Here is a 226081-nt window from a genome sequence, read left to right on the forward strand (position 1 = left end):
CCTGGTCGACGATCCGGGCTCGCTGTCCTGGACCGAGCTGTACACGAGTGACGCCGCCGCGGCCAAGGAGTTCTACGGCTCCGTCCTCGGCTGGTGGTACAGCGACATGGAGATGCCGGGCGGCGAGGGCACGTACACCCTCATCACGCCCGCCGGGCTCCCCGCGGAGCGCATGCACGGCGGCCTCCTCCAGCTGCCCTCCGATCAGCTCACCCTCACCGGCGGGCGCCCGTACTGGCACCCGGTCTTCGCCGTCGCGGACTGCGATGCCACGGTCGCCACGGTCACCGGGAACGGCGGCAGCGTGCAGATGGGACCGGCCGACGTGCCGGGCGTGGGCAGGCTGGCCGTCTGTCTCGACCCGGCCAACGCGGACTTCGTCGTCCTCGCAGCCGAAGAGGGCTGAGCCCGCCCTCCCCCGGCGGCACCCCGACCCGCTACCGTACCGACGAGTAGGGGCGGGGTCACCGCCGCGGAGTCTCCGGCGACGAGGGGTGAGGGCGATGGAACGGCAGCGGAGCCTGGAGGAGAGCACGGTGATCGACGCGCCGCCGGCGACCGTCTACGGGCTCGTGTCGGACTTGCGGAACATGGGCCGCTGGAGTCCGGAGTGCCGCTCCGTGCGGGTGCTGTCGAAGACGTCGGCGCGGTCCGGGACGCGGTTCGTGGGCTTCAACCGGCGCGGGCCGTTCATCTGGTTCACCGTGGGCCGGGTGGTCGAGGCGCGGCAGGACCGCGTGTTCGCCTTCGACGTCGGCGTCTTCGGGCTGCCGATCGCCCGCTGGGGCTACCGCTTCGAACCGGAGGGCACGGGCACTCGCGTCACCGAGTTCTGGCAGGACCTGCGGTCCGGCGGAACCCGGGGCAGGGTCGCCGACCTCCTCGGGACGATCTTCGCCGGCACCAACCCGGCCCGCCGGATCGCCCTCAACCGGGCCGGGATGCGCGCCACCCTGACCGCGATCGCGGCAACCGCGGCCCTGACCCGCCCGGGGGCGTGAGGGCCGCAGGCCGGCTCTGTCCCGGCTGAGCGCCGGGGCCCGCCCGGGGGCGTGAGGGCCGCTCGCCCGCCGGTCGCCGGCTCCGCCCCGGCTGAGCGCCGTGGGCCGCCCGGCTGGCCTCCGCCCGCGCCCACGCCCCTCGCGCGCCCCCGGTCAGGCGCCTACTGCCATTCGTCCCACGGCGGGTCGATCTCGTCCTCGTCGAACGGGGGCTCCTCGTCCGGGTCGAAGCTGGGCTTGTCGCCCTGCGGCGTGGGGCGGCTCGCCCGGGTCGCGGTTGCCGCGGCTGCCGGAGCGGCGGTGGCGGGAGCCGGGACCGAGGTCGGGGTCGGCTCGGCGGACGGGTCGGGTGCGGCGCCGGTGTGTTCGGCGAGGGCTTCGAGGACGCCCTCGCCGTACTTGGTGAGCTTGGCCTCGCCGACGCCGCCGACGGTGGCCAGCTCCTCGATCGTGCCGGGCAGCCGGGTCGCGATCTCCCGCAGCGTCGCGTCGTGGAAGACGACGTACGCCGGGACTCCCTGCTCGCGGGCGGCGGCGGCGCGCCAGGCGCGGAGGGCCTCGAAGACCGGCACGGCGGCGGCCGGCAGGTCGACGGGCACCCGGGCGCCCTTCCCGGAGCGGGACCCGGATTCCTTGCGGGACGGTGCGGCGGGGGCCTTCTCCTTCCGCAGGGGGACGCTGCGGCGCCCGCCGAGGACCTCGCCGCTGCCGTCCGTGAGGACGAGCGTCCCGTAGTCGCCCTCCACCGCGAGCAGCCCCTGGGCCAGGAGCTGGCGCACGACGCCCCGCCACTCCGCGGTGCTCAGATCGGCGCCGATGCCGAACACGGTGAGCGTGTCGTGGTCGAACTGGATGACCTTGGCCGTCTTCTTGCCCTGGAGGATGTCGATGATCTGGCCGGCGCCGAACTTCTGGCGCCGTTCCTTGGCCAGCCGCCACACGGTGGACAGCAGCTTCTGCGCGGCGACCGTGCCGTCCCAGGACTCGGCCGGGGTCAGACAGGTGTCGCAGTTGCCGCACGGCTCGCCCTGCTGCCCGAAGTAGGCGAGGAGCCGGACGCGGCGGCAGTCGACGGTCTCGCAGAGCGCGAGCATGGCGTCCAGGTGCGCGGCCAGGGAGCGCCGGTGGGCCTCGTCGCCCTCGGACCCGTCGATGAGCTTGCGCTGCTGGACGACGTCCTGCAGCCCGTACGCGAGCCACGCCGTCGCCGGTGCCCCGTCGCGTCCGGCGCGGCCGGTCTCCTGGTAGTAGCCCTCGACCGACTTGGGCAGGTCCAGGTGGGCCACGAAGCGGACGTCGGGCTTGTCGATGCCCATGCCGAAGGCGATCGTGGCGACCACCACGACGCCGTCCTCGCGCAGGAAGCGCGACTGGTTCGCGGCCCTCGTGGCGGCGTCCATGCCCGCGTGGTACGGCACGGCGTCGACGCCGTTCTCCACGAGGAAGGCGGCGGTCTTCTCGACCGAGGCCCGGGACAGGCAGTAGACGACGCCGGCGTCCCCGTCGTGCTCGGTGCGGATCAGCTCCAGGACCTGCTTGAGCGCGTTGTTCTTCGGGGCGATGCGGTACTGGATGTTGGGCCGGTCGAAGCTGGCGACGAAGTGCCGGGCCTCCCGCAGTCCGAGCCGTCCCGCGATCTCGGCGTGGGTGGCCTCGGTGGCCGTGGCCGTCAGCGCGATCCGGGGCACCTTGGGCCAGCGCTCGTGGAGCATCGACAGGGCGAGGTAGTCGGGCCGGAAGTCGTGGCCCCACTGGGCGACACAGTGGGCCTCGTCGATCGCGAAGAGCGAGATCTTGCCCCGGTCGAGCAGCCGCTGCATGCCCTCGGTGCGCAGCCGCTCGGGGGCCAGGTAGAGGATGTCGAGCTCGTCGGCGAGGAAGGCCCGCTCGACCTCCTGCCGCTGATACCCGTCCTGCGTCGAGTTGAGGAAGCCGGCCCGCACCCCGAGCGCGGTGAGCGCGTCCACCTGGTCCTGCATCAGGGCGATCAGCGGGGAGATCACCACGCCCGTGCCTTCTCTGACGAGTGCCGGGATCTGGTAGCAGAGCGACTTGCCGCCGCCGGTCGGCATCAGCACGAGGGCGTCGCCGCCTGCGACGACCTGCTCGATGATCTCTTCCTGCTCGCCGCGGAAGGAGCCGTAACCGAAGACGCGGTGCAGCACCCGCAGGGCGTCGGAGGTCTCGGGGGAAGCGTCGGTGAGGGCCATTCGAAAAGCCTAGCCGCCCGGACGGACACCCTTGGCCGAGCCGCCGCAACCTGTGGACAACTCCGGAAGCGAGGAGTCCGGAGCAAGGGGTGGTAACGCCGTTACCCACCAGATACGGTGTTACCCATGAGCACGCCGTATCAGGATGCCCAGCGCGTCGGCCAGGACGCCGTACGCACCACGATCCTCGACCGCTCCATCGATCTGCTCGTCTCGGAAGGGCCCGCCGCGCTGACGATGCGGCGGATCGCCGCCGACATCGGCTCGTCGACCAAGGTTCTCTACACCATGTTCGGCGGGAAGGAGGGGCTGATCGACGCCCTCTACCGCGAGGGCTTCGCCCGCCTGCGCCGCGCGCAGGCCGCGGTGCCCCGCGCCGGCGACCCGCTGGTCCACCTCACCCGGCTCGGGCAGGCCTACCGGGCGCACGCCCTGGCCGAGCCGGCCTACTACCGGGTGATGTTCGAGCAGCCGGTGCCGGGCTTCCGGCCGAGCCCGGACGCGCTCGCCGTCGCCGAGGGCGCCTTCGAGACCTCCGCCGCCGCCGTCGCCGCCTGCATGGCGGCCGGGGTCTTCCGGCCCGGCGACACCCACGAGCTGTCGAAGCTGCTCTGGGCCGCCTCGCACGGCGCGGTGAGCCTGGAGATCGGCGGCCACTTCACCCCGGAGGAGGCCGGCCCCCGCTACGACGCCCTGATGGCAGCGGTGGGCCGGGCCTTCCTCGCCGCGCCACCGGGAGCCGAGCCCGCGACCGAGCACGGGCCCGAGACCGAGCCCGGGGCCCTCCCCCCTACCACCGACGACACCGAAGGACGGCCCGCATGACCATCGAGCGACGTCGGCGCAACCGCTACCTCTCCGGGCGCTTCGCCCCCGTCACCGAGGAGGTCACCGCGCACGACCTCCCCGTCACCGGACGGATCCCGGCCCACCTCGACGGCCGCTACTTACGGAACGGCCCCAACCCGCTGGGCGTCGAGGACCCCGCCGCGCACCTGTGGACCCTCGGCGCGGGCATGGTGCACGGCGTACGGATCAGGGGCGGGCGCGCGGAGTGGTACCGCAACCGCTGGGTCCGGTCGGGTGCCGTCGCCGACCGGCTCGGCGAGCGCCGCCGTGGCACGCCGGTCGACGAGCGCCTGGACATCTCACCGAACGTGCAGGTCGCGGGCCTGGCCGGGCGCACCTTCGCGCTCATCGAGGGCGGCATCCGTCCGTACGAGCTCGATTACGAGCTGGAGACGGTGGGCCCCTGTGCCCTGGGGGCGACCCCGCAGGGGTACAGCGCGAACGCCCACTGCCTCTACGACCCGCACACCGGCGAACTGCACGCGCTCGCCTTCCTGTACGGCTCCGACGACGTCCAGCACATCGTGATGGACCCCACGGGCGCGGTGCGGCGCACGACGACCGTACGGGTGCCCGGCAATCCGTACATGCACGACTTCGCGCTCACCGAGCACCACGTCCTGCTCTTCGACTCGCCCGTGGTCTTCAGCCCGGCCCACCTGGCCACCGGAGTGCCGTTCACCTGGGACGAGCGGCGCGGGGCGCGCGTGGGCGTGATGCCGCGCGAGGGCGGGCCGGTGCGCTGGTTCGCGCTCGCGCCGGGCCTGGTGGGGCACACGCTCAACGCGTACGAGCGGGTCGGCGCGGGCGGCCCGGAGATCGTCGTGGACGTCGTGCGGCACGGGGAGGGCTTCGACATCCGGGACATCGGGTCGAGCCGGCCCACGCTGGACCGCTGGACGATCGACCTCACCGGCGGGCGGGTGCGGGAGGACCGGCTGGACGACCGGGTCCAGGAGTTCCCGCGCGTCGACTCCCGGCGTACGGGACGCCCTCACCGCTTCGGCTACACCGCCGCCGTCGAGCTGTACGCGGCGCCCGCCGGCCCGGAGGACGACCGCCCCGAGGAGGGTTTCAGCAACGCCCTGCTCAAGCACGATCTGGTCGACGGGACCACGCAGGCGCACGAGTTCGGGCGGGACGGGACCGTCGGGGAGGGGGTCTTCGTCCCGGCGGAGGCGCCGTCGGCGGAGGACGACGGCTACGTCATGGCGTACGTCTTCTCCCCCGAGCGGGGCGCGAGCGACCTGGTGATCCTGTCCGCCCAGGACTTCACCGGAGAGCCGCTGGCCCGGATCCACCTGCCGGTCCGCGTCCCGCTCGGTCTGCACGGCAACTGGGTCCCGGGCGACGAGTCGACGGCCGCCACCGTGCCGGCCAGGTGAGACGGCGGTTCCCAGGGCCGGAGGCAACTTCGGGGGCCTCCCCCGCGTCCTTCCCCACAGCGGGGCACGGCACGGCACGGGACGACCGGACACGCGGCAGCGCGGCAGCGGGCGGCCACCAGGTATCAGGAACAGGGGACAGGACACACGATGAGCGACAAGGCCCGGATCCTCTTCGACGCGCTCGACCTCGACCAGGACGGCACCCTGACGCGTGCCGAGGTCATCGGCGCGCTGCGCGCCAAGGGCCCGACGCTCGCCGCCCAGGGAGTGATCCCGGTCTGGGGCGTGGGGGACGACGAGGCCGCGTCCGCGCTGTTCGACCAGGCCGACCAGAACGGCGACCGGGTGCTCAGCTTCGAGGAGTTCGCGACCCTGGTCGACCGCCGGTTCGGCTGGTGACGGACCTCAGGGGGTGGTCCGTACGGGGAAGCTGAAGGTGTGGCCCTGCTCCTTGAGCCACGGCAGGACCTGGTCCAGGGCCGCGACCGTCTGAGCGCGGTCGCCGCCGCCGTCGTGGAAGAGGATCGTCGGGCCGTTGGACAGCTCGTTCTTGACGGTGCGGACGATCGAGGCGGTGCCGGGCCGCTCGAAGTCCTTCGTGTCGACGTTCCAGCCGAGCGGGCGCATGCCGGCCGCAGCGGCGATCCGGCGGCTGTCGGGGGTGAAGGCGCCGCCCGGGGCCCGGTAGTACTCGACCTTCGCGCCGCCCGAGGCGTCCTCGATCATCTTCTTCGCGTCCAGGATCTGGCGCTTCTGGTAGGCGACGGACTTCTTGTCCATCGCGGTGTCGTGGTCCATGGTGTGGTCGCAGAGCTTGTGGCCCTCGGCGACGATCCGCCGGACGAGCTGGGGGTGTTCCTGGGCCCGCGGTCCGACCATGCAGAACACGGCCTTGACGTCGTTCTCCTTCAGGATGTCCAGCATCCTCGGCGTCCATCGCGGGTCGGGGCCGTCGTCTATCGTGATGTTGACGGCCGTGCCGCCCGCCTCCGCGGCGTGCGCGATCCCCTCGGGCACCTTCTCCGGGCGCACCTGCGCCGGACCCTTGCCCGTCTCCTTGTCCCGCCCCACGGGCGCGTTCGCGCCCGGCGCCGCGCCGGCGGCCGCCTCGGGGTCCGTCAGCGCGGCGGCACCCCAGGCCGCCAGGCTGAGCCCGATCGCCGACGCCACCACGGCTATGTGCGTGGTGTACTTGCGCTTCTCTCCCATGGAATGCCCACTCCCCGTAGGTTCCTGACCGTATCCCAGAAGGGAGGACGGACGAGACGGCCGGAAGGTTTCACGCATATCGGACGCGAATGTCACACCTTCGTCATGGCGCCCGGCGTGTCCCCGCCGACGAGGCCGGTGCCGCCGACGTGCTATGCGGATGGGGGCATCTCGGCAGCTCCGGCCGGTCCTTGGTGCGGACGGCGGGCAGCCAGGCCGTGGCGGGCGCGCCCGCGAGGGGGAGCCGGATGCGGAACCACACGGTGGAGGTGAGGTCCTCCTCGTCGATGATGGGCAGCCCGTCCGGCAGCCGGCACTCCGCTTCGAGGACGTCGCCGTGCCACACCCTCGTCGGTACGACGTTCTCGGCCGTGTAGGGGCGGAGCGGGTCGATCGCCAGGCCGAGACTGCACTGGCGATCGCGGTCCTTACGCTCCTGGCAGCCACGCTCGGCGTTGAACACCCTTATCGGGGCGGGGCCTTCGGCCATCGGCCCGTTCGCGCCGACGCCCCCTGGTCCGGGGTACGCCCAGAGCGCGGCGCCCAGCGCCGCGCAGACGGCCACGGCGAGCAGCGCGCCGAACAGGCGGGGCCGTCCGCGCCCGCTCCGGGTACGGGGCCCGTGCGGGGCGGGGCGGCGGGCGATCCGGTCGAGGAGGCTCTCGGCCGTGTGGGCGGCGCGGGCCTCGTGGCTGGGGGCGAGGCAGTCGGCGGCGAGCTCGCGCCAGAACGCGGGAACGGCGTGGTCCATACGTAACGGAGCGTGCCCTTCCGCGTACTCGCGGACGGCGGCGGTCCGGGCGGCCGGGGTCGCGCCGGGGAACGGCGAGGTGCCGGCGGCGAAGACCTCGTGGATGACGATGCCGAGCGCCCAGACGTCGGCGCTGGGCCGCACCCGTACGCCCCGTTCGCCGAGCGGCTCCCGCCCGCGCTCGGGCGGGAGGTAGTCCAGAGTGCCCATCGGGGGCGTGTAGCCGTGGGTGCCGGTCAGCTCGATGGCGAAGCCGAAGTCCGACAGCTTCACCGAGCCGTCCCCGCCGATGAGGATGTTCTCGGGCTTGAGGTCGGTGTGCACCCAGCCCGCCCGGTGCAGATGGGCCAGGCCCTCGCAGATCCCGGCGATCAGCCGGGCCCCCTCCGCCTCGCTCACCCCGGCGTCGAGCAGCTCGCGCAGACTGCACCGGGCCCGCTCCATGACCAGGACGATCGCTCCGTCCAGGGCCGGGTCCTCGCACGCGCCGAGGACGACGGAGTCAAGGAGCCGCACCAGACGGGGGTGCGCCGCCCTGCGCCCGAGTTCGACCTCGCGCGCGGCGGCCTCGGCCACGTCCCGGGCCTGGCGCGGGGCGAGCCCGGCGGTCGGCATGATCTTGAGCGCGACCTCCTCCGGCCCGCCGCTCCCCGGGTCGGCCGGCCGGGCCGCGTACACGGTCGCCCAGCCGCCGGAGCCGATCGGCTCGGTGACGATCCAGTCGCCCACCCGGCAGCCCTCGGGCAGCGGTTCCGGCCGCCCGCTCCCCCACGAGACGGACCGCTCGTCCACCCGCGCCACGCTCCTACCGTCCCCGCTCGGCGGGTTCGGTGCCCGGCGACAACAGCGCGAGGTGCTCCTCGCGGACGATGCCGAACTTCAGGGCGAGGCCGACCACGGCCTCGCGCTTGCCGTTCCTGCGGTCGCTGCGGCCGGTGTCGCCCGCCCCGGGGACGCCGATCCGGAGCTTCTCGTCGGCGAGGTAGTCGATGTGCGAGCTGACGGCGCGGGCCGTCAGCTTCGCGCAGGCGGCGTGGCCGCGGAGCCGCTCGACGACCTGCGGCGTGGTGGGCACCGCCACCGGCGAGCGGTCGCGCAGCCAGGGTTCGCAGAGGGCGACGAGCACCAGGAAGTACGTGGCGGTCTCGTCCAGGGAGTACGCGGTGAGGGTGCGGCTCTCGCCGAGGCCGCCCATGCCGCGCGGGTCCATGTAGACGTGGTCCGGCGCGAACACCTGGAAGAAGACGGTGGTGTCGCGGCGGGTGGGCAGCACCACCCGGGAGAACTCGAAGGGGATCGGCGCGCCCGAGCGGCGCGGCGGGACGCGCAGGTACTCGCCCGCGCCCTCCGGGTTCTCCACGAGATAGCTGTGGGTGGTGCTGTGGTTGCTGAGCTGCCAGTGGTCGTCGGTCGCCCGGATCTCGCCGGCCAGCCGGGAGATCGCCGCGTCGGCGAGGCGCAGCTCGACGGGCATGCTGGAGGAGCCCCGGCCGAACCGGGCCCGCTGGCCGGGCCCGAGTCTCAGGGTGACCGCGTCGCCGCAGCCCTCCCCGTCCGCGCCCCCGCCACTGCCTTGCGGCAGGTGGATGACAATCCCGCTCACCGCTCCCCCGTCCCGCGTGCCGACCACTGCCCGACACACAGAACGTTACCGGTTGCAACCGGTGATGCACCGAGTGGCATCGGCCACTTCGGCGTGCCTCCACACGGTCTACACGTGCGGGTTCTCCCCGCTCGTCCGGTTCGTGACGGGCTGTCAGGGCGCGGGGGTGCTCGACCGGAGCGTTGCGACCGCGCGGTCGCCGAAGGCGGTCCACGGCTGCCAGCCTCCGCTGGGCCGTGTCTGGACGCGGGTGCGGATCCTTCCCTCGGTGGTGACCGCGAAGAGGTGGACGCGGCCGGTGGAGTCGACGGCGGCGGACGGGGTCGCGGTGAGGACGGCCCCGGGCTCGCCGAACTCCTCGGCGGTGGCCCAGGGGCCGCCGGAGGTGGTCTGCCAGCGGTGCTCGAGGCGAGCGCCGCCGGGGGCCAGCGCGAACGCCTCCAGCCGTCCGTCGGCGCCGGGGACGAGCAGCGGGGCGGCGGTCGACCAGCCGAACAGCGGCTGCCAGGCGTCCCAGCCGCCGCTGGGGACGGACTGGCGCCGGTGGAAGGAGCCCACGCCGGACGGGGCGACGGCGGCGACGGTCAGCCGGCCGCTGCCGTCCCGGGCCACCCGTGGCGCGTTGCCGGCGGCGGTGCCGAAGGCGCTCCACGCGGACCAGCCGCCGTCGGGCGCGAGCTGCCACCGGTGGGTGAGCGCGGTGCCGCCGGGGGCGAGCAGGAACACTTCGAGGCGCCCGTCCGCGTTGGCGGCGACGACCGGCGGGGCGCCCGCGGGCCCGCCGAATCCGGCGTCCCACGGGTCCCAGCCGGACGAGCCGGGCGCCGTCTGCCTGCGGCGGGCGACGACGGCGCCGTCGGGACTCAGCGCGAAGACCTCCAGACGGCCGTCGGCGCCGCGGGCGACGGCGGGGGCCGCCGCGGCCGGGCCGCCGAACTCCTGCCAGTCGGACCAGGTGCCGTCGGCGCGCTGCGCCCGGTGGTGCAGGTTGACGCCGCCGGGGGCGAGCGAGAAGACCTCCAGTCGGCCGTCGGCGTCGCGCCCGAGGGTGGGGACCGCGCCGGCGGGGCCGCCGAACCGCTCCCAGTCGGACCAGGTGTCGGCGGCCGGGTCGAGCTGGACGCGCCGCAGCATCGAGCGGTCGGCCGCGTCGAGGGCGAACACGTTCAGCCGCCCGTCGACGTCGAGGGAGACGGCCGGGTTGTCCGGGCTCTGCCAGGAGGGCGGGGTGGTCCGCCACTGGAGGGGCGCGAGCGAGAGGCCGTGGCCGAACCAGCCGGCCGCGCTCGCGTAGCGGTCGGTCCCGTCGGTGACGACCTCGACCGCGTGGCCGGGCACATGGCCGGCGTAGCCGTCGAGGGTGAAGCGGAAGGGGTCCGGGGAGGCGAGGACGTCGGTGCCCTCGTAGCCGACCCGGGGGCCGATGAACAGGTAGTACCAGCCGTCCTGTTCGAGCACGAAGGGCGACTCGGTGACCGAGACCCCGGTGGACTCGGTGGTCTCGTCGGCGTAGGCGACGGCGGGCTCGCCCCAGTGGACCAGGTCGTCGGAGCGGCGGTGGCACACGAGGTGCCGGCCGTCGGCGGCGGACACCTCCGTGTAGTACATGACCCACTGGCCGCCGATCCGCGTCACCATCGGGTCGCGGGCGGCGCGGCCCCGGAACAGCGGGCCGGACGGCAGGCGGGTCCAGGTGAACAGGTCGGTGGAGGTGGCGAGGTTGATCGAGGCCCCGTCCTTGCCGCCGGCCGCGTAGAACATCCAGTAGGTGCCGTCCGTCTCGATGACGTGCGGCGCCCAGAGGTGTTCCTCGCCGTGGTAGCCGGGGTCGACGGTCAGGGCGTCGGCGTGGCCGGTCCAGGGGCCGTACGGGTCGGGGGCGGAGGCGTGGGCGAAGGTGGTCTCCGCCGCGCTGTCCGGGGAGCGGCCGGGTGCCGCGCTGTCGCCGACGATGCCGAACACGTGCCAGCGGCCGTCGGCCTGGAGCAGGGTGTGGTCGTTGAGGTAGCGGCGCCGTCCGGGGGTGGACGGGTCGTAGACGGGTGTGAAGGGGCCGGCGCCGATCCACCGGTGGGGCGGGATCGTCCCCGCGGCGGCCCCGGCCAGGGCGAGGCCGGGGAGGGCGAGGGCGCCGGCGGCGGCGGCGGTCGCCCGCAGCAGCCCGCGTCTGCTGATGGGGTGCATGGCTCTTCTCCTGATCGGCGGGACCCCGGTGGTCCCTCGGCCGGCCGGGCCGCTCAGGGGCGGGCCCGGCCGGTCGCGGGGGTCGGGTCAGTTGACGGCGGGGCCGGGGGTGCTGTTGAGCCAGGCCCAGTCGGACCACGTCGCGAAACCGGTCTGCCACTTGTGGTAGACCCCGGCGTGGCTGGTTCCGAACACCTCGATGCGTCCGTCGGCGTTGGTCGCGGCGGTGACCTCCGTACCGCCGCCGCCGTAGTTCTCCCACTGGCCGTACGGGGCGTTGACCCCGGTCTGCCAGAGGTGCTGGGCGACGCTTCCGTTGAGGGCGAAGACCTCGACCCGGCCGTCCGGCGAGCGTTCGCTGGTGAGCTGCGCGTCGGCGGGGCCGCCGGTCGGCTCCCAGTCGGACCAGCTCGTCGGACTGGTCATGTACTTGTGGAAGACACCGACCGGGCCGGAGGCGAAGACCTCCAGGCGCCCGTCCTGGTTGTGGTCGACGGTCAGGTCCTTGCCGCCGCCGCCGAAGGTCTCCCAGGCCGACCAGCCGCCGTTGACCGCGGTCTGGTACTGGTGCTGGAAGACGTCGCCGTTGAGGGCGAAGACCTCCAGGCGCCCGTCGGGGGACTTCTCCACCTCGATGCGTCCGTCGGCCGGGCCGCCGCCGGTGGCCTCCCACTCGGACCAGCCGCCGTTGGGCGCGGTCTGGTACTTGTGGAAGACGCCGACCGGGCCGGAGGCGAAGACCTCGATCCGCCCGTCGGCGTTCACACCGGCCGCGATGTCGCGCCCGCCGCCGCCGAAGGCCTCCCAGCCGGACCAGGCGCCCGAGGGCGCCAGCTGGTAGCGGTGCATGAAGGTGTTCCCGTTGATCGCGAACATCTCCAGGCGCCCGTCCGCGTTCGGGGCGATCGCCAGCTCCGCGCCGCCCGGGCCGCCCAGGGCCTCCCAGTCGGACCAGGCGCCGTTGACGCCCACCTGCCAGGCGTGGTGGACGCCGTCGGCGCCGGCCGCGAACGCTTCGAGGCGCCCGTCGGCCGAGCGGGCCGAGACGACCCGGCCGGACTCCGCGGGGTAGACCACCGGGGCGGGCCCGGGGCCGGGGTGGCCGAGGCGGTCCACCGCGGCGCGCGCCTCGTCCAGGTGCCGCCGGTGGACACCGGCGTTGTACGTCGACCAGGGCTGCCAGTTGGTGCCGCCGTTGGAGATGGTGAACGCCGCGTTCGCGTTGCACTGGGCGTTGTAGGCGCAGCCGTCGTCGACCTCGGGGTGCCAGTAGTCGTTGATCTGCCACAGGCCGCGGTCGCGGGACGGCGGCGTGTTGTTCGTGACGTTGGTCGCCGACGGGTCGCAGCTGGACTCCGCGAGGGCGACGGCCACGGCCGTGACCAGGCCGTCGCCCCGGAATCCCGCGTTGTAGCCGACCTGGGCGCACAGGTCGCTGGAAGCGGCCTGCGCCGGCGAGGCGACGCCGGTCAGGATGCCCGCCGCGAGGAGCAGCGAGGCGAACGCCGACACGGCGGCGCGATGAGGCGCTCTTCGGGAGCGCTGTCCGGTACTCACCTGCTGACTCCTCAATTGACCGCGGGGCCGGGGCCGTTGTTGACCCACGCCCAGTCGGACCACGTCGCGGGCCCGGTCTGCCACTTGTGGTAGACGCCGGCCTGGCTGGTTCCGAACACCTCGATGCGTCCGTCGGCGTTGCTCGTGGCGGTGACCTCCGTACCGCCGCCGCCGAAGTTCTCCCACGGGCTGTACGGGGCGTTCACCCCGGTCTGCCACAGGTGCTGGGCGACGCTCCCGTTCATGGCGAACACCTCGACCCGGCCGTCGGCGGTGCGCTCGCTGGTCAGCTGCGAGTCGGCGGGGCCGCCCGTCGGCTCCCAGTCGGACCAGCTCGTCGGGCTCGTCTGGTACTTGTGGAAGACGCCGACCGGGCCGGAGGCGAAGACCTCGATCCGCCCGTCCTGGTTGTGGTCGACGGTCAGGTCCTTGCCGCCGCCGCCGAAGTTCTCCCAGGCCGACCAGCCGCCGTTGACGCCCGTCTGGAACAGGTGCTGGAAGGTGTTCCCGTTGAGCGCGAAGACCTCCAGGCGTCCGTCCGGGGCCTTCTCCATGTCCACCCGGGCGTCGGCGGGGCCGCCGCCGGCGGATTCCCACTCGGACCAGCCGCTGTTGGGCGCGGTCTGGTACTTGTGGAAGATCCCGACGGGTCCGGAGGCGAAGACCTCGATCCGTCCGTCGGCGTTGACCCCGGCGGCGATGTCGCGCCCGCCGCCGCCGAAGTTCTCCCAGCCGGACCAGGTGCCCGAGGGCGCGACCTGGTAGCGGTGCATGAAGGTGTTCCCGTTGATGGCGAACATCTCCAGGCGCCCGTCGGCGTTCGGGGCGATGGCTAGCTCCGCGTTGCCGGGACCGCCCAGCGGCTCCCAGGCCGACCACTCGGCGTTCGCCGCGAGCTGCCAGGCGTGGTGGACTCCGTCGGCGCCGGCCGCGAAGACTTCGAGGCGCCCGTCGGCCGAGCGGGCCGAGACCACCCGGCCGGATTCCACCGGGTACATCAGGGGCCTGGGCTGCGGGGCTCCGCCGGGGACACAGGGCAGGGTCACGCCGTGTTCGGCGAGGTAGACCTCGGGGTCGATGCCGTAGGAGGTGGAGGTGTCGCCCCAGATCCGCAGATGCAGGTGGACGCCCTGCGAGTCGCTGCCCTCGTTGCCCATCAGCGCGATCCTCTGGCCGGCCGTGACGTGCTCGCCGGCGGACACGAACCGCTGGTACATGTGCCCGTATTCGGAGATGCGCCCGTCGGGGTGCAGGATGCGGATCCACTGGCCGTAGCCGTCGGCGTATCCGGAGTGCGTCACCTCTCCGTCGCCGATGGCGTAGATGGGCGTGCCGAGGTCGTGGGCGATGTCCACGCCGTTGTGGCCGGGGTGGTAGCCCTGGGTGACCTGTCCCTCGGCGGGACAGGCCGCGGTGTAGTCGGCGGCCCGGGCGGGCTGGGCCGCGGCCGACGGGGTCACGAGGAGACCGGGTGCGAGGGCCGCGGTGGCGGCGAGCAGGACGCGCAGGGCGCGCCGGGGAAGACCGAGCATCACGACAGTCCCCCGTCACGCCTTGCGCAGGCGGGCGATGATGCCGTCGATGTCGCGCTGCATCATGTCGCGGCGGATGAAGTGGCCGCCGGGCAGCTCGTACGACTCGTGCGGGATGCGTGCGTTGTCGAGGAGGCCACGGAACTCGCGCTGTCCGGCGAGGACCTGGGTCTCGTTGACGGTGTCGAACCAGTTGACCGGGTCGGGGCTGGTGCCGGCGACGAGGAAGACCCGCTTGTTGCGGTAGCTCTCGATGCGCTGCACGGGGTTGTCGGCGCTCACCCGGGCCTCGTCCCAGAACGGGGCGCCGTAGATCGTGCCGCCGTTGAGGTCGAGGGCGGCGGCGGAGGCGTTGGCCCAGTGGCCCACGACGCCGCCGTCCCGGCGAAGGCTGGCCGGGCCGGAGTGGGCGCTGACCGAGGCGAAGTGGCCGTAGTACTTGGCGGCGTACTTCAGCGCGCCGAAGCCGCCCATGGAGAAGCCGGCGACCGCGCGGCCGTCGTACTCGGCGAAGGTGCGGAAGTTGGCCTCGACCCAGGGCAGCAGCTGGTTGATGTGGAACTGTTCCCAGTTGCGCGGGCCGACGTTGGAGCTCACCGGGTTGGAGTACCAGCCGGCGTGGCCGCCGTCGGGCATGACCACGATGATCCGCCGGCCGGCCGTCCAGTCGCGGACGCCCTCGCGGTCGAAGGTGATGAAGTCCTGGTCCGTGCCGCCGCCGTGGAACAGGTACAGGACGGGGTAGGTGCGTCCGCTGTAGTGGTAGTCGTCCGGGAGCAGTACGTTGACCCCGGGGTTCCAGCCGATCGCGTCGGTCGCGAAGCGGTAGTACCACATCCGCTGGTCGCTCTCGTTGCGGTCCACGATGCGCAGTCCGAAGCCGTCACCGGCCGCGGCGGCCGACGAGGCCGAGCCGAGGACGCCTCCGGCGCCGAGGGCCAGGGCGGCGGAGAGCCCGCCGGCGGACTTGAGGATGCTCCTGCGGGTGGGGTGGTGCGCGGTCAAGGTGACCTCCTGGGAGACGCGACGGTACCCGGCGCTGGGCGTTTGGAAGGTAGCGACGCGTCTCCCGGAGGGGAATCCGGAACCTTACGGAATGACAGGTGCGGCGTCTTGGGCTAGGGCCTAGAGGTGGCCGGGGCCCAGGAGCCTGCGCAGTGCTTCGTAGCCGCGCCGGTCGTAGGGGTCGGACAGGTCGAGGAAGACGGTGTGCAGGGCGCCGTCGTGGGTGTACACGTCGAGGTGGCCGCTGAAGTAGGCGGGGCGGCGTCCGGTGGCCCATGCGGCGGACTCGATGTCGGCCGGGTCGAAGCTGTGGGCGCCGAGCACGACCGGTTCGCCGGGCAGGAGGTGTCCGGGGTCGAGGTCGTGGAGGAGCGCGCGGGCCTGGGCGGCGGTCCTCTCGTCCCCGTCCGTGAGGGCCCGCAGATAGACCTCGCGCCCTTCGGCGAGGCGGCCGGGGTCGACCTCGACGAGGCGCCGGTGCGCCCGGTGGGCGGTGTCGCCGAGGAACGGGGGTTCCATGGCGCGCAGGTAGAGGCCGCAGGCCTCGTCGGTGTCGCCTTCCTCGGCGGTCAGGTTGGCGAGGTTGAGCAGGGCCTTGCGAGCGTGTTCGGGATGCCCGCTGTCGACGGCCAGCCGGTAGAGCGCGCGGGCGTGCGCCGGTTCGCCGTGGCGCTGCTGGAGGATCGCGTAGTTGAACAGGGACTGCGGCGCGTGGTCGCGGTGTCCGGTGGCGATGGCCCGCTCGAAGGCGGCGCGGGCCTGCGCGGTGCGGCCGGCCTGGGCCTCCAGGACGGCCAGGTTCGCCAGGGCCATGGGCCCGATGTCGGGGTGTCCGCTGTCGGCCGCGCGGAGGAACGCCGCCCGGGCGGCGTCCACCCGCCCCTCGGCCCGGTCGCGTACCCCTTGGTCGAAGTCTTCCCGTGCGGCCTGTTCGGTGGCTCCCACCGTCGCTCCTCCCTCGTGCCGGGTGCCCGTTCGTCCGGCCGTTCCGCCGGTGGCGCGGGCGTGCATGCGCCGTTCCGCTGTCGGCGCGGGGGTGCAGTGCGCCGTTCCGCCCGCGTCGCTGGGGTGTCGTGCGCTTTCGGCCGTCAGCGGACGTGTGTGGCGATCCGCCGGGCGCACTCCAGCGACTCGGTGTGCGTGGTGTCCACCTCCAGGTCGTAGGCGACACCTTCGTGCACCTGCCCGGCCTGGAGGGCGGCCATGCCCGGGGACCGGTCGCCCCGGGCGATCTCGCGGCCCGCCGCGACCGTGCTGTCGCAGCGGACGCCGACCCACAACACGTCGAGCCCGTCGAGGTGTTCGCGCCAGCGCCGCTGGGACTCGGCCCCGCCGAGGAAGACCTCGTCGACGATGATCCTGGCCCCGGCGCGGGCCATGACGGCGATCCCCTCCGTCCAGGCCGTCTCCAGTCTGCGGAACTCCGCCCCGACGCTCACCTCGCCGTCCGCGCCGATCTCCAGGCCCTCTTCGGAGGCCTGCATCCGGGCGGGCAGCGCGTCGACGAAGGAGTCGACGCCGAAGGCGAGCCAGGGGTCGGGGAGCACCGACTGGAGGCAGCGGACGATGCCGGACTTCCCCGCGCTGGAGCCGCCGTTGAGGATGATCATCTGTGTGGTCACCGCGCAACGGTAGGCCCGGTCGCCGTGGGCGGGAAACGGATTTCGGGGCGCCGGGGGTCAGTTCCCGCCGATCACCCTCACATACGGCTCGACGCCGGGGCGGTGGGCGGGCCAGCCCGGGTCGCCCGTCGCGGCGAACGCGGCCAGCGCCCCGCTGAACGAGCGGGCCAGCTCCCGGTCCTGGGCGTCGACCGGGCCGAGCATCGGCGCCGTCGCGTAGGCGTCGAGGCGGTCGAAGGAGAACGGGAGCTCGGCGCAGTGCGGCGCGCCGAGTCCCGGGACGGCCGTCGAGGCGCGGGCGAAGCGGTAGACGTGGGCCGGTGTGCCGTGGGCGGCGCACTCCCGCGCGAGGGTGTCGACGCCCTCGCCGAACGCCGCCCGGGTGACGGCCGCGACCAGGTCGGCCGGGGCGTCGGGCCCGAGGAAGGCGGTGGCCTCGTGCGTGGTGCTGCCGACGAGGACCCCCTTGCCCGCGAGTGCCCCGGCGGCGAGGGCCGTCGGCCAGGCGGCCGGGTAGCCGAAGCCGCCGAGGACGGGGTACATCGGCGGGGCGCCGTCGCCCGGGCGGGCCAGCTCGGCGGCGACCCTGCCGTACGCGTCGAGGATGTCGGCGGCCGGTACGTCCCGCAGGGACTTGGCGAGGTGCTCGTCGCGCTCGATGCCGAGCAGGGCGAGGAAGCGGTCCGCCGCGCGGGTGGCGTCCTCGGGTGCCTGCGGGAGGAGGTTCCAGGGGCCGCTCTGCAGGACGACCCGGTGGACGAGCGGGCCGGTCGCCGGGTCGAGCGCGAGGGCGAGGGCGGAGTACGCGCCGGCGGACTGGCCGCCGACGGTGATCCGGTCCGGGTCGCCGCCGAAGGCGCCGATGGTGTCCCGTACCCAGTGCAGGGCCGCGGCCTGGTCACGGACGCCGAGGTTGTCCGCGCCCGCCTCGGGCAGGTGGAGGTAGCCCAGCGGCCCGATCCGGTAGTTGGCGGTGACCACCACGAGGTCGCCGGCGGCGGCCAGGCGGGCCCCGTCGTACCAGTCCCAGCCGCCGGAGCCGCTGGCGAAGCCGCCGCCGTGGAACCAGAGCAGGACCGGGCGCGGCCGGTCCCCGGCGGCGGGTCGGAAGGCTCCGCCGGTCCCGATAGCTCCGCCGGTTCCGACGACTCCGGCCGGTGTCCACACGTTGAGGTTGAGGCACCCGTCCTCGTCCCAGTCGGCTGTCCGCTCGCCCATGACCGGCGCGAGCCGTCCGGGTCCCTGGGGCACGGAGGGTCCGGCCTCCGTCGCGTCGCGGACACCCGGCCAGCCGGGGTGCGCGGCGGGCGGGCGGAAGCGGAGCCGCCCCACCGGTGGGGCGGCGTAGGGGATGCCGCGGAAGGCGGTCACCCCGCCGTCCGTCCTGCCCCGCAGGCTCCCCTGGCGGATCGCCAGAACCGTCGTGTTCCCGTTCGTGTCTTCCCTCGTCACCCGACCAGTGTGCTACCTGGCGGACTCCGGTGCCGGACCCAGGACCCGGTCCAGGTAGGCGTTGGCGAAGACTCCGGTCGGGTCGACCTTGTCCCGTACGGCCGTGAAGTCGTCGAAACGCTCGTAGCGGGTGCGCAGGGTGGCGGCGTCCAGCTGGTGCATCTTGCCCCAGTGGGGGCGCCCGCCGAAGGAGCCGAGGATCTCCTCGCAGGCCTTGAAGTACCGCTCGTGGGGCATGCGGTGGTACTGGTGGAAGGCGATGTAGCAGCTCTCGCGCCCGTACGCGGTGGAGAGCCAGATGTCGTCCGGCGCGGCGAAGCGGACCTCCAGCGGGAACGACACCCGCTCGCCACTGCGGTCGACCCAGCGCTTGATCTCCCGCAGCGCGTCGACGGCGTCCTCGCGGGGGATGGCGAACTCGCCCTCGTGGAACCGTACGTCACGGACCGAGGCGAAGACCTTGAACGACAGGTCGGTCCACTCGCGGGCGGACATGGCCCGGGCGGCGAACCGCGTGATCGGCGGGACGAGCGCCGGGAAGCGGGTGCCGAGCCGGTTGAGCAGGTCGAAGCCGGTGCCGCTGACGGTCTCGTCGAGGCGCCGGGAGAAGTCCCCGATCGGGGCCAGCGGGGTGTCGCCGGGCAGCCGGCGGAAGCTGCGGGTCAGCGTGGTGGAGCTGTGCGGGAACCAGAAGAACTCGAAGTGGGCGTTGGTGTCGGCGAGTTCGTGGACGCGGGCCAGGGTCTCCTCCACCGGCCGCGTCTCGTCCCGGGCGTGCAGCGCGAAGAGCGGGACGCACTGGAGGGTCACCCGGGTGAGGATGCCGAGGGCGCCGATGCCGACGCGGGCGGCGGCGAAGAGCTCGGGCCGCTCCTCGGCCGAGCAGGTGACGAGGGTGCCGTCGGCGAGGACCAGCTCCAGGGCCCGCACCTGGGTCGCGATGCCCCCGAAGCGGGTGCCGCTGCCGTGGGTGCCGGTGGAGATGGCGCCGGAGATCGTCTGCCGGTCGATGTCGCCGAGGATCTCCAGCGCGAGTCCGTGCTCGGCGAGCAGCGGGTTGAGCCGCCACAGCGGCATGCCCGCGCCCACGGTGACCAGGCCCGTCGTGCGGTCCACCGACTCCAGCGCGGCGAGCCCGTCCAGGCGCAGCTGGACGTCCGGGGCGACGGCGACGGGGCTGAAGGAGTGGCCCGCCCCGACGGCCTTCACCCGGCTCCCGCCGCGGGCGGCGGCGGCGACCGCGGCCGCCACCTCGCCGGCGTCGGCGGGGCGCACCACCCGTACGGGGGTGGCGTGTTCGCTGCCCGACCAGTTGCTCCACGTGCCCGCCACGTTCGTCATGCCCGGGGTCCTCTCGCAGGGATCGGCGGTCCGCGCCGAACCGGGCGCGGTCGACGGAAGACTGAACTCGGTCAGCTGTCCAAGTCAAGCGTCCTGAAGCATTGACTCGGACAGCTGACCGAGAGAAGGTGGCGCCCCAGCAGGACCGAAGACGCCCGTCCTCAGACAGGGGGAGCAGCCTTGCCGGCCACCACCGCCATCCGTGCCGCCGCCGCGCCGATGTCCTTCGAGGAGCTGCGCCGCGCCACGGCCGAGCTCAGCCCGCCCTTCGCCGTCGTCGACCTGGGAGCGCTGCACGCCAACGCCACCGGGATGGCCCGCCGCGCCGGGGGCAAGCCCATCCGTCTCGCCAGCAAGTCGCTGCGCTGCCGCCCGCTGATCGAGCAGGTCCTGCGGATGCCGGGCTTCTCCGGCGTCCTCGCCTTCACCCTGCCCGAGGCGCTGTGGCTGGCGCGCACCGCCGACGAGGCCGTGGGCGACATCCTGGTCGGCTACCCGTGCGCCGACCCCGCCCCGCTGCGCGCCCTCGCGGCCGACGAGCGGGCCGCCGCCCGCGTCACGATCATGATCGACTCGCTGGAGCACCTCGACCTGCTCGACTCGGTGCTTCGCGCGGACGGCCCCGTCGTACGGGTCTGCCTCGACCTGGACGCCTCACTGCGGCTCCTGGGCGGCCGGGTCCACCTGGGCATGCGCCGCTCGCCGCTGCACCGGCCCGACGCCGCCGCGGAGCTGGCCCGGGCCGTCGTGGCCCGACCGCGGCTGCGGCTCGTCGGCGTCATGTCGTACGAGGGGCAGATCGCCGGGGTCGGCGACGCCCAGCCGGGCTCGCCGCTCACCCGCTCGGCGCTGCGGCTCGTCCAGCGGACCTCGGCGCGGGAGCTGCGCCGGCGACGGGCGGCGGCGGTGCGGTCCGTGCAGGACGTCACCCCGCTGGAATTCGTCAACGGCGGCGGCACCGGCAGCCTGGAGGTGACCTCGGCGGAGCCGGCGATCACCGAGCTCGGGGCCGGATCCGGCATCTACACCCCCGCGCTCTTCGACCACTACCGCGCCTTCCGGCCGCTGCCCGCCGCCTACTTCGCCCTCGACGTGGTCCGGCGGCCCGCGCCCCGGCACGTGACGGTCCTCGGCGGCGGCTGGACCGCCTCGGGCCCGGCGGGCACCGACCGCCTGCCGGTGCCGGTGTGGCCGGCCGGGCTGCGGATGCTGGCCCGCGAGGGGGCCGGCGAGGTCCAGACCCCGCTCGTCGGCGACGCCGCCGACAGCCTGCGGCTCGGGGACCGGGTCTGGTTCCGCCACGCGAAGGCCGGGGAACTGTGCGAGCGCGTGGACCGGCTGCACCTCGTCGAGGAGGGCCGGATCGTGGACATCGTCCCCACCTACCGCGGCGAGGGCCACGCCTTCCTGTGACGTGCAGGGCGGGCGGGGCCTCCCCCGCCCGCTCCTCCCCCGCCCGCCCGGACGCCGCCGTCGCCGCCACCACCCCCGCGCTCGGGGTAGCGTGCCCCGACACCACCTCACCTCCGGGAGTTCCCATGAGCCGCCGATCGGCCGACGAGCGTCGCGAGCAGCTGATCGACGCGGCGATCCGGGTCATGATCCGCGACGGCGTGGCGAAGGCGACCACCCGAGCCGTGGTCGCCGAGGCGGGGCTGCCGCTCGGCGCGTTCCACTACTGCTTCCGCGCCAAGGAGCAGCTGCTCCAGAGCGTGATCGAGCGGATCATGCTGCGCGCCCTGGACCCGCCGGCCGCGCCGCCCGCGGCGGAGCTGCCGGTCGACGAGGTGGTCCGGGGCACCCTGCGCGCCTACTGGGAGCGGGTCCGGCGGAACCCGGACGAGCACCTCCTGACGTACGAGCTGACGCAGTACGCGCTGCGCAAGCCGGGCCTCGCCGACGTGGCCCGCGGCCAGTACCGGCACTACACCGAGGTGAGCCTGCGCCAGCTGGAGACCATCGCGCGCCGCTCCGGCGCCGAGTGGACCCTGCCGCTGCCCGTCCTCACCCGGTACGGGCTGAGCGCGCTGGACGGGCTGACCCTCAACTGGCTGATCGACCGCGACGACGAGGCGGCCTCGGCGGCGCTCGACATGTACGCGGACCACCTGGTCACGCTGCTGCGACCGGTCACGGAACCGGCCGCCGCTGTCTGACCCGTATGGCAGGGTCGGAGGCGGCCGTACCACCACCGAGTCTGGAGCCGCACGTGCACACGCTGAGCCACGCCGACGTCAAAACCGCCGCCGACCGGATCGCCGGACACGTCCGTCCCGTCACGATCGCCCCCGGGGACGCCGACGGGGTGGCGTTCGCCCTCGAACTCATGCAGCACACCGGTTCCTTCAAGGCGCGCGGCGCGCTGAACTTCCTGCTCGCGCACCGCGAGGCCGGGACCCTGCCGGCGGCCGGGGTCACGATCGCCTCCGGTGGCAACGCGGGGCTCGCCTGCGCGTGGGCCGCCCGCGGGCAGGGCGTGCCGGCGACGGTGTTCCTGCCGACCACGGCGCCCGGTGTGAAGGTCGAGCGGCTGCGCGGCTACGGCGCCGACGTGCGGCTCGTCGGCAGCGAGTACGCCGAGGCCCTCGCCGCGTGCGACGCGTTCGCGGCGGAGACCGGCGCGCTCGCCTCGCACGCGTACGACCACCCGCTGATCGCGGCGGGCGCGGGCACCCTGCTCGAGGAGATCCAGCGGGGGCTGCCCGGTCTGGACACGGTGGTGGTCTCGGTCGGCGGCGGCGGGCTGTTCGCCGGAGTCGCCACCGCCGCCCGGGCGCACGGCGTCCGGGTGGTCGCGGTCGAGCCGGAGAACTGCCGGGCGCTGCACGCGGCGCTGGAGGCCGGCCGGCCGGTCGACGTCACCGTCGACTCGGTCGCCGCGGACTCGCTGGGGGCCCGCCGGGTCTCGGCCGCGGCCCTGGACGCGGCCCGCGAGGACCACGTCCGCTCGGTCCTGGTGAGCGACGCCGACATCGTGCGGGCCCGCCGCGTGCTGTGGGACGACCGCCGTCTCGTGGTCGAGCACGCCGCCGCCACGGCCCAGGCCGCGCTGGGCACGGCCTACCGCCCGGAGCCGGGCGAGCGGGTCTGCGTCGTCCTCTGCGGCTCGAACACCGACCCGTCCGACCTGGTGGACCCGCGGCGGTAGGCCGCGTCCCCGGGCGTCACTCGAAGCGCGTCGGGTCGCCCGCCCCGCGCCGTACGATCTCGGCCTCGCCGCTGGAGAAGTCGACGACCGTCGTGGGTTCGGTGCCGCAGTCGCCGGAGTCCACCACGGCGTCGAGGACGTGGTCGAGCCGCTCCTTGATCTCCCAGCCCTGGGTCAGCGGCTCGGCCTCGTCGGGCAGGAGCAGGGTGCTGGACACCAGGGGCTCGCCGAGCTCGGCGAGCAGGGCGCGGGTCACGTTGTGGTCGGGGATGCGGACGCCGACGGTCTTCTTCTTGGGGTGCATCAGGCGGCGCGGGACCTCCCGGGTGGCCGGCAGGATGAAGGTGTAGCTGCCCGGGGTGGACGCCTTGATCGCCCGGAACACGTCGTTGTCGACCTGCACGAACTGGCCCAGCTCCGCGAAGTTCTCGCACACCAGGGTGAAGTGGTGCCGGTCGTCGAGGTGCCGGATCGACTTGATGCGCTCCACGGCGTCGTGGTTGCCGAGGCGGCAGCCCAGCGCGAAGCAGGAGTCGGTGGGGTACGCGATGAGGGCGCCGGCCCGGAGGCTGTCGACCACGGTGCCGATGGTGCGGGCCTGCGGGGTCTGCGGATGAACGTCGAAGTACTTCGCCATCGTCCGACCCTACGGGAATCCCTCCCTCCGGGTGGAACGCGTCGCCCTCCGGGACCGCTCGGGTCCCGGAGGGCGACGTTCGCTCGGAGGGGGTCAGGCCTGGACTACCAGGTGCCCGCCGAGGACTGCCAGCTCTTCCACGGGTTCTCGAAGCCTCCGTCGGCGCGCGCCTTGAAGGTGTTCGCCGCGGTGCCGCCGAGAGCGTCGTTGTACATGATCGCGATGTCCTCGCGGCCGTCGTGGTCGGTGTCGCCCGAGACCGGGAACGACGCCTCCTGGACGTGCCAGGTGCCCTCGGGCGCCTGCCAGCTGCGGAAGTCCTCGTTGAAGGTGCCGTCCGTCTTGCTGGTCATGGTGAACAGCGAGGAGTTGCCGTAGCCGTAGTCGTACATCACGGCCAGGTCGGCGCGGCCGTCGCCGTTGTAGTCGCCGGCGGTGGGCTTGGAGCGCCACCACTCCCACAGGCCGGGGTTCTTGTGCCAGGCCGCGACCGTCGTGGCGAAGCCGCCGTCGGCCTTGCTCGGGAGGGTCCACGCGGTGACCGAGCCGTCGTTGTAGCCGTAGAGGCCGACGAGGTCGTCACGGCCGTCGCCGTTGAAGTCGCCACCGACGAACTTCGTGTTCCCCTGGCACCAGTTGCCGGCGCCGGAACGCCAGCTGCCGAAGATGTTGTTGAAGGAGCCGTCCGCCTTCGACAGGAAGGTGTACGCGCCGGTGTCGCAGTTGCCGTGGTCGTACAGCATGACCACGTCGTCCCGGCCGTCGCCGTTGTAGTCGCCGGCGACCAGCTTGCCCTTGGTGGCGTCCCAGCCGCCGGGGCCCGTGTACGCGCTGCGCGGGACCTGGACGAAGGTGCCGTCGGCCTGGCCCAGGAAGGTGAACATGCCGTTGGCGCCGTCGCCGTAGCCGTACAGGGCGGCCAGGTCGTCGCGGCCGTCGCCGTTGAAGTCGCCGGAGACCCACTGGGACTGCGAGACCCGCCAGTTCCAGGCGCCGCTGCTGTAGGCGGTCACGGGGGCGGCGAAGCCGCCGTCCGCCTTGGCGGCGTGCGTGTACAGGGCCATCGCGTCGCTGCCGTAGTCGTAGACCGTGGCCAGGTCGGCGCGGCCGTCGCCGTTGAAGTCGCCCGAGAGCTCCTTGCGCAGGGTGTCGGTGCGGTCGGACCAGTGGTGCTCGGCGGTGGCGCCGGTCGAGCGGTTGTGGCGGATGTAGCCGTTCTGGAAGTCGGTCCGGGGACCGCCCGCCACGTCGTACTCCTCCGACTGCGGGTAGCCGAGCCAGCCCTTTCCTCCGCCCAGCTCCAGCCACTTGTTGCGGATGCTGCCCCACACGCCCCAGGCCTGGCCCGTGGTGCTGGTCCAGTAGATGGAGCGGGAGTCGGCGGTGTCGGTGCGGCGGCGGAAGTTGTTGTACCGGCCGATGCCGTCGTCGACGTTGGTCTCGTCGGTGGTCGGGTAGCCGAAGCCGGACGGGCCGCCCAGCTCCAGGTACTTCTTGTAGATGGTGCCGTGGATGGAACGGCCGCCGAAGTCGTACGTCCAGTAGATGGCGCCGGCGCCGCCGGAGCCGCTGAACGTGGTGACCCAGGCGTCGCTCTCGAAGGTGGTCGACTCGTCGGAGGTCGGGTATCCGAGGAAGCCCGCCTCGGCGCCCAGCGACTTCCAGTAGTCGCGGATGCCGTTCTGGATCAGCCAGGCGCCGGTGTTCGGGTGCCAGAAGATGGAGGCGTTCTCACCGTTGACGCCGTTCGCGCGGAAGCCCGCGTACCGTCCCAGGCCGTCGGCCGGGACCAGGACGTCCGTGGTCGGGTAGCCGTAGCCGCCCGGGCCGCCCTTCGCCAGGTACTTGGCCAGGATCGGGCCGCACAGGGAGTGCGTGCCGGTCGCGGCCGAGGTGAAGCTCTGGCACTCGGACCAGGGGGTGCCGCCGAGCACCAGCTTGCGGCCCGTACCAAAGGAGGAGCCGCCGCTGAGGGCGCGGCCCGGGAACTCGGTGATCTCGCCGGTGGCGTCGCGCGACCACAGGTCGGCGAAGCCGTTGCCCTCGAAGTCGCCGTTGCTCTCCAGGTGCTGCGGCGAGGTGAAGCCGGTCGCGATCGCGGTGGAGCGGACCGTGGCGTCGCCGTACACGGCGAGGTCGGCGACGGTACCCGAGGAGGTGTCGGTGGCGACGCGGCTGGTGTACTGGTGGATCTTGCCGGTCGTCCGGTCGCGGGCCCAGATCTCCGGCAGCGCGTCGCCGTTGAGGTCACCGGGGGCGATGAGGCTCATGTTCTGCCAGTCGGCGTTGCCGAGCAGGATCGGCGGACGGAAGCCGTTCTCGGTCACGTCGAGGTAGGCACCGGTCGAGCCGAGGTAGAGGTACAGCTCCGCGCCGGCCTTGACGAGCAGGTCGGGCTGGTCCGCGTCGTCGACCTTGCCGTCCTTGGAGTCGTCGTCGACGCTGCCGATGACGAGGGCCTGGTCGGCCTGGGCCCAGTGGTCGTTCTCGGACATGGCGGTGGCCAGCGGGATGCGGTTGGCGTCCACCGGCTGGAGGTCGCCGTCGCCGTTGCCCGGGTAGACGACCAGGTCCTTGCGGCTGCCGTCGGGTGACGGGCGCAGCGCGACGAGGTCCTCGTAGTAGTCGTTGTTCCAGCTGCCCCGGTGGGACAGGGACACGGCGTCACCGAACGGGCCGCGGTTGCCGAGCTTCTTGGACAGGTCGAAGGTGCCGTCGCCCTTGCCGGGGTGCATCCACAGCTGGCCGGAGCCCGGGTCGACGCTCCAGATGTCGACGGAGCCGTCGCCGTTGAGGTCGCCGGGCTTGTCGCGGGTGGGCTTGCGCTTGGCGTAGAAGAGGTACGCCTTGAGGTCGGACCGGTTGCTCGCGCCGTCGAGGCTGCGCACGAACAGGGTCTGCGGGCCGGTCGTGGACGGGGTGTACTCCACCGACGCCTCACCGCCCGCCTGGCTCGGTGCCACCTCGCGCACCTTCGGGTCGGACTCCGTCCACCACTGGTACTTCACGACGTCGGACTCGCCGTTGGCGTTGAAGGTGAAGGTGCCCTTGGTGCGGGCCTGGGAGGTGTTGTCCGGCTCGTTCTCGGGGTACTGCACCGAGCTCACCTTGGGCGGGTGGCCGGGGCGGGTCGCGTCGATGCTGAACACGCACTGGCCCGCCCAGGGGCCGGCCGCGTAGTCGTCGAGTCCGCGGACGTCCCACCGGTAGGTGCCGGTGGGCAGCTCGGCGGCGGGGATGCGCACCTGGGCGACGTTGCCGCTGGCGACCCACACCTGGGGCCGCTTGATGGTGCCCCAGTAGTCTTTGTCGTTCCAGTAGTTGAACTCGGCGCGGATGCTGTTGTCGTCGGCGTCCGAGACGCGGGCGCGGAGCACGACCTCGTCGGTGGTGCCGATCATCCCGCCGCCACAGGACACCGAGGGGTCGGAGCCGCGCTCACCGACGGCGTCCGGCACGGTGTTGTACTGGGTGGATATGCGGGCGCTGTCCGGGTTCATCTTGCGCCAGGACACGTCGACGGTGTCGTTGGCGGACTTGAGGCCCATGGTCCAGGCCGGCCAGTGCCAGCGGGCCGCGTCGGCGACCGCGGAGGTGACGTTGAGCTCGATCAGGTCGCCGTCGCCGGGGCAGTTGCGCCCGCCGAAGGACTGGCCCGAGGAGTCCACCATGCGCTTCCAGGCGGGCTGGTTGTTCCAGGTGGTGCCGCCGCCGATGCCGTCGGTGTCCCAGATCTGGATGTCACCGGACTTGCAGCTCCAGGAGCCCGCGTACTTCTGCTGGATGCGGAAGGTGGACGAGAGGATCTGCTTGTCCCACAGGGCGCCCATGCCGACCTGGAAGAAGGTCTTCGCGCAGACGACCGCGTAGTTGTTCGCGGAGTCCTTGGCGCAGCCGACGCGGGCCTCCTTGCTGAGGGTGCCGCCGTTCCAGTAGTTGGTGTTCGCCGAGTTCGGGAAGGAGTTGTGCTTGTACGCGAGGGCCCACGACGACTTCCAGTCGTCGCGCCACTGGGGGTCGATGACGACCGGGTAGGTGGTGCCGGGAGCGGTCAGCAGCTTCCGGTCGGGCGTGAGCGTGAGGGTGTCACCCTTCAGCGCGATGCCGAGGTCCGCCTGGCGGGTGCCGAGGGAGATGCCGTCGACGGCGGGGACCCGGTCGGCGACCGGGGCCTTGACCGCGGTACGGAGGGCGGTACGGGCCTGGGGCGCGGTGGTGGCCTCGGCGGCCGGCCGGTCGGCTCCGGAGTCCCACATCTGCGGCTTGGCCGAGGTGAACAGGGCCTTGCCGGCGGGGTCGAGCGCCCGCAGCTCGCCGTTGGCCTCCTTGCGGAGGGTCAGCCCCTTGCCCTTGAGGCCGAAGCCGAGGGAGGCGAGGGCCGGGTTGTCGGCGGCGGCACGGTTCTTGACGACCAGTTGGTGCGAGAAGCCGGTGACGTCGGCGGTGACCCGCAGGTCGACGCCGCGCAGGACCTCGGGGTAGACGGCGCTGTCGCCCTCGATGCGCGGGGCGGGCAGCGGCTTGGGCCAGGTCAGGGAGATGTCCCTGCCGTCCTTGCGCATGGTGACGAGCGGGGCCTTGCCGCCGCCGGAGAAGGTGAGCCCGACGCGGGTGGCGCGCGGGGTGATCCGGCCGTCGCTCTGTCGGCTCAGCCCCGTGTCCGCGGCCACCAGCTTCCCGCCGCGCAGGACGCGGATCGGGGTCAGGGCGTGGTTCTGGGTGAACGTGCCGTCCGGGTTGGCCCAGACGTCGTCGGTCTCGGTGCGCTTCGAGGGAAGCTCGACCGGCTTGCCGGCGCGCTTGGCGTCGGCGGTCGCCTTGGCGTGCAGGGCGGTCTCGGCGGCGCTCGCCGCGGTGGCGCGCTTCGGCGCTCCGGCGTTCTTGGCGCCGCTGCCCTGGTCGGCGGCGGGCGCCGCGGTGGCGGCGGTGGCCCCGGCGACGGGCAGCGTGCCGAGCAGCAGGGCGGCGAGTGTCACGGCCGCGGTACGGGCCGTTCCGCCGCGGCGGGGCGGATCGTCGACGCGGGCGAGCGTCGGGAGGGGTCTCACGGAGTGGGTCCTCGGGGGTCGGGTCGGCCACCGCGCCGGGGCGGGTGTCCGAGATCTGTTGTTCCGTCCGCTCGCCGAAGGCCGCTTTCGGCCACCTCGACGATCGGCCGTTGGCGTTCGATTATTTGTAGCAGCAGCGCGGGCCCTCGTGTGCCCGGATCCCACGCGGAGGACGGCCGGACCACACCCTGCGCGCAGCGAGGTTGACGGAGGCTCAAATTCCGCCCGTCCAGCGGACTTCTCCGCGACGACCAGTCGGTTTCTCGCTGACGCCCACTCAACTGCCACGTCGGGGGTCGTCTCGACGGCCGGGGGTTCCACTGTTAGGTTCAGCGCCGTCCCCTGACGCGTGATCATGACATGTTTCACGCTCTCTCATCTTGATCTCATGGAGTGTTCGAATCTTGAGAAGATCCAAGGCGCACGCCTGGCGTGCGCCTCTCAGGCGTGCCTGGCGGTGGCCGATACCCCTGCTGGCCCTCAGTCTGTTGACCACCGGCCTCACGCCCCTGGACGCCAGCGCGGCCCCCTCCGACCTGCGCCTCCTGGAGACGCAGCGGCTCACGAAGGTCGGCGGAGCGCCGATCACCGGGAAGCCGGCCCCCGGCCCCGCCGAGTCCCAGCGCAAGAGCTGGAAGAACGCGCCCGCCATCGCGTGGCCGAAGGCCGGTTCGGCCGAGATCACGCTGCCCGCCCCGGAGTCCGCGCCCACCGGGCAGCGGAATCCGGCCGCCCGCGGCGCTCTCGCCACCACGGCCGGCAAGCCCGGCAAGGCGGTCCGCGCGGGCGGCCTGCCCGTCACGGTCGCCGCGCTGCCGCCGCGTACCCCGGCCGCCACGGCCACGGGACGCACCGCGCGGGCCGTCAAGCCGCCGGTCACCGGGGCGGACACCGCTCCGGTCAAGGTCAAGGTCGGCCTGCTCGACCAGGCCGCGGCCCGCCGCGCCGGTCGGGCCGGCAGCCTGCTCGTGTCGGTGCAGCGCACCGACACGGGCAGTTCCTCGGCACCCGTCTCGGTCGCGCTCGACTACAACGCCTTCAAGAACGCGTACGGCGGCGGCTGGGGCTCCCGGCTGCGCTTCACCGCGCTCCCGGCCTGCGCCCTGACCACGCCGGACAAGCCGGAATGCCGGCGCGGCACCCCCGTCACCACAGTCAACGACCCGAAGACCGGGAAGCTGGTCGCCACCTTCGACGCCCCGGCCCAGCCGGCCGCCGGTGCCACGGGCGCCCTCCGCTCGATGGCCTCCGCCGGCACGCAGGCCGTGACGCTGGCCGCCACCGCGGGCGCCGACGGCGCCAACGGCACGTACAAGGCGACCTCGCTCAACCCGAGCGGCGCCTGGCAGGCCGGCGGCTCCGCGGGCGACTTCTCCTGGTCGTACCCGCTGGACATCCCCGCCTCGCTCGGCGGCCCCAGCCCGTCGCTGACGCTCGGTTACTCCAGCTCGACCATCGACGGCCGGACCTCCGCCTCCGCCCAGCAGACCTCCTGGGTCGGCGACGGCTGGGACCTGGCCTCGAACTACATCGAGCGGTCCTACGTCCCGTGCAGCCAGGACAAGCGGCCGAACTCCGGGTACAACAACCCGAAGGACGACACCGGCGACCTCTGCCACGGCGCCCCGATGGTCACCCTGTCGCTGAACGGCGGCTCCACCCAGCTCGTCCTGGACGACACCACCAAGAAGTGGCGTCCGGCCAAGGACGACGGCTCCCGGGTCGAGCTGCTCCAGGGTGCCCAGAACGGGGACAAGGAGGGTGACCACTGGCGGTTCACCAACCCCCAGGGCATCCAGTTCTACTTCGGACTCAACCGGGTCCCCGGCTGGACCACGGGCAAGCCGCTCACCAACTCCGCCTGGACCGTCCCGGTCTACGGCAACCACCCCGGCGAGCCCTGCTACAACACCACCTTCGCGAACGCCGCGTGCGACCAGGCCTACCGCTGGAACCTCGACTACGTCGTGGACCCGCGCGGCAACGCCATGACGTACTGGTACGAGAAGGAGACCAACTGGTACGGCTCCAACTACCAGATCGCCGGCGGCTCGACCGCCCGCTCCTACGACCGGTCCGGCTGGCTCGACCACATCGCGTACGGCCTGCGCAGCGACGCCCTGTTCGCCGAGCCCCCGGCCCAGGTCGACTTCGAGGTCCTCGAACGCTGCCTGGCCACCGCGGACTTCGACTGCGCCCCGGGCAAGCTGAAGCCGGACGTCGACTGGAACATCGCCAAGCAGTGGCCGGACACCCCCGGCGACCAGCTGTGCGCCTCGGGCGAGGAGTGCAAGGGCCGGTTCACCCCGACCTTCTTCACCCGCAAGCGCCTGGCCGAGGTCACCACCACCGTCTGGAACGGCACCGAGCGCAAGCCGGTCGACACCTGGAAGCTCACCCAGGACTTCCCGATGACCGGTGACGGCACGGACTACCCGCTGTGGCTGTCCGAGATCCGGCACACCGGCCGCAACGGCTCCGACCTCCCGCTGCCGCCCGTGAAGTTCCGCGGCAAGCAGCTCGACAACCGGGTCGACGGCGCGGCCGACGGCAAGCCGCCGTACAAGCGCTACCGCGTCGAGGCCATCGACACGGAGACCGGGTCGACGATCCTGGCGCACTACGCCGACACCCAGTGCTCCACCACCGCCCTGCCCTCGTCTCCCGAGACGAACAAGATGCGGTGCTACCCGGTGATCACGGAGATCCCGGACCCGAACGACCCGGCGCGCGAGCGCAAGCTGTACGTCACCGACTGGTTCCACAAGCACGTCGTCGACTGGGTCCAGGAGGAGGACCGCAACGGCAACTCGCCGACGCGGCGCACCGAGTACCAGTTCCTCGGCGACCCGGCGTGGGCCTACGACGACGAGACCGAGATGATGCGGCCCAAGACCCGCACCTGGTCCCAGTGGCGTGGCTACGAGCGGGTCCGCACCCTCATCGGCATGGCGCCGGACCGGCGCTCGCAGACCGAGACGCTGTTCTTCCGCGGCCTCGACGGCGACCGGGCGACGCCCACGGGCGGCACCCGCTCGGTCAAGGTCAAGGACTCCGAGGGCAACGAGGTCCCGGACCACCGCCTCTTCGCCGGCCAGACCCGCGAGGTCCTGGCGTACGACGGCGAGGGCGGCCCGCTGGAAGCGGCCACCACGTACACCCCGTGGCTGCACGGCCCCACGGCCACCCGGCTCCGCAAGGGCGCGGTGCCCGAGGAGGACATCGAGCCCCAGCAGTCGTACGTCCAGCAGACCAGCGACGTGGCCTCCCGCATCCTGCTCTCCGACGGCCGCGGCTGGCGCCGCACGGCGATGCACACCGAGTACGACGACCGCGGCTTCGCCCAGTCGGTCTCGAACCGCGGTGACATCGCGGACCCGTCGGACGACAGCTGCACGCGCTACGAGTACGACGAGGACGCGGCGCGCTGGATCATCGCGCGGCAGAAGCGCGTGGAGTCGGTCGCGAAGGCGTGCGACGCGACCGACGTCGCCCGCCCGGCGGACGTGACGTCGGACGTGCGGATGCACTATGACGCCGCCGGCAACGTGCAGTCCACGGAGTCCCTTTCGGACTACGCGAACGGCAACCCCGTCTACACCACGGACGGCAGCGCCGAGTACGACGCGTACGGCCGCCCGACCGCGACCACCGACGTCTTCGGCAAGATCACCCGGACCGCGTACACGCCGGCCTCCGGTCAGATCGTGACGAAGGTCGTCACGACCAACACCCTGGGCCACACCAAGACCACGGAGACCGACCAGGGCCGCGGTTCGGTCCTGGTGGAGACGGACGCCAACGGCCGTAAGCAGGTCATGCGCTACGACCCGCTCGGCCGGCTCCTCAAGGTCTGGTCCCCGGACCGCGACCCGCTGAGCAAGTCGCCGGACGGCGAGTTCTCGTACGACGTCCGCACCGACGGCCCGGTGGTCATCACCAACAAGGCCCTGCTGGACGACGGCACCTACCGCACCAGCTACGACATCTACGACGCGAGCCTGCGCATCCGCCAGACCCAGATGGAGGCGCTGGGCGGCGGCCGGGTCGTCTCGGACACCTTCTACAACAGCCTCGGCCAGGTCTGGAAGAGCAACGGCGCCTACTACACCGAGGGCACTGCCTCGGGCGTCCAGTGGGGCCCGCGGGACAACGAGGTCCCGTCCTCGACGATGACCCAGTACGACGGCTCGGGCCGTCCGACGGCGCAGATCTCCCGCAAGTTCGGCGTGGAGACCTCCCGGACCACGACCAGCTACGGCGGCGACAACATCACCGTCGACCCGCCGAAGGGCGAGACCCCGACGCGGGCGTTCCTGGACGGCCTCGGCCGCAAGACGGAGCTGCGCTTCTTCAAGGCGGACTCGCCGACGGGGGCGTACGACACGACGCGGTACTCCTACAACCAGCGCGGCATGCTGGCATCGGTCGTCAACCAGGCCGGGGACCGATGGTCCTGGGAGTACGACCTCCGCGGGCGGAAGGTCAAGCAGACCGACCCCGACAACGGCTCGTCCACGCTGAAGTACGGCCAGGGCGACCGTCTCGAGTCCATGACCGACGCCCGGGGCAAGACCGTCGCGCCCGAGTACGACGTGCTCGGCCGGGTCGTCGCCACGCACGAGGACTCGGTGACGGGTCCCAAGCTGACGTCGACCACGTACGACACGCTGCCCGGGGCCATCGGCCTCCCGGTCTCCTCCACGCGCTACGACCGCGGCAACGCCTACACGACGCAGATCACCGGCTACGACACGGAGTACCGCCCGACCGGGTCGAAGATCACGATCCCGGCCTCGGAGGGCGCGCTCGCCGGAACGTACAGCTTCTCCACCGGCTACCGGCCGAACACCGGTCTGACCGCGTGGACGATGCAGCCGGCGGCGGGCGGTCTGCCCAGTGAGATCACCACGCAGACGTACAACCACTTCGAGCTGCCCACCGTCATGGGCATCGGAGGGAAGGCGTTCGTCGGCAAGGTCGACTACTCGCCCATGGGCGACGTGATGCGCACGGAGACGGGGCCGGCCGGCTCCCAGGTCTACACGACGAACTTCTACGACGAGCAGACCCGCGAGGTGCTGCGGACCGTCAACGACCGTGAGGTGTCACCGAGCCGGATCAACGACACGACGTTCGAGCGTGACGACGTCGGCAACATCCTGAAGATCACGGACAAGGAGGGGTCGGAGGGCACCGCCGACGTCCAGTGCTTCACGTACGACTACCTGCGCCGGATGAACGAGGCGTGGACCGCCTCGGACGACTGCGCCGCCAAGCCCGGCTCGTCCGGACCGGGTTCCACCCCGTCGGTGGGCGGCCCGAACCCGTACTGGTCCTCGTACAGCTTCGACGCGGCGGGCAACCGCACGAAGGAGGTCCAGCACTCCCCCACGGGTGACCTCACGAAGGACGTCACCCGCAGCTTCGTCTACGGCACTGCCGGCCAGGCCCGTGCCAACCAGCTGCAGCGGGTCGACACGACCGGCCCGGGTGGCTCGCGCACCGAGTCGTACACGTACGACGAAGCGGGCAACACACGCAGCCGGACCATCCAGGGCGACACCCAGACCCTGGACTGGGACGTCGCGGGCAGGCTCGCGAAGGTCACCAAGGGCTCCGATTCGACCGAGTTCGTCTACGACGCCGGCGGCGGCCGCCTGATCAAGCGAGAGAAGACCGGCACCACGCTGTACCTGCCCGGCACCGAGGTCAAGCTGACCACGGCGGGCAAGCTGGAGGGCACGCGCTACTACGCCCACCCGGCGGGCCCCAGCATGGTCAAGACGGCGAAGGACGGCGTGATCACCACGTCGTACCTGATGGGCGACCAGAACGGCACGGCCACCACGGCCGTGGACACGTCGACGTCGGCCATCACGCGTCGCAAGTACACCCCCTTCGGCGAGGTGCGCGGCACGGCGCCCTCGGTGTGGCCGGGCAGGAAGGGATTCGTCGGCGGAGAGGTCGACGAGTCCACGGGCCTGGTCCATCTGGGCGCTCGGGAGTACGACCCGGGGACGGGCCGCTTCCTGTCGGTCGACCCCGTGGTCGACTACAACGAGCCCAAGCAGATGAACCCGTACGCCTACGCGAACAACTCGCCGGTGACGTACGCGGACCCGAGCGGTCTCTCGATCGCCCCGCCCGTGATGCCCGTCATGGACTTCACGGCGGCGGAAGAGGCCTGGGCCAAGATGGTCCAGGGCAAGAGCGCGCTGGACGTCGCCCTCGAGGTCGCCATCGGCATCCTCAAGGACGTCTCCGGCTACAACGACATCAAGGCCTGCCTCGGCGGCGACGGCTGGGCCTGTGCCGGTCTCGCCCTCGACGCGGCGCTCCCCTTCGCGGGCCGTGCCAAGCGCATCCTGAAGGCACTCGACCGCGCGTGGGAGGCCTTCAACAGCTGGGCCTCGAAGCTGGCTCTGGCCCGCGACATCATGCGCAAGGTCGAGCGCTACCAGCAGGCCATGGCCAAGTACGCCGAGGATCTGGCCGAGTGGAAGCGCCAGATCGAGGAAGCCGCCGAACGCGCGAGAAAGCTGGAGGAAGAGGCCGCGGCGGCCCGAAGAGCCGCCCAGGAGGCGGCGGCCGCAGCCGCCAAGAAGGCCGACGAGGCCGCGGCGACGGCGGCGAAGCAGGGGAAGTCCTCGGCCCAGAAGGCGAAGAAGGCGGACGGCGACGGCAAGTCGTCGAAGTCCTCGGAGTCCAAGAAGGCCGACGAGCCGAAGAAGTCGGGTGGCAAGGAGACCGACAGCGGCGGTTCGAGCGGGTGCAACAGCTTCGTGCCGGGCACCGAGGTCCTGATGGCCGACGGGTCGGCCAAGCCCATCGAGGAGATCGAGCTCGGCGACGAGGTCGTGACCACCGACGAGAAGACGGGGGCCACGAAGAACCGGCCTGTCGTCGCCCGGATCATCGGCGAGGGCCAGAAGAACCTCGTCGAGATCACGATCGACACCGACGGCGCCCAAGGCGACGCCAAGGAGAAGATCACCGCGACCGACGGTCACCCCTTCTGGGTCCCGTCGCTGCACAAGTGGCTGAAGGCAACGGACCTCGAGGCCGGCGAGTGGCTCCGCACCTCGTCCGGTACCTGGGTCCAGGTCACCGAGGTCAAGCGGTGGACCCAGCACAAGCGGGTCCACAACCTCACCGTCGCCGACCTCCACACGTACTACGTGCTGGCGGGAACCACCCCGGCTCTCGTCCACAACGACTCCTGCCCGACGGAGCGCGACCCGTACTCGTCCGAGCACACGGAAGCGCGACAGAAGCAGAACGCCAGCAACTGGGGCAAGATCCCGAAGGAAGTCCACCAGACCGTCAACGGTGTGGAGAGCGGCTCGATCCCCCAGCGGATCAGCGGCGGCGCGCTCGACTGGTTCGACGCCCGCTACAAGTCCGGCAACGTCTGGAAGTACAACACCAACCACGAGTGGTACGGCGCGACCATCTACACCGGCTCGGCCGGTGAGAACACGCTGACACGTATCCTGGTCCGCCAGGACGGTGTCGTCGGATACGTACTCGGACACGACTACAACAACATCTTCGAGTACGGATATGCCGGACGATTGCCCGGCAGATGGAACAGACCCCCACAGAATTGGTACAGCACACACTCATGAGATCTCTAGCCGCGGCGGGGCTGCGGCTGGTGGAAGGGTGGGATGAGCCCGAAGGGCTCGTCCCACCCCTCGTCACCGGCCAGGCCCCGGGCTGCCCACCGGAGGACGGCCGCGTCGAGGCCATCCTGGACGTCGACGATCCTCAGCTGCACGAGAAGGCGAACGCGGACTGGTACCGGCTGTCTGTCGAAGGAGGTCTGTTCTCCGAGACCGACCGCAGGTTCCTGCTCCCGCTCCGCCTTGAGGAGAACGCGCCGTCCCGCTGGCACTGCGTCGAGTTGCAGAGCGAGTGGGACATCATGGGCGCGGGTGCCGCCGCGCTGCTCGGCAGCGCGCCGTGCCGCCCCGAGTTCCGCATGCTCTCTCTCGACGGGAACGTGCTGTGTTTCGCCACGACGTGGGAGCACGCGATCAGCACCTCGGTGCTGATCGCGCCGCATCGTTCGCAGGTCCTCCGGCGGTTCGCCGCCTGGGTGGCCGACGGAGCGATGGACGAACCGGATGAGCCCCCGTTGAGTCCAGCGGCACGCCGCTGGCTCGACAGCCATCCGGAGGCACGGCCCTAGCGGCACGGCCCGGACCGCAGCCCCTGCCGGGATCCCGGCAGGGGCTGCGGCATGTCAGACCGCCGGCACCGCGTACGACAGCAGCGACGCGAAGTTCCCCGCGTACGCGTCGTGGGGCGCGTCGCCCTCCAGGCGGAGCAGTGCCTCGTCGTTCTCGCGGAGGGAGGACTCGTCGAGGTTGTGGGAGCCGGTGAAGGTCCACTTGGTGTCGGGGTGGCCCGCGTAGTTGCCTTCGACCAGCAGGTACTTGGAGTGGAGCAGGTAGCCGTCGGCGGTCTTCAGCTGCTTCAGGGTGATGTTGGTGCGGCCCTTGAGCGTGGCGACCTCGTTGCTCTCGGCGTACACGATCTGCACCGAGCAGCCCTGGCCCGCCAGGGAGACGAGCGCGTCGGCGACGGCGTCGCGGTGGAGGGCGAAGGCGGCGACGCGGACGATGGAGCGGTGGGTGGCGGTGCCGACCGTGGTGTTGCCGGTGCACGAGACGTTGTCGAGGACGTCGACGATCACGTCACCGGTCTGCTGCGGGAAGAAGTAGTACTTCTCGGTGCCGACCTTGGCGGTGGTGTAGTAGTTCGCGTTCTTGACGCCCGCGGCCAGGTCGTTGAAGTAGTTCACGTACGCCGTGTAGAGGTCGGTGTTGCCGACGACGGTGTACGCGTTGTTCCAGTACTTCGCCGTGTTCACGGCGGTCTGGTTGGCCGAGGCCTGGATCACCACGTCCTCACCGACCCCCGCGACGGCGCCGACCCGCGAGAACGTGAAGAACTTGTTGTGGTTGATCGGGTTCACGCCGCCGGTGGCGATGCACGCGCCGCCCGCCGTGCAGACGTCGACCCAGGACAGCGCCGTCTTGTCCGTGCCCAGCGCGCCGATGAGGGACTGCGCGGCGGCCGAGTCGCTGTACTTCGCGTCCAGCACGACCCGGACGTTGACGCCCCGCGCCCGCGCGTCGGTCAGGGCGTTCGTGTAGTCCTGGTCGGTCAGCGCGTACAGGGCGGCGCGGATGAGGCGGCCGGACTCGGTGGCCCGGATCGCGCCGATGATGTGGTCCTTGACGGCGTTCTGCTCCGCCACCGTCCCCTTCGGGTTGTTGAAGACCGCTCCGGTGGCGATGGGCGCCGGGTCCACCGCGACGGCGGTGCCGGTGCCGGGCAGGAGCAGCGCGGAGGCGAGCAGGAGGGCCGCGCCTATGCGGCGGTGTACGGCTGTGAAGATCGGAATCACTCCTCTGAAGATGATCGACATCTCGGTGCGCGCCAGCGTAGACGGAGGTGCGAGGAGCGCGAACGGGGGTGCGTGAACGGAGCGTGGCCGGGCGCGCTCCCGCCGGACGGGTGTTAACGCGGCGGAGAACTTTGAAGTGGCATTGGTTTCTAAAGATGCTTTACCAAAGGCGCCCGCCCCGGCGGGGACGGCCTGCGAACGACGAGCGAAAGGCATGTCCGTGAAGCCGATGAGAAGGCGTCCGCGAGCGGCTGTGACCCTCGGAACGGCCCTGGCGGCGGTGACCGTCGCCATGACCCCGGCGACGGCCGGCACCCCACGCGCGGCGGCCGAGCCCGCCGTGAAGCTGGTGTTCGACAGGAACCCGGCCGACCCCACCGACTCCCGGCTGCTCCTCTACCGCAAGGAGTCCACGAAGGGCACCGCGAAGTACCGGCTGGAGGCGCGCTACCGGGCCGGCTCGGGCACGGGCGTCAAGGACGACTGCGTGACCGGCAAGGGCTGGATGCCCACAGGGAACTGGCGCATCAAGCTGAAGTCCCGTACGTACGACGGCCAGTTGGTCAAGGGATACGCCGTCTACCTGGAGGACATGAAGTGCACCACCGGGAAGGGGAAGAAGCGCACCGAGATGTTCATCCACTCGGAGATGAACCGCGACGGAACCCAGGGCGGCACGGAACGGCGCCGCTGGGACGGCGCCTCCGACTACAAGTCGAACGGCTGCGCCAAGCTGCGTCCCGAGCACATCAAGGACCTGTTCGACCGCCTCAAGTCCGGTTGGCCCACCCATCTGCGCGTCATCGCCTGACCGCCTCCGCCGCGCCGGTAGGCTCGCCCCCGGGACGGTTCCTGCGACGGAGGGGGCGCACCGGTGGCAGAGGGAGGGCGACGTGCCCGTCTGCGTGCCGAGATGTCCGCCGACGTGCGCAGGGCGGCGCGAGACGTGATCGTGGGGAGCGGGGTCGAGTCGCTGACCCTCACCGAGGTCGCCCGCCGGGTGGGTGTCACCCCGGCGGCGCTCTACCACCACTTCGAGCGCGGCCTGCCGGACATCGTCGCCCAGGTCGCGGACGACATCGTCGACGACCTGGTCGCCGAGCTGACCAAGGCCGCCGACGCCTGTCCGCGCGACAACCACGGGATGCGGATGATCGCTCCCAGCCGTGTCCTGCGGTCCTGGGCCATCGCCCGGCGCCGCGAGTTCTGGTTCCTGTTCGGCACCCCCGCCCGCGCCGCCGGTGACGCGCACGCCGCGCTCACCACGCGCTGGGTGCGCAGGCTGGCCGGGGTCTGGGGCCCCGCCTTCGTGGAGCTGTGGGCGGCCCACCGCTATCCGGTGCCCGCCGCCGACCGCTTGGACCCGCGCCTGCTGCGCCAGATGCGGGACTACATCGAGGACACGGGCGTCGGTCTCCCGCCGGAGGCGGCGGCGGTGATGCTCGGCTGCTGGCGCTCCCTCTACGGGCAGGTCGCCCTGGAGGCCTTCGGGCACTTCGAGCCGCTGTTCGGCGACCAGGAGCCGATGTTCGAGCTGCTCATGCGCGACATCATGGGCAACCTCGGGCTGAGCCACCAGTACGAGCCGCCGGCCCCGGCGTAGCGCCGCCGCGCGCCCCCTCTTCCCTTCTTCTCTCCTCTTTCTCTTCCTCTTCGTTCCTCCATCCTGCTCGAAATAAGGATCTGTCATGCTCAAGTCCCTGCGCCTGGCCGTCGGCCTCGCGGCCGCCGCCCTGATCGGCGGCACACTCGCCGCCCCGGAGACCGCCGGTGCGGCCGTCCCCCTGGATCCCTGGTCGTGCACGCCCGGCGCCTTCTGCGTCTACTCCGGCCCCGACGGCACGGGCAAGGCCTGCGGTTGGCAGGTCGACGACCCCGACTGGCGTCAGGGCAGCACCATCTGCACCTGGTCGAAGGACACCCGGGTGCGGTCGGCCCGTAACCGGGGCAGCAGCGGCAAGCCCGTGTCCGCCTTCACCCGGGTGAACCACGCGGGGACGAAGGCGTTCTGTCTCGCCTCCGGCCGCAAGATCAACCTGGCCGGCTCAGGTACGTTCCTGGCGAGCCACACCTGGAAGTGCTGACCGCCGACAGCGGTCTAGCGCGGCATCTCGTACGCCCCCGACAGCGCCTCCACGCGCTGCCACACCCGGCCCGTACGGGCCTCGTCGCCGACCGGGCGGCGCACGGCGCCCAGCGCCCACTCCTGCTGCTGCCCGGTCGCCGACTCCTTGCCGTGCAGCTCGACGGCGTGGGCGGAGAAGTCCCGTACGAGGACGGCGAACAGCTCGTCGAGGACGTCCTCGTCGAGGGCGGTCAGGGCGCTCTGCTCCAGGACCAGCTGGCCGTGGACGACGAGCGCGAAGAGCTGGCCGACGGCGAGGAGCAGGTCGAGGTCGCGGCTCTGCGCCTCGTCGGGGGCGGCCGTGGTGACGAACTCGCAGAGCGCGTCGGCCTGTTCGCGGAAGCGGGCGACGTTGGGGAGGTGCGCGTACGCGTCGTAGGCGGCGCGCCAGTCGTGGAAGCGCACCGAGCCCAGGCCGCGGGCCGGGCCCTGGCGGAAGAGGAAGGTGTCGTCGGCGGCGTCGAGGCGGGTCGGGACGGGCTCGTACGCGACCGGGTCGAGCAGGTGGTTGCGCATGAACTTGAGGATCAGGGCCAGGTTGACGTGGACCGTGCCCTCCAGCTTGGGCAGGCCGCGGATCTCGACGGCCGCCTGGGCGAAGTAGGTGTCCTTCTCGAAGCCCTTGGCGGCGATGACGTCCCACAGGAGGTCGATGACCTTCTCGCCCTCCGTGGTCACCTTCATCTTCGTCATCGGGTTGAAGAGGAGGTAGCGGCGGTCGTCGGGGCCGGCGGAGCGGAAGTAGTCGACGGCGCGGTCGCTGAACAGCTTCATGCCGACCAGGCGGACGTACGCGTCGGTCAGCTCGCGCCGCACGTGCGGGAAGGCGGTGACGGGGCGGCCGTAGAGGACGCGGTTCTGCGCGTGGGTGACGGCCTCGTACATCGCGTGCTCGCAGATGCCGATGGAGGCGGTGCACAGGTTGAACTTGCCGACGTTGACGGTGTTGAGGGCGGCGTCGAAGGCGGCGCGGCCCGTGTGCAGGACGTCCTCGGCGGTGACCGGATAGTCCTCCAGGCGGAACTCGCTGACGAACTTCGAGGAGTCGACGACGTTCTTGACCAGCTGGTACGCGGGGTGGCGGCTGTCGGCGGCGAAGAAGACGTAGCCGTCGGGGCCCTCGATGTCGGTGCGGCGGCCGAAGACGGAGACGAGTCCGGCGGCGTTGCCGTTGCCGATGTAGTACTTGGAGCCGGTGGCCCGGAAGCCGCCCTGGCCGTCGGGCTCCAGGAGCATGTCGGTGGAGTAGATGTCCGCGCCGTGCGTCTTCTCGGAGAGGCCGAAGGCGAACACCTCGCCCTGCGCCAGCAGTTCGGCCGCGCGGGCGCGGGCGGCGGCGTTGTCGCTCTGCCAGACCGGGCCGAGGCCGAGGATGGTGACCTGCCAGGCGTACCAGTAGTCCAGGCCGTAGAAGCCGAGGATCTCGTTGAGGGCGGCGATCCGGGCCGTGTCCCAGCGCTTGTCCCGCTCCCCCTCCGCGGCGGCGGACGGGGTGAGGAAGGTCGCGAACAGGTTCTCCTTGGCGGCGAAGGCGAGGAAGTCGCCGAGCCAGGCCCGCGTCCGGTAGTCCTCGATCAGACGGCGCTTGCCGCGCTCCTCGAACCAGTCGACGGTGGCCCGCAGCAGGCGTCGGGTCTCCGGGTCGAAGTGCGCGGGGTCGTAGGTGCGCGGGTTGAACAGCAGCGGGTCGGCCATGGTGGGGACGCCTTTCGGCTGGAGGGGTCGGAGAGAGGGGTGCAGGGGGCGGGTCAGCGCTCCGGGCCGAACCGCGCGAGCGTGGCGAGGACGTCGTCGAGCCAGCCGAGCATCATCCGCTCGTACGCGATGCCGCCGCGCAGCACGGCGTGCTGGAGCTCCCGCTCGGCCTCGGTCGTGCCGGTCGTGCCGGTCGCCCCGGCCGCGCGCGCGTCGGCGCCGGTGAAGTCCCGCTCCTCGCCCACGAGATACCGGGCGAGCCGTTCCTCGTGCGCCGCCCGGTGCCGCCGCGCCTCGGTGACGAGGGCGGCCGGGTCGTCGAAGGCGGCGCCGCGGATCTTGACGGCGAGGTCGTGCCGGACGCTCTCGGGCTCGGTCGGCTCACGCAGCCACGAGGAGAGCGCGGCCCGTCCGAGATCGGCGACCGAGTACTCCCGCTTGTCCGGCCGCCCCTGCTGCGGCACGTCCCGGGCCGCGACCCAGCCGTCGTTCTCCATGCGCTTGAGCACGCGGTAGATCTGCTGGTGGGTGGCGGTCCAGAAGTATCCGATGGACCGCTCGAAACGCCGGGCCAGCTCGTAGCCGGAGCCCGGCTTCTCCAGCAGGGAGACGAGGATCGCGTGTTCGAGCGCCATGAGCGCGATCTTGCTATGCAACTGGTTGCATAGCAAGATCCACGGGGCCGGTGAGACGCGGCTCACGGGGCTCCGGCTCCGAGGAGTCGGGCGCCGCCGAGGAGCTTCGCGTACTCCTCACCGCCACGACGGCGTCGCCCTGAGGCTCCCCGACGTCACACCCCCTCCGGGATCCCCTCCTCGAACCGCAGGTACCGCTCGACCGAGCGCTCCAGGACCTCGTTGCCGCCGGAGGGGACGACGCGCTGCCACCAGCCGCCGTAGATGCGGTCGAAGCGGTACTCGGCGAGGAGGTCGGCGGCGGCGCGGACGGCGTGGGGGCGTTCGGGGATGTGGTTGGCGTAGCTGTACATGACGGTGACCCAGCGGGGGTCCGGGCACACGTGGACGACGTCACCGGTGAAGAGGGCGCCGTCGCCGGCGGACCAGTGGAGGACGGCGCTGCCGGGGAAGTGGATGCCCGGGTTGATCAAAACGAGGTCGTCGGCCAGCTCGTGGGTGCGGCCGCTCCAGAAGTGGAGGGCGGGGTCGGGGCGGCCGACCCACTGGCGGTCGGCCTCGTGGAGGTAGACGGGGGCGTCGAACGCGTGGGCCCAGTCGACCATGGCGGAGTAGAAGTGGGGGTGGCTGACGGCGATCTTGGAGATGCCGCCGAGGGCGTGGACCCGCTCGATGATCTCGTCGTCCAGGTGGGGGACGCAGTCCCAGAGGACGTTCCCGGAGTCGGTGCGCAGGAGCAGGGCGCGCTGGCCGATGGCGAAGGCGGGGGTGGTGCCGATGCCCAGGACGCCGGGGCCCTCCTCCTCGAAGCGGCCCCGGTGGCCGTCGGCGCTCAGGGCGGCGCGGGAGGTCCACTGCTGGCCGTCGGCCCCGACGTACTGGCGCTCGTCGAGACAGACGGGGCAGTCCTGGCGCGGTGCGCCGTACTGGGTGCCGCAGGCGCGGCAGATGGGCAGCGTGGTGGCGTCGGTGTCAGGCACGGGTGTCTCGTCTCCGGTTCGGGCACGTATGTCTTCGGTTTCAGGCACGGGTGCCTGCGGTGTCAGGCACGGGTGTCTGCGGTGTCAGGCACGGGTGTCTGCGGATTCAGGCACGGATGTTCCCGGTCAGGTCGGTGAGGGGGTTCGGCCGGTTCGGCTGCCAGCCGAGCTCGTCGACGGCGCGGCGGCCGGAGACGACCTGGTCCAGGGCCAGGGCCTCGGCGAACGGCGTGCCCAGGGTCTGTCCGGCCGTTTCCCGGGCCCAGGGTTCGGCGCGTCCGGGGCCGCCGGCGGCGAGGTCGGCCGCGGCGGCGAGCGCGGCCACCGGGACGGCCTCGTGGGCGACGCCGTGGAGCAGGGTGCCCTCCTCGGCCCGGGTGAGGGCGAGGACGTACAGGGCGGCGAGGTCGTCGACGTGCACCATGGGCCAGCGGGTGTCGACCGGGCCGACGTAGCGGCCGGTGCCGTGCTCCCGGGCCCAGTCCGTCATCAGTCCGGGTATGCCGCCGCCGTGGCCGTAGACGATGCCGGGCCGGATCACCACGCTCCGCACGTCGTCGTCGGCCGCGTCGAGGACCTGCCGTTCGATGCGCGGGCGGTAGACGACGATGCCGAGGGGTGCGGTGGGGGTGTCCTCGTCGGCGGGTGTGTCGCCGGTGGCGCCGAGCACCCAGACCCCGCTGGTGTAGACGAACGCCCGGCCGGTGCCGCGCAGCCGGTGGAGCAGGCCGTCTACGGCGGCGGTGTCCACGGACTCGTCGCCGGTGGGTGCCGCGATGTGCAGGACGGCGTCGATCTCGTCCGTGACCGCCGCGCGCAGGGACGCGGGGTCGGCCAGGTCGCCGACCCGGGCGGGGACACCGGGGGCGACCCGGCCGGCGCCCTTGACCAGCCGGATCACCTCGTGTCCGGCGTGCGCCAGCCGCTCGACGACGGCGGAACCGATGTAGCCGGTGGCGCCCAGGACGAGGACCCTCACGGCGCTTCCCTTCGCTCGCGTACGGTCTCCGACCGCCGCTGGGGATGCGCGCCGCGACCGTGCGTAACGAGGTTAGGACCGGGGGCCGTCGGGGCCTTGTTCGCGCGCGCACGTTCCCTTGACGCTGCGCGCACGCCAGCGCTGGACGGCCTGGCCACGGAAGTCCGTGGGGCTCGTGCCGTAGGCCGCGCGGAAGGCCCGGCTGAACACGGGGGCGTTGGGGTAGCCCCAGCGGGCGGCGATGGCGTGGACGGGGTGGCCGAGGAGTTCGGGGCGGGCCAGGTCGGCGCGGCAGCGTTCGAGCCGGCGGCGCCGGATGGTGGCGGCGACGGTCTCGTCCTGGCCGGCGAAGAGCTGGTGGAGCCGGCGCACGGAGATGTGGTGGTGGGCCGCGATGGTGTGCGGGGTCAGTTCCGTGTCGCCGAGGTTGTGGTCGATGAAGGCGTCGATCCGCGCGAGGAGCGCCTCGGCGCGGGCCTCGCCGGGGAGTTGGTCGCAGAGGTCGAGGCGGGTGGCCAGACAGGCGGAGAAGAGGTCGATGGTGATCTGGTCGAGGCGGCTGCGCTCGTGGGGCGCGCAGTCGCTTCCGTGGGCGGTGAGCGTCCGCAGGAAGCCGGCCAGGACGGCGCCCATGCCGCTGTCCCCGGTGAAGGTGCGGGCGAGCAGCCGGTCGACTCGTTCGGGGCGCAACGGCAGGGCCTGTTTGGGTACTTGGAGCACGATCGCGCTGATCGGTTCGGTGCCCTCGGTGGTGCCCGACTCGAAGGGGCGGGAGCTGTCCCACAGCACCATCTCGCCGACGGACTGGGTGGTTTCGCTGCGCTGCTGGGAGAACCAGGTGGCGCCGCGGGTCAGGAGGGCCAGGTGGTACTGGTCGGGGTCGCTCTGCCGGATGTGCGCGGGTGTCCGGCGCGAGCGCAGGGGGGTGTACGAGTAGGTCGACACCTGCACGCGGCCCAGGTCCAGTACGGCCGCGTCCCCTTGGAAGGTGCCGCCGCGTTCGCGCCTGATCGCTATCGGTGCCAGTTCACGCGTGACGAGATCGGAGAACCACTCGAACCGGTCCCCGGCCGGTACGGCCGCGGAGCTCATCGTCACCCACATCTCGAACACCCCCTTGTTTCCCGTTCCTTGTCCTGCGCGTTCGACTCCACGCTAGGTCACGGGCGGGCCGCTCCCTAGCGTGCGACGAAGTGGATCCGGTCCGGGGAGAAACGGCCGAGGGAAGGCCGGAGGGAAAGCCGGAGGGAAGGCCGGCAGGGAAGCCTGAAGGAGGGACTGCGGGGAAAGGCGCCCGAGGGGGACAGCCGGGCCCGGGGGCCCGGCCTCGGGGCGTTGTCAGGCCTGTACGACCGGCGTGCCGGTCAGCTCCACGCCCGCGAGCCGCATCTCGTCCAGGGCGCGGGCGGTGCTGTCGTGGGCGACGCCCGTCGTGTGGTCGAGCAGGACGCGCACGCCGAAGCCGTCGCGCAGTCCGCCGAGGGCGGTCGCCTTCACACAGTGGTCGGTGGTGAGGCCCACCACGTCCACGCTGTCGACGCCCTGGGCGCGCAGCCAGTCGCCGAGGGCCTCGCCGTCGGCGGTCAGGCCCTCGAATCCGCTCTTCGAGGCGGAGTGGGCGCCCTTGAAGAAGACCTCGTCGACCGCGCCGGAGGTCACGACGGGCTCGAAGTCCGGGTGGAATTCGGCGCCTTCGCTGCCGGCGAGGCAGTGCTCGGGGAAGGAGTTCTCGAAGTCGGGGTTTTCGGAGAAGTGGTCGCCGGGGTCGATGTGGTGGTCGCGGGTGGCGACGACCCGCGCGTAGCCGTCGCCGGCCCGCTGCTTGACGAGGTCCCGGATGGCGCGGGCCTGTTCGGCGCCGCCCTTGACGGGGACCTTCCCTCCTTCACAGAAGTCCTTCTGTACATCGACGACGATCAGCGCTCGGCCCGGCATCGGACCTCCTCGGTTCTTTGGGTGCTCAGCTGGTTTCGGTGGGGGGTGTGCGGCTCAGCCGCCGAGCAGGTCCAGCAGCTCGATGTCCTCCAGGTCGATGCCGGGTACGTCCACGTCAGGGGTGAGCGTGGGGGCGATGCCCGCGACAGCGAGGGTGGTGAGGAAACGTACGGTGAGATTCACGACCGGTAAACGATCTTTGTACCGTTTCGGTCACGACTCAGGGTGAACGATCTGGAGGAGATTCCCACAGGTGTCGTCGAGCACCGCGATCGTCACCGGCCCCACCGCCACCGGCTCCTGGGTGAACCGCACGCCGAGCGCCCGCAGCCGCTCGTACTCGGCCGGCACGTCGTCCACGGCGAACGCGGCGGCCGGGATGCCGTCCTCCTTGAGGGCCCGCTTGTACGGCCCGACGGCCCGGTGGCGGTCCGGCTCCAGGAGCAGTTCGGTGCCGTCGGGGTCCTCGGGCGAGACGACGGTCAGCCAGCGGTCCTCGCCGACGGGGACCTCCGTCTTCTTCACGAAGCCCAGCACCTCGGTGTAGAAGCGCAGGGCCTTGTCCTGGTCGTCGACGAAGACACTGGTCAGGTGGATCCGCATGGGTGCTCTCCGGTGTGTGCGGGAGGGTGTCGGTGGGTCATCTGTCTATCAATCGGGCGGCCCGGGAGCCGGGGACGCGGCCGGTGGGAGCACTGTGGTGGAGTCGAGAAGGCGTCGTCACCGAATCGTGAAGGTCGCGCGGGATGCTCGGTGCAGTCGAGCGCACGACGCGCTTTCTCACCTCGGGGGCAGAACACCATGAGCACGATCCGCAGAGCCACCCTCGTCGCCGCCGCCGTCTCCGCCGCGCTCGTCCTGACGGCCTGCGGGCCTTCCGGGGACGACGCCGCGGGTGCGCGCCCGACGACGTCCACGGCGCCCGCGACCCCCACGACGACCGGGGCGCCCACGGCGAGCGGGGCGCCGACGGCCAGCGCCGCGCCGACGAAGACGGCGGCTCCCGCCAAGACCGCCGCGCCGACGGCGAAGCCCGCGAAGCCGAAGCCGACGACCGACCCGGACTACGACGTCTTCCCGTGCAGCACGTTCGACGTGACGTTCTCGGCGAGCCTGGCCGAGCCGACGACCGGCAGCTACCTGCTGAAGATCACCAACAAGACCGCCAAGCCGTGCCGGGTCCTCGGCCACCCGGTCGTGACCTTCGGGACCCTGGACGGGGCGGCCGTGCGGCGGGGCACGGCCCCGTCCCTGGAGGAATCGATCCGCCTGGAGCCCGGCATGTCCGCGTACGCGGGTCTCATGGGCGGTCCGCACGTGGGCAAGGGTTCGACGGTCGGCTCGATCGCGATGACCATGGAGACGGATTCCGACCTGACGCAGAAGCCCCTCAAAGCCTCGACGCCCGGCCTGTACGTCTCCCCCGACAAGAACTCGGTGACGGCCTGGATGGACAACTCCGAGGACGCGCTCACCCTGTAGGCACCCGGCGCCGGGCCGTCAGCGCACGCCCCTCGTACGGAACTGGACGCTGACGCGGGGGCCGACGGCGCGGGTCGTCTTGGGGACCGCGTGTTCCCAGGTCCGCTGGCAGGAGCCGCCCATCACCACGAGGTCGCCGTGGCCGAGGGGCAGCCGGAGCGCCGTCGGGCCGCCGCCGCGCGGGCGCAGCGCGAGGTCGCGGGGGTCTCCCAGGGAGAGGATCGCGACCATCGTGTCGTGGGTGGCGGAGCGGCCGGTGCGGTCGCCGTGCCAGGCGACGCTGTCGCGTCCGTCGCGGTAGAGGCAGAGGCCGGCGGTGACGAAGGGTTCGCCGAGTTCGGACGCGTAGTGGGCGCCGAGGCCGTCGCGGGCCTCGACGAGGACCGGGTGCGGGAGCTCGGCGCCCTCGCGGTAGTACGCGAGGAGCCGGGGCACGGCGACGACGTGGTCGTACATGGCCCGCTCCTCAGCCTGCCACGGCACGCGCCCGGCGAGCTCCTCGAAGAGCGCGTCGGCGCCGTGGAGCCAGCCGGGCAGGTGGTCGATCCAGGCCCCGTCGCCGAGCACGGTCCGCCGGAGGCCGTCGAGCGGGCCGAGCCCGATGACGTCGCCCTGGTCGAAGAGGGATCCCTGGAGGCCGGTCATGGGTCAAGGATAGACCAGTAATCGAATGTATGAACGAATCGGGTGGTCAGCCGGTCAGGTGACGGTAGACGCGCGGGTTCGCCGCCAGGAACTCCGCGAAGGACTGGGGCGGGTGTCCGGTCAGGGTGCGGACGGCGTCCGAGACCGTGTCCATCTCGCCGGTGGCGACCGCCTCGTACGAGGTGACCCAGCCCTCCACCTCCCAGTCGGGCGCCCCGTAGCCGGCCCGGGAGGCGAGGGCCTCGTCGCGGGTCTCGGGGACGTAGCGGACAGGGCGGCCGGCGGCCCGGGCCAGGGTCGCGGCGATCTCGGCGAAGGAGAGCGCCTCGGGGCCGGTCATGTCGTAAGTGGCGCTGTCGTGGGCGTCCCCGCCGAGGAGCACCGCCGTGGCCGCGTCGGCGATGTCGTCGTGCGTGACGGCGGCGACCCGGCCGTCGTCGGCGGGGCCCCGCAGGATGCCGTCGGCCCCGGTCATCGCGGCGAGGTCGGCCTGGTAGGCGCTGTCGCGCAGGAAGGTGTGACGGACGCCGGTGGAGAGGATGTGCTGCTCGGTGTACCAGTGGTCGCGGGCGTACGTGAAGGTGGCGTGCGGCGCGGCGCCGAGGTACGAGAGGTAGACCACCCGGCGTACCCCGGCGGCGACGGCCGCGTCCACGGCGGTGGCGTGGGTCCTGACCCGGCCGGGCCCCTCGTGGGCGGAGACGAGGAACAGGGTGGCCGCGCCGGCGAGCGCCGCGCGCATCGCGCCGGCGTCGTCGTACGAGGCCGTCCGGGTGTCGGCGACCGGCAGCGCCGCCAGCTTCTCCGGGTCGCGCCCGAGCGCCCGCACCGGGGCGCCCGCCTCGGCGAGGCGCCGGGTCAGGCGCCGGCCGATCCGTCCGGTCGCTCCGGTGACCGCGATGAGTTCCGTCATGTCGTGCCTTTCGCCGTGCCGGTGCCGGGTCGGGTGCCGCCCTCCCCATTCGACCCCGGCCGCGGCGGCGCCGCACGCCTTACGCGCGCCCGGCCGTCATGTCCATCAGCCGGGCCAGGACCCGGCCGCCGGAGGCGCTGACGCCGTCGTGCTCCCATTCGTTGGTGACCCAGGCGCGGGCGGCGCCGATCGCGCGGACCGTGGCGAGCGAGATGCCGGCGTCCACGTACATGTCGTCGTGGTAGACCACGGCGGCCAGCGGGATCTCGTTGGCGGCGAGCCGGGCGAGGTCGTAGAGCGGGGGCCAGTCGGTGCGCCGGGCGAGCAGTTCGGCGGCCTCGGCGAACGGGCGCAGGCCGCGGATCTCCTCGAACATCCAGGGGTGGATGGACTCCCCGGTGAGGAGCAGCGGCTTCGCGTCCTCGGCGAACTCGGGGAGGCCGGCGAGCGCCCGGTCGGCCGCCCAGGCGGTGGGCCCGGCGCCCTGGGCGTAGATCGACTCGTGCAGGACCGCGAAGAGCGGGTTGTCGGTGAAGCCGGTGAGGGCCTCGACCTGGTGGAGGAACGTGTCGGTGAGGCCGCCGTCGCCGGTGTCGTCGAGGGCCTCGTCGAGCAGCCAGTGGAGCCGTTCGAAGCCGTCGCCCATGCCGAGGGCGAGGCCGAGGCTGCGCAGTCGCGGGACGGTGAGGCGGTCGCCGCCGGGCAGCCGCACGTCGGTGGCGGTGAGGAGGCCGGCGATCTCGCGGAGCCGGTCGGCGTCCTCGGGGTAGCGGGCGTACAGGTCGAGGACGCGGTCGCGCACGCGCGGGGAGGTGTGGGCGTAGACGTCGTGGGCGGTGGCGGTGAGACCGGGCAGGCCGCCGGTGACGTGACAGGAGCGCAGGCCCTGGGGTGCGAGGGAGAGGTACGTGAGGGTGATGAAGCCGCCGTAGCTCTGGCCGAGCGTGTCCCAGGGGGTGTCGCCGCAGAGGTGGCGGCGGATCAGTTCGGCGTCGCGGACGATGGCGTCGGCGCGGAAGTGGGCGAGGTACCCGGCGAGTTGCTCCGGGGAGGCGGTGCGGGCGGCGGTGCGGGCGGTGACGGGGGTGGAGCGGCCGGTGCCGCGCTGGTCGAGCAGGAGGACGCGGTGGGTCTTCAGCGCCTGGTCGAGCCAGCCGGGCGAACCGAAGGTCGGGCGGGGCGACTTGCCGCCGGGTCCGCCCTGGAGGTAGAGCAGCCAGGGCAGCGGCTCGGCGGCCCGTGCGGGATCGACGACCTCGCGGGCGAAGACCTGGAGGGTGGGGCCGTCGGGGGCATCGTGGTCGAGCGGGACCTCGAAGACGTGGTCGGTGGTCGCGTACGCGGGGTGCATGGGTTCCTTTCCCGTGGCGGGGGACGTGGCGGGCGACCGGTTCACAGGGCCCGTGCGGGCGCCAGGGTGTAGGTGCGGGAGGACGTGTAGAACCCGAGGGCGGCCTCGCCCTGTTCGCGCGGGCCGAAGCTGGAGGCCTTGGAGCCGCCGAAGGGCAGGTGGAAGTCGACGCCCGTGGAGGGGGCGTTGATCCGGACCATGCCGGTGTCGAGTTGGTCCAGGCCGTGCAGGGCCGCGCCCAGGTCGGCGGTGTGGACGGAGGAGACGAGGCCGTAGCGGGCCGCGTTGCTGAGGCGTACGGCGTGGTCGAGGTCGCTCGCCGTGAGCAGGGCGGCGATGGGGCCGAAGACCTCCTCGCGGAGCAGCCGGTGGCCGGGGGCGACCTTCTCGACGAGGGTCGGGGCCGCGTACCAGCCGGGGGCGTCGGGCACGCTGCCGCCGGCGAGGACGGGCAGGTCGCGCCAGGAGGCGGTGACGGCGGCCCGGGCGGACTCGTCGATGAGCGGGCCGCACACGGTGCCTTCGGCGGCCGGGTCGCCGACGGGGACGGCCCGCAGCGCCTCGGTGAGCGCCTCGCGGAGCGGCCCGAGGGCGGTGCCGACGGCGATGACCCGGCTGGTGGCGGTGCACTTCTGGCCCGCGTAGCCGGCGATGGCGGCCGCGATGTGGGCGGCTGCGAGCCCGAAGTCGGCGTCGGGGAGGACGATCGCCGCGTTCAGTCCGCCCATCTCGGCCTGGACGGGGATGCCGCGGGCGGTGGCGCTGCGGACGACGGAGCGGCCCACGCCGGACGAGCCGGTGAAGGAGACGACGTCGGCGGCGGAGACGAGTGCGCCGCCCTCGGTGGAGCCGCCCGGGACGACGGTGAACACACCGGCGGGCAGGGCCTTTTCGATGATCTCGGCGAGCCGCTGGGCGCAGGCGGTGGCCTGGGGCGCGGGCTTGAGGACGACGGCGTTGCCGGCCGCGAGGGCGGGGGCCGCCTTCCAGGTGGGGATGGCGAAGGGGAAGTTCCAGGGGGTGATGAGTCCGGCCACGCCGTGCGGGCGGCGGCGGGTCAGCAGCAGGCCGGGGCCGGCGGCCGTGTCGTGGACGGCGCCGGTGGGCGCGTAGGGGGCCTGGGCGTAGTAGCGCCAGATCGCGGCGGTGCGGGCGACCTCGGCCCGCGCCTCGGCGAGCGGCTTGCCGACCTCGCGTACGGCGAGTTCGGCGAGTTCCGCGGCGGCGGCCTCGACGGCGTCGGCGATCGCGCCCAGGGCGGCGGAGCGGGCGGCGGCTCCGGCGTGCTGCCAGGCGGTCTGGGCGGTGCGGGCCCGCTCGACGGCGTCGGCGGCGGCGAAGGCGCCGGGGGCCGGGAGGTGGAGGAGGACGTCGGCCGGGTCGGCCGGGTTGCGGGAGATGACGGTCATGCGGCGAACCTTCCGGGGGGAGCGAGCGGGGCGGGCCCGCTCGTGTTCAGGACGTTCAGGGGCTTGCGCAGTACAATTTCACATTACTATGTTACGGGTCACATTCCAGCCGCCCACGGCTGTCCGCCTTCTCCACCCGGAGTGACCCCTGATGGACAAGCACACCCGAAACGCCCTCGCCGCCGCCCTGCTGGCGGCCCTCACCCTCGGTGTGACCGGATGCTCCGGCGCGGGCGGAGGCGGGACCGCGGGGAGCGGACACCGCGGCGCCAACCCCGCGACCGGCACCAACGGCCAGATCGTGGGCGGTACGCCGGTCAAGGGCGGCACCCTGACCGTGCTGTCCAACCAGGACTTCACGCACCTCGACCCGGCCCGCAACTGGGTCATGCCCGACATGGACTTCGGCACCCGGCTGCTCTACCGCACCCTCGTCACCTACAAGGCGGAGCCCGGCGCCAAGGGCAGCGAGCTGGTCCCCGACCTCGCCGAGGACCTCGGCACGCCCTCCAACGGGGCCAAGACCTGGACCTTCCGCCTCAAGCCCGGCCTGACGTACGAGGACGGCACCCCGATCACCTCCCAGGACATCAAGCACAACGTCGAGCGGTCCTTCTCCCCCGACCTGCCCGGCGGCCCCGACTACGCCGCCCGCTACCTCGTCGGCGGCAAGGACTACCGGGGCCCGGCCGAGGGCAAGCACCTGGACTCGGTGAAGACCCCGGACGCCCGCACGATCGTCTTCGAACTCCACAAGCCCTTCGCCGAGTTCCCCTTCGCCGCCACCCTCCCGACCTTCGCGCCCGTGCCGCAGGTTCAGGACAAGGGCCCCCAGTACGACAACCGCCCGTTCTCCTCCGGCCCGTACAAGGTCGAGAGCTACGCCCGCGACAAGCAGCTCGTGCTGGTCCGCAACACCCACTGGGACCCGAAGTCCGACGCCGTCCGCAAGGCCTACCCGGACCGGATCGTCGTCACCATGGGCCTCAAGGGCAACCAGATCGACGACCGGCTGGTCGCCTCCTCCGGCGCCGACGCCTCCGCCGTCTCCTGGGCCCAGCTCCGCCCCGAGTCCATCTCCAAGGTGCTCACCAAGGCCGACGTGAAGGCCCGGCTGCTCGCCGAGTCCAGCAGCTGCACCGAGATGGTCCAGATGCACACCGGCCGCGCCCCCTTCAACGATGTGAAGGTCCGCCAGGCCGTGCAGTACGCGCTCGACCGGGAGGCGATCGTCACCGCCGCCGGCGGCCCGGCCGTCGTCGACGCCTCCTCCGCCGCCATGCCCGCCTCCCTGTTCACCGGCGGCAAGCAGCCCGACACCCTGAAGATCCCGCTCTCCGGCGACGCAGAGAAGGCCAAGCAGCTCCTCAAGGAGGCCGGGAAGCCGGACGGCTTCTCCACCCGCCTCACCGTCAACATGAACGACAAGCGCATCGGCGAGGCCATCCAGGAGTCCCTGGGCCGGGCCGGCATCAAGGTGACCATCGAGACCGTCGACCCGTCGGCCTTCTACGACACCATCGGCGACACCAAGAACCGCACGGACCTCATCTACACCGGCTGGTGTCCCGACTACCCGTCCGGCTCCACCTTCCTCCCGTTCCTCTTCGACGGGCGCTTCATCAAGGAGAAGGGCAACTCCGGCAACCACTCGCTCTTCAAGGACGAGGCCACCATGAAGCGGATGGACGAGATCGCCGCCCTGTCCGACGGCGCCCAGGCCAACAAGGCGTGGCAGGAGCTCGACGGGCAGATCCTCGCCAAGGCCCCGGTCGCCCCCGGCGCCTCGAAGCGCCGCACGCTGCTCATCGGCACCAACGTCGCCGGCGCCTTCGGACACAGCTCCTGGAGCGGCCAGCTCGACTACGCGACCGTCGGTCTCAAGGATCCGTCGAAGAGCGCGAACTGAAGGACGCCCCTCCCATGACGCTCACCACCACCTCCCCTCCGGTGTCCGGGGGCGGCGGGGCCTGGCGGACGGTCCGCGCGGAACTGCGCCGCCGAATCTCGCTGAAGGTCTCCCTCGCCGTCATCGGCCTCTTCGCCCTCATGACCGTCGCCGCGCCGCTGATCAGCGCGCTCGGCGGCTGGGGCCCGGAGGAGTTCGACAAGTCCGCCGTCGACCCGTACCTCGGCGGCATGCCGATCGGGCCGTTCGGCGGGGTCTCCGCCGAGCACTGGCTCGGCGTCGAACCCATCAACGGACGCGACCTGTTCGCCCGGGTCGTGCACGGCGCCCAGGTGTCGCTGCTCATCGCCTTCTCCGCCACCGCGATCGTCGTGGTGGCGGGCACCGCCGCCGGGATCGCCGCCGGCTACTTCGGGGGCCGCACCGACACGGTGCTGTCCCGGCTGATGGACCTCACGATGTCCTTCCCCTCCCTCATCTTCATGATCGCGATGATGTCGGTGGCCCGGGACGTCAACCGCACCTTCCTGATGATCCTGGTCATCGGCGTCTTCGGCTGGCCCGGCGTGGCCCGGGTCGTCCGGGGCCAGACCCTCTCGCTCAAGCACCGCGAGTACGTCGACGCGGCCCGCGTCGGCGGCTCCGGCCCGCTGCGGATCCTCGCCCGCGACATCCTCCCGGGCGTCGCCGGGCCCATCATCGCGTACACCACCCTGATGATCCCCGGCATGATCGCGACCGAGGCCGCCCTCAGCTACCTCGGCGTCGGGGTCCGCCCGCCGACCCCGTCCTGGGGACAGATGATCGCGGAGAGCGTCGCCTACTACGACACCGACCCGATGTACTTCCTCGTTCCCAGCGTCTGCCTCTTCCTCACCGTGCTCGCGTTCACCCTCCTCGGCGACGCCCTGCGCGACATCCTCGACCCACGAGGGGGCCGTTCGTGATCCTCTACCTCGGCCGCCGGCTGCTCGGGGTGATCGGCGTCCTCCTCGCGATCGCCGCCGTCACCTTCGTCATCTTCTACGTGCTGCCCTCCGACCCGGCCGCCGCGGCCTGCGGCAAGGCGTGCAGCGACGAACGGCTGGACGCGATCCGCGCCCACATGGGCCTGGACGCCCCGCTGTGGCGCCAGTTCGCCGACTTCGTCACCGGCATCTTCACCGGCCGCACCATGGGCAGCGGCCAGTACGCGCTGCGCTGCGAGTTCCCCTGCCTCGGCTACTCCTACGAGAACAGCGAGGCCGTCTGGGACCTGCTCGTCGACCGGCTGCCGGTCTCCGCCTCGCTCGCCGTCGGCGCCGCCGTGCTGTGGCTGGTCCTCGGCCTGTCCGCCGGGGTCACGTCCGCGCTCCGCAAGGACACCCTCACCGACCGGGCGCTCATGATCAGCGCGGTCGCCGCCGCCTCCCTGCCGGTGTACTTCACCTCGGTGCTGCTCATCTACGGGATGATCCGGCTCACCGGACTGCTGCCCTACCCGCAGTACGTCCCCTTCACCAGCGACCCGCTGTCCTGGGCCTCCAACCTGCTGCTGCCCTGGCTGGCGCTGGCCGTGCTCTACGCGGCCATGTACGCCCGGCAGAGCCGCGGTTCGATGATCGAGTCCATGGCGGAGCCGTACATCCGCACCGCCCGCGCGAAGGGCCTGCCGCGCCGCACGGTCGTCGTCAAGCACGGCCTCCGGGCCGGCATGACCCCCATCCTCACCATCTTCGGCATGGACCTCGGCGGGCTCCTCGCGGGCGCCGTCATCACCGAGTCCCTCTTCGGACTCCCCGGCATCGGACGCCTCTTCTACGGTGCCCTCACCACCGGCGACCAGCCCGTCATCCTCGGGGTGACCCTGCTCGCCGCCACCTTCATCGTCGTCGCCAACCTCTGCGTCGACCTGCTCTACGCCGTCGTCGACCCGCGAGTGAGGTACTGATGACCGCACCCGAACCCCTGCTGCGGGTCCGCGACCTCACGGTCACCTTCCCGACCCCGCGCGGCCCCGTCCGGGCCGTGGACTCCCTCTCCTTCGACGTGCCGCACGGGCGCACCCTCGGCATCGTCGGCGAGTCCGGCTCCGGCAAGTCCGTGACCTCGCTCGCCGTCATGGGCCTGCACACCGGCGCCGAGGTGTCCGGCTCCGTCGTGCTCGACGGGCGCGAGCTCGTCGGCCTGCCGGACCGCGAGCTCAACACGCTGCGCGGGCGCCGGATGGCGATGATCTTCCAGGACCCGCTGTCCAGCCTGCACCCGTACTACACCGTCGGCGAGCAGATCGCCGAGCACCACCGGGTGCACTTCGGCTCCCGGCGGTCCACCGCCCGCGCCCGCGCCGTCGAGGCGCTCGCCGAGGTCGGCATCCCCGAACCGAAGCGCCGGGTGGGCGAGTACCCGCACCAGTTCTCCGGCGGCATGCGCCAGCGGGTGATGATCGCGATGGCCCTGGTCTGCGAACCGGACCTGCTCATCGCCGACGAGCCGACCACCGCGCTCGACGTCACCGTGCAGGCGCAGATCCTCGACCTGCTGACCCGGCTCCAGGAGGAACGCCGGCTCTCCGTCGTCATGATCACCCACGATCTGGGCGTGGTGGCCCGGGTCGCCCACGAGGTGCTGGTGATGTACGGCGGCCGGGCCGCCGAACAGGCCCCGGTGGACACCCTGTTCGCCGAGCCCGCGCACCCGTACACCCGCGGCCTGCTCGACTCGCTGCCCCGGCTCGACGACCCCGACGACGTACCGCTGCGGGCGATCCCCGGCAGCCCGCCGTCGCTCCTCGACCCGGCGCCCGGCTGCGCCTTCGCCGCGCGCTGCGCCCGGGCCGCCGCCGGCACCGACGCGGAACGGGAGCGCTGCGCGAGCGAGCGCCCCCGGCTCGACGGTCCCGAAGGACACGTCACCGCCTGCCACTTCCCCGCGCTCCCCGCGTCCCCTGCGTCCCCGGCGCTGTCGGCGCCCGCGCCTTCCCCGTACGAAGGGGTCGACTCATGACCACCGCCCACACGGCCCTGCCGCACCCGGCGCCCGCGCCCGACGACGCCGCGCCCCCGCTGCTGCGGGTGCGCGATCTGACCATGGCCTTCCCGGGACGCCGCCGTTCGGCGCCGGTGCGGGCCGTCGACGGCGTCGGCTTCGACCTGGCCGAGGGCGAGACCCTGGGCCTGGTCGGCGAGTCCGGCTGCGGCAAGTCGACCACCGGCCGCATGATCGTGCGGCTCCTGGAACCGACCTCGGGCTCCGTCACGTACGCGGGCCAGGACGTCACCCATCTCTCGCAGCGGGCGCTCAAGCCGCTGCGGCGCGAGATCCAGATGGTCTTCCAGGACCCGCACTCCTCGCTCAACCCTCGCCAGTCGGTGGCCAGGATCATCGCCGATCCCCTGCTGGTGCAGGGCAGTTCGGCGGCGGACGCCCGCATCCGGGCGCGGGAGCTGATGGAGCTCGTGGGGCTGATCCCCGAGCACGCCGACCGCTTCCCGCACGAGTTCTCCGGCGGGCAGGCCCAGCGCATCGGCATCGCCCGCGCCCTCGCGACCGGCCCCCGGCTGGTCGTCGCCGACGAGCCGGTGTCGGCGCTCGACGTCTCCGTGCAGGCGCAGATCGTCAACCTGATGGAACGGCTCCAGGCCGAACTGGGCCTCGCCTACCTCTTCATCGCCCACGACCTGTCGGTGGTGAAACGGGTCTGCGACCGGGTCGCCGTGATGTACCTCGGGCGGATCGTCGAGATCGGCGACAAGGACCGGGTGTACGGGGCGCCCGCCCACCCCTACACGCGGGCGCTGCTCTCGGCCGTACCGCTGCCGGATCCGGCGGCCGAACGGAGCCGGGAGCGGATCACCCTGCTCGGCGACCCGCCGAGCCCGGCCGCGCCGCCGCCGGGCTGCACCTTCCACCCTCGCTGCCCGAAGGCGCAGGCCGTCTGCAAGGCGGAGGCTCCCCCGCTGCGGAGCATCGCGGCGGGCGAGCCGAGGGAGGTGGCCTGCCACTTCCCGGAGACCGTCTGACCGGGCCGGGCGACGGAGCCGCCGGCCGGGCCTCGCGGTCCGGGCGGCGGCTCAGTTGGTCGCCGGCCGCAGCCGGTCGACGGGATGGGTCTCCACATAGGTCCCGACCGTGTCGTCCTGGTACGCCTTCCACAGCGCGGCGCCCCGGGCCGGGTCGAGGTGGACGACCGACTGGCCCTTCACCATGCCGGTCCCCTTCACCGGCGCGTTCATGAAAGTCATGTCGCCCGCGCGGACCTCGCGCATGTTCCACACCAGCTCGCGCATCTCGCCGTCGCCGAAGCGCTCGTCGACGCTGACGGTCTCGGTGAAGATGTCCAGGGTCTCCTTGAGCCGCAGCGGGTCCTTGAGCGACGCGGAGGCCATCACCTTCTCCAGGACGGTGCGCAGGTAGTTCTGCTGCCGGTGGGTGCGGTCGAAGTCGCCGTTGGGCAGGCCCTTGCGCTCCCCCACGTACTCCAGCGCCTGCGCGCCGTCCATGTGCCGGCGCTCCCCGTCGGACATCAGGATGTCGACGCCGCCCACCGCGTCGGTGAGCTTGCGGAAGCCGTTCCAGTCGATCACCGCGAAGTGGTCCACGCGGACATCGGTCAGGCGCTGCACGGTGTCGATGAGGAGCGGCGGGCCGCCCCAGGAGAAGGCCGCGTTCAGCTTGGCCCGGCCCCGGCCGGGGATGTCGACCCAGGAGTCCCGGGGCAGCGAGACGACGTACGCGGCGGAGTGGTCGGCCGGGATGTGCACCAGCATCATGGCGTCGCTGCGCTGGTCCCCGTACTTCCACAGCAAGCCCTTGGCGTCGCTGCCGGTCGTGGGGACGTCCGAGCGGGAGTCGAGCCCCATCAGCAGGAAGTTCCGGCCTCCCTTGGAGGCGGCCGGAACCGGCGCGTTCGTGGGGAAGGTCTGCGGGATCCGCTGCACCCGGCCCGTGTAGTGCTGGTAGGCCCAGTACCCGGTGCCCGCGGTGAGCAGGATCGCCCCCACCAGCAGCACGAGGGCGGTCAGGAGCACCGTCCTCGCCCTGGGCCGCCGCCGCTTCCGTATCCCGCCCTCGGCCTCCGCTGACGCGCTCATCCGGTACGGCTCCCCCTCCGCTGGACACTCCGACTCGCCCCGCCCGGGGCGGACTTCAAGCCACCAGGATGCCGAAGATCGGCAGAACGCGCGAGGAGTCCCGGGAACCGGATGGGGGCCGGACCGGGCCCGCGTCCCGTGTGGACGGGACGCCGGGCGGCCCACCGTAGGGGTGTCGTCGGGGCCCCGGCCCGGACGACGGGAACGACCGGCACCACCCGCACACGGAAAGTCGTGATCACCATGGCGCGCATCCTCGGCCAGTTCGGTACCGACACCGCGCCGTACGTCCTGCGCGGCGCACCGGGCCCCCGCGAGGAGCCCGGCACCCGGGTGCTGCGCGGCCGGGGCTGGGCGCTCGCCGGCGGGCGGGCCGACAGCCGCGACGGCGTGGCGGCCGTCCTCGCCGGCGCCGGCACCCTCGACGTACGGCTGCCGCTGCTGAGCCGCATCGAGGCCGGGGGCCGCCCGGTCGCCGAACGGAACCACGCGGCGCTGCTGCGCGCCGCCTTCGAGACGGACGGGGCCGGCTTCGCCGAGCACCTCCGGGGCGCGTACGCGGCGGCCGTCGTCGACGCGCGCGGGACCCCGGTCCTGGTGCTCGCCGCCGACGCCGCGGGCGCGGTCCCGCTCTACTACCACTGGAACACCACCCGCGAGGTGCTGTCCTTCGCCACCGAGATCCCGGCGCTGCTCGCGCTGCTCCCGGACCCGCCCACACTGTGGACGCCCGGCCTCGACGCGTACCTCACCGCGGGTGCGGCGCTGGGCGGGGCCACGCTGTTCGAGGGCGTACGGGTGCTCCCGCCGGGCACGACCGCCGTGTGCGAACGGGGGCACGCGCCCCGGCTGCTCCGGCGCGAGCCGGAGGGGACGCCGAGGGTCCCGGGGCCGGGGTCGCCGGACCGGGAGCTCCTGGGCGAGGTCCCGGGCGGCCCGGGAACCCCGTCGCCCGAGGCGGGCGAAGGGCCGGGCGCGGAGCCGGACCGCAGGTCGGACCCGCTGTCCGACCCGCTGGACCGGCGCCGGGCGCGGGACCTGCCGGCGCTGCTGCCCGCGCTGCTGTGGCGGCTCGGCCAGCCCGAGGCCGACCCGGGCGCGCTCACCGCGTACGCCGGTCACCGACCGGCGGGCCCGGATGCGCCCGTTCCACCCACGGATCCCGCCACCGATCACGCCGTCGATCTCACCGTCGACACCGACGCCGGGCGGCGTCGGGTGGCGGCGGCCGTGGGCGACCCCGCCGAGGACTGGCTCGCCCGCTACGTCGACGGGCTCGCGCCGGTCGGCACCGAGAGCCGGTCCCGGCTCTACAGCGTCGACTACCGGGCGTACCTCGCCGAGCGGGGCGACGCGGCGCAGGCAGTGGCCGCGCGGCTCGGCGAGGCGACGGCGCTCCGCTCGCGGCGGGCGGTCCTGACCGCGTTCGAGCGGGAGGAGCTGCTGCCGGTGCGCGGGCTGCGCCGCACGGCCCATCTGGGCGGCGCGGGCGTCAGGGTCCCGGGCGACGCCCGGCGGCGGGTCTCGGACCTGCTGGTCCCGGGCGGGGCGCTGACCGACCTGGTGCGGGAGCTGCTGTCCCCCGCGCGGCTGCGGGCCTCCGGGCTGCTCAGCTGGCGGGCGGTCGAGCGGTTGCTCGCCGCCCAGCTCACCCGCCCCTCGGAGCGGCTGGCGGGGACGATCTGGGCCCTGTCGATGTTCGAGCTGTGGCGGGAGGAGTACGCGGTGGCCGTGCGCCGTCCGGTCCCTCCGCCGGTGCGGGCGAAGAGCCCGGCGGAGCTGCCGGTGCTCGGGCGGCGGACGGTGTCACTGTGACGGAAGGGGCCGGGAGTGAGTCACGGGCCTCATGTGCCCGGGACGCCTCCGAGGTGACCATGGAACAGGAATCCGCACCGGCGGAGTCCAGGAAGAGAACAAAATGAAGCGCAAGATCATCGGATCGGTGCTTGCCCTCGTGGCTCTCGCCACGGCCGTGCTCTTCGGTTCGAAGGGCTGCGGCGCGCAGGGCACCGGCTCCGCTCGACCCGGCCACAAGCCCTCGTGCACCGACCGAGGTTGCCCCGGCTGCCAGCCTTAGGGTCCGAGCAGCAGACCGCGGACCCGTGACCCCGGCGCCCGCCGCCCCTCCAGGCGGCGGGCGCCTCGTCGTGCGTTACGCGCCGCCCCGGCGCACGCGGGCGGCCTTGCGGGCCTCGGCCGCGCGCCGGGCGTCGGCGGTCTTGCGGGTCTCGTTCTTGGTGCGTCCGGGCCGCCCGGGGACGGTGCCCATGCCGCGGAACGCGGCGCCGCGCCGGTCGCGCTCGGCGGGGGCGGCCGTCCCGCCGCCGGGGGTACCGGCCGTGGCCTTGGCGCCGGTGATCCTGCGCAGCTCGTCCGCGCCGGGGCGCACGTCGGTGGTGCGGGAGCGGACGCCCGCGTCGGTGAGGAGCCGGGCGAGGTCGCGGCGCTGGTCGGGCAGGACCAGGGTGACGACGCTGCCGGTGGCTCCGGCCCGTGCCGTGCGCCCGGCGCGGTGGAGGTAGTCCTTGGGGTCGGTGGGCGGGTCGACGTTGACGATCAGGTCGAGGTCGTCGACGTGCAGGCCGCGTGCGGCGACCTTGGTCGCCACCAGGACGGTGACCGCGCCGGTCCGGAACTTCTCCAGGGTGTCCGTGCGCTGGGGCTGGGACTTGTCGCCGTGCAGCGCGGCGGCCCGCACCCCGGCGGCGACGAGCTGCCGGGTGAAGCGGTCGACGGAGGCCTTGGTGTGCAGGAACATGAGCACGCGCCCGTCGCGGGTGGCGATCTCGCCGGCGACGTCGAACTTGTCGCCGCCGTCGACGCGGAGCACATGGTGCTCGGCCGTGGGGACGGGGGCGGCGGCCGCGTCGGCGGCGTGGACCACCGGGTCCTGGAGGTAGCGGTGGACCAGGGTCTCGACGTCCCGGTCCAGGGTGGCCGAGAAGAGCATCCGCTGGCCGCCGGACGGCACCCGGTCGAGCAGTTCGGTCACCTGCGGAAGGAATCCCAGGTCGGCCATCTGGTCGGCCTCGTCGAGGACCGTGACGGCCACCTCGTCGAGCCGGCAGTCCCGGCGCTCGATCAGGTCCTTGAGGCGCCCGGGGGTGGCGATCAGGACCTCCGCCCCGGCCTTCAGCTCCTGGGCCTGACGGCCGGCCTGCATGCCGCCGACGACGGTCGCGAGCCGCAGGTCGAGGGCGCGCGCGTACGGCGCGAGCGCCCCGGTCACCTGCTGGGCCAGTTCGCGGGTGGGCACGAGCACCAGCGCCAGCGGCTTCTTCGCGGCGGCCCGGCGGCCCGCGGTGCGCGCGAGGAGCGCGAGGCCGAAGGCGAGCGTCTTGCCGGAGCCGGTGCGCCCACGGCCCAGGACGTCACGGCCGGCGAGGGCGCTGGGCAGGGCGGCCGACTGGATCGGGAACGGGGTGGTGACGCCCTGCGCGGCCAGCGTCGTCAGGACCGCCTCGGGCAGCTCCATGGCGTCGAAGCTCTCGGCGGCCGGGAGCGGCGGCGTGCCGGTGAGGTCGGCGAGGCCGGAGGGATCTCCCGTGCGGTCCGAGCTGTTCATGGATGCGATGCCTTCTTCGGTCGGTGTCCGTCAAGGAAAGCACGACGGGGAGGGGGCGGCCGAATCCGCGCCCGGCCGGACCCGCCGGGCGCCGCCCCGCGTGGTGTCCGCCGGGCCTCCCTGGGCTGCGTGCGCGAGGCCTCCGGAGTCGCGTGCGCCGGGCCACCGGGCGTTGTGTGCGCCGGGCACCCCCGGGCCGTGTGCGCCAGGCCCCTTTGGGCCGTGTCCTTCAGGCACCCCCTGCGTCGCGTCGGCCAGACCCTCCCTCCGGGCCGATCCGCCACGCACCCCCGGGCCGTGTCCGCCAGGCCCCCCGGCGGTCTACGGACAAGCCCCGGCTCCCGGTCTACCCCCGCTCCACAGACGTGACCGGGAGCGGCGGCTCCGCCGTGCCGACGGTCGTGCGGGGCAGTACGGCGCGGACGCGGGTGCCGCGGCCCGCGTGGACGAAGGACTCGACCGTGCACCGGCCGCCGATCTCCGCGGCGCGTTCGGCCATGGAGCGCAGGCCCACCCCGCGGTGGACGGCGCCCCGGCCGAAGCCGGTGCCGTCGTCCTCGACGGTAACGGTGAGCGCCTCGGCGTCGGCCCGCAGCCTGACCTCGGCCCGGGTGGCGCGGGCGTGCCGCACGACGTTGTTGAGGGCCTCGGCCGCGATCCGGTAGGCGGCCACCTCCACGGCGGCGGGGAGCGGCGGCAGCGGGTCGGGGTCGAAGGCGGCGGCCACCGTCAGCCGGGCGCCGTCGAAGGAGGCGGCGAGCTGGCGGAGGGCCCCGTCGAGGCCCAGTTCGCCGAGGGGCGCCGGGCCGAGCCGGTCGGTGATGCGACGGACCTCCTTGATGGCCATGCCGAGGTCGTCGGAGACGGCGCGCAGCGCCTCGCGCAGGGTGTCCTCGGCGGGCAGCCGGGCGGTGGCGTTCTCGACGCGCAGGCGCAGTCCGGCGAGGGCCGGGCCGAGGCCGTCGTGGATGTCGCGGCGCAGCCGGCGCCGTTCCTCCTCGCGTGCGGTGACGATCTGCTCGCGGCTGCTGCGCAGGTCCTCCTGGAGCCGCAGGGAGGCGACGGCGGGCGCGGCCTGGCTGGCGAGGGAGGAGAGGATGAGGCCGTCCTGCGCGTCGAGCTCGGTCTCGCCCTCGCGCAGGCCGACGGAGAGCCGGCCGACGACGGTGCCCTGGTGGAGCATGTCGAAGTGGTGCGGGTGGTCGCCGAGCGATCCCACCCGGGCCAGCACCCGGGCCCCGGCGCGGGTGTGGACGGCGAGCGCGGCGGCGGGCAGGCGCAGTGTCTCCACGACGGTGGCGCAGAGGGTGGCGGGGATGTCCTGGGAGCTGCCGGCGTGGCTGATGCGGGCGGCGAGGGTGTGCAGCACCTGGTAGGGGTGGGCCCGGTCCCCGTAGTAGAGCCGGTCGACGACGCCGACCGCCCAGGCGACGGTGCGGCGCAGGCCCGCGCCCATGAGGAAGGCGACGGCGACCAGGGCGAGGGCGTCGGCGTACCGGCTGGGGGTCATGCCGCTGACGAGCGCGGCCACGACGGCGACGTCGGCGGCGGTGAGCAGGGCGACCACGAGCAGTCCGGCGAGGATGCGCCGTTCCGGGCGGCTGAGCCGCCAGGAGCCGGTGCGGACGACGACGTAGCCGACGGAGGCGGACAGGGCGACGGAGGCCGCCGTCATCAGCCAGTACATGGGCCAGCGCAGGGCGGCGCCGAAGTTGTACGTGATGCTCTGGGCCACGCCCCACACGACGTACGAGGCGAGGAGCGTGAGGAGCGCCCGGCGGGTGTGGGCGGAGCCGATGCGTCGGACCCGGAGGAACATGACGGTGCCGCTGACGGCGATGAGGACGAAGTGGGTGACGTTCTCGGCGACGCCGAGGTGGCCGTCGAGGAAGGCCGAGGCGCTCCCCCACCAGCCGCCGGCCAGGGGGTTGGGCAGGCCGAACCGCTCGGGCTGGGCGGCGTACGCGAAGGCCTGCGGCGCCACCCAGGCGGCGACGCCCGCCACGTACCACCACCAGCGGCGGGCCAGCCGGCCGTCGGGGAACCACAGCGGGAGGGTGTACCAGAGGGTGACCTTGAGCCAGTTGGCGAGGGCCTCGAAGACGAGGACGGCGGCGCGCAGCGCGTCGGAGGGGTGCCCGAGCCACATCGGGGCGGCGAGGGCGGCGGGCAGGATGACCGTCATGCCGTACGCGATGAGCACCCAGCCGACCGGGCGGCCCGGCCAGTGCGCGTGGACGAGGACGCCGGCGGCGATGGCGGGCAGCCCGTACATGAGGACGCGCAGGCTCTGGGCGCTCTCGGAGGTCCCGTGGGCTCCCAGGTTGACGAGGAGGTAGCAGATCCACAGCCCGGCGAGGGCGAGGGTGACCGCGGCGCACAGCGCGGCGGCGGCCAGCCGGCGCTCGCCCTCCGACCGGTGGGAACCCGACGGCGCGTTCTCACTCCATGCGTTCATATGCATACCTATAGTAATCGGCATGACGGCAGAAGGCCCCCAGGGCGCTCAGGGCTCCGAGACGTCCGCGGTCACGGTGGTGCTGGTGGACGACCACCCGATGTTCCTGGACGGGCTGCGCGGGGCGCTGCTTCCCGAGGACGGTTTCCGGGTGGTGGGCGAGGCGACGTCGGCCGCCGAGGCCGTCGCGCTCTGCGCGCGGACCGCACCGCAGGTGGTGGTGCTCGATCTCGGGCTGCCGGACGCCTCGGGCATCGAGGTGACCCGGCGGCTGCTCGGCGACCGGCCGGAGACCCATGTGCTGGTGCTCAGCATGTCCGAGGACGACGACAACCTGCTCGCGGCGGTACGGGCCGGGGCCAGCGGCTACCTCGTGAAGGGGGCCGGGCGGGAGGAGATCATCGGGGCGATCCGTACGGTCGCGGGCGGCGGCGCGGTCTTCGGGCCACGGATCGCCGAGCGGCTCCAGTCCTTCTTCGGGGCACTGGCGGCCGCGCCGGGGCGGGAGGTCTTCCCGGATCTGACCCCGCGCGAGCTGGAGGTCCTCGACCTGCTCGCGGGCGGGCTCGACTACCGCCAGATCGCCCGGCGGCTGACCATCTCCGACAAGACCGTCCGCAACCACGTCACGAACATCTTCAGCAAGTTGCAGGTCAACGACCGGGCGCAGGCGATCGTCCGGGCCCGCAACGCGGGACTCGGCACCGACGGGACACCTCCGCCCCGACACGACTGACCCCATGGCGTCCTCCTCCTGCACACGGCTCGGTGGGCGCGCGGCCCGACGGCCCCGACGGCCCCGCCCGTAGGAACCAGTCTTCCCTTCCCGGCGGACCGGGCGCATGAGGCGGGCGGCCCCGTCGCGTCCCGGTCCGGACCGGGACCGGGAACCCGTGCGCGGCTGAGGGGACGGCCGGTCCGGCGACCCGGGCGCCCGGGTCGCCGGGCGGCGGAATGTAGGCGCATCGACGCCGTATCCGCACCAGGAGGACCCGAGATGTCCGGCACCGCACCGCAGTCCGGTTTCGCCGACGCGAGCGCACTGCGCCGACGCAACCGGCAGACCGTCGAGACGTACATGACCACCCGGGGCGAGGACCGGCTCCGCAGGCACGAGCTGTTCACCGAGGACGGCACCGGCGGCCTGTGGACCACCGACACCGGCGCCCCGATCGCCATCCGGGGCCGCGACCGGCTCGCCGAGCACGCCGTCTGGTCGCTGCGCTGCTTCCCCGACTGGGAGTGGTACGGCGTCCGCGTCTTCGAGACGCAGGACCCGAACCACTTCTGGGTGGAGTGCCACGGCCACGGCCGGATCCGCTTCCCCGGCTATCCGGAGGGGTTCTACGAGAACCACTTCCTGCACTCCTTCGAGCTGGCCGACGGCCGGATCGTCCGGAACCGCGAATTCATGAACCCGTTCGCCCAACTGCGCGCCCTGGGCATCCCGGTGCCCACGGTCCGCCGAGAGGGGATACCGACATGAGCCCGACGCACACCGTGGAGGACCTGCTCCACGAGATACGCGGGCGGGGCGCCGAACAGCAGCCCGACTGGCCCGACCCGGCGCAGACCCGGAGGGTGCGGGCGGCCCTGGCGGGCCGGCCGGCCCTGGTCCGGCCCGAGGACCTGCGGGCGCTCGGGGCGCTGCTCGCCCGGGTCGCCGAGGGCCGGGCGCTGGTCGTGCAGTCCGGCGACTGCGCCGAGGACCCGGAGGAGCGGACGGCGGGCCACGTGGGCCGCCGGGTGGCCGTGCTCGACCTGCTCGCCGGGGCGCTGCGCACCGCCTCCCGCAAGCCGGTGCTCCGGGTGGGCCGGATCGCCGGCCAGTACGCCAAGCCGCGCTCCAGCCCCTTCGAGCGGGTCGGCGACCTCGGCCTCCCCTCGTACCGTGGGCACTTGGTCAACGGGCCCGAACCCGACGAGGAGAGCCGCCGGCCGGACCCGCTGCGCCTGCTGCTCGGCTATCTCGCCGCCGGGGACGTCATGGAGCACCTGGGCTGGCGCGGGACGCACCCGCCGCGCGGGCTCGAACCGCCGGTGTGGACCAGCCACGAGGCCCTGCTGCTCGACTACGAGGTGCCGCTGCTGCGCCACGACGACGAGGGCCGGCTCTATCTCGGCTCCACGCACTGGCCGTGGATCGGCAAGCGGACCCGGCACGTCGACGGCGCCCACGTGGCCCTGCTCGCCCGGGTCGGCAACCCGGTGGCGTGCAAGGTCGACGCCGACCTGGCCCCGGCCGAACTGCTCGCCCTCTGCGAGCGGCTGGACCCGGGCCGGGTGCCCGGACGGCTCACGCTGATCGCCCGGATGGGGGCCGGCCTGGTCGCCGACCGGCTGCCGCCGCTGGTCGCGGCGGTGCGGGCGGCGGGCCACCCGGTGAACTGGCTCTGCGACCCGATGCACGGCAACACCGTGCAGGCCGGGGACGGGACCAAGACCCGGGTGGTGCCGACCGTGCGCCGCGAGGTCGTGCTGTTCCAGCGGGCCGTCGAGTCCGCCGGGGGCGTGGCCGCCGGGCTGCATCTGGAGACCACTCCGGACGAGGTCACCGAGTGCGCCTCGGACCGGCACGGCCTCGACCGGGTCTCCGAGGTCTACACGACCTTCTGCGACCCGCGGCTCAATCCGTGGCAGGCGCTCCGCGTCGCCTCGGCCTGGAGGGGAGCACCGTGACCGGCATCCCGCCCATCACCCCGTACCGGCTGCCGTCGGCGGCCGAACTGCCCGCCAACACGGCCCGGTGGCGGCTCGATCCGCACCGCGCGGTGCTGCTCGTCCACGACATGCAGCGCTACTTCCTCGCCCCCTTCCCGGCCACCCCGCGCCGGGAGCTCGTCGCCCGGGCCGCGCTGCTGCGCGAGCGGTGCGCGGCGCACGGAATGCCCGTCGCGTACACGGCCCAGCCTGGTTCGATGACCCGGCGGGAGCGCGGGCTGCTGCGGGACTTCTGGGGGCCGGGGATGCGGGCCGCCCCGGAGGACCGGGAGGTGGTCGCGGAGCTCGCGCCCGCCGCCGGGGACTGGCTCCTCGTCAAACGCCGCTACAGCGCCTTCTTCCGCTCCGGGCTGCTCGCCCGGCTGCGGGAGGCCGGCCGCGACCAGCTCGTCCTGTGCGGGGTGTACGCCCACGTGGGCGTCCTGGCCACGGCGGTCGAGGCGTTCACCCACGACATCCGCGTGTTCCTCGTCGCCGACGCCGTCGCCGACTTCTCCAGGGAACACCACGACGCCGCCCTGCGGTACGCCGCCGAACGCTGCGCCATGGTCGTCACCACCGAGGAGGTCCTGTCATGACCGACGCCCTGGCACCACTGCTGGGCCCCGGGCCCCGGCCCCCCGCGTACGCGCTGCTGCACCGTCCCGGAGCGGGCTCCCCGGACGTCCTCGACGTCCTGGTCGGCCGGGTGTCGCTGCCCGCCACGCTCGCCGGGATCCCGCTGCCCGAGCGGCCCGAGCGGCCCGGCCGGGCGCGGGGCGCGCACCACGAGTCGCTGGTCGTCGTCCCGTACCGGCAGATCACCGAGCGCGGCTTCGCCTGCGCCGACGACGGGGCGCCGCTGATCGCCATGACGGTGACCGGCCAGGACACCGTCCCGCTGGGCGAGGCGCTCGCACGGCTGCCGCGGGAGGCGACGGTGCTCACCGGCGCCCGCTTCGACCTGGACGACGAGGCGTACGCGCGGACCGTCGGCCGGGTCGTACGGGAGGCCATCGGCGAGGGCGCGGGCGCCAACTTCGTGCTGCGGCGCACCTTCCTCGCGGAGCTCGCCGAGCACGGCCCGGACAGCGCGCTCGCCTTCTTCCGGCGCCTGCTCGAACAGGAGTCGGGCGCGTACTGGACCTTCCTCGTGCACACCGGGGCCCGCACCTTCGTCGGGGCCTCGCCCGAGCGGCACGTCACCCTGCGGGACGGCACGGCGGTCATGAACCCGATCAGCGGCACCTACCGGCATCCGCCCGAGGGGCCGAGCCTGCCCGGGGTCATGGAGTTCCTCTCCGACCGGAAGGAACGCGACGAGCTGTCGATGGTGGTGGACGAGGAGCTGAAGATGATGGCGCGGATCTGCGAGGGCGGCGGCCGGGTCGTCGGCCCGTACCTCAAGGAGATGGCACGGCTCGCCCACACCGAGTACCTCATCGAGGGCCGGACGGACCGCGAGGTGCGCGAGATCCTGCGCGAGACCCTGTTCGCGCCGACGGTCACCGGCTCCCCGCTGGAGAACGCCTGCCGGGTGATCGCCCGTTACGAGGGCGGGGGCCGCGGCTATTACAGCGGGGTCGTCGCGCTGATCGGGCGCGACGCGTCCGGTGGCCGGGAGCTGGACTCGGCGATCCTGATCCGGACCGCCGACATCGACGCCGCCGGCCGGGTCGCCATCGGCGTCGGGGCCACGGTGGTGCGCCACTCCGACCCCGACGCGGAGGCGGCCGAGACCCGGGCCAAGGCGGCCGGACTGCTCGCCGCCCTCGAAGGCGACGGCCCCGGCCCCTTCGGCACCCACCCGGAGGTGCGGGCCGCACTGGCCCGGCGGAACGCGGACCTGTCCGGCTTCTGGCTGGACGGCGGGGACGGCCGGGGCGGGCGGAGCGGACGGGGCGACGGGGATGGCCGGGGCGGCCGGGATGGCCGGGGCGGCCGGGATGGCCGGGATGGCCGGGATCAGGGGAGCCCCGAAGGCGCGGACTCCGCCGACGCCGCCGACGGCACCACCGGCACCGGACTCGCCGGGCGCACGGTCCTCGTCGTCGACGCCGAGGACACCTTCACCGCGATGATCGCGCACCAGCTGCGGGCCCTCGGGCTCGTCGTGTCGGTCCGCCGCCACGACGAGGAGTACGCGCCCGACGCGTACGACCTGGTGGTCCTCGGGCCCGGCCCCGGTGACCCCGCCGAGGCGGCACACCCCCGCATCGAGGCGATCCGGACCACGTCCCGCGGCCTGCTGGCGGGGCGGCGCCCGTTCCTCGCGGTCTGCCTGAGCCATCAGGTCGTCAGCCTGGAGCTCGGCCTTCCGCTGGTCCGCAGGGACGTGCCCCACCAGGGCGTGCAGAAGGAGATCGACCTGTTCGGGCGGCGCGAGCGGGTCGGCTTCTACAACACCTTCGCCGCGCGCGGCCCGGCCGACCGGACCGTCGTCGACGGGGTCGGCGCGGTGGAGCTGAGCCGCGACCCGGAGACCGGCGAGGTGCACGCGCTGCGCGGACCGCACTTCACCACGCTCCAGTTCCACCCCGAGTCCGTGCTCACCCGCGACGGACCGGGCATCTTCGCCCGCGCCGCCCGCCGGGCGCTGCGCCCGCCGGCACCCCACCGGTCACACCCGTGAGGAGGAGAGGACATCATGCGCCCCTACGTCGTCGTGGACGCCTTCGCCCGTGAACCCCTGCGGGGGAACCCGGTGGCCGTGTTCTTCGACTGCGCCGGACTCCCGGCCTCGTGGATGCAGCGCATCGCCCGGGAGATGAACCTGTCGGAGGTGACCTTCGTCCTGCCGCCCCGGCGCGGCGGCGACGCCCGGGTGCGCATCTTCACCCCGGTGAACGAACTGCCCTTCGCCGGACACCCGTTGCTCGGCACCGCCGTCGCCCTCGGCCCGTACGTGCGGGGCGACCGACTGCTCCTGGAGACCGCGATGGGGATCGTGCCCTGCAGGCTCGACCGGCGGGCGGGCCGGGTGGCGGCGGCCACGATGCGCCAGCCGCTGCCCGCCTGGGAGCCCTTCGACCGGGCGGCCGAGCTGCTCGCGGCGCTGGGGGTGCCCGCCTCCACGCTGCCGGTGGAGGTCTACCGCAACGGTCCCCGGCATGTCTTCGTCGGCCTGGAGTCCGTCGCCGCGCTCTCGGCCCTGACCCCCGACCACCGGGCCCTGGCGGCCTTCGAGGACCTGGCCACGAACTGCTTCGCCGGGGCGGGCACGCGCTGGCGCAGCCGGATGTTCTCGCCCGCGTACGGCGTGGTCGAGGACGCGGCGACGGGCTCGGCCGCCGGCCCGCTCGCCGTCCATCTCGCCCGGCACGGGCGGGTGGCGTACGGGCGGCAGCTGAAGATCCGGCAGGGCGTCGAACTGGGCCGCGACTCCCTGATGCTGGCCCGCGCCGAAGGGGCCGGCGACCAGGTCGACTACGTCGAGGTCGGCGGCGAGGCCGTCACCGTGGCCCACGGGAGGATCCATGTCTGAGCACGTCGAGCACGTCGAGTCCGTCGAGCACGTCGAGTCGGTCGCGCACGTCCCGTCCGTCGAGTCCGCCGCGTGTCCCGCATCCGTCGCGCGTCCCGCATCCGTCGAGCGATCCGCCTCCGTCGAGGCACCCGCGTCCGCCCCGGCACCGCGCCGGTCGGAGACCCTCACCGGGACGGTCTCGCTGCCCTTCCCCGAGTACGAGGTGCCGCCCGCCGATCCGATCGGGCTGCTGCGCCGCTGGCTGGAGGGTGCGGAGGAGGTCGGTGTGCGGGAGCCGCGGGCGTTGGCGCTCGCGACCGCCGACGCGGCGGGGCGGCCGTCCAGCCGGATCGTCGCCGTCAGCCGGGTCACCGCCACCGGGCTGGTCTTCACCACCCATCACGGCAGCGGCAAGGAGCGCGAACTGCGCGCGAACCCCTGGGCGTCGGGGCTGCTCTACTGGCGGGAGACGAGCCGGCAGGTCAGCGTGGGCGGCCGGGTCCGGCGGCTCCCCGACGCCACCGCCGACGCCCTGTGGGCGGCCCGGCCGGTCTTCACCCACGCGATGACCGTGGCCTCCCGGCAGAGCGCCCCGCTGGCCGGCCCCGCCGAGGTCGCCGCGCTGCGCGCCCGCGCCGCGCGGCTGGCCGAGGCCGGACCGCAGCCGCGCCCCGCCGCGTACATCGCCCTGGAACTCGTCCCCGAGCGGCTGGAGTTCTGGGCGGACGGCACCGGCCGGCTGCACGAGCGGCTGCGCTACGAGCGCGTCCCCGGGGGCGGCTGGCGGTCCTGCCGTCTCCAGCCCTGACCGTACCGAATACGTTCCGCTCCGAAAGGAATCCGTGATGCGTGAGTCCACGCTCCGCGACCGCAACCGCGCCACCGTCGACGCCTTCCTCCGCACCGACCGCGAGAGCAGACTGCGGCGCCACCGGCTGTACACCGAGGACGGCACGGCCGCCCTGTTCTTCACCGATGTCGGCCGGCCGATCGTCGTCCGGGGCCGCGAGCGGCTGCGGCGGCACGGCGAACTGTCGCTCCAGGTGCTGCCCGACTGGGTCTGGACCGACGTCGAGGTGTACGAGACGCAGCACACCGGCCTGATCTGGGTGGAGTGCGGCGGCGAGGGCACCATCCGCTTCCCCGGCTATCCGGCCGGCCACTACCGCAACCGGTTCGTGCACCGCTTCGAGCTGGCGGACGGCCTCATCGCGGCCAGCCGCGAGTACACCAACCCCATCGAGCACATGCGCTCCCTGGGCATCGGCACCCCCCACATCGCGAGGGACTGGATACCGTCATGACCACCGATCCGCGGGCCGTGCGGGCCGCGTTCGAGCTCGTCACCGGCGCCTGGCGCACCCAGGCCGTCCATGTCGCCGCCCGGCTGCGGCTGCCCGACCTGGTGGCCGAGGGGCACCGCGACGGCGCGGCGGTGGCCGCCGCCACCGGCCTCGACCCCGATGTCGCGCACCGGCTGCTGCGCCTGCTCGTCCTGCTCGGGGTGTTCGACACGGACTCCGACGGCACCCTCCGTACGACACCCGTGGGCGAGCTGCTGCGCGACCGGCCGGGCTCGCTGCGCGACATGTGCCTGCTGTACGGGGAGGAGTTCTACCGCGCCTGGGGGCACGCCGAGGAGGCGCTGACGACCGGGACGCCCGGGTTCGAGCTGGCACACGGCGAGCCGCTGATCGCGTACCTGGCCGGGGATCCGGAGGCGGCGGCCCGATTCCAGCGGGTGATGCAGGCCGGGCACGCCGTCTTCGACGCGGTCCCGGGCGTCCTCGGCCTCTCGGGGCCGGGCCGGGTGGTGGACCTCGGGGGCGGCGCGGGGCGGCTGCTGGCCACCGTGCTCGCGGCGGCCCCGGCCGCCCGCGGGGTGCTCGTCGACCTGCCGCACGTCCTGCCGCTGGCCCGTGCGCAGCTGGCCGAGAGCGTGGGCCTGGACCGGGTCGAGCTGCTCGGCCGGGACATCTTCGAGGCGCCGCTGCCCGGGGACGGGGACGTCTATCTGCTGTCCCGGGTGCTCGGCGACTGGGACGACGGGCACTGTCTCCGCCTGCTGCGCCGGGTGCGGGCGGTGCTCGCGCCGGGGGCGCGGCTGCTGGTCCTGGAGCGGGTGACGACGGACGACGGGTCGGGCGCCCTGGCCGCGCTGTGGGATCTGCACCTGCTGGTGGTCAACGGCGGCCGGCAGCGCACCCTCGACGCCTACCGGTCCCTGCTGGGCCGTTCGGGGCTGGCGGTCGAACGGGTGGTGGAGCTGCCGCTCGACACGAAGGGACTGGTCGTGGGCGTGGCGTCAGGGTGAGGTCCAGTGGGCGGTGAAGGGCCGGCCGGTGGTGTGGTCGAGAAGGCGCGGGCGGCGGCGGCCGGCCCGGGCGGCGTTCGGCGTCACCGCGCTCGCCGCGCCGCTGCCGGTCGTCCTGGTGGGCGCGGGGCAGTGCCCGTACGTGCCGGCGTCCGCCGACGGTCCGCCCGCCGGTCTGCCGGTGGGCGGGGCCGCGACGGACGCGGCACGCTGGAACAGCTCCTCGCCTTCGGGGTCCTGCTCGTCCCGGTCGCCCTCGGCTGCCAGGCGTGGGGCTGGTGGGCCTTCCGGGGGGGGGTGGACCCGCGTGATCCTGGCTGGTACTCCCAGGGTGCGGCGGGCGAGCGGTCAGCCGGTCACGGTGATCTGCTGGGCCGGGTCGGTGGTGTCGGTGAGCTGGTAGGTGGCGCTGAAGGTCGCCGACTGGTTGCCGGTCGGGCAGAGGAAGCCGCCGGTGGCGGTGGCGGGGACCGGCGCGTTGGCGATGGCCAGGCTGGAGGGGGCGCCGTTGGTCAAGGCGCCGTTGACGGCGGTGGGGCCGGCCGGCGAGGCGGTGATGGTGCAGCTGGCGAGACCGCTGGTCTTGAGCACGACGCCGCCCTTGGGGATGGTGAAGCCGCCGGTGGCGGGGGCGCCGTTCTGGAGGGAGAGCGTCCAGGGGCCGTTGGTGGCGTTGCTCGTGATGGTGACGTTCACGCCGAAGATGCTGGTGGTGCAGCCGCTGAAGCTGGGCGGGTTGACGGGGATGGAGACGGGACCGGCGGCGTTGCTGTTGCCGGGGGCGGCGGGGACGGTGTTGTTGGCTCCGCTCGTCGGTACGGAGGACGAGACGGTGCAGGTCATGGTGGTCGTCCCGGCGACGAAGGTGGCCTTGCCGGTGAGCTTGGCGGCGAAGGAGTGGCCGGCCGGTGACACGGTGGTCGAGGCGGCCTGGGTGCCGGTGGCGCCGAAGGTGAGGGCGCCGGCGGCGGCGAGGCCGGTGAGGGTGACGAGCAGCTTGGACATGGGGATCTCCTCGGTGATCGACGGTGGGGTGCGAGGAGGTGCGGGTCGTCGCACCGTGCGGTGACGCGTGAGCCGGTCGTGCTGGGTGCGTACGCGTGGTGCTTGGGGGGAACGCGCAAAGTGACTTGAGAGTAGAACCGGCGAGTAAGGGTGTCCAGGCAAGATTTCCGCCACTACTGACAGATCGTCAGGAAGGTTGACCCGACTCGGTACTTGACAGCGACACGGCCGGAGGCGGGCTGGTGGCACCGGGGCCGGCCGACCAGACTGGCCCCCATGGAAACCATGGTGAAGGCGGACGGCGGCGCACTCTGGGCGGACGACACGGGCGGGGACGGGCTGCCGCTGGTCCTGGTCCATCCCGGCGTCGGCGACTCCACGATCTGGGACCCGGTCCTCCCGGCGCTCGCCGCGCGGCACCGGGTGATCCGCTACGACGCCCGCGGCTACGGGCGTTCGCCCGCGCCCGTCGCCCCGTACCTCCCCGTCGCCGACCTCTCCGCGGTCCTCGACCACTTCGGTCTCGGGCGGGCGGTCCTGGTGGGCTCCAGCATGGGCGGGGCCGCGTCGGTCGGCCTCGCCCTGGACGAGCCCGAACGGGTCGCGGGCCTGGCGCTGTTCGTCCCCGGGGTCACCGGCTACCCGGGCCTGGAGGACGCGGAGTTCTACCAGGACGTGGAGCGGCTGGCGAAGGCCGGCGACACGGAGGGCATCGTGCGGCTCGGCATGGGCCTGTGGGGCGCGGCCGGCGGCGGCACCCCCGAGTCCGATCCGGTGGTCGCCGCGCACTTCCGGGCGGTGCTGCCCGCCTGGTTCGCCAACGTCGGCCATCAGCAGCCCGGCTCGCCCGCCTTCGACCGGCTCGGCGAGATCGCCGCGCCCACGGTGCTCGCCCTGGGCGAGCTGGACCGGCCCGTGGTCGTGCGCTGCAACGAGGAGATGGCCGCGCGGATCCCCCACTGCCGGCTCGAACGGCTGGCCGCCAGCGACCACTACCCGACCCTGCGGGAGCCGGAGACGGTCGCCCGGCTGATCGAGGAGCTGTACGCCGAGGCGCGCTGAGCGCCCGCGCACGACGCCGCCCCCGGAGCGGAGCCAGGGTCCGGGGGCGGGCGGAGAGCGGCGACGTCGGCGCCCGCCGCCCTCTTCGGCGGCGGGGTCCGGGAGCCCCCACGGCTCCCGTTCAGGACGACCCCGCCGCCTCGATCCTGCCGCTCCGCGGCCCGGGGATCCGCGATCACCGGACGCCTCCCACACGATCCGGCGAACGGGCCCGTCCGCCTTGACGTCCCGCGCGCCCCCTCGCACGCCCCACCCGTCACCCTCCGTTCCCCGCACGGTGGTTGACGGCCCGCGGGACCCCCTGCGAACGTCTGGACCCCCCACCAGCGAGGAGTTGTCGTGCACCTGATACCCCCAGCCTCCCCGTCCCGGCCCGGGCGGCGGCGCTCCGTCCTCGCCGCGCTCCTGTGCGCCCTGGGCCTCGTCCTCGGCGTCCCGGCCACCGCCCACGCCGCCGTCCTCCCGCAGCTGCCGCAGAGCGCCGACGGGCTCGACCAGACCTTCTCCCCCGCGTACGACTACGACACCGACGGCTGCTACGTCACCGCCGCCATCGGCGCGGACGGCACCCTCAACCCCGGCCTGAAGCTGGGCGGCACCGTCAACGGGAAGTGCCACGACCCCGCCCAGCTGGCCGCCGCCAACAGCTACTCGCGCAGCAAGTGCAACAACGGCTGGTGCGCCGTGATGTACGCGAGCTACTTCGAGAAGGACCAGGCGACCTGGGGCCCCCTGGCCATCGGGCACACCCACGACTGGGAGCACGTGGTCGTCTGGATCAGCGGCGACCAGGTCCAGTACGTGTCGGTCTCCCAGCACAGCGGCTACCAGGTGGCCGCCCGCTCGGCGGTGCGCTTCGACGGCACCCACCCCAAGGTCGTCTACCACAAGGACGGGGCCTCGACCCACTGCTTCCGCTTCGCCAACCCGGACGACGAGCGGATCGAGAACGCCACCGGCGCCTGGTTCTACCCGCGCCTGGTCGGCTGGAACGGCTATCCGGCCGGCCTGCGCGACAAGCTGACGGGCGCCGACTTCGGCGCCGCCACCCTCAAGATCAGGGACGTCGACTTCGCCTACCAGCTGGGCCGCTCCAAGCCCTCGGGCATCCCCTTCGACCCGAACGCCTGATTCCGTCCCGTTTCGTCCGAGGCGCCGTCCGCCACCAGGCGGCGCCCGAGCGCCCGTGCTGATCGAGCCGAACCACGGGAAGCCTGTCCGGTTCCGGACAACTGGAGGATCCCGACAAAGGCCTGAGCGCGGCCGGCGGTGATACTGGGAGGCCCACAGGATCAGCGAGAAGGAGGGCCGGGTGGAGTTCCGCCTGCTCGGAACGGTGTCCATCGCGGCCGAGGCAGGTGAGCTGCCGCTCGGCCCCGCCAAGCGGCGCAGCGTACTCGCGGCGCTGCTGCTGCGGGCGAACGCCGTCGTCCCGGTGGACCGGCTCATCGACGCCGTCTGGGACGAGCGGCCGCCCGCCCGGGCCCGCACCGTCGTCCAGGGCCACGTCTCGCGGCTGCGGGCCCTGTTCGAGCAGGGCGGCGCCGGGGAGTACGGGCTCGAGCTGGCCACCCACGGGCAGGCCTACGAGCTGCGGATGCCCGACCACCTCCTGGACGCCTACCGCTTCGAGGAGCTGGTCCAGCTCGCCGGGCACCAGAAGCACCCCGGGGACGCGGTCCTGATGTTGCGCGAGGCGCTCGCCCTGTGGCGCGGGCCCGCGCTGACCGGGACGGTGCCCAGCGAACCGCTGGTGGTGGCCGCGCGCGCCCTGGAGGAGACCCGGCTGGTGACCGTCGAGCAGCTGGCGGCGGCGTACGGGCGGCTCGGCGAGCACGTGAAGGCGGCGGCGCTGCTGCGCGCCGAGGCCGTCGCCAACCCGCTGCGCGAGTCGCTCGCGGCGGCCCTGATGCTGTCGCTGTACCGGGCGGGCCACCAGTCGGACGCACTCGACTGCTACCACCGCACCCGGACCCAGCTCGCCGACGACCTGGGTGTGGACCCGGGCCCCGCGCTGCGGGCGGCGTACGAGGCCGTGCTGCGCGGCACCCCGCCGGCCGCCCCGCCCAGCGCGGGCGACGCGCCCGTGGCGGGCGGTGGCGCCGAGTGGCCCGACCTGGCGGGCGGCCGCCCGGCCGCCGAGGCCGAACCGCCGGCCCCCGCGCCCGCGCTGCCCGCGCCCGACCTCCTGCCCCGCGCCCCGCGCGGCTTCCTCGGGCGGGCCCGGGAGCTCGCCGCCCTCGACACCGCCGTCGAGCGGGCCCGGGTCGCGCTGGTCACCGGACCCGCCGGGGTCGGCAAGACCGCGCTCGCGCTGAACTGGGCGCACCGGCGCGCCTCGCACTACCCGGACGGGGTCCTCTACGCAGACCTGCGGGGCTTCAGCCCCGACGACGGGGTCGACAGCGCCGACGTGCTCCGCGAGTTCCTGCCCGCGCTCGGCGTGCCGCCGCGCCAGGTGCCGGAGTCGCCGACGGCCGCCGCCGCCCTGTATCGCTCCCTGACCGAGGACCGGGCGCTGCTCGTCGTCCTGGACAACGTGCGCAGCGCCGACCGGGCCCGGCCGCTGCTGCCCGCCGGTGCGCGCAGCGCGACCGTGGTCACCTCGCGGCTGCGCCTCGGCGGCCTGGTCGTCACCGAACTCGCCCGCCCGGTGCCGCTCGGCGTCCTCGGGCTCGACGACTCGGCGGCCCTGCTCGCCGCCGCGGTCGGCGGCGACCGGGTGGACGCCGAGCCCGCGGCCGCGCGGCGGCTCGCCGCGCTCTGCGACGGGCTGCCGCTCGCGCTGCGGGTCACCGCCGCCCAGCTCGCCGCCCGCCCGCACTGGCGGCTCGCCGACCTGGCCGCCGAACTCGCCGACGAACAGCGCCGGTTGTCCCTCCTTTCGGTGGACGACTCCGAGGGCGCCGACGGCCAGGGCGTGGCCGCCGCGCTCCGCCTCACCGTGCAGGGGCTGCCCGAGGAGGCCGGGCGGCTCTTCCGGCAGCTGGGCGTCGTACCGGGCACGGACCTCGACCGGCACGCGGCGGCGGCGCTGCTCGACCGGACGCCCCCGGTCGCCGCCGAGGCCCTCGACCGCCTCTGCGACGCGCACCTGCTCACCGAGTACGCGCCCGGCCGGCACACCCTGCACGATCTGGTGCGGCTCTACGCCCGCGGCCTCGACGCCGACGAGGACGCCCTGCTGCGCCTCCTCGACCACTACACGCTCACCGCCATGGCCGCCGCCCGCGCCGCCGAGCCGGACGACCAGCCGTGCTGCGCGGCGCCGTCCAACGCCCGACTGCCCAGGACCGCCGCGCAGTTCGCCGGGCGGGACGCGGCCCTGCTCTGGTACGCGGCCGAGCGCGACAACCTCGCGGCGGCCGTCGCCGCCGCCCGCGCGGCCGGCCTGCACGACCGGGCCTGGCGGCTGGCCGTCCTCCAGTGGCCGTACATCCTGTGGCACAGCCACGACGGCTGGGTGCCGCTCCTGGAGGCGGCGGCCGATTCCGCGGCCCGGGAGAAGGACGCCGACGCCGAGTCCCGGGTCCGCGCCCTCCTCGGCTGGATACTCACCCAGGAGAACCGTCTCACCGAGGCCCTGGTGCACCTGCGTCTCGCGCCCCCGCTGGCCGCCCGCGCGGGCGAACCCTCCAGCGAGGCGACGGCGCTCGTCAACCTGGCCGTCGCCCTCGACCGCTTCGGCGTCAGCGACGAGTCCCTCGCCCACACCGCGCGGGCCGCCGCCCTCGTACGCGGCAGCGGGGACGTGATGACCGAGCTGCTGGCCCTGGAGCACCGGGCCCGCCAGCTGCTCTCGGTGGGCGACCCGGCGGGCGCCCTCGCCTGCGCCCGGGAGGGGCTCGCCCTGGACGGCGACACCGTCAACGGCCTGGTCGGCGTGCGGCACAGCATGCTCACGGCCACGGCGGGCACCGCCCTGATCGACCTCGGCCGGACCGAGGAGGCCGCTACCCTGCTCGTACGGGCCAGGGAGATGGGGCTCGCGCACGGCTACAAGGAGAGCGTGCAGCGGGTGGAGGCGCAGCTGCGCCGGCTCGACGGGGCGGCCGTGGCGACGACGGAGCGTTAGCCGGGCGTTAGCCGGGCGGCAACCGGACGGAAGTGGCCCCCGTGACTGTGGTGGAGACCAATGAAACGACCGGGCAACCGGCCGTCTACCAGCACATTCTTGGGGGAAGGGCAGGCATTCGGGCATGCTCACCACGCGCGTGGCAGTGACCGTCCACGCTACCGATCCGCTCAGCCGGGCCGGACTCATCAGCCATCTTCAACACCAGCCGTCGATAGAGGTGGTGCCCGAGCACACGGCCGACGAACCGGGCGAGCCGCAGACCGGCACGCCCTCCGTCGCCGTGATGCTCGCCGACCGCATCGACGAACCCGCCACGACCGAGCTGCGGCGCGTCCTGCGCGGCGGGGACCAGCGGGTCGTGCTCGTCGCCGGGGAACTGCGCGAGCCGGACCTGCTGACGGTCGTCGAGTACGGGGTGCGCGCGATCCTGTGGCGCCACCAGGCCACCGAACAGCGGCTCCTCAACGCCGTGCACAGCGCGGCGCGCGGCGACGGGGAGCTGCCGCCGGACCTGATCAGCCGCCTCCTCAACCAGGTGGGACGACTGCAGCGGGCGACGACCACCGCGACCACGGGCACGGCGCCGCTCTTCGGGATGGCGCCCCGCGAGGTCGACGTCCTGCGGCTGCTCGCCGAGGGCCTCGACACCCGGCAGATCAGCGAGAAGCTGGCCTACTCGGAACGCACCGTCAAGAACATCCTGCACGCGCTCATGACGCGTCTCCATCTCGCCAACCGGGCTCATGCCGTGGCGTACGCACTCCGCGAGGGCTACATCTAGTGATCCACGAGATCGACGAGGCCCTGGGCCGCCTCCTGGCCCCCGCCGTCACCGGCGACGTCTCCTTCGACCCGCCCACCCGCGACTGGGCCGCCCGCCGCACCGCGCCGACCCTCAACGCGTACCTCTTCGACATACGCGAGGACGTGGCCCGCCGCGAGCGCGGCGCGTACGCGGAGCGCGACGCGCGCGGGGCCGTGGTCCGTCGCCGCCAGCCACGGCGCTGGTTCCGCCTCTCCTACCTGGTGACCGCGTGGACCGCCCGGCCCGAGGACGAACACCGGCTGCTGTCCAGCGCCCTGGCGTTGCTGCTGCCGCACGAGGCCCTGCCGGCGGAGGTCGTCCCCGAGGTGCTGCGCGGACCCACGGGAGTCCCCGCGCTGCCGCTGACCGTCGCCGTGCCGCCGGGCGAGTCGCGTTCCCTCGCGGACATCTGGTCGGCGCTCGGCGGGGAGCTGAAGCCCTCGCTCGACGTGGTGATCACCACCCCGTTCCCGGTCGTCCCCGTGTACGACGTGGCGCCGCCGGTCACCGAGGGCGCGGTCGTCACCGTGCGCGGCACCGACGGCGTGCCGTCGGACTCCGCGCCCCGCATGATCCGGCGGACGGAGTACCGGCCGTGAGCGGACCCACCCTGACCGGGCGCCTGGCGGAGCTGCGGGAGCGGGTGGTGGGCGTGGTCGAGAGCCGCGCCGCCGGCGACCCGACGGCCGGCGACCCGCTGCGCGGCCTGTACGTGACGCCGGAGACGGCCCTGCGGGCGGCGGCCGGCTCCCTCGACGTGGAGGGGACGGTCGGGGACCTGACCTCGGACGCGCCCGCTGACGGGGCCACGGCGGTCCCCCCGCACCTCGACGCGGACGCCGACCGGCTGGGGGCGCTCGCGCGGGTCTTCGGGCTCGGCGCGCTGGACGCGCACATCCTGCTGACGGCGCTCGCGCCCGACGTGGACCGGGCGTTCGAGCCGCTGTTCGGGTATCTCAACGACGACGTCGGGCGGCGGCGGGCGACGGTGGCGATCGCCCTCGGGCTCGCCGGCACCGGCCCCCACGAGGCCGCCGCCCGCGACCGCTTCCATCCCGCCGCCCCGCTGTGCGCCGGCGGGCTGCTGGTCGTCGAGGACGAGGACCGGCCGCTGCCGGGGCGCGCGCTGCGCGTGCCGGAGCGGGTGGTGGCGCATCTGCTCGGCGACGACGGCAGGCTGGACGCGGGCCTGCGGGACACCGGAGTGGAGCTGCTGCCGCCCTCGGCCGACCAGCGGGCCACCACGTCCGAGGCGCTGGACGGGCTCGCCGAGCGGGTCCGGGCCGCCGCGCCCGTCACCGTCCACCTGCGCGAGCGGATCCCCGGAGTCGCCGCCGACGCCGTCGCCGCGGCCCTGTGCGCCGCCGGTCGGCCGGTGCTGCGGATGCGGGCCGGTTCCTGTGACGACGGCGCCGCCGTGGCGCCCGTACTGCTGCGGGAGGCCCGGCTGCGCGGTGCGGCCGTGGTCGTCGAGCCGCTGCCGCGGGAGGCCGGTCCGCTGGTGCGCGCGCTGGCGGCGCCGGACGTCACGGTCGTCCTCGCGGGGACCGACGCCCCGGACCCCCGCTGGGCGCCCCGGGTGGAGATCCTCGCCCTGGAGGCGCCCGGGGACGACGTGGGCTCCGCCGAGCTGTGGCGCCGTGAACTCGGCCCCGAGGAGCCCGCCTTCGACCTGGCGGAGGCGGTCGCCCCGTACCGGCTCGGCGGCGGCCAGATCCGCCGGGCGGCCCGTTCGGCGCGGGCTCTCGCCGCGTTCGAGGGGACGGCGCTGACGGCCGCGCACGTGCAGCGCGGGGCGCGCCTGATGTCGGCGCCGCTGCTCGACAGCCACGCCCGCCGGGTCCGCCCGGAGGTCGGCTTCGCCGATCTGGTGCTCCCCGAGGAGCCGCTGCGGGAGCTGCGCGAGCTGACCGCGCGGGCCCGGCACCGGGACAGGGTGCTGGGCACCTGGCGGCTGCGGACGGGCGGCGGGCGCGGGCGCGGGGTCGTGGCCCTGTTCGCCGGGGAGTCGGGCACCGGCAAGACGCTGGGCGCGGAGGTGGTCGCCGGCGAACTCGGCCTGGACCTCTACGTGGTGGACCTGTCGTCGGTCGTCGACAAGTACGTGGGCGAGACCGAGAAGAACCTGGAGCGGATCTTCGCGGAGGTCGACCGCACCGACTGCGTGCTGCTCTTCGACGAGGCCGACGCGGTCTTCGGCAAGCGCTCCGAGGTGCGCAGCTCGCACGACCGATACGCGAACCTGGAGAGCGCCTATCTCCTCCAGCGCCTTGAGGCCTTCGACGGGATCGCGGTGCTGACCACCAATCTGCGGGCCAACATCGACGAGGCGTTCACCCGTCGGCTCGACGTGGTCGTGGAGTTCCCGTTCCCGGACGTGGAGCAGCGGCTCTCCCTGTGGGAGGCGTGCCTGGCGGGAGTGCCGCAGGCGCCGGACCTGCCGGACGCGGTCGCCGACTGCGCGAAGGGCTTCGAGCTGGCGGGCGGGGCGATCAGGTCGGCGGCGGTGACCGCCGGATACCTGGCGGCGGCCCGTGGCGGCGCGGTGACGGGGGACGACGTACGGGTGGGGGCGCGGCGCGAGTACCAGAAGGCGGGCCGGCTGCTGCCGGACGCCGGGGTGCCCTGGGCCCCGTAGGGGAAGAAGTGAGGAGGCCCGCCGGCGGGGGACGGGCGGGCCTCCTCGGTCTGTGTCAGCCGCGCCAGATGACGCCGCCGCCGAGCATGGTGCGGATGGTGGCCCAGTCCGCGGTGCCGCTCACCGGCAGGCCCATGGCCGCCTGGTAGTCGCGGATGTGGTTGGTGACTTCGTCGCTGTACCGGGAGGCCGGGCCCGGGACGGAGTTGTTGCGGAAGTAGTCGATGCCGAGGCCGGCGTTGGACCGGGCGATGCTCATGTCATGGGCGTCGAACGTCCCGTTCATCGCCCAGTAGAACGCGGCCATGAGACGGGTGGTCTCCCAGCTGCTGCCGCCCCTCTTGACCATGTCGGGCGTGACCCCCTGCATCCACAGCGAGGTGAGGGTGGCCGGGCCCAGCATGCCCTCCTTCTCGACGGCCAGGATCCTCGTGGGGTTCTTGCCGCTGTTGTCGACGGCGTGCTGGTAGCAGACGAGCGCGGCGCGGGTCGGCGCGTCGATCACGCCACGGGAGAAGCCGCGGGGGCTGCAGCTGTTCTTGAGCGCGACCAGGCGTTCCTGGGCGAACTCCACGACGACGTCCTTCTGGTAGCCGGGGCCCCAGGGCGGACCGGTCTTCGCGGGCGGCGGCACGTTGGGGCGCTGCGCGGAGCCGCCGCCCTGGTCGCCGCCACCGCCGGTGCTCCCGCCTCCGCCGCCGGAGCCGCCGCCGTTCCCGGAGGGCGGCGGGGCGCCGCCGGTGTCGGGGTCGCCCCCGTCGGCGGGCGGCGGCGACGCGCCGCCGGAGCCGCTGCCGGCGTCGGCACCGGTGTCCGGGGGCAGCGGCGGCGGGGTCGGGAGGTTCTTCCCGTCGCCCTGCTGCACGGGGTTGGGCGCGCCCGCGGCGAGCAGCTCCTTGGCCGAGCTGCCGATCTTCGGCGAGAAGCCGAACCACATCACCGCGAAGGCGATGACGGCCGCGGTGAGCAGTCCGCCGACCGACATCAGCCAGGCCCCGATGACGGGCCGCTGGACGAAACTGCCCTCCAGCTCCTTCCCGGTGTCGTCACCCGACCTGCGCAGCGCGAGCGTGAAGCGGTGGGTCTGCTCGCCGCCGGTCCACCGGATGTCCCGGGGGCGCAGCGTCAGTTCGGCGAAGGCGGCCCGGCCCGGGTCGATGCGCACGGCGTTCGGCGCCAGGTCGAACTCGAGGGCGTCGGTCTCGTCACGGGCCACCAGGGAGGCGGTGACCGGCGTGTTGCCGAGGTTGTCGACGGCGGCGCGGGCCCGGCCCCGGAACCGGCCGGTCAGGGCGGGCGGCAGGAGTTCGGCCCGGATCTCCGTGAAGGGGGCGATGGTGAGCTGCCCCTCGACGACGTCGCGTACGGCGGTGTTCTCCCGCGGCTCGACCCGCACGCCGTAGGCGGCGGGGCCGGCCTCCGCGTCCGAGGTGCGGGGCGGGGCGAACGAGATCTCCGCGGTCCCCTCCGCGCCCGGATAGAGGCGCAGCACATCGGGTTCGACGCGGCCCCAGCCCGCGGGCCTGCCGACGAGGGAAAGGCGGTACTCCTCGACGGTGTCGCCGGTGTTCCGCACCCGCAGCCGGGCGGTGGCCCGGGAACCGGGCTCCACGGCCACGGCGGCCGGGTCCAGAGAGGTCCAGATGGTCATGGGCGGCAGGCTACGGGCGGGCGGGCCGCGCGGGCGTGTCCGAAGGTCCCGGGGTGGGGGCAGGCCTCGCTGCCCTTCCGTACGGGCTGCCCTTCCGGGTGTCCGCTGAGGCAGCGATCGCTGCCCTCGGCGCCGCCCGTTCGTCCACGCGCCGGGGCGCGCGGGCGGGAGAGAGTCGGAAGCGTCACCGCCTCTTTCCCGTCCTCCGTACCCATCGAGGAGCGCACGCACCCATGCCCACCTACCTCTCCCCCGGTGTCTACGTCGAGGAAGTCGCCAGCGGCTCCCGCCCCATCGAGGGCGTCGGCACCTCCGTCGCCGCGTTCGTCGGCCTCGCGCCGACCGGACCGCTGCACGAGCCGACCCTGGTGACCAACTGGTCCCAGTACGTGGCCTCCTTCGGCGACTTCTCGGACGGGTACTACCTGGCGCACTCCGTCTACGGCTTCTTCAACAACGGTGGCACCGCCGCGTACATCGTCCGGGTCGGCGGCAGCGACGCCTCCGGGGCGCTGCCCGCGTCCGCCGGTGCGAGCGGTACGGACGCCCCGAAGGAGCTGCTGCCCGGCACCGCCGTCGCGCTCGGCGCCTTCCGGGTCGCCGCGATCGCCGCCGGGTCCGGCGCGGACGGCACGCTCACCGTCGAGGTGCAGGAGGCCGAGGGCGACGACGAGCGCTTCAAGCTGGTCGTCAAGGACGGCGACAAGGCCGTCGAGAGCTTCGACGTCAGCGCGAAGAAGAGCGCCCGCAACTTCGTCGTCACCCAGGTCCGCCAGCGGTCCAAGACGATCGTGGTCGAGGAGACGGCCGGCGCCGCGCCCGCCCGCCCCGAGGCGCAGTCGGTGACCCTCACCCCGCCCGCCCCGGCCTCGCTGCCCGTGCCCGCGGCCCGCACCGGCCAGGAAAAGACCCTGGAGTCGGGCCAGTTCATCGGCGACTCGGCGGACCGCACCGGCTTCGGCGGCCTGGAGGCGCTCGACGAGATCACCATGGTCGCCGTGCCCGACCTGATGGCCGCCTACCAGCAGGGGCTCATCGACCTGGAGCAGGTCAAGGCCGTCCAGCTCGGCCTCATCGCGCACTGCGAGCTGATGGGCGACCGGATGGCGCTGCTCGACCCGCCGCCCGCCATGAACGCCCGCGACATCCGCAAGTGGCGTCAGGAGACGGCCGGTTACGACTCGCGCTACGCGGCCCTCTACTACCCGTGGATCAAGGCCTTCGACCCGGCCTCCGGCCAGACCCGCACCGTCCCGCCGTCGGGCCACATGGCCGGCGTGTGGGCCCGCAACGACTCGGAGCGCGGCGTGCACAAGGCGCCGGCCAACGAGATCGTCCGCGGCGCCGTCGACCTGGAGCTCCAGATCACCCGCGGCGAGCAGGACCTGCTCAACCCCGTCGGCGTCAACTGCATCCGGGCCTTCCCCGGCCGCGGCATCCGCGTGTGGGGCGCCCGCACCCTGGCCTCCGACCCCGCGTGGCGCTACCTCAACGTGCGCCGCTACTTCAACTACCTCGAAGAGTCGATCCTCATCGGCACCCAGTGGGTCGTCTTCGAGCCGAACGACCAGGCCCTGTGGGCCCGGATCCGGCGCAACATCTCGGCGTTCCTGGTGAACGAGTGGCGTTCCGGCGCCCTCTTCGGGCAGCGCCCCGAGGACGCGTTCTACGTGAAGTGCGACGAGGAGACCAACCCGCCGGAGTCCGTGGACCTCGGCCGCGTGGTCTGCGAGATCGGCATCGCGCCGGTCAAGCCGGCGGAGTTCGTGGTCTTCCGGCTGGCGCAGTTCCAGGGCGGCGGGGGCGAGCTGGAGGAGTAGGAGCCCTCTCCCCGGCGGGAGGCACCCCCTCCCGCCCCACCCCCGCGCGCCGACCGCGCCCTTTCTCGACGAACCAGAACCAAGGAGTGACCCCGCATGTCCCTGCAGCCCGGTGACGCCCTCACCACCCATAATTTCGGCCTCCAGATCGACGGCGTCATGGTCGAGTACCTCCAGGAGGTCAGCGGCCTGTCGATGGAGCAGGACGTCATCGAGTACCAGCAGGTCTCGGCCGACGGCAAGCCCGTCGTGAAGAAGATGCCCGGCGTGAAGAAGGCCGGTCAGTGCACCGTCGTGCGCGGCATGACGCAGAGCGCCACCTTCAACGAGTGGATCAACCAGTCCATCGCGGGCGACATGGGCTCCGCGCGCAAGAACGCCACGATCATGATGATGGACTTCCAGAACAACCCGGTGAAGCGGTACAACCTGCGCAACGCCTGGTGCAGCAAGGTCGACACGAGCGGGGTCAAGGCCGGCGACGCCGCCGCGCTCACCGAGACCGTCACCATCGTGTTCGAAGAGCTGGTCATCGAGTAATGCGACGCGAAGGCCCCGGGGGCGCGCCCGCGTCCCCTTCCGCTGCCGCCGAGGAGCGACGCGAACCGCTGCGCACGGAGTTCGAGTTCGAGCTGCCGCGCGGGTACGTCGACGAGTCCGGCACCGTGCACCGCCGGGGTGCGATGCGGCTGGCGACCGCCCGGGACGAGCTCGTCCCGCTGCGGGACGTCCGGGTACGGGAGAACCCCGCCTACCTGTCGGTCGTCCTGCTCGGCCGGGTGGTCACCCGGCTCGGCACGCTGCCGTCGGTGCACGACGGGACGGTGGAGAACATGTTCGCCTCCGACCTGGCGTTCCTCCAGGACTTCTACCGGCAGATCAACGCGGAGGGCCACACCCGGGCCGCCGTGGCCTGCCCGCACTGCTCGGAGTCCTTCGAGGTCGAGCTGGCCGGGAGCCGCCTGGGGGAATCGTGACGTACGCGGCCGACCGCATCGAGGAGGAGACCGCGTACCTCGCCTACCACTTCCACTGGTCCCTGGACGACGTCCTGGACCTCGAACACGGGGACCGCAGACGGTACGTCGAGCGGGCCGCGTCACTGGTGGAGCGGTCGGCGCAGGCGTAGGCGGGCGTACCTGAGCAGTGAGGGAGCAGGAGGGGATGGGAATGTTCGGCAGGTGGAAGTCGCGCCGCGGCGGCTCGGGCGACACGTCGCCGGCGCCGGAGGCCGCGCCGCGCACGGGCCCGGGCGACGCGTGGGCGGCACTCCCGCCGGTCCAGCGCGTCCTCGCCCCGCCGCAGCGGGTCGCCGACCCGTCCTTCTCCACCGCCCTCGCCACCCACGCGGACCCCTCGTTCCAGCGCGAACTCGGCCACGGCAGAACCCCGACCGCCCCGAGCGGCCTCCTCCTCGACGCCGTCCGCGTCGTCCCGGACCGCCCGACCGGCACCGAACTCCCGGCCGTACGGCTGCCGGTGACGGCACCGGAGGGTGCGGGCGGTGCCGTGCCGGCGGCTGCGCGGGCCACGGGTGGCGCCTCGGCCACGGCCGCCGGGGCTGCGGGCGCGCCTGTCCAGCGGACGGCGGGCACCAACTCGGCCGCCGCTCCCGCCCGGCGTGGGTCCGGCATGCCGGGTGCGACACCCGGGACCACGCCTGCCCGGCCGACGGCGGACACCACCGGTTCCGCGATGTCCGCCCGACGGGCATCCGGAGCGCCGGGGGCCACGCCTGCCCAGTCGGCGGCGGACACCACCAGTTCTGCCACGCCCGCCCAGCGGGCATCCGGTGCGCCGGGGGCGACAACACCCGGGGCCACGCCCGTCCAGCGGGCGGCGGGCACCAACGCTGCCGCCCGGCCCGTGGACCGGGCGGCCGGTGTGCCGGCCTCGCCCGTTCAGCGGGCCACCGGCGCGCCCGCCCAGCCTGCGACGGTGAAGGCGGACTCGGCGGCTGCCGCCGCGACGCCCGTCAGCCGGGCGATCGGAACGGCACACCACACCTCGACGTCTCAGGCGGCCGAGCCCGCGCGACCTGTCGTTCCGACCACCCGGACGGCTCCCACCCTCACGCGCGCGCAGGACGCCGCCGCCGTCCAGCGCGCGCCCCAGACGAGCGCCGACCCTGCGGCGCTCCCCGCCAGGGGCGATTCGGCCGTGGGCCCCTCCCCCGCGCCGAGCACCCCTGCCGTTCAGCGGGCCGAACCGGCGCGCCCGGTTCGGCCCGCTGCCGACGGTCACGTCACGCCCGTCGCCCGTCCCGTACGCGACGCGTTCTTCACCACGGCCCGCGCCACGGCCGGCACGGCCCCGCAGCGACGCCTGGCCCCGGTCGTCGCGCCCGGCAGCCAGCAGCCGACGCCCCCGGTCCAGCGGACGGCGGCCGCCGCCCCGGAAGCCGTCACCGTCGCCCGGAGCACCGCCGCGACCCCGGAGCCCAGCCCTGCCCCCGCCGCCGCGCGGCCCCTCGACGTCCCGGGTCCGTCTCCCCTCGACGGGCCCGGGACCCCGGCCGGCGACACCGGCGCGCGGTCCGGCCCTCCGGTGCGCCGCTCCCGCCGCGCTCCGGGCGCCGACTGGAGTACGGGGGCGGCGCCGACGGCCCCGGTCCGCAAGGGAGTCGGGGCGCCGGTCCAGCGAGCCGTGTCGGACACGCCCGCGGCTCCGGCCGCGCCGAGGCCGCGTCGGTCCCTGATCGGCCCGCCGATCACTCCCGCGCAGACGACGCCGGAGGCGCCCCCGGCTCCGGCCCGGGCCACGCCGCCGGCCGCCCCGACCTCGTCGGCTGCTCCCGCGCCGACGACACCCCCGGCTCCGTCCGCTACTCCCGCGCAGGCAGCCCACTCGGCGACCCCGAACCGATCCGCCGCTCCGGCGCAGACCACGCCCTCGGCTCCGTCCACCACCCCCGTACAGCCGGCCCCCAAGGCGACCCCGGGTCCGACCACCACCTCCGTGCAGCTCGCACCCAAGACGACCCCGGGCCCGACCCCCACCCCGACACAGGCCACGCCCCCGGCTCCGTCCACCACCCCCGTACAACTGGCCCCCAAGGCGACCCCGGGTCCGGCCACCACCCCCGCGCGGGTCACTCCCACGGCAGCCCCGGCTCCCTCTGCCGCTCCGGCACACGTCACGTCCTCGGCGCCTGCCGCGACGCCCGTGCAGCCGACGCCCGCACCGAGCCCGAGGCCGTCCGCCCCTCCGGCGCAGGTCACGGCAGCCTCGGCTCCGTCCCTCACTCCCGCGCACGTCACGCCCACGGCGCCGTCCACGGCTCCCACGCAGCCGGCGACGCCCCAGGCGGCCTCGCGCCCCTCCTTCGCTCCCCCGCCGGCCGCGCCCGCCGCTCCGGCGCCGCAGCCGCCCGCCCTCCAGCGCACGCCCGCGCCCGCCCAGGGACCGGCACCGGCACCGCCCATGCCCCGCCCCACCGCCCCCGTCCAGCGCATCGCGCTCCCCCTCGCCCGTACGACGGGACCGGCCCCCCTCCCCTTGGCGACGGCGCGCCCCCTCGCCCCTCAGCACACCGCCCCGAACGCCCCGGCCCCCGCCGCGCAAGCAGCCCCCGCGGCCCCCGCGGCGCCCGCGGCGCACTCCAGGGCCGTCGTGCCCGTCACGCCTGCCGCGCCCTCCGCGCCCGCCGCGCCCGGGGGCCCCTCCGCCCCCGTCGCCGTGCAGCGACGGACCCCCGCGCCTCCCGTCGTACCCCTGTCCGCGCCGCGTCCCGCGCAGCCCGTGCGCACGCCGGTCGTCGTGCAGCAGGCGCCGGCTGTCGTGGTGGCGCCCGCGCCGAGCCGTGCGGTGCAGGCGAGGGCTGCCGCGCCGGCTCCGACGGTCGCGCCCGCGCCCGTACCCGTGCCCGTCACGCCCACCCCTCTCCCGCCCCGTGCCACCGTGCAGCGCTCGGCCGGTGCCGCCTCGGCGACGCCGGAGCCGGCGGCGGGGGCCGCGGCCTCCGCTTCGCCCGCGCAGTTGGACGAGTTGGCACGGCGGCTGGTCACGCCGCTGTCGCGGCTGTTGCGGGCCGAGTTGCGGGCGGACCGGGAGCGGGTGGGCCGGTTGCGTGATCACGGGCGCTGAGAGAGCGCCGCCCCCGACCGTCCGTCACCACCCTCCCCACCGAGTCCGAGAGAACTCCTATGCCCCAGCCCCTGGATCCCGCCTCCACCATCTTCTTCAGACTGACGATCGACGGTCAGGACCTCGGTCTGTTCAACGGCTGTGACGGTCTCGCCTCCGAGGTGGAGGTGGAGCAGCGTCACGAAGGCGGGAACAACGGCTTCGTCTGGCAGCTGCCCACCCGTGTCACGTTCTCGACCATCCGTCTCACGCGCCCGCTGACCCCGGACACCGCGCGGGTCGCCGCGTGGATCTCGTCGCTGGCCACGGGCATCACCCGGCCGACGGCGCAGATCGCCGCGCTGCGGGCCGACAAGTCGGTGGTGGCGCAGTGGGGTCTGGTGGAGGTGCTGCCGGTCCGGTGGACCGGGCCGAGTCTGGATCCGGGGAACCCGTCCGTGGCGACGGAGACCCTGGAGATCGCGCACCACGGGTTCACCGACGCGGGAGGGGCCTGAGATGGCGGCGCCCTCGGGCGGTAAGGCGGCGCGCGGTCTGTCGCGGGCCTCGTTGTCGATCCATCAGCCGCCGACGGATCTGGGCGGCTCGATGGGCGGTGCGATCGGCGAGGTGCGGTTCCAGTTCAACCCGGACCAGCTGCGGCTGAGCCGTTCGGCGGACTGGCACACGGAGCCGGCGGTCGCCTATACCCGGGGCGCGCCGCCGAAGTTCACGGGCAGCCGGCCGGCGTCGCTGGAGCTGGAGGTGTTCCTGGACGCGTCGGGGACGCCGAGTTCGACGGCGGTGCAGAACCAGGTGGAGCTGTTGCTGTCCTGTTGCGAGGTGACGGCGCAGAGCGTGGACTCGAAGGCGCCGAGCCCGCCGTGGGTGCGTTTCTCGTGGGGTTCGTTCTCGACGGTGCAGTTCGTCGCGTACGTGACGAACGTGTCGGCGAACTACACGCTGTTCAGCCCGAGCGGTGTGCCGATCCGGGCGACGTGTTCGCTGTCGCTGACCGAGGTCGCGTCGGAGACGAAGAAGCAGAATCCGACGTCCGGCGCGCTGTCCGCGCGCCGGGTGCACCGCACGGTCGCCGGTGACTCGCTCGCCTCGCTGGCGTGGCGGGAGTACGGCGACGCGACCCGCTGGCGGGTGATCGCCGAGGCGAACGGCATCGACGACCCGATGCGGCTGAGCCCCGGCACGGAGCTGCTGCTGCCGTCCGCCGCCGAGCTTCCGTCGGCGGTCCGACCTTCCGTACCGACCTTCCGATCGCCGAGCGAGGGCGCCGCATGAGCGAGAAGACCTTCACCACCGTCCTGCACGTGCAGCTGGACGGGGTGACACTCCCCGACGCGCTCGCGGTCCGGCTCACCGAGGGCTGGGTGGACGCGAGCGTCAACGTGCCGTCGGCGTTCCAGCTGACCTTCAGCGACAAGGACGGCACGCTGACGGAGAAGTTCCCCTTCCTGAAGGTGGGGGCGATGGCGGTGCTGTCGCCGTTCACCGACGGGCGGCTCGGCGCGCCGATGCTCACGGGCGAGGTGACGGCGCTGGAGGCGGACGCGGCGCCGACGCTCGGGCGGTATCTGATCGTGCGCGGCTACGACCCGGGGCACCGGCTGCTGCGCAACCGCCGGGTCGAGGGCTATCCGAACATGACGGCCTCCGACATCGTGCGGAAGGTGGCGGCGCTGAACCGGGTGCCGCTCGGGCAGGTCGACTCGACGCCGACGGTCTACGAGCTGGCGACGCAGCCGAACATCACCGACTGGGACTTCCTGTCGCGGCTCGCGCAGGCGAACGACGTGCGCCTGGCGGTGGACCCGGCGGGCCGGCTGACCTTCGCCGCGCTGCCGCCCGCCGCGTCCGCTCCCGCCGACACGACGCCGGCCGCGCAGAGCCCGTACGTCCTGGACTTCGGGCACAACACGCTGCACAGCCGGGTGTCGGTGACGGCGGCGGGTCAGGTCGGCCGGGTCGACGTACGGGGCTGGGATCCGCGGACGCGGCAGGAACTGTCCTCGCCGACGCCGGCGGTGAGCAGTACGGAGATCGTCTCGGACATCACTCCGGCGCAGCTGTCCGCTCCGTTCGGGACGGCCGAACTCACGCTGGCCGACCGGCCGTTCACCACCCAGTCGGAGGTGCGGCAGGCGGCGCGGGCGCTCGCCGACGACGTCACGGGCTCGTTCGCGGAGGTGGAGGTGGCCGTGACCGGCAACCCGGAGCTGAAGCCGGGGCAGCCGGTGGCGGTGAAGGGTGCCGGGTTCCCGTTCGAGGGGCGTTACACGGCGACCGGGGTGCGGCATGTCTTCGCGTCGGGGCGGCAGTTCACGTCCTGGCTGACCGTGTCGGGGCGCCAGTTCCGTTCGCTGTACGGGACGGCCGCGGGCGGCGGTGAGCCGGCGCCGCCGATGCCGGGCGTGGCGGTCGCGCTGGTCACCAACACGAAGGATCCGCTGTCGCTGGGCCGGGTCAGGCTGCGGTTCCCGTGGCTGTCGGCGACGTACGAGAGCGACTGGTGCCGGGTGGCGCAGCTGGGCGGGCGCGGGGGCGGCGGGCTGATGCTGCCGGAGGTGGACGACGAGGTGCTGTGCGCCTTCGACCGGGGTTCGCTGGAGCACCCGTACGTCCTGGCCGGGCTGTACAACGGCGTCGACAAGCACACTCCGGCCACCGACCGGGTGCCGCCGGTCGACCCGACCAGCGGCCGGGTGCAGTGGCGGGCGCTGACCTCCCGCACCGGGCACACGGTGGAGCTGCGGGAGGAGGGCGGCGGCCGGACCCGTGCCTCGCACGGCATCCGGCTGCGGACCGCGCAGGGGAAGCTGAGCATCGAGTTGAACGAGGCCCGCACGACGCTCACCGTCGACAGCGACGGCACGGTGACGATCAGCGGCGCGCGGGGGGTGACGGTGGAGTCGGGGGCGGATCTCACGCTCTCCGCGGTGGGGAAGATCAGTCTCAGCGCGGGCACCGGCGTCGACATCAAGTCGGCCCTCGGGGTCGACATCAAGGCGGGGACGCGGTTCAAGGCCTCGGCCCCGCAGGCCGTCCTCAACGCCCCGAACATCGTCACCTTCACCGTTCCGCTGCCCAATCCGGCCATCGCGGCCTCTCCGCTCTGACGGGGCCCGTGAGCGGAGAGAGGACCTTCCATGAGTGAGCATTTCGTCGGTGCGGGCTGGGCGTTCCCGTTGCGCACCGGGCCGAGCGGGTCGATCGCGCTCGTCCGGCGCGACCGCGAGATCGAGGAGTCGATGCGGCTGGTGCTGGCGACGGCGCCGGGCGAGCGGCCGATGCGGCCCGAATTCGGCTGCGCGGTGCACGAGTTGGTCTTCGCGCCGGTGAACGACGCGACGACGGGGCGGATCCGGTACGAGGTGCTGACCTCGCTGGAGCGCTGGGAGCCGCGCATCGAGGTGGAGGAGGTCGCGGTGACCCCGGCCCCGGGGGATCCGGCCACGCTGCACATCGACGTCCGCTACCGGGTGCGCGGCACCAACAATCCGCGCAACCTCGTCTTCCCCTTCTACGTCATCCCCTCCGAGGACTGAAAGAGCCGCCATGGCCCTGCCCGCACCCCATCTCGACGACCGCCGCTTCCAGCAGTTCGTCGACGACGCCAAGCGCTACATCCAGCAGGCGTGCCCCGAATGGACGGACCACAACGTCTCGGACCCCGGCGTCACGCTCGTCGAGGCCGTCGCACACATGGCCGACCAGCTGGTCTACCGCCTCAACCGGGTCCCGGAGAAGAACCACCTGGCCTTCCTCGACCTCCTCGGCATCACCCTCTTCCCGCCCGCCGCGGCCCACGCCGACGTCACGTTCCGGCTGTCGGCGCCGCAGTCGGAGCCGGTGCTGCTGCCGGCCGGCACGGAGGTGTCGACCGGGCGTACGGAGACGGAGGAGGCGGTCGTCTTCGCCACCACCGACGATCTGACGGTGGTCCCCTGCGAGCTGGCTCGTTTCCTGCGCCAGCCGGCCGGCGAGACGCCGGAGGACCGGACGCAGGACGTCCTCGGCGCTTCCGACGTGCCCGCGTTCGCGCCGCTGCCGTCCGTCGGCGACCTGCTGCTGTTCGGTCTGTCGGCGGCCGTCCCCGGGTGTGTCCTGGTGCTCGGTCTGGACAGCCGGGTGGACGGCGTGGGCGTGGACCCGCGGATGCCGCCGCTGGTGTGGGAGGCGTGGACGGCGACGGACGGCTGGGTCGGCTGCGAGGTCGACGAGGACACCACGGGCGGTCTCAACCGGCCCGGCGAGGTGGTGCTGCACATACCGGCGGGGCACGCCGTGTCCCGTCTGGGCCGGCACGAGGCGGGCTGGGTGCGCTGCCGGGTCGTCCAGGCGGCCGAGGGCCAGCCCGCGTACAGCGAGTCGCCGACGGTGCGCGCCGCGAGCGCCTTCACCATCGGCGGTACGGTGCGGGCGGCGCACGCGGAGACGGTGCGGGACGAGTCGCTGGGCGCGTCGGAGGGTGTGCCGGGGCAGCGGTTCCGGCTGAGCCACGCGCCGGTCGTGCACCGGCCGCCGATGCTGCTCCAGGTCGCCGAGCACACGGACGGGCCCGGCGCCGGGAGCCCCGAGGACATGAGCGCTTCCGGCACGGCCCCCGCGCTGGAGGGCGACACGGCGACGGGCTGGCGCGAGTGGACCCTCGTCCCCGACTTCGCGTCCTCCCGCCCCCGCGACCGGCACTTCACCCTCGACGCGACGACCGGCGAGATCGCGTTCGGCCCGAGCGTGCGTCAACCCGACGGCACGCTGCGCCAGTTCGGGGCCGTGCCGCCGAAGGGCGCGGCGGTCCGCGTGGCGCGGTACGGCACCGGCGGCGGCCGGGCCGGCAATGTCGCGCGCTCCGCGATCAGCGTGCTGCGCAGCTCCATCCCGTACATCGCCCGGGTCGAGAACCGTGAGGCGGCGCGCGGCGGGGTGGACGGGGAGACCGTCGAGGAGGCCCGGCTGCGCGCGCCGATCGCGCTGCGCGCCCAGGAGCGGGCGGTCACCGCCCGCGACTACGAGGAGCTGGCCCGCCGGGCCGCGCCCGAGGCGGCGCGGATCGCGTGTCTGGCGGCGGACGCGGCGGAGGCCGGGGACAACGCGGTGCGGGTCCTCGTGGTGCCGCAGGCGGTGCCCGACCGGGGCGGCCGGCTGCGCTTCGAACAGCTGGTGCCCGGTGAGGAGTTGCTGGGCCGGGTGACGGACTTCCTCGACGAGCGGCGCCCGCTCGGCACCCGCCTCGCGGTCGGACCGCCGTTCTACCAGGGGGCGACGGTGGTGGCGACGCTGCACGCGTTCCGGGCCGTCAAGGCGGAGAAGGTGCGGTCCGACGCGCTGGACGCGCTCTACGCGTACCTCGATCCGCTGACCGGCGGAGTGCACGGCGAGGGCTGGCCGTTCGGGCGTCCGCTGCGCGCCGGGGAGATCTTCGCGGCTCTCCAGCGGGTGCCGGGCGTGGAGCTCGTCGACGAGGTGCTGCTCCACCCGGCCGACCCGCTGACCGGCCGCCGGGGCGACGCGACGGACCGGATCGAACTGGCCCCGTCCGCGCTGCTGTTCCCGTTCGACCACCACGTCCGCGTGATCGAGGCCCGGTGAACGGGCTGCGGCACGGCACGCCGGGCTCCGCGCGCGGTACGGTGCCGGGCCTGGCGACGCCGTACCCGCTGGGCGACGCGCTGCCCGCCGTGTACGCGGAGGACGACTTCGGGCGCCGGTTCGTGTCGGGCCTCGACGTGGTCCTCGCGCCGCTCTTCAACGTGCTGGACTCGCTGGAGGCGTACTTCTCGCCCGCGCTGGCGCCCGCCGACTTCGTCGACTACCTGGCGACCTGGGTCGGCGCCGAACTCGACGGCTCCGAGCCGCTGGAGACCCGCCGCCGCGCCGTCGCGGCGGCCGTCGCGCTGCACCGGGTGCGCGGCACCCGGCGCGGGCTGGTGGCGGCGGTACGGCTCGCCTTCGGCACCGCTCCGGAGGTCGTCGAGAGCGGCGGGGCGCACTGGTCGGTGCGCCCGCTCGGCCCGTTCCCCGGCGCGCCCGTGCCCGGACTCCACGTCACCCTCCGGGTCGCCGACCCGGGCGCCGTGGACCCGTACCGGCTGCGCGCGGTCGTGGCCGCCGCGCGCCCGGCCCATCTTCCGTTCACCACCACGGTGACCACCGCTTCCGCACCCGAAGGAGCCTCCACCCCATGAGCGACACCGGCAACACCCGCCCCTGTCCGGACTGCGCCCGTCCGGTCCGGGCGGCGGACCAGTCCTTCTGCGACGCGTGCGGCGCGTTCCTCCGCTGGGACACGCCGTCGGCGCGCCCGGCGACGCCCGCGCCCGGCGACGGGGACGGCGGGGGGGCGCTCCCGGCCGGGGCGGCCGGGAGCGGCGGTACGGGCGCGGGCGGCCCGGCGTCCGAGGCCGTCACCGCGCCGCTGCCGGCGGTACGGGACGGCGGGGAGGGCGCGTCGGCGACGGCACCTTCTCCGGAGGCCCCGGCCCCCGCCCCTGCCCCTGCCCCTGCCCCGGAGACGGAGCCCACGGCCTCCCCGGTCGAGGCGTCCGAGGCGCCCGGCGCGCCCGAGGCGGCCCCGGCGGCCCCCGCTCCCACTCCCGTACCCACTCCGGCTCCCTCTCCCGCTCCGGCTCCGGCTCCCCCGCGTGCCACCGGCCCGTCCGACACCGTCGCGCGCGCCCTCCTCGTCCCCGTCCCGGAGAGCGACCCGTCGGTCCCGGCGGCCGTGCTGCCGGGCCGCCCGGACGCGGCCCGGCCGACGGTGCGGGCGGCCGAGGTGCCCGTGGTGGCGCCGGGCGGTACGCCGTGCGGCGCCTGCGGGACCTCGAACACCCCCGGCCGGCACTTCTGCCGCCTCTGCGCGACGCCGATGGTCGCGCGGCCGCTGACCGAGGCCGAAGGCCCGTACGCGGGTCAGCGGCCCCGGCTCGCCCGGGACCGGAGTCGCTGGATCGTGCGGGCCCTGGCGACGACCGCCGTGGTGGCGCTGCTCGTCGGCGGGATCTTCGGCGGGCCGCCGGCCGCCCGCGCGGTGCAGGACCACTTCGCCGACCGGGCGCCGGTCCACCCGGCGGCCTGGCGCGCCTCGCACTCCGCCCCGAAGCAGGGCGCGGCGATGGCGGGCGACGGCTATTCCAACACCTGGTGGGGCACCGGGTACGCGGGCGACTCGGCGGGCCAGTACCTGGAGGCGCTGTTCGGCGAGCCGACCGATCTGCTGGCGGTCCTGATCACTCCCGGCAGCGGGAAGAACACCACCCGGGCCGACGGGCAGGCGACGCCGCGCACCTTCGACCTGGTGGTCACGGACTCGGCGGGCGAGACGCACGTCTCCCAGCACCGGATCAACGACGGCGGCACCCAGAAGATCGAGCTGCGGGTGCGGGACGCCGTGTCCGTGCGGCTCGTGGTGCGCACGGCGTGGCGGGCGGATCCGAGCCGTCAGGTGGCCGTCGCCGAGGTGGAGTTCTTCGGCCGCTCCTTCTCCTGACCGGTCAGGATCGCCCGCATGCCGGGGCCGCTCTTCAGGGCCACGCACAGCCAGTGGTGGGTCGCGCCGGCGGTCGGTTCGGCGCGGCCGGCGGCGGGCGCGGCCGCCTCGGCCGCCAGCTCCCAGTAGCGGGCGATCAGCGGGTCGGAGCCCTGGATCATGAGGCTGGCGAGGCGGCGCCGGAAGGCGCGGGTGTCGGGCACGCCGAGCGCGGCGGCGTAGGCGGCGACGAAGCAGTCGAGCGCCTCGCCCGCGGCGGGCGGGCGGCCCGCCCGCAGGTGCGCCGCCGCGAGGGCGTACGCCTCGCCGAGGCCCTCGTACAGCACGGCGGGCCGGTGGTCGAGCTCGGCGAGGTGGACGACGGGGGCGGGGGCCCGGGCGACGAGTTCGTGCAGGCGGGCGAAGGCCAGGACCTGCGCGGGTGTCGGGTCCTCGGGAGGGTCGGGCACGGCGACGCCGACGACCGCGGCGGCGAGCCGGGACGGCATCCGCACGGGCAGCGTCCGGCGCCAGAAGCGGGCCAGGGCGGTCGTGTCGGGCGGTACGGGCACGGCCCCGAGGAGCCGCAGCCGCTCCACACGCTCCTCGGCGGTGCAGTCCTGGAGGAGCCGCAGGGAGGCCTCCTGCCAGCGCAGGGCGGCGAGCCGGCCGCCGACCTCCCGCAGCCGCTCCGCGACGACGTCCTCCAGGTCGTCGTCGCGGTCGAGCACCCGCCCGACGTCCGAGACGGGCAGGTCGAGCGTGCGCAGGGAGCGGATCAGCCGGATCCGGTCCCACGCCTCGGGCCCGTACCGCCGATGCCCGCCGCCGCTGCGCCCGGCCTCGGGCAGCAGTCCGCGGTCGGAGTAGAAGCGGACGGTCTTGACGGTGACACCCGCGCGTTCGGCGAGTTCCCCGATGCTCCACAGCTCCTCTGACGACACGCCGCGCCCCCTCCCCCGCCGACACCCACCAGGCTAACCTCCGCGGCGCGTGGACGACCGGGCCCCCTCGCGCTTGAACCTCCCCCAAGGGGAGTTCCTACCGTTCCCCCGCCAGGAGGAACGTGAGGAGACGAGACGATGACCGCATTCGTATTGGTGTCGGGCCCCTTCACCGGGGGCTGGGTGTGGGGGGAGGTCGCGGACCGGCTGCGGGCCGCGGGGGCCGAGGCGGTTCCGGTGGGGCTGACGGGGATGGTCGACGGGCCGCCCGGGGGGCCGGAGACGGATCTGGAGACGCATGTCGCGGACGTGGTGCGGGCGATCGACGCCTGCGGCGCGTCCGAGGTGGTGCTCGTCGGGCACGACTACGGCATCCACCCCGCGCTGGGCGCCGCCGACCGGCGGCCGGGGCGGGTGGCGCGGGTGGTGTACCTGGACGCGGGGATGCCGATGGACGGGGACGCGGCGCTCGCGCTCGTACCCGAGGGGACCGTGGAGCGGGACGGGTTCGTTGCGGCGCCGTCGGGCGAGGAGTGGCGGCGGTGGGGCAGCCTGGAGGGGATTCCGGCGGAGGCGCTGGAGCGGCTGGACCGGCTCGCCGTGCCGCAGCCGGCGCGGACGCTGACCCAGCCGCTGCGGCTGACCGGCAGTCCCTTCGACCGGCCGACGACCGGGGTGCTGTGCACGGCGAACGGCTCCGGGATCGCGATGGTCGAGCTGCTGGTCGCGACGGGCCCGCCGGCGTTCCGGGTGCTCGCCGGTCCGCGGGTCGGCTTCCTCGAACTGGCCACCGGGCACTGGCCGATGCTCTCCGCTCCCGGCGACCTGGCCGAGGCGCTGCTGCGGGCCGCCGCCGACGAGGGGCAGCGCGTGACGGCGCCGGAGCACGCGCGTCCGGCGCACGCGGGAGCCTTCCTCCTGGACGTCGCCGAGCGGCCCCGGGAGCGCGAGGGGCGGGTCGACCTGCATCTGCCGGAGGCCGAGGGTCCGCGCCCGGCGGTGCTGTTCGTGCACGGCGGGCCGGTGTCGCCCGACGCGCGGCCGACGCCGCGGGACTCGCCGACCCTGCTCGGCTACGCCCGGTACGTGGCGGGCCTGGGCGCGGTGGGGGCGACCCTGGACCATCGGCTGCACGACCTGGGGGACTATCCGCGCGCGGCCGGGGACCTGGCCGAGGCGGTGGAGCTCGTCCGGGCCGATCCGCGCGTGGACGGGGACCGGATCGCGCTGTGGTTCCTGTCCGCCGGCGGCCTGCTCTCGGCGGACTGGCTCGCGGCACCGCCGTCCTGGCTCCGGGCCGTGGCCCTGACCTACCCCGTCCTCGCTCCCCCGCCGGCCTGGCGCGCGGTGCACCCGCGCTTCCGGCCGGCCGGGACGGTGTCGGCGGCGAGCCCGCCGATCGTGCTGACCCGGGCGGGCCTGGAGCACGAGCTGTTCGCGGCGGCGGTGGAGGAGTTCCTCGCCGCCGCCGGCAAGGCCGGCGCGGTTGTCGACGTCGTCGACGCCCCGCTCGCCCACCACGGTTTCGAGACCCTCGACCACACGGAGGACACCCGCGCCGCCGTGGTCCGCGCGACGCGCGCGGTGCTCGGACACCTTCTGGCGCCGGTGGACTGAGGACCCCGGGGCCCACCGGCCGCCGGACTGCGGCGGCCGGTGGGTGGGTGACGGCAGGCGCCGGAAGGTCAGTTGACGAAGACGACCGGGCTGCGCACCGACGACGGCCCGCCGCGCCGTGTACACCAGGTTCCCCGACACCCACTTTTTTGTGGGTACTTGTCGCCTCCCACACCCTCGGGAGAACCTGATGGAGGTCGAGACGACGACCGGGGAAACCCCCGGACCTCGGCCTGAAAGGGAGGACGGCGAGATATCAGGACGCGGCGCGCTCCTCGGCGAGCCGGTCCAGCCTGCGGTGGCCCCAGTCGGAGAGCGGAGCCAGCGCCCGGGCGAGCTCGCGGCCGAAACCGGTCAGTGAGTAGACGGTCTTCGGCGGCACCACGTCGTGCACCTCACGGTGGACGAGACCGTCCGTCTCCATCTCCCGCAGGGCCTGCGTCAACACCTTCTCGCTGATCGCCGGGACCTTCCGGCGCAGTTCGCCGGGCCGGTGCGGGCCGGACTCCAGCAGCCACAGCAGCAGGGTCTTCCACTTGCCGTCGATCACGGCGATCGCGGCGGTCACTCCGCACACGTCGGTGTCCTGGGCGCGGCTGCGCGTCATCGGCGTCGTCCTCCGGGTCCTGCGTCTCTTTCCTTCTTGCTCACCTCGTGTACAAGGGAGTTCCGTCATGTCTTCTTCCCCCGCTTCCCCCGGGCCCTCCGCCGTCACGGTGATCGGGCTCGGCCCCATGGGCCGTGCCCTCGCCGGCGCCTTCGTGGCCGCCGGCGTGCGCACCACCGTGTGGAACCGCACTCCCGGCCGGGACGGCGAGCTGGTCGCCCGGGGCGCGGTGAGTGCGGCGAGCGCCGAGGAGGCGGTCGCGGCGAGCCCGCTGACCGTCGTCTGCGTGGTCGACTACGACGCCTCGGACGCCGTGCTGCGGCGCGAGCCCGTGGCCGCCTCGCTCAAGGGGCGGACCCTGCTCAACCTGACCGCCGACACCCCCGGGCGAGCCCGGGACACCGGCCGGTGGGCCGAGGAGCACGGCATCCGCTACCTGGACGGCGCCATCATGACGCCGACCCCGACCATCGGCACGCCCCAGGCGGTGTTCCTGTTCAGCGGCCCGGAGGAACTGCACCGCGAGCACCGGCCGGTGCTCGACGTCCTGGGCGGCAGCCACACCCACCTCGGCGCGGACGTGGGGCGGGCCGCCGCGTACGACATCGCGCTGCTCGACATCTTCTGGACCTCGATGGCGGGGTACACCCACGCGCTGGCGCTGGCGGCGGCGGAGGGTGTCTCGCCGCGCGAACTGGCCCCGTTCGCCGAGGGGATCGGGGCGATCCTGCCGCCGCTGTTCCGGGAGTGGGCCGATGACGTGGAGAGCGGCTCGTACTCGGGCGAGGGCAACCCGCTGACCTCGGCGGTGTCGTCGATGGCGCACATCGTGCACAGCTCCGAGGACCACGGCATCGAGGCGGGCGTGATGCGCGCCGCCGAGGGCCTGGCCCGCCGGACGGTGGCGCTCGGGCACGGCGCGGACGGGTTCTCGCGTCTCGCGGAGGTCCTCGGACGGCGCTGAACGGCCGCGCCGCGCCCTCTCACACCCGGCGCAGCGCGCCCTCGGCCCGCAGGTCGGCGAGGGTCGGGTAGCCGTCGACGGCCATGAGGAGGTCGGCCTCGGCGAGCAGGGAGCGCAGGACGTGGACGATGCCGTCGGCGCCGTCGAGGGCGAGGCCGTAGGCGTACGGGCGGCCGACGGCGACGGCGGTGGCGCCGAGGGCGAGGGCCTTGACGGCGTCGGCGCCGGTGCGGACGCCCGAGTCGAAGAGCACGGGCAGTCCGTCGGCCGCCGCCACCACGTCCGGCAGGGCGTCGAGGGCGGGCAGCCCGCCGTTGGCCTGCCGTCCGCCGTGGTTGGAGCAGTACACGCCGTCCACGCCGCCGTCCCGGGCGCGGCGCACGTCCTCGGGGTGGCAGAGGCCCTTGAGGACGAGGGGGAGCGTGGTGAGCGAGCGCAGCCAGGGCAGGTCGTCCCAGGTGAGCGGGTTGCCGAAGATTCCGGTCCACTCCAGGACGGCGGCCTGCGGGTCCTCCTCCGGCGGCTTGGCGAGGCGGGCGCGGAAGACGGGGTCGGAGGTGTAATTGGCGAGCGCGTGGCCGCGCAGCTGGGGGAAGTTGCCGGTGGCGAGGTCGCGGGGGCGCCAGCCGGTGACCCAGGTGTCGAGGGTGACGACGACGGCCTTGAAGCCGGCCGTCTCGGCGCGGCGCACCAGGCTCTCGGCGAGGGCGCGGTCGGTCGGGGTGTAGAGCTGGAAGAAGCCCGGGGTGTCGCCGAGTTCGGCGGCGACCGTCTCCAGCGGGTCCTCGCTCAGGGTCGAGGCGATCATCGGGACGCCGGTGCGGGCCGCGGCGCGGGCGGTGGCGAGGTCGCCGTGTCCGTCCTGGGCGCAGAGGCCGATGACGCCGACGGGGGCCATGAGCAGCGGGGTGGGCAGCCGCAGTCCGAACAGGTCGACGGTGAGGTCCCGTTGGGCGGCGCCGACCATCATCCGGGGCACCAGGCCCCAGTTCCGGAAGGCCTCGGTGTTGGCCCTCTGGGTGTGTTCGTCGCCCGCGCCTCCGGCGACGTACGACCAGACGGACGGCGGGAGCGCGGCGCGGGCCCGGTCCTCCAGCTCGGCGAAGGTCAGGGGCAGCTTGGGCTGGGTGCCGAAGAGCCCGGCCAGGTAGATCTCGTTCTGGTAGTCGCCGAACCGCTGGGTCATCGCGTGTCGCGTCCTTCCGCCGGTCTCCGCTGTGCGGCGACGCTACCGCCCGGTACCCGCGGAAGGCCATGGCCCGGGACGGCGGGCCGTGACGTGTGCGGAGGGTCAGGCGGCGAGGGCCGGGGCGAGCTCCTGGCGCAGGACGATCGCGTTCAGGCGGAGGGCGAACGGGACGGCGTCGGTCATCTCCAGGGCGCCGACGGCCTCCTTGCCGAGGCCGATGGTGACGTCGACGCAGAACGCGAGGGCGTACATGTGCTCGCCCGTCTCCTCGTCCTGGAGGGCGAAGAACAGGTCCCGGTAGTAACGGGTGCGGTCGGCGCCCTCCTCGTAGTAGGCGAGGCCCGGCAGGCCCTCCTGGGCGGCGAGGCCCGTGAAGGCGTCGACGAGTTCGCGCTCGACGGTGTCCCAGAAGGACGCCTGCGCCGACTCGGGCGGCAGCGCCTGACGGACGGCCTCCTTGAGGGAGAGGACCATGACCAGGACGGGGGCGTGCTCCTGGAGTCCCCAGCCGCGCACCATCCGCACGATGCTGCTGTCGGGGATCGCGGCGGCCGCGTCGCGGATGTGGTCGAAGTCGTAGTTGACGGTGGCGGGGGCGATGGCCTCCTGGAAGGCGTGGCCGAGGGCCCGCGCCTGGGCGAGGTGGCCGGGGCCCACCTCGATGACCGTCTTGAAACTGGCGCCCAAGAGTCCTCCTTGAACAATCTGTTGATCGAGGAGGGTCAGTATGACCCAGCGTCCGGCGGGTGGCCCAGCAGGGTCCGGGCGTAGCCTGGAAGGACCATGTGCCCCTCCGTGATCCCCCGCGGGCCGGGCGCCACCGCGTGGGCGCCGGAGACGGTGACCACCGACCCGTACAACGCCGAGACGCCGTCGGCCGCCCTGACCGAACCGGTCACCCCCGCCGGCGCCCTGTTCGTCCGCGACCACTTCGGCGTGCCGCGCCTCCCGCCCGCCGGGTGGCGGCTGCGGATCGACGGGGCGGTGCGCGCGCCGTCCGTCCTCGGGTACGCGGAGCTGCTCGCCCTCCCGCACACGGAACTCGACGTGGTCCTGGAGTGCGCGGGCAACGGGCGCGCCCTGATGTCGCCCCGGCCGCCGGGACTGCCCTGGGGGCAGCGGGCGGTCGGCTGCGCGCGGTTCGCGGGGGTGCCGTTCCGGCTGGTCGCGGAGTGCGCCGGGGTCGACCCGGCGGCCGTCGAGTTCGTCTTCACCGGCGCCGACGCCGGAACCGTGCGCGGGCACCGCGAGCCCTTCGCCCGCAGCCTGCCGCTCGCCGTCGCCCTCCACCCCGGCACCCTCCTCGCCACCCGCCTGGACGGCGCGCCGCTCACCCCCGAGCACGGCGCGCCGGTGCGGCTCGTGGTCCCCGGACGGTACGCGGTGGCGGACGTGAAGTGGCTGGTGGGGGCGCGGGCGGTCACGGAGCCCTTCGCCGGGGTGTTCCAGACCGAGGAGTACGTGTACGTCGACGCGGACGGCCGCGCCGAGGGCCCGGTCGCTGGCCTGCGGGTCAAGTCGCTGATCACCGCGCCCGAGCCGGACGAGGACCTGCGGCGGGGCCGCCAGACCCTGGTGCGGGGCCGGGCCTGGTCGGGCGACGGGGTGCCGGTGCGGCGGGTCGAGGTGCGGACCGTGCACGAGGACGCCCCGGAGGACCCGTCGGCGGGATGGCGGGACGCCGGACTGGAGCAGCCCTCGGGGCCGTACGCCTGGACCGGCTGGTCCTGCCCGTGGACACCGGACACTCCCGGCCGCTACCGGGTGCTCGCGCGGGCGACCGACGCGAACGGCGCGGTCCAGCCGGAGCGGGCGCCGTGGAACGCGCGCGGCTACGGCTGCAATCCGGTGGCCGCGGTCGACGTGGTCGTCGTCTGACGGAGGCGGGGGCGGGACCTTCGGCCGTCGTCCGACCCAGGCGGGGGCGGGACCTTCGGCAGAGGCCTGCCCCAGGCAGGCGCGGGACCTTCCGCCGTCGTCCGACCCAGCCAGGTGCGGGACCTTCGGCCGTCGTCGGGTCAGCCGATCGGATGACCCGGTGGGCCCCGGGGTGGCCGGAGCATGGGATACGGGCGGTTCCCGCCGCCCCGGCCCCGTCCCGCCGCCCCGGCCCGTCCGTCCCGCCTCGCCCTGCCGCGGGTCGCCGCCCGCCCCGCCCCAGGAGCCCCGCCGATGAACCGTCACCGCGCCCTCGCCGGACTGGCCGCCGCCGTCGCCCTGCTCGCGGGCTGCGCCCAGGGCGGTACGGAGGCCGCCGGGGTCTCCGCGCCCCCGGCCGCCCACTCCCCCGCCACGCCCACGCCCACGCCGGCGTCCCCGTCACCGTCCGCGGGCACGCCCACCCCGGCGGGCACGCTGCTCGTCGCCGACTTCGGCGCGGACACGGTCACCTTCGTCGACCCGTCGCGCGGCCCGATCTCCTCGGTGCGGGTCGGCACCGCGCCGTACGGGCTCGCGGTCGGCCCCGACGGCCGGGCCTGGGTGGCCACCGCCGAGGGCGTGGCCGTCGTGGACACCGCCACCCGCACGCACCTCGCCCTCGTCCCGTACCGGACGGCGACGGGCCCCGTCACCACCGGCGAGTACCGGGGCGGCGGCATGGGCATCGCCCTGTCGCCCGACGGGCGCCGGGTGTACGTGGGCGTCAACGTGCCCGGCGGGAACGGCGCCCTGGAGGTGATCGACACGGCGGCCCTGAAGGTCACGGACACCGTGCCGGTCGGGCGGCGCCCCTTCGACGTGGACGTCGCGCGCGACGGCTCCGAGGTGTACGCGACGGACCACGACTCCTTCGACGTGACGGTGGTCCGCGCCGACACCCTGCGCCCGCGCCGCATCGAGGTGGCCCCGTACGGGACGGAGGGCGGGCTCGGCTCCTGGCTGAAGCCGCACTACGCGGCGGTGCGCCCGTCCGACGGGCGGCTGCTGCTGCCGTTCGAGGGCGAGCGGCTCGTCGTCCTCGACCCGCGCACCGGCCGCTCCGAGATCCAGCCGATGACGGCGAACACGCACCAGCACGGCGTCACGGTCACCCCCGACGGCACGCTCCTCACCGTCGGCACCGGCCCCATCGACCCCGACAGCGACCGGGGCCCGTCCCTCACCGTCCGCTCGCCCGGCGGCGCCGAGCGCGTGTACCCGCTGGACGGCCCGCACGAGGACGTCGCCGTCTCGGAGGACGGGCGCACCGCCTACGTCACGGGCGGCTTCACCCGCGACGGCTCCTGGGACGGTCTGACGGTCGTCGACCTCGCCGACGGCTCCACCCACCGTCTGGCGGCCGGCTCGCGCCCCCTGGGCATCGCGGTGCTCTGAGCGCTGTCGGTGCCATGGTGTTGGCTGGGGAGCACAACGAGCCCCGGCCCGAGGAGAGTCCATGACCGCCGCCCACCGCAACACCCAGCCCCCACCCGCGCAGGCCTCGCTCGGCGCGGGTGTGGTGGTCACCGACGCCGCCGGCCGGGTCCTGCTCGGCCTGCACGTCTCCGGTGTCTGGGAGCTGCCCGGCGGCAAGGTCGACCCCGGCGAGTCGATCGAACAGGCGGCGGTGCGCGAACTGGCCGAGGAGACCACGCTCGTGGCCGACGAGGCCGACGCGCGGGTCGTCGGACTCATCCTCGACACGCGGACCTCGGCGGAGCTGACCCGGATGACCGCCGCCACGATCGTCCGCGCCCACGCCGGCACCCCGGCCGTCGCCGAACCCGACAAGATCGAGCGCTGGGAGTGGACCGACCCGGACCGGCTGCCCGCCGATCTCTTCCTCCCCTCGGCCCAGGTCCTGAAGCTGTGGCGGCCCGAACTCCCCATCGAGGACGCTCCGTTCCACCGATACGCCGTCCAGCGTCTGGCACCCCCGGGACGCCCCTGACATCATGCCGAGGAGGGGGAGGGGGGTGCGCGGTGACGACCTGCGACCGGGTGACGGTGCCACCGCCGGGCGAGGAGGCCACGCGGGCCGCGCGTGAGGCCGGGCTCGGGATGTACTTACGGGGCTTTCGGACGCACCACTCCGAGGGCGAGCGGCGCCGCGGCGTGCCGCCCGCCGCGCTGCTGCTCCTGGCGGTCGCGGGCCTGTGGGTCCCGGTCCTCGCCACCCGCCTGGTCGGCGCCTGGGCGGGGATCGCGCTTCTCGTGCTGCCGTTCGGGCTGCTCGGACGGCAGGTGTGGCAGTACGGCAGGGTGCCCGACGCGTCCTTACGGCCCGAGGAGTACGTGTACCTGTACGAGCGGGGGCTGCTCTGTCCGGGCGCGGACGGAGGCGCGCGGGCGGTGCCCTGGGCGTCGGTGACCTCGATGCACCAGGACGTCACCCGCACCTACGTCCACGGGGGCTACGCGGGGACGCGCTACGCGTACCGGCTGTCGGCCGGCGGGCGGCGGGCGGTGTCGGTGGGCGGTTTCATCAACGAGGAGACCGTGCCGAAGCCCACCGACTCGCAGATCCGCGAGCTGGCGCAGATCGTCCTGGACGAGACGGTCCGCCGCGCCCTGCCGACGGCGGTGTCCACCCTGGAGGAGGGCGGCAGCGTGGCCTTCGGGGAGGTGGCGCTGGACGGGCGGGGCATCAGGCTGCCGTCGGGGACGTCCCCGTGGGAACAGGTGCGGCGGTGCGAGCTGCGCGGGGACGGCCTGGTCGTGGTGCGGACCGCCGGCGGGGGCCGGTGGGCCCGCGAGTCTAAGGAGATCCCGGACTTCCCGGTCTTCTGGGTGCTGCTCAAGGAGCTGGCGCCGACCGTCCGCGAGCACCGTCGGTGACGCGCCGGAACGGGTGACGGCCGCGGGGCGGCCTCGGTGCGGGACGGGCGACGGGACCGTGGTCACCGTGCGTCACCAGGCGGGCGGGGGCGGACGTGGTTAGCGTGGCCGTAGACACGTCATCGATTCGGAAGAGAGTCCCGTCATGGCCTCACGCACGGAAGGCACGCCGGTCTGGACCGACGCGATGTTCACGGACATCGAGGGGGCGAAGTCGTTCTACGGCGACGTGCTCGGCTGGACCTTCGGCGAGTCCGCCTCGGAGTTCGGGAACTACACCCAGGCCTACAAGAACGGCAAGGCGGTCGCGGCGGTCGTCCCGCCGATGCCCGGGCAGGACGGCGAGCCGCAGTCGGCCTGGTGTCTGTACTTCGCCTCGCCCGACGCCGCCACGACCGCCGAGAAGATCAAGGACGCGGGCGGCACCCTGCTGATGGAGCCGATGCAGGTCGGCGAGTTCGGAACCATGTGCCTGGCACAGGACCCGACGGGCGTGGTGTTCGGCGTCTGGCAGGCGGGAGCCCACGAGGGCTTCGAGCTGGAGGGCGAGACGGGCAGCTACGTGTGGGCGGAGGTCTTCACCCGCGAGCCGGGGAAGTCCGACGACTTCTTCACCGCCGTCTTCGGCTTCAACTCGAAGAAGATCAAGGACGAGCACATGGACTACCGGGTCTTCGACCTGGGTGCGGACCCCGTCCTGGGCCGGATGGTGATGGGCCCGGACGACTTCCCGGCGGAGGTCCCCTCGTACATCCAGATCTACTTCGCCGTCGACAACTGCGACAAGGCCGTCGAGTCGGCCGAACGGGCCGGCGGGCGGAAGGTGTTCGGGCCGATGGACAGCCCCTTCGGGCGGTTCGCGGCCATCCTGGACCCGCAGGGCGCGGCGTTCGCGGTGATCGACGTGAAGACCACGGTCGGCAAGATGCCCGAGATGGTCTGAGCCCCCCACGCACACGGGACGCGAGTGCCCGGGACCTCCGAGGGGTCCCGGGCACGGGCGCGTCGTGGCGCGACGCGGGCGTCAGGCGTCGTCGCGGACGGCGACGATGCCGTTGAAGACGCCGACGTACGCGCTGCCGTCGGGGCCGATGGTGATGGGCGCCCAGTTGTTGTCGTAGGCGGGGCCGGTGCCGGTCAGCCGGGACCAGGCTCGTTTGCCGGTGCGGAAGTCGACGGCCGTCAGGTACCAGGCGTCGATGCCGAGGGCGCTGGGCCGCTTCTCGTAGAAGTAGAGCAGGCCGTTGGCGGTGGACAGCTTGGGCACCGTGGAGGGCGAGCGGACGTCGCTCTCCCACACGGTGTCGCAGCCGCTGCCGTCGGCGCGCACGTCGACGCGGGTGGCGCCGCCGACGACGCTGCGGCCGAAGGTCAGCGTGGTCGGGTTCTCGTAGCCGTAGTTGTTCTCGACGACGAGGCTGTTCCCCCAGCTGATCAGCGAGTTGTCGGTGGTGGAGGCGCCGGAGCCGAAGACCGGGACCTTGCAGACGAGCCGGTCGGCCGCGGGTACGTCGGTGCCGCGCCGGTAGACCAGGATGTTCATCCGGTCGTCGGCGTTGTCGGTGATGGCGACGTACCGCGCGCCGTTCTGGCCGAAGAGGTCGGGGGTGGTGCCCGAGCCCTGGTTCACGGAGCCCGGCTTGGTGCCGGTGCCCCGGTCGTAGGTCTGGCGCCACTGGACGCGTGGCGTGCCGTCGGGGTCGGCGCGGAAGCTGTAGAGGGCGTGGTCGGAGACGATGGAGACGCCGTCCTCGGCGACGGAGAAGGAGTTCTGGATCTCCTCGCCGTCGAGCCGGATCGCGCGCAGGGCTCCGGTGGCGGGGTCGACGGTGCCGACGCGGCCGAGCCGGGTCACCCACCAGATCCGCCCGTCCCAGTCGGGCATCACGGAGGTGACCGGGTCGCAGACGCCGCTGGGGAACAGGTTGGTCCAGCTGACGCAGTCGTGCGGGACGAGCGAGGTCAGGTCCCAGTCGTCCTCGACCACGAACTCCCAGTCACGGTCGGCTTTCTGACGGTGCGCCAGGCGCAGGACGTGCTGGCGTGAGTCGGCGAGGACGACCCGGTCACGGTTGTCGAGGTAGAAGTAGGCGCCGCCGGAGGTGTCCTTGAAGATCTTCTCGAAGTCGAGGCGGGTGATGGCCTCGACGGTGGAGGAACGCTGGGGCAGCTTGTACTCGGCGAGGGTGTCCAGGGTGCGCGGGTCGAGCAGCTTGAGCAGGAAGCCGTTGAAGGTGCCGCAGACGGTGACGAGCCGGACGCCGGTGTCGAAGGTGACGGTGGCGCACTCGCCGCCGAGGGCGGCGATCTTCTCGCTGTCGACCCGCGGGTCGCGGCCGAGCGGCCCCGGGAAGGGGTGGGTGCCGCTTCCGGCGCCGTCGGCGTGCATGCCGCTGCGGCCGTTGGGCGCGAGGTACGGGTGCTGGGGCGGGGCCTCGGCGGGGACGGGCCGGGCGGTGGCGGGCGCCCCCTCGTAGTGCGCGACGAGCCGGTGCCCGGGGGCGAGCGGTATCTCGTCGGCGAGGGCGACGGGTGTGGCGAGGGCTAGCGCGGTCGCGCTCACGGCGGCGATCAGCGCGAACGCGCGAGCTCGCCGACCGGGGGGTCGGGTGGTCAATGCGGCTCCTCGGGTGCGTGCGTACAAGGTCGCGCCGCGGCGACGCTAGGCCCGATTGCTTGAGATGTACATGGAAATGCGGACCGTTTCACGCGCGCTTCACGGTCCGGAAACGATCCGCCGGACGCAGGTCAGGGCCGCAGACTGGACACCACGTTGGCGGTGGCGGCGACCCCGTTCTGGATGGTGGGCGCCATGCTCGTGCTGGCCAGGAAGAAGCCGAGCAGCCCGCAGACCAGCGCGTGGGAGACCTTCAGGCCGCCACTGCGCAGGAAGATGACGGCGAGCACCAGCAGGAGCAGCAGTACGGAAACGGAAACGGCCATCGCCCAAACCTCCTCGCACCGCACCGGATTGCGGCGTTCGGCCGACAGTGTGGCGGACCGGACGATCCGGACGGCGGTATGGCGGCGCGCCCATCCGGGTGACATTCCGAATCGGGCCGTTCCCCGGCGTCCGCCGCGGCCGTTCCCCGGCGTCCGCCCCGGCCGTGCCTCGGCGTTCCTCAGCGCGCCCCGGCGCGCGTCAGTCCCGCGCCCAGGTCTCGGCGATGCTCGGGTGGCGTACGGCCTCCAGCTCCTCGTCGGCCAGGAGCGCGGCGATCAGCCCGGCGGGGCCGAAGACCTCGGTGGCGCACAGGTCCCAGTCGGTCAGCACGAACCAGGACCCGTCCACCGCCCACCAGTTGGCGGGGAACTGGAGCCAGGCCTCGCCGCTCCGCCCCGAGCAGTGGTCGTGGTGGGCGGGCGCGTCGGCGAGCCGCCCCGCGCGGGCCGGGGCGGACGTGCCGAGGTCCTCGATCGGCGCCTGGGCCGCGTAGCACGGCGTGTCCGGGCCGTCGGCGCCGTGCCGGGCGAGCAGCGTGACGAGCCGCTCCAGGCAGGCACGGTCGATCTCCCCGTCCGAGGGCCCGTCCCAGGTGTCCCGCCCCTCGATGCCCTCGAAGAGGAGGTACGAGGGGGTCTTCGGCCACTCGGCGAGGGGCGGCCGGCTCGCGCCGGCGAGGATCTCGTGCCAGCGCAGCCGCCGGTCCCCGTCGTGGACGGTGTGCAGCACCCAGCAGCGGTCCTCGTACCCGCCCCGCGGTTCATGCCCGAGCACCGCGTCCGACGCCTCCAGGACGGGGCGCATGCCACCGAGGGGGTGGGCGTCGGGCAGCGGGGTCCAGGGGCTGGTCATGCCGCATTCTCTCCCGGGGCTCCGGCGGCCAGGCAGTCGGCCCACTCCACCGTGCGGTCGCACCAGCGCTCCAGGAGCACCCGGTCGTGCCCGACGGCGAGCAGGCCCGCGCCGGTCTCCGCCCGGTAGGCCTCCACCGTGCCGACCAGGGCGGCGGTGGTCGAGGCGTCGAGCATCGCGGTCATCTCGTCGCAGATCAGCCAGCGGGGTCGCAGCACCAGGGCGCGGGCAAGGCAGGCGCGCTGCAACTGCCCGTCGCTGACCTCGTGGGGGCGGCGGCCCAGCAGGTCGCCGGTGAGCCCGACGGCGGGGGTGAGGGCGGCGAGACGTTCGGGGATCTCGGCGCGCCGGCCGGTGGCGCGCAGCGGCTCGGCGATCAGGTCGGCGAGGCGCAGGCGCGGGTCGGCGGAGAGCCGGGGCTGCTGGAAGACGACCCCGATCGAGGTGCGCAGCGCGCGGGGGGCACGGTGGCGCCAGGACCGTACCTCGGTGCCGTCGACGCGGACCCGGCCCGCGTCGGGGCGGTGCAGCAGGGCGGCGACCCGGGCCAGGGTGGACTTGCCGCAGCCGCTGGGGCCGAGCAGGCCGACGGCCTCGCCGGGGGCGACGGTGAGCGAGGCGTCCCGCAGGACCGGCGCGCGCCGCTCGTACCCGGCGGTGACGTCATGGAGTTCAAGCATCCTCGGCTCCCCACGGGTGGTGGCAGGCGGTGCCCGCCAGAGCGTCGGGCCGGACGGCGCAGGCCGCGGTGGCCCGGGCGCAGCGCGGGGCGAAGGCGCAGCCCTCCGGCAGGTCGGACAGTTCGGGCGGGAGGCCGGGGATCGGGGTGAACTGCCGCTCCGGGAGGGCGTCGAGCAGTCCGCGGGCGTAGGGGTGGCGGGGGCCCGGGGCACCGAAGAAGCGGGCGGCGGAGGTGAGTTCGACGATGCGCCCGGCGTACATGACGGCGACCCGGTCGGCGACCCGCCGGGCGGCGGCCAGGTCGTGGGTGATGAGCAGCAGGGCCTTGCCGTCGTCGGCGTGGCGGCGCAGTTCGTCGGCGGTGCGGTTGACGAGTTCCCGGTCGAGGCCGGTGGTGGGCTCGTCGGCGAGCAGCAGGGGCGCGTCGCCGATGAGGGCGAGGGCGGTGGCGGCGCGCTGGGCGAGTCCGCCGGAGAGCTCGTGCGGGTAGCGGTCGAGGTGTCCGGCGGGGAACGCGGCCCGTGCGGCGGCGGCCTCGGCCGCGGCCCGGCGGCCGCGCCGCGGGGTGCCGGTCAGGGCGCGGACGGTCTCCTCCAGGTGGGCCCGTACGGTGCGCACCGGGGTGAGGTGGGCGGCCGGGCTCTGGGGGACGAGACCGATGCGGCGTCCCCGTACGGTGCGGGCGAGGGTGCGTTCGTCGGCGGTGAGCAGGTCGGTGCCGTCGAGGAGGGCGCTGCCCGCGGTCTCGGCGTTGCCCGGGAGGAGGCCGAGGAGGGCGGAGGCGAGGACGGACTTGCCGCAGCCGCTCTCGCCGACGAGGGCGAGGCACTCCCCCGCCGCCAGGTCGAAGTCGGCGTCGGTGACGGCGGCGACGCTCCGTCCGCCGCGCAGCCGGAAGCGCACGGTCAGGCCCCGGACGCTCAGCACGGCGTCCTCGGCCCGCTCGGCGGTGACGGCGGCGAGGGCCCGCGCGATCTGCGGGTTCACGGGGTTCCCGGTCACAGCGTCAGCTCCGATCGGCGGCGCGGGTTGAGCCGGTCGCGCCAGATCCCGGCGAGGCCGGCGAGGGCGAGGGTCGGCACGATCAGCAGCAGCCCGGGGAAGAGCGTCGGCCACCAGGCGCCGGCGAGCAGCGAGGAGCGCGCGGTCTGGACGAGGTTGCCGAGGCTGGCCTGGTGGCTGGGCAGGCCGAGGCCGAGGAAGGAGAGCGCCGACTCGTGCCACATGGCGTGCGGCACCATGAGGACGGCGGCGAGCCCGGCCTGCGGCAGGACGGCGGGCAGCAGGTGCCGGACGCCGACGCGCCACCGGGAGGCGCCGCCGGAGATCGCGGCGTCCACGAAGGGCCGCGAGCGCAGCGACAGGACCTCGGAGCGCACGATCCGGGCGGTGGACAGCCAGTGGGTGAGCGCCACGGAGACGATCACGGGCCAGACCCCGGGCCGGAACATGGCCACGATGAAGATGCCGAGCAGCAGGTGCGGCACGGACGAGAAGGCGTCGACGATCCGCATCACGAAGCGGTCGAAACGGCCGCCGAGCGCGCCCGCGGCGGCGCCGACGGCCGTCCCGATGACGGTGGCGACGAGGGCGGCGACCAGGCCGACGAGGAGCGAGATCCGCAGGCCGTAGACACAGCGCAGCAGGAGGTCCCGGCCGAGGTCGTCGGTGCCGAAGGGGTGCTTCCAGGACGGCGGCAGCAGCTTGCCGCCGAGGTCGACGGCCTGTTCGTCGAGGTGGACGAGGGGCGGGACGAGCAGGACGGCGAGGACGACGGCGCCGGTGACGAGCGCGGAGCTCCACAGCCGGACCCGCCGGGTGCGGTCGGCGGGGGCGCTCCTGCGCGGCCCAAGGGGCTTGCGGATGCCGTGGGTCGTGAGGTCGGTGTCAGCCATCGAATCCCACCCGGGGGTCGGCGAGCCCGTACAGCAGGTCGGAGAGCAGGTTGCCGAGCAGGACGGCCGCGGTGGCGAGCACGGTGAGCGCGGCGAGCAGCGGGAAGTCGACGGAGACGGCGGCCTGCACGGTGGCGGCGGCGATGCCGGGCCAGCTGAAGACGGTCTCCACGAGGAGGGCGCCGGTGATGAGTTCGGGGACCCGGGAGCCGATCAGGGTGAGCATGGGCAGCATGCCGGAGCGCAGGGCGTGGCCGGTGAGGACGGTCCGCTCGGCGAGGCCGCGGGCGCGGGCGCCGCGCACCGGGTCCTCCTCCAGCGCGTCGCCGACGCCCTGGCGTACGTAGAGGAAGAACCAGGGCAGTTGGGAGACGCCGAGGACGAGGGCGGGCAGCACGAGGTGGCCGGCGACCTGCCCCGCGGTGACGGTGTCGCTGCCGGTGTCGGTGAGTCCGCCGGCGGGCAGCGCGCCGAGCCGGAGGGCGAAGAACCAGATGGCGAGCAGGCCGAGCCAGAAGGCGGGGGCGGCTTCCAGGGTGTACGCGGCGGAGCTCACCGCCCGGTCGAGGAGGCCGCCGCGGCGGCGTCCGGCGAGGACGCCGAGGGCGGTGCCGAGGGTGACGGCGACGAGGAAGGCGGTGGCGGCGAGCAGCACGGACCAGCCGACGCGTTCGGCGATGACGTCGGCGACGGGCTGGCGCATCACGCCGGACTGGCCGAGGTCGCCGGTGACGGCGTCGCCGAGCCACTCCCACCAGCGGGTGAGGAGGGGCCGGTCGACGCCGAGGTTGGCGCGCAGCTGGTCCAGGTTCTCCTGGGAGGCGGTGAGTCCGGCGGTGCCGGCGTAGGCCTTGACGGGGTCGAACGGGGAGGCCTCGGCGACGGCGAAGACCGCGAGGGTGACGCCGAGCAGGACCGGGACGGCGGCCAGGGCGCGCCGTCCCGTCATGCGGGCCATGGCCCCCCAGGGGAGGCGGCGGCTCACTGCTTCGGCTTCCAGCTCTCGACGTTCCACCAGGGGCCGGAGGCGAGGCCGTGGTCGTGCGGCTCGACCTGGGTGCTCAGGCCGCCGGAGGCGGTGTCCCAGCGGTCGTCGACCACGTACAGGTGGTCGATGTGGGTGAGGAAGGTGTAGCCGGGGTTCTTCACGAGTTCGCGCTGGACGGTGTCGTAGGCGGCGCGGCGCCGGTCCGGGTCGTTCGTCCGTCGGCCGTCCTCCAGGGCCCGGTCGACGGTCTTGTCGGCGTACCAGGCCATGTTGTTGAAGCCGTCGCCGGCGAGGGAGGACGTGAGCAGCAGGTACTGGTCGAAGTCGGGGTCGCCGGGCGAGCCGCCGCCGGCGAGGACGGCGTCGGTCTTCATGCGGGGCTCGATGACCTCCCAGGTGCCGGCCTGGGCCTTGATCTCGATGCCGGCCTTCTTGGCGTCGGAGGCGTAGGCGAGGGCGTGGTCCTGGCGCAGCTTGTCGCCGGAGAGGTACCAGAGCGGGAAGGAGGCGCGGACGCCGTCGCGGACGCGGACTCCGTCGGGGCCGGGCTTCCAGCCGGCCGCGTCGAGGATCCTCCCGGCGGCGGCGAGGTCGTGGCGGCGCTCGGTGCCCTTCGCGAACCAGGGGCTGTCGGTGGGGACGGGCCCGTAGGCGGGCTTCCCGGCGCCTTCGAGGATCTTGTCGACCATGGCCTGGCGGTCGACGGCGACGTCGAGGGCGCGGCGGACGGCGGTGTCGCCGGTGACCTCGTGGTGGGTGGGCAGGGTGACCGTGCGGTAGTCGTAGGTCTTGGCCGCGTAGGTCTTCCGGCCCTTGTCGTGGGCGAATCCGGCGGCGAGGGCGGGCGGCAGGATGGCGGCGTCGAGGTCGCCGGCGCGCAGCCGGGTGGCGCGGACGTCGTCGTCCTTGATGACGGCCATGGTGAACTTCTTCACGGCGGGCTCGCCGCCCCAGTAGCCGGGGTTGGCCTTGAAGGTGAGCTTCTCGCCCTTGGACCAGCCGGTGAGGACGTACGGCCCGGTGCCGATCGGGCGGGTGGTGAACGGGCCGGTGTTGACGTCCTGGCGGCCCGCGACGTGCTCGGGGGCGATGGCGAGGACGGTCCGCTGGGCGAAGGGCGCGTAGGGGTACTTGAGGGTGAACACGACGCTGTCGTCGCCGACGGCGCGGACGTCCTTGAGGGCGTCGAGCTCGGTCCGGGAGGCGTTGTTGGTCTTCGGGTCGAGCACCGTGCGGTACGTGAAGACGACGTCCTTCGCGGTGAACGGCTGCCCGTCGCTGAACGTCACGCCCTTGCGCAGCCGGTAGGTGTACGTGAGGCCGTCGGCGCTGACCGTGGGGAGCGCGGTGGCGAGGGCGGGCCGCAGCTTCATGTCGGCGTCGAGGGCGAGCAGCCCGTCGAAGATCTTCGAGTTGCCGTCCTTGCCGTAGCCGAGGAGCGGGCTGAGCGACTCGGGTTCGTAGGCGATGCCGACGACCGCCGCGTCCTTGGGGCCGCCGGAGCCCGCGGCGCCGCCGGGGGTCGAGCAGGCCGCCGCGGTGAGGGCCAGTGTTCCGGCCAGCGTCGCGGCGGCCGCGCCGCGTATGGATCGGGCGGTCATGGTGTCCACACCCCTCTTGAAGATCAACTGTTATTGCGAACAGCTTGCAATTAAACAGCAGGTAAAGGGGTGCGAACAAAGAGGGCCCCTTACCGGCCCCTACGCGGGAGCCGGCAGGTCCGCCAGGGCCGCGATCGTGTCCTGGTGGCGGCCCGCCGAACCCAGGGCGACGGCATCGGACTTGGCCCGCTTCAGCGCCAGGTGGGCCGGGTGCTCCCAGGTCATCCCGATGCCGCCGTGCAGCTGCACGCACTCCTCCGCCGCGCGCACCGCCACCTTGGAGCAGTACGCCTGGGCGACGGCCACGGTCAGGGCGGCGTCCTCGGCACCGGTCGCGAGCGCGTCGGCGGCGGCCCGGGCCACCGCCCTGGCGCCCACCAGCTCCAGCCAGAGCTGGGCCATCCGGTGCTTCAGCGCCTGGAAGGAGCCGACCGGCCGGTTGAACTGGTGCCGCTCCCTGGTGTGCCGCACGGTCTCCTCCAGGCACCACTCGGCGAGCCCGAGCTGCTCGGAGGCGAGCAGTCCGGCACCCGCGAGCAGCCCGCGCCGCACCGCCTCGCGCGCGGCTCCGGCGTCGGCGAGGCGCGTGCCCGCCGCGCCGCCCGGGTCGACGGTGGCGAGCGGCCGGGTCAGGTCGAGCGAGGAGCGCGGGGTGACGACGGCGTCCGAGGCGTCGACCGCGTACAGGCCGTCGGCGCGCGGGACGAGGAAGACGTCGGCCGCGACCGCGTCGGGGACGGCGGGGACGGTCGGCCCCGAGGAGCCGTCCGGGCCCGCGCCCGCCGGGTGTCCGTCCGGGGCCGTGGAGAACGGGACGGCCAGGACGGCGACGCGTTCGGCGTTCGCCAGGGCGCCCAGCAGCTCCGCGGCGGGGCCCTGTTCGCTGCCGAGGGCGAGCAGCGTCGTGGTCGCCACCACCGCGCTCGTCAGGTACGGGGCCGGGGTCACCGCCCGCCCGAGCTCCTCCAGGACGACGGCCGCCTCGCGGGGGCCCGCGCCCTGGCCGCCCAGCTTCTCGGGCACGAGGAGCCCGGCGGCGCCGATGCCGCCCCCGAGCGCCTCCCACAGGCCCGGCGGGTACGGGTCCGTGCTCTCGATCCGGCCGAGCACGGTCTGCGGGCCCGCCCGGTCGGCGAGCAGGGAGCGGACGGCCGCGCGCAGGTCGTCCTCGGTCTCGGAGTACAGCAGGTCGCTCATCGCGCGAGGTCCTTCCAGGCGACGTCCTTGTCGTTGCGGGGCTCGGCGGGCAGACCGAGGACCCGCTCGGCGACGATGTTGAGCAGCACCTCGCTCGTACCGCCCTCGATCGAGTTGCCCTTCGAGCGGAGATAGCGGTAGCCCGCGTCGCGCCCGGTGAAGTCGACGAGTTCGGGCCGGACCATCGTCCAGTCCCCGTACAACAGGCCCTCGTCGCCGAGGAGTTCCACCTCCAGGCCGCTGATGTCCTGGTTGAGGCGGGCGAAGAACAGCTTCATCGCGCTGCCCTCGGGCCCCGGCTGGCCGGCGACGAGCTGCTGGCGCAGCCGCTCGCCGGTGAGCCGGGCGACCTCGGCGTCCACCCACAGGTCGAGCAGCCGCCGGTGCAGGTCGTGGGTGCGCAGCTCGGGCCGGGCGCGCCAGGACCCGGCGGCCTTGCCGATCATGCCGCCCTCACGGGGGATGCGGGCGCCGCCGATGGAGACCCGCTCGTTCATGAGGGTGGTCTGGGCGACCCGCCAGCCGTCCCCGACCGCGCCGAGGCGGTGGGAGTCGGGGATGCGGACGTCGGTGAGGAAGACCTCGTTGAACTCGGCTTCGCCGGTGATCTGCCGCAGCGGCCGCACCTCGACGCCCGGGTCGGTCATGTCGCAGACGAAGTAGGTGATGCCCCGGTGCTTGGGCTGCTCCGGGTCGGTGCGGGCGATGAGGATGGCCCAGCGGGCCACATGGGCGCTGGAGGTCCACACCTTCTGCCCGTTGACCACCCAGCTGTCCCCGTCGCGCACGGCGCGGGTGCCGAGCGCGGCGAGGTCGGAGCCCGCGCCGGGCTCGCTGAAGAGCTGGCACCAGACCTCCTCGCCGACCCAGAGCGGCTTCAGGAAGCGCTCCTTGACCTCCTCGGAGCCGTACGCGAGGAGGGTGGGGGCGGCCATGCCGAGGCCGATGCCGATCCGGCGCGGATCGTTGTCGGGGGCTCCGGCGGCGGCGAGTTCGGCGTCCACGACGGCCTGGAGGGAGCGCGGGGCGTCGAGTCCGCCGAGCCCGACGGGGTAGTGCACCCAGGCGAGTCCGGCGTCGAAGCGGGCCCTCAGGAAGTCCGTGCGGGCGGTGGTGGCGGGCGGGTGTTCGGCGAGCAGCCGGCGGACGCGCTCGGTCAGGGCGTCGGCGCCGGGGGGTGTGCCGGTCATGCGCGGGCTCCTTCCGGGAGGACGACGAGCCGGCCGGTGGTGACGCCCTCGGAGACCCGCTGCACGGCGTCGGCCGCGCCGTCGAAGGGGACCCGCTCGCTCACGTACGGCTTGATCAGGCCCTTGGCGGCGAGCGCGGTGAGGGTCTCGTGGCAGCGCAGGACGGCGGCCGGGTCCTTGAGGTTGTAGAGGCCCCAGTGCAGGCCCAGGATCGAGTAGTTCTTGATCAGGGCGTGGTTGAGGGCGGGGGCGGGCACGGTGCCGCTGGCGAAGCCGACGACGACGATCCGGCCCTCGAAGGCCACCAGCTTGGCGGACTGCTGGTAGGCGGCGCCGCCGACGGGGTCGTAGATCACGTCGGCGCCCCGGCCGCCGGTGGCCTCCTTGACGGCGGCGACGACGTCCTCGGCGTGCCGGTCGACGACGGTGTCGCAGCCGAGCGCGCGGGCGGCGGCGGCCTTGTCGGCGCCGCCGACGACGCCGATGACGGTGGCGCCCGCGGCCTTGCCGAGCTGGACGGCGGCGCTGCCGACGCCGCCCGCGGCGGCGTGCACGAGCAGGGTCTCGCCCTCCTGGAGGGCGGCCCTGCGGTGCAGGCCGAACCAGCCGGTCTGGTACGCGATGTGGAGGGCGGCGGCCTCGGCGTCGTCGAGGGCCTCGGGGGCGGGCAGCAGGGCGGTGGCGTCGGCCACCGCGTACGCGGCGAGGCCGCCGTACGGGAGGGCGGGGGTGGCGATCACCCGGCGCCCGTCCTCGGTCTCGGCGCAGATCTCCACGCCGGGCGTGAAGGGCAGCGGGGGCCGCACCTGGTACTGCCCCCGGCACAGCAGCGCGTCGGGGAAGTTGATGCCGGTGGCACGGACCTTGAGCAGGACCTGGCCGTCGCCGGGCACCGGACGCTCGACCTCGTCGCGCTGCATCACCTCGCCCGGTTCGCCGTTCTCGTGCACTCGCCATGCCTGCATCGGGGGCCTCCAGCAGCCGTCGTCGGTCCTGCGCGGTTCTTCGGAGCGATGTCGGCATACTAAGCGGTCGCTTGGGCTGGCGGAACAGGCCGCGCCCGGAAATCGGCGCCGTCCACCCACAGGGCAGGGTCAGGCGGGACGTTCCGGGCGCGGCCCGGCTCAGGACTTCTTGGGGCGCGCCCGCACATGCATCCGCTCCCCCTGCGGCCCGAACAGGCTCAGGAACTCCACCGGCCGGTCCCCGGCGGGCCCGAACCAGTGCGGCACCCGGGTGTCGAACTCGGCGGCCTCACCGGAGCCGAGCACCACGTCGTGGTCGCCGAGCACGAGCCGCAGGCTGCCGGAGAGCACGTACAGCCACTCGTACCCCTCGTGGACGCGCGGCTCGCCCGCCTCGGCGCCGGGCTCCTGGACGACCTTGTACGCCTGGAGTCCGCCGGGCTGGCGGGTGAGCGGGTACATGGTGCGCCCGTGCCGGACGATCGGCTTCGCCCGCACCCGGGGGTCGCCGACCGGCGGGGCGCCGACCAGCTCGTCGAGGGGCACCTGATGGGCGCGGGCGATCGGCAGCAGCAGCTCCAGGCTGGGCTTGCGCTGCCCGGACTCCAGCCGGGAGAGGGTGCTCACGGAGATGCCGGTGGTGGTGGAGAGCTCCGCCAGGGTCGCCCCGCGCTCGCGCCGGATGCGGCGCAGCCGGGGGCCGACCTCGTTCAGCACGGCGTCGACGCGGTCGTCGTCTTCGGTGGTCATGCGCCTATTGCAGAAACGGCAACTTCATTTGTCAAGCGAGCATGCCGCGCCTGACCCTCGCGGCATGAACGACAACGAGCGGATCCGTGACACGTACGACGTCGTGGTGGTCGGCGGTGGCGCGGCAGGACTGAGCGCGGCCCTGGTCCTCGGCCGGGCCCGGCGCAGCACCCTGGTGGTCGACGCCGGCGAGCCGCGCAACGCGCCCGCCGCCCACATGCAGGGCTACCTCACCCGGGACGGCATGAGCCCGGCCGCCTTCCTGGAGGCGGGACGGCGGGAGATCGCCGCGTACGGGGTGGAGCGCACCGAGGGCCTGGTCACCGCCGCGACGCCGGACGGGGCCGGGGGCTTCGCGCTCGCCCTGGCGGACGGGCGCCGGGTCCGGGCCCGCCGGCTGATCGTCACGACCGGGCTCGTCGACGAGCTGCCGGAGCTCGACGGGCTCGCCGGGCGCTGGGGCCGGGACGTGATCCACTGCCCGTACTGCCACGGCTGGGAGGTCCGGGACCGGGCCTTCGGCGTGCTCGCCCACCCGGAACTCCCCGCCCACCAGGCGCTGGTGGTCTCGCAGTGGTCCGCCGACGTGACCCTCTTCCTGCACACGGCCGCGGCCCCCTCCGCACAGGACGCCGCGCGTCTCGCGGCGGCCGGTGTGACGGTCGTGACGGGCGAGGTGGCGGGTCTCGTCGTCGAGGAGGACCGGCTGACGGGCGTACGGATGGCCGACGGGCGGACCGTGCCGCGCGAGGTGCTGTTCGTGGGCCCCCGGCCGGTCCCCCGCGACGGGCTGCTCACGGCGCTGGGCGCGGACACCCGCGAGACGCCGTTCGGCGCCTTCGTGGCGGTGGACGAGACGGGGCGTACCAGCGTGCCGGGCGTGTGGGCGGCGGGGAACGCGATCGGCGCGCACGAGCAGGTGGTCAACGCGGCGAGCGGCGGCTACCGGGCCGCCGCCGCGGTCAACGGGGACCTGCTCCTGTCCGACCTGGACCGGAAGGCGGCGGGTTCCGCGGCCTGACGGGTCTTCATTTCTCGACGCGGGCACGCTATCGATGCCCCATGGAGGAGACGAGAGACGCACCACACGAGGGGTCGACCGGCACACCCGGTCTGCCCGCCCCTCCGCCGCTCGGCGCGAGCGCCCTGCCGGCGGGCACGTTCGAGGGCCGGGTGGTCCTGGTGACGGGCGGGGGCTCGGGTCTCGGCAAGGCGATCGGCGCCGAGTTCGCGCGGCTCGGCGCCGATCTCGCCATCCTGGGGCGCACGGCCGGGCGGCTCGCGGCGGCCCGTGAGGAGCTGGCGGCGGTCGCCGGGACGCGGGTGGTGACCGGGGTGTGCGACATCCGGGACCCGGAGCGGATCGCCGGGGTCATGGACGCCTGCGAGGCGGCGCTGGGCGTCCGGCCGGACGTCCTGGTGAACTGCGCGGCGGCCAACTTCCCCGTACCGGCGGAGGAGCTGTCGCCCAACGGCTGGCGGGCGGTCGTGGACATCACGCTCTCCGGGACCTGGTTCACCACCCGCGAGTTCGCCCGGCGGCACCTGGCCGCGGGGACGCCCGGTTCGGTCGTCAACGTCGGCGCCTCCTACGCCTGGACCGGCGGCCCCGGGTACGCGCACTCGGCGGCGGCGAAGGCCGGGGTGAAGAACCTGACGGAGACCCTGGCGGTGGAGTGGGGACCGTACGGGATCCAGGTCAACGGCCTGGTGCCGGGGCTGATGCCGCACGAGGAGATGGCGCCGGCGGTCCGGGCCAGCCTGGACCGGGCCGGACACCCGGAGCTGCGCCAGCCCGCGCTTCGGGTGGGGCAGCCCCGCGAGCTGGGCTGGGCCGCGACCTTCCTGGCCTCCCCGTACGCCCGGTTCGTCAGCGGGCACACCCTGGTGGTCGACGGCGCCAACTGGCAGCGCCGCTCGCTGGTGAACGAGCCGGTGGTGCCGGTGCGGGCCCAGCTGGGGCGCGGCCCGTTCACATGGGAGGCGCCGGACCGGGCACACGAGGGCTGAACCACGCTGGGCCGTGCGGATGAAACCGGGGTGGCAGGGCTGCGGAGGACCCAGGAGGGGGTGAGGATCGGCCATGGTGGCCGGAACCCGGCCACCCGCTCCGCTTCGGCACGGCCTCCCCACCCGGAAGGACGGAACTCCTCCCATGCTCGGTACGGACTTCACCACGGGCTCGCCCGACTGGCTCGACCTCGGCAGCCCCGACACCGACGCCGCCGCCACCTTCTACGGCCGGGTCTTCGGCTGGGACTTCGTCTCGGCCGGTCCCGACGCCGGCGGCTACGGCTTCTTCCAGCAGGACGGCAAGACCGTCGCCGCCCTCGGCCCGCTCACCCAGGAGGGCGCGAGCAGCGCCTGGACGGTCTACTTCGAGACCCCGGACGCCGAGGCCACCGCCAAGGCGGCCGAGAAGGGCGGCGGCACCGTCCGGATGGCGCCCATGGACGTGATGGAGGCCGGCCGGATGGCCGCCCTGACCGACCCGGGCGGCGCCGAGTTCGCCGTCTGGGAGCCGAAGGCCGTGAAGGGCCTGGAGCGGACCTCCGAGAACCACACCCTGCTCTGGGCCGAGCTGCACGTGGCCGACCCGGAGGCGGTCCTCGGGTTCTACCGCGGCCTGTTCGGCTGGCGCTGGAAGGAGATGGAGGCGCCCGGCATGACCTACCGGGTGATCTCCACGGCCTCCGGGGACCAGCAGGACGCCTCCTTCGGCGGGGTGGCGCCGCTCCAGCCGGGCGCGGACAAGGCGCGCTGGATCCCGTACTTCGCCACGACGGACGCCGACGTGGTCGCCGCCTCGGTCCAGGAGAGCGGCGGCTCGGTCCTGATGCCGCCCGCGGACGTCCCGGACGTGGGCCGGATCGCCTGGCTGGCGGACCCGTCCGGCGCCCCCTTCGCCGTACTGAAGCCCGCCCCCACCATGTAGTACGCGGCGGGCCCGGGGCCGGGACGGCGCCCGCCCGGGGTCCGTCCGGCGCCCGCCCGGTGCTCAGCGGCCCTCGAAGCGGGGCGGCCTGCGGGCCGCCTTCGCCGCGTAGCCCTCGCGGGCGTCCTCGGAGGTGAGCGTGAGCGCGGCGGCGAGCGCGGTGCGGTCGAGGGCGGCGGCGAGGCCCTGGTCGGCGAAGGCGTCGATGTTGCGCTTCACCGCCCGGACGGCGAGCGGGGCGGCCGCCGCGACGGCCTCGGCCGTCTCGTACGCCGCCGCCGCGAGCTCCTCGGGGGCGGTGACCCGCTGGACCAGACCGAGGCGTTCGGCGGTGTGGGCGTCGATCCGCCGGCCGGTGAGCGCCAGGTACTTGGCCCAGCCGGCGCCCGCCTCGCGGGCGATCCGCAGGTCGCCGCCCGCGTCGACGGCGACGCCGATGCCGGTCTCGGGGAGCGCGAAGACGGCGTCGGCGGCGGCGACGCGGACATCGGCCATGAGGGCCAGCTCGAAGCCGAAGCCGAGGCAGTAGCCCTGGACGGCGGCGACGACGGGCTGCGGCAGCCGGGCGAAGGCGGCGAAGCGTTCGTGGACCCAGCGGATGCCCTCGGCGTAGTTCTCGGTGCGCTCGGCCGCCGAGCGTCCGGTGATGGCCCCGCCGGGCGCGGTGACGTCGATCCCCGCGCAGAAGGCCCGGCCCTCGGCCCGCAGCAGCACGGCCCGGATCCGCTCGTCGAAGCGGATCCGGTCGCTGACGAGACCGAGCTGCCGACTGGCCTCCCAGCTCCAGCCGTTGAGCTTCTCCGGGCGGCACAGGGTGACCACCCCGATGCCGTCCTCGACCCGGAGGGTGAGCCGTTCCTCGCCCTCCGGGACCGTGTGGTCGAGCGTGTCGATCACCGCACCGCCCCCTGCCCTCCACCTGCCTGACGGACCGTCAGATAGGTCCGGGCGTGGAGCCTAGCGCCCGTCCCCTACCGGGGGAACACCTCGAACGCCACCGCGGGGCGGCCCCCGAAGCGGTCCGAGGCGCGGCCCGTCGACATCGCGACGAACTCACGGCAGTACGCGTCCGCGTCCTGGTCGGTCAGCGCCTCGATGTAGGTGCGGTGGGCGAGCAGCGAACGGGTGGCGCGCTCCAGGCCCGGTCCGGCGTCGACCGCGTGGGTGGGGAGGTTCGAACCGGCGACGGCGACCCAGCGCACCCCGTTCCACGGGGCGAGGCCCTGCTCGGTCAGCTCGGGGAAGATCCAGCGGTTGCCCGCGTCCGCCGCCGCGTCCAGGACCGCCCGGCCCACGGCCAGGTGGTCCGGGGTGTTCCAGGCACCGCCGGGCTCCGGGCCCCAGGTGTCACGGTGGTTGAGGGTGAGGACGAGTTCGGGGCGGTGGCGGCGGATGGCGGCGGCGATGTCGCGGCGCAGCCCGAGCCCGTACTCGATCACGCCGTCGCGGTGGTCCAGGAACTCCACGGTCCGCACCCCGACCACCGCCGCGCTGTCCCGCTGCTCCCGCTCGCGCAACGGGCCGCACACGGCGGGTTCGAGGCCGTCGATGCCCGCCTCGCCACGGGTGGCGAGGACGTAGACGACCTCCTTGCCCGCGTCGGTCCAGCCCGCGACGGCCGCGGCGCAGCCGTACTCCAGGTCGTCGGGGTGGGCGACGACGGCGAGGGCGCGCTGCCAGTCGGAGGGCATCTCTTCCAGTTGCGGCGGGGCCTGCCCGGTGGTGTCGATCATGGGCGCAGGATACGTCCCGCGCCCGGCAGCCGGGGGGCGGCTCCGGCTCGCGATGCCGGGGCCGTCCGAGCAGGCTTCAGGCAGCGCTCCAGGGGCGCTCCAGACCGGTTCAGCGGGCCCCGGCGAGGATCACCGAGCGGGTGAGGTGGCGGGGGCGGTCGGGGTTGAGGCCGCGGCGGTCCGCGAGGGCGACGGCGAGCCGCTGGGCGCGCACCAGGGCGGCGACCGGGTCGAGGGCGTCAGCGACGAACCGGGCCCCGGTGGAGGCTACTTCGTCGGCGAGGCCGGGCGGGACCGGGCCGAGGCACCACACCAGGCTGCCGGGGTCGCTGATGCCGATCGGGCCGTGCCGGTACTCCATCGCCGGGTACGACTCGGTCCAGGCGCGGGCGGCGCCGCGCAGCTTGAGCGCCGCCTCGTCGGCGAGGCCGACGGTCCAGCCGGTGCCGAGGAAGGTGAACTGCCCGTGCCGCGTCCAGCTCGCGGGCAGCGGCTCGTACAGGACGAGTTCGGCGTCGGCGATCGAGGGACCGAGGTCGACGCCGAGTCCGGCCCTGAGGAGTTGGAGCGCGGTGGTGGGGAACCGGGTCTGCACCACGGAACGCTCGTCGGCGAAGGGGAGGTCGAGGACGGCGTCGGCGAGCCGCGCGGCCGGGCTGCCCGGCACGCCGGTGAGGACGAGGGTGGGGGTGCGCCCGGCGGCCCGGGCCAGCAGCTCGGCGACCTCGGTGGTGGTGCCCGAGCGGGTGAGCGCCACGATCCGGTCGTAGCCCCGACCGAGCGGCGTCGGGTCGGAGGCGGGGAAGGCGTCGGTCTCGCCGCCGCCGAGCGACTCCCGCAGGGCGGCGTAGGCGCGGGCGATGAAGTACGAGGTGCCGCAGCCGACGACGGCCACCCGTTCACCGGTGCGGGGCAGCAGGTCGGCCCGTGCCGCGGCGATCTCGGCGGCCCGCCGCCAGCAGTCCGGCTGGCTGGCGATCTCGATGTCCACGTGGGTGGTCATGCGCGTCCTCTCGGGGCCAGGTCCCGGGGCGGACGCCGGGGCTCGAACGGTGTTCTACCCCGGGAGACGATAGCGAACAATGAGCAAACAGTGCGCATGACTTGGACTTTTTTGAGCGTAGACCCGATGAAACACTCAACCCCGCGCACTCCGGGGTGCCCCGCACGACGCCCGTACGACCAGCCGCGGGCGCAGCTGCACCTGGTGGAGCGGGGCCGCGTCGCCCTCGGCGAGCCGGCGGAGCAGGATCTGCGCGGCGAGCCTGCCGAGCTGGAACTTCGGCGGGGAGACGGCCGTCAGCGGGGTCTCGGCCACGTCCGCGAACTCGTTGTCGTAGCTGATCAGGGCCAGGTCCTCGGGGACCCGCAGACCGGCCCGGCGGGCGGCGCCGAGGACCAGCGTGGCCTCGCGGTCGCCGAAGCAGAGCGCGGCGGTGACCCCGGCTTCGCGGAGCGCGGCCACGGCCCGGTCGGCGCGGCCCGCGTCCCACTCCCCCATGGCCTCGCTCTCCCGGCACGCCTCGGGCAGCCCCAGGTCGGCCACGGCGCGGGCGAAGCCGGACTCGATGGGGGCCGTGGTCGGCGCGTCCGAGCGCACGACGAGCCCGAACCGAAGGTGTCCGAGGGCCTTCAGATGCCGTACGGCGTCGTAGGCGCCGCCCTCGTGGTCGGTACAGACGTGCTCGGTGGGGTCGCCGGGGCCGTGCGCGGCGAGCCGGCGCTCGACCAGAACGGCCGGCACGGGCAGGGCGAGGAGTTCCTCGGCGCGCCGCCCGGGGTCGGCGGCGGTGTGCAGGGAGGGGACGAGCAGCAGCCCGTGGACGCCCGCGCCGAGCAGCCGGACGACGGCGGCGTCCTCCTCGGCCTGGTCGTAATGGGAGCAGGCGAGGACGAGCCGGGCGCCGGCGGCGGCGAGTTCCTGCTCGATGCCCTGGAGGACGCGCGGGTAGTAGAACGCGGTGTCGGGGACGAGGACGCCGACGACCCGGCGGTCGGCCCGCTCCTCCTCGGCGCGGTGGGCGGCGAACGTGCCCGCGCCCTGGCGCCGTTGGACCAGGCCGAGGGCGACGAGGTCCTCGTACGCCCGGCGGACGGTGGTCACGGAGACCCCGGTCTCGGCGGCGAGGGCCCGTTCGGTGGGCAGCTTGCTGCCGGGCGGCCAGGTGCCGTCGAGCAGGCCGCGGCGCAACTGGGCCGTCAGGGCACGGAACTTCAGCTCGCGTCCGGACGCCGGGATCTCGCCGTGTGCCACCGGGCCCCCTGGTGCGCGGACCACCGGCCGCGGGCCGGCCGGCGGGCGACCGGGTGCGGACCCGGTCGCGCGGCGCATCCTATCCCCGCGCGGCGGGCGGGCCGGGGGTCAGAGTTCGCCGCGGGCCAGGGCGAGCAGCCGGTCGAGGACGCGGGGGCCGCCGGCCCGTACACCGTCGTGCTCGAACTCGTCGGTGACCCAGGTGCGAAGGCCCCGGACGGCCCGCGCGGTGCTCAGCGCGTGGGCGGTGTCCACGTACATGTCGTCGTGGTAGACGGCGGCGGCCACCGGGACCTCGTTGGCGGCGAGCCGCGCCGGGTCGTAGAGCGGGGCCCAGTCGGTGCGGGCGGCGAGGAGTTCGGCGGTCTCGCGCAGCGGGCGCAGGGCCGGGTCGGTGGCGAAGTGCCAGGGGTGGATCGTCTCCCCGGTGAACAGGAGCGGGGCGTCGCCCGCGAGGGTCCTGGCCGCGTCGAACTCGGGGAGCCCGGCCCGTACGCGTTCGGCGGCCCAGTCGGTCGGGCCCTGCCCCTGCGCGTAGATGGCCTCGTGCAGCAGGGCGTAGAGCGGGTGGCCGGCGAACGAGAGGTGGGCCTGGACGCCTTCGAGGAAGGCGTCGGACAGGGCGGGGCCCGCCGTGGTGGGGACGAAGGCGTCCTCCAGGAGCAGATGGAGCTGGTGGGTGCCGTCGCCGCCGCCGAGCAGGATGCCGAGGGACTGGAAGGCCTCGGGGGTCAGCGCGCCGCCGCCGGGCAGCACGACCTCGTGCGCGGCGAGGTGGGCGGCGATCCGGCGGGCCCGCTCGACGTCGTCGGGGTAACGGGCGTAGTGGGCCTCGTTCTTGCGCCGCACGCGCGGGAACGCGGCCCGGTAGACCTCGTCGGCGGTGGCGGTGAGGGAGGGCAGCCCGCCCGTGATGAGCACGGTCTCCAGGCCCTCGGGGGCGGCGCCGAGGTAGTGGGTGGCGCAGAAGCCGCCGAAGCTCTGGCCGAGGACGGTCCAGGGGGCGCCGCCGGTCAGCTCCCGGCGGATCAGCTCGCAGTCCTTGACGATGGAGTCGGCGCGGAAGTGGGCGAGGTAGTCGGCCTGTTCGCGCGGGGTGCCGCGCAGCGGCAGGGTCTGCCGGTTGGCGGGGGTGGAGGCGCCGGTGCCCCGCTGGTCGAGCAGGAGCACCCGGAACTCGCGCACCGCCCGGCCGAGCCAGGCCTCCGGGCCGATGAAGCGGCGGGCCCCGAACCCGGGCCCACCCTCCAGGTAGAGCAGCCAGGGCAGGCCGGCCCGGTCGGCTGCCCGGTCGCTCGCGACGACCTCCCGTCCGTGGATCTCGATCCGTTCGCCGTCGGGGGCGCCGTGGTCGAGGGGGACGCTGAAGCGGCGGTCGGTGAGGACGAGTCCGGGCTGCCGGAAGGTGGACACCTGGCTGTTCCTGTTCGTGCTGGTCGTGCGGTTGACGCTGGTCGCGCGGTGGGGTGGTGCCGGTCAGGGCGCGATCGGCAGCCGGCGCTTGTGCTCGGTGAGCTCGTAGCGGCGGACGATCGAGGCGAAGGCGGCCTCGCCGACCGGCTTGCCCTCCAGGAAGTCGTCGATCTCGTCGTACGTCACGCCGAGGGCGTCCTCGTCGGGCTTGCCCGGGTCGAGGGTCTCCAGGTCGGCGGTGGGGGTCTTCCAGACCAGCTCGGCGGGGGCGCCCAGCTCGGCGGCCACGGCGCGCACCCGGCGCTTGGTGAGGCCGGTGAGCGGGACGAGGTCGGCGGCGCCGTCGCCGTACTTGGTGAAGAAGCCGGAGACGGCCTCGGCGGCGTGGTCGGTGCCGACGACCAGCCCGTTGTGGGCGCCCGCGACCGCGTACTGGGCGATCATCCGCTGCCGGGCCTTGATGTTGCCGTGCACGAAGTCCTGGTGGTGCGGGTCGCGGAAGGCGGTCCCGGCGGCGACGGTGGCGTCCAGGGCGGCGTCGCTGGCCGCCTTGATGTCGACGGTGAGGACCTCGTCGGCGCGGATGAAGTCGAGGGCGAGCCGGGCGTCGCGCTCGTCGGCCTGGACGCCGTAGGGCAGCCGCATGGCGTAGAAGGTGGCCTGGTGGCCGGTGGCGCGGGCGCGCTCGACGGCGAGCTGGCAGAGCCGTCCGGCGGTGGTGGAGTCGACGCCGCCGCTGATGCCGAGGACCAGGCAGCCCAGGCCGGTGGAGGTGAGGCGCTCGGCGAGGAAGGCCACCCGGCGGTCGATCTCCGCGCGCGGGTCGAAGGTCTCGCCGACCTCGAGCTCACGGGCGATCCGCTGCTGCAGGGCGGTGGTCTCCGGGTCGGTCACGGAATGCTCCTCGGTGGTGCGTGGTGTGCGGCGTCCGCTCCGACTCTATGCGGCCCGCGCGGCGCCTGTCGCCCGCCCCGGGACCCGGTGGCGGCCATCCACTGCCGCTACGTGACGCAGAGCACTTCCACCCGCTGCACCAGGTTGTTGCCGAAGCCGCCCCGGTTCCAGGGGGCCGTGAGCGGCTGGGTGCGGCCGGTGGCGTCGGTGGCGCGGACGGTGAGCAGGTACGGGCCCGGGGTCGCCTTCCAGGAGGTGCGCCACGCGGCCCAGGCCCAGGGGTTCCCGGGGTCGGCGGTCACCTCGGCGTCGGTCCAGGTGCGCTCCCCGTCGGCGCTGAGCTCCACGCGGGTCACCGGCCCGTGTCCGGACCAGGCGCGGCCGGTGAGGGGGACGGGGCCGGGGCGGACGACACGGGTGCGGGACATGAAGTCGGGGAAGCCGGGCGGGATCATCAGGGCGCGGGGCGCGATGACGTCCACGGGGGTGCCGGGCTCGTCGGGGCCCTGCCGGTAGCGGTAGGCGACGGCCTGCTGGAAGCCTGTGAACGGGGTGTCGGTGACGGTGACGCCGGTCAGCCACTTCACGGAGGCCATGCCGTACCAGCCGGGCACGACCAGGCGCAGCGGGTGCCCGTGCTGGGGCGGCAGCGGGGCGCCGTTCATGGCGTACGCGACGAGCACGCCGCGCGCCGGGTCGGCGGCGAGCGGGAGCGGGAGGCTGCGCCGGTAGTCCTGTTCGGTGCCGCGTTCGACGCCGTGGTCGGCGCCGGTGAAGACGGCTTCGACGGCGCCGTCGGCGGGGCCCGCCTCGGCGAGCAGGGCGGCCAGCGGGACGCCGGTCCAGTCGGCGGTGCCGACGGCCTCGACGATCCAGGGCTGGCTGACCGGGCGGGGGCTGAGACGGGCCCGGCCGTTGCCCGCGCACTCCAGGGTGACCCGGTGGGTGACGGCCGGACGGGCGCGCAGCGCCGCGACGTCGAGGTCCAGCGGGCGGCGCACCCGGCCGCCGACGGTGAGCCGCCAGTCCTCGGTGTCGGCGGCGGGGATGTCGTAGTGGACCAGGACGTAGTGCAGGCCGGGCGGGCTGGTGTCGTAGCGCAGTGCTTCGAGGGGCAGTCCGTGGTTGCGGGCGGCGAGGGCCAGCTCGGCTGCGCCGATGCCCTCGTCGGGGCCCGCGACGCGGCCCGGGGCGCTGATCTCGCCCATCCCGGGCGCGCGCTCCGTGCCGCCGGTGCCGCCGGTGCCGTTCATGTCTTCATGGTGCTCCGCCGGTCCGCCACCGGCACCCCGGCGGGGGGCGGTACGGTGCCGCCCATGACGGAAGTACGCGCGAGAGTACGCGAGTTGGGCGTTCCACTGACCGGTGAGCCGGGGCCCTGGAACGCGATCACCGATGTGCCGGGCGTCCAGGTCGGCCATGTGACCCTGATCGAGGGGGAGGACGTCCGCACGGGCGTGACGGCCGTCCTGCCGCGCGGCCGGACCGGGGTGGGGGTGCCCTGCGCGGCGGGCTGGTACGCGCTGAACGGCAACGGCGAGATGACCGGGACGACCTGGGTGGAGGAGAGCGGCGCGCTCGCGGTGCCGGTGCTGCTGACCCACACGTACGCGGTCGGGCCGGTGCACCGCGGGGTGGTCGACTGGGTGGCCCGGCACCGCGCGGACCTGGCGCCCGAGTGGCTGCTGCCGGTGGTGACGGAGACCTGGGACGGGTATCTCAACGACATCCACGGCCCCGCCGTGCGCCCGGAGCACGCGGCCGCGGCGCTGGACGCGGCGGCCTCGGGCCCGGTCGCGGAGGGCTGTGTCGGCGGCGGTACGGGGATGCGCTGCTACGGCTTCAAGGGCGGGGTCGGCACGGCCTCCCGGGTGGTCCCGTACGGGGCGGACCGGTACACGGTCGGGGTCCATGTGCAGGCCAATTTCGGCGCCCGGCACGAGCTGGTGGTGGCGGGGGACCCGGTGGGCCGGCGGCTCCCGCCGGCCGGGGAGGCGGGGCGGGTGCCGCCGGGGGCGGGTTCCGTGGTGGTGGTCGTGGCGACGGACGCGCCGCTGCTGCCGGGCCAGTGCAAGGCGCTGGCCCGGCGAGTGCCGCTGGGTCTCGCCCGGACGGGCACCACGGGCAGCCACTTCTCGGGCGACCTGTTCCTCGCCTTCTCCACGGCGAACGAGTCGGCGCTGACCAGCACGTTCCCCGAGAAGGACGGCCCGGCGCCCTACGAGACGCTGCGGTTCGTGCCGTGGGGCCGGATCGACCCGTTCTGCACGGCGGTGGTGGAGGCGGTCGAGGAGGCCGTCCTGAACGCGCTCACCGCCGCCCGGTCGACGACGGGCCGGGCCGGGCACCACGTGCCGGCGCTCCCCCTTGAGCTGCTGCGACGGTGACCGTGACGGAGTGCAGTCCGGTGGCCCCGTCGGGCATGGTCCCGGCCCGCTGCTCGGTCTGCACCGCCCCGGTGCCGTCGGTCGCCCGGGCGGTGAGGGTGTGCCGTCCGGGCTCCGCGCGCCAGCGGTACACCCACTCGCGCCAGGTGTCGCGGCTGTCCTGCGCGCCCAGCTCGGCGTCCTGCCAGGGGCCGTCGTCGACCCGTACCTGGACGCGGGAGACGCCCCGGTGCTGGGCCCAGGCGACCCCGGCGACGGCGACCGTGCCCGCCCTCGGTTCGCTGTAGGCCTTCGGGGTGTCGATCCGGGACTGGGTCTTCACGGGCGCCTGGGCCGACCAGCCGCGCGGCACCCAGTAGGCGTCGTACGCGGCGAAGGTGGTCAGTTCGAGCGAGGAGATCCACTTGCAGGCGGAGACGTAGCCGTACAGGCCGGGGACGAGCATCCGCACGGGGAAGCCGTGGACGAAGGGCAGCGGCTCGCCGTTCATCCCGAAGGCGAGCAGCGCGTCCCGGCCGTCCATGACGGTCTCCACGGGGCTGCCGATGGTCATGCCGTCGACGGAGCGCGCGACGAGCTGGTCGGCGGGCCCGCCGGCCGACGGCGGGCGCACCCCGGCCTCCCGCAGCAGGTCGGCGAGGCGCACGCCCAGCCAGCGGGCGTTGCCGATGTACGGTCCGCCGACCTCGTTGGACACGCAGTTGAGAGTGAGGTCCCGCTCGACGACCTCGCGCCGGAACAGGTCCCGCAGGGTGACGGTGAGCTCGCGGGACACGCCCAGGCCGTGGATGCGCAGGGTCCAGGAGTCGGCGTCGACCCGGGGCACGACGAGGGCCGTGTCGACCCGGTAGAAGTCGCGGTTGGGCGTGACGAAGGGGCTGATCCCGTCGACCGGGAGCTGCGCGCCGGCCGGCACGGCGGGGGCCGGCGAGGCGGGGCGGGGCAGCCGGAGGGCGTTGCGGGAGGCGGTGGCGTTCGCGGAGCGGTCCCCGCCGGCCGACCGGGCGAGGAAGGTGGCCCCGACGGCGCCGACGAGGGTGCCCGCCCCGGCGACCAGGAAGCGGCGCCGGGACCGCGCGGGCGTGGTCGTGGGCGGGCCGACGAGCCGCCGGGTCAACAGGTACAGGACCGCCGCCGAGGCCGCGGCCCCGGCGAGGGCGGGCAGGACGTCCGTCCAGGACTCCGAGTCGGGGCGGGTCACGGCGGCCAGGGCGCCCACCAGGCCGAGCGCGCCCACCCCGGCGAGGGCGAGGGCACGGTGCCGCAGCGCGAGGACGCCGAGGCCGGCCGCGAGGACGGCGAGGACGATCAGGACGCCGGTCTGGAGGACGTCCTTGTCGCTCTCGCCGAAGGTGCGGATGGCCCATTCCTTGACGCCCGCCGGGGTGTGGTCGACGACGAAGCCGCCGACGGCGACGACGGGTGCCGCCTCGGGGCGGACGGTGACCGTGACGAGCGCGGCGACGGCGAGCCCGCCGCATCCGGCGAGGATCCCTCCGAGGGCGGCGAGGAGGCGGTCGGTACGGTCCGGAGCGCGGGTCGGCGGCGGTGCGGGCGTGAAGGTCATGCCCTGGGTTTCGGCAGACCACCGCCGGCGGCTGAGCACGGCCCGCGGCGCGCCCGGGTCAGAACGGCCCCGTACGGCCCGGCTCGCCCGGCGCCGCCAGGTCCTCCACCGCGTCGGCGCCGACCACCGCTCCCGTGGACCGCTTGCCGCGGCGCAGCCGCCGCTCCAGCCACGAGGCGAAGCTGGTGAGGGCGAAGTTGAGGACGACGAAGACGACGGCGACCACGGTGAAGGAGGCGATCGTGTTCGCCCCGTAGTTGGCGCTCATCGGGCGGACGGAGGCGAGGAGTTCGGAGAAGCCGAGCATGGCGCCGCCCAGCGCCGTGTCCTTGACGATGACGACGAGCTGGCTGACCAGGGCGGGCAGCATCGCCGTGACCGACTGCGGCAGCAGCACGTACGCCATGGTCTGGCCCTTGCGCATCCCGATCGCCTTGGCCGCGTCGGTCTGCCCGGCCGGCAGCGCGAGGATCCCGGCGCGGACGACCTCGGCGAGGACGGAGGCGTTGTAGAGGACGAGCCCGGTGACGACGGCGTACAGGGGCCTGCTCTCCGGGCTGATGCCGGTGAACTCGGCGTAGGCGGCGTTGGCGAAGAGCATCAGGATGAGCACGGGGATGGCGCGGAAGAACTCGACCACGGGCCCTGCCGTACCGCGCACCCAGCGGTGGTCGGAGAGCCGGGCGACGCCGAGGAACGCGCCGAGCGGCAGGGCGATGCCCATCGCGAGGGCGGCGGCAGTGACGGTGTTCTTCAGGGCCGGCAGCAGGTACGTGTGCCAGACCCGGGGGTCCGTGAAGAAGGGCGCCCACTTGGCCCAGGCGAGCTGGTCCTTGTCGGCGAGGCTCGCCACCACCCACCACACGACGCCGCCGACGGCGAGGAGGAAGAGCAGGGTGAGGAGGAGGTTGCGCCGCCGGGCACGCGGCCCGGGGACGTCGTAGAGGACGGCCCCGGACTCCTTCGGCGCCTTCGCCTTCCCCTTCTCCGTCGTCTTCCCCTCCCTCTTCCTCTTCCCCTTCGCCTCCCCCGTCCCGTCCCGCGTCCCTTTCATCGCTTCACCGCGACCTTCTTGGCGACCCAGCCGAGGAACAGCCCGGTGGGCAGGGTGAGGCAGAGGAAGCCGACGGCGAAGACGGCGGAGATCAGCAGCAGCTGGGCCTCGTTCTCGATCATCTCGCGCATCAGCAGGGCGGCTTCGGCGACGCCGATGGCGGCGGCGACGGTGGTGTTCTTGGTGAGGGCGATCAGGACGTTGGCGAGGGGGCCGACGACCGAGCGGAAGGCCTGCGGCATCACGATCATCCGCAGGGTCTGCGAGAAGTTCAGCCCGATGGCCCGGGCCGCCTCGACCTGCCCGAGGGGCACGGTGTTGATGCCGGAGCGCAGCGCCTCGCAGACGAAGGCGGAGGTGTAGGCGGTGAGGCCGAGGACGGCGAGCCGGAAGTTGATGGTGGTGAAGTCCTCGGCGCCCATGCTGACCCCGAGGGTCTGGAAGAGGCCCAGCGAGGTGAAGACGATGATGACGGTGAGGGGGATGTTGCGGACGATGTTGACGTAGACGGAGCCGAAGCCCCGCATCAGGGGGACGGGGCTGACCCGCATGGCAGCCAGCAGCGTCCCCCAGACCAGGGAGCCGATCGCGGAGAAGAAGGTCAGCCGGACCGTCGTCCAGAAGGCTCCCAGCAGGTCGTAGCCCTCCAGGAAGTCGAACACGACGGCCCGCTCACTGGACGACCACGCCGATCTTCGGTGCGGGCTCGGCCTGGTATCCGGCGGGACCGAAGTTCTTCTGCACGGCCGCGGCCCAGGACCCGTCGGCCACCATCTTCTCCAGCGCCGTGTTGATCTTCCCCTTGAGCTCGCTGCCCTTCTGGACGCCGATGCCGTAGTTCTCGTTGCTCAGCTTGAAGCCGCCCAGCTTGAACTTGCCCTTGAACTCGGGCTGCGAGGCGTATCCGGCGAGGATCGAGTCGTCGGTGGTGATCGCGTCGATGACACCGTTCTCCAGGCCGGTCAGGCACTCGGAGTAACCGCCGTACTCCTGGAGCTGGGCGTCCGGGGCGATCTTCGTCTTGACGTTCTGCGCGGAGGTGGAGCCGGTCACGGAGCAGAGCTTCTTGTTGTTCAGGTCCGAGGGCTTGGTGATCGAGTTGTCGTCGGCGCGGATCAGCACGTCCTGGTGGGCGAGCAGGTACGGCCCGGCGAAGTCGACCTTCTCGGCCCGCTTGGGGGTGATCGAGTACGAGGCCGCGATGAAGTCCACGTCGCCGCGCTGGAGCAGGCTCTCCCGGTCGGCGCTCTTGGCCTCCTTCCAGACGATGTCCTTCGGGTCGTGGCCGAGCTGCTTGGCGACGTACGTGGCGACGTCGACGTCGAAGCCGGTGTAGGTGCCGTCCGGGGTCTTCAGGCCGATGCCGGGCTGGTCGAACTTGATGCCTACGGTGATCTTCCCGTCGTCGCGGTGCGCGGCCGCCCCGCCGGAGGCGTAGGCGGTCCCGGTGAACGAGAGGACGACCGCCGCGGCGGCGGCGATGGTGAACCTTCGGGTCCTGAGCGGATTCATGGTCATCACCCCACGGTGGTGCGGACGGTGTACGGGTCACACATGTACGGGTCAGTGATGGAGGATCTTCGACAGGAAGTCCTTGGCGCGCTCGCTGCGCGGGTTGCCGAAGAACTCCTCGGGCGTGGCCTGTTCGACGATCCGGCCTTCGGCCATGAACACCACGCGGTTGGCCGCCGACCGGGCGAACCCCATCTCGTGGGTGACGACCACCATCGTCATGCCGTCCCGGGCCAGCTGCTGCATCACCTCCAGGACCTCGTTGATCATCTCCGGGTCGAGCGCCGAGGTCGGCTCGTCGAAGAGCATGACCTTCGGGTCCATGGCGAGCGCCCGGGCGATGGCGACCCGCTGCTGCTGGCCGCCGGAGAGCTGCGCCGGGTACTTGTCCGCCTGGGTGGCGACCCCGACCCGGTCCAGGAGGGTGCGGGCCCGCTCCTCGGCGCTCTTGCGGTCCTTCTTGCGGACCTTGATCTGGCCGAGGGTGACGTTGTCGAGCACCGTCTTGTGCGCGAAGAGGTTGAAGGACTGGAAGACCATGCCGACGTCGGCGCGGAGCGCGGCCAGTTCCCGTCCCTCGGCGGGCAGCGGTCTGCCGTCGACGACGATCTCGCCCGAGTCGATGGTCTCCAGGCGGTTGATCGCACGGCAGAGTGTGGACTTGCCGGAACCGGAGGGGCCGATGACGACCACGACCTCGCCGCGGTGGATGGTGAGGTCGATGGACTGGAGCACATGGAGGGTCCCGAAGTGCTTGTCCACGTCTTTGAGTACGACGAGTGTGTCACCGCCGTCCGGGACGGGCATGGCACCCTCCTGGTCACCTCCCCCGTCGGCCGCCCCTCCTCACGTTCATGCTCCGCCCTCCGCCGGACGGGCGCACGCGGAGCGGTGTCGCGCGGAGCGTCGCGGCCTGCGCGCCGTGACGTGTCCGCCGCGCGTACCGCCGCGTGTCCCGTCATGCGGGACAGGCCGTGAAAGGCCTTGCCCCGGGCCGCCCGGGATTGCTTGGATCTTGACCGTTCCGGGCGGACACGCGGCTCCGGCCGGTGCCCCCGCAGGCCCACGGAGAGGCTCACCCACGGTGACGTACACGAGACCGGACGACATCCCGCCCGTCCCGGACCATCTGCGCGCCGAGGGCGCCGTGCTCACGGACTCGCTGATCCCGCTGGTGGACCGCTTCCGGTCCCGGCAGGCCGAGGACGGGAGGGTGCCCCGGCCCGACGGCGCCGACCGCGCGCTGCTGCTGCGGATCAGGGAGGAGGGCGCCGCCTGGTGCCGACGGCACGCGCTGGACGGCCAGGCGGAGGCCCTGGAGGCCGATGTCGACGGCTGGCTGACGGCCGGTCTCGACACCCGGCCCGTCTTCGGGCGCTCCGTGGACGCCGTCGCCCGGCCCGCCGCAGGAGAGACGGTGTTCCTGCTGGCACCGGCCCGGGACACCGTCTCGCCCGCCGCGGGCGACCGGCTCGACTGCCTCTTCGCCCTGCGCGCCCCCGGCGCGTTCCCCGCCCTCGTCCCGGTCGCCGGCAGCGAGGGCTTCGCAAACGGCGCCCACCCCGAACGCTTCACCGAGCCCACCCGGCGGGGGGCCACCTCGTGACCGGGACTCGCGGAGAGTAGCCCGCGCGGGGCCGCCGGGCGGCCCGGGCCCCGCGCCCGGCGGCGGGGTGTTCCTCAGCCGGTGGTCTCGCGGGCCGCGACCTCGATGAGGTCGACGACCGCGCCGGGCTGGGAGGCGAGCGAGGCGTGGCTCGCGTCGAGTTCGATGGTCTTGACCGGGTTCATCCGCGCGGCCATCCGGCGCTCGTTGTCCGGGTGGATCATCCGGTCCTGGGTCGACACCTGGTACCAGCAGGGCTTGGCGCGCCAGGCCGGGGCCGTCACGTTGTCGCCGAAGGTCGAGCCGAGCGGGGCCTTCTGTGTGACGCCCATGACGAGGGCCTCGTCGGCGCTCAGGTCCTGACAGAAGCTCTCGTGGAAGGCGTCCTGCTTGATCCAGAGGTAGCCGTCGGAGTCGGGCACGATGTTGTCGAACGCGGCCGGCGGGTGCTCCTGGCTGATCTGACCGGGGCTCTCGCCGGCGTCCGGGGCGAACGCGGCGATGTAGACCAGGGCGGAGACGTTCGGCAGGTCCCCGGCCTCGGAGATGACGGCGCCGCCGTAGGAGTGCCCGACGAGCACGACGGGACCGGCCGCCTGACGGATCATCTTGCGGGTGCGTTCGGCGTCGTCGGCGAGCGAGGTCAGCGGGTTCTCGACGGCGTGCAGGTCGCCGAAGCCGCGCCGGTGCAGTTCGGTGATGACGTGTGACCAGTGGGCGGCTCCGCCCCAGAATCCGTGGACCAGGACGATCGAGGGCTTGTCTGCCATGAGCGGCACCGTTCTAGGTGGGGGTCCCCCCGGGAGTCCCACGCTAAGCGGAGAGTGACCGGTACGCCACCGAACGTAAGCGGTGCCGGGCCGCCGGCTCCGCCCCGTACGGCGTCCGTGTGACGGCCCGCGTGCGGCGTCTGCGCGCCGCGCGCGGGCGACGGACACTGGAGGCGGGACGCACCGCCGTCGCCGGGTCCGAGGAGGTCCGCCATGAGCACTGCCGCACCCAAGATCAGCAGCCTGCCGCCCGAGCACCGGGAACGGCTCATGGCGTTCGCCGAGGACGTGTACTTCGAGTCGGGCCACCGGCTCTTCGAGGAGCAGCAGCACGCCGACCGGTTCTGGATCGTCAAGACGGGCGCGGTCACTCTCGACGCCAAGGTCCCCGGTCGCGGCTCGCCCGTGATCGACACGCTGCGCCACGGGGAGCTGGTCGGCCTGTCCTGGCTGTTCCCGCCGTATCTGTGCCAGTCGGGCGCGGAGGCGATGACCCCGGTACGGGCCCACGAGTTCGACGGCACGGCCGTGCGGTCGATGTGCCGCACGGACGCGGAGTTCGGCGCCTCGGTGGTGTTCTGGGTCGGCCAGATCCTGGCCTACCGCCTCCATGTGACGCGGGTCAGGCTGCTCGACCTGTACGCGCCGCACGGCAGCGGCATCCTGGCGTGACGGGACCGCCCACCGGACGCCCCGTCCTCAGGTGCGGTCGAGTTCCCGCACGTACCAGTCGACGACGGTGCCGTCCCGGTGGCTGATCTGGCCGCGCCGCAGGAACCCGGCGCGTCGTGCGACCGCCGCCGCGGCCGGATCGTCGGCGGGGGTCTGGATCACCGCGCGGCGGGCGCCCTCGCAGCGGGCGTGGGCGCACGCCAGCAGGACAGCGCGGGTGGCGAAGCCGCGGCCGCGGGCCTCGGGGTGCAGCCGGTAGGTCACGTCGACGTCGCCGTGGGCCAGTCCGGCGGCGGCGAACCGCAGTCCGACGCTTCCCACGCACCGCCCGGCCCGGATCCCGAAGGAACGGTACGGGTCGCGCGCCTCGGGTTCCGCTTCGGCGGGGGGCGGGGGCAGTAGGGTGACGACTCCGTCGGACAGCTTGGTGGCCTCGGGCAGCTCTGCAGGCATCTGTTCACGCACCCCAGCGATCCTTTCGCCTCTCCGCCGCCACCACAATCGGTATCCGGCCGGACCCGCCGAGGTGGCCTGCCGAGGCGTCACCCGAACGGACCCGTGGGTGGGGTACGGGGCCCGACGGGGTACGAGGCTGGGGTCGAGACATGGGGAGGCAGTGGTGAGTGAATCCGGTACGGGGGCGCGGGCCCGGTCCCGCGAGCGCCTGTTCGCGCGCTGTGCGCTGCTGGCGGCGGTGGCCGCGGTCGTCGCGCTGTTCGTCCCGTTCGGGGCCGGCGGCCTGCTGATCGTGTTCAGCGGTCTGGTGGGCCTCGTCCTGTGCGCGGCGGGCACCTGGTGGTTCCTGGCCCACCGCGGGCCCGTCCGGTTCCTGGGCGCGCTCCTCGCGGCCGGGGCGCCCGTCGGGCTGCTCGTCCTCTACATCCGGGGCGGCCTGTGGCCGACGGCCCTGCTCTCGCTCGGCCTGTGGGGCGTGGCCCTGTTCTGCGCCCGCGCGGCCCTGCCCCGGCCGCGCCCGCACCGTCCGGCGGCACCCGCGGCGCGCCCGCGGCGTCCCGTGCTGCTGATGAACCCGAAGTCGGGCGGCGGCAAGGTCGAACGCTTCGGCCTGGTCGAGCTGGCCGAGCGGCTCGGCGCGCGGGTGATCCTCCTGGAGCCGCCGGAGCCGGGCGGGCAGGCCGACGCCGAGGCGCTCGCCCGCCGGGCCGTCGCCGACGGCGCCGACCTGCTCGGCGTGGCGGGCGGCGACGGCACGCAGGCGCTGGTCGCGGCGGTCGCCGCCGAGCACGACCTGCCGTTCCTGGTGATCAGCGCCGGCACCCGCAACCACTTCGCCATGGACCTCGGCCTGGACCGCACCGACCCGTCCCGCTGCCTGGACGCCCTGACGGACGGTGAGGAGCTGCGGGTCGACCTGGGTGAGGTCGCGGGGCGCCCCTTCGTGAACACGGTCTCCTTCGGGGTGTACGCGGATGTCGTGCAGCGCCCCGAGTACCGGGACGCGAAGGCGGGCACGGCGCTGAACGCGATGCCCGAGCTGCTGGCCGGCGGCGAGGGCGGGCGCCTCGACGCCGAGGCCGACGACACCTCGCTCCGGGGCCAGCAGGCGCTGTTGATCAGCAACAACCCGTACGTCTCGCCCGACCCGCTCGGCGGCGGGCGGCGGCCCCGCCTGGACCGCGGCGAGCTGGGCGTCATCGCCGTCCGGGTGGAGGGCGCGGCGCAGGCCGCCGAGCTCGCCGTCCGCGGCACCCAGTCCACCGGCCTGAACGTCCTGACCGCCCACCGGGTCGAGGTCACCACCGAGGCCGACACCCTCCCGGTGGCCGTCGACGGCGAGGCGCTGACCCTGCCGACCCCCGTCCTGTGCACCCTGCGGCCGCGCGCCCTGCGCGTCCTCGTCCCGCGCGACCGCCCCGGGACCGCACCGCCCGTACCCCCGCTGAACTGGGGCCGGATCGTCATCCTGGCCTTCGGCCCCCGAGGAGAACACCATGCCCGAGCCCACTGACGGCCGGCCCCACGAGCAGCCGCACGAGCAGCCGCAGGGACAGCCTGCCGAACAGCCCGCCGAGCCCTTGGCCGAGACCCTCGCCGCCGCCGCGGGCCCCGGCCCCCGGGCCGTGCTCGCCGATCTGCGGGCGATCGACGGCGCCCTGTACGCGGCGGTGGCCGCGACCCCCACCCCGGCCCTGGACCGGGGGCTCCGGCGCCTCTCCCACGCGGCCGACAACTCCAAGATCTCCTTCGCCGTGGCCGCCGCGCTCGCCCTCGCCGGGGGCCGGGCCCGCTCGGCCGCGCTGGTCGGCGTCGGCGCGATCGCGGTGGCGTCGGCCTCGGCGAACCTGCTCGGCAAGCGGCTGGTGCGGCGCCCGCGGCCCGACCGGGAGGCGGCCCGGGTGACGGTGGACCGGCACGTGCCGATGCCGAGCTCGGCGTCCTTCCCGTCGGGGCACACCGCGTCGGCGGTCGCGTTCGCCACGGCGGTGGGCGTGGTCCTTCCGCCGGCCGCCGTCCCGCTGACCCTGCTGGCCTGGGCCGTCGGGTACTCGCGGGTCCACACGGGCGTCCACTACCCCGGTGACGTGGCGGGTGGCGCGGTGCTCGGTCTGGCCAGCGCCGGCGTGGCACTGGCCGGTGCGGGCGCGTGGGCGCGACGCCGAGAAGTCAGGTAATCGTCTCTTTTCGCGATGAAGCGGCCCGCCACTTACGATCTCCGGGTGAACGAGACCCTTCCCCCCTGCCCCCAGTGCTCCGGCGCCTACACGTACGAGATGGGCGCGCTCCTCGTGTGTCCCGAGTGCGGCCACGAGTGGACGGCCGGCGCGGCCGCCCCGGCCGGCGGCGACGCCGCGGCCGGGGAGCGGGTGGTGAAGGACGCGGTCGGCAACGTGCTCGCCGACGGCGACACCGTGACCGTGGTCAAGACCCTGAAGGTCAAGGGCAGCCCGAGCGGCATCAAGGCCGGCACCAAGGTCCGCAACATCCGTCTCGTGGACGGCGTCGACGGGCACGACATCGACTGCAAGGTCGACGGCTTCGGCCCGATGCAGCTCAAGTCCAGCGTCGTGAAGAAGGCCTGACCCGCGGGAACAAAGCGGCCCCGCGCGGGGCTTGGAACGACCATGACGACCTCAGGTTTCGACCCCCGCGAACTGCTCGCGAAGAGCCGGCTCGGCGTCCTCGCCACCCTCAAGGCCGACGGCCGCCCGCAGCTCTCCCCCGTCATGCCGTACTACGACCCGGCGACGGAGACGCTGTACGTGTCGATGACGGAGGGCCGCGCCAAGACGGCGAACCTGCGCCGCGACCCGCGCGCGGCCCTGGAGGTCACCAGCGGCGACGGGCGGTCCTGGGCGACCGCCGAGGGCACGGTGACGCTCACCGGCCCCGGCACCGACCCGCACGGGCCGGAGGTCGAGGCCTTGGTGGAGTACTACCGACTGGCCGCCGGTGAGCACCCCGACTGGGACGAGTACCGGGCGGCGATGGTGGCCGACGGACGGGTGCTGATGCGCATGCCCGTCGACCACGTGTACGGCCAGAGCATGCGCTGAGCCCCGGAGCCGCCGAGGCATACCTCGGCGGCTCCTCGACGGCTCCCCAGCAGCTCCGGCGCCCGCTCTCAGCCCTTGCGGACCTGGCCCAGCCGCCCGGCGGGGCGCTCGACCGGCTCGTCGCGGGCCTCGGCCCACAGTGAGCGCACATGGCCCAGGTGCCGGTGCATGCAGGACTCGGCGCCCTTCACGTCCCCGGCGATCATCAGGTCGAGGAGCTCGACGTGCTCCTCGGCCGAGGAGACCAGCTTGCCGGCCTCGTCGAGGCCGGTGAGCCCGTACAGCCGGGAGCGCTTGCGCAGGTCCCCGACGGTCTCCACCAGCCGGTCGTTCCCGGCCAGGCCGAGCAGCGTGAGGTGGAAGAGCCGGTCCGCCTCCAGGTAGCCGATGAGGTTGTGCTCACGGGCGTTGCGGACGATCTCCAGGGCGAGCGGCCGCAGCGCCTCCAGCTGCTCGGGCGTGGCCAGTTCGGTGACCCGGCCGATCGTCGGGACCTCGATCAGCATGCGCAGCTCGGTGCACTGGTCGAGCTCGCGCTCGCTGACCTCCGTGATCCGGAAGCCCTTGTTGCGGACCGGCTCGACCAGGCCCTCGCGGGCGAGGTCGAGCATGGCTTCGCGCACCGGTGTGGCCGACACGCCGAGTTCGGCGGCCAGGCCGGGCGCCGAATAGACGCTTCCCGGCCGTAGTTCGCCCGCTATCAAAGCGGCCCTGAGCGCGTGACCGACCTGGTCGCGCAGCCGTTCCTGGGCCTTGATGAGACTGTGCTGCTTCAGGTCACCCACGCTGTTCCTCCGAGAACTAGCAGGAGGACAGCGTACAATGTCACGTTTCGCTGCCGGACCCTCCGTCCCCTTCCGGCATATCCGACGCCTCGGACGTATCCGACGCCTCAGGCGCCCCAGACGTCCCAGACGCCTCCGCGAGGGCGGCCCGGTACACCGCGACCGCCACCGCCAGATCCTCCCAGGCCATGCCGACGCTCTTGAAGAGGCGCGGGACCTCGGGATCCGCCGGGGCGCGCCCGGCGGCCAGGTCGGCGAGGGTGCCGGTGATGTGGCCCGGGCCGACCGCGCCCTCGGCTTCGGGGATCAGCAGGTCCCCGGCCTCGCGCAGCGCCGCCGCCCGCGACTCGACGTACACCTCGGCCCTGCGGACCAGGGCGGTGTCGACCTCGCGGGCGTCCGGCTCGTGCGAGCCGACGGCGACGACGGTGGCGCCCGGCGGCACCAGCCGCCCGTCGAAGAGCGGTTCGCGGGCCGTGGTGCAGCACACCACGAGGTCCGCCCCCGCCACGTCCCACGCCGTGCCGGTACGGGCCTTCGGCACGCCGAGCCCCTCGGCGTACGCGGCCAGCCGCCGGGCACCCTCCGGGTTGCGGGCGACGACGACCGTCTCGGCGAGCTCCCGTACCGCGAGCACCGCGTCGAGGTGGGCGAAGGCCTGCGGGCCCGAGCCGAAGAGCACCAGGCGCAGCGGCCCGTCCGCCCGGGCGAGGTGCCGGACCGCCAGGGCGGAGACGGCCGGGGTGCGCAGCGAGGTGAGCGCGGCGCCGTCGAGCAGGGCGACGGGGCGGAGGGTGGGGCCGTCGAGGAGGAGGTAGCTGCCGGTGATGCGGGGCAGCCCGAGGGCCGCGTTGCCGGGTGCGACACCGGCGACCTTCACCCCGGCCCAGGCTTCCGAGGCCGCGGGCATCAGCAGCAGTTCGCCGCCGGGCACCGGCAGCGCGGTCCGCTGCGGGCAGGTCTCCGGGTCGAGGCCCTCGGCGAGCACCCCTGCCAGCGCGTCGACGGCGCCGGCCGGGGAGAGCAGCCGTGCCACGGCCGGGGCGTCGATCCAGAGCGGGGCGCCCGTCACAGGGGGAACCCCGAGCCGAGCGTGTCGTACGGGTCGAGCGTGAAGAGGTGCTCGCCGGTGCGGTGGGCGGTGCCGGTCACGGTGGTGACCAGTCCGTCCGGCGTGTCCCCGCCGGGCGCGATCCGGCCGGTGAACACGGTGTCCACGAGGGAGGTGTGGGTCAGCGTGTCGCCCTCCTTCAGGCGTCCCTCGTCGGCGAGGAGGGCGAGCCGGGTGGAGGTGCCGGAGCCGCAGGGCGAGCGGTCGATCTGGCCGTCGGCGAAGACGGTGACGTTCCGCTGGCTGGGCCCGGCCGGGGTGTCGGGGAGCTCCTCGTACAGGATCACGCCGTACACCCCGGACAGCAGGGGGTCGTCCGGATGGCGGGTGGCCGGGTGGCCGGCGAGGCCCGCCCGGATCTCCCGGCCGGCGGCCACGAGCTCGGTCAGGTCGGCGCGGTCGACGCGCAGGCCGAGGTCGCGGGCGGCGACCGAGGCGTAGCAGGCGCCGGCGTGCGCGAGGTCGACCTGGACCGTGCCGCGGCTCGTGGCCACCGGGACGCCCCGGCCGGACACGCGGGCCGGGACGTTGCGGAAGGTGACACCGGTGGTGCGGCCTCCCGCGCGGTGGACGGTCGCGGTGACCCGTCCTGACGGGACGTCGATCCGCACCTCGACGTCCCGTCCGTTCTCCGGGGCGGCGACCAGGCCGGAGTCCACGGCCCAGGCGCCGAGCGCGATGGTGCCGTGGCCGCAGGCGGTCGAGTAGCCGTCCTTGTGCCAGAACAGGACGCCGAGGTGCGCCCCGTCGTCGTCCGGGGGCACGACGAAGCCGCCGTACATGCCGGCGTGGCCGCGCGGTTCCTGGACGAGCAGCCGGCGCAGGCCGTCCAGCGGGCCGGGCCGGGGCGCCGTGCCGTTGCCGGCCGGGCCGAGGAGGGTGGCGCGGCGCTCGGCGACGGTGTCGCCGGGCACGGGCGGCAGGCCGGCGGCGGCGAGGTCGACGATCCGGAAGGGTTCGCCGGCCGTGTGGTAGTCGGTGGTCCGCACCTCCGTGGAGCTCACAGCAGGAATCCCGCCGGGAAGGGGTCGGTCGGGTCGAGGAAGTACTGGCCGGTGCCGGTGATCCAGGCCCGTCCGGTGACGGTGGGCACGATGGCGGGGAGTCCGGCGATCGTGGTCTCGCCGACGATCCGGCCGGTGAACTCGGTCCCGATGAAGGACTCGTTGACGAAGTCCTGGTCCGGGCCGAGCAGTCCGCGGGCGTGCAGCTGGGCCATCCGGGCGCTGGTGCCCGTGCCGCACGGGGAGCGGTCGAACCAGCCGGGGTGGATCGCCATGGCGTGCTTCGAGCGGTGCCCGTCGGAGCCGGGGGCGGCCAGGTAGACGTGCTTGACGCCGCTCTGCCGCGGGTCCTCCGGGTGGACCGGGCGGTCCGGGCCCGCGTTGATCGTGTCCATGAGGGACAGACCGAAGGCGAGCAGGTCGTCCTTGCGGGCCCGGTCGAAGGGCAGGCCGATCGAGTCGAGCTCTACGAAGGCGTAGAAGTTGCCGCCGTACGCGAGGTCGTAGGTGACCGTGCCGTAGCCGGGGACCTCGGCCTTGAGGTCGAGGCCGGCGCTGAAGGCGGGGACGTTGGTGAGGGTGACGGAGCGGGCGGCGCCGTCCTCGACCTTGACGTCCACGCTGACCAGTCCCGCCGGGGTGTCGAGCCGGACGGTGGTGACCGGCTCGCTGACCGGGACCATGCCGGTCTCGACCAGGACGGTGGCGACCCCGATGGTGCCGTGGCCGCACATCGGCAGCAGGCCGGAGACCTCGATGAAGAGGACTCCGTAGTCCGCGTCGGGGCGGGTGGGCGGCTGGAGGATGGCGCCGCTCATCGCGGAGTGCCCGCGCGGCTCGAACATCAGCAGCGTGCGCAGGTGGTCCAGGTTCTCGATGAAGTGGACGCGCTTCTCCGCCATGGTGGCGCCGGGGATCACCCCCACTCCCCCGGTGATCACGCGGGTCGGCATGCCCTCGGTGTGCGAGTTGACCGCGTGGTAGACGTGACTGGTGCGCATGGTTCCCCTCGGTCGCTGGTGGGCGTCGGTACGGCGGGCTGTCAGTGGTGGCCGTCGGCCAGGGCCTTCTCGGTGGCGGAGCGGACGGCCGTCAGCGTCTCACCCGTGAGCGGGAGACGCGGCGGACGGGTGGCGCCGCCGGGGCGGCCGGCCAGGTCCATCGACAACTTGATGGCCTGGACGAACTCGGTCTTGGAGTCCCAGCGGAGCAGCGAGTGCAGCGACGTGTAGAGGGGCAGCGCGGTGGTCAGGTCGCCCGCGACGGCGGCGTGGTACAGCGCGGAGCAGGAGGCGGGGAAGGCGTTCGGGTAGCCGGCGATCCAGCCGACGGCACCGGCCAGGGCCAGCTCCAGGAGGACGTCGTCCGCGCCGATCAGCAGGTCCAGTTCCGGGGCCAGTTCGGCGATCTCGTACGCGCGGCGCACGTCCCCGCTGAACTCCTTGACGGCCACGATGTTCCCGTCGGCGTGCAACCGGGCGAGCAGGCGCGGGGTCAGGTCGACCTTGGTGTCGATGGGGTTGTTGTACGCGACGATCGGGAGTCCGGCCTTCGCCACGTCCGCGTAGTGGGCCCGGACGGCCTCCTCGTCGGCGCGGAAGGCGTTCGGGGGCAGCAGCAGGACCGAACCGGCGCCCGCCTCGGCGGCCTGCTCGGCCCAGCGGCGCGACTCGGCGCTGCCGTAGGCGGCGACGCCGGGCATCACCCTGGCGCCGTCACCGGCGGCCTCGACGGCGGTGCGGACGACGCGGGCCCGCTCCTCGTCGGTCAGCGTCTGGTACTCGCCCAGCGAGCCGTTGGGCACCACGCCGTCGCAGCCGTTGTCGATGAGCCAGCGGACGTGGTCCGCGTAGGCGTCGAAGTCGACGGAGCGGTCCTCGCGCAGGGGCAGGGCGGTGGCGACCATGATGCCGCGCCAGGGGCGGGCGGGGGTCCAGGTGCCGGTGGTGGTGGTGCTGTCAGACATAAGAGGACTCCTTTGTAGTGTGTGACATTTTACTGAGTGGTGTGGGGCGGCCACAAGAGGGCAGCCCGGACGAGATCAGACTTCGTCGGAGGGGAGTTCGGCCAGATGCCGGAGCGGGACCGGGCACGCGAGCGGTCGGCGGTCCGGGGTCGCCCCCGCGCCGCAGAGCGCCGCCACCGCGGGGCCGCACATCCGCCCCTGGCACCAGCCCATGCCGGCCCGGGTCAGGAGTTTGACCGTACGGGGGTCACGGGCGCCCAACTCCTCGACGGCCTCCCGGATGTGACCCGCCCCCACCTCCTCGCAGCGGCACACGTCCGTGTTCTCCCGGAGCCAGGCCGTCCAGCCCTCGCCGGGGCGGTGCGCCGCGCCCATCGCGTCCGCGAAGGCGCGCAGGCGGTTCCGGGTGCGGCGGAGGCGCGCCGTGGCCTCGCGCCGCGGCGCCCGGCCGAGACTCTCGGCGATCGCGTGGGCCGCCAGTTCGCCTTCGGTCAGGGCGAGTTGCGCGCCGCCGATGCCGCCGGTCTCGCCCGCCCCCCAGATGCCGGGGACCGAGGTGCGCTGGTCCCCCGAGAGCGCCAGCGCGATGGTGCCGTCGGTCGCCGTCCTGGTGGCGCAGCCCAGGCTGGTGGCCAGGGAGAGTTCGGGGACCAGGCCGTGGCCCACCGCCAGCGCGTCGCACGGGATCCGGCGGGCGGTGCCGGGGACGGGCCGCCAGTCGCGGTCCAGCCGCGCGACCGTCACGGCCTCGACCCGGTCCGTGCCGTGCGCCTCGACCACGGCGTGCCGGGTGAGCGGGCGCACGTGGTGGCGGGCGAGCGCGGCGCCGTAGCGGGCGCCCTCGATCAGCTTCGCCGGGTTGCGCAGGAGCGTGCCGGTGCTGCGGGCGTACCCGCCGTACGCGGCGGCCTCCACCACCGCGGGGACGCGGGCGCCGGCGGCGGCGAGGGTGGCCGCGACGGCGAGGAGCAGCGGGCCGCTGCCCGCCACGACGACGCGCCGGCCGGGGAGCACCAGGCCGCTCTTCAGCATCGCCTGCGCCCCGCCGGCTCCGACCACGCCGGGCAGGGTCCAGCCGGGGAAGGGGAGTTGGCGTTCGTACGCGCCGGTGGCGAGCAGGACGGCGCTCGCGTGGACGGTGACGGGTGTCTCGTCGCTCCTGCGGGCGTGCAGGGTCCAGCCCTGGCCGTTCGGCAGGACCGCCCAGACGTGGGACTCCGGTTGGTGGTCGATCCGGCCGGCCGCGCGCAGCCGCTCCTCGCGGGAGGCGAAGGCCTGCCAGTCGTGGTGCAGGGCCTGCGGGCGCTCGGCGCCCAGCTCGGGGGCGGGGCTGCGGTAGTACTGGCCGCCGGGGCGTCGGCCCGCGTCCAGGAGGACCACGGACAGGCCCAGTTCGGCGGCGGTCACGGCGGCGGCGAGCCCCGCGGGGCCCGCGCCGACGATCGCGAGATCAGCAGCCGAGTTCGGCACGGCCGGTTCCCTCCTGGGTGGTGATCGTGTCGCCCGGGTTCGCCGGGACCAGGCAGGCCCGCTGGTTGGGGCGCCCGTTGACGGTGACCAGGCAGTCGAAGCACTGGCCGATCCCGCAGAAGACGCCTCGCGGCGCCGCGTTCTCGCGGGTGGTGCGCCAGGCCAGGATGCCCGCGGACCAGAGGACCGCGGCGATGGACTGGCCGGACTGTACGGGGAGTTCGCGTCCGTCGAAGGTGACGGTGTGCGTGGCGGCGGGCGTGCCGCCCACCAGGTCGCGCGGGGTGGTCATCGGGGTGCTCCGTGGGTGGGTCGCCTCATGCCTCTGTCTCCTCGCCGAAGTCCCGGTCCGGGCGGAACGGGGCCGGGTCCATGGGCGGTTCCGTGCCTGCGAGCCGCGCCGCGACGATCGCGCCCGTCCCGGGGGCCAGGCCGATGCCCGCGCCCTCGTGGCCGCACGCGTGGTGCAGGCCCGGGACCCTGGGGTCGGCGCCGATGGCGGGCAGGTGGTCGGGGAGGTAGGGGCGGAAGCCGTGGTAGACCCGCTGGACGTCCACCTGGGCCAGGACCGGGAAGAGCGCCTGGGCCTGGGCCGCCAGGCGGCGCAGGGCCTCCGTGGACAGCGTGCGGTCGAAGCCCACGCGTTCCCGGGTGGCGCCGATCAGGACCGGGCCCGAGGGGGTGCCCTCGACGACCGCGGAGGACTGGAGGGACGCGGAGTCGCTCGCCACGTCGGCCACGTAGTCGGCCGCGTAGACCTTGTGGCGGACGACGCGGGGCAGCGGCTCGGTGACGAGGACGAAGCCGCGGCGGGGCAGCACGGGGAGGTGCGTGCCCGCGAGGCGGGCGATCTCGCCGCCCCAGGTGCCCGCCGCGTTCACCACGGCGGGGGCGAGGAGTTCACGGCGCGGGGTGCGGACGCCGCGGACGGCGCCGGTGGCGTCGGTGAGGATCTCCGTCACCTGTTCGCCCAGGTGGACCTCGGCACCGGAGGCCGCCAGGAGGCGGGCGGCCGCCTTGGCGGGCTGGACCTGGGCGTCCTGCGGGTAGTGGAAGGCGCCGGCCAGGCCGGGCGCCAGGTGGGGTTCGAGGTCGTGGAGCCGGTCGGCGGTCACCTCGGCGTGCTCGACTCCGGCGGCCCGCTGGCCCTCCGCGTAGGTGCGGAGGGCCTTCAGGGTGGTCTCGTCGGGCGCCACGACGAGACCGCCCTTGGGCTCGTACTCGGTGTCCGGCAGTTCGCCGGCCAGCTCGCGCCACAGTCTTGTGGACAGCAGCGCGAGGTCGAGCTCGGGACCCGCCTCCTTGTCGGAGACGAGCAGGTTTCCTTCCCCGGCACCTGTGGTGCCGCCCGCGACGGGACCGCGGTCGACGACGGCGACGGAGAGGCCGGAGCGGGCCGCGTAGAACGCGCAGGCGGCTCCGACGACGCCGGCACCGATGATCACGGCATCCAGGGAGTGTCTCTTGGGCACGGCAGTAATATGTCACATTCTTCAGACGGTGCCCAGGCCCCTGAGGGCCTGGGCACGGATCGGCGGATTCCTAGCTGCGGAGCGGGCCCTCGCAGGTGAAGGCGGAGGTGCCCGCGACCCTGCTGGACCAGACCTCCACCGCTCCGAAGGAGCAGTTCATGTCGGCCAGGTTGTTCGAGGCCGCGCCGGCCCGGTCGAGGATGAAGTAGTCGACCGTCTCGGACATGTCCTTGAAGACCTGGTCCTGGTTGTTGGCGTCCTTCAGGTTGGCGGTGATCCGGCCCGTACAGACGAAGCGCTTCTTGCCGGGGTCGCCGTTCTCCACGCAGTCGGGGTTGTTGTACGTGGCCGTGGAGAAGGCGGAGCGGACCGCCGCGGCCGTCGAGTCGCGCAGCTGCTCGTTGGGCGTGAAGGTGGTGTTCGGCACGTACAACTTGTCGACCTGGGCGATCTGGGTGTCCAGGAAGCGGTCGTACGCGGCCTGGAGGCCCGGGTCGGCGCTGAGCCGGTTGCGCCAGGCGTCGTAGCCGGCCACGTCGTTGGCGCGCAGGTTGGTGTACATCTCGCGCAGCAGGGCCGGGCGCTCGGTCCACAGGAACTCGAAGAACGTGCCCGCGTAGTTGTAGAAGCGGAAGCCGTCGCCGTCGTAGGTGGCGTGCAGGAGCTGCCCGACGCTCATGCGCGGGCCGCCGCCGGCGGTGTCGTTGATGATGCCGCGGACCAGGGACTTGCGCACGGCGATGCCGTTGTCGCGGGTGGCGCCGTCGAAGAACTCGGCGGTGCCCTCGTCCATGGCGGTGGTGCGGTCGTTCTGGTACCAGGGGCCCTGGCCGAAGGTGCCGGGGACCGCCCAGCGGCCGTTGAGGTAGTGGGTGTACTCGTGCCGGAAGAGCTCTTCCAGGGTGAGGCTGGAGTCCTGCGGGACGCGGCGCTGGTACGTGTAGAAGGTGGCGCCGTTCTCGATGTAGATGCCGCCGTTGTTGGTGCTGTAGCCGGTCAGGACCGGGTGGTAGATCTCGTAGTCGGCGCGCGAGGCGTAGAGCACGATGTTGAGGGTGCTGTTGGTGTCGCCCGCGAGCGGCTGCTCGGTACCGAGCACGCGGTGGAACTGCGACTTGACCTGCTTGCTGGCGTAGTAGAGCTGGTCGACGGTGGCCCGGTCCAGGGCCGTGCGGACCTTGATGCCGCCGTTGTCGTACGTGTACGTGTTGGGGAACAGCTTCTTCTCGATGTCGGCCTTGCAGACGCCGTACGGCGCGCAGGCCTCGTAGAAGTTCAGCCAGGAGACGACCGAGCCCCACGGCGCGCTGCCGTAGCCGAAGGTGGACTGGACGGTGCCGAGGACGGTGCCGAGGTCGGCGGCGATGCTGTCCTTGAGGCCGTCGATCTGCCCGAAGCGGCCGTACTCGTTGAGCGCGTCGCGGACGACCCAGGCGTTGGCCGTGCCCTTGAGGTGGGTGTAGCCGGCGAAGGCCTTGAACGTGGCGCGGTAGGCGGGGTCGGCCTTCGCCGCCGCCTGGAAGGCCGCGTCCCGGTTGCCCGGGTAGACGCCCAGGTAGTTGGTCGAGAGGCCGGCGAGGGCCGCGCCCGCCCAGGCGGCGTCCTGGTTGGTCGCGGTGTGCGACGGGTCCATGGTGGCGAGCACCCGGGTGATGAGGCCCAGCTGGTGCTGGCGCAGGCCGGGGCCGCTGCCTGCGGTGAGGGCCTCGCGCAGGGTGCGGGCGTTGGAGGGGGTGACGTCGAAGCTGCGGGCGGCGTTGCCGAAGTCGGCGATCGCCCGGCGCATCGCGTCGACGGTGGGGGCGTCGGTCACGTCTATCTCGGTGCGCGAGAAGTCGTGGAAGACGACGGCGTGGAGGTAGGTGAACATCTCCTCCAGGTTCGAGGAGTTGGTGCCGTCGTGCGTGGCGGAGAGCGCCGAGATCCGGCGGGAGACGGCCTGGACGTGCGCGTCGGACATGACGGGGGCCAGGCGGGCGTCCCAGCGCCAGATCAGGTTGCGCAGACACCCGTCGGCGGTGACGGCCTTGTCGGCGAGGAAGTCCGCGAACTGCTCCGGCGAGAGGCCGGTGATGCCGTCCAGGGTGCAGGGCACGCCGGACGCGAGGGTGGGGGCCTCGGCGGTGCGGGCGGCGGACCGCTGGGCGGCCTGCGCGGTGCTCTTCGCGGGGCCCGGGACGCGGGCCTCGGTGCCGCCGCCGGGGGCGGGGGCCGGGGCGGGCTGGTGGGGCTTGGCGTCGGCGAGGTGGTCGACCTCGTCGAAGGGGTTCGCGCCGGTGGCGGGGCCGGCGGCGAACGCGGCGGGGGCGGCGGGGGCCGCCGCCGGGCGCTCGGGGGCCGCCTGGCCGACGGCCTGACCGGCGGAGGCGACGAGGGTCACCGCGATGGCGGTGGCAAGGAGGGTGGAACGCACGGCCTTGTGCTGGTTCACCTGGGGACTCCAAGTCGGTACGGAAACGTGGGGGCACACGGCCGGAAAGTCCCTGGCTCACTCGGGACTTGACGGAGTACCGTCACCGTGTGAGCTGTAACATAGTAATGTGAAATTGCACTGACAACCCCCGTGCACCGGTGAGTTCCCTTCGGTTCACGAAAGTGTCGGTGGAGCCCCGGTCGCCCGACGGCCTCTAGGCTCTGCGCGTGAGTGAGGGCGAGCGGTCCGGCGCGGAGCGAATGATGCTGATGGCGGCCCTGTTCGCCGTCCCCGTACTGAAGTTGTCCTGGACCCTCGGCGGCGGCACCGCCGCCCGGGAGGCCCTGGACACCATGGGCCCGAAGAACTGGCTCGACGTCATGAGCGGCATGTTCCTCTTCGAGCCGCTGCTCTCCACCGTGCTCGGGGTGTCCGCCGCCCGGGCCTTCTACCTGTATCTCGGCGAACACGGCCGCGGCCCGGCCCACCCCGGCCGGGGGGTGGCGGCGACGGCGGCCTCCGCGGCGATCGTGCCGGGCGCCCTGGCGCTCGTGATCGGGGCGCTCAACGGGTGGGCATGGGCCCTGACGGCGGGCGCCGTCGCCTACGCCCTGCGCCTCGGCGTCCTGCTCGACCACCGCACCGGCCGGTACGCGGGCGGCCATCGGCGCACCCGCGCCGCGGGCCCGCTGCACCGGACGGCCGACGCGGTGTGGGGCGCGGGCCTCGCCCTCACCCTGGTCGCCCTGCCCCTGCTGGCCCTGGCGGCGGCGCTGGACGGGCGATCCTGGGCCGGCACCGTGCGGTGCTCCGTGAACACCGGCGCCGGCTCCTCCCGCGTCCGGCTGATCGAGTTCGAGCGCGAGGGCGGGGGCGTGGTCGGCTGGGACGTCACCGACGGCGGCGTCGTCAACGGGGTCGACTGCGCCGGGGACGAGGACGACGTGATCCGCGAGCCCTGGTGGCGCATCTGAGATCCCCGGGCGCTGCGGTTACCCTGTCGGCCCTGGTGGAGCCGATACGAGGAGGAACCATGGCGCGGATGCCGTCGGCGGAACGGCGCCGGCAGCTGGTCGAGGCGGCGGTGCGGGCGATGGCCAGGGACGGCGTGGCCCGGACGACGACCCGGTCGATCTGCGCCGAGGCGGGCGTCTCGCTGAGCGTCTTCCACTACTGCTTCGAGTCCAAGCAGGCCCTCCTGGAGGCGGCGATCGAGTCGATCACCGACACGTACGTCGCCCATGTGATGGCGAAGGTCGAGCCGAGGGCGACGTTGCGCGAGACGGTCCGGGGCGCGCTCGGCACGTACTGGGACCATGTGACGGCCCATCCGGCCGAGCACATGCTGACGTACGAGCTCACCCAGCACGCCCTGCGCGAGGAGGGGTTCGAGCATCTGGCGCGGGCCCAGTACGAGCAGTACGTGGCCTCGGGGACCACGCTGCTCGAACAGGTCTGCGCGGTGTGCGAGGTCGAGCCGCGGGTGCCGATGAGCCTGCTCGCGCACCTGCTCGCGGCGATGATCGACGGACTGACGCTGCAGTACCTGGTGCTGGGCGACGAACGGACGGCCGCGGCGCTGCTCGACGCGACGGCCGAACAGCTGGTCTCCCTGATCGGGGGCTGACGGATCATCAACAGGTCATTTGACCCGGACTCTTGACTCACTCGTCGATCCTCGCGATCCTCGGGCCCAGCCGCTGTTACCGCAAGAAACACCCGGCGGCGCCCCAGCCCGGTTTCACCCCCATGACCGAAGGCATCGCTGACCATGATTCGACCAACAACGCGCAGAAGGGGCGGGCGGTTCGCCCTCGTCTCGCTCTTCATCGCCCTGACCACCGTCGTCTTCGGTGCGGGGCCGGTCCCCGCGGCCGACGCCGGTTCGTGGTGGGAACCCACCGCGCGCCCCGCCCCCGACTCCCAGATCAACGTCACGGGCACCCCCTTCAAGGGCACCGATGCCCAGGGCAAGGTGCGCGGCTTCATCGACGCGCACAACCACCTCATGTCCAACGAGGGCTTCGGCGGCCGCATGATCTGCGGCCAGACCTTCTCCGAGGCGGGCGTCGCCGACGCGCTCAAGGACTGTCCGGAGCACTACCCGGACGGCTCCGGCGCCCTGTTCGAGCACCTCACGGGCGGTGACAACGGCAAGCACGACCCGGTCGGCTGGCCCACCTTCAAGGACTGGCCCGCCAACAACTCGCTGAGCCACCAGCAGAACTACTACGCGTGGGTCGAGCGGGCCTGGCGCGGCGGCCAGCGGGTGCTCGTCAACGACCTGGTCACCAACGGCCTGATCTGCTCGCTGCTGCCCCGCGACCGCGGCTGCGACGAGATGGACGCGATCCGACTGGAGGCCCGCAAGAGCTACGAGATGCAGGCGTACATCGACAAGATGTACGGCGGTCCCGGCAAGGGCTGGTTCCGCATCGTCCTGGACGCCGCGCAGGCCCGCTCGGTGATCGAGCAGGGCAAGCTGGCGGTCGTGCTCGGCGTGGAGACCTCGGAGCCCTTCGGCTGCAAGCAGATCCTCGACGTCGCCCAGTGCGGCAAGGCGGACATCGACAAGGGCCTCGACGAGCTCTACGGGCTCGGTGTGCGCAGCATGTTCCTCTGCCACAAGTTCGACAACGCCCTGTGCGGTGTGCGCTTCGACAGCGGCACCACGGGTGTGGCGGTGAACATCGGCCAGTTCCTGTCCACCGGCACCTTCTGGACCACCGAGCAGTGCGCGGGTCCGCAGCAGGACAACCCGATCGGCCTGGTGGCGCCCCCCGCGATGGCGGAGAAGCTGCCGGCCGGGGTGAGCGTCCCCTCGTACGCCTCGAACGCCAAGTGCAACACCCGCGGTCTCACCCGGCTCGGCGAGTACGCCGTGAAGGGCATGATGCAGCGCGGGATGATGCTGGAACTCGACCACATGAGCGTCAAGGCCGCCGGGCGCGCCCTCGACATGCTGGAGGCCGAGGAGTACCCGGGCGTCATCTCCAGCCACAGCTGGATGGACCTGGACTGGACCGAGCGGGTCTACCGCCTCGGCGGCTTCGTCGCCGAGTACATGCACAACGCCCCCGGCTTCATCGGTGAGGCCGCGCAGAAGGCGGCGCTGCGCAAGAAGTACGGCGTCGGCCTCGGCTACGGCACCGACATGAACGGGGTCGGCGGCTGGCCGGGCCCGGTCGGCGCGGACGCCCCGAACGCGGTGAAGTACCCGTTCCGCAGCTTCGACGGCGGTTCGGTCCTCGACCGGCAGGTCACCGGGGAGCGCACCTGGGACCTCAACACCGACGGCGCCGCGCACAACGGTCTGGTGCCGGACTGGGTCGAGCAGATCCGGCTCACCCCCGGCGGCCCCGGGGTCGTCGACGAGCTGTCGCACGGCGCGGAGTCGTACCTGACCACCTGGAAGGCGACCGAGAAGCACGAGCTCGGCGTCAACCTGGCGGCGGGCCGGCCGGCCTCGGCCTCCACCACCCAGTGGTGGAACCCGTTCGTGAACTACTCGCCCGGTCTCGCCGTCGACGGCGACACCGGCACCCGCTGGGCCAGCGAGTGGTCGGACGACCAGTGGATGCAGGTGGACCTGGGCGAGGTGCGCCGGGTCGGCCGGGTAACCCTCGACTGGGAGACCGCCTACGCCCGCGGCTACCGGATCGAGCTGTCCGAGGACGGCACGAACTGGAAGAGCGCGTGGTCCACGGACGCCGGTGACGGCGGCTACGACACGGCCGAGTTCGAGTCGCAGCCGGCGCGGTACGTGCGGGTCCACGGGGTCACCCGCGGCACCCAGTGGGGCTACTCGCTCTACGAGCTGGCGGTCAGCCGCTCCTAGACCGGGAGCGCTCGGTACGGAAGGGGCCCGCCGGATCCGATCCGGCGGGCCCCTTCTCGTCCTTGTGCGGCCTCAGCCTGCGGCGGGGCCGGTCCAGTCGGCGGGGACGCGGGCGAGCCGGACCCGCTGAGGGTGGTCGCCGACGGCCACGGTCGCCACCCGCCGCCCGGTGGCGAAGTCGATGGCGGTGACCCGGTCGGCGCCGCTCTCGGAGATCACGCAGGACCTGCCGTCGCCGCTCACGGTCGCCCAGTACGGCTTGCTGGCCTCGACGAGGGGGCCCTCCTGGAGGGTGGCCCGGTCGACGACGGTCGCGTAGTCGTCCATCGTGCCGGCCACGCACAGCTTGCTGCCGTCGGGGCTGATCGAAAGGCCGTGGTGGCGCGAGTCGTTGACCCAGGTGGTGCGGTCGGGGTCGGTGGCCGGGTTGGCGGGCAGGACCTTGGCGCGGGTGATGCGGTCGGTGGCGAGGTCGTACTCCAGGAAGCCGTTGTAGAAGGAGACCTGGAAGTAGAGCTTCTTCTCGTCGGGGGTGAAGACGAGCGGCCGCACGGCGTCGGAGAGGTCCCCGCGCCCGAAGGCGTCCAGGCGTTCGCGCATGTCGATGACGCGGACGGTCCTGAACGTGGTCGCGTCGACGACGGTGATCTTCCGGTCGCCCTTGGTCCAGTCGAGCCAGGGGGCGTCGAGGGCGGTGGTGACCTCGCCGATGGACATGTTCCACAGCAGGCCGTCGGAGGTGAAGACGTTCTCGTGGGGCTTGTCGCCGGTGGTGAAGGAGCCGACCTGGCGGCCGGTGACGACGTCGAGGACGTGCACGGTGTTGGCGGTGGAGGCGGAGACCGCGACCCGGGTGCCGTCGGGCGAGACGGCCATGTGGTCGGAGCGATAACCGGCCACGGGGAAACGCCAGTTGATCTTCCCGGTGCGCAGGTCGAGGGAGACCACGTCGGCGAAGCTGGGCCGCGAGACGACCATGGCGGAGCCGTCGGGGGTGGCGTACATGTCGTCGACGAACTGGTCGTGGCCCTCGCCCGGGCCGCTGCGCACCCCGAGGAAGAAGGCCAGCTTCACCGGGTCGAGGTAGATCTCGCGCATCCGCTCCTCGCGGTCCGGGATCACGTTCACCCGGCCGACGCGCGCGAAGTCGCCACGGGAGGCGATGACATCGGCGGTGCCGTCCCAGTTGTTCCCGACGAACATGACCTCGCGCAGCGCCTCCGCGCCCCGCTGCTCCGGCGGTGCGGCGGCGCCGGTGCCGCCGACGGCCGCGAGGAGGGCGAGCGCCGCGGCGAGGGCCGTACCGAAGCGGCCACGGGCGCGGGAGGAACGGGGTGGGCGAAGGGTGGACATGGGGGTTCCTTCTTCCGGAAGGGAGGGAGTGAGAGGGTGCGGACGGCAGGACTTACCCGAGGTAACCACGGACACGCCATGCCCAACAAGCCCTGGGAGACCGCCGGTTACCACCGAGTAGAGCCCTGCTCCGACCGCCTCGCACAGCACCCGCACACCGCCTTCACACCGCCCACAAAACGGCTGGCAGACGCCCTGTCGGCCGGTTCTCGCTCAGGCAGAATTGCGGGCGAAGACGACGGTTGCGGGCGGGGAGGGCGTGGTCTTGCCGGTGGGATCCTTGGCGATGGAGCGATTACGAGCGCTACGGCAGTCGACCGTGGCGGGATCCGGACTCCAACGCGCGCAGTCCTTCCTCATTCTGGCCACGCTCCTCTACCGGGCGAGCCATCTGACGGTCGGCGTCCTCGCGGTCGCCCAGCACCGGCAGGGCCACCCCGTGCAGTACCTGGGGCTCGCCGCCGCCCTCGGGCTGAGCCTCCTCCTGTACGGGGCGGCGCTCACCCGCGGCTGGTTCGACCCCCGCCACGTCTGGGCGGACGTGCTGGTCACCGGGTGCCTCCTGCCCTTCGCGCTGTACACCTGGGGCGGCCTCCGGGAGACCCCCTCGCTCGGCTGGGCCATGCTGCTCGGTGGATCGGCCAGCGGCGTCGTGTCCGTCGCACTCCCCCGGCTCCAGGCCCTCACGGCGCTCGTCCTGCTGGTCGTCACCCACCTGATCGGCTACCACCTGGTGGGCGCCAGCCGCGCCGTCCTCGGCGGGCACGTCAACTCGCTGCTCTCCTCGGCCGTCATGACCTGGGTCTTCTGGTGGTACCTGCGCCGGCAGGGACGCATGCTCGACGAGGCCAACGCCCGCGCGCTCGCCGCCGAGAGCCAGAAGGCCCGGTACGCGGAGCGCCTCCAGCACCACCGGGCGCTGCACGACACGGTTCTGGCCACCCTGACCACCCTCGCGGCCGGCGGCATCGACGCCAACGCGCCCGAGGTGCGGGAGCGGTGCGCCAAGGAGGCCGCCTATCTGCGCCGGCTGATCCAGCAGACCGCCGACGAGGAACCCCACCCGGAGATGGGCGCCGCCCTCGAAGAGGCCGTCAGCTCCGCCGAGAGCCTGCGGCTGCGGGTCACCGCCCAGTACCACGAACTGCCCCAGGTGCCGCCCGAGGTCGCCGCCGCGTTCGCCGACGCCACGCGCGAGGCGCTCAACAACGTACGACGGCACGCCGGAACCGGCCACGCCTACCTCACCGCGACCGGCTCCGCCGGGGACCCCGACGGGGCCGGCGGGCCCGGCGGAGCCGTCGTCACCGTCGTCGACCGGGGCCCCGGCTTCGACCCGGACCGCGAGGTGTCCGGCCTCGGCCTGCGCCGCTCGGTCCGCGACCGGATGGCCGAGGTCGGCGGCCGCGCCACCGTCGACACGGCGCCCGGCGAGGGCGTGCGCGTGGAGCTGAGATGGCCGGCGTGATCACCGTCGGCGTCGTCGACGACGACCGGATGCTCCTCGACGGCATGCGCTCCTGGCTGGGCCAGGTGCCCGAACTGCGGGTCGTGGCCATGGCGGCGACCGTCGGGGAACTGCTCGCGGGCCCCGTCGGCCCGCCCGACATCGTCCTCCTGGACCTGCTGCTCCGGGACGGCTCCGCGCCCGCCGACAACATCCGGCGGGTGCTGCGCTCCGGCAGCCGCGTCCTGGTCATCAGCACCGTCCCGGACCGCCCCCGGGTCATCGAGGCGGTGCGGGCGGGCGCCGACGGCTACCTCACCAAGGACAACGACCTGCCGACGCTCGTCGCCGCCATCCAGGACGTGGTGGCCGGCCACGGCACCCACTCCCCCGAACTCGCCTTCGCCTGCGCGCACGACACCAGCCCCGAAAGGCCCCGGCTCTCCCCCAGAGAACGTCAGATTCTGCTCGATTACGCCTCCGGGATGACCCTCAAGTCGGCCGCGCGCCGCGCCGGGATCACCGTGCACACCGCCAAGGACTACCTGGACCGGGTCAAGGCCAAATACCAGCAGGCGGGCCGTCCGGCGTACACGAAGATCGACCTCGCCGTACGGGTCCGCGAGGACCGCATCGAGGGGGTCTGACCACGCAAGGAGCCCCCGCAAGCCCCCCAAACGGACGGCTGCAGGGGGCACCCGCCCCCTTCTTATCGTCATGCCCGGCGCACGCGGCCATCGCCACGGCGCCGACCGCCCTCTTCCCCACCCCCCTTGGAGAGGCAGATGACGACTCCCTACGCCTGTACGACCCCGGCCCAGGACCAAGTCCCCCGACCCGGGGGGCAACTCGTGGGCCGGGGAACCGAGACAGGGCGGATCGCGGACGCGCTCGCGCAGGCGCGGTCCGGCCGGGGCGGGACGGTGATCGTCACCGGCGAGCCCGGCGTCGGCAAGACCCGGCTCACCGCCGAGGCGATCACCGCCGCCCGGGACGCGGGAATGGCCACCGCCCGGGGCCGCGCCGGCACGGTGGGCCCGGCCGTCCCGTACCGGCCCCTGGTGGAGGCACTGCTCGCGCTCTCCCGCGCCGAACCCGCCTCGGAGGAACCGGGCGGTCCCGCCCCGCTGCCCGCCCGGCTGCTCGCCGACCCGCACGGCACCGAGGCCGCCGCGGTGTCGCCGCTGATGGTCGCCGAGGAGGTGCTGCGGCTGATCGCCGCCGCCGGCCGGGGGCGGGGCTGCCTGCTCGTCCTCGACGACCTGCACGAGGCCGACCCCGGCACCCTCGCCGTCGTCGAGTACCTCCTCGACAACCTCGGACACCTCCCGGCCGTGCTGCTGCTCACCGCCGAACGCGGACCCTGCGGGGCCGTCGCCCTCGCCGCCCGCGCCCGCCAGGACGGCGTCGCCACGGTCATCGACCTGACGCCCCTCGGCCGCTCCGCGGTGCGCCGGCTCGTCGCCTCCGAACTGGGCATCGCCCCCGAACAGGTCAGCCCCGCGCTCGTGCACCGCGCGGCGACCGACGGCGCGGGCCTCCCCTTCGTGGTCAAGGAACTCGTGCACGGCCTCGGCGGGGTCGCGCAGAACCTGCGGCTGCGGGCCGCCCGGCTCGGCCCGCGCGGCGAGGAGTTCCTCAACCTGGCCGCCCTGCTCGGGCCCCGCTTCCTGCTGCCCGTGCTGCGGCACGCGGCCGGCTGCGACGAGGCCGGACTGACCGCGCTGCTGCGCGCCGCCACCGCCGCCTCCCTCCTCGTGCCGGACGGCCCCGGCACGGACTGGTACGCCTTCCGCTACCCGCTGGCCGCCGAGGCGTTACGCGACGCCCTCGGCCCCGTCGAACACCCGGCGCTCGCCCGCCGGGCCGCCGACGCCCTCACCGCACTGCACCCGCGACTGCCCGGCACCTGGTGCGCCCGCGCCGCCGAGCTCCACGAACGCGCGGGCGACACCACGGAGGCCGTCCGCGGCTACACCGAGGCGGCCCGCCGGGCGACCGCCGAGGGCGCCCCCGACCGCGCCCTCGACCTGCTGGCCCGCGCCCACCGCCTGTCCGACCCCGAGACCGCCCCGGAACCCCACGCGGCGGTCCTGGCCCGCCTCCTGGACGCCGTCGGCAGCTCGGGACGGCTCGACCGGCTGCCAGCCGCCCCGGTCTCCGGGCCCCCCGACGGGAGACCGGACCGCCCCTGGGAACCGGGGCCCACCGTGCCCCCGTCGCTGCGGGCGGGCCTGCACGCCCGGCTCGCCGAGATCCAGGTGCAGGCGGGACGGCCCGTGGAGGGCCTCCGCCACCTCGACCTGGCCCGGCGCCTCCTCGCCGGGCCGGAGGCCGACGCCGGGGCCGTCGCCCGCGTGGAACTCGCGGCGGCGCTGGTGGAACCGGCCCGGCTCGCCCCCGAACGCCTGCGCACCGCCGAGGAGTCCGCCCGACGGGCCGTCGACGCCGCGCACCACGCCCAACTGCCCGAGGTCGCCGGCCGGGCGCTGCTGGCGCTGGCCCGGCTGCTCCGGGAACAGGACGAGACGGCCGCGGTGGCCCGCCTGGAAGAGGCCCGCTCCCTCGCCGAGGCACACCACCTGCCGGGCGTGCGGCTGTCGGCCGAACTCGGCCTGGCCCGCGTCGAGGCGCGCCGCGACGGGCGTACGGCCCCGGTGGAGGGGGCGCGGACCGAGGCGCTGCGGGCGGGGCTGCTGCCGACGGCGCACGAGGCCGGTCTGGAGCTGGCGCTCGACCGGGTGCGGCGCGGCGCGTTCGACTCCGCCGGGGAGCTGGTCGACGAGGGGATCGCGGAGGCGACCCGGCTGGGTCTCGGCCGGGCGCTGTCCCGGTGGCGGCTGGTCGACGCGGTGCGCTGGGCGCACCAGGGCCGGCGGGCCGAGATGGACGAGGCGCTGCGACGTCTCGCGCCGCTGGTCGACAACGCGCCGGGGCTGCGGCCGGTGGCGTACGGCCTCGCCCGGGGGTTCTGCTCCCTGCTCGAGGAGGACCACGAGGGCGTCGAGCGGGACTTCGCGCAGGCCCTCGCGTACGACGCGGAGAATCCGGGGACCGGCGAGTTCGGCCGGCACGGGGTCGTCCTGCTGCTCGGGGTCCTCGCGGGCCGGATGGGCCGCAGGCATCACGCGGGGGTCGTGGCGGCGAGCGCGGCCGGGGCCCGCTGGAACCGCCCGTTCGTCGGCCTGGCACACGCGGTGCTGCTCGGCCGGGAGGGCCGGACCGCCGAGGCGACGGCCGCCGCGACGGCGGCGCTGGACGCGGCGGCGCCGTACCCGGTGGCCCGGCACCTGTGTCTGCGGCTGGTCGCCCGCTCCGCGTACGAGGACGGCTGGGGCGCCCCGGTGGAGTGGCTGCGCGAGGCCGAGGAGTTCTTCCACGGCGCGGGTCTGCCCGCGCCCGCGGGTGCCTGCCGGTCCCTGCTGCGCGGCATGGGCGCCCCGGTCCGGCAGCGGCGGTCGGGGGCCGACCGGGTGCCGCCGGGGCTGCGCCGGTGCGGGATCACGGTGCGGGAGTTCGAGGTGGCGCGGCTGCTCGCGGAGCGGTTCGGCAACCGGGACATCGCCGGGCGGCTGCACATCTCGCCCCGCACGGTCGAGAAGCACGTGTCCAGCCTGCTGCAGAAGACCGGCCACCCGACCCGGGCGGCCTTCGCTTCGGCCGCGCGCGAGCTGGTGGCCGGTCCGGCCGTGTGACGGTCCTCTCAGGCCGCGGTCCCGACACTGCCGGGGACCGCGGCCACGGCCAGGTTGACCACCCGGTCGAAGGCGCTGTCGAGGTCCTCGTCGCCGTGGTGCACGACGAGCAGGGCCCGCCCCTCGGTGCGTTCCCGGAGCATCTTCAGGACCAGGGCGCGGCCGGCGTCGTCGAGGTTCGCGAAGGGCTCGTCGGCGAGGTACACGTCGGCGTCCTCGCCGAGCAGCGCGGCGACGCCGAGCCGCTGGCGCTGGCCGGAGGACAGCTCCGAGGGGAGCTGGTCGGCGAGGCCGTCCAGGCCCATGCCGGTGCGGAGCCGGGGGTCGGTGACGAGGTCGCGCACCGGCAGCGGGGGCAGCTGGACCGGTGAGGTCAGGCTCGCGACCCGGGGCGGCAGGGTGACCGTGCCGCTGTCGGGGGCGAGGGTCCCGGCGACGATGTGCAGGAGGGTGGTCTTGCCGCAGCCGTTGGGGCCGCGGAGCAGGACCCGCTCGCCGGGCCGGAGTCCGAAGTCGGGGATGGCGACGGTCTTGTCGGCCTCGGACCGCCGGCCGAGGTCCACCGTGTCGACGGGGGCGCCCTCGACTCCGTCGTCGCCTTCCCCGCCTTCCCCGCCTGTCTCGTCCGTCTTCCCGTAGCGGACGCGGGCGCCGCGGACCAGGACGAGGTTGCCCTCGTCGTGGTAGGGGGCGGTGCCGGACTCGCGCAGGGCCTCGATCCGCTTGAGGACCGCGGTGTTGCGGCGGGTCTGCGGGATCATGTTGACGAGGTCGAAGATGCCGGTGACGGCCCGCCACAGCGAGTTCACGAAGGCGAGGAAGCTGCCGAACGACATCCGGCCGCTGAAGACGAAGAAGGCTCCGATGACCATGGACGCCGTGTCCGACAGGTTCATCACCAGGTCGCTGAGGGTCCGCTGGCGCTGCGCGAGGCGGTAGTTGGCGTAGGTGATGCCGAGGAAGCCGTTCAGGGCGTCCTGGTTGGCGGCGCGGGCCCCGGGCAGGAGCGAGCGCAGTCCGCGCAGGGCGTGGAAGGCTTCGAGGGTACGGGTGAGGGTGTTGACGTACCGTGCCTCGGCCTCGCGTTCGGGGTCGGTGTTCTTCTCGATCCGGCGGGCCAGGTCGTTGCTGACCAGGACCAGCGGCGGGATGATCACCAGCAGGATGAGGCTGGCCTGCCAGGAGAGGTAGAGCAGCACGCCGAGGAAGACGACCGAGGCGCAGGCCTGGCGGGCGATGCGGATGCAGACGTCGACGGCCGGCAGCACGCCCTCGCGGACGTCGTTGTGGATGCGGCTGACGTAGGAGGCGTTGCCCTTCTCCGACATCTGCCGGCCGTCGAGGCCGAGGGTCTTGCCGAGGAGCTCGGTCTCCAGGTCGAGGACGAAGGCGTTCTCGAACCGCTTGCGCCACAGGCCGATCCCGTAACCGGAGAGGTTGAGGGTGAGGCCGAGGACCAGGTAGCAGCCGCCGAGGAAGAGGAACCTGCGGAAGTCGGCGGTCAGGATCGCCTGGTCGAACAGGGCCTTCAGGAGCAGCGGGTGCAGCAGGGCCTCGGTCCCGCCGAACAGGGCCTCGGCGACGAGGATCCCGGTGAAGGGGCGCTGGTGGCCGCGCAGGGTGCGCCAGATCTGTTTCACCGTTCCGTCCCGTCGAGCTCGTCGAGGAGGAAGTCGGCCATGCCGCCGTGGTTGGCGCGGTGAAGCACCCGCAGCACGCCGGCGGAGCCGGTGAGGTAGTCGGTGGAGCAGCGCAGCAGGCCTTCGCCGGGGACGCCGAGCGGGGTGACGCCGGCGCGGCTCGGGACCTCGAAGTGGGCGGCGGGCTCGAAGAGGAACACCTTGCGGAGGAAGTCGAGCTGGCGCAGCGCGGTCTCCCGGTAGGAGGTGTCGCCGGTGATCTCGGCGGCGTCCAGGAGGGCGTCCGCGATGCCGCTCATGCCGAAGGAGTAGCCGGGGAGCACGGAGTGGCCGACGTCGAGGGCGCGCAGCACGGTCCGCGCCGACGCGAGGTCGCCGTACCGCAGCAGCACCTGCGCCACGCCCGCGGAGCCCACCTCGATGTAGGGCTCCATGGTCCCTTCGTGCTCGAACATGATCAGGCCGGTGTCCTCCAGGGGTTTGGCGTGGGCCATCTCCCAGGCGAGCGCGTCCTGGCCGAGCTCCCGGTAGTGCGCCTCGCCGGTGACCTGGTGCATGCGCAGCAGGAACATGGCCACGCCGGCCTGGCCGAAGCCGAGCCCGGTCAGCGGGCCCTCCTCCGAGAAGTCGTTGAGCCAGTAGGCGTGCGGGCCGTCCCGGTGGACGGTGTCGAGGAGCACCCGGGCGCAGTCCTTGGCCGCGGCGAGGTCGCGGGGGTCGCCACCGCGCACGTAGAAGCGCAGGTTGGTCATGCCGATGCCGGACAGGCCGTAGTAGAAGGTGTGGTCGGCGGTCTCCAGGGCGCGCCGGTTGGCGTGGCCGAGGAGTTCCCTGGCCTGGCGGCGCATGCCGAGCGACTCGGCCGCCCAGGCGATGCCGGCGAGGCCGCTCATCAGACCGTCCGGGTAGGCCTCCAGGTCGATCCGGGTGAGCTGCTGGCGCAGCCAGTCGTGCCATTCGGGCCGTACGGGGGCGCCGGAGGCCTGGAGGGCCCAGAGCACGCCGCTCGCGCCGAAGCCGAGGCTGAGCGGGTTGGTGACGTGTGCGAACGGGTCGACGGGGAAGAGCGTGGCGCGGTCGGTGTCGGCGGCGGCCTCGACGAAGGCGGCGACGCCGGCCTCCGTGGCCCGCAGTCCGGTCGCCGCGATCTCGGGGCGCGGGCGCTCGGTCCTGACCTGGGCGAGCAGTTCGGTCTCCTGCGCGTCGAGGAACTCGACGACGTCGGCGAGGCCGATCCGGGTGGCGGCGAGGTCGGTGACCAGCCGGTGGACCTGCTCGGGCCAGCCCAGGCCGTCGAAGAAGACCTGGTACGTGTCGAGGACGTCCTCGCGCAGGTAGGACATGGCGGCGATGGGGAAGACGAAGTACGCCATGGTGGAGGCCAGGGAGTAGAGGTCGCCCTCGATGCCGGCGGGCTTGAAGCCGCCCCGGGAGAGGCTGAAGCCGGGGGTGTAGAGCTCGACGGGCCGGGTGAGGCCTTCGCCCCCGGTCTCGCCCGTGGCGCCGGAGCCGTCGACGAGGCGGCAGGCCTCCAGGTCGACGATGGTCACGTCGTACGTCTCGGGGTCGATGAGCAGGTTGGCCGGCGTGAAGTCGCCGAGGACGACACCGTGCTGGTGGGCGGCGTCGATCGCGCGGGCGAGGCCCCGGAAGACGGTGATGAAGATCCGCAGGAACTCACGCGAGCGCTCCGCCTGGAAGCCGGGGCGGGCGAGCGGGTTGTGTTCGAGCAGCACCGAGCGGATGTCGGTGCGGTCGATGAACTCCTCGGCGATGTAGTGGTGTTCCCAGTGCCGGAAGCGGGCGATCGGGTCCGGGTAGGCCTCGACGTCGGCCAGCCGGTTGAGGAACATCCACTCGCGGCCGAGGACGTCGACGGCGTCGTAGTCGAGGCGCGGGTTGAGGTTGGTGTGCGGCCGGGCCTCCTTGAGGACGACCTGCCGGTCGCCGTCGAGGGTGTCCTCGGCCGTGTACACGCCACCGCTGTTGGAGAACTGGAGGGCGCCGGTCACCCGGAAGCGGCCGCCGAGAAGGCCCTCCCCCTCGGCCTCCTCGGCGGGCTTCCAGTCGGCGAACGGCCACGGCACCCACCAGGGGTGGGTGTCCCCGGGCCGCCGGCCGTCCGTCTCGGGCTGCCCGTCGGGTCCCAGGATGTGCGGGATCTTGCGGCCCAGGATGTCGACGGTGTGGGTGGAGAGGAGCTGGCCGTACCGGAAGTAGAGCGCCTTGCTGTCGCGATATCGCAGATCGGACAGCACGTAGGCACCCTCGGCGCCCTCCAGCAGGCGGGCCAGGTCGGCGAGGCACGTCCTGAATTCGTCCTCGTCGCGCGGGTAGACGGTGAGCAGCTTGCCCCCGCTCCCCCTGGACATCGCCTTGGAGTTGAGCATCTCGAAGACGTTGAGGTCGAGCGCGATCTTGAAGTCGATCTCCCGGCCGACCAGATGGCCGATCACCGTGGCCGCGACCTCCCGCACCTGGCGGTGGTTGGAGGACACGTGGATCTTCCATCCCTGCTTCGGGAGATCGGGGTTGTGCCGATGGCTCCACCAGATGCCGCTGCGGACGAACCGCGCCCGCGTCCGCTCGTCGAGGTCGGCCAGGAAGTGGTCCTTCCTCGGCTTGTAGTACACGTCGAGCGGGTCGAAGAAGAGGGTGTCGTTCCAGGCGAAGAGGAACCGGTGGACCCATCGTTGGTCGCGCATGTCAGCCTCTGTGGTCGTCGAGGTGCCGCCGACGGCAGCGGCAGGGCGAGTGCGCCACGGTCCGGGTGGGGGCGCGGGTCGCCCCCCACCCCGACCGTGCCGCCTGTGCGGGTGGTTACTGAGGGTCCCGGTTGCAGCAGTCCGAGGCGGAGCTGGTGAGGCTGCCGCCGACGATGCGGCCGATGACGGTGCGGGGCTGCAGGTTCTGGAGCTTGAGGACGCTCATGCCGTCTCCTCCGTGAGGTGCCGCCGCCGACGGCAGCGGCGGGGCGGGTGCGCCACGGTCCGGGTGGGGGCGTGGGGCGTCCCCACCCGGACCGTGGCGGTCGTTCGGGTGATTACTGCGGGTCGTTCTTGCAGCAGTCCGAGCCGGAGCTGGTGAGGCTCACGGAGACGGCCTTGCTGACGGTGGTGCGGGGCTGCAGGTTCTGGAGCTTGAGGACGCTCATGTCGTCTCCTCCGTGTCGAGTGCGCGGGACGCGCACGGTGCTGGTGTTCGTCTGCCGTTCGGCGCCGAGCGACATGCGCAAGTCAACGCGATCCGTACGGAGGGCACATGGGAGGTCCGACCCCATAATTCGGCCGCGCGTCCCCCACGGAAGGCGGGTGGGCGGGCGAGGGGAATGGTGGTGTTCGGGGGCCCGGGTGGCGCGTACGAGCCGCGCACGGCACGGGTGGCTCCGGAGGCGCGCGGACGGGGCGTGGCCGACCGTCCGGTCACGGCGGTGGCGACGGGGGCGGGCCGCTCGGGTGCGCGGAGGATGACGAGGCCGCCGGACGGGCGGTGGCGCCGTTCGGCCCGCGTCCGGCGTGGGCGGCGGGCGGCCCGGAGCCGCCCGCCGGCCCGGCGGGTCGGCGGGTCGGCGGGTCGGCGGGTCGGCGGGTCGGCGGGTCGGCGGGTCGGCGGGTCGGCGGGTCGGCGGCTCAGCGGCTCAGCCCCGGCAGGTGTCCAGCATGCTCACGAGTGTGGCCTTCTCCGCCTTCGTCACCGTCAGGGCGTAGGAGGACTTCACCGCGGTCCAGGAGCGGGCGTACGCGCACCAGTAGCTCCGCGCGGGCGGCTGCCACTCGTCGGGGCCCTGGTCGCCCTTGGAGCGGTTGGAGACCGCGGAGACGGCGAGGAGCTGGGGGCGGGTGAGGTCGTTGGCGAAGGCCTTGCGCTTCTCCTGGGTCCAGGTGTCGGCTCCGGAGCGCCAGGCGTTGGCCAAGGGCACGGTGTGGTCGATGTCCAGGCCCGAGGCCTTGGTGAAGGTCCTGCCGTCGTAGACGCTGGTCCAGGTGCCGGAGACGGCACGGCACTCGGCGTCGCGGCGTACGTCGCGGCCGTCGCGTTCGAGGACGGTCTCGCGAGTGTTGCAGCTGTCGCCCTGTTCGGCCCAGTGCGGGAAGCGGTCGCGGCTGTAGCCGGTCATCGAGCGCTGGGGCGCGACCTTCAGGCGGGCGAGCTGGGTGCGGGCCTGGGCGGCGCTCGGGACGCCGGGGAGGGTGCCCTCGGCCGGGCCCTTGCCGTCGGCCGGTCCCTTGCCGTTGCCGGACGGGGTGCGCGGGGCGGGCGCCGTGGGTCTCCCCTTGGCGTCCCCGGGCGCGGTGCCGCCGCCCTGGCCCGCGCAGCCCGCCACGGCGAGCAGCGCCGCCACCGCCGATACCGCTATGTACGACCGCTTCTGACGCCCCATGAGAAGGATCTTCCCTCCGCCCGACATTGGTACGCACGGCAGCGTACGACGTGGGGGCCGCGGCGCCCGGCCGCGGCCCCGGCGGGTCAGGCGGGGTACTTCACGTCGGCCGCGTAGGTCGCCCCGGCGAGGCAGTCGCGGATCTCGTGGCGGGGCGCCGCCGTTCCGGTCCAGCGGAGGAAGCTGGTGGCGTCGTTGCCGGTCGCCTTGGTCATGTCGATGAAGCGGCAGCCGTCGTACAGGACCTTGCCCGCGGTGGTCGGCGTGCTCCCGGTCGTCACCTGGTGGGAGCCCATCAGGGCGCAGTCGGTGTAGCGGACCATGGGGCCGCTGTTCCCGATGGCGTTGAAGGCGTACGTGTGCGCCACGGCCCCGTCCGTCCAGGACTGGTGGCTGACGGCCGTGTCGTCGCAGGACACGAAGGTGATGGTGCCCTTGTGCCAGCGGGAGTCGATGACCTTCTGGTTGGTGTTGTGCAGCTCGAAGCGGATGCCCTGGACGTACAGGCGGGCGACGGAGTCGGCGCGGGTGGTGGCCTCGGAGCCGAGCTGGAAGAAGGTGCCGGCGGCGGCGCCGTCGGTGAGGATGTAGGAGCCGCCGACGAAGTTCATCGAGCCGCCGCGGTTGTTCTTCACGAACACCCCGGACTTGAACTCGACCTTGCACTCGCGGAACCAGAAGTTCAGGAACTGGTCCTGCTGGGTGGCCGTCGGCGTCATCCCCGTGACCAGGAAGGCCTCGGAGTAGCTGCCGCCGATCTGGCAGTGGTCCCAGCCCATCTCGCTGTTCAGGTCGGACTCGGGCAGTGTGTGGTCGGGCGAGTCGACGGGCCCGTCGAGCCCGATGCCCCGCTTCCAGCTGCCCCGCCACTCCACGTCGGTGTACCAGGTGTCCTGCACGCCGTAGCCGCCGTCGGTGGAGTAGGCGTAGCAGAAGCTGGAGGTGGGGTTGTTGCTGGTGAAGGTGAGCCCGGAGATCCGGATGTTCTTGTAGCGCCGGTAGTTGGTCCACAGGGTGGTGTCGTCGGTGGTGGGCGCGTACACGATCCGGGAGAGCCGCTTGCCGTAGCCGGTGATCGACAGGCCGTCGACGATGCCGCCGTTGCCCTTGCCGTCGATGCCGGGCAGCAGTGAGTCGGGCTGGGTCAGCAGGTAGTTGCCGGGCGGGATCACCAGGACCTTCTTGGGGATCGCCCCCGAGATCGGGCCGGGCTGGAACGAGGCGAGCACCTCGGCGGCGGCCGCGCGGAAGGCGGCGTCGCTGGGCGTGGCGCCGGTCGGGTCGGCGCCCTTGCTGAGGACGTCGACGCTGTACGGGTCGTCGCCGGCCCCGGCGGCGTACGCCGGTCCGCCGCCCATCGTCACGGCTCCGGCGGCGGCGCCGACGCCCATCGTCGCCACGCCCCGCATGACGGAACGTCTGTCCATGCGTCCGTTGTCTCCGGTCATTCACTGCCCCCACGTGTCATGATCGTCCGAAAGAAGCCACATCCGATCATGGCGCCGGTACGGGTGCAAGGCCGGTCCCCGCGTCCCGCGCGTAGGGTGCCGGAATGATCGTGGTTCCCGAGGAGTTCGTACGGAGCACCGTCGCCCGCGAGGGCGGACCGGGCGCGGCGTGGACGGACCGACTGCCGCTGCTCGTGGCCGAGTTGCTGGAGCAGTGGGGCTGCGCGCCGGACGGCGCGGTGCTGCACGGGGGCGTCGGCGTGATCGTGCCCGTCCGGCGCCCTTCCGGGGAGCCGGCCGTCCTCAAGGTGTCGTTCCCGCACCCGGGCAACGTGCACGAGCCGGACGCCTTCGCCGTGTGGGGCGGCCGGGGGGCGGTCCGGCTGTACGCGCGGGACGACGAGCGGTTCGCGATGCTCCTGGAGCGGGCCGGGACGGCGACCCTGGCGGGGCTCCCGGACGGCGACGAGGTGGCGCGGGTCGCGGGTGGGCTGGGGCGCCGACTCGCCGTGCCCGCGCCGCCCGGGCTGCCCCGGCTGAGCGAGCGGGCCGACGCCTGGGAGGAGGAGCTGCGGCGGGACGCCGCCGAGCTGTCCCACACGATGCCGCGCCGGGTCGTGGACGCCGCCGTGGCCACCGTACGGGAGCTGGGACGGGTGCAGCCGGACACCCTCGTCCATGGCGACCTGCACGCGGGGAACGTGCTGCGGGCGGAGCGCGAGCCGTGGCTCGCGGTCGACCCCAAGGGGTACGCGGGGGACCCCGCCTACGACGGGGGCACGTTCCTGAAGACGCGCGCCCCGCACCTCGCGGGCGCGGACGACCCGCGCGCCGCCGCCTTCCGGGTCCTGGCCGGGTACGCGGAGGCCGCCGGGCTCGATCGCGACCGGGTGCGGCGCTGGGCCCAGTTGCAGGTGGTGCAGACGGCGTTCTGGGGGCGCAGGCACGGCCTGCGGAGGGCGCGGGGCGGGCCGGAGCTCGACGGTCTGATGGTGCTCGCGGACCGGTTCGCGGAGTTGCTCACGGACCCGCGCCCGTCGCGGCACGGGCCCGCCTGACCGCCGGTTCGTCCCGTTCCCGGCGTGATCTTCCGCTATCCCGGCGAATCCACCACTTTGTTGCCTGGGTAAAGTATTTACCAAGACGCCCGCCGACGCCGGGTGTCTCTGTTCACGCTGCCCATCCGCCGAGGAGAGCCGTCGTGCCCGCTGCACGCATGAGCCGTACACCCCTGCCCGGAATCGGGGTCCGCTACGACCTCACCACACGCGAGGAACGCCGCCTGTCGGTGGTCGCGGGCCGCGACGGGAGCCGGGTGCTCAACGCGTACCGGAGCGACGATCCCGACGAGTGCTCCCTGTCGGTACGGCTGACCGCCGGAGAGTCCGAGGCGCTGATCGACGCGCTGATGCCGTCCCACCACAGCCCCAGCCTGCTCTCCACCACGGACCTGGGCCTGGTGGCCGAGCGGATCGAACTGTCCGCCGCCTCCCACTGGAACGGCCGCCACCTCGGCGAGACCCGCACGCGCACCGAGACCGGCGTCTCGATCGTGGCGGTGCTGCGCCGGGCGGACGCCGTGCCCTCCCCCGGCCCCGACTTCCGGCTCGCCGGGGGCGACACCCTCATCGTCATCGGCACCCGCGAAGGCGTCGACGCCGCCGCCCTGATACTCGGAAGGGAGTGATCCATGCACTCGTCCGCCGTCTTCCTCATCGAGTTCGGTGCGATCATCCTCGGCCTCGGCCTGCTGGGCCGGCTGGCCGGACGTCTGAAGTTCTCACCCATCCCGCTCTACCTCCTGGCCGGTCTCGCCTTCGGTGAGGGCGGGCTGCTCCCGCTCGGCGCGAGCGAGGAGTTCGTGGCCATCGGCGCCGAGATCGGCGTCATCCTGCTGCTGTTGATGCTGGGCCTGGAGTACACGGCGACCGACCTGGTCACCAACCTCAAGACCCAGTACCCGGCCGGTCTCGTGGACGCCGCCTTCAACGCCCTGCCCGGCGCGGTCGCGGCCCTGCTGCTCGGCTGGGGCCCGGTGGCCGCCGTCGTCCTGGCCGGAGTCACCTGGATCTCGTCCTCCGGCGTCATCGCCAAGGTCCTCGGCGACCTCGGCCGGCTCGGCAACCGGGAGACCCCGGTGGTCCTGAGCATCCTGGTCCTGGAGGACCTGGCGATGGCCGTCTACCTGCCGATCGTCACGGCCCTCCTCGCCGGGGTCGGCCTCGCCGCCGGCAGCGTCACCCTTGCCGTGGCGCTGGGCGTCGCCGGGCTCGTGCTCTTCCTCGCGCTCCGCTACGGGCGTCTGATCTCCCGTTTCGTCTCCAGCGACGACCCCGAGAAGCTGCTCCTCGTGGTGCTCGGCCTCACCCTGCTGGTCGCGGGGGTGGCCCAGCAGCTCCAGGTGTCGGCCGCCGTCGGCGCGTTCCTGGTCGGCATCGCGCTGTCCGGCGAGGTCGCCGAGGGCGCCCACCATCTGCTGAGCCCGCTGCGGGACCTGTTCGCCGCCGTCTTCTTCGTCTTCTTCGGGCTGCACACCGACCCGGCGAGCATCCCGCCGGTCCTGCTCCCGGCGCTCGCGCTGGCCCTGGTCACCGCCGCGACGAAGATCGCGACGGGCTACTGGGCGGCCCGCCGGGCCGGGATCTCCGCCAAGGGGCGGTGGCGGGCGGGCGGCACGCTGGTGGCGCGCGGCGAGTTCTCGATCGTCATCGCGGGCCTGGCCGTGTCCGCGGGCATCGAGCCCTCCCTCGGGCCCCTCGCCACCGCGTACGTCCTCATCCTCGTCGTCCTCGGCCCGCTCACCGCCCGCTACACCGAGCCCCTGGCCACCCGTCTGGGCCGCCTCTCCCGCCGCGGGCCGGACGCCGGGGCCGTCGCCGTGCCCTCCCCCGGGGCGCCCCCAAGGGAGGAACTGCTCGACCCGGTCGGCGACGGGCCGTCAGGCCGCGTGTCCTAGGGACCGGCCGGCGGGCGCCTCGACGGGCATGTCGGGGAGCGCCCGCCAGTGCACCGGGACGTCGCGCATGACCAGGACGGAGTCCAGGGTCGCGCTGCCCGCCGGGAAACGGGCGGGGTCGTCGAAGTAGGTGGACCGGGCCGCGGTGACGCGGCCCGGTTCGACGCTCCAGGCGTCTGTGTCGAGCCGCATGCCGTCCAGGGAGCAGCCGGAGCGGGTCTCCGACCAGCCCTTGCTGCCGGTACGGAAGAAGGCGGAGGCCTCGGCGAGGTCGGCGAAGAGTTCGCTGCCCTCCAGGCGGTCGGTGACCCGGGCGGTGACGTCGACACCCGTCAGCCCGTCCCGCGTCGTGTAGGCCACGCGCAGGGTGTCGGCGGTCTCCCGCACCTCGAAGTCGGCGTGTCCGTGCGCGCCGGGGAACACCCGGCCGCCGGCCCAGCGGTTGACCAGCGAGGCGGTGTCGCGGCGCGGGATGTAGACGCCGGTCTCGACGCCGTCCGCGCCGTCCCACTCGACGGCGATGCGGTGGGCCGCGTTCTCGCTGCGCAGCCCGACGGCGGCGGGCGCCCAGGCGGGCCGCACCGAGCCGAGGCGCAGCAGGCAGATCCCCGCGACGGCGTGGCCGCGCACCAGCTGCGGGCGCAGCGGCGCCGGGAGCAGCGGGGCGACGGCGTCCGGGGCGACGCGGTAGTTGACGAGGAGGCGCCGTTCGATGACGGAGGCGAGGCGCGGGGGTCTCATGCGTTCTGCTCCTGTTCGCGGGCGTCGCGGCCCGTGCCGGCGCGCCACTTGGTGTGGCGCAGGACGATCTGCTCGGGGCACACGGCGCTGAGGAAGCGCCCCACGCTCGTGGCCAGCCGCTCCTCGACCAGGGAGTAGAGGATCCGGTTGCCGTCCCGCCGCTCGGCGACGAGCCCGGCGCCCTTGAGCACGCCGAGGTGGCGGGAGATGGAGGGGGCGCTGATGGCGAAGCGGCTCGCGATCTCCCCGGCGGCGAGCTCGCCGCCGGCGCGGAGGTCTTCGAGGATCTGGCGCCGGGTGGGGTCGGCGAGGGCGCGGAACACGCCCGCGTCGCCGTCCGGCCCGCGCGGGGGCTCGCTCGGGGACTCGCCCGGGGTGTCGCCCGGGGTGTCGCTCGGGGTGTCGCTCGGGGTGTCGCTCGGAGTGTCGCTCGGAGTTTCGGTCACGAAGATCTTTTTAGCATCTTGGCTAAGTAGCTAACAACGGAAGCCCGAACCGATGTCCGGATCTGCAAGTCGCATGACATTGCCGCCATCGGGGCGGCGTTCGTAGCGTGGAGACACGGCACCGGTCCCTCGCCCGGACACCGTTCCCACCCGCACGTCCTCCCGGAAGGGCACACCCATGTCTGCCACCACCCTGCGCGACCTCAACGGCTTCGACCCGACCCCCGCCTCACTCGCCGGCGCCACGCTGCTCCTGATCGACTACCAGAACACCTACACGCGCGGCGTGATGGAGCTGGACGGATGGGAGGCGGCCCTCGACTCCGCCGCCGGACTGCTGGCCCGCGCCCGGGCGGCCGGCGCGAAGGTCGTCCACGTCATCAACGACGGCGGCGAGGGCACCCCGTACGACATCCGGACCGAGATCGGGCAGATCCACCCCCGGGTAGCGCCCGTCGAGGGCGAGACCGTCGTCGTGAAGACCGTGCCGGACGCCTTCGTCGGCACCGACCTGGCCGAGCACCTCGACGCCGCCGGCACCAAGGACCTCGTCGTCGCCGGGTTCATGACCCACATGTGCGTCGCCTTCACGACCGCCGCCGCCTTCCTGCGCGGCGACCGCCCCACCGTCGTCGCCGACGCCTGCGCCACCCGGCCGCTGGGCACCGCCGCCGGCGAGGTGACGGCCGAGGAGCTCCACCGGGGCGCGCTCGCCACCATCGGGGACCTCTACGGGGTCGTCGTCCCGAACGGCGCCGCGCTCGACTGAGCCGGGCGGCACGGGAGTCCAGGGGCGGCACGGGGGTCCGCCCCCTGGACTCCTCACGGCGTCACGGCGTCACGACGTCACGACGTCACGGCCTCACGACGTCACGGCCTCACGACGTCACGGCCTCACGGCCGGTGGAACCTCACCTCCGGGTGCAGCGGGCTCGGCCCCGCGAGGAGCGGCTGGGGCACGCCCCGCAGGTGCCGGTCGAAGAAGGCGCCGACGTACGCGCGGGTGACGGCGATCGCCCGGTCGGCCGGGATGTCTCCGGCGGGCAGCCCGAAGTGGCGCTGGAGCACCGGCCCGTCGGAGAAGCTGAAGTGGTCGGTGCCGGACACCGTCAGCCAGCGCTTCCAGCCGCCGAGGAGCGGCCAGGTGGTGTCCCAGGTGGCGTCCTTGCCGCCGGGCCGGTGCATGTCGTCGTCCGTGCCGAGCATCAGGAACGGGCGCCCGCCGAGCCCCTGCGCGGGCAGGGTGTCCCAGAACGCGCCGTCCATGTTGACGCCCGCGTCGATCCGCCGGTCCAGGAGCATCGCCGTGGCGGCACTGGCCCCGCCGATGGAGTGTCCGGCCATGCCGATCCTGCTCCGGTCGATCGCCGCCGCGTACTTCCACGCGGGCCGCGGGCCGGTCAGGCGGTCGAGGAGGAAGCGCATGTCCGCCGCGCGCGCGGCGGTGACGACGCCGCCGGGCACCCCGCCCTCGTCGAGGGCCTTGCAGGCCACGCAGGTGAGGACCCGTCCGTCGGGCACGGAGGTGCCGGAGGTCTCGTAGGCGTGGTCGACGGAGGCCACGACGTAGCCGCGCGAGGCGAGGTCCGCGGCGAGGCTGGTGAGGGTGAAGCGCGGCACGCCGAAGCCGGGTGAGAGCAGCACCAGCGGGTGCCGCCCCGGCGCGGGCCGTACGCCGGTCTCGCTGTACGTGTCCATCCCGGCGAGCGCCCGCGCGGCCGCAGGGTCCTCGACGCGGACGCCCGCCAGGAGCAGCCGGGCCTCCGCCTCGGTCGCGTACGGGGCGGGGGCGCCGTGCGACCGGCGGACCGCCGGGTAGTGCAGGGTCACCATGAGCTCCCGGCCGTCGGCCGTGGGCACCCACGGGTCCGTACGGGAGCGGTCGACGAGGTGCAGGACGGTGCTGCCGACACGCTCCTCGCCGGTGGGCGCGGGCAGTTCGAGCGGGGCGCGCGCCGGGACGGCGGCGGGCGCGTGGGCCGGTCGCGGCGCGGTGAGGGAGGACGCGCCCGTGGCACGGGGCGTCGCGGCGTGGGCGGGCAGCACCGTCGCGGGTAAGGCGAGGGCGCAGGCCAGGAGGGCGGTCGCGGCCGCCCGGGTGGGTGTGAACATGAGGACGACGCTACGGCGGCGGGCCGGGCACCCACGTCAACCCACGGTCGGACCCGGTGGCAGGGGCGTACACCGGAAGTCTGATCGTTCCGCGTACGCTCACGACGCTGCCCCATGCGACGAGGAGGACCCATGAACGCCGACGACGGAGGACGGCAGCAGTTGGACGCGGCAAGCGTCCTCAACGCCCGCACGACGCTCGTCCAGCTCCTGGCCCGGGCCGGGGTCTACGCCGGCGACGCGGAGGAGCTGATCGGTCTGATCGAGGCCGGCGCCCTCGCCCTCGCCCACCAGGAGGTCGACGGGTTCGCGCACACGGCCCCGCGCGGGGCGGACGAGCGCTACGGCTCCGGCTGGCTCGACGGCGCCCGGGCCGCCGCCGACGGCCTCGGCGGGATCGCCGAACAGGCCCTGCGGCAGGCGCTCGCCGCGGGGGTGTCGGACCGCACCGCGGACGACCGGCCGCCCGTCGGCCGGATGGAGCTGGAGCGGGTCAAGGTCGCGGTCCTGCCGCTGTACCTGTCGTTCACCGACGTGTCCGACCTCGACCCCGAGGCCACCGACCAGGTCCTCAAGGCCCTCCTCGCCACCCTCACCTCCCGGGAGCGGGCCGGATACCCCGGGAGGATCACGGAGTTCGCCACGCTCCACCACGCCCGTCTTGAGCGCCTGTTCGAGGAGTACGGTCCCGGCAGCGCCATCGCGATCCACGGCCGGTACTCCCTCGTCCACTCCCCCACCAGCCTCGCCGTCCTGGAGCGTCTGCTCGGGGACCCGGCGCCGCTGCGGGAGGAGTGGGACGCCGCCGAGCTGCCGCCCGCCTGGCTGGACGGGCTCCTGACGGCCTGGGAGCGGTCGGCCCCGGCCGGGTCCGACCGTCACTTGTGCGCACGGACGCGTGAAGGCCGAACGAAGGCCAAATGAAGGGGAGACGCCGGTGATCTTGGGGGCGCAGAGGGCGCGGCAGGGCGTACCAGGGGCGCACCGGCGGGCTCGGGCACGCGAAACGCCGCGCGGCGGTGGCCCGGGAGGGTTCCCGGGCCACCGCCGCGCGGCGATGATCCTGATCTGGTGTCCGAGGGGGGACTTGAACCCCCACGCCCGATAAAGGGCACTAGCACCTCAAGCTAGCGCGTCTGCCATTCCGCCACCCGGACAGGTGTGTTGTCGACCATGGAGTGTTCCCCTCGGCGACGTAGATCAATCTACCAGGCGCGCAGGGCGCCTCCCACCGCGTTCTCCATGGTCAGCCCCATGATCGGCGCTGCGGCCGACCTCGCGGTCGATCATGGATTCGACCCCGGGATCGACCCCATCGCGGCGCCAAGTATGTTAGGCTCTAGGCGTTGCAGTTGTGGTACCCATGAACTTGCGTCTGACGGGAATACACTCCTCAGGCGCATTTTGTTTTCCGGCATCTCCGGATGGGGCCTCTGCCTACAGAAGGAGAAGGTCATGGCACAGGGAACCGTGAAGTGGTTCAACTCGGAAAAGGGCTTCGGCTTCATCGAGCAGGACGGCGGCGGCCCGGACGTCTTCGCCCACTACTCGAACATCGCCACCCAGGGCTTCCGTGAGCTGCAGGAGGGCCAGCGGGTCTCCTTCGACGTCACGCAGGGCCAGAAGGGCCCGCAGGCCGAGAACATCGTCCCCGCCTAATCGCGCCGGACGATATCTGCTCACCGGGGTCCGCACCGATTCGGTGCGGACCCCGGTTTTGCGCTGTTCTCCAGGAAGGTAGTCCCCCGCATGTCCCGCAAGGCCCAGAAGCCGACCCGGCGCGCCACATCGCCCCAGACCTCGGCAGCGCCGCCGAGGGAGTTCCGCCTGCCGGAGAGTACGACTCCCGCACTTCCTCCCGTCGACGACTTCGCCGCCCTCGACATGCCCGCCGGGCTGCTGAAGACCCTCACCGCGCAGGGTGTGACCGCGCCGTTCCCCATCCAGGCCGCCACGCTGCCCGACTCGCTCGCCGGCCGTGACCTGCTCGGCCGTGGCCGCACCGGCTCGGGCAAGACCCTCGCGTTCGGTCTCGCGCTGCTCGCCCGCACGGCCGGCCAGCGGGCCGAGCCGAAGGCGCCCCTCGCCCTGGTGATGGTGCCCACCCGTGAGCTCGCGCAGCAGGTGACGGACTCCCTCACCCCGTACGCCACCGCGGTCAACCTCCGGCTGACCACCGTGGTCGGCGGCCTGTCCGTGACCAAGCAGGCCAACGCCCTGCGACGCGGCGCCGAGGTCCTCGTGGCGACCCCCGGGCGGCTCAACGACCTCGTCGAGCGCGGCGACTGCGTCCTGGACGACGTGCGCATCACGGTCCTCGACGAGGCCGACCAGATGACCGACATGGGCTTCATGCCTCAGATCACGCGGCTGATCCAGCAGGTGCGGCCCGGCGGCCAGCACATGCTGTTCTCGGCGACCCTGGACGGCAACATCGACCGCCTGGTCCAGCGCTTCCTGAAGGACCCCGTCGTGCACTCCACGGACCCGTCCGCGGCCTCCGTGACCGCGATGGAGCACCACGTGCTGCACGTCCTGGACGAGACCGACAAGAAGGCCGTCACCACCCGCATCGCGGCGCGCGACGGGCGGGTCATCATGTTCATCGACACCAAGCGGGCGGCCGACCGGCTCGCCAAGCGGCTGCTCACCGCCGGCGTCCACGCCGCGGCCCTGCACGGCGGCCGTTCGCAGAACCAGCGGACCCGCACCCTGGACCAGTTCAAGAACGGCCAGGTAACCGCCCTGGTCGCCACGAACGTCGCGGCCCGGGGCATACACATCGACGATCTCGACCTCGTGGTGAACGTCGATCCCCCGACCGACCACAAGGACTACCTGCACCGCGGCGGGCGCACCGCGCGCGCCGGCACCTCCGGCAGCGTGGTCACGCTGGTCCTGCCCGAGCAGAAGCGGGAGATGTCCCAGCTGATGACGCACGCGGGCATCAGCCCCCGGACCACCCGGGTCACGTCGAGCGACCCGCAGCTGTCGGAGATCACCGGGGCCCGCGAGCCCTCCGGCGTGCCCGTCATCCTGGAGGTCCCGCAGCCGACGCCGCCGAAGGCCGCCCGCCCGGCGCGGAAGTCCGGCCCGAGGACCAGCACCAGGACCGGCGCCGGCCGGACCGGCGGCAGGACCGGGGACGCCACGAACGACGGCCCGAAGACCCGCGCCGCGGGCGCCCCCCGGACCGGCGCCGCCTCGTCCGACGAGTCCGGCACCCGGTCCCGCCGCCGTCGCCCCGCCACCGGCGGCGGCCAGGGCACCGGTCAGAGCACCGGCCAGGGCGGCGAGCGCCGTGCCGCTGCCCGCGGTTCCGGCCGGGGCACGTCGGCCGGTTCCGGCCGCGGTACGTCCGCGGGCTCGGCCACCGGCGGCACCGGCGCCGCCCGGGGCCGCGGCGACTCCGCCCGCAGGGGCGGCCGTCGCGGCACCGCGAGCTGACACTCCGCCCTCCGGCGGCGAAGCTCCCGGCGGTACGGGTCCTCCACTGAGGTGACCCCGTACCGCCGGGAGCTTCGTGCTGTCACGCGTTCGCCGCGCCCCGTCCCCCGGACGCCCCGTCCGCTTGGTGCGGAGGGGCGCGGGACCCTAGCGTCGAATCGGGATGGAATGTCCCGAGTCGCCCGTGAGGGGATCGCCGATGAGGCACGCAGTCGATGCCGCAGTCGAGACCGAGGTGGACGGCGTCGACGTCGTCGTCGTCGGATCCGGCTTCGGCGGGTCGGTCGCCGCGCATCAGCTGGCCGACGGCGGACTGTCCGTCGTGGTCCTGGAGCGCGGCCGTCCGTACCCTCCCGGCAGCTTCGCCCGGACGCCCGCCGCCATGGCCCGCAACTTCTGGGACCCCAGCGAGGGCCTGCACGGGCTGTTCGACCTCTGGTCCTTCCGCGGCCTGGAAGGCGTCGTCTCCAGCGGTCTCGGCGGCGGGTCGCTGATCTACGCCAACGTGCTGCTGCGCAAGGACGAGAAGTGGTTCGTCCACGAGTCGCCGCTGCCCGGCGGCGGGTACGAGAACTGGCCGATCGGCCGCGGCGACCTCGATCCGCACTACGAGCGAGTAGAGCGGATGCTCGGCGGCACGCCCTACCCGTACCCGGACACGCCGAAGACCGCCGCCCTGCGGGAGGCCGCCGACACGCTCGGCCTGGATCTGACCCGGCCGCCGCTCGCCGTCTCCTTCGCCTCCCGGCCGGGCGGGCCGCCGGTGCCGGGCGCCCCGATCCCCGAGCCCGCGTACGGCAACCTCCACGGGCTGCCCCGGGAGACCTGCCGGCTGACCGGCGAATGCGACATCGGCTGCAACCTCGGCGCCAAGAACACCCTCGACCACACCTACCTGTCGGCCGCGCGCCACCGCGGCGCCGACATCCGCACCCGCTGCGAGGTGCGCGGCTTCGCCCCGCTGCCCGGCGGCGGCTACGAGGTGCGGTACGTCGTCCACGACCCGGACCGCGAGGGGCACCGCACCGACACGAGCCGGCTGCCCCTGCGCCGCATCCGGTGCGGGCGGCTGGTGCTGGCGGCCGGCACCTTCGGGTCGACCTTCCTGCTGCTGCGCAACCGTGCCGCGCTGCCCGGTCTCAGCACGGCCCTCGGCACCCGTTTCAGCGGCAACGGCGACCTGCTCGGGCTGGTCCTGAACGCCACCGGCGGCGCGGCGGGCACCGCGCCCCGGCGGCTGGCGAGCAGCACCGGGCCCGTGATCACCAGCGCGATCCGGGTCGGCGACGAGCTCGACGGGGACGGCTCCACCGGGCGCGGCTACTACGTCGAGGACGCCGGCTACCCGGCCTTCGTGGACTGGCTCGCCGAGGCCGTGCAGGTCCCCGGCAGCGTGCGCCGCACCCTGGGCTTCGGCCTGGACCAGGTGCGGTCCCGGTTCGGCCTCGGGTCCGGTCCCCGGTCCCACATCAGCGGGCGGCTCGCGCGGCTCCTCGGGCCCGGAGTCTTCTCCGACTCGGCGCTGCCGCTGCTCGGCATGGGCCGCGACGTCCCGGACGGCCGGATGCGCCTGCGCCGGGGCTACCTGGACGTCGACTGGACCACGCTCACCTCACGCCGCTACTTCGAGCGGGTCCGCGCGACCATGGCCGACGTGGCCGGGGCGCTCGGCGGCGAGTTCCACGACAACCCGCTGTGGTGGACGCGCCGGGTCATCACCGTGCACCCGCTCGGCGGGGCGCCGATGGGGCGCCACCCCGGCGAGGGGGTCTGCGACGCGTACGGCGAGGTCTTCGGGCATCCGGGACTGTACGTGCTCGACGGCGCCGTCCTGCCGGGCCCGGTGGGCGCCAATCCGTCGCTCACGATCGCCGCGTTCTCCGACCGGGCCTGCCGCCGCATCCTGGAGACGCGGGGGGCACGGCCCTCGACGGCGGCGGATGCGGCGACCACGTCAGGGGCGACGGCTGCGGCAGCGGCTGCCGACGGCAGCGGGGAGCGGCCCACCAGTCTGTCCTTCACCGAGGAGATGAAGGGGTACGTCGCCCTCGACGTCGCCGACCCCGAGGAGGGCCGGAAGCTCGGCCGGGCGCGCGGCCAGCGGATGATGTTCCGGCTGACGATCACCGCCGACGACGTGGACCGCTTCGTGGCGGACCCCGCGCACGAGGCCGGGGCGGTGGGCCATGTCGAGTGCGACGTCCTCGGCGGGCGGCTGCCCGTGGAGGCGGGCTGGTTCAACCTGTTCACCCGCGACGGCGACCCCACCCGGCGCCGGATGCTGTACCGGCTGCACCTGCGCGACCCGGGCGGGAACCCGCTCACGCTCGTCGGGCGCAAGGAGGTGCACGACGACCCCGGGCTGGACGTCTGGAGCGACACCTCGACCCTGTACGTCCGGGTGCTCGCCGGGCACGTGCCGGCGGACGGCGACGCGGCCGCCCCGGTGCTCGGCGCGGGCGTCCTCGTCATCCTCGCCACCGACTTCGCCCACCAGATGACGACCTTCCGGACCTCGGGGCCGCATCCCGCGCGGGCGCTCGAAGGCTTCGGGCGCCTGTTCCTGGGCGAGCTGTGGAGTGTCTACGGAGCGCACTTCACGTCGGCCGAGGAGTCCCCGTGAAGGTGCGCGAGCTGCGCGGTCACGCCGACGCGCTCGGTTTCACCCCGCAGGAGCCGGTGCGGTGGCTGGCCCCCGGGGAGCTGGCGCGGACGGCGGTCAAGGTGGTGCTGGCGGCGGTCTTCGCCGGGTACGCGGACAAGCGGGAGTTCCAGGGGGTGCTGGCGGCGGAGCTCCTGGAGGCCCCGCCGGGCAGGCCCGAGGCGCGGGAGCTCTGGTTCGACTTCGTGGCCGACCTCGGCGACGGCTTCGACGCGACGAGCTCGGTGGCGTGGGCGCTGGCTGCGGAGGAACTCTCGGTCCCGGCGACGGGCTCCGGCACCCCCGGCGACGGCTCCCTGGGCGAAGACTCCCCCGACGACGCCACCCCCGGCACCGCCACCCCGGTCCCCGGCGCTCCGGGCGCCGCGCTCAGGAACGTACCCCTGCGGCTCCCCCGGGGCTCGCTGCTCGTGCTCGGCGGCGACGAGGTGTACCCGACGGCGTCGGCGGCGGGGTACGAGGACCGGATGAAGGGTCCGTACCGTGCCGCGCTGCCCGAGGCGGCGGAACCGCCGCTGATGGTCGCGCTGCCGGGGAACCACGACTGGTACGACGGGCTCACCGCGTTCCTGCGCATGTTCGCGCAGCAGCGCCCGATCGGCGGCTGGCAGACCCGGCAGACCCGTAGCTACTTCTGTGTGCGGCTGCCCGAGCGCTGGTGGCTGGTGGGCCTGGACAGCCAGCTCGGCTCGTACTTCGACGATCCCCAGCTGCGCTACTTCCAGGAGCATCTGTCGGCGCACCTGCTGCCGGGGGACGGCGTGATCGTCTGCTCGGCCGAGCCGACCTGGCTGAAGAGCGCGGACCGGAACGCGGACGCCTTCAACGCCCTGCACTGGTTCGACCGGAACGTCGTCCGCCAGCACCTCGACCGGGACACGGGCGAGCGGCGGCCCACGCACGCGGCCGTACGGCTCTGGCTGACCGGCGACCGGCACCACTACGCCCGGTACGCCGAGCTGCTGCCGGACGACCCGCCCGGCGCCCCGGGCACCGGCCCGGGCGCCCCGGTCCCCGATCCGCGGCGGCGCCAGATGGTGACCTGCGGTCTCGGCGGTGCCTATCTGGCCGCGACCCACCGGCTGCCGCCGGTGCTGCCGCTGCCGCCGTACGGGTCGCGGCTGCGGGACAAGGACGACCCGCCGGTGGAGTTCGCCCGGATGGCGGCCACGTACCCCGACGCCGCGGAGTCCCGCCGGCTCACCCGGGGCATCGCGGTGCCCTGGTCGGGGCGCTGGCTGCCGTTGCGCAACGCCGGCTTCGCGCCGCTCGTCGCGGTGGTGCACGCCGTGCTCTTCCTGCTGTCCAGCTTCCTGTTCGCCCTCGCGGAGGGCGTGACGCGGCCCGTCGACGCCGTGCGCCGGGCCGGTGTCGGCGACGTCTGGGGCTTCGGCGCCGTGTGTCTCGGTGTGGCCGGGGGGCTGCTGCTGCTCGGGTTCCTGGGCCGGCTGCTGCGGAGGCGGCGGGCGTCCCCGCCGTCGCGCGCCGCGGTCGCCTCGCTGGCGCAGGCGACGGTCGCGCTGGCGGCGCTCGCCGTCACCGTGGCCCTGCGCTTCCCCGCGTCGTGGCCCGGCTGGGCGGTGCTGCTCGTCTGCCTGGCCGTCGCCGCCGGGTTCGGCGCGTTCGTGGGCTCGGGCGTCTTCGCGCTGTGGGTGCTGTCGGCGCGCGCCGGGCCGGTGGCGGAGTGGCAGATGTCGGGCCAGTCCATCGAGGAGTACAAGGGCTTCCTGCGGCTGCACATCGCCCCGGGCGGCGACCTCACCGTCCACCCGCTGGCCCTCACCGCCGTCTGCCACGACTGGGAGCTGGCCGACGACCCGACCGGCGGCCGGTCCCGCCACGCGCCCGACGCGGCGCCGGCGGTACGGCGCCTGGTGCCCGCGAAGCTGCCGGTGCCCGTCCGCCATCCGACGGTGCGGCTGATCGAGGAGCCCTTCGTGATCTCCCGGGGAGCGTGACCACCATGACCCGCAGACCTCCCGCCACCGGCCCCGGACCGTCCACCGGCCCCCGCCCCGGACCGGCCTCCGGAACCCCGGCCGCTCCCCCGATCCGCCGTGACCACCGCACCGAGGTGCTGCCGCTGGCCGCGCTCGACGGGCGTCCGCTGACCCTGGTGCACGTCCAGGGGAAGCACCCGCCCACCCGGGGCCCGGTGCTCGTCGTGCACGGTGCGGGTGTACGCGCCGAGCTGTTCCGGCCGCCGCTGCGCCGCACCTTCGTGGACGCGCTGATCGACGCCGGCTGGGACGTGTGGCTGCTGAACTGGCGGGCCTCGATCGACCTCGATCCGGTGCCCTGGACGCTGGACCAGGCCGCCGCGTACGACCATCCCGCCGCCGTGGCGCACGTCCTCGCGGCGACCGGTGCGGACCGGCTCAGGGCCGTGGTGCACTGCCAGGGCTCGACGTCGTTCATGATGGCCCTGACGGCCGGGCTGCTCCCCCAGGTGGAGGTGGTCGTCAGCAACGCGGTGTCGCTGCACCCCGTCGTACCGCGCCTCTCCACCTTCAAGCTGGCCCGCCTCGCCCCGGTCGTCGCGCGTCTGATGCCGTCGCTCTCCCCCGCCTGGGGTGACCGGCCGGCGGGCGCGCTGTCCCGGGCGCTGGTGTGGTTCGTGCGCGCGACGCACCCGGAGTGCCGCAACACGGTGTGCCGCATGGTCAGCTTCACGTACGGCAGCGGCTGGCCCGCGCTGTGGTCGCACGCCAATCTCGACGAGGCGACGCACGACTGGATCCGTGGCGAGTTCGCCGAGGTGCCGCTGACCTTCTTCGCGCAGATGAACCGGTGCGTCCGGGCCGGGCAGCTGGTGTCGACGGAGGGCATCGAGGGGCTGCCCCGGGCCTTCGCCGAGCGGGCGCCGCGCACCGACGCGCGGATCGCGCTGTTCGCGGGCGAGGACAACCTCTGCTTCCTCGCCGAGAGCCAGCAGCGCACGTACGACTTCCTGAACACCCACCGGCCGGGCCGCGACTCGCTGCACCTGCTCCCCGGCTACGGCCATCTCGACGTGTTCCTGGGCCGCCGCGCGGCGACCGACACCTACCCGCTGATCCTTGAGGAGCTTGCCCGATGAACCGGTTGCTTGACCTCGCCCGGCTGGGGCTCTCGGCCCTGCCGTCACCGCTGCCGCGCCGCCAACGCCGGCTCGCCGGACGGCACTCGCTGGTCGACGGCATCCCCTTCGAACTGCCCGTCGACTCGGTGGACACGCCCGCTCTGATGGCCGGGTTCCCCGTCGACCGGCGGGCGGTGGCCCGGCTGCTGCCCGGCGACGAGCTGCACCCGGTGACGCTGCCCGGCGGCAAGGGGCTGCTCGTCATCACGGTCGTCGACTACCAGCGGACGGACATCGGCCGCTACATCGAGTTCTCCATCGCGCTGGCCTGCACGCACGGCCCGCGGCCGGCCCCGCCGCTGCTCCCCGGGCTGCTGCGGGGCGCCTTCCGCACCGGCCAGTACGTGGTGGACCTGCCCGTGAGCAGCGAGATCTCGGTCAGGGGCGGCAAGGGCATCTGGGGGATGCCGAAGCACCAGGCCAGTCTCGACTTCAAGGTGAGCGACACGGCGGTCTCCAGCCAGTACGAGGTGGACGGGCGGCTCGGGATGTACATCGAGGTCGAGCGCCCGCCGGCGACCGCGCTGCCGGTGAAGGCGGCGGCGGTCAACTACTGCGCGTTCCGGGGGATGCTGATGAAGTCGACCGTCTACCTCGACGGCGCGGCCGACGTCGCCGTCGGGCGGCGGGCCCGCGCGCGGCTCGTGCTCGGCGACCTGCCGCAGGTCGCGCCCCTGCACGACCTGGCCATCGCGGACGATCCGGTGTTCACCCTGTTCCTGCCGTCCGCGCAGGGGGTGCTCGACGACCACTTCGAGTGCTGGTTCCTCACGAGCGGGGAGCCGGGGCGGACGTTCGGGGAGGGGCTGGACAGCGTGGTCGGGCTCGGGCTCGGGCAGGAGTGGCCCGCGCCGCCGCGCCTGGACGTGGGAGCGCACCCGTGAAAGAGGCCCTGCTGCTGGTCAACGCCGTGTACTTCCTCTTCGGCGCGACGATGTACATGGGGACGATGTGGGTGCTGAGGTTCTTCCTCTATCCCACCTGGCGGTCCCTCACACCGGAGAACGTGGGCGACCACTTCGGCATCCCGACGACGCTCGCGACCAAGTTCTTCACGGTGGTCGTGCCCCTGATGTTCGTCTCCGGGATCGTGCTGGTGTGGAGCGAGTGGGGCGAGTGGTACGTCGTCCTGTCGGCGGTCTGTCTGGCGGGAATCGTGCTGCTCACGTACGTCGGTCAGCAGATCATCATCCCGATCAACAAGCGGATCCGGGCCGGGGATTTCGACGGGCCGGCCGGACTGACGCCGCTGCTGCTGCGCTGGATGCGCCTCAACGACATCCGTTTCGTCGGTTCGACGATCACCTGGGCGGCGATCGTCTGGTACATCGTCGCCAAGGGCGATCTGCTGGGAGCGCTGGAATGAGTGTGCTGCCGCCGTACGTCCGGCGGGACCTCCTGCGGGCGGTCCTCCTCCTGATCGGCGCGGTGACGGTGCTGACCGGCCTCGTCCAGCTGTGCGCGCCGGGGCCGGTGCTCGACCTGCTGTCGGCGGAGTCCACGCGGACCAGCCGCCATCTCTTCGCCACCGTGGGCATGTTCATGGTGGTCGTGGGCGGACTCCTCGTCCAGGCCCTGCTGACCCCGGCCCCTCCCCCGTACGTGCTGTTCTGGACGGGAGTGCAGAAGTTCGGCGCGTTCGCCCTGGTGGGCGTCGGCGTGATCCGGGACCTGTTCAGCGCCCTCGGCCTCGTGGTGGCCTTCTTCGACCTGGCCACGGCCCTGCTCCTGTGGCTGATGGCGCGCCGCCTGTCGACCGCGGCGGTGCACGCGTGACCCGGCGGTCGCTGGTGCTCGCGGGTGGCGGGATGCGCGTCGCCTGGCAGACGGGCGTGGTGCGGGCGCTGCGCGAGCACGGCCTGGTCTTCGACCATGTCGACGGGACCTCGGGCGGCATCATGACCACCGGGATGGTGCTGTCGGGCCAGGACCCGGCCGAGATGGGCCGGCGCTGGTCCGAGCTGAACGTACGGGACTTCAGCTCGCTGCTGCCGCTCGCGGACTACCTCAAGGGGCCCTGGGCCCTGCCCGCCCTCGGCGACGCCGACGGGATGGTGCGCGAGGTGCTGCCCGCGCTCGGCATCGACGTGGCGGCGATCCGGTCCTCGCCGGTGGCGGGCACGTTCAACGTGGCCGATTTCGTCAGCAAGACCTGCGTGGCCGTGCCGCACACGGAGATCGACCTGGAGCTGATGGCCGCGGGCATGTCCCTGCCCCTGTTCGTCCCGCCGCTGCGCCGCGGGCCGCGCGTGTGGACCGACGCGGTGTGGATCAAGGACGCCAACCTGACGGAGGCGCTGCGCCGCGGGGCCGACGAGGTGTGGCTCGTCTGGTGCATCGGGAACACGCCGTACTGGGGCGACGGGCCCCTCGAACAGTACGTGCACATGATCGAGATGAGCGCCGGCGGAGCGCTCTTCGCCGAACTGGACGCCGCTGCCGCGGCCCACCGCCCGTTCACCCTCCATGTCGTCGCGCCGCGCCACCCGCTCCCCCTCGACCCGGAGTTCCTGACCGGCCGGATCTCCGCCGACTCGCTGGTGGCGATGGGCTACCGGGACGCCTGGGAGTACCTCGGCTCCGCGACGCCCGCGGGCGTGCCCAAGGACCCCTCGTGCACGGTGATGCGGGAGCCCGTGCGCGGGGTGCGGTTCCGGGAACGCCTGCGGGGCGAGGCGGCCGGCGTCCCGCTCCTCCTCGACGTGACGGTGGAGCTCCCGCTGCCGCCCGCCGGCACCCCCTCCCCCGGCGCGCGGCTCGCCGGGCACGTCGACCACGGACCGTGGGGCGGCCGGGTGCTGCTCGCGGACGGCCGGGTCGAGTCCGACGGCCAGGGCGTCGACTACGTGGCGCGGGTGAACCTGTCCGGGACCTGGCGGGAACTCCGCGCCCACCGCGACCTGGCCGACGCCCCGGGCCCCGACCTGTGGGCCGACGCCCACGAGGCGGACTTCCACGCCGACGACGGCACCTCGGCCCGCCTGCGGCTCGGGCTCCGCGAGGCGGCCCGGACCCTGACCTCGCTCGAACCGTACGGGGCGCACGGCTTCCGGGACCGGGCGGAGGCCTTGGGAGAACTGGCCCGGGTGGGCCTGCGGCGGGCGCTGACCAGGCAGTGACCCGGCGCCCGCCCGAGCCCCGCGATTCACCCGATCGGCGTAGCCGAGCGCCCGGCCAGGCCCGCCCGCGCCCACACTGGTGAGCGTGCCGGGCCGGCCGGACCGACCGATCTCCTTACCGACCGATCTCCGTATCTCCGTATCTCCGAGTCGAGAGAGTCGCGACATCATGACTGGTGCGACAGATTTGCAGATCTCGTTCCACGAGGACCTGTCCGAAGCGGACCGGAGGAACGCGGAGCGTTCGGTGGCCTCCCTCGTGGAGTACTCCGTGGCGCGGTCCGCCCGGGAACGCGCCGACGAGGCCGAGCTGGCGGAGCTCACGCACGCGCTGGAGGCGCCGCTCGTACGGCTCGTCCAGGAGGACGCGGCCGCCGCGCGGGCGGCCGAGACGCTGGGCGCGCGCGAGGTGCTGCACCTGCGCGAGTCGGACGCGCTGCGGGAGGACGGCGCCTCCTACTTCCCGCCGCACGTACGGACGGACGTGCGCTCCGTGGGCTTCGTCCCGCCCTACGACTTCAGCTGGTCCTGGCACGACGGGGCGGGCTTCCCCCCGCACAGCCAGATCCTCAACCGCGCCACGGGAGAGGTGGGCCTGGACGCCCGGTCGGGCTCGGTCCCGGACGGGGTCTCCGGACTCGTCGCCGCGCACGCCGGGTTCGGGGTGGTCCTGCCGACGACGAACCCGGGACAGAAGTTCCCGCACGCCGTGCTCAATCCCGGCCGGTTCAGCTTCGTCCTGAAGACGGTCGGGGTCGGCGGCAACGCCACCTCGGAGGGCGGCTTCGAGCTGACCGTCTTCGAGGACGGCCGGTTCCTCGTCGGCGCGAACGCCCAGTTGTGGCGCTCGCGGATCAGCGGGGGCGAGGAGAGCAGGGGCGGCGACGGCCCCCGGCCGATGGCCGGTCCCGAGCTCCAGTTCACGATGGTCCCCGGCCGCTCGTACGTGTTCAACGCGGGGATCTGGGTCCTCAGCGACCGCTCGACGGGGATCGGCGCCGCGGCGGCGCAGTCGCTGCTGCAGGGCACGATCACCCGCATGTGGATGTTCGGCTGAGACCGGACAGCGGGGACGCGTCCGCCCGCCCGGTCTCCGAGGGACCGGGCGGGCGGTGTGCTGCGACTCGCGTCACCGCGTTACCGCGTTACGGCGTTACGGCGTTACGGCGTTACGGCGTTACGGCTTCGGCAGGGTGCAGCCCGGGCGGTTCAGGTCGATCACGTTGCCGGGGCCGACGCACGGGACGATCGTGTACGTCTCCTGGGCGTAGTTGATGCCCTGGCGGACGGTCACGGCGCCGTTCTCGTCGATCTCGCACGGGTTGTTCACGGTGCAGCTCTCACCGCTCTCGTTGCCCGTGTTGTTGACGGCGACGACCTTGCCGGTGGTCGTGTCGATGACCGGCGAGCCGGAGGTGCCGCCGATGGTGTTGCAGGAGGAGGTGTAGCGGACCGAGTCCTTCCAGGTCCAGTCGCCCTCCTTCATGCGGTAGACGAAGCCGTCGACGTTGCAGCTGTAGATCCGCTTCCAGTACCCGGACACGACCCTGATCGACGAACCCTGCGTCGGGCGCACGTCGTTGAGGGTGAGGGCGCCTATGCCGTACAGGCTCTGGATCTGCGCGTAGGTCTTGGTCACCTGGTAGATCGAGATGTCCGTGTCGGTCATCGTGCCGTACGAGATCTTGCTGGCGCGCAGCGTCGCGACCTTGGTGCCGGCCGAGTTGAGCAGCGAGAACGAGCGGGTGGAGCGCACGTCCTTGACGACCTCGCCGGCTCCCGGCATGCCGGTCTCCAGACAGTGCCCGTTGGAGAGGACGAGCGCGGGGTCGTTCGGCTGGGAGCTCGGCATGCGGACGAGCGAGCCGGAGCAGTTGCTGAGCGCGACCGTGCCGGCGAAGTCGACGGCGACGGCCGCCGTGGCCCGGTCCTTGGCCGCGGGAGCCTGCGGCGGCGCGGCCGCCATGGCCGGGGCCGCGGCCGCTCCGGTCAGGAGCAGCGCGAGCAGGGCGCCGACGAGAGGCTTCTTCATGTGGGGGTTCCCCTCTGATGACATGCAACCGAAGATCCTCCGGTTGTCATGTGCATTCTTGGAACCTCGGCACCAACCCACAAGAGGGCGTACGGAAATGAGACACCGTCACATCCGCCCCACCCGTCAGGCGCCCAGGACCTCCACATGGTCCCCCACCGCCACCACCAGCACCCGCGTCCCCGGCCCGGCCGCGCGCCAGCGGTGCCGGACACCGCCGGACATCAGCAACGAGTCCCCGCGCCCGAGGTGATGGACGCGCCCCTCGGCCTCCACCTCCACCGCACCGTCCGCCACGTACATCAACTCGTCGTTGCGGTGCCGGAATTCACGGTCCGCCTCCTGCTCGCCGGTGAACTCCAGCGCGTGCAGCTGGTGGCGGCCGCGCACCAGCGGCCGGACTCGCGCGCCCTCGCTGAGCCCGCTGTCGTCACCCGCCCGCACCACCTCGACCGTGCGGGTCTCGTCGGAGGCGGCGAGCAGTTGCACGGCCGTGGTGGCGAGCGCGTCGGCGATCAGCTGGAGCGACCGCATGCTGGGGCGCGCCCGGTCGTTCTCGATCTGGCTGAGGAACGGCGAGGAGAGCCCGCTGCGCCCCGCGACGTCGGCGAGCGTCAGTTCGAGCGCGCGGCGCCGTCGACGCACGGCCGCCCCGACCCGCGGCGTGTTCGCGCCCTCCATCGATGTCCGCCCTTCCCCGCCCTCGCGGCGCCCACCGCACCGTTTCTCCCTGCCAGACGGCACCCTACGCCGCCCCCGACGCCACCCACGGGACGGTTTCGCACTCCTGACACACGCCCGTCACACTCCACCTCTAACGTCAAAGTCCGTTGCTCACATCAAAGAAACTTTGACGCCTTGGAGGCGAGCCCCGCCATGCCCGTGGTCGACCAGAACTCCCGCCGCCGACGCCCCACCGGCCTGATCGCCCTCGACGAGGAGGCCGCGTACCCCGGCTACACGCTCTACGCCCCGCTCACCGGCACCGGCCAGGTGCACCTCGTCGACCTGCGCGGGCGCCCCGTCCACCGCTGGGACCTCCCCTACCGCCCCGGCCGCCACGCCCGGCTGCTCGCCGACGGGACCCTCGCCTACAACGGCGTACTCCCCGGCGAGGAGGCCCTGTTCCCGATGTGGCACAAGTACCGGGGCGGCGTCATGCTCAAGGCGGCGCCCGACGGCACCGTGCTGCGCGAGCACCGCGACCCCCTCCAGCACCACGACGCCCACCACCTCGACGACGGACGCATCCTCTACACGGCCCTCGAACCCCTGACGGGCGAGGGGGCCGCGGCGGTACGGGGCGGCGTCCCCGGCTCCGAGGCCGCCGGCGGCACGGTCTGGGCCGACACGATCCGCGAGGTCGGCCCTGACGGCGAACTCCTGTGGTCCTGGCGCGCCGCGGAGCACCTCGACCCCGCGGAGTTCCCGCTGCACGAGGCCTACGCGCGGGAACACTGGCCGCTGATCAACAGCGTCACCCCGCTCCGCGACGGCACCGTCCTCGCCAGCCTGCGCAGCGTCTCGGCCGTCGTCGTCATCAGCCGCGAGACCGGCGAGATCCTGTGGCGCACCAGCCCCGGCACCGTCAGCCAGCAGCACGCGCCCACCGAACTGGCCGACGGCCGGCTGCTCGTCTTCGACAACGGCGTCTTCCGGCCCGGCCACGACGTCCCGTACTCCCGGGTCGTCGAGATCGACCGGACCGGCGGCGACGTCGTCTGGGAGTACCACGACCCGGCCCGCGAGTTCTTCTTCGCGCCGTTCATGGGCTCCGCGCAGCGCCTGCCCAACGGCAACACCCTCGTCACCGACTCCCCGTCCGGGCGCCTCTTCGAGGTGACGAAGGACGGCTACCTGTGCTGGGAGTACGTCGTCCCGCACTTCGCCGGGTACGAGGAACAGGAGGTCCGGGGCCTCTTCCCGGCCGAGCCCAACGCCGTCTTCCGCGCCTACCGTTACGCCGCCGAGGAGATCCCGTGGCTGGAGGCGACGGCATGACACGCACCGCGCTTCCCGACGCCGGCCCCGACGCCGCCGACTCCCCGGTGCCGCCCCACCGGCTGCTGCCGCTCGCCGCCCAGCACGTCCTCGCGATGATCGCCGCCCCGGTCTCCACCGTCTTCCTCGTCTCCGGCACCCTGCGCCTGGCCCCCGGCGCCACCGCCTCGCTGCTCAGCGCCGTCCTGCTGCTGTGCGGCGCGGGCGCCCTGCTCCAGTCCCTCGGCGTCTGGCGGATCGGCGGCCGGCTGCCGTTCGTCATGCTGCCGGGCGGCGCGGCGACCGCGCTGTTCCTCCAGATCGCCCAGGACCACGGCGCCCCCACCGCGGCCGGCTCCGTCCTCCTCGCGGCGGCCCTGCTCGTGGCCGTGCTCCCCCTGTACGGGCGGATCGTGCGGCTCTTCCCGCCCCTGGTCATGGGCGTGACCGTGCTGCTCATCGGCATCGCGATGATCCGCGTCGCCGCCCGGCTCGTCACCGGCCCCGACGGCACCGGCGAACCGCGCGCCGTCCTCCTCGCCGCCCTCACCGTCGCCGCGACCGTCACCGCGTACGTGCTCCTGCGCGGCGTCTGGCGCCAGACCGCCGTCCTCACCGGCATGGCCACCGGAACCCTCGTCGCCGTCGTCACCGGCCTCGGCACCTTCACGCCCGCCGCGGGCACCGGCTTCGCGCTGCCCGCCCTCCTGCCGTACGGCACACCCCGGTTCGACCTGGTCGCCGCCCTGCCGCTGCTGGTGTTCAGCCTCACCACACTGGCCGAGATCACCGGCCAGACCGTCCTCAACAGCGAGACCGTCGGCCGCACCCCGGACCCGGGCCGGGACGTCCCCCGCGTCGCCCGCGCCGACGCCCTCGTCTCCCTGGCCGGCGGCCTGTTCGGCACCTCCCTCATGGTCACCAGCGCCGAGAACATCGGCATCGGCCGCCTCACCGGCGTCCGCAGCCGCTACGTCACGGCCGCCGCCGGCGCCCTCCTGATCGCCCTCGGCGTGGCCACCCCGGTCTCCCGCGCCCTCGCCGGCATCCCCGAGGCCGTCGTGGGCGGTTCCGCGCTCGTCGTCTACGCCGTCATCGCCGTGATGGGCGTCGAGATGCTCCGCCGTGCCGACCTGTCCAGCACCGGAACCGGTTCCCTGATCGCCGCACTCGCGCTCACCATGGGCCTGCTCCCCCTCCTCACCCCCGACCTGTACACGGGCTTCCCCGCCTGGGCCCGCACCATCCTGAGCAGCGGCGTCGTCGCCGGCACCCTCACCGCCGTCCTCCTCACCGCCACCTTGGGGCGCTTCGGCCGACGAGACGGCCCGTCCGGGCCATGAGGCCGGACGGGCTGACGCCGAAGGCCGGGGCGGCTGGCGCCGTCCCGGCCTTCGGGGGCCTCGGGAGGTCAGAGCTGCTCGTCCTCCGGGATGCTGACCAGCCAGCGGGTGTCCCGCCGGGGGCGCAGGTACAGGGCCCAGTAGAGGGTGGCGGCGGCCGTGATGCCGCCGGTCCACGCCAGGTACTTGCCGTCCTGCATGTACAGGACGTACGCGAGGACGCCGATGAGCAGGACCGGCACGGCCGGCCACAGCGGCATGCGCCAGGCCGCGATCTCGCGGTGCGCGCCCCGGCGGCTGAACAGGGCGGCCACGGCGACCAGCAGGTACATGCCGGTGACGGAGACGCCGGTGACGCCGTACAGGGTGTCGAGGTTCACGAAGCACAGGGCCGCGCCCGGGACGCCGACGGCCAGGGTGGCCACCCACGGGGAGCCGAAGCGGCCGAGCCGGGACAGGGCGTTGTTGACGGGCTCCGGCCAGGCCTTGTCGCGGGCGGAGGCGAACAGGACGCGCGAGTTCTGGATGACCATGACGATGCCGGCGTTGATGATCGCCAGGGCGACGCAGAGGCTGATGAAGGTGCCGACGGCCGAGTTGGACCAGGCGGCGATCATGCCGCTGATGTCTCCGCCGGTGAGGGTCTCCAGGTCGCCGGCGCCGAGCGTGATCGCGACGACGGGCACCAGGATCACGGCGGTGGAGATGGCGAGCGTGGCGAGCACGGTGCGGGCCACGGTGCGGCGCGGGTTCTCCAGCTCCTCGGAGAGGTAGACGGCCGTCGAGAAGCCCTGGGTGACGAAGAGCGCGATGGCGAGGCCGGAGACCACCATGGCGCCGGTGACGAGCGAGTGTCCACCGCCGGCGGACGCGACCTGGCCGTGGACCAGGGCGCCGACGCCCCGCTGGGAGTGGGAGAAGCCGAGGATCGCGACGATGCCGGCGGCGACGACCTCCAGGACGAGGAAGATGCCGGTGATCCAGGCGTTGGCCCGCAGGTCGAGCAGACCGGCGAGGGTGGCGAGGACCATGACGCCGGCACCGGCCAGCGGGGCCGGGATGTGCACCAGGGGCGCGAGGTAGTCGGCGGTCCCCATGGCGATCACCGGTGGCACGATCATCACGACCAGCAGGGACAGCACGAAGACCAGCCAGCCGGCCAGGCGGCCCGCGAGGGTGGAGACGATGGCGTACTCGCCGCCCGCGCTCGGGATCAGGGTGCCGAGCTCGGAGTAGCAGAACGCCACGCCGATACAGAGCAGCGAGCCGATGGCGATGGTGAGGGCCGCGTACGTGCCGACGCCGTCGAACAGGTCCGGGACGACCACGAAGAGGGTCGAGGCGGGTGTCACGCACGACAGCGTGAGCAGGGTGCCGCCCACGACACCGATGGAGCGCTTGAGCTTCTGCGGCACGGGGCCGGTCTGGGGGGCCAACGCGTGCGGTGCGCTGAGGGTGTCCGTCATCAGGCGGTTCCGATCGGTGCGAGCGGTGTATCTGAACGGGAGCGGTATCGCCTCCGAGGCGTCCGGTGTCAGTGGGGTCCGTGGCTCCCGGCCTGAATGGAAGCTCGGGCGGAACCGCAGGTCAATGCCCCTCCCGCTGCGGAATCCGTTGTTCCAGGATGCCGGGACGCGGCCCGAGGGCGCTAGGAACGCGATAAGACGCCGTAAACACTCCGTGCGGGAACCGCAGCGGTCCGACCAGGACTTTTCCCGCGCTTTACCCCCGCACGCCCGCGCGGCCCGCCGGTGGGGCGGGCCGCGCGGGCGCCGGGGAGAGGGTGCTGGTCACTCCGGTCGGCTGAAGCGGCGGGCGGCCCACAGCAGGGTCAGGCCTCCGACGGCGAGGAGCAGCCCGGCCTCCAGGAGCAGCGGGGGCTGCCGGCCCGCCCATTCGATGCCGCCGACGGCCGCCTGGTCCGGGACCCGCAGGGAGATGCAGCGCCGCAGCAGGTCCACCCCGTACGCGAGCGGGTTCACGTCGGCGAGGGCGCGCGCCCAGCCCGGCATGGACTCCAGCGGGAAGAAGGCGCCGGAGAGGAACAGCAGCGGCATCATCAGCAGGCTGAGGAGCGTGTGGAACAGCTCGGGGCTGCGCAGCGTCACCGACAGCGCCAGGGTCAGGCTGGTGAGGGCGAACGAGGCCAGGAGCATGCCGCCGAGGAGCAGCAGGAGGAGCACCGGGTCGTACGGCAGGCCGACCGCGCCGGCCAGGCTGAGCAGGACGGCACCTTGCACGGCGGCGACGAGGGTGCCGCCCGCGCAGCTGCCGAGGAGCAGGGTGGAGCGGCTGACGGGCGCCATCAGGAGCTCGCGCAGGTAGCCGCTCTGCCGGTCGGTGATCAGCCGGATCCCCACCATGATGGCCGGGGTCTGCACCGTCATCATGAGCATGCCGGGGAAGAGGTACGTCTGGTAGCCGGTGCCCAGTGAGGCGGCGGGGATGAGGGCGGCGAGCCCGCCGCCGAGCGCGAAGAGGTAGAGCACCGGCTGCAGCAGGACCAGCGCGGTGTGGGAGCGCTGGCAGGCCAGGCGCAGCAGATCGCGGTGGACCAGGGCGTGGATCGCCCGCAGTTCGTGCCGCAGCCGGGGCGCCCGCCCCCGCTCGGTGGCCTCGGGCGCCTGGAGGGTGAGGGCGGTCATCGGCCGCCTCCGATCGCGGCGGGGGTGGTGGTGATGCTGCGGCCGGTGTGGTGGAAGAAGACGTCGTCGAGCGTGGGCGGGGTGGCGGAGGCGGCGTGCACCGCGATGCCGTGCGCCTCCAGCGCGGCGCACAGACGCGGGATCCACGCGCTGCCGTCGGGCACCCGCAGCCACGTGCCGTCGGCGTCCACGGTGACGGGGCGGTCCGGCGGCGCCGCCTGGGCGACGACCTTCCGCGCCCGCCTGTCGTCGCTGGTGCGCAGCACCACCCGGTCGTCGCCGATCTCCGCCTTGAGCCCGTGCGGCGTGCCCTGGGCGACCAGTCGGCCCCCGTCGATGATCGCGATCCGGTCGCAGTTCTCCGCCTCCTCCAGGTAGTGGGTGGTGACGAAGAGGGTGCTGCCGAGCCGGTCGCGCAGGGCCCGCAGGTGCTCCCAGATCTCGGCGCGGGCGTGCGGGTCGAGCCCGGTCGTCGGCTCGTCCAGGAACAGCACGCTCGGGGAGTGCAGCAACTGGCGGGCGATCTCCAGGCGTCGCCGCATGCCGCCCGACAGGGCGCGTACGGGGAACCGCCGCCGGTCGGTCAGTCCGGCGGGTTCGAGCACCTCGGCGGTCCGCCTGCGCACGTCGCGGCGGGGCAGCCCGTACAGGCGGGCGTGGATGCGCAGGTTCTGCTCGACGGTCAGGTCCGGGTCGAGGGCGCTGTGCTGGAAGAGGATGCCGACCTGGCGCCTGACGTCGTGCGGCCGGGTCGCCACGTCGAAGCCGGCCACGGTGGCGTGACCGGAGGTGGGGCGGGCGAGGGCGCACAGGAGGGCGATGGTGGTGGACTTGCCGGCGCCGTTGGGGCCGAGGAAGGCGAAGGTCTCGCCCCGGCGCACGTCGAGGTCGAGGCCGCGGACCGCGTCGACGGTGGTGCCGTCCGGGCCCGGGTAGCTCTTCACCAGACCGCGCGTGCTGATCGCGTATCCGGGGTCGGGGCCGGGGTCGGAGTCGGGGTCGTGCGGGGACTCCCCCTCGCGGGGGCCGGTGACCTCGGCGGTCAGGAGGGCGGCTGCGGCGAGTGCGTCGTCACCTGCGGATGGCTGCATGGGGTCTCGTCCCTCGTCCTCTTCCTCGTCCACTTCCGCGCGTCGTCTTCCGCGCCGTCTCCGCGTTGTCTCCGCGTTGTCTTCCGCGTCGTCCGCACGGAGCCGGAGCCCGCTCCGGCCGGCGGCTGCCTCGGGGCAACCACCGGCCGGGGGGTGCTTCGGTGTTACGCGCAGCTGATACCGATACAGATGGTGTTGAGGAGCGTCAGCAGGCCGACGCACGCGCACGTTCCGCTGAACGAGTCGCCGTCGACGCCGACCGGGTCGGTCTCCGGAAGGGCGTGCAGGTGGGCCAGCAGCTCGAGGTCCTGGTTCTCCATGACAATCTCCTTCTCTTGTGTGACACGTTGGCGGCAGAGACTCCTGCCGCTCAGACCGGCTGCTGGACCATCCAGTGCCGGGGCTCTGTGTGGCGGATCCTCAGGAGGAACGCCAGGATTCCCGCCGATCCGTCGCTCCAGCTCGTCGAGACGTCCCCGTACTCGTTGGGGAAGACGACGTGGCTGCCGCGGTGGGACCGTTCGGAGACGATGAGGCGGGCCAGCTCCTCGGCCCGCGCCCGGTGGGCGGGGTCGCCGGTGGCCTCGGCCATGTCGAGGAGGAAGTCGCCGTTGCCCGCCAGTCCGTGGCATTGGGTGACGGCGGCGCGGGAGGCGCGCTCGACCACGGCCCGGGTGCCGCCGACGGCGAGGTCACGGAACCGTTCGTCGCCGGTCGCCCGCCACAGCCGCACGAGGAACGAGCCGATGCCGGCGGAGCCGTGGCACCAGTACGGTGCCGTCGGCACGTCCGTGGCCTGGGCCGGCCACTGGGCCGCGTCGCCGACCGTGACGGCGTGCGTCACGAGCAGCTCGCCTGCCGCCAGGGCCAGGTCCCGGTGTTCCGGGTTCTTGGTGACGGCGGCGGCCTCCAGGAGGAAGCAGCCGATGCCGGCGGTGCCGTGGGCGAAGCCCAGGTAGCGCTTGCCGGCCTCCTCGACCACGGCCTCGGCGGGCACCGGCCAGCTCACCCCGGACGGCTCGCGCCGGGCCGCGGCGGCCAGCCGGTCGGCGGCGTCGGCGACCCGCTCGGCGAAGCGTGGATCGCCGGTGCGGTGCCACAGGTGGACGGCGGCCATTCCGCTGCCCGCCGAGCCGTGGGTGATGTCGTGGCTGGGCGTCGACTCCTGCGGCGCGAGGGCCAGGGCCAGGGCGTGGTCGATGAGCGCGCGGTCGTCGACGGCGCGCCCGGCGTCGTACAGCGCCCAGGCCGTGCCGCGACCGCCGAAGTGCAGGCCGGGCCGGGTGGAGCGGGTGTCGGTGCGGTCCGCGATCCAGCGGCCCGCGGTGGCGATCAGCTCCGGGAGGCGGGGGTCGGCGGTGAGCTCGAAGTAGCGCGTCAGGACGGACAGCACACCGGCCGCGCCCTGCTGCACGATGCAGGCGTCGGTCTCCCCGGCCTTGACGGAAACGGGCCACAGCCGCAGGTCGTCGTCGGGTGTCATGGAGTCGATGAGGTGCTCCACGATGCCGGCCACGGCCACGTCGATCGGGTCGGTGTCGGAGCCGGAGCCGGTGCCGGTGCCGGTGCGCGCCGCTCCCGTACGGGCCGCCTTCGGGCCGCTGAGCGCGTCCCGCGCCCGGGCCGGGTCCCAGCGCGCGGCGGGGTCGTCCTTCATCAGCCCGAGGATCATCGCGCGCAGGCCGTCCGGCAGGTCCAGGGGGGCGGCGCAGGCGTCCAGCCACTCGCCGAGCCGGTCCTCCGCGGGCCGGGTGGCGGGCTTCTCCTCCAGCAGGGCCGGCACCTTGCCGGTCAGGACGAAGCACAGGGTCGCGCCGAGGCTGTAGTAGTCGCCGGTCGGGGAGACGGGTGCGTCCACCAGGCGCTCGGGGGGACTGAAGCCAGGCGTGCCGACGCGGGTCGGGAGGGCGACGTCGTCGGCGAGGACGGCGAGCTCCAGGTCGATGAGGCGCAGGGCGCCGTCGGGGCGGACCATCACGTTGGCGGGGGTGAAGTCGCGCAGCACGCAGCCTCGGGCGTGGGCCGCCTCGACGAGGTCCACCAGGCGTCCGGCCTGGGCCAGCGCGTCGGCGCGGTAGCGCTCGGCGCCGCTGTCGCGGAAGTGCTCGGCGACCCAGTTGCGCAGGGGGATCCCCGGCACCTCCTCCTGGGCCAGGAACAGGTGCCCGCCGTGCTCGAACATCGCGAGCGGCTCCGGTGCGAGCCCCGTGCCCTTGAGCTTCTCCAGGGTGCGGGCCTCGGTGCGCAGCCAGTCGCGGACGTCGTTGCCGGAGGCGTCGGCCTCCACGTGGGGCCGGGTCTCCTTGATCACGACCGGGGCGCCGGTCTCGACGTCGGTGCCTCGGTAGACGCCGCCCTTGTTGGTGTGGCGGATCGCCTCCCGCACCGAGAACCGGCCGCCGAGGAGCACGGGACGCCGGGGCGTCTCCGTCCTGGGCGGTGCGACGGGCACGGAGTCGGGGAAGGGGCTGACCGCCCACGCCGGCGGCGCGTACTGGCCGGTCCGCTTGTCCTCCACGGGGTTGCCGTCGGGGTCCTCGATGTACCAGACCATCAGCCCCTCGTCCGAGAGGCGCCGCCGCCCGACGAAGGCGCCGTAGCGGTAGTGCACCAGGCTGTTGGGGGCGTAGGGCTGGTCGGACAGGATGCGGGGTCCCGCCAGTCCCTCGGTCGCCGTGTGGAGGTCCTGCGCGAGGCGGGCCGCGTCGGCGTCGGAGGCCGGGTAGACCGTGATGAACTTGCCCGAGCTCCCGCGGGGTGTGGCACGGGTGTTGAGGGCGCCCACCTGCTCCACCGAACGGGCGAACTTGAACGCCGAGCCGTCCTTGAGCAGGACGTCCAGGGCCTTCTCCAGCACCGCCGGGGCGGAGGCGGCCGTCGCCGACACGTGCAGCTTCCAGCCCTGGGCCGGCCCGGTCCCGGAGCGTGGCGCCACCCGGCACCAGCTCTCGTTCGACTCGGTGGCCCAGCGCTCGCCCGCCCCCTTGGCGCGGAGTGCGCCATGGAGCAGGGCTTCCAGCTCGGACTCGGTGACTTGGGTCGTCATGCCCATCCCTCTCAACGGGTGAGAACCGCTGGGAGGGAGCGTGCCCCGACGTCATAGTCCTATCAACACACACGCCGTCGGATTCACTTGATTCGGCGAGCGCACGGGTCCGTTGTGCCACCTTGTGGCGCGACCGCGCGGAGAAGGCGTGCGGCCGCGCACGACGGGGCGCATTCGTGTCAGCGCACGCTGTCCCACAGCCTCCGTTCGTGGGCTCGCGGATCGCTGACCTGGGCCGGGCCCGGCATCGTGAAGTCCATCGTCGTACGGGTCGCGGGTTCGTACGACTGCCAGCCGGGGTCGCCCGTCTTCGCGAAGGACACCCACGCCCCGTGCAGGGCGTCCGCGAGCGCCTGCGGCGGGTCGGTGCCGAGCAGGGGGGCGTAGGCCGGGTCGTGGAGGCGGTCGAAGACGAAGGGGAGTTCCAGGGCGTGGCAGGCGCCGAGCGCCCCGTCGAAGCGGGGGGAGCGCCAGGAGAACTCGTACAGGTACGAGCCGGGGACCGCCTCGGCGAGCCGGACGGCCGGCATGCGGTAGAACCAGTCGGTGGCCACCGCGTCGAGGAGTTCGCCCGGCGTGGCGCCGGGCCGGGCGGCCGCGTAGACGGGGAGGGCCTCGGCCGGGTCGAGGCCGTAGGCGGCGGTGAGGGCGTCGAGGGTGGCGGCGGGGACGAGGTCCAGGCGCCCGGTCGGGACGAGGAAGAGGCGGTACTCCTCGCGGTTGCTGCCGATGAGCAGGTCGATCCCGCAGTCGGGTCCGGGGAGGGCGAGGCCGGGCGCCACCGGCTCGAACGGCATCATGTTGAGTGCGGCCTCGCCCCAGAGCGCCGGGTCGGGGCGCGCGTTCAGCTCGCCGCGCAACTCGGCCTGCACGGGCAGGAGTTCGGGTAGCTGGACGGCGGCGAAGGCCTCTGGGGTCGGGTCGATGCCGAGCTTCGCCGCCAGCCGGGCGGTGACCAGTTCGGCGGAGGCCGGGCGCAGGAAGTGGTGGCAGGCACCGGACTGCAGGATCGCCCTCCGGAACAGCCCCCGGGCCGCCGGGTCGGCCAGGAGCACGCCGATGCTCATCGCGCCGGCCGACTCGCCGAAGACGGTCACCCGTTCGGGGTCGCCGCCGAACGTGTCGATGTTCTCCTGGATCCAGCGCAGGGCGGCGATCTGATCGAGCAGGCCGCGGTTGTCGGGGCGGCCGGGCAGGCGCAGGAAGCCGTCGGCGCCCAGTCGGTAGTTGAGGGTGACGCAGACGACGCCGTCGCGTGCGAAGGCGCCGCCGTCGTACGCGGACACCGAGCCCGCACCGTTGGTGAACGCTCCGCCGTGCAACCACACCATCACCGGCAGCCCGGCGCCCCGCTCGGGGGCCGGCGTCCAGATGTTGAGGTTGAGGCACTCCTCCCCCTCGGTGACGTCGTCCGGGATGAGGGCGTCGAACGGGGGCGCGTAGGGGGCGTGCGGCACCGTCGGGCCGTACGCCGTGGCGTCGCGGACGCCCGTCCAGGGCTCGGGCGGGGCCGGCGCGCGGAACCGCAGGTCGCCGAAGGGCGGGGCGGCGTACGGGATGCCGAGGAACGAGGTCACTCCGTCGGGCAGGGCGCGGCCTCGGACCGCGCCCTGCCGGGTGGTGCGTACGGTCATGCCGTCAGGACCTCGATCAGCGCGGCGCCGAACTCCTCGGGGCGTTCCAGGTGGACCGAGTGCCCGGCACCGGAGACGGCGACCTCCCGCACCGTCCCGCCCGCCGCCGCGTACCGGTCGAGGACGTGCCGCGTCTGCGCGACCATCGGCTGCGCCGGGGTCCCGTCCCACCCCGGTACGGCGCCGACCGCGCCGAGGTGCGCCAGGTCGAACAGCGAGGTGTCGGCGACGATGACGTCGTCCTCGCCGCGTATCCACAGGATCGGCGGCTTGGGGCCGATCAGGTGCAGGTCGTCGACGCGGAAGTGGGTCGGGGCGAGACAGTTGAGCACCCCTCGGGTGCCGGGCGCGATGCCGGGCCAGGCCTCGGACGGCTTGCTGTCACCCGGATAGTGGTCGTCGCCGGTGCGGGTGGTGAGCATGGCCTCGACGTACGCGTCCTCGTGCGCGGGGCGCAGCGGCGGCTTGACGTAGCAGGTGGCGAGGACGGAACGCGGGGAGAGCGGGGAGTCCTCGCCGCGGTCGCCCTCGGCGAGCAGGCGCACGAACTCGGGGTTGGCGGTGCCGCCGCCCGACCCGGCGCCGTCGGCGGAGTTGAGGACGCCGTCCACGCCGCGCGTGCCGCCGAAGCCGTACGGGGAGACCGGGCTGACCAGGGTCAGCGAGCGGACCGCGGCCGGGTGGTCGCGGAGGAACTGCATCACCACGCCGCCGCCCATGGACCAGCCGACCAGGTGCGCCCGGTCGACCCCGAGCGCCTCCAGGAGCGCGGCGAGGTCGTCGGCGTAGTCGCGGACGCCCCGGGTGGCGTCGACGGGCAGCGGGTCGGTGCCGCCGAAGCCGCGCAGGTCGACGGCGATGGGGCGGTAGCGGTCGGGCAGCGTGGTCAGGGTGGTGTGCCAGAACGCGGAGGAGGAGACGTTGCCGTGGACGAAGAGGACGACCTCGCCCTCGTCGCGGACGTCGGTGATCCGCTGGGTCAGCCGGGCGGTGGCGACGTGGCGGGTGCGGAGCGTGTTCATGTCGGGTCCTTCAGGACAGCCAGGTGGCGATCTGGGCGGCGGCCGAGCTGTTCCAGCCCAGTTCGAGGTGGTTGGCGCTCGCCACGGTGGCCTTGCCGCCGACCGTGGGGATGCCGGTGGTGTCGAGCGCGCTGGCGGTGAAGACGACACCGTCGCTGGGGCCGCGGTTCTCGTTGAAGATGCCGACGATGTCGGCGGACCCGCCGGCCAGCAGGTACGTGGTGACGGCGGCGGGTACGCCGGCGCTGTGCAGCGGCGCGATGAGCGACCCGGCGTCGATGGCGGCCTGGATGCCGCCGCCCGCGGTGTAGTAGCCCTGGCCGCCGTAGTAGGTCGTGTACCAGTCCTGGGCGGCGCCGTCGACTCCGTACGTGCCGTCCCAGCGGGCCAGCATCTGCCGCTGGCCGGGATAGTTGTCCTGGCCGCCGGTGGGGGTGAACGAGAACTCCGGGTGGGCGGTGTACAGGCCGTAGCAGGTCATGTGGGAGTGGGGGGAGGGTGCGTTGATCTTGCCGCCGCACTCGGGCCAGATGGAGAAGTCGTGGGCCCAGCCGTGGGCGTAGGGGTAGTCGTAGCCGCCGTTCGGACCGCCGACGGTGACGAGCCGGCGTACGTCACCGGCGTACGCGCGTCCCCAGCTCGGCTTCACGGACGACACGTACGCCCGGGTCGACATCTGGCCCTTGCTCCAGCCGACCAGGTCCACCTGGGCGACGCCCAGCCGGGCCTTGATGAGGGCGATGGCGTCGCCGACGACCTGGGCCTGCATGAGGTTGTCGCCCTGCTTGTGCGCGAAGCCGACGGCGAAGACCCGGTGGCCGCGCGCGGACAGGTACTGCATGAGACCGGTGGACGGGCAGGTGAGGGCGCCACAGCCGTAGCCGCCGGACTCGCCGGGGTTGGCCCAGGCGCGGTCCGCGGTGTCGTTCGCGCCGTGCACGAGGAGCACGGGCGTGGTGCGGCTGCCGGTGTCCCAGCCGGGGGCGGAGTAGAGGAGGAACTTGCCGGAGGAGGGCCGGGCGACGCCGCCGAAGTAGGTGACGCGCACCCCGTCCTGGTCACCGCGGCCGTCCGCCGGGAAGCCCTCGGTGCGGAATCCGGCGGTCGTGTCGGCGTAGCGCTCGACCTTGGTCCAGCCGTTGGTGACGGTCCCCGCTCCGTAGCTCGCTTCGAGGCTGAGGTACGAGGGCGGCGCGGCGGTGGCGCCCACCGCCCGCGCGCTGTCGGTGGCGCCCCTCTCCTGCCCGCTGGCAGTGGCGGGCGGCACCACGAGGGCCGCCGTGACGACCCCCGCCACCGCCATGATCCGAGCGGCCCGCGCCCGCCAGCCCCGCCCCCGGCTCCGTCTTCCGGCCATGTTCCGGCCTCTTCCCCACTCGTGCGCCCTCAGCGCGTCCGCCCGATGCCGTCCCGGCACCGAGTGAGCACACGCTAGGCGGGCGGGGCGACCCCATGGCATGGAGCCGCCCCACACAAAGAGGGCCGCACACATGGCGGCCCTCTCCACATCGGGCTGTCCCGGGCTCTCGGCGGGGCTGTCCCCGTGCCGCCCGGCCTCGCATCGGGCCATCGGGCGATCGGACCGTCCGGCCGCCCGGGAACGCTCACCACCGCCACCACCATCCGGGCCGCCGCCCCGTCATCACGCGCCAGCGCTCACGCTCCGCCTCCCAGGCGGTGTCGGCGTGCAGCAGCCGCTCGTCCTCGCGCTGGGCCTCGATCAGCTCCTCGCGGGCCGCCTCGGCGGCGAGGACCTTCTCGGCCGTGTCCGCGCGGATCTCCTCGATCCGCCGCTCGATCCCGTCGGCCTCTTCCAGGCGGCGGACGTGAGCGACGCGCTCTTCCTGGATCCGGTTGTGGATCCGGTCCCCCAGCTCCTGGACGGCGTACTCCTTGAACCGCTGCCGCGGGAACTTCGCGGAGTACCGGCGCCCGTCGGGCTGGAGGAGGCGGAGGTAGGAGAAGTCCCGGCCCGGTACGAACTCGACCTGGAGCCCCGCGAGCGGCAGCGTCCGTTCGACCTCGGCGGTCCCCTCCTGTCCCTCCTCGCGCTCCTTGAGCAACAGCACGGCTCGCTCGTGCAGCCAGAGCTCGCCCATGGCCGGCTCCCACGCGTCACCGCGCCGCTCGCGCAGGAGGTCGTCCCGCTTCCTGGCGAGCTCACGGCACTGCCGCTCACCGCGCTTGGAGATCTCGTCGACCCGCCGCTCGGCGCGGCCCGCCTGCTCCCGGTGCGACCCCTCTATCCGCCGCTTGGCCCGCCGCACCGCCCCGAGCGCCCTCCGCCGGTCCCCGTACGCCGCACCGAACGCGTACTCCCACTCGGCGGGCCGGCAGGGGTACAGCAGGAACTGGCGAACCACCAGCAGCGCTCCCGCCCCCACGACCACCACCGACCAGGCGACCGCCACACCCACCGGCTTCCCCTCCCTGTCGACGTCCCGCGCCCAGTGTCCAGGCTGTCCGGCCGGTCCGCTGTTCGTTCGGGGAATCCGCCGGGCTCACCACCTGCGGCGGTACACCCGCAGGTCGCTGACCTCGTACGACATCTCGGTGGTCTCCGCGTCGGGGGCGGGGTGGTAGCGCCCGGCGCAGACCGAGAGATTGACGATCAGATAGGCGTGCCAGCCGCGGCCGACGCCCCGGCCGTCGTCGAAGATCTCGTCGCCGTCGAGGGACCAGGTCACGGAGCGGGCGCCGAACTCGACGCGCAGTCCGATCCAGGCGCCCGGGCGCACGGCGGAGGAGCGGTGATAGCGGTTGGCGTGGCGGACGTGGTTGGTCAGTTCCAGAAGGTCGGGGTTGTCGGGGTGGTACTCGAAGACGTCGACCTCCTGGCCTCCGTCACGCCAGGTCCAGATCGCGGGCCAGGCTCCCATCTCCTCGGGAAGCCGGACACGGGCCTCCAGCGTGTCCCCCGTACGGAGCTCGAAGCCGTCCCGGCTGCCCTCCGTGGTGAGCAGCCCGGCGTCCCAGAGACCGTCGCGCCGCCGGGTGGCCCGGAAGCGTCCCGTACGGCTGTACGCCGGGTCGTCGACGAGGTGGTCCAGCTTGTTGTCGCCGGGGTTGACCGGGCCTCCGTTGGGATAGGCCCAGCTGCGGCCCGCGACCCATTGGTCCTGCGAGGTGAAGTCCGCGGTGAAGACCGGCTCTTCTGCCGGCGGCCAGGTGGACATACGCGCTCCTCACGTCTGCGGATGTCGAGATGCCTTCGGCTGTTGTGCCCACCCTCACCGCCCCGATGCGGAATCCTCCACTCCTGTCCGGAAGTCGCCAAACGACGCGGTCCTGGCCGCCGGGCGAGCCGGTCGGTAGCGCCGACCGGCTGTCCGTAGTCCGTCAGGTACGGGTCGGGGCCGGGCAGGAGCCCGGGGCGGGGACGGGCAGCCTGGCGCCGGGCGCGTACGGGTCGAACGACGCGCCGCCCTTCGCTCGCGCCTGCTCCTTCGCCTTGGCCGCGGCCTTGGAGAAGAGGGGATGGAGGTAGCCGTCGTCCGGGACGGCGCAGTCGTCGTTCGCGACCAGGTACGCGGCGGGGCCCAGGACGAGCTTCCGGTCCGGCCGCACCGTGAGGTCCAGCTGCCGCCGTACGACCACCCGGGCCGCTTCCTGCCGCCCGCGGGTGATCTCCCATCCGCCCTCGGTCTGGATGACGGCGTAGACGAAGGTGTAGTCGGTGTGCACCAGCAGCCCCCCGGCCGGTGCCGCCTCGTAGGTCATCGAGCCGCGGGCCCGGACGTCCTCCAGGACGAGGACCTCGGCGGGGTCGAAGCGGGTGAACGTCCTGAGGGGGTCGCGGCCCGGCCCGGGTCGGGTGAGCGCGTCCTCGGCGTCGCCACGGGCGTCGCCCGGGGCGAGCAGGGCGAGGGCCCGGTCGGGGCGGGCGCCGGTGACCGCCTCGTCGGAGGTGTGGGCCTCCCGCAGGAAGGTGCGGACGGTCTCCAGGTCCTGCGCGACCCGCTCTTCGCTCAGGTGCGCGACCGGCTCGGCCCGGGGCGGGTGGAGGCCGTCCGCCAGGTCGGCCCGCGGCCAGCCGGCCGCCGGGGAGTTGCGGAAGGGCAGGTGCTCGGTGACCGGCCACTCCGGAGGCCACATCGCCTCCTGGAGCAGCCCCGGCGCGAACGGCTCGTTCGCCGGCCGTTCCCCTTCGGTGACCTGGGCCAGCCAGAAGACGAACCCGCCGAGCACGAGCGCACCCGCCCCCGCCCAGAGCGTGAGTTTGCGGCGGCGCGCGACCCGGTCGAGGCGCAGCTTCTCCGCACGCTCCGGGTCGTCGCGCTCCGCGCGCAGACGGGCGGCGAATTCCGCCGGATCGATCGACATGCGTGTCCCTCCCCGCGCCGCCGGACGGCGACGCGGGCCAAGACTGTCATGCGCAGGTCGAAGCCTCAGCTGGGTTTTCCGATCATGCCGTCAGGAGCCGGCCGGAACGGGACGTACGAGGGTGTGGCGCGCCAGGCACCGACCCGCGCCACCTCCGCCGGGGCCGGCCGGCGCGAGCCGGGGTCAGCCGGGGTCAGCCGGGGAACGTCAGCCGGAACAGGGCGCCGCCGCCCGGGGCCCGCTCCGCCGTCAGTTCGGCGCCATGGGCCCGGGCGATCTGGAGGGCCATGGCCAGGCCGAGGCCCGATCCGGGAAGGGCGCGGGCCGTGGTGGCCCGGTAGAAGCGGTCGAAGACGTACGGGAGGTCCTCCTCGGCGATGCCCGGCCCGTGGTCGCGCACCGTCAGCTCATGCGCGTCGAGGCCGACCTGGACCGGCTGCCCCGGCGGGCTGAACTTGGCCGCGTTGTCGAGGAGGTTGCCGACGAGCCTGGTCAGACGGGCCGGCACGCCCGGTACGACCGGTGCGGCCGTGACCCGTACCTCGAAGGGGACGCCGGGCCAGTGGTCGCGGGCCGTGGACACGGTGTGTGCGAGGAGCGGAGCCAGGGCGACCTGTTCGAGCAGCGGCCGGGGCTCATCGTCCCTGGCCAACTCGATCAGGTCGGCGACCAGACCGTTCACCTCGCGCAGCAGCCGGTGCACGGCGGCCGAGGCCCGGTCGCGCTGAGCGGGGGTCAGCCGGTCGGCGCGGGTGAGCAGTTCGGCGTTGGTGCGCAGCGCGGTCAGCGGGGTGCGCAGTTCGTGCGAGGCGTCGGCGACCAGCCGGCGCCTCGCCATGACCGACTTCTCCAGCTCGTCCAGCATGACGTCGAAGCTGCCCGCGAGGCGCGTGATCTCGTCCTCGGGGGCGCCCTGCGGGCCGGGCGACGCCGCGCCGATCCGGTGGCGGGGGTCGCGGGTGGCGGCGATGCGCTCGGCGGTCGCCGTCAGCCGGGTCACCGGGGCGAGTCCGGTGCGGGCGACCCAGGATCCGAGGAAGCCCGCCGTCACCACGCCGATCGCGCAGGTGAGGGTCAGCAGCCGGGCGACCTGGTCCACCCCGCGCTCCACGGTGTCCGAACGGATCGCGACCTGGAGGGCACGGCCGGGGGCGAAGTCGGTGGTGAGCATACGGGCGGGCTGACCGGCCACGGTGACGTCGGAGTAGTACGGCCCGTGCCGACCGGCCGCCACCGCGCGGGCGGTGTCGGTGACCGGCAGGACGTACGGGCCCGCCGGGTCGTCCCGCCCGTCGGCGGGCACCACTTGGGCGCAGCCGGGCGCGGCGAGGAAGCGGCACTCCCCGGCGATGACGCCCGGCCCGGCCCCGCGGTTCCGCTGGGCGACGAGGCGGGCGTACTGGGTGAGGTTCAGTTCGAGCTGGTGGTCGAGCTGGGCCCGCACGATGAGGAAGGCCGCCACGCACATGCCGACGGCGACGACGGCGACGGCCGCGGTGGCGGCGAGCGCCATCCGGGTACGGAGCGGCCGGCGGCGGCGCCACGGCACCCCGCTCCGATGCCGCCCGTCCGACGCGCCCGGCCGCGCGCCGTTCTCCGGCTCCCCGCCCTCCCCCCTCTCCCCCCGGGGCGCCGTCACGCCGGCCCCAGCCGGTAGCCGACGCCGTGCACCGTTTGGACGAGCCGTGGTTCGCCGCCCGCCTCCAGCTTGCGGCGCAGGTAGCCGACGTACACCGCGAGGGAGTTGGACTCCGGGCCGAAGTCGCGTCCCCAGACGAGTTCGAGGATGAGCTCGCGGGGCAGCACCTGGCCGGGGTGGCGCAGCAGCAGTTCGAGGAGGGACGCCTCGGTCCGGCTGAACTCGAGCGACCGCTCGCCCCGGCGCCCGGTCCGCGTCTCGGGGTCGAGGGCCAGGTCCTCGTACTCCAGGAGCTCGGGGCCCGCGTCCGGCGCGGCCGGCGCGGGGTCGGCGCGGCGGAGCAGCGCCCGTACGCGCGCGAGGAGTTCGTCGAGGGCGAAGGGCTTGACGAGGTAGTCGTCCGCGCCCGCGTCGAGGCCGTCGACGCGTTCGCTGACCGAGTCCCGGGCGGTGAGCACGAGGATCGGCGTACGGTCGCCGGCCGCGCGCAGCCTGCGGCACACGGCGAGGCCGTCGATGCCCGGCATCATCACGTCGAGGACGACGGCGTCCGGCTCCCACAGCGCCACCGCGGACAGCGCGGCGAGGCCGTCGGGGGCGCCGCGCACCTCGTATCCCTCGACGGTCATTCCATCCTCGACGGCGGCCCGCACCTCGGGCTCGTCGTCGACCACCAGCACGCGGTACGCCTTCGACTCCATGTCCCGAATGATGCCAAAGCCGAGCGAACCCTCTCTTAGAACGTTCTTAGGGCGAGGCGTGAGAGTGCCGCCATGGACACACCACGCACCCGGCCGCCGCTCTCCGTGGTGATCGGCGCGGGCGGCACCGGGGGTCACATCTACCCGGGTCTCGCCCTCGCCGACGCCTTGCGCCGCGCGGCCCCCGGCGCCGCCGTCTCCTTCATCGGGACCGACCGCGGTCTGGAGGGACGGCTGATCCCGGACGCCGGATACCCGCTGCACCTCGTCGACATGATCCCGTTCGACCCCGGGCTCGGGGCGCGCCGCTTCCTGTTGCCGGCGGCGCTGCTGAAGTCCGCGGGGCAGGCCCGCGAGATCCTCCGCGCCCAGGGCGCGGAGGTCGTCGTCGGCATGGGCGGCTACCCCAGCGCTCCGGCCGTGCTCGGTGCACGGTTCGCCGGTCTGCCCGCGCTGATCCACGAGTCCAACGCGGTGCCGGGCCGGGCCAACCGGTTCGCGGCCCGGGTCACCCCCCATGTCGCGGTCGCGTTCGACGCGAGCCGGAGCCATCTGCACGGCGGGCAGAACGCCCGGACCACCGGCATGCCGATCGCGGCCGGGATCGCCGGAGTGGCCAGTCTCCCGGTCCGCTCCGCCGCCCGCGAGGCCCGTCGCGTCGAGGCCAGGCGGCGGCTCGGCGTGCCCGAGGGGCGACGGCTGATCGTCTTCAACGGGGGCAGCCTGGGCGCCGCACGCCTCACCGAGGCCGCGCTCGGCCTCGCCGAGCTGTGGCGCGACCGGGACGACGTCCACCTGGTCGTCAAGACCGGGCCCGCCGCCCTGGCCGACGCCCGGCTGCGGCTGACGGAGGGCGGCGGGGAGCGCGTCGCGCGGGCCGTGCCGTATCTGGACGCGATGGCCGAGGTGTACGCCGCGGCCGATCTGATGGTGTGCCGGGCGGGTTCCGCGACGGTCGCGGAACTCGCCGCCACCGGCGTCCCGGCCGTCCTCGTGCCCTACCCGTACGCCCCCGGAGACCACCAGACGCACAACGCGCGGGTCCTCACCGATCCGGGCGCCGGACTGCTGCTGCCGGACGCGGAGACCACCGCCGGCCGGCTGGCCTCGCTGATCGCCCCGCTGCTCGACGCGCCGGCCCGACTGGCCGCCATGGCCGGGGCCGCCGCGCCCGGGCCGCACGCCCACGCCGCCGACCTGCTCGCCGCCGAGGTGCTGCGCCTCGCCGGCCGTCCGCTTCCCCGTTCCCTCACCACCGCACTGGAGTTCATATGACCGGCACGCCGACCCCCGCCCCCTCCGTCTGGGAGGGCCGGACCGTCCTCGTCACCGGCGCCGAGGGCTTCATCGGATCGACCCTCGTGGACCTGCTCGTGGCACGGGGCGCCCGGGTCCGCGCCTTCGTGCACTACAAGCCGTACGGGGAGAAGGGCCATCTGGCGCGCTACCTGGGTGACGACCGGGTGGAGATGTGGGCGGGAGACGTCCGCGACCCGGGCCGGGTCGACGACGCCGTCGCCGGCTGCGACACCGTGTTCCACCTGGCGGCGCTGATCGGCATCCCGTACAGCTACGTGTCGCCGGGCGCGTACGTGCAGACGAACGTGACGGGCACCGAGCACGTCGCCGAGGCGTGCCGCCGCCACGGCGTCCGCCGTCTCGTCCACACCTCCACGAGCGAGGTCTACGGCACCGCCCTCACCGCCCCCATCGCGGAGTCGCACCCGCTGCAGCCGCAGTCGCCGTACTCCGCGTCGAAGATCGGCGCGGACATGATGGCCCTCTCCTTCCACCATGCCTTCGAGCTGCCGGTGACGGTGGTACGGCCCTTCAACACGTACGGACCGCGCCAGTCCGCACGCGCGGTCATCCCCACCATCCTCGCCCAACTGCACGCGGGCGCACGGGAGATCAAGCTGGGTTCGCTCACCCCCACCCGCGACTTCACCTATGTCACCGACACCGCGGAGGGCTTCCTGGCCGTCGCGGAGTGCGACCGCGCGCTCGGCCATGTGGTGAACCTCGGCACCGGCCGCGAGATCTCCGTCGGCGACCTCGCCCGGGCGCTCGTCACGGCCTCGGGCCGGGAAGCGGAGGTCGTCGTGGACCGAGCCCGACTGCGCCCGTCCGGCAGCGAGGTCGAACGGCTGCTCTCCGACAACACGCGCGCCCGCGACTGGGCCGGCTGGGAGCCTCGGGTCTCCCTCGAAGAGGGCCTGCGCCGCACCTCGGACTGGATCGCCGCCCATCCCCACCTGTTCGCGCCGGACCGCTACCAGGTCTGATCCGGTGGACGAACGCGCCGACGACGAGCAGCGCGCCGCGCCCTCCGCGCCCTGAACGGGCGGGCTCGGCCTTCCGCCGAGCCCGCCACGCCGGCTCCACTCCGGAGCGGGGCCCGTGTCCCAGGGCGTCAGCGCTGCAGTGTCAGCAGACCCGGCCGGTAGGGCCACACGCCGTAGTCGCCGCCGGAGTCGGGGCTACGCCCCTGGTAGAGGAACCGCAGGTTGCAGGGATCGACCGTAAAGGTCTGATCGGCGCCGGTGCGGATCAGTTCGCCATGGCTGATGTCGTTGGTCCAGGTGGCGCCGCTGTTGGCCTTGCCGGCGAAGGGGTTGCTCTCGGTCGCCGCCTGGGGTGTCCACGAGCCGTTCAGGCTGGTGGCCATGAACGAGCGGAAGTACCGGCCCTGTGAGCCGATCGCCTCGACGATCATGAGGTAGCGGTCCTGGCCCTGGAGCTTGTAGACCTGCGGGGCTTCGAACAGGTTGTTCGTCGTATCGCTCATGACCACGGTCGAGGTCGTGCCGAAACTGCCCGGGAAGTTCCCGATCGGCATACTGGCCCGGTAGATCTTGCCGTTGTCACCGGCGAAGAACAGGTACATGTTCGTCCCGTCACCGATGAGCGTCTGGTCGATGGGGCCCGTTCCGGAGCCGGCGATGCCGCCGGAGAAGAGCTCCTGCTCCGAGGACCAGCCGTTCGGGTTGGTGGGGTCGCTCGATGTCCGGTAGGAGAAGGCGGTCCTCCCCCACTGGTAGGCGAGCACCCAGATGTTCTTCGGCGCGAAGTAGAAGAGCGTGGGCGCGACAGTGGAACTCGACATCGCGGTCTGGCCGGCCGAGGCCATCTCCGACCAGTTGGTGAACGGGGTGAAGTTCATCGACCCCCAGCCCGCTCCCGTTCCCTCGGCGCCGTGCGTCGTCGCGTAGACGAGCTGCTTGCCGTTGTAGGGGGCGACGGTGAAGTCCTTGAGGGAGGCCCACCCCGGCTTGGGCTGCGCCAGCGCGCCCGTCGATGTCCAGCGGTACGTCGAGGGAAGAGCGCACGCGCCGGGGTTGCCGGCACTGACTTTGACGAGCTGCCACTGCTGGTTGGCGCCACCCCAGTCGTCGTACTGGACGATGTTGGCGTTGTCGGCGGTGGAGGCGCCCTGCACTTCGAGGGCCTTGTCGCTGTGGCGCGCGATGAGCCTGACGTAACCGTCCGAGCTGTCGGCCAGCCGCCACTGCTGGTTGGTGCCGTTCAGGTCGGCCCACTGGACGATCGAGCCGCCGTTGGCGGTGGAACTGTTGGAGACGTCCAGGACCTTGCCGGAGTGGCGGGACTTGATGCGGTAGTAGCCGCCGCCGGAGTCGACGAACTGCCACTGCTGCTGGTTCTGGTCGTTCCTGGCCCACTGGGTGATGCGGGCGCCGTCACCGGTCGCCAGGTTGTAGACGTCCAGGGCCTTGCCGCTGTTGCGGTTGACCAGCACGTACGAGGCGTTGGTGTCGACGGTCGCCGCACTGGCGGGCTGGGCGCTGAAGAAGGTGGCCAGGAGCAGCAAGGGCGTGAGGACGACGAGCAGACGCCTCAGGCGGACGGGTGGCCGATGGCGAAACGACATCAGACGAGCTCCTTCAGGGGGTGAGGGTGACCCCAGGGGACGCGGAGCGATCAGGGACGGGAGAGAGGTGAAGGCGGCCGCGCCTGCCGAAGTCGATGAGGCAGAGATGTTAGCGCTAACAACATGCTGCCGAAAATATTTCGAAATACTCTCGAATTCCGTGCTGCCACAAACTAGGAACACGAGGCCGCCCGGTCAAGACCTCTCACCGATTCATTTGAGAACAGCGGTCGTTCACCGCCTTGACAAGCACGTCAGCCGACCGGAAACTCGTCGAAAGTTTGCGATACACGCCGCCGGCCAAGGCGTCCGCGCAGAGGAGAGAAGTTGAGCGAGCAGCGTCCGACCCTGGCCGTCATCGCCGCGGAGGCAGGGGTCTCCCAGGCCACCGTGTCCAAGGTGATCAACGGACGCTCCGATGTCGCACCCTCGACACGGGAGCGGATCGAGGGCCTGCTGCGCTCTCACAACTACCTTCAGCCCGGCCGGCGGGGCAGGGCCCGTAGATCGGGCCTCGTCGACCTGATCATCGGAGGTCTGGACAGCGCGTGGGCGGTGGAGATACTGCGCGGCGTCGAGGCCGAGTGCGCCCAGCGGAGCGTCGGCACCGTCGTGTCACTCGTCCCGCCGGGCGAGGCCACGCCGTCCAGTTGGGCCGCACTGCCGGTCCTGCACCACAGCGACGGCGTCATCCTCGTCACCTCCTCCGTCACCCAGGCCCAGCGCGCCCAGGTCGAACGGGCGGGGGTGGCGCTGGTCGTCATCGACCCGATCGACCTGCCGGGCAACGGCGTGCCGAGCATCGGAGCGACCAACTGGGCGGGCGGCCTCGCCGCCACCGAGCACCTGCTGGAGCTGGGGCACCGCCGGATCGCCACGATCGGCGGACGCAGGGAGATGCACTGCAGCCAGGCCCGCATCGACGGGTACCGGACCGCCCTGGAGCGGGCCGGGATCGAGGTCGACCGCGACCTGATCAGGTTCGGCGACTTCCAGCACGAGGGCGGGTTCCAGAGCGCCCGGGAACTGCTCGCCCTCCCCGAGCCGCCGACCGCCGTCTTCGCCGGTAGCGACCAGCAGGCGATGGGCGTCTACGAAGCGGCCCGGCAGGCCGGACTGAGCATCCCGCAGGACCTCAGCGTGGTCGGCTTCGACGACCTGCCGATGTGCGAATGGCTGTCACCGCCACTGACGACGGTGCGCCAGCCGCTGGAGGAGATGGGCCGGCTCGCCGCCCGCACGCTGTTCCAGCTCCTGGAGGACCAGCCCCTGGTCAGCCCCCGGATGGAGCTCTCGACCGAACTCAAGGTCCGGCTCTCCACGGCCCCGCCCCGTCGCTAGGGCCTGCCGGTCAGACCGGGCTCGCGGCGCCTGGCACCGCGCTGATCACCGACATCCCCGAGACCTCCATAGGGGCGGTTCTTGTCGAAAATCTTTCGACAAGAACCGCCCTCGAAAAAGCCACTACCGGGCTGCTCCGAGAGTGAGGGTGTCGAAATCCTTTCGAAACTCTTGACATGCCCCTGCCAGGTTTCCAGACTGAGTCCCGAGGCCGCGTCGCCCCTCCGCCCCGAGTGCCGGGCGCCGGCCTCGAATCGTTGCGCCCCGCTGGTGCGCGCCCTTTTCCATGGACGCGGTCGTCGCCAACGCGGATTCATTCTGCCGCGCACACATCCTTCCGTGATTTCCATCCTGGAGGTTCAGTCATGCGCTCACATGCCCTTCCCCCCTCCACCGTCCGCCGGACGATCGGCGCGCTTCGTGCGGCGCTGATCGTCGGCGTCCTCGGTTCGGCCACCGTGCTGGTGGCGCCGCTGACCTCACACGCCGCCGAGAGCACGCTCGGCAGCGCGGCGGCGCAGAGCGGCCGATACTTCGGCACCGCCATCGCGTCGGGCAGGCTCAACGACTCGGCGTACACGACGATCGCGAGCCGCGAGTTCAACTCGGTGACACCCGAGAACGAGATGAAGATCGACGCCACCGAACCCCAGCAGGGCCAGTTCGACTTCACCGCCGGCGACCGGGTCTACAACTGGGCGGTGCAGAACGGCAAGCAGGTGCGCGGCCACACCCTGGCCTGGCACTCCCAGCAGCCCGGCTGGATGCAGAACCTCAGCGGCAGCACGCTGCGCCAGGCGATGACCCACCACATCAACGGCGTGATGGCCCACTACAAGGGCAAGATCGCCCAGTGGGACGTTGTGAACGAGGCCTTCGCCGACGGCAGCTCGGGAGCCCGGCGCGACTCCAACCTGCAGCGCACCGGCAACGACTGGATCGAGGTCGCCTTCCGCACCGCACGCGCCGCCGACCCGGCCGCCAAGCTCTGCTACAACGACTACAACGTCGAGAACTGGACCTGGGCCAAGACCCAGGCCATGTACGCCATGGTCCGGGACTTCAAGCAGCGCGGCGTGCCCATCGACTGCGTCGGCTTCCAGTCGCACTTCAACAACGACAGCCCCTACAACAGCAACTTCCGCACCACCCTGCAGAGTTTCGCCGCCCTCGGCGTCGACGTGGCCGTCACCGAACTCGACATCCAGGGCGCCTCGCCCACGACCTACGCCAACGTGACCAACGACTGCCTGGCCGTCCCGCGCTGCCTCGGCGTCACCGTCTGGGGTGTGCGCGACACCGACTCCTGGCGAGCAGAGCACACGCCGCTGCTGTTCAACGGCGACGGCAGCAAGAAGCCCGCCTACACCTCCGTCCTCAACGCGCTCAACGCCGCCTCCCCCGGCCCCACTCCGACCCCCTCGCCCGGTACCGGACCGATCAAGGGCGTCGCTTCGGGCCGCTGCCTGGACGTGCCCGGCTCCAGCACCACCGACGGCACACAGCTCCAGCTGTGGGACTGCAACAACCGCACGAACCAGCAGTGGACCTACACCTCCCAAGGTGAGCTCAGGGTCTACGGCGACAAGTGCCTGGACGCCGCCGGCACCGCCAACGGCGCCAAGGTCCAGATCTACAGCTGCTGGGGTGGCGACAACCAGAAGTGGCGCCTCGGCTCCGACGGATCCATCGTCGGAGTCCAGTCCGGCCTCTGCCTTGACGCCGCCGCCAACGGCACCGTCAACGGCACCCTGATCCAGCTCTACTCCTGCTGGAACGGCAGCAACCAGCACTGGACCCGCACCTGACCCGCCACAGCGAAAGAGTGACCCGATGACGACCGCGCTGCGGCTTCTCCCGCCCCGCGGTCGTCATCACGGCCGGGACGGCGTGGTCAGACGGTGGGAGGGTTGCCGTAGTACGCGTCCGGTCCGTGCTTGCGTGTGAAGTGGCGGTCCAGGACGTGCTGCGGGGGTTCGACCGCGCCCAGGGCGATGGTGTGGAGGGCCATCTCGGCCACCGCCTCGCAGATGATGGCGTGCTCCAGGGACGTGGTCGCGTCGGCGCCCCAGGTGAAGGGGCCGTGGTGGGCGACCAGGGCGCCGGGGACCTCCCTGGCCCGGGTGTCGTCGCCGCCCAGCAGGTCCACGATGACCTGGCCCGTGTGGAACTCGTAGGCGGTGGCGCACTGCTCGGGGGTGAGGGCCGCGGTGACGGGGACGGGACCGTTGAACGTGTCCGCGTGGGTCGTGCCGAGCACCGGTATCGGACGCCGGGCCTGGGCGAAGGCGACGGCGTGGGTGGAGTGCGTGTGGGTGACGCCTCCGATGGAGGGGAAGGCCAGGTAGAGACTGCGGTGCGTCTCCGTGTCGGTGGACGGGCGCAGGTGGCCGTCCACGACGCTCCCGTCGGACAGGGAGACGACGACCAGGTCCTCCTCCCTCAGTACGTCGTAGGCCACTCCCGAGGGCTTGATGACGAAGACGCCGGCCTGTCGGTCCACACCGCTCACGTTGCCCCAGGTGAGGGTGGCGAGCCCGGCTCGGGGGATGCGGAGGTTGGCCTCCAGCACCTCTCGGCGCAGCTCCTTGGAAGCGGTCGTGCTCACGGAGGACTCCTTCCTGACGGGGGCGATGGCGCAGACGGTGGGGGTGTTCACAGGCTCTGGGCCAGACGGTGGTAGGCCTGGTTCCAGCGCAGCTCGCGCGTGAAGCGCCGGATGGTGGTGTCCTCGTCGATGACGGCGAGTTCGGTCCGCAGCATCTCGGCGAGGTCTTCGAGCTCCTCGCCGCCGAGAGCGGTGGTCAGGACGGTGTGGTGCGGTGCTCCGGCCGTCAGCCAGGCCTCGGTCGAGGTACGCAGGTCGGGACGGGGGCGCCAGACGGCGCGGGCCACGGGCAGTCGGGGCAGCGGCTCGGGCGGGGCGACGACGTCGATGTGGTTGGCGACGAGGCGGAACCGGTCGCCCATGTCGGCGAGACCGACGACGACGGCCGGACCGGGGTCCGCGTCGAAGACGAGGCGGACCGGGTCCTCGCGTCCGCCGATGCCGAGCCGGTGGATCTCGCAGGTGGGCGTGGCCGCCGTGAGGGAGGGGCAGACCTCGAGCATGTGGGCGCCGAGGACGAGCTCCTTGCCCGGCGTCAGGTCGTACGTGTAGTCCTCCATGAAGGAGGTTCCGCCGGGCAGGCCGTGGGCCATCGCCTTCAGTGTGCGCAGCAGCGTGGAGGTCTTCCAGTCTCCTTCGCCGCCGAAGCCGTAGCCGTCCGCCATCAGACGCTGGACGGCGAGGCCGGGCAGCTGGCGCAGGCCGCCGAGGTCCTCGAAGTTGGTGGTGAAGGCGCGGAACCCGCCTTCGGTGAGGAAGGTGCGCAGGCCGGCTTCGATACGAGCGGCGTAGCGCAGGGAGTCGTGGCGCTCGCCGCCGGGCCGCAGCTCGGGCGCGAGCGCGTAGAGGTCCTGGTACTCCTTGACGAGGTCGGTGACGGTGTCGTCGGGGGCGGCGTCGACCGCGGCGACGAGGTCGTTCACGCCGTACGTGTTGACCGAGACCCCGAACCGCAGCTGTGCCTCGACCTTGTCGCCTTCGGTGACGGCGACGTCGCGCATGTTGTCGCCGAACCGGGCGAGTTTGAGGGTGGTGAGTTCGGATCGGCCGACGGCGGCGCGGGCCCATCCGGCGACGCGGTCGACGACCTCGGGGGTGGAGACGTGGCCGGCCACGGTCTTGCGCGGGACACCGAGCCGGGTCTGGACGAAGCCGAACTCGCGGTCGCCGTGGGCGGCCTGGTTCAGGTTCATGAAGTCCATGTCGATGGTGGACCAGGGCAGTCGGCGGTTGGCCTGGGTGTGCAGGTGCAGCAGGGGCTTGCTCAGGGCGTCGAGGCCGGCGATCCACATCTTGGCCGGGGAGAAGGTGTGCATCCAGGCGATCAGGCCGATGCAGCGGTCGTCGGCGTTGGCCTCCAGGCAGACCGCGCGGATGGCTGCCGCGTCGGTGAGGACCGGCTTCCACACGAGGCGGACGGTCACCTGGGGCTGGTCGGCGAGGGTGGCGCAGATGGCGCGGGACTGGTCGGCGACCTGGGCCAGGGTGTCGTCGCCGTAGAGGGCCTGGCTGCCGGTGAGAAACCAGATCTCGCGGTCGGGCTGGGCGGGCGTCATGTCGGGTGTGCTCCTCGGAGGTGCGGGGGCGGAGAGGTCGGGCCGATCGAGGCTGGGGGCGGGAGGCGGCCCGGTCAGCCGGTCGTGGCGCCGCGTGCGGTGTTGCGGATCCGTCGCAGGCGGTGCAGGAGGAGGTCCGCGCCGGTGCCGAAGTGCTCGTGCAGGGCGCGGTACTCGCTGAACAGCGCGTCGTAGGCGTCCGCTCGCGCAGCGTCGGGGACGTATGCGTGGCGCTGGACGCTTCCCATGACGGAGGCGGCGGAGCGGACATCGGGGTAGGCGCCCGCGGCGACGGCGGCGTGGATGGCCGAGCCGAGCGCCGGGCCCTGTTCGGAGGTGCCGAGGGAGACCGGGCGGCGGAGCACGTCGGCGTGGATCTGCATGAGCAGCGCGTTCTTCTTCAGGCCTCCGGTGACGATGAACTCCTCGACGGGGATCCCGCCGTCCTCGAAGGTCTCGACGATCAACCGGGTGCCGTAGGCGGTGGATTCGAGCAGGGCCCGGTAGACGTCTTCGGGCCGGGTGTCGAGGGTGAGGCCGGCGATGACTCCGGAGAGGTGGTGGTCGGCCAGGGGGGAACGGTTGCCGTTCATCCAGTCCAGGGCGACCAGGCCGTGCGCGCCGACCGGCTGGCCGGCGGCCTTGCGGGTCAGGAGTTGGTGCAGGTCCTCGCCCGACGCCTCCGCCTCGGCACGGTAGGGCTCAGGGACGCCCTGTCGGAGCCACCAGGCGAAGATGTCACCGACCGCGCTCTGGCCGGCCTCGTAGCCGTACGCACCCTCGACGATGCCGCCGTCGACGACCCCGCAGATGCCGGGCACCTCGGCGAGGGTGGCGCCGTTGAGGACGTGGCAGGTGGAGGTGCCCATGATGGCGAGCATCCGGCCGTTCTCGACGGCGCCCGCCGCGGGCGCCGCCACGTGGGCGTCGACGTTGCCGACGGCGACGGCGATGCCCTCGGGGAGGCCTGTCCAGTGCGCGGCCCGGCCGCGCAGTCCGCCGGCGCGGGAGCCCAGGGGGGACAGCGGGTGCTCCAGGCGCGTGGCGGGGAAGTCGGCGAATTCCGGGTGGAGCCGGGCGAGGAAGCCGGGCGAGGGGTAGGCGCCGTCCTGGTGGATGCCCTTGTAGCCGGCGGTGCAGGTGTTGCGGGACTCGGTGCCGGTCAGCTGCCAGACGATCCAGTCGGCCGCCTCGATCCAGCGGGCGCAGGCGGCGTAGACGGCGGGGTCCTCCTCCAGGACCTGCAGGGCCTTGGCGTACTGCCACTCGGAGGAGATCCTGCCGCCGTACCGTGCGATCCACTTCTCGCCGTGGGCGTGAGCGAGGGCGTTGATGCGGTCGGCCTGCCCCTGGGCCGCGTGGTGCTTCCACAGTTTGGGCCAGGCGTGCGGGCGGTCGGCCCACTCGGGCGTCAGGGCGAGCGGGGTGCCGTCGAGGGTGGTCGGCAGGACCGTGCAGGCGGTGAAGTCGGTGGCGATGCCGATGACGCGCGCGGGGTCGACTCCGGCGTCGGCGACCGCCGCCGGAACGGCGGTACGCAGGACGTCGCGCCAGTCCTCGGGGTGCTGCAGGGCCCAGTCAGGGCGCAGGGGGGCGCCGGTGGAGGGGAGGCGGTCCTCGATGACGGCGTGGCGGTACGCGTGGACCGCCGAACCGAGCTCGGCGCCGTCCCGGACCCTGACCACGACGGCGCGCCCGGACAGGGTGCCGAAGTCGACTCCGATGGTGCAGGCCTCGGGATGGTGACGTGCTGCGGGGTCGGAAAGGGCGTGTGTGGACACGATGCGGTCTCTCTCGTCATGAGCGGGGGTCGGAGGAGCACCCTGATTGTTAACGCTCACAATTAGGTTCGACAAGAGCTGGGCTCAGCTCCATCGAACATTCGGCAAGAAGTGAGGCCCCGGAAGTGAGCGCTCACTTGCATGCCGGAGGCAGCCCCGGCGCCGCGACCAGCCCGGCAGGCGGTGGGGCGGCGCCGGCGGGGAGGGGCGGAGCGGGGAGCGGGGGCGCCCGCTCGGGCGAACCGACGCGCGTGCGACACCGGACGACCGACGCCACACGACTGTCGGCTGGCGTCTGCCGGCTGCCGGCTACCGGCAGACGCCAGGTATCAGACATCAGACATCAGGCGACCGACGACCGACGGCCGACGGCTACCTGGCAAACGCCAGATGCCAGATGCCAGATGCCTGTCGACCGACGCCTGCCGGCCGACAGCCGACGGGCAGGCCCCCACCAGCGCCCCTGACGTGGCGGCCAGAGCCGCCCGCCCCGTCAGGCCTCGTTCGAAGGGCGCGTGCTCGCGCGCATGATGAGCTGCGGTTCCACCAGGAGGTGTTCGGCCTTCCGGGCGCGACCCTCGATGTGGTCCACGAGGAGCCCGATGCTCCGGCGCCCGATGGCGGCGAAGTCCTGGCGGACCGTCGTCAGCGGCGGCGGGAAGTACTCGGCCTCCGGGATGTCGTCGAAGCCGGCGACGGCCACCTGTCCGGGGGTGCGGATCCCGCCCTCGCGCAGCGCCCGCAGGACACCGAGCGCCATCTGGTCGTTGGCGACGAAGACGGCCGTGACCGGTGTCGTCCCGCGGCGGGCCAGGGCGAGGCCCGCGAGTTCCTGTCCCGCCCGGTACCCGGACAGCGGGCTCCAGTCTCCCGTCAGTACGCGCGGAGGCCGGATGCCGCTCTCCTCCAGGACGGCGCGCCATCCCGCGGTGCGGGCCTCGCTCTCCAGCCAGTCCTCGGGACCCGCCACGTGCCAGACGGTGCCGTGCCCGGCGGCGAGCAGGTGCTCCGTGACCATGCGGGCGCCGAGTTCCTGGTCGAGGGAGACGCTGGGCAGGTCGAGCTGATGACCACCCTCCACGGTGACCACGGGGAAGGGCGCGTCCAGCTCGGCGAGCGCCTGCACGTGCGAGCGTTGCGGGGTGATGGCGACGACCCCCTCCACACCCCAGGACGCGAGGTGGTCGATGGCGTCCTTGAGCCCCTGCCCCTCCCCGGTGCGCAGATTGACGGTCGACACGAGGTAGCCCTGTTCCCGGGCCGCCTCCTGGAGGCCGGTCATGGTGCTGGCGGGGCCGTACAGGGCGGTGTTGACGGCGATGACGCCCAGCGTCCTCGTACGGCGCGTCACCAGGGCGCGCGCGGCGGAGTTGCGGCGGTAGCCCAGCCGCTCGATGGCCAGGGTGACCTGTTCCCGGGTGGCCGCGCGCACGTTGGGGTGATCGCTCAGCACCCGGGAGACGGTCTGGTGGGAGACCCCCGCCTCTCGTGCGACGTCGGCCATCGTCGGCGGGCGGACGTCTTCCGCGGGATGCGCCACGTTTGCCTCCCTTCTCCCTGCTTACGGCTGTGCATCGATGCGAGAAAAACCTTATCGCCTCTTGTATCACGCCGTTGTGAGCGCTAACAATCTACCTCGACCGGGGCGCCGACGCCCTGGCCACCCCAGCCGGAACGGTGTCGTCCCGGTGGTGCGAGGACACGCGCTGCCGCCGATCCCGTCCCGGTCGGAGCCGCCCCCGACGACGGGATTGCCAGGTAACGCCCATGAAGAAGTTCCGATCCGTATCCGCCCTCCTGGCCGTGACCACCGGCTGTGCCCTGCTCCTGACCGCCTGCGGACAGAACGGTGAGGGGGGCAGCCAGGAGTCGAAGGACAAGAAGGACCTCACCATCGGCATCGCCATGCCCACCAAGTCCTCCGAGAGGTGGATCGCCGACGGCCGGAACATGACCGCGAGCCTGAAGAAGGCCGGCTTCGCCACGACCCTGCAGTACGGCGAGGACGACCCCGACCAGCAGGTCGCCCAGATCGAGAACATGATCACCCAGGGCGTCGACGCCCTGGTCGTGGCCGCCATCAACGGCGAAGCGCTCTCCAACGTCCTCCAGCAGGCGGCGGACGCCCACATCCCGGTCATCTCCTACGACCGGCTCATCCTGGGCTCCCCGCACGTCGACTACTACGCCTCCTTCGACAACGAGAAGGTCGGCGAGCTCCAGGCCACGTACATCGTCGACAAGCTGGGGCTGAAGGCCGGCTCGAAGAAGGGCCCCTTCAACATCGAGCTGTTCGCGGGATCCAACGACGACAACAACACCAAGTACTTCTTCAACGGCGCCATGAAGGTGCTGAAGCCCTACCTCGACAAGAAGCAGCTGGTCGTGCGCTCCCAGCAGACCCAGCTCAACCAGGTCACCACGCTGCGCTGGGACGGAGGGACGGCCCAGAAGCGCATGGACGACCTGCTCACCTCCGCGTACTCCACGGCCCGGGTCGACGCCGTGCTCTCCCCCTACGACGGCATCTCCATCGGCATCCTCTCCGCCCTGAAGTCCGACGACTACGGCAGCGCCGCCAAGCCGCTGCCGGTCGTCACCGGCCAGGACGCGGAGGTCGCCTCCGTGAAGTCGATCATCGCGGGCCAGCAGACGCAGACCGTCTACAAGGACACGCGCGCACTCGCGCAGGTCGCCGCGGACATGGTGACCGCCGTCCTCGCCGGCAAGAAGCCCGAGATCAACGACGACACCACCTACGACAACGGCAAGAAGGTGGTCCCGGCCTTCCTGCTCGACCCGGTCAGCGTCGACAGGACGAACTACCGGAAGGTCCTGGTCGACTCCGGCTACATCAACGCCGGCGAGCTGCGGTGACCCCCGCCGCGCCCCACTCCCCCGGCGTCCCCGCCCCGGCCCCGGCCGGCCCCGTCCTCGAGATGCGGTCCATCGTCAAGACCTTCCCCGGAGTCAGGGCACTCTCCGAGGTGACCCTGTCCGTGGAGCGCGGCGAGGTGCACGCCCTGTGCGGAGAGAACGGTGCCGGGAAGTCGACCCTGATGAAGGTCCTGTCCGGCGTCCACCCGCACGGGACCTACGAGGGCGAGATCCTCTTCGACGGCGAGCCGTGCCGCTTCAAGGACATCAGGGCCAGCGAGGAGCACGGCATCGTCA

The 226081-nt window shown here is 73.6% G+C and carries 194 protein-coding genes and 1 tRNA gene (2 of these 195 cut by a window edge); 93 read left to right on the forward strand and 102 right to left on the reverse strand.

Annotated elements, in window-relative coordinates:
- On the forward strand, window positions 1-406 hold the 3' portion of the coding sequence (locus ACZ3ZE_RS07220; RefSeq protein WP_361624296.1) for a VOC family protein. 428 nt of this gene lie to the left of the window's left edge; the window shows 406 of its 834 coding nt (coding positions 429-834); the start codon falls outside the window, past its left edge; the stop codon is at window positions 404-406.
- Window positions 407-503: 97 nt separating this feature from the next.
- Entirely contained in the window at window positions 504-1001 is a 498-nt protein-coding gene (locus ACZ3ZE_RS07225) for an SRPBCC family protein (protein WP_361170529.1), read from the forward strand.
- Between the two features lie 161 nt (window positions 1002-1162).
- On the opposite strand, the gene recQ is transcribed toward ACZ3ZE_RS07225, so the two are convergent.
- On the reverse strand, window positions 1163-3211 hold the full coding sequence (gene recQ / locus ACZ3ZE_RS07230) for a DNA helicase RecQ (protein WP_361624299.1): 2049 nt from the start codon (window positions 3209-3211) through the stop codon (window positions 1163-1165).
- Window positions 3212-3337: 126 nt separating this feature from the next.
- Between recQ and ACZ3ZE_RS07235 the strand changes: the two genes are divergently transcribed.
- From ACZ3ZE_RS07235 to ACZ3ZE_RS07245, 3 genes are all read left to right on the forward strand, one after another.
- Window positions 3338-4036 carry a TetR/AcrR family transcriptional regulator gene (locus ACZ3ZE_RS07235; protein ID WP_442305210.1) on the forward strand — a complete coding sequence of 233 codons (699 nt, stop codon included), beginning with the start codon at window positions 3338-3340 and terminating at the stop codon, window positions 4034-4036.
- Window positions 4033-5445, forward strand: coding sequence for a carotenoid oxygenase family protein (locus ACZ3ZE_RS07240; protein ID WP_363291047.1), 1413 nt, complete (start codon window positions 4033-4035; stop codon window positions 5443-5445). Before ACZ3ZE_RS07235 ends, ACZ3ZE_RS07240 begins: the two co-directional genes overlap by 4 nt.
- A 150-nt stretch (window positions 5446-5595) precedes the next feature.
- The gene (locus ACZ3ZE_RS07245) at window positions 5596-5847 is read left to right on the forward strand and encodes an EF-hand domain-containing protein (protein WP_361170518.1); all 252 of its coding nucleotides are present in this window, start codon (window positions 5596-5598) and stop codon (window positions 5845-5847) included.
- 6 nt (window positions 5848-5853) lie between these two features.
- On the opposite strand, the gene ACZ3ZE_RS07250 is transcribed toward ACZ3ZE_RS07245, so the two are convergent.
- The 11 genes from ACZ3ZE_RS07250 to ACZ3ZE_RS07300 all read right to left on the reverse strand — a co-directional run bounded on the left by ACZ3ZE_RS07250 (window position 5854) and on the right by ACZ3ZE_RS07300 (window position 19704).
- A complete protein-coding gene (locus tag ACZ3ZE_RS07250; protein WP_361170515.1) occupies window positions 5854-6657 on the reverse strand; it encodes a polysaccharide deacetylase family protein in 804 nt (267 codons plus the stop codon).
- A 103-nt stretch (window positions 6658-6760) separates the two neighbouring features.
- Complete coding sequence (locus tag ACZ3ZE_RS07255; protein WP_467257834.1) at window positions 6761-8200, reverse strand: serine/threonine-protein kinase; 1440 nt, start codon at window positions 8198-8200, stop codon at window positions 6761-6763.
- Between the two features lie 13 nt (window positions 8201-8213).
- Window positions 8214-9011: a serine/threonine protein kinase gene (locus tag ACZ3ZE_RS07260; protein ID WP_363291048.1), complete on the reverse strand. Its 798-nt coding sequence runs from the start codon at window positions 9009-9011 to the stop codon at window positions 8214-8216.
- A gap of 153 nt (window positions 9012-9164) precedes the next feature.
- The gene (locus ACZ3ZE_RS07265; RefSeq protein ID WP_467257837.1) at window positions 9165-11195 is read right to left on the reverse strand and encodes a DUF8189 domain-containing protein; all 2031 of its coding nucleotides are present in this window, start codon (window positions 11193-11195) and stop codon (window positions 9165-9167) included.
- 87 nt (window positions 11196-11282) lie between these two features.
- Window positions 11283-12752: a DUF8189 domain-containing protein gene (locus ACZ3ZE_RS07270; protein ID WP_467257840.1), complete on the reverse strand. Its 1470-nt coding sequence runs from the start codon at window positions 12750-12752 to the stop codon at window positions 11283-11285.
- 11 nt (window positions 12753-12763) lie between these two features.
- Complete coding sequence (locus tag ACZ3ZE_RS07275; protein ID WP_467257842.1) at window positions 12764-14287, reverse strand: DUF8189 domain-containing protein; 1524 nt, start codon at window positions 14285-14287, stop codon at window positions 12764-12766.
- A gap of 12 nt (window positions 14288-14299) precedes the next feature.
- On the reverse strand, window positions 14300-15289 hold the full coding sequence (locus tag ACZ3ZE_RS07280; RefSeq protein WP_361170501.1) for an alpha/beta hydrolase: 990 nt from the start codon (window positions 15287-15289) through the stop codon (window positions 14300-14302).
- 120 nt (window positions 15290-15409) lie between these two features.
- A complete protein-coding gene (locus ACZ3ZE_RS07285) occupies window positions 15410-16234 on the reverse strand; it encodes a tetratricopeptide repeat protein (protein ID WP_467257844.1) in 825 nt (274 codons plus the stop codon).
- A gap of 143 nt (window positions 16235-16377) precedes the next feature.
- Window positions 16378-16911 (reverse strand): chloramphenicol phosphotransferase CPT, encoded by a 534-nt coding sequence (gene cpt, locus ACZ3ZE_RS07290; RefSeq protein ID WP_361170495.1) that lies wholly within the window; start codon window positions 16909-16911, stop codon window positions 16378-16380.
- Window positions 16912-16968: 57 nt separating this feature from the next.
- A complete protein-coding gene (locus ACZ3ZE_RS07295) occupies window positions 16969-18363 on the reverse strand; it encodes a carboxylesterase family protein (RefSeq protein WP_467257846.1) in 1395 nt (464 codons plus the stop codon).
- 12 nt (window positions 18364-18375) lie between these two features.
- Window positions 18376-19704: a D-arabinono-1,4-lactone oxidase gene (locus ACZ3ZE_RS07300; RefSeq protein ID WP_361170489.1), complete on the reverse strand. Its 1329-nt coding sequence runs from the start codon at window positions 19702-19704 to the stop codon at window positions 18376-18378.
- A 180-nt stretch (window positions 19705-19884) separates the two neighbouring features.
- On the opposite strand from ACZ3ZE_RS07300, the gene ACZ3ZE_RS07305 reads away from it, so the two are divergent.
- The 3 genes from ACZ3ZE_RS07305 (at window position 19885) to ACZ3ZE_RS07315 (ending at window position 22852) form a co-directional block, all read left to right on the forward strand.
- Window positions 19885-21117, forward strand: coding sequence for an amino acid deaminase/aldolase (locus tag ACZ3ZE_RS07305; protein WP_442305214.1), 1233 nt, complete (start codon window positions 19885-19887; stop codon window positions 21115-21117).
- Between the two features lie 125 nt (window positions 21118-21242).
- A complete protein-coding gene (locus ACZ3ZE_RS07310) occupies window positions 21243-21860 on the forward strand; it encodes a TetR/AcrR family transcriptional regulator (RefSeq protein WP_361624323.1) in 618 nt (205 codons plus the stop codon).
- A 53-nt stretch (window positions 21861-21913) separates the two neighbouring features.
- Window positions 21914-22852: a threonine/serine dehydratase gene (locus tag ACZ3ZE_RS07315; protein WP_361624326.1), complete on the forward strand. Its 939-nt coding sequence runs from the start codon at window positions 21914-21916 to the stop codon at window positions 22850-22852.
- A gap of 16 nt (window positions 22853-22868) precedes the next feature.
- Here ACZ3ZE_RS07315 and ACZ3ZE_RS07320 read toward each other — a convergent pair whose 3' ends face one another.
- Together ACZ3ZE_RS07320 and ACZ3ZE_RS07325 are read right to left on the reverse strand one after the other, a co-directional pair.
- Complete coding sequence (locus ACZ3ZE_RS07320) at window positions 22869-23489, reverse strand: L-threonylcarbamoyladenylate synthase (RefSeq protein WP_467257849.1); 621 nt, start codon at window positions 23487-23489, stop codon at window positions 22869-22871.
- A 104-nt stretch (window positions 23490-23593) separates the two neighbouring features.
- Window positions 23594-28537 carry an FG-GAP-like repeat-containing protein gene (locus tag ACZ3ZE_RS07325; protein ID WP_467257852.1) on the reverse strand — a complete coding sequence of 1648 codons (4944 nt, stop codon included), beginning with the start codon at window positions 28535-28537 and terminating at the stop codon, window positions 23594-23596.
- Window positions 28538-29025: 488 nt separating this feature from the next.
- Between ACZ3ZE_RS07325 and ACZ3ZE_RS07330 the strand changes: the two genes are divergently transcribed.
- Window positions 29026-36168, forward strand: a complete 7143-nt coding sequence (locus tag ACZ3ZE_RS07330; RefSeq protein ID WP_467257855.1) for a polymorphic toxin-type HINT domain-containing protein — start codon at window positions 29026-29028, stop codon at window positions 36166-36168.
- Window positions 36165-36734 (forward strand): hypothetical protein, encoded by a 570-nt coding sequence (locus ACZ3ZE_RS07335; protein ID WP_361170471.1) that lies wholly within the window; start codon window positions 36165-36167, stop codon window positions 36732-36734. The genes ACZ3ZE_RS07330 and ACZ3ZE_RS07335 overlap by 4 nt, the downstream gene beginning before the upstream one ends.
- Window positions 36735-36788: 54 nt before the next feature.
- On the opposite strand, the gene ACZ3ZE_RS07340 is transcribed toward ACZ3ZE_RS07335, so the two are convergent.
- Window positions 36789-37979 carry a phospholipase D-like domain-containing protein gene (locus ACZ3ZE_RS07340; RefSeq protein WP_361170468.1) on the reverse strand — a complete coding sequence of 397 codons (1191 nt, stop codon included), beginning with the start codon at window positions 37977-37979 and terminating at the stop codon, window positions 36789-36791.
- 232 nt (window positions 37980-38211) lie between these two features.
- On the opposite strand from ACZ3ZE_RS07340, the gene ACZ3ZE_RS07345 reads away from it, so the two are divergent.
- The 3 genes from ACZ3ZE_RS07345 to ACZ3ZE_RS07355 all read left to right on the forward strand — a co-directional run bounded on the left by ACZ3ZE_RS07345 (window position 38212) and on the right by ACZ3ZE_RS07355 (window position 40042).
- Window positions 38212-38769 carry a L,D-transpeptidase family protein gene (locus ACZ3ZE_RS07345; RefSeq protein ID WP_467257858.1) on the forward strand — a complete coding sequence of 186 codons (558 nt, stop codon included), beginning with the start codon at window positions 38212-38214 and terminating at the stop codon, window positions 38767-38769.
- Between the two features lie 102 nt (window positions 38770-38871).
- Window positions 38872-39561 carry a TetR/AcrR family transcriptional regulator gene (locus tag ACZ3ZE_RS07350; RefSeq protein WP_467257861.1) on the forward strand — a complete coding sequence of 230 codons (690 nt, stop codon included), beginning with the start codon at window positions 38872-38874 and terminating at the stop codon, window positions 39559-39561.
- Window positions 39562-39646: 85 nt separating this feature from the next.
- On the forward strand, window positions 39647-40042 hold the full coding sequence (locus ACZ3ZE_RS07355) for a peptidase inhibitor family I36 protein (protein WP_361170459.1): 396 nt from the start codon (window positions 39647-39649) through the stop codon (window positions 40040-40042).
- A gap of 14 nt (window positions 40043-40056) precedes the next feature.
- On the opposite strand, the gene ACZ3ZE_RS07360 is transcribed toward ACZ3ZE_RS07355, so the two are convergent.
- From ACZ3ZE_RS07360 to ACZ3ZE_RS07395, 8 genes are all read right to left on the reverse strand, one after another.
- Window positions 40057-41778 (reverse strand): acyl-CoA dehydrogenase family protein, encoded by a 1722-nt coding sequence (locus ACZ3ZE_RS07360; protein ID WP_467257864.1) that lies wholly within the window; start codon window positions 41776-41778, stop codon window positions 40057-40059.
- A 53-nt stretch (window positions 41779-41831) separates the two neighbouring features.
- Window positions 41832-42413: a PadR family transcriptional regulator gene (locus tag ACZ3ZE_RS07365; protein ID WP_442305221.1), complete on the reverse strand. Its 582-nt coding sequence runs from the start codon at window positions 42411-42413 to the stop codon at window positions 41832-41834.
- Window positions 42414-42568: 155 nt separating this feature from the next.
- Window positions 42569-43393, reverse strand: a complete 825-nt coding sequence (locus tag ACZ3ZE_RS07370) for an MBL fold metallo-hydrolase (protein ID WP_467257867.1) — start codon at window positions 43391-43393, stop codon at window positions 42569-42571.
- 106 nt (window positions 43394-43499) lie between these two features.
- Entirely contained in the window at window positions 43500-44372 is an 873-nt protein-coding gene (locus tag ACZ3ZE_RS07375; protein WP_467257870.1) for an NAD-dependent epimerase/dehydratase family protein, read from the reverse strand.
- A 72-nt stretch (window positions 44373-44444) separates the two neighbouring features.
- A complete protein-coding gene (locus ACZ3ZE_RS07380; RefSeq protein ID WP_467258541.1) occupies window positions 44445-45476 on the reverse strand; it encodes an AraC-like ligand-binding domain-containing protein in 1032 nt (343 codons plus the stop codon).
- Window positions 45477-45710: 234 nt separating this feature from the next.
- Window positions 45711-46307, reverse strand: a complete 597-nt coding sequence (locus ACZ3ZE_RS07385; RefSeq protein WP_361170444.1) for an isochorismatase family protein — start codon at window positions 46305-46307, stop codon at window positions 45711-45713.
- 54 nt (window positions 46308-46361) lie between these two features.
- Window positions 46362-46490 (reverse strand): hypothetical protein, encoded by a 129-nt coding sequence (locus ACZ3ZE_RS07390; RefSeq protein WP_361170441.1) that lies wholly within the window; start codon window positions 46488-46490, stop codon window positions 46362-46364.
- 30 nt (window positions 46491-46520) lie between these two features.
- On the reverse strand, window positions 46521-46910 hold the full coding sequence (locus ACZ3ZE_RS07395; protein WP_361170438.1) for a VOC family protein: 390 nt from the start codon (window positions 46908-46910) through the stop codon (window positions 46521-46523).
- 198 nt (window positions 46911-47108) lie between these two features.
- Here ACZ3ZE_RS07395 and ACZ3ZE_RS07400 point away from each other — a divergent pair, with 198 nt between their 5' ends.
- Window positions 47109-47789: a DUF4232 domain-containing protein gene (locus ACZ3ZE_RS07400; protein ID WP_467257873.1), complete on the forward strand. Its 681-nt coding sequence runs from the start codon at window positions 47109-47111 to the stop codon at window positions 47787-47789.
- Window positions 47790-47807: 18 nt separating this feature from the next.
- Here the strand turns inward: ACZ3ZE_RS07400 and ACZ3ZE_RS07405 are convergent, their stop codons facing one another.
- The 4 genes from ACZ3ZE_RS07405 to ACZ3ZE_RS07420 all read right to left on the reverse strand — a co-directional run bounded on the left by ACZ3ZE_RS07405 (window position 47808) and on the right by ACZ3ZE_RS07420 (window position 52107).
- Window positions 47808-48434: an alpha-ketoglutarate-dependent dioxygenase AlkB gene (locus ACZ3ZE_RS07405; protein ID WP_361170432.1), complete on the reverse strand. Its 627-nt coding sequence runs from the start codon at window positions 48432-48434 to the stop codon at window positions 47808-47810.
- Window positions 48435-48480: 46 nt separating this feature from the next.
- Window positions 48481-49347: an NmrA family NAD(P)-binding protein gene (locus tag ACZ3ZE_RS07410; protein WP_467257876.1), complete on the reverse strand. Its 867-nt coding sequence runs from the start codon at window positions 49345-49347 to the stop codon at window positions 48481-48483.
- Window positions 49348-49426: 79 nt separating this feature from the next.
- Entirely contained in the window at window positions 49427-50698 is a 1272-nt protein-coding gene (locus ACZ3ZE_RS07415) for an alpha/beta fold hydrolase (RefSeq protein WP_467257879.1), read from the reverse strand.
- Between the two features lie 41 nt (window positions 50699-50739).
- The gene (locus tag ACZ3ZE_RS07420; RefSeq protein ID WP_361170423.1) at window positions 50740-52107 is read right to left on the reverse strand and encodes an aldehyde dehydrogenase family protein; all 1368 of its coding nucleotides are present in this window, start codon (window positions 52105-52107) and stop codon (window positions 50740-50742) included.
- A gap of 151 nt (window positions 52108-52258) precedes the next feature.
- Between ACZ3ZE_RS07420 and ACZ3ZE_RS07425 the strand changes: the two genes are divergently transcribed.
- The 5 genes from ACZ3ZE_RS07425 to ACZ3ZE_RS07445 are packed head-to-tail and all read left to right on the forward strand — an operon-like array spanning window position 52259 to window position 58017.
- On the forward strand, window positions 52259-54016 hold the full coding sequence (locus tag ACZ3ZE_RS07425) for an ABC transporter substrate-binding protein (RefSeq protein WP_361170420.1): 1758 nt from the start codon (window positions 52259-52261) through the stop codon (window positions 54014-54016).
- 14 nt (window positions 54017-54030) lie between these two features.
- A complete protein-coding gene (locus ACZ3ZE_RS07430; protein ID WP_361170417.1) occupies window positions 54031-54963 on the forward strand; it encodes an ABC transporter permease in 933 nt (310 codons plus the stop codon).
- Window positions 54960-55946, forward strand: a complete 987-nt coding sequence (locus ACZ3ZE_RS07435) for an ABC transporter permease (RefSeq protein WP_361624365.1) — start codon at window positions 54960-54962, stop codon at window positions 55944-55946. Before ACZ3ZE_RS07430 ends, ACZ3ZE_RS07435 begins: the two co-directional genes overlap by 4 nt.
- A complete protein-coding gene (locus ACZ3ZE_RS07440) occupies window positions 55946-57001 on the forward strand; it encodes an ABC transporter ATP-binding protein (protein ID WP_467257882.1) in 1056 nt (351 codons plus the stop codon). The genes ACZ3ZE_RS07435 and ACZ3ZE_RS07440 overlap by 1 nt, the downstream gene beginning before the upstream one ends.
- Window positions 56998-58017: an ABC transporter ATP-binding protein gene (locus ACZ3ZE_RS07445; protein ID WP_361624371.1), complete on the forward strand. Its 1020-nt coding sequence runs from the start codon at window positions 56998-57000 to the stop codon at window positions 58015-58017. The genes ACZ3ZE_RS07440 and ACZ3ZE_RS07445 overlap by 4 nt, the downstream gene beginning before the upstream one ends.
- Window positions 58018-58068: 51 nt before the next feature.
- Here ACZ3ZE_RS07445 and ACZ3ZE_RS07450 read toward each other — a convergent pair whose 3' ends face one another.
- Entirely contained in the window at window positions 58069-59088 is a 1020-nt protein-coding gene (locus tag ACZ3ZE_RS07450) for an LCP family protein (protein ID WP_467257885.1), read from the reverse strand.
- A gap of 243 nt (window positions 59089-59331) precedes the next feature.
- On the opposite strand from ACZ3ZE_RS07450, the gene ACZ3ZE_RS07455 reads away from it, so the two are divergent.
- Window positions 59332-60903, forward strand: a complete 1572-nt coding sequence (locus ACZ3ZE_RS07455; protein WP_361624525.1) for a hypothetical protein — start codon at window positions 59332-59334, stop codon at window positions 60901-60903.
- Between the two features lie 337 nt (window positions 60904-61240).
- On the opposite strand, the gene ACZ3ZE_RS07460 is transcribed toward ACZ3ZE_RS07455, so the two are convergent.
- Entirely contained in the window at window positions 61241-62653 is a 1413-nt protein-coding gene (locus tag ACZ3ZE_RS07460; protein WP_467257887.1) for a DEAD/DEAH box helicase, read from the reverse strand.
- Window positions 62654-62999: 346 nt separating this feature from the next.
- On the reverse strand, window positions 63000-65111 hold the full coding sequence (locus tag ACZ3ZE_RS07465) for an ATP-binding protein (protein WP_467257890.1): 2112 nt from the start codon (window positions 65109-65111) through the stop codon (window positions 63000-63002).
- 22 nt (window positions 65112-65133) lie between these two features.
- Here ACZ3ZE_RS07465 and ACZ3ZE_RS07470 point away from each other — a divergent pair, with 22 nt between their 5' ends.
- The 9 genes from ACZ3ZE_RS07470 (at window position 65134) to ACZ3ZE_RS07510 (ending at window position 73591) form a co-directional block, all read left to right on the forward strand.
- On the forward strand, window positions 65134-65847 hold the full coding sequence (locus tag ACZ3ZE_RS07470) for a response regulator transcription factor (protein ID WP_361170396.1): 714 nt from the start codon (window positions 65134-65136) through the stop codon (window positions 65845-65847).
- Between the two features lie 261 nt (window positions 65848-66108).
- Entirely contained in the window at window positions 66109-66597 is a 489-nt protein-coding gene (locus tag ACZ3ZE_RS07475) for a PhzA/PhzB family protein (RefSeq protein ID WP_361170393.1), read from the forward strand.
- Between the two features lie 14 nt (window positions 66598-66611).
- Complete coding sequence (locus ACZ3ZE_RS07480) at window positions 66612-67790, forward strand: 3-deoxy-7-phosphoheptulonate synthase (protein ID WP_467258544.1); 1179 nt, start codon at window positions 66612-66614, stop codon at window positions 67788-67790.
- Entirely contained in the window at window positions 67787-68410 is a 624-nt protein-coding gene (locus ACZ3ZE_RS07485) for an isochorismatase family protein (protein WP_442305229.1), read from the forward strand. Before ACZ3ZE_RS07480 ends, ACZ3ZE_RS07485 begins: the two co-directional genes overlap by 4 nt.
- Complete coding sequence (locus ACZ3ZE_RS07490; RefSeq protein WP_467257893.1) at window positions 68407-70443, forward strand: anthranilate synthase family protein; 2037 nt, start codon at window positions 68407-68409, stop codon at window positions 70441-70443. Before ACZ3ZE_RS07485 ends, ACZ3ZE_RS07490 begins: the two co-directional genes overlap by 4 nt.
- Window positions 70444-70458: 15 nt before the next feature.
- Window positions 70459-71295 (forward strand): PhzF family phenazine biosynthesis protein, encoded by an 837-nt coding sequence (locus ACZ3ZE_RS07495; RefSeq protein WP_361624383.1) that lies wholly within the window; start codon window positions 70459-70461, stop codon window positions 71293-71295.
- On the forward strand, window positions 71288-72085 hold the full coding sequence (gene phzG, locus ACZ3ZE_RS07500) for a phenazine biosynthesis FMN-dependent oxidase PhzG (protein WP_361170381.1): 798 nt from the start codon (window positions 71288-71290) through the stop codon (window positions 72083-72085). Before ACZ3ZE_RS07495 ends, phzG begins: the two co-directional genes overlap by 8 nt.
- Window positions 72086-72122: 37 nt before the next feature.
- Window positions 72123-72581 (forward strand): PhzA/PhzB family protein, encoded by a 459-nt coding sequence (locus tag ACZ3ZE_RS07505; RefSeq protein ID WP_361170378.1) that lies wholly within the window; start codon window positions 72123-72125, stop codon window positions 72579-72581.
- The gene (locus ACZ3ZE_RS07510) at window positions 72578-73591 is read left to right on the forward strand and encodes a methyltransferase (protein WP_442305233.1); all 1014 of its coding nucleotides are present in this window, start codon (window positions 72578-72580) and stop codon (window positions 73589-73591) included. The genes ACZ3ZE_RS07505 and ACZ3ZE_RS07510 overlap by 4 nt, the downstream gene beginning before the upstream one ends.
- 348 nt (window positions 73592-73939) lie before the next feature.
- On the opposite strand, the gene ACZ3ZE_RS07515 is transcribed toward ACZ3ZE_RS07510, so the two are convergent.
- Window positions 73940-74596 carry a hypothetical protein gene (locus ACZ3ZE_RS07515; protein WP_361170372.1) on the reverse strand — a complete coding sequence of 219 codons (657 nt, stop codon included), beginning with the start codon at window positions 74594-74596 and terminating at the stop codon, window positions 73940-73942.
- 276 nt (window positions 74597-74872) lie between these two features.
- Here ACZ3ZE_RS07515 and ACZ3ZE_RS07520 point away from each other — a divergent pair, with 276 nt between their 5' ends.
- From ACZ3ZE_RS07520 to ACZ3ZE_RS07545, 6 genes are all read left to right on the forward strand, one after another.
- Window positions 74873-75658: an alpha/beta fold hydrolase gene (locus tag ACZ3ZE_RS07520; RefSeq protein WP_361170369.1), complete on the forward strand. Its 786-nt coding sequence runs from the start codon at window positions 74873-74875 to the stop codon at window positions 75656-75658.
- Window positions 75659-75997: 339 nt separating this feature from the next.
- Window positions 75998-76789: an NPP1 family protein gene (locus ACZ3ZE_RS07525; protein ID WP_442305235.1), complete on the forward strand. Its 792-nt coding sequence runs from the start codon at window positions 75998-76000 to the stop codon at window positions 76787-76789.
- 181 nt (window positions 76790-76970) lie between these two features.
- Entirely contained in the window at window positions 76971-79733 is a 2763-nt protein-coding gene (locus ACZ3ZE_RS07530; protein ID WP_361170366.1) for an AfsR/SARP family transcriptional regulator, read from the forward strand.
- Window positions 79734-79857: 124 nt separating this feature from the next.
- Window positions 79858-80517, forward strand: a complete 660-nt coding sequence (locus tag ACZ3ZE_RS07535; RefSeq protein WP_361170363.1) for a helix-turn-helix transcriptional regulator — start codon at window positions 79858-79860, stop codon at window positions 80515-80517.
- Window positions 80517-81140 (forward strand): Pvc16 family protein, encoded by a 624-nt coding sequence (locus ACZ3ZE_RS07540; protein ID WP_361170360.1) that lies wholly within the window; start codon window positions 80517-80519, stop codon window positions 81138-81140. Before ACZ3ZE_RS07535 ends, ACZ3ZE_RS07540 begins: the two co-directional genes overlap by 1 nt.
- A complete protein-coding gene (locus ACZ3ZE_RS07545; protein ID WP_467257895.1) occupies window positions 81137-83179 on the forward strand; it encodes an ATP-binding protein in 2043 nt (680 codons plus the stop codon). Before ACZ3ZE_RS07540 ends, ACZ3ZE_RS07545 begins: the two co-directional genes overlap by 4 nt.
- 55 nt (window positions 83180-83234) lie before the next feature.
- Here the strand turns inward: ACZ3ZE_RS07545 and ACZ3ZE_RS07550 are convergent, their stop codons facing one another.
- Window positions 83235-84830 (reverse strand): COG1470 family protein, encoded by a 1596-nt coding sequence (locus tag ACZ3ZE_RS07550; protein ID WP_467257897.1) that lies wholly within the window; start codon window positions 84828-84830, stop codon window positions 83235-83237.
- 233 nt (window positions 84831-85063) lie between these two features.
- Here ACZ3ZE_RS07550 and ACZ3ZE_RS07555 point away from each other — a divergent pair, with 233 nt between their 5' ends.
- From ACZ3ZE_RS07555 to ACZ3ZE_RS07610, 12 genes are all read left to right on the forward strand, one after another.
- Window positions 85064-86650, forward strand: coding sequence for a phage tail sheath family protein (locus ACZ3ZE_RS07555; protein WP_467257899.1), 1587 nt, complete (start codon window positions 85064-85066; stop codon window positions 86648-86650).
- Window positions 86651-86746: 96 nt separating this feature from the next.
- Window positions 86747-87190 (forward strand): phage tail protein, encoded by a 444-nt coding sequence (locus ACZ3ZE_RS07560; RefSeq protein ID WP_361170348.1) that lies wholly within the window; start codon window positions 86747-86749, stop codon window positions 87188-87190.
- Window positions 87190-87627 (forward strand): hypothetical protein, encoded by a 438-nt coding sequence (locus tag ACZ3ZE_RS07565; RefSeq protein ID WP_329426625.1) that lies wholly within the window; start codon window positions 87190-87192, stop codon window positions 87625-87627. Before ACZ3ZE_RS07560 ends, ACZ3ZE_RS07565 begins: the two co-directional genes overlap by 1 nt.
- Window positions 87624-87779 (forward strand): DUF6760 family protein, encoded by a 156-nt coding sequence (locus ACZ3ZE_RS07570; protein ID WP_361170345.1) that lies wholly within the window; start codon window positions 87624-87626, stop codon window positions 87777-87779. Before ACZ3ZE_RS07565 ends, ACZ3ZE_RS07570 begins: the two co-directional genes overlap by 4 nt.
- 41 nt (window positions 87780-87820) lie before the next feature.
- Window positions 87821-90736 carry a hypothetical protein gene (locus tag ACZ3ZE_RS07575; protein ID WP_467257902.1) on the forward strand — a complete coding sequence of 972 codons (2916 nt, stop codon included), beginning with the start codon at window positions 87821-87823 and terminating at the stop codon, window positions 90734-90736.
- Window positions 90737-90795: 59 nt separating this feature from the next.
- Complete coding sequence (locus ACZ3ZE_RS07580) at window positions 90796-91233, forward strand: phage tail protein (RefSeq protein WP_046912444.1); 438 nt, start codon at window positions 90796-90798, stop codon at window positions 91231-91233.
- 1 nt (window position 91234) lies between these two features.
- Window positions 91235-92011, forward strand: a complete 777-nt coding sequence (locus ACZ3ZE_RS07585) for a CIS tube protein (protein ID WP_361170336.1) — start codon at window positions 91235-91237, stop codon at window positions 92009-92011.
- Complete coding sequence (locus ACZ3ZE_RS07590; RefSeq protein WP_361170333.1) at window positions 92008-93846, forward strand: VgrG-related protein; 1839 nt, start codon at window positions 92008-92010, stop codon at window positions 93844-93846. Before ACZ3ZE_RS07585 ends, ACZ3ZE_RS07590 begins: the two co-directional genes overlap by 4 nt.
- Window positions 93847-93876: 30 nt before the next feature.
- Window positions 93877-94275 carry a GPW/gp25 family protein gene (locus ACZ3ZE_RS07595; RefSeq protein ID WP_361170330.1) on the forward strand — a complete coding sequence of 133 codons (399 nt, stop codon included), beginning with the start codon at window positions 93877-93879 and terminating at the stop codon, window positions 94273-94275.
- 10 nt (window positions 94276-94285) lie between these two features.
- Window positions 94286-96319: a putative baseplate assembly protein gene (locus ACZ3ZE_RS07600; protein WP_361624402.1), complete on the forward strand. Its 2034-nt coding sequence runs from the start codon at window positions 94286-94288 to the stop codon at window positions 96317-96319.
- Window positions 96316-96915: a phage tail protein gene (locus ACZ3ZE_RS07605; RefSeq protein WP_361170325.1), complete on the forward strand. Its 600-nt coding sequence runs from the start codon at window positions 96316-96318 to the stop codon at window positions 96913-96915. The genes ACZ3ZE_RS07600 and ACZ3ZE_RS07605 overlap by 4 nt, the downstream gene beginning before the upstream one ends.
- Window positions 96912-98216 (forward strand): NADase-type glycan-binding domain-containing protein, encoded by a 1305-nt coding sequence (locus tag ACZ3ZE_RS07610; RefSeq protein WP_467257903.1) that lies wholly within the window; start codon window positions 96912-96914, stop codon window positions 98214-98216. The genes ACZ3ZE_RS07605 and ACZ3ZE_RS07610 overlap by 4 nt, the downstream gene beginning before the upstream one ends.
- Here the strand turns inward: ACZ3ZE_RS07610 and ACZ3ZE_RS07615 are convergent.
- Window positions 98168-99139 carry a MerR family transcriptional regulator gene (locus ACZ3ZE_RS07615; RefSeq protein WP_361170319.1) on the reverse strand — a complete coding sequence of 324 codons (972 nt, stop codon included), beginning with the start codon at window positions 99137-99139 and terminating at the stop codon, window positions 98168-98170. The two genes, ACZ3ZE_RS07610 and ACZ3ZE_RS07615, sit on opposite strands and share 49 nt — an antisense overlap.
- Before the next feature lie 138 nt (window positions 99140-99277).
- Here ACZ3ZE_RS07615 and ACZ3ZE_RS07620 point away from each other — a divergent pair, with 138 nt between their 5' ends.
- Complete coding sequence (locus tag ACZ3ZE_RS07620) at window positions 99278-100756, forward strand: alpha/beta hydrolase (RefSeq protein WP_361624411.1); 1479 nt, start codon at window positions 99278-99280, stop codon at window positions 100754-100756.
- Between the two features lie 256 nt (window positions 100757-101012).
- Here ACZ3ZE_RS07620 and ACZ3ZE_RS07625 read toward each other — a convergent pair whose 3' ends face one another.
- Window positions 101013-101363: a winged helix-turn-helix transcriptional regulator gene (locus ACZ3ZE_RS07625; RefSeq protein WP_361170314.1), complete on the reverse strand. Its 351-nt coding sequence runs from the start codon at window positions 101361-101363 to the stop codon at window positions 101013-101015.
- Between the two features lie 67 nt (window positions 101364-101430).
- Between ACZ3ZE_RS07625 and ACZ3ZE_RS07630 the strand changes: the two genes are divergently transcribed.
- Window positions 101431-102327, forward strand: coding sequence for an NAD(P)-dependent oxidoreductase (locus ACZ3ZE_RS07630; protein WP_361170311.1), 897 nt, complete (start codon window positions 101431-101433; stop codon window positions 102325-102327).
- Between the two features lie 19 nt (window positions 102328-102346).
- Here ACZ3ZE_RS07630 and ACZ3ZE_RS07635 read toward each other — a convergent pair whose 3' ends face one another.
- The gene (locus tag ACZ3ZE_RS07635) at window positions 102347-103513 is read right to left on the reverse strand and encodes an alpha-hydroxy-acid oxidizing protein (RefSeq protein WP_361170308.1); all 1167 of its coding nucleotides are present in this window, start codon (window positions 103511-103513) and stop codon (window positions 102347-102349) included.
- Window positions 103514-103618: 105 nt separating this feature from the next.
- Window positions 103619-104203: a Type-2Aa cytolytic delta-endotoxin gene (locus tag ACZ3ZE_RS07640; protein WP_442305324.1), complete on the reverse strand. Its 585-nt coding sequence runs from the start codon at window positions 104201-104203 to the stop codon at window positions 103619-103621.
- Between the two features lie 96 nt (window positions 104204-104299).
- Between ACZ3ZE_RS07640 and ACZ3ZE_RS07645 the strand changes: the two genes are divergently transcribed.
- The 5 genes from ACZ3ZE_RS07645 (at window position 104300) to ACZ3ZE_RS07665 (ending at window position 109217) form a co-directional block, all read left to right on the forward strand.
- Window positions 104300-105394 carry a sulfite oxidase gene (locus ACZ3ZE_RS07645; protein WP_467257905.1) on the forward strand — a complete coding sequence of 365 codons (1095 nt, stop codon included), beginning with the start codon at window positions 104300-104302 and terminating at the stop codon, window positions 105392-105394.
- Between the two features lie 294 nt (window positions 105395-105688).
- Window positions 105689-106831 carry a YncE family protein gene (locus ACZ3ZE_RS07650; protein ID WP_467257908.1) on the forward strand — a complete coding sequence of 381 codons (1143 nt, stop codon included), beginning with the start codon at window positions 105689-105691 and terminating at the stop codon, window positions 106829-106831.
- A 61-nt stretch (window positions 106832-106892) separates the two neighbouring features.
- Window positions 106893-107387, forward strand: a complete 495-nt coding sequence (locus ACZ3ZE_RS07655; RefSeq protein ID WP_467257910.1) for a nucleotide triphosphate diphosphatase NUDT15 — start codon at window positions 106893-106895, stop codon at window positions 107385-107387.
- Window positions 107388-107419: 32 nt separating this feature from the next.
- Window positions 107420-108274, forward strand: a complete 855-nt coding sequence (locus ACZ3ZE_RS07660) for a DUF6585 family protein (protein ID WP_467257913.1) — start codon at window positions 107420-107422, stop codon at window positions 108272-108274.
- Between the two features lie 145 nt (window positions 108275-108419).
- Window positions 108420-109217, forward strand: coding sequence for a VOC family protein (locus tag ACZ3ZE_RS07665; RefSeq protein ID WP_361180107.1), 798 nt, complete (start codon window positions 108420-108422; stop codon window positions 109215-109217).
- 81 nt (window positions 109218-109298) lie between these two features.
- On the opposite strand, the gene ACZ3ZE_RS07670 is transcribed toward ACZ3ZE_RS07665, so the two are convergent.
- The 12 genes from ACZ3ZE_RS07670 to ACZ3ZE_RS07725 form a co-directional block, all read right to left on the reverse strand.
- A complete protein-coding gene (locus ACZ3ZE_RS07670) occupies window positions 109299-110891 on the reverse strand; it encodes a hypothetical protein (RefSeq protein WP_467257915.1) in 1593 nt (530 codons plus the stop codon).
- Between the two features lie 131 nt (window positions 110892-111022).
- On the reverse strand, window positions 111023-111217 hold the full coding sequence (locus ACZ3ZE_RS07675) for a hypothetical protein (RefSeq protein ID WP_361173631.1): 195 nt from the start codon (window positions 111215-111217) through the stop codon (window positions 111023-111025).
- A gap of 199 nt (window positions 111218-111416) precedes the next feature.
- Window positions 111417-112070 (reverse strand): hypothetical protein, encoded by a 654-nt coding sequence (locus ACZ3ZE_RS07680; protein ID WP_361173628.1) that lies wholly within the window; start codon window positions 112068-112070, stop codon window positions 111417-111419.
- Entirely contained in the window at window positions 112067-112750 is a 684-nt protein-coding gene (locus ACZ3ZE_RS07685) for an ABC transporter ATP-binding protein (protein WP_363291085.1), read from the reverse strand. Before ACZ3ZE_RS07685 ends, ACZ3ZE_RS07680 begins: the two co-directional genes overlap by 4 nt.
- Entirely contained in the window at window positions 112743-113738 is a 996-nt protein-coding gene (locus ACZ3ZE_RS07690; protein ID WP_467258547.1) for an ABC transporter ATP-binding protein, read from the reverse strand. The genes ACZ3ZE_RS07685 and ACZ3ZE_RS07690 overlap by 8 nt, the downstream gene beginning before the upstream one ends.
- An 11-nt stretch (window positions 113739-113749) precedes the next feature.
- The gene (locus tag ACZ3ZE_RS07695) at window positions 113750-114646 is read right to left on the reverse strand and encodes an ABC transporter permease (protein ID WP_467257918.1); all 897 of its coding nucleotides are present in this window, start codon (window positions 114644-114646) and stop codon (window positions 113750-113752) included.
- Complete coding sequence (locus ACZ3ZE_RS07700) at window positions 114639-115631, reverse strand: ABC transporter permease (protein ID WP_442305320.1); 993 nt, start codon at window positions 115629-115631, stop codon at window positions 114639-114641. Before ACZ3ZE_RS07700 ends, ACZ3ZE_RS07695 begins: the two co-directional genes overlap by 8 nt.
- Window positions 115628-117235, reverse strand: coding sequence for an ABC transporter substrate-binding protein (locus tag ACZ3ZE_RS07705; RefSeq protein WP_361173616.1), 1608 nt, complete (start codon window positions 117233-117235; stop codon window positions 115628-115630). The genes ACZ3ZE_RS07700 and ACZ3ZE_RS07705 overlap by 4 nt, the downstream gene beginning before the upstream one ends.
- Before the next feature lie 99 nt (window positions 117236-117334).
- Window positions 117335-118432, reverse strand: a complete 1098-nt coding sequence (locus tag ACZ3ZE_RS07710; protein WP_361624444.1) for an acyl-CoA dehydrogenase family protein — start codon at window positions 118430-118432, stop codon at window positions 117335-117337.
- Window positions 118429-119622: an acyl-CoA dehydrogenase family protein gene (locus ACZ3ZE_RS07715; RefSeq protein ID WP_363291087.1), complete on the reverse strand. Its 1194-nt coding sequence runs from the start codon at window positions 119620-119622 to the stop codon at window positions 118429-118431. Before ACZ3ZE_RS07715 ends, ACZ3ZE_RS07710 begins: the two co-directional genes overlap by 4 nt.
- Entirely contained in the window at window positions 119619-120587 is a 969-nt protein-coding gene (locus ACZ3ZE_RS07720; RefSeq protein WP_361173607.1) for an NADPH:quinone oxidoreductase family protein, read from the reverse strand. Before ACZ3ZE_RS07720 ends, ACZ3ZE_RS07715 begins: the two co-directional genes overlap by 4 nt.
- A gap of 159 nt (window positions 120588-120746) precedes the next feature.
- Complete coding sequence (locus ACZ3ZE_RS07725; RefSeq protein ID WP_361173604.1) at window positions 120747-121337, reverse strand: helix-turn-helix domain-containing protein; 591 nt, start codon at window positions 121335-121337, stop codon at window positions 120747-120749.
- Window positions 121338-121401: 64 nt separating this feature from the next.
- Between ACZ3ZE_RS07725 and ACZ3ZE_RS07730 the strand changes: the two genes are divergently transcribed.
- The 3 genes from ACZ3ZE_RS07730 to ACZ3ZE_RS07740 all read left to right on the forward strand — a co-directional run bounded on the left by ACZ3ZE_RS07730 (window position 121402) and on the right by ACZ3ZE_RS07740 (window position 124272).
- The gene (locus tag ACZ3ZE_RS07730) at window positions 121402-122358 is read left to right on the forward strand and encodes an NAD(P)/FAD-dependent oxidoreductase (RefSeq protein WP_361624447.1); all 957 of its coding nucleotides are present in this window, start codon (window positions 121402-121404) and stop codon (window positions 122356-122358) included.
- Window positions 122359-122399: 41 nt separating this feature from the next.
- A complete protein-coding gene (locus tag ACZ3ZE_RS07735) occupies window positions 122400-123347 on the forward strand; it encodes an SDR family oxidoreductase (protein WP_467257921.1) in 948 nt (315 codons plus the stop codon).
- A 145-nt stretch (window positions 123348-123492) separates the two neighbouring features.
- The gene (locus ACZ3ZE_RS07740) at window positions 123493-124272 is read left to right on the forward strand and encodes a VOC family protein (protein ID WP_361173598.1); all 780 of its coding nucleotides are present in this window, start codon (window positions 123493-123495) and stop codon (window positions 124270-124272) included.
- Window positions 124273-124335: 63 nt separating this feature from the next.
- Here the strand turns inward: ACZ3ZE_RS07740 and ACZ3ZE_RS07745 are convergent, their stop codons facing one another.
- From ACZ3ZE_RS07745 to ACZ3ZE_RS07775, 7 genes are all read right to left on the reverse strand, one after another.
- On the reverse strand, window positions 124336-125169 hold the full coding sequence (locus tag ACZ3ZE_RS07745; protein ID WP_361173595.1) for an enoyl-CoA hydratase/isomerase family protein: 834 nt from the start codon (window positions 125167-125169) through the stop codon (window positions 124336-124338).
- A 74-nt stretch (window positions 125170-125243) separates the two neighbouring features.
- Window positions 125244-126005, reverse strand: a complete 762-nt coding sequence (locus ACZ3ZE_RS07750; protein ID WP_361173592.1) for a PIG-L deacetylase family protein — start codon at window positions 126003-126005, stop codon at window positions 125244-125246.
- A 109-nt stretch (window positions 126006-126114) separates the two neighbouring features.
- A complete protein-coding gene (locus ACZ3ZE_RS07755) occupies window positions 126115-127008 on the reverse strand; it encodes an SIS domain-containing protein (RefSeq protein WP_361173589.1) in 894 nt (297 codons plus the stop codon).
- 135 nt (window positions 127009-127143) lie between these two features.
- A complete protein-coding gene (locus ACZ3ZE_RS07760) occupies window positions 127144-128259 on the reverse strand; it encodes a LacI family DNA-binding transcriptional regulator (RefSeq protein ID WP_361173586.1) in 1116 nt (371 codons plus the stop codon).
- Window positions 128260-128367: 108 nt separating this feature from the next.
- Window positions 128368-129672 (reverse strand): alpha/beta fold hydrolase, encoded by a 1305-nt coding sequence (locus tag ACZ3ZE_RS07765; protein ID WP_467257923.1) that lies wholly within the window; start codon window positions 129670-129672, stop codon window positions 128368-128370.
- Window positions 129673-129735: 63 nt separating this feature from the next.
- Entirely contained in the window at window positions 129736-130566 is an 831-nt protein-coding gene (gene nadE, locus ACZ3ZE_RS07770; protein WP_467257926.1) for an ammonia-dependent NAD(+) synthetase, read from the reverse strand.
- Between the two features lie 107 nt (window positions 130567-130673).
- Window positions 130674-131819: a sulfite oxidase gene (locus ACZ3ZE_RS07775; RefSeq protein ID WP_442305314.1), complete on the reverse strand. Its 1146-nt coding sequence runs from the start codon at window positions 131817-131819 to the stop codon at window positions 130674-130676.
- 63 nt (window positions 131820-131882) lie between these two features.
- On the opposite strand from ACZ3ZE_RS07775, the gene ACZ3ZE_RS07780 reads away from it, so the two are divergent.
- Window positions 131883-132953 carry a DmpA family aminopeptidase gene (locus ACZ3ZE_RS07780; protein ID WP_361624459.1) on the forward strand — a complete coding sequence of 357 codons (1071 nt, stop codon included), beginning with the start codon at window positions 131883-131885 and terminating at the stop codon, window positions 132951-132953.
- Here the strand turns inward: ACZ3ZE_RS07780 and ACZ3ZE_RS07785 are convergent.
- Genes ACZ3ZE_RS07785 through ACZ3ZE_RS07805 form a run of 5 tightly spaced genes read right to left on the reverse strand, consistent with a single transcriptional unit; the run spans window position 132877 to window position 137893 of the window.
- Window positions 132877-134520 (reverse strand): molybdopterin-dependent oxidoreductase, encoded by a 1644-nt coding sequence (locus ACZ3ZE_RS07785; protein ID WP_467257929.1) that lies wholly within the window; start codon window positions 134518-134520, stop codon window positions 132877-132879. The two genes, ACZ3ZE_RS07780 and ACZ3ZE_RS07785, sit on opposite strands and share 77 nt — an antisense overlap.
- Before the next feature lie 58 nt (window positions 134521-134578).
- Window positions 134579-135574, reverse strand: coding sequence for an amino acid ABC transporter permease (locus ACZ3ZE_RS07790; protein ID WP_361624465.1), 996 nt, complete (start codon window positions 135572-135574; stop codon window positions 134579-134581).
- Window positions 135571-136236, reverse strand: a complete 666-nt coding sequence (locus tag ACZ3ZE_RS07795) for an amino acid ABC transporter permease (RefSeq protein WP_361173565.1) — start codon at window positions 136234-136236, stop codon at window positions 135571-135573. Before ACZ3ZE_RS07795 ends, ACZ3ZE_RS07790 begins: the two co-directional genes overlap by 4 nt.
- A gap of 10 nt (window positions 136237-136246) precedes the next feature.
- Window positions 136247-137092: a glutamate ABC transporter substrate-binding protein gene (locus ACZ3ZE_RS07800; RefSeq protein WP_361173562.1), complete on the reverse strand. Its 846-nt coding sequence runs from the start codon at window positions 137090-137092 to the stop codon at window positions 136247-136249.
- A gap of 45 nt (window positions 137093-137137) precedes the next feature.
- Window positions 137138-137893 (reverse strand): amino acid ABC transporter ATP-binding protein, encoded by a 756-nt coding sequence (locus ACZ3ZE_RS07805; protein ID WP_361173559.1) that lies wholly within the window; start codon window positions 137891-137893, stop codon window positions 137138-137140.
- Between the two features lie 277 nt (window positions 137894-138170).
- On the opposite strand from ACZ3ZE_RS07805, the gene ACZ3ZE_RS07810 reads away from it, so the two are divergent.
- Complete coding sequence (locus ACZ3ZE_RS07810) at window positions 138171-138692, forward strand: hypothetical protein (protein WP_361624468.1); 522 nt, start codon at window positions 138171-138173, stop codon at window positions 138690-138692.
- 74 nt (window positions 138693-138766) lie between these two features.
- On the opposite strand, the gene ACZ3ZE_RS07815 is transcribed toward ACZ3ZE_RS07810, so the two are convergent.
- Window positions 138767-139462 carry an alpha/beta hydrolase gene (locus ACZ3ZE_RS07815; protein ID WP_361173553.1) on the reverse strand — a complete coding sequence of 232 codons (696 nt, stop codon included), beginning with the start codon at window positions 139460-139462 and terminating at the stop codon, window positions 138767-138769.
- A 213-nt stretch (window positions 139463-139675) separates the two neighbouring features.
- Between ACZ3ZE_RS07815 and ACZ3ZE_RS07820 the strand changes: the two genes are divergently transcribed.
- Complete coding sequence (locus tag ACZ3ZE_RS07820; protein ID WP_361173550.1) at window positions 139676-140134, forward strand: cyclic nucleotide-binding domain-containing protein; 459 nt, start codon at window positions 139676-139678, stop codon at window positions 140132-140134.
- A gap of 27 nt (window positions 140135-140161) precedes the next feature.
- Here the strand turns inward: ACZ3ZE_RS07820 and ACZ3ZE_RS07825 are convergent, their stop codons facing one another.
- A complete protein-coding gene (locus ACZ3ZE_RS07825; protein ID WP_467257932.1) occupies window positions 140162-140587 on the reverse strand; it encodes a GNAT family N-acetyltransferase in 426 nt (141 codons plus the stop codon).
- 166 nt (window positions 140588-140753) lie between these two features.
- Between ACZ3ZE_RS07825 and ACZ3ZE_RS07830 the strand changes: the two genes are divergently transcribed.
- From ACZ3ZE_RS07830 to ACZ3ZE_RS07845, 4 genes are read left to right on the forward strand one after another with little or no spacing between them, the layout of a single operon-like run.
- The gene (locus ACZ3ZE_RS07830) at window positions 140754-142103 is read left to right on the forward strand and encodes a diacylglycerol/lipid kinase family protein (RefSeq protein ID WP_361624471.1); all 1350 of its coding nucleotides are present in this window, start codon (window positions 140754-140756) and stop codon (window positions 142101-142103) included.
- Window positions 142087-142767: a phosphatase PAP2 family protein gene (locus ACZ3ZE_RS07835; RefSeq protein WP_361173541.1), complete on the forward strand. Its 681-nt coding sequence runs from the start codon at window positions 142087-142089 to the stop codon at window positions 142765-142767. The genes ACZ3ZE_RS07830 and ACZ3ZE_RS07835 overlap by 17 nt, the downstream gene beginning before the upstream one ends.
- Window positions 142768-142812: 45 nt before the next feature.
- Window positions 142813-143175 carry a zinc ribbon domain-containing protein YjdM gene (locus ACZ3ZE_RS07840; RefSeq protein ID WP_442305309.1) on the forward strand — a complete coding sequence of 121 codons (363 nt, stop codon included), beginning with the start codon at window positions 142813-142815 and terminating at the stop codon, window positions 143173-143175.
- A 42-nt stretch (window positions 143176-143217) separates the two neighbouring features.
- The gene (locus tag ACZ3ZE_RS07845) at window positions 143218-143649 is read left to right on the forward strand and encodes a PPOX class F420-dependent oxidoreductase (protein ID WP_361173536.1); all 432 of its coding nucleotides are present in this window, start codon (window positions 143218-143220) and stop codon (window positions 143647-143649) included.
- 68 nt (window positions 143650-143717) lie between these two features.
- Here ACZ3ZE_RS07845 and ACZ3ZE_RS07850 read toward each other — a convergent pair whose 3' ends face one another.
- The 9 genes from ACZ3ZE_RS07850 to ACZ3ZE_RS07890 all read right to left on the reverse strand — a co-directional run bounded on the left by ACZ3ZE_RS07850 (window position 143718) and on the right by ACZ3ZE_RS07890 (window position 153888).
- A complete protein-coding gene (locus ACZ3ZE_RS07850) occupies window positions 143718-144434 on the reverse strand; it encodes a GntR family transcriptional regulator (RefSeq protein ID WP_361173533.1) in 717 nt (238 codons plus the stop codon).
- A 40-nt stretch (window positions 144435-144474) separates the two neighbouring features.
- A complete protein-coding gene (locus ACZ3ZE_RS07855) occupies window positions 144475-145506 on the reverse strand; it encodes an ornithine cyclodeaminase family protein (protein ID WP_361173530.1) in 1032 nt (343 codons plus the stop codon).
- On the reverse strand, window positions 145503-146549 hold the full coding sequence (locus ACZ3ZE_RS07860) for a proline racemase family protein (protein WP_361173527.1): 1047 nt from the start codon (window positions 146547-146549) through the stop codon (window positions 145503-145505). The genes ACZ3ZE_RS07855 and ACZ3ZE_RS07860 overlap by 4 nt, the downstream gene beginning before the upstream one ends.
- On the reverse strand, window positions 146546-147550 hold the full coding sequence (locus ACZ3ZE_RS07865; RefSeq protein WP_361173524.1) for a proline racemase family protein: 1005 nt from the start codon (window positions 147548-147550) through the stop codon (window positions 146546-146548). The genes ACZ3ZE_RS07860 and ACZ3ZE_RS07865 overlap by 4 nt, the downstream gene beginning before the upstream one ends.
- A gap of 41 nt (window positions 147551-147591) precedes the next feature.
- Window positions 147592-148515 (reverse strand): dihydrodipicolinate synthase family protein, encoded by a 924-nt coding sequence (locus tag ACZ3ZE_RS07870; RefSeq protein WP_361624474.1) that lies wholly within the window; start codon window positions 148513-148515, stop codon window positions 147592-147594.
- Between the two features lie 75 nt (window positions 148516-148590).
- Entirely contained in the window at window positions 148591-149985 is a 1395-nt protein-coding gene (locus ACZ3ZE_RS07875) for an FAD/NAD(P)-dependent oxidoreductase (protein ID WP_467257935.1), read from the reverse strand.
- A complete protein-coding gene (locus ACZ3ZE_RS07880) occupies window positions 149966-150277 on the reverse strand; it encodes a (2Fe-2S)-binding protein (RefSeq protein ID WP_361173514.1) in 312 nt (103 codons plus the stop codon). The genes ACZ3ZE_RS07875 and ACZ3ZE_RS07880 overlap by 20 nt, the downstream gene beginning before the upstream one ends.
- Before the next feature lie 25 nt (window positions 150278-150302).
- Window positions 150303-151457, reverse strand: coding sequence for an NAD(P)/FAD-dependent oxidoreductase (locus ACZ3ZE_RS07885; protein ID WP_361173511.1), 1155 nt, complete (start codon window positions 151455-151457; stop codon window positions 150303-150305).
- 70 nt (window positions 151458-151527) lie between these two features.
- Window positions 151528-153888, reverse strand: coding sequence for a collagenase (locus ACZ3ZE_RS07890; RefSeq protein WP_361624483.1), 2361 nt, complete (start codon window positions 153886-153888; stop codon window positions 151528-151530).
- Window positions 153889-154097: 209 nt separating this feature from the next.
- Between ACZ3ZE_RS07890 and ACZ3ZE_RS07895 the strand changes: the two genes are divergently transcribed.
- The 3 genes from ACZ3ZE_RS07895 (at window position 154098) to ACZ3ZE_RS07905 (ending at window position 157708) form a co-directional block, all read left to right on the forward strand.
- Window positions 154098-154844, forward strand: coding sequence for a hypothetical protein (locus ACZ3ZE_RS07895; RefSeq protein WP_361173505.1), 747 nt, complete (start codon window positions 154098-154100; stop codon window positions 154842-154844).
- 59 nt (window positions 154845-154903) lie between these two features.
- On the forward strand, window positions 154904-155497 hold the full coding sequence (locus tag ACZ3ZE_RS07900) for a TetR/AcrR family transcriptional regulator (protein ID WP_361173502.1): 594 nt from the start codon (window positions 154904-154906) through the stop codon (window positions 155495-155497).
- A gap of 144 nt (window positions 155498-155641) precedes the next feature.
- A complete protein-coding gene (locus ACZ3ZE_RS07905; RefSeq protein WP_361173500.1) occupies window positions 155642-157708 on the forward strand; it encodes a galactose-binding domain-containing protein in 2067 nt (688 codons plus the stop codon).
- A gap of 72 nt (window positions 157709-157780) precedes the next feature.
- On the opposite strand, the gene ACZ3ZE_RS07910 is transcribed toward ACZ3ZE_RS07905, so the two are convergent.
- Window positions 157781-159061 carry a YncE family protein gene (locus tag ACZ3ZE_RS07910; RefSeq protein ID WP_363291096.1) on the reverse strand — a complete coding sequence of 427 codons (1281 nt, stop codon included), beginning with the start codon at window positions 159059-159061 and terminating at the stop codon, window positions 157781-157783.
- Between the two features lie 286 nt (window positions 159062-159347).
- Between ACZ3ZE_RS07910 and ACZ3ZE_RS07915 the strand changes: the two genes are divergently transcribed.
- The 3 genes from ACZ3ZE_RS07915 (at window position 159348) to ACZ3ZE_RS07925 (ending at window position 164203) form a co-directional block, all read left to right on the forward strand.
- Window positions 159348-160529 carry a sensor histidine kinase gene (locus ACZ3ZE_RS07915; RefSeq protein WP_467257938.1) on the forward strand — a complete coding sequence of 394 codons (1182 nt, stop codon included), beginning with the start codon at window positions 159348-159350 and terminating at the stop codon, window positions 160527-160529.
- The gene (locus tag ACZ3ZE_RS07920) at window positions 160517-161155 is read left to right on the forward strand and encodes a response regulator transcription factor (RefSeq protein ID WP_361173491.1); all 639 of its coding nucleotides are present in this window, start codon (window positions 160517-160519) and stop codon (window positions 161153-161155) included. The genes ACZ3ZE_RS07915 and ACZ3ZE_RS07920 overlap by 13 nt, the downstream gene beginning before the upstream one ends.
- 204 nt (window positions 161156-161359) lie before the next feature.
- Window positions 161360-164203, forward strand: a complete 2844-nt coding sequence (locus ACZ3ZE_RS07925; RefSeq protein WP_467257940.1) for a helix-turn-helix transcriptional regulator — start codon at window positions 161360-161362, stop codon at window positions 164201-164203.
- Window positions 164204-164211: 8 nt separating this feature from the next.
- On the opposite strand, the gene ACZ3ZE_RS07930 is transcribed toward ACZ3ZE_RS07925, so the two are convergent.
- The 6 genes from ACZ3ZE_RS07930 to ACZ3ZE_RS07955 form a co-directional block, all read right to left on the reverse strand.
- Window positions 164212-165843 (reverse strand): ATP-binding cassette domain-containing protein, encoded by a 1632-nt coding sequence (locus tag ACZ3ZE_RS07930; protein ID WP_442305306.1) that lies wholly within the window; start codon window positions 165841-165843, stop codon window positions 164212-164214.
- Complete coding sequence (lanKC, locus tag ACZ3ZE_RS07935; RefSeq protein WP_361624492.1) at window positions 165840-168548, reverse strand: class III lanthionine synthetase LanKC; 2709 nt, start codon at window positions 168546-168548, stop codon at window positions 165840-165842. The genes ACZ3ZE_RS07930 and lanKC overlap by 4 nt, the downstream gene beginning before the upstream one ends.
- 115 nt (window positions 168549-168663) lie before the next feature.
- Complete coding sequence (locus tag ACZ3ZE_RS07940) at window positions 168664-168774, reverse strand: class III lanthipeptide (protein ID WP_361173479.1); 111 nt, start codon at window positions 168772-168774, stop codon at window positions 168664-168666.
- A 112-nt stretch (window positions 168775-168886) separates the two neighbouring features.
- A complete protein-coding gene (locus ACZ3ZE_RS07945; protein ID WP_467257943.1) occupies window positions 168887-168997 on the reverse strand; it encodes a class III lanthipeptide in 111 nt (36 codons plus the stop codon).
- A gap of 483 nt (window positions 168998-169480) precedes the next feature.
- Window positions 169481-170224 (reverse strand): GmrSD restriction endonuclease domain-containing protein, encoded by a 744-nt coding sequence (locus tag ACZ3ZE_RS07950; protein ID WP_361173476.1) that lies wholly within the window; start codon window positions 170222-170224, stop codon window positions 169481-169483.
- Window positions 170225-170310: 86 nt separating this feature from the next.
- Window positions 170311-171651: a hypothetical protein gene (locus ACZ3ZE_RS07955; RefSeq protein ID WP_361173473.1), complete on the reverse strand. Its 1341-nt coding sequence runs from the start codon at window positions 171649-171651 to the stop codon at window positions 170311-170313.
- 125 nt (window positions 171652-171776) lie between these two features.
- Between ACZ3ZE_RS07955 and ACZ3ZE_RS07960 the strand changes: the two genes are divergently transcribed.
- The 3 genes from ACZ3ZE_RS07960 (at window position 171777) to ACZ3ZE_RS07970 (ending at window position 174628) form a co-directional block, all read left to right on the forward strand.
- Window positions 171777-172730 (forward strand): aminoglycoside phosphotransferase family protein, encoded by a 954-nt coding sequence (locus ACZ3ZE_RS07960; RefSeq protein WP_361173470.1) that lies wholly within the window; start codon window positions 171777-171779, stop codon window positions 172728-172730.
- A gap of 158 nt (window positions 172731-172888) precedes the next feature.
- Window positions 172889-173359, forward strand: coding sequence for a cation:proton antiporter regulatory subunit (locus ACZ3ZE_RS07965; protein ID WP_361173676.1), 471 nt, complete (start codon window positions 172889-172891; stop codon window positions 173357-173359).
- A gap of 3 nt (window positions 173360-173362) precedes the next feature.
- On the forward strand, window positions 173363-174628 hold the full coding sequence (locus ACZ3ZE_RS07970; RefSeq protein ID WP_467257946.1) for a cation:proton antiporter: 1266 nt from the start codon (window positions 173363-173365) through the stop codon (window positions 174626-174628).
- On the opposite strand, the gene ACZ3ZE_RS07975 is transcribed toward ACZ3ZE_RS07970, so the two are convergent.
- Window positions 174611-175369: a DUF2071 domain-containing protein gene (locus ACZ3ZE_RS07975; protein ID WP_467257948.1), complete on the reverse strand. Its 759-nt coding sequence runs from the start codon at window positions 175367-175369 to the stop codon at window positions 174611-174613. The genes ACZ3ZE_RS07970 and ACZ3ZE_RS07975 overlap by 18 nt on opposite strands.
- Window positions 175366-175692: a metalloregulator ArsR/SmtB family transcription factor gene (locus ACZ3ZE_RS07980; RefSeq protein ID WP_361173673.1), complete on the reverse strand. Its 327-nt coding sequence runs from the start codon at window positions 175690-175692 to the stop codon at window positions 175366-175368. The genes ACZ3ZE_RS07975 and ACZ3ZE_RS07980 overlap by 4 nt, the downstream gene beginning before the upstream one ends.
- A 301-nt stretch (window positions 175693-175993) precedes the next feature.
- Between ACZ3ZE_RS07980 and ACZ3ZE_RS07985 the strand changes: the two genes are divergently transcribed.
- Window positions 175994-176584 (forward strand): cysteine hydrolase family protein, encoded by a 591-nt coding sequence (locus ACZ3ZE_RS07985; protein WP_467257951.1) that lies wholly within the window; start codon window positions 175994-175996, stop codon window positions 176582-176584.
- Between the two features lie 125 nt (window positions 176585-176709).
- Here ACZ3ZE_RS07985 and ACZ3ZE_RS07990 read toward each other — a convergent pair whose 3' ends face one another.
- The gene (locus ACZ3ZE_RS07990; RefSeq protein WP_467257954.1) at window positions 176710-177927 is read right to left on the reverse strand and encodes an alpha/beta hydrolase family protein; all 1218 of its coding nucleotides are present in this window, start codon (window positions 177925-177927) and stop codon (window positions 176710-176712) included.
- A gap of 132 nt (window positions 177928-178059) precedes the next feature.
- Between ACZ3ZE_RS07990 and ACZ3ZE_RS07995 the strand changes: the two genes are divergently transcribed.
- The gene (locus ACZ3ZE_RS07995) at window positions 178060-178851 is read left to right on the forward strand and encodes a hypothetical protein (RefSeq protein WP_361173455.1); all 792 of its coding nucleotides are present in this window, start codon (window positions 178060-178062) and stop codon (window positions 178849-178851) included.
- Between the two features lie 145 nt (window positions 178852-178996).
- Here the strand turns inward: ACZ3ZE_RS07995 and ACZ3ZE_RS08000 are convergent.
- Window positions 178997-179084, reverse strand: a tRNA-Leu gene (locus ACZ3ZE_RS08000).
- Window positions 179085-179382: 298 nt separating this feature from the next.
- Between ACZ3ZE_RS08000 and ACZ3ZE_RS08005 the strand changes: the two genes are divergently transcribed.
- From ACZ3ZE_RS08005 to ACZ3ZE_RS08050, 10 genes are all read left to right on the forward strand, one after another.
- Window positions 179383-179586 (forward strand): cold-shock protein, encoded by a 204-nt coding sequence (locus tag ACZ3ZE_RS08005; protein ID WP_007502648.1) that lies wholly within the window; start codon window positions 179383-179385, stop codon window positions 179584-179586.
- Between the two features lie 90 nt (window positions 179587-179676).
- Window positions 179677-181374: a DEAD/DEAH box helicase gene (locus ACZ3ZE_RS08010; RefSeq protein WP_467257957.1), complete on the forward strand. Its 1698-nt coding sequence runs from the start codon at window positions 179677-179679 to the stop codon at window positions 181372-181374.
- Between the two features lie 199 nt (window positions 181375-181573).
- A complete protein-coding gene (locus ACZ3ZE_RS08015) occupies window positions 181574-183997 on the forward strand; it encodes a GMC oxidoreductase (protein ID WP_361630622.1) in 2424 nt (807 codons plus the stop codon).
- On the forward strand, window positions 183994-185994 hold the full coding sequence (locus tag ACZ3ZE_RS08020) for a hypothetical protein (protein WP_467257960.1): 2001 nt from the start codon (window positions 183994-183996) through the stop codon (window positions 185992-185994). Before ACZ3ZE_RS08015 ends, ACZ3ZE_RS08020 begins: the two co-directional genes overlap by 4 nt.
- A 5-nt stretch (window positions 185995-185999) precedes the next feature.
- Window positions 186000-187115 (forward strand): esterase/lipase family protein, encoded by a 1116-nt coding sequence (locus ACZ3ZE_RS08025; RefSeq protein WP_361173442.1) that lies wholly within the window; start codon window positions 186000-186002, stop codon window positions 187113-187115.
- Window positions 187112-188041 carry an acetoacetate decarboxylase family protein gene (locus ACZ3ZE_RS08030; RefSeq protein ID WP_361173439.1) on the forward strand — a complete coding sequence of 310 codons (930 nt, stop codon included), beginning with the start codon at window positions 187112-187114 and terminating at the stop codon, window positions 188039-188041. Before ACZ3ZE_RS08025 ends, ACZ3ZE_RS08030 begins: the two co-directional genes overlap by 4 nt.
- Entirely contained in the window at window positions 188038-188523 is a 486-nt protein-coding gene (locus ACZ3ZE_RS08035) for a hypothetical protein (protein WP_361173436.1), read from the forward strand. The genes ACZ3ZE_RS08030 and ACZ3ZE_RS08035 overlap by 4 nt, the downstream gene beginning before the upstream one ends.
- Entirely contained in the window at window positions 188520-188933 is a 414-nt protein-coding gene (locus ACZ3ZE_RS08040) for a hypothetical protein (RefSeq protein WP_467257963.1), read from the forward strand. Before ACZ3ZE_RS08035 ends, ACZ3ZE_RS08040 begins: the two co-directional genes overlap by 4 nt.
- Window positions 188930-190276 (forward strand): patatin-like phospholipase family protein, encoded by a 1347-nt coding sequence (locus ACZ3ZE_RS08045; RefSeq protein ID WP_361173430.1) that lies wholly within the window; start codon window positions 188930-188932, stop codon window positions 190274-190276. Before ACZ3ZE_RS08040 ends, ACZ3ZE_RS08045 begins: the two co-directional genes overlap by 4 nt.
- Before the next feature lie 169 nt (window positions 190277-190445).
- The gene (locus ACZ3ZE_RS08050) at window positions 190446-191333 is read left to right on the forward strand and encodes a hypothetical protein (RefSeq protein ID WP_363293410.1); all 888 of its coding nucleotides are present in this window, start codon (window positions 190446-190448) and stop codon (window positions 191331-191333) included.
- Window positions 191334-191453: 120 nt separating this feature from the next.
- Here ACZ3ZE_RS08050 and ACZ3ZE_RS08055 read toward each other — a convergent pair whose 3' ends face one another.
- Complete coding sequence (locus ACZ3ZE_RS08055; protein ID WP_361630613.1) at window positions 191454-192308, reverse strand: S1 family peptidase; 855 nt, start codon at window positions 192306-192308, stop codon at window positions 191454-191456.
- A gap of 126 nt (window positions 192309-192434) precedes the next feature.
- A complete protein-coding gene (locus ACZ3ZE_RS08060; RefSeq protein WP_361173421.1) occupies window positions 192435-192989 on the reverse strand; it encodes a helix-turn-helix domain-containing protein in 555 nt (184 codons plus the stop codon).
- 195 nt (window positions 192990-193184) lie between these two features.
- On the opposite strand from ACZ3ZE_RS08060, the gene ACZ3ZE_RS08065 reads away from it, so the two are divergent.
- Together ACZ3ZE_RS08065 and ACZ3ZE_RS08070 are read left to right on the forward strand one after the other, a co-directional pair.
- Window positions 193185-194309 carry an aryl-sulfate sulfotransferase gene (locus tag ACZ3ZE_RS08065; protein WP_361630610.1) on the forward strand — a complete coding sequence of 375 codons (1125 nt, stop codon included), beginning with the start codon at window positions 193185-193187 and terminating at the stop codon, window positions 194307-194309.
- Window positions 194306-195631: a uracil-xanthine permease family protein gene (locus ACZ3ZE_RS08070; protein ID WP_361630607.1), complete on the forward strand. Its 1326-nt coding sequence runs from the start codon at window positions 194306-194308 to the stop codon at window positions 195629-195631. The genes ACZ3ZE_RS08065 and ACZ3ZE_RS08070 overlap by 4 nt, the downstream gene beginning before the upstream one ends.
- Before the next feature lie 68 nt (window positions 195632-195699).
- Here ACZ3ZE_RS08070 and ACZ3ZE_RS08075 read toward each other — a convergent pair whose 3' ends face one another.
- From ACZ3ZE_RS08075 to ACZ3ZE_RS08135, 13 genes are all read right to left on the reverse strand, one after another.
- On the reverse strand, window positions 195700-197097 hold the full coding sequence (locus ACZ3ZE_RS08075) for an APC family permease (RefSeq protein ID WP_361173412.1): 1398 nt from the start codon (window positions 197095-197097) through the stop codon (window positions 195700-195702).
- Window positions 197098-197421: 324 nt separating this feature from the next.
- Complete coding sequence (locus tag ACZ3ZE_RS08080; protein WP_361173409.1) at window positions 197422-198276, reverse strand: ABC transporter permease; 855 nt, start codon at window positions 198274-198276, stop codon at window positions 197422-197424.
- Complete coding sequence (locus ACZ3ZE_RS08085; protein WP_467257965.1) at window positions 198273-199367, reverse strand: ABC transporter ATP-binding protein; 1095 nt, start codon at window positions 199365-199367, stop codon at window positions 198273-198275. Before ACZ3ZE_RS08085 ends, ACZ3ZE_RS08080 begins: the two co-directional genes overlap by 4 nt.
- A 164-nt stretch (window positions 199368-199531) precedes the next feature.
- Complete coding sequence (locus ACZ3ZE_RS08090) at window positions 199532-199687, reverse strand: VenA family class IV lanthipeptide (protein ID WP_165962041.1); 156 nt, start codon at window positions 199685-199687, stop codon at window positions 199532-199534.
- Window positions 199688-199737: 50 nt separating this feature from the next.
- Window positions 199738-202413, reverse strand: coding sequence for a class IV lanthionine synthetase LanL (gene lanL, locus ACZ3ZE_RS08095; RefSeq protein ID WP_467257967.1), 2676 nt, complete (start codon window positions 202411-202413; stop codon window positions 199738-199740).
- A 179-nt stretch (window positions 202414-202592) separates the two neighbouring features.
- Window positions 202593-204047: a carboxylesterase/lipase family protein gene (locus tag ACZ3ZE_RS08100; protein ID WP_467257969.1), complete on the reverse strand. Its 1455-nt coding sequence runs from the start codon at window positions 204045-204047 to the stop codon at window positions 202593-202595.
- Window positions 204044-205069, reverse strand: a complete 1026-nt coding sequence (locus ACZ3ZE_RS08105) for an alpha/beta hydrolase (RefSeq protein WP_361173396.1) — start codon at window positions 205067-205069, stop codon at window positions 204044-204046. Before ACZ3ZE_RS08105 ends, ACZ3ZE_RS08100 begins: the two co-directional genes overlap by 4 nt.
- A 10-nt stretch (window positions 205070-205079) precedes the next feature.
- Window positions 205080-206426, reverse strand: coding sequence for an esterase/lipase family protein (locus tag ACZ3ZE_RS08110; RefSeq protein ID WP_361173393.1), 1347 nt, complete (start codon window positions 206424-206426; stop codon window positions 205080-205082).
- 247 nt (window positions 206427-206673) lie between these two features.
- Window positions 206674-207486 carry a hypothetical protein gene (locus tag ACZ3ZE_RS08115; RefSeq protein WP_442304789.1) on the reverse strand — a complete coding sequence of 271 codons (813 nt, stop codon included), beginning with the start codon at window positions 207484-207486 and terminating at the stop codon, window positions 206674-206676.
- An 84-nt stretch (window positions 207487-207570) separates the two neighbouring features.
- On the reverse strand, window positions 207571-208245 hold the full coding sequence (locus ACZ3ZE_RS08120; protein ID WP_361173387.1) for a LamG domain-containing protein: 675 nt from the start codon (window positions 208243-208245) through the stop codon (window positions 207571-207573).
- Window positions 208246-208408: 163 nt separating this feature from the next.
- A complete protein-coding gene (locus ACZ3ZE_RS08125) occupies window positions 208409-209392 on the reverse strand; it encodes a hypothetical protein (RefSeq protein WP_467257972.1) in 984 nt (327 codons plus the stop codon).
- Window positions 209393-209585: 193 nt separating this feature from the next.
- A complete protein-coding gene (locus ACZ3ZE_RS08130) occupies window positions 209586-210905 on the reverse strand; it encodes a HAMP domain-containing sensor histidine kinase (protein ID WP_361173381.1) in 1320 nt (439 codons plus the stop codon).
- Between the two features lie 122 nt (window positions 210906-211027).
- Window positions 211028-211732, reverse strand: coding sequence for a response regulator transcription factor (locus ACZ3ZE_RS08135; RefSeq protein ID WP_361173378.1), 705 nt, complete (start codon window positions 211730-211732; stop codon window positions 211028-211030).
- Between the two features lie 72 nt (window positions 211733-211804).
- Between ACZ3ZE_RS08135 and ACZ3ZE_RS08140 the strand changes: the two genes are divergently transcribed.
- Window positions 211805-213007, forward strand: a complete 1203-nt coding sequence (locus ACZ3ZE_RS08140) for a UDP-N-acetylglucosamine--N-acetylmuramyl-(pentapeptide) pyrophosphoryl-undecaprenol N-acetylglucosamine transferase (RefSeq protein WP_361173375.1) — start codon at window positions 211805-211807, stop codon at window positions 213005-213007.
- The gene (locus tag ACZ3ZE_RS08145) at window positions 213004-214017 is read left to right on the forward strand and encodes an SDR family NAD(P)-dependent oxidoreductase (RefSeq protein WP_442304791.1); all 1014 of its coding nucleotides are present in this window, start codon (window positions 213004-213006) and stop codon (window positions 214015-214017) included. The genes ACZ3ZE_RS08140 and ACZ3ZE_RS08145 overlap by 4 nt, the downstream gene beginning before the upstream one ends.
- 128 nt (window positions 214018-214145) lie before the next feature.
- Here the strand turns inward: ACZ3ZE_RS08145 and ACZ3ZE_RS08150 are convergent, their stop codons facing one another.
- Complete coding sequence (locus tag ACZ3ZE_RS08150) at window positions 214146-215621, reverse strand: non-reducing end alpha-L-arabinofuranosidase family hydrolase (RefSeq protein WP_467257975.1); 1476 nt, start codon at window positions 215619-215621, stop codon at window positions 214146-214148.
- Window positions 215622-215948: 327 nt separating this feature from the next.
- On the opposite strand from ACZ3ZE_RS08150, the gene ACZ3ZE_RS08155 reads away from it, so the two are divergent.
- On the forward strand, window positions 215949-216962 hold the full coding sequence (locus ACZ3ZE_RS08155) for a LacI family DNA-binding transcriptional regulator (protein ID WP_361173365.1): 1014 nt from the start codon (window positions 215949-215951) through the stop codon (window positions 216960-216962).
- 365 nt (window positions 216963-217327) lie between these two features.
- Window positions 217328-218770: an endo-1,4-beta-xylanase gene (locus ACZ3ZE_RS08160; RefSeq protein WP_467257978.1), complete on the forward strand. Its 1443-nt coding sequence runs from the start codon at window positions 217328-217330 to the stop codon at window positions 218768-218770.
- Window positions 218771-218856: 86 nt separating this feature from the next.
- Here the strand turns inward: ACZ3ZE_RS08160 and araD are convergent, their stop codons facing one another.
- The 4 genes from araD to ACZ3ZE_RS08180 all read right to left on the reverse strand — a co-directional run bounded on the left by araD (window position 218857) and on the right by ACZ3ZE_RS08180 (window position 224447).
- Window positions 218857-219570, reverse strand: a complete 714-nt coding sequence (gene araD / locus ACZ3ZE_RS08165; RefSeq protein WP_467257981.1) for an L-ribulose-5-phosphate 4-epimerase AraD — start codon at window positions 219568-219570, stop codon at window positions 218857-218859.
- 47 nt (window positions 219571-219617) lie between these two features.
- Complete coding sequence (gene araA, locus ACZ3ZE_RS08170) at window positions 219618-221126, reverse strand: L-arabinose isomerase (protein ID WP_467257985.1); 1509 nt, start codon at window positions 221124-221126, stop codon at window positions 219618-219620.
- 74 nt (window positions 221127-221200) lie between these two features.
- Window positions 221201-222907 (reverse strand): ribulokinase, encoded by a 1707-nt coding sequence (gene araB, locus ACZ3ZE_RS08175; RefSeq protein ID WP_467257988.1) that lies wholly within the window; start codon window positions 222905-222907, stop codon window positions 221201-221203.
- A gap of 493 nt (window positions 222908-223400) precedes the next feature.
- Window positions 223401-224447 carry a LacI family DNA-binding transcriptional regulator gene (locus tag ACZ3ZE_RS08180; RefSeq protein ID WP_361173350.1) on the reverse strand — a complete coding sequence of 349 codons (1047 nt, stop codon included), beginning with the start codon at window positions 224445-224447 and terminating at the stop codon, window positions 223401-223403.
- 227 nt (window positions 224448-224674) lie between these two features.
- On the opposite strand from ACZ3ZE_RS08180, the gene chvE reads away from it, so the two are divergent.
- Together chvE and mmsA are read left to right on the forward strand one after the other, a co-directional pair.
- Window positions 224675-225784: a multiple monosaccharide ABC transporter substrate-binding protein gene (gene chvE / locus ACZ3ZE_RS08185; protein WP_361173347.1), complete on the forward strand. Its 1110-nt coding sequence runs from the start codon at window positions 224675-224677 to the stop codon at window positions 225782-225784.
- 62 nt (window positions 225785-225846) lie between these two features.
- A protein-coding gene (gene mmsA, locus ACZ3ZE_RS08190) for a multiple monosaccharide ABC transporter ATP-binding protein (RefSeq protein WP_363292070.1) crosses the window boundary here: on the forward strand, window positions 225847-226081 show its start. It continues 1337 nt past the right edge of the window; only the first 235 of its 1572 coding nucleotides appear in the window; its start codon is at window positions 225847-225849; the stop codon falls past the right edge of the window.

The sequence above is a fragment of the Streptomyces sp. NPDC023157 genome, assembly GCF_055560575.1.

What these genes read in the sequence shown, in the direction of transcription:
- ACZ3ZE_RS07240 (WP_363291047.1), top strand. Translation starts at nt 4,033, where the DNA reads ATGACCATCGAGCGACGTCGGCGCAACCGCTACCTCTCCGGGCGCTTC.
- ACZ3ZE_RS07410 (WP_467257876.1), bottom strand. Translation starts at nt 49,347, where the DNA reads ATGACGGAACTCATCGCGGTCACCGGAGCGACCGGACGGATCGGCCGG.
- ACZ3ZE_RS07510 (WP_442305233.1), top strand. Translation starts at nt 72,578, where the DNA reads ATGACCACCGATCCGCGGGCCGTGCGGGCCGCGTTCGAGCTCGTCACC.
- ACZ3ZE_RS07310 (WP_361624323.1), top strand. Translation starts at nt 21,243, where the DNA reads ATGAGCCGCCGATCGGCCGACGAGCGTCGCGAGCAGCTGATCGACGCG.
- ACZ3ZE_RS07575 (WP_467257902.1), top strand. Translation starts at nt 87,821, where the DNA reads ATGTTCGGCAGGTGGAAGTCGCGCCGCGGCGGCTCGGGCGACACGTCG.
- ACZ3ZE_RS07535 (WP_361170363.1), top strand. Translation starts at nt 79,858, where the DNA reads ATGCTCACCACGCGCGTGGCAGTGACCGTCCACGCTACCGATCCGCTC.
- ACZ3ZE_RS07865 (WP_361173524.1), bottom strand. Translation starts at nt 147,550, where the DNA reads ATGCGCACCAGTCACGTCTACCACGCGGTCAACTCGCACACCGAGGGC.
- ACZ3ZE_RS07515 (WP_361170372.1), bottom strand. Translation starts at nt 74,596, where the DNA reads ATGTCCAAGCTGCTCGTCACCCTCACCGGCCTCGCCGCCGCCGGCGCC.
- ACZ3ZE_RS08065 (WP_361630610.1), top strand. Translation starts at nt 193,185, where the DNA reads ATGCCCGTGGTCGACCAGAACTCCCGCCGCCGACGCCCCACCGGCCTG.
- ACZ3ZE_RS07560 (WP_361170348.1), top strand. Translation starts at nt 86,747, where the DNA reads ATGTCCCTGCAGCCCGGTGACGCCCTCACCACCCATAATTTCGGCCTC.
- ACZ3ZE_RS07775 (WP_442305314.1), bottom strand. Translation starts at nt 131,819, where the DNA reads ATGAACGGCACCGGCGGCACCGGCGGCACGGAGCGCGCGCCCGGGATG.
- ACZ3ZE_RS07900 (WP_361173502.1), top strand. Translation starts at nt 154,904, where the DNA reads ATGGCGCGGATGCCGTCGGCGGAACGGCGCCGGCAGCTGGTCGAGGCG.
- chvE (WP_361173347.1), top strand. Translation starts at nt 224,675, where the DNA reads ATGAAGAAGTTCCGATCCGTATCCGCCCTCCTGGCCGTGACCACCGGC.
- ACZ3ZE_RS08085 (WP_467257965.1), bottom strand. Translation starts at nt 199,367, where the DNA reads ATGCAGCCATCCGCAGGTGACGACGCACTCGCCGCAGCCGCCCTCCTG.
- ACZ3ZE_RS07650 (WP_467257908.1), top strand. Translation starts at nt 105,689, where the DNA reads ATGAACCGTCACCGCGCCCTCGCCGGACTGGCCGCCGCCGTCGCCCTG.
- ACZ3ZE_RS07320 (WP_467257849.1), bottom strand. Translation starts at nt 23,489, where the DNA reads ATGGCGAAGTACTTCGACGTTCATCCGCAGACCCCGCAGGCCCGCACC.
- ACZ3ZE_RS07915 (WP_467257938.1), top strand. Translation starts at nt 159,348, where the DNA reads ATGGAGCGATTACGAGCGCTACGGCAGTCGACCGTGGCGGGATCCGGA.
- ACZ3ZE_RS08120 (WP_361173387.1), bottom strand. Translation starts at nt 208,245, where the DNA reads ATGTCCACCTGGCCGCCGGCAGAAGAGCCGGTCTTCACCGCGGACTTC.
- ACZ3ZE_RS07335 (WP_361170471.1), top strand. Translation starts at nt 36,165, where the DNA reads ATGAGATCTCTAGCCGCGGCGGGGCTGCGGCTGGTGGAAGGGTGGGAT.
- ACZ3ZE_RS07825 (WP_467257932.1), bottom strand. Translation starts at nt 140,587, where the DNA reads ATGCCTGCAGAGCTGCCCGAGGCCACCAAGCTGTCCGACGGAGTCGTC.
- lanKC (WP_361624492.1), bottom strand. Translation starts at nt 168,548, where the DNA reads ATGCGCGACCAACGATGGGTCCACCGGTTCCTCTTCGCCTGGAACGAC.
- ACZ3ZE_RS07450 (WP_467257885.1), bottom strand. Translation starts at nt 59,088, where the DNA reads ATGAGCGCGTCAGCGGAGGCCGAGGGCGGGATACGGAAGCGGCGGCGG.
- ACZ3ZE_RS07680 (WP_361173628.1), bottom strand. Translation starts at nt 112,070, where the DNA reads ATGACCAGCCCCTGGACCCCGCTGCCCGACGCCCACCCCCTCGGTGGC.
- ACZ3ZE_RS07725 (WP_361173604.1), bottom strand. Translation starts at nt 121,337, where the DNA reads ATGACCACCGAAGACGACGACCGCGTCGACGCCGTGCTGAACGAGGTC.
- ACZ3ZE_RS08135 (WP_361173378.1), bottom strand. Translation starts at nt 211,732, where the DNA reads ATGGAGTCGAAGGCGTACCGCGTGCTGGTGGTCGACGACGAGCCCGAG.
- ACZ3ZE_RS08150 (WP_467257975.1), bottom strand. Translation starts at nt 215,621, where the DNA reads ATGTCGTTTCGCCATCGGCCACCCGTCCGCCTGAGGCGTCTGCTCGTC.
- ACZ3ZE_RS07340 (WP_361170468.1), bottom strand. Translation starts at nt 37,979, where the DNA reads ATGTCGATCATCTTCAGAGGAGTGATTCCGATCTTCACAGCCGTACAC.
- ACZ3ZE_RS07555 (WP_467257899.1), top strand. Translation starts at nt 85,064, where the DNA reads ATGCCCACCTACCTCTCCCCCGGTGTCTACGTCGAGGAAGTCGCCAGC.
- ACZ3ZE_RS07880 (WP_361173514.1), bottom strand. Translation starts at nt 150,277, where the DNA reads ATGACCACCCCGCGCGACCTGGTGGGCGGCACGCCCGCCGCCACGCAC.
- ACZ3ZE_RS07665 (WP_361180107.1), top strand. Translation starts at nt 108,420, where the DNA reads ATGGCCTCACGCACGGAAGGCACGCCGGTCTGGACCGACGCGATGTTC.
- ACZ3ZE_RS07975 (WP_467257948.1), bottom strand. Translation starts at nt 175,369, where the DNA reads ATGAGACCCCCGCGCCTCGCCTCCGTCATCGAACGGCGCCTCCTCGTC.
- ACZ3ZE_RS07235 (WP_442305210.1), top strand. Translation starts at nt 3,338, where the DNA reads ATGAGCACGCCGTATCAGGATGCCCAGCGCGTCGGCCAGGACGCCGTA.
- ACZ3ZE_RS07780 (WP_361624459.1), top strand. Translation starts at nt 131,883, where the DNA reads ATGACGGAAGTACGCGCGAGAGTACGCGAGTTGGGCGTTCCACTGACC.
- ACZ3ZE_RS07755 (WP_361173589.1), bottom strand. Translation starts at nt 127,008, where the DNA reads ATGACCACCCACGTGGACATCGAGATCGCCAGCCAGCCGGACTGCTGG.
- ACZ3ZE_RS08025 (WP_361173442.1), top strand. Translation starts at nt 186,000, where the DNA reads ATGACCCGCAGACCTCCCGCCACCGGCCCCGGACCGTCCACCGGCCCC.
- ACZ3ZE_RS07355 (WP_361170459.1), top strand. Translation starts at nt 39,647, where the DNA reads ATGCTCAAGTCCCTGCGCCTGGCCGTCGGCCTCGCGGCCGCCGCCCTG.
- ACZ3ZE_RS07245 (WP_361170518.1), top strand. Translation starts at nt 5,596, where the DNA reads ATGAGCGACAAGGCCCGGATCCTCTTCGACGCGCTCGACCTCGACCAG.
- ACZ3ZE_RS07995 (WP_361173455.1), top strand. Translation starts at nt 178,060, where the DNA reads ATGAACGCCGACGACGGAGGACGGCAGCAGTTGGACGCGGCAAGCGTC.
- ACZ3ZE_RS07415 (WP_467257879.1), bottom strand. Translation starts at nt 50,698, where the DNA reads ATGCACCCCGCGTACGCGACCACCGACCACGTCTTCGAGGTCCCGCTC.
- ACZ3ZE_RS07460 (WP_467257887.1), bottom strand. Translation starts at nt 62,653, where the DNA reads ATGAACAGCTCGGACCGCACGGGAGATCCCTCCGGCCTCGCCGACCTC.
- ACZ3ZE_RS07645 (WP_467257905.1), top strand. Translation starts at nt 104,300, where the DNA reads ATGTGCCCCTCCGTGATCCCCCGCGGGCCGGGCGCCACCGCGTGGGCG.
- ACZ3ZE_RS07675 (WP_361173631.1), bottom strand. Translation starts at nt 111,217, where the DNA reads ATGGCCGTTTCCGTTTCCGTACTGCTGCTCCTGCTGGTGCTCGCCGTC.
- ACZ3ZE_RS07790 (WP_361624465.1), bottom strand. Translation starts at nt 135,574, where the DNA reads ATGAAAGGGACGCGGGACGGGACGGGGGAGGCGAAGGGGAAGAGGAAG.
- ACZ3ZE_RS07820 (WP_361173550.1), top strand. Translation starts at nt 139,676, where the DNA reads ATGAGCACTGCCGCACCCAAGATCAGCAGCCTGCCGCCCGAGCACCGG.
- araA (WP_467257985.1), bottom strand. Translation starts at nt 221,126, where the DNA reads ATGACGCCCGCCCAGCCCGACCGCGAGATCTGGTTTCTCACCGGCAGC.
- ACZ3ZE_RS07655 (WP_467257910.1), top strand. Translation starts at nt 106,893, where the DNA reads ATGACCGCCGCCCACCGCAACACCCAGCCCCCACCCGCGCAGGCCTCG.
- ACZ3ZE_RS08040 (WP_467257963.1), top strand. Translation starts at nt 188,520, where the DNA reads ATGAGTGTGCTGCCGCCGTACGTCCGGCGGGACCTCCTGCGGGCGGTC.
- ACZ3ZE_RS07425 (WP_361170420.1), top strand. Translation starts at nt 52,259, where the DNA reads ATGGACAAGCACACCCGAAACGCCCTCGCCGCCGCCCTGCTGGCGGCC.
- ACZ3ZE_RS07750 (WP_361173592.1), bottom strand. Translation starts at nt 126,005, where the DNA reads ATGATCGACACCACCGGGCAGGCCCCGCCGCAACTGGAAGAGATGCCC.
- ACZ3ZE_RS07580 (WP_046912444.1), top strand. Translation starts at nt 90,796, where the DNA reads ATGCCCCAGCCCCTGGATCCCGCCTCCACCATCTTCTTCAGACTGACG.
- ACZ3ZE_RS07945 (WP_467257943.1), bottom strand. Translation starts at nt 168,997, where the DNA reads ATGAGCGTCCTCAAGCTCCAGAACCTGCAGCCCCGCACCACCGTCAGC.
- ACZ3ZE_RS07630 (WP_361170311.1), top strand. Translation starts at nt 101,431, where the DNA reads ATGTCTTCTTCCCCCGCTTCCCCCGGGCCCTCCGCCGTCACGGTGATC.
- ACZ3ZE_RS07400 (WP_467257873.1), top strand. Translation starts at nt 47,109, where the DNA reads ATGAGCACGATCCGCAGAGCCACCCTCGTCGCCGCCGCCGTCTCCGCC.
- ACZ3ZE_RS07920 (WP_361173491.1), top strand. Translation starts at nt 160,517, where the DNA reads ATGGCCGGCGTGATCACCGTCGGCGTCGTCGACGACGACCGGATGCTC.
- ACZ3ZE_RS07420 (WP_361170423.1), bottom strand. Translation starts at nt 52,107, where the DNA reads ATGACCGTCATCTCCCGCAACCCGGCCGACCCGGCCGACGTCCTCCTC.
- ACZ3ZE_RS07610 (WP_467257903.1), top strand. Translation starts at nt 96,912, where the DNA reads ATGAGCGACACCGGCAACACCCGCCCCTGTCCGGACTGCGCCCGTCCG.
- ACZ3ZE_RS07625 (WP_361170314.1), bottom strand. Translation starts at nt 101,363, where the DNA reads ATGACGCGCAGCCGCGCCCAGGACACCGACGTGTGCGGAGTGACCGCC.
- ACZ3ZE_RS07455 (WP_361624525.1), top strand. Translation starts at nt 59,332, where the DNA reads ATGGCGCGCATCCTCGGCCAGTTCGGTACCGACACCGCGCCGTACGTC.
- phzG (WP_361170381.1), top strand. Translation starts at nt 71,288, where the DNA reads ATGTCTGAGCACGTCGAGCACGTCGAGTCCGTCGAGCACGTCGAGTCG.
- ACZ3ZE_RS07265 (WP_467257837.1), bottom strand. Translation starts at nt 11,195, where the DNA reads ATGCACCCCATCAGCAGACGCGGGCTGCTGCGGGCGACCGCCGCCGCC.
- ACZ3ZE_RS07475 (WP_361170393.1), top strand. Translation starts at nt 66,109, where the DNA reads ATGTCCGGCACCGCACCGCAGTCCGGTTTCGCCGACGCGAGCGCACTG.
- ACZ3ZE_RS07405 (WP_361170432.1), bottom strand. Translation starts at nt 48,434, where the DNA reads ATGACCGGCCTCCAGGGATCCCTCTTCGACCAGGGCGACGTCATCGGG.
- ACZ3ZE_RS08010 (WP_467257957.1), top strand. Translation starts at nt 179,677, where the DNA reads ATGTCCCGCAAGGCCCAGAAGCCGACCCGGCGCGCCACATCGCCCCAG.
- ACZ3ZE_RS07385 (WP_361170444.1), bottom strand. Translation starts at nt 46,307, where the DNA reads ATGCCGGGCCGAGCGCTGATCGTCGTCGATGTACAGAAGGACTTCTGT.
- ACZ3ZE_RS07705 (WP_361173616.1), bottom strand. Translation starts at nt 117,235, where the DNA reads ATGACCGCCCGATCCATACGCGGCGCGGCCGCCGCGACGCTGGCCGGA.
- ACZ3ZE_RS07585 (WP_361170336.1), top strand. Translation starts at nt 91,235, where the DNA reads ATGGCGGCGCCCTCGGGCGGTAAGGCGGCGCGCGGTCTGTCGCGGGCC.
- ACZ3ZE_RS07600 (WP_361624402.1), top strand. Translation starts at nt 94,286, where the DNA reads ATGGCCCTGCCCGCACCCCATCTCGACGACCGCCGCTTCCAGCAGTTC.
- ACZ3ZE_RS08145 (WP_442304791.1), top strand. Translation starts at nt 213,004, where the DNA reads ATGACCGGCACGCCGACCCCCGCCCCCTCCGTCTGGGAGGGCCGGACC.
- ACZ3ZE_RS07565 (WP_329426625.1), top strand. Translation starts at nt 87,190, where the DNA reads ATGCGACGCGAAGGCCCCGGGGGCGCGCCCGCGTCCCCTTCCGCTGCC.
- ACZ3ZE_RS08100 (WP_467257969.1), bottom strand. Translation starts at nt 204,047, where the DNA reads ATGACCGTACGCACCACCCGGCAGGGCGCGGTCCGAGGCCGCGCCCTG.
- ACZ3ZE_RS08110 (WP_361173393.1), bottom strand. Translation starts at nt 206,426, where the DNA reads ATGGCCGGAAGACGGAGCCGGGGGCGGGGCTGGCGGGCGCGGGCCGCT.
- ACZ3ZE_RS08080 (WP_361173409.1), bottom strand. Translation starts at nt 198,276, where the DNA reads ATGACCGCCCTCACCCTCCAGGCGCCCGAGGCCACCGAGCGGGGGCGG.
- ACZ3ZE_RS07595 (WP_361170330.1), top strand. Translation starts at nt 93,877, where the DNA reads ATGAGTGAGCATTTCGTCGGTGCGGGCTGGGCGTTCCCGTTGCGCACC.
- ACZ3ZE_RS08070 (WP_361630607.1), top strand. Translation starts at nt 194,306, where the DNA reads ATGACACGCACCGCGCTTCCCGACGCCGGCCCCGACGCCGCCGACTCC.
- ACZ3ZE_RS07445 (WP_361624371.1), top strand. Translation starts at nt 56,998, where the DNA reads ATGACCACCGCCCACACGGCCCTGCCGCACCCGGCGCCCGCGCCCGAC.
- ACZ3ZE_RS08005 (WP_007502648.1), top strand. Translation starts at nt 179,383, where the DNA reads ATGGCACAGGGAACCGTGAAGTGGTTCAACTCGGAAAAGGGCTTCGGC.
- recQ (WP_361624299.1), bottom strand. Translation starts at nt 3,211, where the DNA reads ATGGCCCTCACCGACGCTTCCCCCGAGACCTCCGACGCCCTGCGGGTG.
- ACZ3ZE_RS07520 (WP_361170369.1), top strand. Translation starts at nt 74,873, where the DNA reads ATGGAAACCATGGTGAAGGCGGACGGCGGCGCACTCTGGGCGGACGAC.
- ACZ3ZE_RS08105 (WP_361173396.1), bottom strand. Translation starts at nt 205,069, where the DNA reads ATGAACACGCTCCGCACCCGCCACGTCGCCACCGCCCGGCTGACCCAG.
- ACZ3ZE_RS07990 (WP_467257954.1), bottom strand. Translation starts at nt 177,927, where the DNA reads ATGTTCACACCCACCCGGGCGGCCGCGACCGCCCTCCTGGCCTGCGCC.
- ACZ3ZE_RS07620 (WP_361624411.1), top strand. Translation starts at nt 99,278, where the DNA reads ATGACCGCATTCGTATTGGTGTCGGGCCCCTTCACCGGGGGCTGGGTG.
- ACZ3ZE_RS07835 (WP_361173541.1), top strand. Translation starts at nt 142,087, where the DNA reads ATGCCCGAGCCCACTGACGGCCGGCCCCACGAGCAGCCGCACGAGCAG.
- ACZ3ZE_RS07225 (WP_361170529.1), top strand. Translation starts at nt 504, where the DNA reads ATGGAACGGCAGCGGAGCCTGGAGGAGAGCACGGTGATCGACGCGCCG.
- ACZ3ZE_RS07250 (WP_361170515.1), bottom strand. Translation starts at nt 6,657, where the DNA reads ATGGGAGAGAAGCGCAAGTACACCACGCACATAGCCGTGGTGGCGTCG.
- ACZ3ZE_RS07970 (WP_467257946.1), top strand. Translation starts at nt 173,363, where the DNA reads ATGCACTCGTCCGCCGTCTTCCTCATCGAGTTCGGTGCGATCATCCTC.
- ACZ3ZE_RS07985 (WP_467257951.1), top strand. Translation starts at nt 175,994, where the DNA reads ATGTCTGCCACCACCCTGCGCGACCTCAACGGCTTCGACCCGACCCCC.
- ACZ3ZE_RS07720 (WP_361173607.1), bottom strand. Translation starts at nt 120,587, where the DNA reads ATGCAGGCATGGCGAGTGCACGAGAACGGCGAACCGGGCGAGGTGATG.
- ACZ3ZE_RS08090 (WP_165962041.1), bottom strand. Translation starts at nt 199,687, where the DNA reads ATGGAGAACCAGGACCTCGAGCTGCTGGCCCACCTGCACGCCCTTCCG.
- ACZ3ZE_RS07550 (WP_467257897.1), bottom strand. Translation starts at nt 84,830, where the DNA reads ATGACCATCTGGACCTCTCTGGACCCGGCCGCCGTGGCCGTGGAGCCC.
- ACZ3ZE_RS07365 (WP_442305221.1), bottom strand. Translation starts at nt 42,413, where the DNA reads ATGGCGCTCGAACACGCGATCCTCGTCTCCCTGCTGGAGAAGCCGGGC.
- ACZ3ZE_RS07695 (WP_467257918.1), bottom strand. Translation starts at nt 114,646, where the DNA reads ATGGCTGACACCGACCTCACGACCCACGGCATCCGCAAGCCCCTTGGG.
- ACZ3ZE_RS08050 (WP_363293410.1), top strand. Translation starts at nt 190,446, where the DNA reads ATGACTGGTGCGACAGATTTGCAGATCTCGTTCCACGAGGACCTGTCC.
- ACZ3ZE_RS08030 (WP_361173439.1), top strand. Translation starts at nt 187,112, where the DNA reads ATGAACCGGTTGCTTGACCTCGCCCGGCTGGGGCTCTCGGCCCTGCCG.
- ACZ3ZE_RS08130 (WP_361173381.1), bottom strand. Translation starts at nt 210,905, where the DNA reads ATGGCGCTCGCCGCCACCGCGGCCGTCGCCGTCGTCGCCGTCGGCATG.
- ACZ3ZE_RS07715 (WP_363291087.1), bottom strand. Translation starts at nt 119,622, where the DNA reads ATGACCGGCACACCCCCCGGCGCCGACGCCCTGACCGAGCGCGTCCGC.
- ACZ3ZE_RS07730 (WP_361624447.1), top strand. Translation starts at nt 121,402, where the DNA reads ATGAACGACAACGAGCGGATCCGTGACACGTACGACGTCGTGGTGGTC.
- ACZ3ZE_RS07955 (WP_361173473.1), bottom strand. Translation starts at nt 171,651, where the DNA reads ATGGACAGACGTTCCGTCATGCGGGGCGTGGCGACGATGGGCGTCGGC.
- ACZ3ZE_RS07505 (WP_361170378.1), top strand. Translation starts at nt 72,123, where the DNA reads ATGCGTGAGTCCACGCTCCGCGACCGCAACCGCGCCACCGTCGACGCC.
- ACZ3ZE_RS07740 (WP_361173598.1), top strand. Translation starts at nt 123,493, where the DNA reads ATGCTCGGTACGGACTTCACCACGGGCTCGCCCGACTGGCTCGACCTC.
- ACZ3ZE_RS07495 (WP_361624383.1), top strand. Translation starts at nt 70,459, where the DNA reads ATGCGCCCCTACGTCGTCGTGGACGCCTTCGCCCGTGAACCCCTGCGG.
- ACZ3ZE_RS07785 (WP_467257929.1), bottom strand. Translation starts at nt 134,520, where the DNA reads ATGACCTTCACGCCCGCACCGCCGCCGACCCGCGCTCCGGACCGTACC.
- ACZ3ZE_RS08060 (WP_361173421.1), bottom strand. Translation starts at nt 192,989, where the DNA reads ATGGAGGGCGCGAACACGCCGCGGGTCGGGGCGGCCGTGCGTCGACGG.
- ACZ3ZE_RS07940 (WP_361173479.1), bottom strand. Translation starts at nt 168,774, where the DNA reads ATGAGCGTCCTCAAGCTCCAGAACCTGCAGCCCCGCACCGTCATCGGC.
- ACZ3ZE_RS08055 (WP_361630613.1), bottom strand. Translation starts at nt 192,308, where the DNA reads ATGAAGAAGCCTCTCGTCGGCGCCCTGCTCGCGCTGCTCCTGACCGGA.
- ACZ3ZE_RS08160 (WP_467257978.1), top strand. Translation starts at nt 217,328, where the DNA reads ATGCGCTCACATGCCCTTCCCCCCTCCACCGTCCGCCGGACGATCGGC.
- ACZ3ZE_RS07735 (WP_467257921.1), top strand. Translation starts at nt 122,400, where the DNA reads ATGGAGGAGACGAGAGACGCACCACACGAGGGGTCGACCGGCACACCC.
- ACZ3ZE_RS08075 (WP_361173412.1), bottom strand. Translation starts at nt 197,097, where the DNA reads ATGACGGACACCCTCAGCGCACCGCACGCGTTGGCCCCCCAGACCGGC.
- ACZ3ZE_RS07380 (WP_467258541.1), bottom strand. Translation starts at nt 45,476, where the DNA reads ATGTGGGTGACGATGAGCTCCGCGGCCGTACCGGCCGGGGACCGGTTC.
- ACZ3ZE_RS07430 (WP_361170417.1), top strand. Translation starts at nt 54,031, where the DNA reads ATGACGCTCACCACCACCTCCCCTCCGGTGTCCGGGGGCGGCGGGGCC.
- ACZ3ZE_RS08015 (WP_361630622.1), top strand. Translation starts at nt 181,574, where the DNA reads ATGAGGCACGCAGTCGATGCCGCAGTCGAGACCGAGGTGGACGGCGTC.
- ACZ3ZE_RS07490 (WP_467257893.1), top strand. Translation starts at nt 68,407, where the DNA reads ATGACCGACGCCCTGGCACCACTGCTGGGCCCCGGGCCCCGGCCCCCC.
- ACZ3ZE_RS07965 (WP_361173676.1), top strand. Translation starts at nt 172,889, where the DNA reads ATGAGCCGTACACCCCTGCCCGGAATCGGGGTCCGCTACGACCTCACC.
- ACZ3ZE_RS07805 (WP_361173559.1), bottom strand. Translation starts at nt 137,893, where the DNA reads ATGCCCGTCCCGGACGGCGGTGACACACTCGTCGTACTCAAAGACGTG.
- ACZ3ZE_RS07950 (WP_361173476.1), bottom strand. Translation starts at nt 170,224, where the DNA reads ATGGGGCGTCAGAAGCGGTCGTACATAGCGGTATCGGCGGTGGCGGCG.
- ACZ3ZE_RS08125 (WP_467257972.1), bottom strand. Translation starts at nt 209,392, where the DNA reads ATGTCGATCGATCCGGCGGAATTCGCCGCCCGTCTGCGCGCGGAGCGC.
- ACZ3ZE_RS07685 (WP_363291085.1), bottom strand. Translation starts at nt 112,750, where the DNA reads ATGCTTGAACTCCATGACGTCACCGCCGGGTACGAGCGGCGCGCGCCG.
- ACZ3ZE_RS07395 (WP_361170438.1), bottom strand. Translation starts at nt 46,910, where the DNA reads ATGCGGATCCACCTGACCAGTGTCTTCGTCGACGACCAGGACAAGGCC.
- ACZ3ZE_RS07845 (WP_361173536.1), top strand. Translation starts at nt 143,218, where the DNA reads ATGACGACCTCAGGTTTCGACCCCCGCGAACTGCTCGCGAAGAGCCGG.
- ACZ3ZE_RS07905 (WP_361173500.1), top strand. Translation starts at nt 155,642, where the DNA reads ATGATTCGACCAACAACGCGCAGAAGGGGCGGGCGGTTCGCCCTCGTC.
- ACZ3ZE_RS07440 (WP_467257882.1), top strand. Translation starts at nt 55,946, where the DNA reads ATGACCGCACCCGAACCCCTGCTGCGGGTCCGCGACCTCACGGTCACC.
- ACZ3ZE_RS07300 (WP_361170489.1), bottom strand. Translation starts at nt 19,704, where the DNA reads ATGACGAACGTGGCGGGCACGTGGAGCAACTGGTCGGGCAGCGAACAC.
- ACZ3ZE_RS07910 (WP_363291096.1), bottom strand. Translation starts at nt 159,061, where the DNA reads ATGTCCACCCTTCGCCCACCCCGTTCCTCCCGCGCCCGTGGCCGCTTC.
- ACZ3ZE_RS07815 (WP_361173553.1), bottom strand. Translation starts at nt 139,462, where the DNA reads ATGGCAGACAAGCCCTCGATCGTCCTGGTCCACGGATTCTGGGGCGGA.
- ACZ3ZE_RS07470 (WP_361170396.1), top strand. Translation starts at nt 65,134, where the DNA reads ATGACGGCAGAAGGCCCCCAGGGCGCTCAGGGCTCCGAGACGTCCGCG.
- lanL (WP_467257967.1), bottom strand. Translation starts at nt 202,413, where the DNA reads ATGACGACCCAAGTCACCGAGTCCGAGCTGGAAGCCCTGCTCCATGGC.
- ACZ3ZE_RS07710 (WP_361624444.1), bottom strand. Translation starts at nt 118,432, where the DNA reads ATGAGCGACCTGCTGTACTCCGAGACCGAGGACGACCTGCGCGCGGCC.
- ACZ3ZE_RS07590 (WP_361170333.1), top strand. Translation starts at nt 92,008, where the DNA reads ATGAGCGAGAAGACCTTCACCACCGTCCTGCACGTGCAGCTGGACGGG.
- ACZ3ZE_RS07960 (WP_361173470.1), top strand. Translation starts at nt 171,777, where the DNA reads ATGATCGTGGTTCCCGAGGAGTTCGTACGGAGCACCGTCGCCCGCGAG.
- ACZ3ZE_RS07350 (WP_467257861.1), top strand. Translation starts at nt 38,872, where the DNA reads ATGTCCGCCGACGTGCGCAGGGCGGCGCGAGACGTGATCGTGGGGAGC.
- ACZ3ZE_RS08140 (WP_361173375.1), top strand. Translation starts at nt 211,805, where the DNA reads ATGGACACACCACGCACCCGGCCGCCGCTCTCCGTGGTGATCGGCGCG.
- ACZ3ZE_RS07800 (WP_361173562.1), bottom strand. Translation starts at nt 137,092, where the DNA reads ATGACCATGAATCCGCTCAGGACCCGAAGGTTCACCATCGCCGCCGCC.
- ACZ3ZE_RS07360 (WP_467257864.1), bottom strand. Translation starts at nt 41,778, where the DNA reads ATGGCCGACCCGCTGCTGTTCAACCCGCGCACCTACGACCCCGCGCAC.
- ACZ3ZE_RS07465 (WP_467257890.1), bottom strand. Translation starts at nt 65,111, where the DNA reads ATGAACGCATGGAGTGAGAACGCGCCGTCGGGTTCCCACCGGTCGGAG.
- ACZ3ZE_RS07635 (WP_361170308.1), bottom strand. Translation starts at nt 103,513, where the DNA reads ATGACCCAGCGGTTCGGCGACTACCAGAACGAGATCTACCTGGCCGGG.
- ACZ3ZE_RS07870 (WP_361624474.1), bottom strand. Translation starts at nt 148,515, where the DNA reads ATGTCTGACAGCACCACCACCACCGGCACCTGGACCCCCGCCCGCCCC.